The organism is Stenotrophomonas sp. YJH_SMC_16, assembly GCF_059367875.1.
The window spans coordinates 279,719-447,389 of record NZ_JCAFRH010000005.1 but is presented as its reverse complement, the minus strand read 5'-3'; the positions used below and the strand labels follow the sequence as shown (position 1 = coordinate 447,389).

Sequence of the window (167,671 nt, the reverse complement as noted above, 5' to 3'; positions counted from 1 at the left end):
TTTATCGACGTTCGTGTGCGGGATGGGGATCGCTCGACTCGTCTGTCGGCTGGTATCCGCAGATGCATGCTTGACGGTCCCTCCACCCTGGCTCCTACATACCGCGTAGGAGCCGGGAGGAACATACAAGCCATGCTCGACGCTACACAGGCTCGTATTCCACCCCGATTACCGCAAAGGTGAACTGGCCGCCGGGCAGTTCCACCGAGAATTCATCATCCAGCCGCTTCTTCAGCAGCGCACGTGCCAGCGGCGAATCGATGCTGATCCAACCCAGGCCTGCATCGGTCTCGTCCGGGCCGACAATGCGATAGCGGCTGGTGTCGCCACTGTCCACGTTCTCCAGTTCCACCCACGCGCCGAAAAACACCGCCTGCGGATCGGTCGGCGTGGTGTCGACCACGCGCAGCGATTCCAATCGCTTGGTCAGGTAGCGCACGCGACGGTCGATCTCGCCCAGCTGCTTCTTGCGATAGGTGTACTCGGCGTTTTCCGAACGGTCGCCTTCTGCGGCGGCTGCGGCCAGTGCCTTCACCACCTCGGGGCGGCGCACCCGCCACAGGTCATCCAGTTCGGCCTTCAGCCGTGCGTGGCCGGAGGCGGTGATCAGGGCCGTGCTTTTTTCTGCGGGGGGACGCCAACGGGACATGCGGTAAGACTTCTTTTCAGGGGAACGATGGGGTCGGAGCCCTTTCCCGTGGAAAGAGCTCTGACCGCCAGTGGCGGTGAATCAGCGCTTGCCGCCGAAGATGCCGCCCAACAGGCCACGCACGATCTGGTTGCCCAGCTTGGTGCCGACCGTGCGCGTGGTCTGCTTGGCCATCGTCTCGATCATGCCCTGGCGGCGCTTGGTGCCGAAAATCGCATCCTTGATCGCCTGGCCGAAACCGCCTTCCTGCGCTTCGTCCTGCTCGCGGCTGCGGGCGGCCGGCGCCTGCGCCTGCTCGACCGTCTTCTGCGCGCGCTGGGCCAGCAGTTCGGCGGCCGATTCACGGTTGATCGCCGTGTCGTAACGACTGCCGACCGGGCTGCCGGCACGCACCTGGGTACGCTCGGTCTCGGTGATCGGTCCCATCCGGCAGCGCGGCGGCGCGATCATCGTCTGCTGCACCGGCATCGGCACACCCTTGTCCTGCAGCGTGGACACCAGCGCCTCGCCGGTGCCGAGCTGGCTGAGCACCTTGGCCACGTCCAGCTTCGGGTTCGGCACGAAGGTTTCGGCAGCGGTCTTCACTGCCTTCTGGTCGCGCGGGGTGAACGCACGCAACGCGTGCTGCACGCGGTTGCCCAGTTGGCCGAGGATGTTGCCCGGCACGTCGTCGGGGAACTGCGAGCAGAAATACACGCCCACGCCCTTGGAGCGGATCAGGCGCACCACCTGCTCGATGCGCTGCACCAGCGACGGCGGTGCGTCGTCGAACAGCAGGTGGGCCTCGTCGAAGATGAAGACCAGCTTCGGCTTGTCCAGGTCGCCCACCTCCGGCAGCTGCTCGAACAACTCCGACAGCAGCCACAGCAGGAAGGTGGAATACAGCTTGGGCTTGAGCACAAGCTGGTCGGCGGCGAGGATGCCGATCACGCCGCGGCCGTCGTGATTGACCCGCATGATGTCGGCCAGCTCAAGCGCCGGTTCGCCGAAGAAATTCTCGCCACCATCCTGCGCCAGGCGCAGCACCGAACGCTGGATCGCGGCGATCGACTGCGCACTGACCAGGCCGTACTCGGTGGAGATGTCCTTGCGCTCCTCGGCCACCAGGCCGAGCAGGGCGCGCAGGTCGTCCATGTCCAGCAGCAGCAGGCCACGGTCGTCGGCCAGCTTGAACACGATGTCGAGCACGCCGGACTGGGTGTCGTTCAACTCGAGGATGCGCGCCAGCAGGGTCGGGCCCATCTCGCTGACCGTGGTGCGCACCGGATGGCCGAGCTTGCCGTACAGGTCCCAGAAAATGGTGGGGCTGGCGGCCGGCGCATAGTCGGCCACGCCGATCTCGGCAGCACGCGTCAGCAGGTTCTCGGCACCGGTCCCGGGAACAGCCAGGCCGGACACATCGCCCTTAACATCGGCCAGGAACACCGGCACGCCCAGCCGCGAGAAGCCCTCGGCCAGGGTCATCAGGGTGACCGTCTTGCCGGTGCCGGTGGCGCCGGCCACCAGGCCGTGGCGGTTGCCGAGTTTCGGCAGCAGGGTGACGGCAATATCGTCGGTAATGCCTTTGCCGAGCAGAATCGGATCCATGGTCCAGCCCTTGTGGTGAATAGCCCAATGTTAACCGCCGGCGGTGACGGGCCGAAGGTCGGCTTGCCCGGACCTTGGCGGCGCCGCTACTCTGCCTGCCTGTTTCGCACACAGTGCCATCAATGCCCGTTCCTGTCCTGATTTCCCGCGGTTGGCCGCTGCTGGCCCTGGCCGGCCTGGTTTCCCTGGCGCCCGACGCCCATGCGCAGCGGGTTTCGGCCCGGGACAAGGTGAAGGTGGATGCGCTGCAGCAGCGCATGACCGTCGCCGAAAAGCGTTACAGCGACGCCCTGCTGCTGGTCGCCAATGCCGACCCCAAGGGCAGCAACGAGGCCGATGCCGCGCTGGAAGACATGGAAGATGTCCTCAACGACTGCGTGAAGCAGAAGGGCTGCCAGATGGGCACCCTGCTTGCCAGCTACAAGCGCCTGCTCAAGCACGACGCTGATGCCGCTGCCAGCGACGACGTGGCCGACGAGGGCGGTGACCGCCTGGAAGCCGACCCCGACCATATCGGCCCGCTCACCGCCGACGTGCCGGAGGCCGCGCGCGCCGCCGCGCTGCTCAACGACAAGCGGCATGCCTTCGACAGCATGGTCGAGTACAACCCGGCCGTGCAGGCCGGCATCCGCCGTTGGCTGACCGACATGCGTCCCGCGCTGCTGACCAGCTACGAGAACTACCAGAACCTGCGTGCGGTGATGTGGCCGGAGTGGGAGAAGCGCGGCCTGCCCGAGGCGCTGCTGTTCGGCATCATGGCCAAGGAGTCCAACGGCCGCGTGCATGCGTCCTCGCGCGCCGGCGCCGCCGGCCTGATGCAGTTCATGCCGGCCACCGGTCGCCGCTTCGGCCTCGGCCCGGACGGCACCGGCTTCGATACGCGCTTTGACGCGCGCAGCGCCGCCGAGGCCAGCGCCAGTTACCTCAACGAGCGTCTACGCGAGCTGAACAACAACGTGGAAATGTCGGTGGCCGCCTACAACGGTGGTGAAGGCCGTGCCGCGCGCGTGTTCAAGCAGAGTGCTGGCCAGAGCTTCTGGACCGACAGCGTCTACAACCAGTTCCCGGGCGAGACCAAGGACTACGTGCCGATGGTGATCGCCGCCGCCTGGATCTTCCTGCACCCGCAGCAGTACGGCGTGGAATTCCCGAAGATCAGCGCGCAGCCGGCCACGCTGCGCCTGGCCAAGTCCACTACCATCTACGAACTGACCATCTGCCTGGGCAGCCACGGTACCCGCGATGGCTACATGCGCGCGCTGCGCAACCTCAACCCGCGCTATGAAGCCGACGGCTGGATTCCGGCCGGCACGCTGATCAATGCCACCACCCGCATCGCCGGCCTGTACCAGCGCAACTGCGTCAGCGGCCCGCGTGCCGATCTGGCCCGCACGCTGATCACCGCCGATCTGAACGCAGCGATCAAGCGTCCGACCGCTGCCAGCTACACCGGCAGCGTGGCCGTGGGCGGTGTGGTGCCGGTGGCCGATGCCGCCGCGTCCACCAGCGTGCCGACCACACCGGCCGCTCCGGTAGCTACGCCGCGCCCGCAGGCACGGCCGAAGCCGGTGCGCAGCCACAAGGTGGGCCGGGGTGAGACCCTGGGCGCCATCGCCGCGAAATTCCAGTGCGACGTGCCGACCCTGGCCCGCGCCAACGGCCTGAAGGCCCCGGCCTACAGCCTGCGCCACGGCCAGACGCTGAAGCTGCAGGGCTGCGACAAGTAATCCTCCCGACCCCTGGAATCCGCATGGACCTCGAAGACACCCGCAACCTGTTCGCCAACCTCCGCGAAAACACCGACTGGGACATCACCGGCCCGTTGCTGTGGGGGTATTTCTTCGTGCATTCCACTGCTGAGCCGTTGCAGGTACTGGCTGACCATCTGCAGGCGCAGGGCTACTCCTTTGTGGAACTGTTCGAGCAGGAGCCGGAAGAAGGCGACGCGCCGTTCCACGTGCTGCATGTGGAGCGCGTGGAGATTCACGACGAAGCCTCGCTGGACCGTCGCAACCAGGAGTTCGCGGCGCTGGCCGCGGAGAAGGGCGTGGAAGACTACGACGGCATGGACGTAGGTCCAGCCCCGGCCCTGCAGTAGCGCGCTTCTGGCTGTAGAGCCGAGCCCATGCTCGGCTTCCTTTGCCCACAGAAATGCATGACCGGTTGCAGCCAGCAGCCGAGCATGGGCTCGGCTCTACATGTACCTCAGCGCAGCGTCGCCAGCGCCTGGCCCAGCTGCACCGGGCTTTCGGCGCCCAGCTGCGGCGCGAACTCGGCCACGCCCGGCGGTAGCAGCACGATCACGGTCGAACCGTAGTTGAAGCGCGCCATCTCGGCGAAGCGCTCCAGCTGGATGCCCTGGCCGCGGTAATCCTTGCGGGTGATGCGGTCACCGTAGGCCGGGATCTCCTCACCGCTCCATACGGTCTCCACGCCGGACACCAGCAGTGCACCGACCATCACGCTCACCATCGGGCCGAAGCTGGTATCGAAGTGGCAGACCAGGCGCTCGTTGCGGGCGAACAGGCGCGGCACGCCGTTCACCGCGGCCGGACCGACGCTGAACAGGCGGCCCGGCACGTGCACGGTCTCGCGCAGGGTGCCGGTCCACGGCATGTGCACGCGGTGGTAATCGCGCGGCGACAGGTACACGGTGGCGTACAGGCCGTCGTTGTACGGCTTGGCGTCTTCGTCGCTGCCCAGCAGTTCGGCGGCGGTGAACGACTGGCCCTTGGCCTGGAAGATCCGGCCGGCCTCGATCTTCCCCAGCTGGCTGATGCGGCCGTCGGCCGGCATCACCAGGCTGCGCGGATCGGCATCGGCCACGCGCGCCCCCGGCTTCAGCGCACGCGTGAAGAACTGGTTGAAGGTGGCATAGCTGCGCGGGTCCGGGTTGGCCGCTTCGTCCAGGTTGACGTTGAACTTGCGGGTGACGGTGTCGATCAGCCAGCGCGACACGCGCGGATCGTCCGAGTACGCCAGCGAACGCGCCATCGAGGACAGCAGGCGGTGGGGCAGGGCGTACGTCAGGGCGGTGGTGAGGCTCATGGGGCGGTTTTCTCGGTCAGCTTCTGCAGGTCGCGGGCAATGGCCGGCGCGTTGAACGGGGGCCGCACCAGGCCGGCAAGGCGGCCCTGCGGGTCGAGCACGGCCAGGCTGGCCGAGTGCTCGACGGTGTAATCCTCAGGGTTCTCGTCGAAGTGCTTGCCCGGCACCTTCTGGAACACGAAACCCAGCGAAGTGGCAAAGCGCTCCAGCGACGGGATATCGGCGGTGGCGGCCAGGGTGTCCTTGTGGAAGCCGTGCACGTACTCGCCGAGGCGTGTGGCGCTGTCACGGTCCGGGTCGACCGAGATGAACAGCACGCGCGGGCGCAGGCTGTCGGGCAGGGCCTCCCACTGGTTCTGCGCGCCGGCCAGCTCGGCCAGAGTGGTGGGGCAGACGTCGGGGCAGAAGGTGAAGCCCAGGAACACCAGGGTCCAGTGGCCCTTCAGCTCGCCCGGAATCAGGCGGGTGCCGTCGGACTGGGCCAGGTTGAAGTCGGGCAGTTCGCGCGGCTGCGGGTACAGCGTGATCGCTTCGGTGGCCGGGGCGTTGGCCGGTGGCTTCGGCGCGAACACCTGCTGGGCGGCCAGCAGGCCCAGGCCCGCCGCCAGGGCGATCAGCAGGATGATGCCGGCGTTGCGATTGAACATGGGAGCCCCCGCGCGAAGTGGGCTCCATCATACCGGCTGCGGCCCGATCGTTTCTGCCGCAACGGATGCCGCCGCGGGCGCCAGCCCCTATAATCGGGGGCCACTTTGCCCGCAGTACCGCCATGACCGCTGAAACGGCCGCCGAACTCCACACGATCATCGATCTGATCCGCTACGGCACCAGCCGTTTCAACGAAGCCGGGCTGACCTTCGGTCACAGCTACGACAATGCGCTGGACGAGGCCACCCAGCTGGTGCTGCACAGCCTGCACCTGCCGCACGATCTGGGCCCGGCCTATGGCCAGGCGCGCCTGCTGCAGGCCGAAAAGCTGCGCGTGCTGGAACTGTTCCAGCGTCGCATCGATGAACGCATCCCGGCCGCCTACTTGACCGGTGAGGCCTGGTTCGCCGGCCTGAGCTTCAAGAGCGACAAGCGCGCCCTGGTGCCGCGTTCGCCGATCGCCGAACTGATCGAATGCGGCTTCGAGCCGTGGCTGGCCGGCCGCGATGTCAGCCGCGCGCTGGATCTTTGCACCGGTTCGGGCTGCATCGCCATCGCCATGGGCCATTACTACCCGAACTGGGAAGTGGATGGCGTCGACCTGAGCGACGACGCGCTGTCGCTGGCCGAAGAGAACAAGGAACGCCTGCAGGCGCACAACGTCACCCTGCTCAAGTCGGACCTGTTCAACGGCCTGACCGGCCGCCACTACGACCTGATCGTCACCAACCCGCCGTACGTCACTAACGACGAGACCGATGCCCTGCCGCAGGAATACTCCTACGAGCCGGAGATGGGTCTGCGTGCCGGCGATGACGGCCTGGACCTGGTGCTGAAGATCCTGCGCGATGCCCCGCTGCACCTGAGCGAAGACGGTCTGCTGATCTGTGAAGTGGGCGAGTCCGAACAGCATCTGGTCAAGCTGCTGCCGGAAGTCGATTTCGCCTGGATCGAGTTCAAGGTTGGCCAGATGGGCATCTTCGCGGTCGAGTGCCGCGAACTGATCGCCCACAGCGCCCGCATCACCGAACTGGCGGCGCAGCGCCCGTGAGCTCCAATTCGTTCGGCAAGCTGTTCACCGTCACCACGTTCGGCGAGTCGCACGGGCCGGCCATCGGCTGCGTGATCGATGGCTGCCCGCCGGGGCTGGCGCTGGACGCGGCCGAATTCGCCCACGACCTGCAGCGTCGCGCCACCGGCAAGAGCCGGCACACCTCGGCGCGTCGCGAAGCCGATGAGGTCGAGATCCTGTCCGGCGTGTACGAGGGCCTGACCACCGGCACGCCGATCGCGCTGCTGATCCGCAACACCGACCAGCGCAGCAAGGACTACGCCAACATCGGCCAGCAGTTCCGGCCGGGTCATGCCGACTACAGCTACTGGCACAAGTACGGCATCCGCGACCCGCGCGGTGGCGGCCGTTCCTCGGCACGCGAGACTACCATGCGCGTGGCCGCAGGCGTGGTCGCCAAGAAGTGGCTCGCCGAGCGCTTCGGCGTGACCGTGCGTGGCTACCTGTCGCAGCTGGGCGACATCACGCCGGCCGGTTTCGACTGGTCGGCGGTGGAAGACAATCCGTTCTTCTGGCCGCACGCCGCACAGGTGCCGGAACTGGAGGCGTACATGGATGCGCTGCGCAAGTCCGGTGATTCGGTCGGTGCGCGCGTGGACGTGGTCGCCGACAACGTGCCGCCGGGCTGGGGCGAGCCGATCTACGGCAAGCTCGATGGCGAACTGGCCGCTGCGCTGATGAGCATCAACGCGGTGAAGGGTGTGGAGATCGGCGACGGTTTCGCCAGCGCAGCGCAGAAGGGCACCGAGCACCGTGACCTGCTGACCCCGCAGGGCTTCGCCAGCAACCATGCCGGCGGCATCCTCGGTGGCATTTCCACCGGCCAGCCGGTGGTCGCCTCGATCGTGTTGAAGCCGACCTCCAGCCTGCGCCTGCCGGGCCCGTCGCTGGACACGGCCGGCAACGTGGTCGAGGTGGTCACCACCGGCCGCCATGATCCCTGCGTCGGCATCCGTGCCACCCCGATCGCCGAGGCGATGGTGGCGATGGTGCTGATGGACCAGGCGCTGCGTCATCGCGCGCAGTGTGGCGATGTCGGCACGATCACCCCGCGCATTCCCGGGCAGATCGATGGCTGACACGCGGCCGACGGTGTGGGTGAGCCAGCCGCTGATCGACGCGGCCATCGCGCCGTTGCGCGATCGCGTACAGCTGCGCAGCACCGACACTGTCACCGCCTGGTCGCCCGATCAGATCGCCGAACAGCTGGCCAGCGCCGACGGCGCAATCATCACGCTCAACGAGCGCATTGGTGCGGCCCAGGTGGCCGACGCCGCACAGCTGCAGGTGATCGCCAATGTCGGCGTCGGCTACAACAACCTGGATGTCGACGCGCTCAGCGCCGCCGGCATTCTCGCCAGCAACACGCCGGACGTCCTGACCGGGACCACCGCCGATCTCGGCTTCGCGTTGCTGATGGCCACTGCACGCCGCATCACTGAATCCGAGCGCTGGCTGCGCGAAGGGCAGTGGCAGCAGTGGTCGTTCCAGACCATGCTCGGTGCCGACATCCACGGCAGCACGCTGGGCATCCTCGGCATGGGCCGCATCGGCCAGGGCATTGCCCGCCGCGGTGCACACGGGTTCGGCATGAAGGTGCTGTACCACAACCGCTCGCAGCTGCCGGCCGCGACCGAAGCGGAAGTGGGCGCCACCTATGTGGACCTGGATACGCTGCTGGCACAGTCCGACCACCTGCTGCTGGTGCTGCCGTACACGCCGGCCTCGCACCATCTGATCGATGCCGTCGCGCTGGCGAAGATGAAGCCGTCGGCAACGCTGGTGAACATCGCCCGTGGTGGCCTGGTTGATGAGATCGCGCTGGCCGATGCGCTGGCCAACGGTCGCCTTGCCGCAGCGGGCCTGGATGTGTACGAAGGCGAGCCGAAGGTGCGCCCCGAACTGCTGGCGCTGCGCAATGTCGTGCTGACTCCGCATATCGGCAGCGCCTCGCTGGCCACGCGCACGGCGATGGTACAGCTGGCCGTGGATAATCTGGTTGCCGGGCTCGGCCTGGACGGCGGCCTGTCGCGCATGCCGAGCGCGATCAACGCTGACGCGGCGATGGCCGCGCGCGTGACTCTGGGCAAAAAAACCGGGAAACGATAGGGAACCTCCGCGCGCCCCGCTTGAGGAGGTTCCCCGAACCCAGCTGTCGTGCGTGTTTCTTCCCCATTCCCGTTTTCGTGAGAGTTTCCCCCATGAGCAATGCACAGCGCAGTTTCCACGTCGCCGTCGTCGGTGCCACCGGTGCGGTAGGCGAGACCATGTTGTCGATCCTGGCCGAGCGTGATTTCCCGGTCGGTACCCTGAGCGTTCTCGCTTCCGAGCGTTCGGCCGGCGGCGAGATCGAGTTCAACGGCCAGAAGGTCAAGGTCCAGGACCTGGCTACCTTTGATCCGAGCGGCGTCGAGATCGCCCTGTTCTCGGCCGGCGGCAGCGTGTCCAAGGAATACGCGCCGAAGTTCGCAGCAGCGGGCGCTGTGGTGATCGACAACTCCTCGGCCTTCCGTTACGACGATGACGTGCCGCTGGTGGTGTCCGAGGTCAACCCGGAGCAGGTCGCCAACCGTCCGCGCGGCATCATCGCCAACCCGAACTGCTCGACCATGCAGATGCTGGTGGCGCTGGCGCCGCTGCACCGCAAGTACGGCATCGAGCGCATCAACGTCTCCACCTACCAGTCGGTGTCCGGAGGCGGTCGTTCGGCCACCGAGGAACTGGGCAAGCAGACCGGCCAGCTGCTGAGCTTCCAGGAGATCGATCCGCAGCGCTTCCCGGTGCAGATCGCCTTCAACCTGATCCCGCACATCGACGACTTCCAGGACAACGGTTTCACCAAGGAAGAGATGAAGCTGATCTGGGAGACCCGCAAGATCCTCGGCGACGACAGCATCCTGGTGAACCCGACCGCTGTGCGCGTGCCGGTGTTCTACGGCCACTCCGAATCGGTGGCGATCGAAACCCGCGACAAGGTGACCGTGGCCGAAGCGCGCGCGCTGCTGGAACAGTCGCCGGGCGTTGAAGTGGTGGACCGCCATGAAGCCGGTGGTTATCCGACTCCGGTCACCCATGCCTCGGGCACCGATGCGGTGTATGTCGGCCGTATCCGTGAAGACCTGTCGCATCCGTGCGGCCTGAACCTGTGGATCGTGTCGGACAACGTGCGCAAGGGCGCGGCGTTGAATGCCGTGCAGCTGGCCGAGCTGGTCGCCGCCGAGCAGCGCTGATGGAGAGGCCGGGCAATCCCCGGCCTTTTCTGTAGAGCCGAGCCTACGCTCGGCTCAGGCCATGCAGCCGAGCATGGGCTCGGCTCTACATGGGTGCGGACCCCGGTCCGCACGCTTTATAGTGTCGCCCATGAATAAACGGGCCAAGGGCGCAAAGCGCCCGCTCACCTATCTGTCCGCCGCACTGCTCGCCTTGGCCAGCAGTTCGGCGCTCGCCCTGGGGTTGGGTGACATCCGGGTCCTGTCCAAGCCGGGCCAGCCCCTGCTGGCTGAAATCCCGGTGGTCTCGGCCGATCCGTCCGAGCTGGAAAACCTGCGGGTGGCGCTTGCCTCACCGGTCACCTTCGAACGTGTCGGCCTGCAGCGGCCAACCGGACTGGTCAGTGAACTGCAGTTCGAACTGACCCGCGACACGCAGGGCAGGGCAGTGGTGCGCGTCACCTCGCAGGCGCCGGTGGAGACGCCGTCGCTGAGCTTCCTGATCGAAGCCGACTGGGGTCAGGGCCGCCTGGTGCGTGAGTACTCGGCGCTGGTCGATGCGCCGCCCAGTGCGCTGGCCGTGGCCGAGCCGGAGATCGTCGCACCGGCCGGCACGCTCTCCAATACCATCGTGCGCGAACCTGCACCGGCTTCGGCAACGGTGCCGGCAGCAGAGACGCCCACTACGCCGCCATCTGCGGTGGTGCCTGCACCGGCACGCCCGCGTGCGGCCTCCGCGCCGGTTGCTGCACCGGCGGCCGATGGCAGCATCACCGTGCAGCGCGGGCAGACCCTGTCGCAGATCGCCAGTGCAGTGGCACGTGGCAACCAGGTCAGTCGCGACCGCGCGATGATCGCCCTGCTGCGTGCCAATCCCGAAGCCTTCATCCGGGGCAACGTCAACCTGCTCAAGCAGGGGGCGGTGCTGCGCATGCCAGGCAGCGATGCGCTTGCTGCGGTCGACGCTGCCGAAGCGGCGACGCTCGTGCGCGAGCACGCTGCGCAATGGCGGCAGGCGCGTACCGTGCCGCAACCCGCGGGTACCGTCGCCCCGGTCGCCAAGGCCGCAACCACGAACGCTTCTTCCCCGCCTGCCGCCAACGGGGCACGACTTGAGATCGCTCCGGCGCTGGCGTCCGACGCCGCGCACGCGGGCACAACCACCGGCACCGCTGCCGGCAGCGAGGGTGACATGCTGGGCAACGAACAACTGCGCCAGGCGCGTGAGGACATCGCCACCCGCGATGCCGAGATCGGCGAGCTGAAGCAGCGCGTGGCCGACCTTGAGAAACTCAAGGAACAGCAGCAGTCGCTGATCGCGATGAAGGACAACGACCTGGCCGCCGCGCAGCAGCGCCTGGCGCAGGCACCGGATGCCCGCGATGCGGCAACGCCGTGGTACTGGCTGGGGCTGCCGGTACTGCTGCTGGCGGCGGGCGCGGCCTGGCTGCTGCGTCGTCGCAAGCCGTCGCCGCTGCCGCCGCTGCGTGAGGAAGACGATGCCGCCGGCCTGACCGCGGCGGTGCCGGCGGGTGCGGCGCTGGATACGCTGGCCGAGCAGTCCTCATGGTCGTCGGCTGTTGCCGACAATGGCCGCCAGGAACCGGCGATGCCCGCCTGGGCCACCGAAACCGAAGTGCATGACGTGTTGGTCGCCGAACCCGTTGCCGAGGACCTGGCGCGGGCCGGCTGGCAGACCGACACGCTGCGCGAGGAGGACGTGGTGGCATTGCCCGAAGCGGTGACCGATCTGCCGCGCTGGGACGATCCCGCAACCACCGGCGACGAGGGTGTCGTCGCCGAGCCGCTGCAGGACGAGCGCGTTGCACCGCAGGCGCCGGTCGAAGTGGTGGTGCCGGACTACGCACTGCATGCCGAACAGCAGCCGCAGTTCCGCGGCGTGTTCGATCTGCCGGCCGACGCGCATGAGAACGAGGCTCCGGTGGACGCCGCCCGTCGCGAAGCCATCGACGGCATCGACCATGGCGCCGTCGAGGCCTCTCATTCCGACGACATCGCGTCGAGCGCGGCTGCGCCTGCCGGCGACGCGGGCTGGTCGCCACGTGCCGGCCAGGAGCGCCTGGAACTGGCCATTGCCTACCTCGATCTGGGCGACGCACAGACCGCGCGCACCCTGTTGCTGGAAGTCGCCGAAGGCGGCGACCTGCACAGCCAGGCCCAGGCCCGCGAACTGCTGGCGCGCCTGCCGTGACCGAACCTGCCGACAAGGGCCTTGCCATGAGCCGCGAACGCCGCATCGACTACGTTGAATTCGCGTCCAGCGACCCGGCCGCCAGCCGCGCCTTCTTCGAGAAGGTGTTCGACTGGTCGTTCGTCGACTACGGCAGCGACTACACGGCGTTCGACGATGGCCGCCTGCAGGGCGGCTTCTTCCGTGGCCAGCCGCAGCGGGCCAGCGACAGCGGTGCACCGCTGCTGGTGCTGTATGCCGACCAGTTGGCACCGGTCGAGGCCGCCGTGCGCGACGCCGGCGGCGAGATCGTGCGCCCGGTGTTCTCCTTCCCCGGTGGCAGCCGCTTCCAGTTCGTCGAGCCCGGTGGCAACGAACTGGCGGTCTGGTCCGAACGCGATCCGGCCTGAGCGCCGCCCCATCCGCAACATCGAGGTAGCACATGCGTTATGCGCTTGGCGTCGAGTACGACGGCAGCGATTTCAGGGGCTGGCAGAACCTGGGCGAGGGTGGTCCCAGCGTGCAGGCCAGCCTCGAGCAGGCCCTGTCATCGGTGGCTGATGCGCCGCTGCAGGTGGTCTGCGCCGGCCGCACCGATGCCGGCGTGCATGGCCAGTGCCAGGTCGTGCATTTCGATACCGACGTGGTGCGCGATCCGCGCGCCTGGATGCTCGGCACCACCACCCGCCTGCCGCGCTCGATCGCGGTGCGCTGGTGCGTGCCGGTGGCCGATGATTTCCACGCCCGCTTCTCCGCACGTGCGCGCCGCTACCGCTATCGGCTGCTCAACCGTGAGGTACGGCCGGCACTGGACCGGCAGACCCTGAGCTGGGAGCGCCGGGCGCTGGACGAGACCCTGATGCACGCCGCCGGCCAGGCCCTGCTTGGCGAGAACGACTTCAGCGCGTTCCGTTCGGTGCAGTGCCAGGCGCTGCATGCGCGGCGTGAACTGCAGTCGTTGCAGGTCAGCCGCGATGGCGAAGTGATCGAAGTCGCAGTACGTGGCAATGCATTTCTTCATCACATGGTCCGCAATATCGTCGGATCGTTGATCCTGGTGGGCAGCGGTGAAAAACCGGTGGAATGGATCGCCGAACTGCTGGCCGGGCGCGACCGCACCGTAGCTGGTCCCACCGCACCGCCGCAGGGCCTGGTGTTCCTTGGGCCCCTGTACCCCGACAACTGGCATCTGCCCGCCGAGGTCACGCTATGAGCCGTTCCTACTACCGTACGCGCATCAAGTTCTGTGGAATGACCCGTGCTGGCGACGTCCGCCTGGCCGGTGAGCTGGGCGTGGACGCAGTGGGTTTCATCTTTGCCCGCGAGAGCAGCCGCCGGGTCGCACCGGCTGAGGCCCGCGCGATGCGCCAGGCGATCGCACCGATGGTCGACGTGGTGGCGCTGTTCCGCAACAACAGCAAGGAAGAAGTGCGCGAGGTCCTGCGCACGGTGCGGCCGACCCTGCTGCAGTTCCACGGTGAGGAAGACGAGAGCTTCTGCCGCAGCTTCAACATGCCTTACCTGAAGGCGATCGCCATGGGGGGTCGTGAAGAGGTCAACGCCCGCACCCTGCAGCTACGCTATCCCAGCGCTGCCGGCTTCCTGTTCGACAGCCACGCCCCGGGTGGTGGCGGCGGCACCGGCGTGGCATTCGACTGGGGCCGCGTTCCGACCGGATTGCACCGGCCGTTCCTGCTGGCCGGTGGCCTGAACCCGGAAAATGTCTACGACGCCGTGCTGGCGACGCTGCCGTGGGGCGTGGACGTCTCCAGTGGCATCGAACTGGAGCCGGGCATCAAGGACGGCTACAGGATGCGCACCTTCGTCGAGGAAGTGCGTCGCGCGGATTGCACCGTTCTGGAGTGATCCGCGTCACCTTGGTGTGATGGGAGTCACGCTTCCGGGTAATTCAGGTTCCAGCGCCAAAAAGTCGACACCCCCCGAACATCTGATCGGACACAATGCGCCCAGCCTTACCTGGCCGGGTGCGATGCCGTGTGCGTGTCGCTGGCCGCACCCTTGAGATATGCCCTACCTTTCGAACGAGGACGCAATGGATATGCCCCATCTTTCTTCCCACCGTCTCGGCTTGGCCCGCCTGACGCTCGTGCCCGGCCTGCTGCTCGCCTTGGGCGCATGTGCGGCCGGTGACTCATCCGTCCCGACAGCGTCGGCACCGGCCGCTGCAGCACCGGCGGCCGCACCTGCCGCAGCGCCGGCCACGGCTCCGGCTGCCGACGGCCTGGCTGCGCTGATTCAGGCCAGTGGCGTGAAATGCAGCAACGCCAGTACGGGCAGCGGCTGCACGGCCGGTGATGTGGACAGCGGCGATTTCTACGATGTTGAACTGTCGCCGGACTGTGGCGACCAGGGTTTCTTCGCCGGCGTAGCCGACGCCAAAGGCGTGGAAACGTTGAATGCGGTGCCATCCACCGGCAGCAAGGCCAGCGTGACCGCGAAGCTGTCGAAGGGGCAGCTGGTCTGCGTGCAGGGCATCGGGCGCACCGGACAGAATCCCCTGTTCTATTACGTCGTTGCGGTTCCCGCCGCGACGGTCGGCAAGTGCAAGGGCAACACGTTGTGTGACACCTATGGCGACAGGCCGATCACTGGCTTGGCCAGCACAGGGGGCGAGGCCTGCCATGCGGCGGCGCCGGGACGTTACGCCGGGAACTGCGCACAGGGCTGGGTCAGTGCGGACGTGCTCGACGTGTTTTCCAACGGAATGTAATCACCGCCAGGGGAGCGGTCCAATCAACCACTGGCAAAGGAACAGCTCATGTCGGATCCAAAAATCACCCGGCTGGTCAGCAGCGTAGGTACCACGCGCACGCTGGAAATGGACGATGGCAGTGTCATCGAACGATCAGGTGGCAGCGTCTCGTGGCGCAACAACAATCCTGGCAATCTCAAGTTTGAATTCGCCGGCAGCGCGGACAAGACGGTGACCAATCCGCGTACCCGCGAGCAGGCGCTGGAATCGGCGCAGGGGCGCTACAAGGGCGTGGTCGATCTCGACCAATGGGGCAACGCGGTCTTCGAAAGCTATGAAGCGGGCCGGGTGGCGAAGATCCAGCTGCTCGAACGCCGGTTCGGCGACAAGACCGTGGAGGAAATGCTGCCGAGCTACTCCACGAAGGATTACAGCGGCACCACCCACCACAAGGAGCAGGCGGCCACCATCTATGCCGAAGGCGATCGCCAGGGTGTCGATCTGCGTTCGAAGACCGTCGGCCAGATGAGCGTGCGCGAGCGTGAAGTGCTGGCCGACGGCATTCGCCGTTTCGAGGGCTGGCAGCCGGGTGAGGTTGCCACGCAGCAGCCGCCCACGCGCGCACAGGCGGCCACGCCCGTGCAGGCCCAGGCCCAAACGCAGGTACAGACGCCTTCGGCAGCTGCGCCCGCGGCGGGCCAGACCGCGGCTGCAGTCGGCAGTGCCGCGCTCTACAACGAGGCCTATCAGCATTTCATGGCCTCGGGCCGCCAGTACGAATACGGGCGCCCCGACCATCCGCGTCCCGGTCGCGACAGCAGCCGGCTGGAGCGTGATCTCGATGGTGACGGACGCCTGGGCGTGGATTGCTCGGCATTCGTATGGCGTGGCCTGAAGAACGCGGGTTACGACGTGCGTGGCGAGAACGCCGCGGGGTTCACTACCTCGACGCTGTTCAATGGCGCGAACACGACCGCTTACGCACGCGAGCATTTCGACGTGACCTCGGCTGCCGAAGCACGCAAGCCGAACGGATCGCTGAAGCAGGGCGACATCCTGATGTTCTCCTCGTCGCAGGGCCAGCATGTCGGTATTTTCAAAGGCTACGACGCGCAGGGAAACATCCAGTTCATCGGTTCGCAGGGAAGCACGGGGCCGGCCGAAGTCACCATCCGGCCGGGCGGGTACTGGGATGGCGGAAGCACCCGCATCGTTGGTGCGCTGACACCGAAGCCGGAATTCCAGGTGCGCGCGCCGCTGCATGGCAATGGCGAACCTGCGCTGTCCCGGCCTGGCGCCACCGTGCAGCCGGCTGCACCACACCCGGCGGCCAGCGAGGTGATGAAGCAGGGGCAGCGTGGCACCGACGTGCAGGCGTTGCAGCAGACCCTCAATCAGCTCGGCGTGCGTGATGCGCAGGGCCATCGGTTGTCGGAGGATGGCCGTTTCGGTGACCACACCCGCGAAGCGGTGATCGCGTTCCAGAAGCAGCAGGGGCTGGCGGCCGATGGAATTGTCGGTCGCCAGACCACTGCCGCACTGGCGGCGGGCCGTGCGCAGGGCCATGAACCTGCAGCGGCTGCGCCGAAGGGGCCGTCGCTGAACGATGCATCGCATCCGGACCACGCACTGCACAACGCCGTCCGCAGCAAGCTTCCCAGCGTGTTTTCCGAAGAGGCTGCGGCCAATATCACCCTGCATGCAAAGCAGAACGGTATCGACGCGGCCGACAAGCTGCAGAGCATCACGGTGCAGGATGGCAAGGCGTTCGTGATGGGCACGACGCCGGGCTTCCGCACCGCTGTCGATCTGGCCCAGGCGCCGCCGTCGCTGGAGCAGACCAGTGCCAAGCTGCTGGCAGATCCGTCGCACCAGCAGCAGGTGCATGAGGAGCAGCAGCGGGTCGCGATGGGCGGTCGCTGAGGCCTGCGTTGCCGGCTCCGGGAGGTGAATGCCGCCCGGGGCCTCGTCTCATCGCAGTTGCGCTGCTGCCCACTCGGCCAGGGCGTCCACCCGTGCATCGGCCGGGCCATCCGGCCGCGCCAGCACCCAGAAGCCGCCGGTGGCGGCAAACCCCCACGGTGCGACCAGCCGGCCTGCTGCCAGATCTTCGGCTACCAGCGGCTCGGGCGCGATCGCCGGGCCCAGCCCGGCGACTGCTGCTTCCAGCAGGTAATAGAGATGTTCGAAAGCGGTGCCCAGCTGCAGCTTTGCTGGGTCCAGGCGATGTGCCTGCGCCCATGCCGGCCACGCCTGTGGCCGCGAGCTGGTGTGCAGCACTGTTTCCTGCAGCAGTGCCGAGGGCGGTGCCTGCCGCAGGCGCTGCGCCGCCGGATGTGACGGGGCCACCACCACGCCCACCCGCTCCGGTGCCAGCTCGCGGACCTGCCAGCCCCGTGGCCACGGACCCTGCGCCAGCAGCAGCACGGCGTCCAGCGCCGCCTGTGCTTCGGTGAAGCTGCCATCCAGCGCCGACCACTGCAGGCGCACGCCGGGCAGGGCGGCCTGCAGCACGGGCAGGCGCGGAATCATCCAGCGCGCCAGTACGCTGCCGCTGCAGCCCAGTACCAGTGCTGGGGAGGCCGCTGGCCGGCGCAGTTCGCGCACGCAGTCCTCGATCCCGCCGAAGGCCTCGCTGCACGCCGCCTGCAGGCGGGTGCCAGCCGCTGTCAGGCGCAGCCCGCGGCCGGCACGCTGGAACAGTGCCAGGCCCAGGTGATCCTCCAGCAGCTTCAGTTGCCGACTGACCGCACCGTGGGTGACGTGCAGGTCCTGTGCGGCGCGGCCCACGCCACCGAGGCGTGCGGTGGCCTCGAACGCGCGCAGTGCATTGAGCGGCGGAAGCAGGGAGCGGCTCATGTGAGATTTCCTGACGATATGCGCCAGATAATATCCATTTTCCGGTCACGACCCGTGCGCTAGAGTATCCACCTGTCTGAACCACCGGTCGTATCCATGTCTGCCTCCCCCATTGCCGACTACCACGCCTTCCCGGATGCCCAGGGCCACTTCGGCCGCTACGGCGGCAGCTTCGTTGCCGAAACCCTGGTCGGCCCGCTGCAGGAACTGGCCCAGGCCTATGACCAGGCCCGCCAGGACCCCGAATTCCAGGCGGCCTATGACCGCGACCTGGCGCATTACGTGGGCCGGCCGAGCCCGATCTATCACGCCCAGCGCCTGAGCGATCACGTCGGCGGCGCGCAGATCCTGCTCAAGCGCGAGGACCTGAACCACACCGGCGCGCACAAGATCAACAACACCATCGGCCAGGCGCTGCTGGCCGCGCGGATGGGCAAGAAGCGCATCATCGCCGAGACCGGTGCCGGCCAGCATGGCGTGGCCAGTGCCACGGTTGCTGCGCGACTGGGCCTGGAATGCGTGGTGTACATGGGTGCCACCGACATCGAGCGGCAGAAGATCAACGTCTACCGCATGAAACTGCTGGGCGCGACGGTGGTACCGGTCACTTCCGGCTCGGCCACCCTGAAGGACGCGCTCAACGAAGCGATGCGCGACTGGGTGACCAACGTGCAGGATACCTTCTACATCATCGGCACCGTGGCTGGACCGGATCCGTACCCGCGCATGGTGCGTGACTTCAATGCCATCGTCGGCCGCGAAGCGCGTGAGCAGATGCTGGCCGAGTACGGTCGTCTGCCGGATGCGATCACCGCCTGCGTCGGCGGCGGCAGCAATGCCATCGGTCTGTTCCATGCCTTCCTCAACGATCGCCAGGTCGAGATCGTCGGCGCCGAAGCCGCCGGTGATGGCATCAGCACGGGTCGCCATGCCGCCTCCATCGCGGCGGGTCGGCCCGGCGTGCTGCACGGCAACCGCACCTATGTGCTGTGCGATGACGACGGCCAGATCATCGAGACCCACTCCGTGTCGGCCGGCCTGGACTATCCGGGCGTCGGCCCGGAGCACGCGTTCCTGGCCGATACCGGCCGCGCCCGCTATCTCGGCATCACTGACGAGGAAGCGCTGCAGGCTTTCCACCTGCTGGCGCACACCGAAGGCATCCTGCCGGCACTGGAATCCAGCCATGCGCTGGCGCAGGCGATCAAGCTGGCGCGTGAGCGTCCGCGTGACCAGATCGTGCTCTGCAATCTGTCCGGCCGTGGCGACAAGGACGTGCATACCATCGCCGCGCGCGAAGGGCTGGTGCTGTGAGCGCGCTGCTGCGGAACAGTGGCGTGCTGCTGCTGGCACTGGGGTTGGCCGCGTGCCAGCCGCCGGAGCCGCCGGTGCTGGCACCGGCCGCCAAAGCCACCACGCAGCCTGTGCAGCAGGCCGCCAACGATGATCTTGACCCGATGGCGCGTACGCCCATTGTCGATGCCCCCTCCGAAGAAGGGACCAGCGGCGATGACGCGCCCGCGGTGGCTTCGGTGGCGCTGGATCATGCCGGTGACGTGCTGGTTGGCCAGCACATGAGTGACCTGAAGGCACTGGGTCCCTGGAAGGCGCAGGGTGCGAAGGAATTCTTCGAAGGCGACTGCGAGTACTACGACGGCAAGGGGCTGCCGCCGGGCGTGTCGATGATGACCGACGACGACCGCGTGGTCCGTTTTGATCTTAAGCCGGGCGATGAGCCGGAACTGCCGGTCGAACAGCCGGGGCCGTTCGGCCTGCGCATCGGCATGACCCGAGCCCAGGCCGTGGCCCAGTTCCCGAAACCGCCGGTGTCCAGCCCGCATGCCTACGACGGTGACCAGGGCGAGTACCTCACCTGGCAGGACCCGGGTTCGGACCTGGGCATCCGCCTGGAACTGTTTGAAGGGAAGGTCACCCGGATGTACTGGGGGACCAGCGATGCGATTGAACTGATTGAAGGATGTGCCTGAGATGCCTGTATCCCGACTCGATGCCTGTTTCCAGCGACTGCGCGAGCAGCAGCGCAAGGCGCTGATTCCCTTCATCACTGCCGGTGATCCCTCGCTGGAGGCCACCGTGCCGGTCATGCATGCACTGGTCGATGCCGGCGCCGATGTGATCGAACTGGGCGTGCCGTTCTCCGACCCGATGGCCGATGGCCCGACCATCCAGCGCAGCTCCGAACGTGCACTGGCACGCGGGGCGGGCAGCCGCTACGTGCTGCAGGCCGTGGCGCAGTTCCGAGAGCGTGACGCGCAGACGCCGGTAGTACTGATGGGCTACCTGAACCCGGTGGAGATCCACGGCTACGCCGCCTTCGCCAAGGCGGCCGTGGAGGCCGGTGTGGATGGAGTGCTGCTGGTCGACCTGCCGCCGGAAGAAGCCGGTGAAGCGCAGCAGGCTTTCGATGCGGCCGGCCTGGCGTTGGTGCTGCTGGCCTCGCCGACCACCAGCGAGGCACGTGCCGACAAGCTGCTGGCGCTGGCCCGTGGCTATCTCTATTACGTCAGCTTTGCCGGTGTCACCGGCGCGTCCGAGCGGCTGGACAGTGATGCTGCCAGCGCCCGCCTGCAGGCCCTGCGTGCGCGCGCTTCGGTACCGGTGGTGGCTGGCTTCGGGATCAAGGATGCGGCCAGTGCGGCGGCGATGGCGCGCCAGGCCGATGGCGTGGTGGTCGGCAGTGCACTGGTGGCGGTGCTGGCCGAAGCGGGCTCGGCTGAAGAGGCCGCGCAGCGCGCTGGAGCCTTCCTGGCCCCGCTGCGGCAGGCGCTGGATGCGTAACGGTGGTGCCGGGCGCTGGCCGGCATCCTCCTGACGGCTCGCATGCAAGGGCTGCCGGCCAGCGGCCGGCACGACCCAGCACCTAAACGTACGTCCCAGCATGGTTTTTTCAGGCTGCCCCGTGGCCGGCAAGGGGGTGCACGGGCGGGGAAAGCGGAGCTAGACTGTCCGCCTTTGCGGCCCTTGGGCCGCCCTGAACGGAAGTGTCCTCCCGCATGAGTTGGCTCAGCAAGTTGATGCCGTCCGGCATCCGCACCGACAACACCCCCAGCAAGAAGCGCAGTGTCCCCGAGGGCCTGTGGGAAAAGTGCAGCAACTGCGGCAGCGCGTTGTACCGTCCGGAACTGGAAGAGAATCTGGAGGTCTGCCCGAAGTGCGGCCACCACATGGCGATCCGCGCGCGCGCGCGCCTGGCCGCCCTGTTCGACGCCGACAGCACCACCGAGATCGGTGCGCGCCTGGGGCCGACCGACCTGCTCAAGTTCAAGGACCAGAAGAAGTACAGCGAGCGCATCAAGATCGCGCAGAAGAACACCGGCGAATATGACGCGCTGATCGCCATGCGCGGCCTGCTCAAGGGCCGTGCGCTGGTGGCCTCGTCGTTCGACTTCGCCTTCATGGGCGGCTCGATGGGCTCGGTGGTGGGGGAGCGTTTCGCGCTGGCCGCCGAAACCGCAGTCGAGATCGGTGCCCCGTATGTGTGCTTCTCGCAGAGTGGCGGCGCGCGCATGCAGGAAGGCCTGTTCTCGCTGATGCAGATGGCCAAGACCTCGGCCGCGCTGGGCAAGCTGCGTGAAGCTGGCCTGCCGTACATCTCGGTGCTGACCCACCCGACCACCGGTGGCGTGTCGGCCTCGTTCGCGATGCTGGGCGACATCAACATCGCCGAACCGCAGGCGCTGATCGGCTTCGCCGGCCCGCGCGTGATCGAGCAGACCGTGCGCGAGAAGCTGCCGGAAGGCTTCCAGCGTTCGGAGTTCCTGCTGGAGCACGGTGCCATCGACCAGATCTGCGACCGCCGCGAGATGCGCGACCGCCTGTCCGATCTGCTGGCGATGCTGGGCCGTCAGCCGGCGCCGGAGGTGGCTTGATGGGAGGCCGCAAGTACTTCGGTACTGATGGCATCCGTGGGCGGGTCGGCCAGGGCGTGATCTCGGCCGACTTCGTGCTGCGCCTGGGCAACGCCCTGGGCCGTGTCCTGGTCGCCCAGCGCGGCCAGGACGGGCGCAGGCCGATCGTGGTGATCGGCAAGGACACCCGCATTTCCGGTTACATGTTCGAAGCGGCTCTGGAAGCAGGCCTGGTGGCCGCCGGTGCCGACGTGCAGCTGCTCGGCCCGATGCCGACCCCGGCGGTGGCATTCCTGACCCGTACGCTGGGTGTGGACGCCGGCATCGTCATCAGCGCCTCGCACAACCCGCATTACGACAACGGCATCAAGTTCTTCTCCGCCCAGGGCGAGAAACTCGACGACGCCACCGAACTGGCCCTGGAAGCGGCGCTGGACATTCCGTTCACCACCGCCGAATCGGAGAAGCTGGGCAAGGCGTCGCGCGCGCGCGAGGCGGTCGGCCGCTACATCGAGTTCTGCAAGGCCAGCGTGCCGCGCGCGTTCGACCTGCGTGGCGTGCGCCTGGTACTGGATTGCGCACACGGCGCCACCTACCAGATCGCACCGTTGCTGTTCCGCGAACTGGGTGCCGAAGTGATCGGCATCGGGGCCGAGCCCAATGGCGTCAACATCAACGCCGGCGTGGGCTCCACCCATATCGACAACCTGGCGGCCAAGGTCCGCGAGACCCGCGCCGATCTCGGCATCGCCTTCGATGGTGATGGCGACCGTGTGCTGATGGCCGACGACCAGGGCAACCCGGTCGACGGCGATGACCTGCTGTACATCCTGGCCCGCGCCTGGAAGGACGAAGGCCGCCTGCGCGGCCCGGTGGTCGGCACGCTGATGAGCAACTACGGTGTGGAGAAGGCCTTCGCCGATCTGCAGATCCCGTTCGTGCGCAGCAACGTCGGTGACCGCTACGTGCACCAGGCATTGGTCGAGGGCGGTGGTGTACTCGGTGGCGAAGCCTCGGGCCACTTGCTGTGCCTGGACCGGGCCACCACCGGCGATGGCATAGTCAGCGCCCTGCAGGTGCTGGTCGCGCTGCGCAACAGTGGGCAGACCCTGCGCCAGGCACTGAAGGGCCTGGTACGGGTGCCGCAGAAGACCGTCAACGTGCGCCTGGGCAATGTCTCGGCCAAGGCCACGGTGCAGTCTGAAAGCGTGCAGTCCGCGCTGGCTGTGGCGCAGCAGGCCGTAGCCGGCCGTGGCCGCGCGTTCCTGCGTCCGTCCGGTACCGAGCCGGTGGTGCGGGTCACCGTGGAGGCCGATGACGCCACGCTGATGCAGCAGACGCTGGACCGCTTGTCCGCTGCGGTGCGTGAAGCCGCCAGTTGAGGCGCCTGCCCGTCGGTACAGGAAAAACGCCCCGGAATTCCGGGGCGTTTTCTTTTTGCGGGCAGGGCTGTGTCGCGCCTACGGCCCCGGCACCATCTTTTTCTGGCGTGCCTTGAACCCATTGAACAGCGGCGCGATCAGCGGGTTGTAACTCAGGCGGATGCGCTTGCGCAGCCAGTTGGCCGGCCGGTTGCGGATCGCGAAACGATAGATGCGTTCCGGGTCGCCGCCGATCACGTTGCGGCCGAACGGATGGGTGGTGTGCAGGTAGCGGAAGCCCTGCTCGCGCGCCACTTCGATGTGATCCTGGTCGAAATCACCGTACGGCCAGCACAGCGTATCGGACACGTCGCCGAGCTTGTCCTGCAGGACTTCGCGCGAGATCGCCAGATCCCGGCTGAGGCCTGCGCGGCGCTGCGCACGGTCCAGATCGTCGCGGCGCAGCCAGCGGGTATGGGTATGGGTGTGGCAATGCACTTCGAAGGTGCCGGCGGCGATGGCCGCACGTGCTTCGCTCCAGCGCATCATCACATCGTCACTGCGGTCCTGCTCGTAGATCGCGGCTTCGCAGCCACGATGGTCCGGCGTCGGCGGCAGCGTCGCCCCGGCAATGCCCGCGTGCGGACGTTCCGGGCCTTCGCCCATCCAGCCGGTGACCACGAACACCACCGCATGCATGCCGTACTTCTGCAGGATCGGATGGGCATACACCCAGTTGTCGAGGTAGCCATCGTCGAAGGTGATGACGATCGACCTGCGCGGCACCGGCTTGCCGGCCAGGAAGCCTGCGTACTGGTCCAGCGTCAGTGAGGTCCAGCCATTGCCTGCCAGCCACGCGATCTGGCTTTCGAAGTTTTCCGGTGACACGGTGATCATGCCCGGCGAGGGGCTGACATGGTGGTGCATCAGCACCGGAACGGTTCGCGCATCAGCCATGTCCCAGCTCCTTCAGCCACTGGTGGTAGTAGTGTTCGGTGGCTTCACCGTGGCCGTCCGGCGTGAAGCGATGTGCGCCGTGCATCCAGTCCCAGCCAGCGCGCCCCATCTGCCGCCGCCGTTCCGGGTCGTCCACCAGCAGGCGCAATGCACCTGTCAGGGCGGCATTGTCACCCAAACGGGTGAGGATCGCATTGCTGCCATCGACCACCATCTCCGGCACGCCACCCACTCGCGTGGCCACGATCGGTACGCCCACGTAAGCCGCTTCCAGGAACACGGTGCCGGCTGCTTCCTTGTGCGAGGCCAGTGCGAAGATGTCGAAGCCGGCCATCAGCCGGCAGGCTCCATCGCGGTAGCCGAGCAGGTGCACCTGGCGCTGCAGCCCGTGCTCGGCGCACATCGCCTGCAGTCGTTCCGTCACGGCCTGGCCATCGCCGACGATCACCAGGTGCAGGTCCGGGTTGGCCTTGCACAACGGCACCATCGCCTGCAGCAGGTCGGCGTGGCCCTTGGGCTCGCGCAGCACCGCCACGCAGCCGACCACGATGTCCTGTTCGCCGAAGCCGAGCTCGGCACGTACTTGCGTGCGCACCTCCTGCAGGCACTGCCAGGGATCGGCCTTGCGGATCTCGCTCCAGCGCGGCGGAACCGCGATCGGCGGCACGATGCCGATGCGTTCGGTCGGAATGCCGCGGTCGGCCAGCAGCTGCTTGACGAAGCTGCTGACGGTCAATACCCGGTGTGGAAGCCCGGTATAGGTCAGCAGCGAATTGACCGGGCTCATCAGATGGCGCGAGCGCACCACCAGCGGCGTGCCGCCCAGGCGTGCACCGGCGGCGGCGATCAGCGCATCGCGGCGGCTGGTGGTATTGACCACGTCGTAATGTTCGCGGCGCACCAGTCGCGATACCGACCACACGCCACGCAGCAGGCGCGCCAGGCCTCCCATGCGCAGCGTATGCACGGTGAAACCGTCATCGCGTGCCAGTGTGGCCAGGCGCGCATCGGGCTGGCACAGCAACGACACCTCATGGCCACGCGCGCGCATCACCTGCATGTGCCGGAAGATGTAGATCTCCTGCCCGCCCATTCCCTTGGCGGCTTCGGTATGCAGGATGCGCAGCGGACGGTTCATGCAGGATCGGCCCTTGAAAATCAGCGGTTGCGGAAGCGGGTCAGCGCTTCCCATGCGGAGCGGATGGCGGCGGCGTCCGGAGCCTGCTGCGGCAGCGGGCGGTAGTGCCGGTCGAGCGCGGTGGCGTTGCCGAACTTGTCGAATACGTAGATGGCATCGCCATGGCGTACCGCGCGCTGCGACCAGCTCTCCACCACCAGCGCACGTTTGCCGGTGGTGGGTGCCGCCAGCAGGTCCTGGCCAGTACTGAAGTCGCTCAATGCGTTCTCGCAGCCCAGTGCGTGGCGCATCAACGTCGGCACCCAGTCCTCATGCGAACTGGTGCGCGCCTCATGGCCGCTGGCCTGGCCGGGCCAGTGCAGCACGAACGGCACCTGCAACTGGTAGTCGGAAAAATTGCCGTTGTGGCCCCAGTAGTTCAGCTTGAGGTCGTTGAACTCTTCGGCATGGTCACCGGTGACCAGCACGATGGTGTCGTCGGCCAGGCCTTGCGCGCGAAGGTCGTCCAGCAGCGAGCCGATCAGGCTGTCGGCGTAGTGCACGGCGGTGTGGTAGCGGTTGAGCTCCGGCGTCGGGTCGTGGTCCGGTCCGAAGGACAGGAAGTCGATCTCCTTGGCCATCGGTGTGGCCACCGGCGGGTAGCCGGTGGGCAGGTGGTAGCCGGCGTGGGTGGAGTCGAGGAACACGAAGCCGAACCACGGGCGCTGCGCGGCCTGGCTGGTGCGGATGTCGGTCTGCAGTGCGGCGACGATGGCTGCGTCACGCTTGTCGGGCGTCAGGGCGGAGGGGCCCTGGTGCAGCTGGTCGCGCACGTCGGCGAAGGCCGTGCGATCGAACTCCGGACTGTACAGCGGTGCACTGCCGTACAGGTGCAGGTCGTAGCCCTGCTGGCCCAGCACCTGGAACAGCTGCGAGCCGCGCTGTTCGTCCAGCATGCTCTGCCAGTAGCCGCCGGGGAGGCCGTAGAGCAGGCCGAACAGGCCGTAGCGGGTGGCATTGCCGGTGCTGAAATGCTGGTCGTACACGCGCGCGGTCCGGGCCAGTGCCGTCGTGTTGGGCATCAGCTCGGGGGTCATGGCGTCCTGACGCAGCGACTCCAGCACCACCATCAGCACATTCGGCCGGTGTGGGTTCTGGCAGCGCAGGGGGTGCAGCGGATACAGCAGCTGCGCATGGCGCGGGTCGGGCAGGCCGGCCTGCTGTTCGCTGATGACCCCGAGCCTGCGCATGAAGCTCTTGGCGGTGATCGGCTGTGCCCAGGGCAGGTAGTTCCACTGCGCGATGACGTCGCGGTCGCCGCGGGCATCGTAGTAGGCCGTGGCGACCTGGCCGCCGGCCATCAGCAGTGCAACCACGGCCCAGGCCTGCAGGACCCGGCGGCGGCGCGGCGGGGCAGGCAGCAGCTTCCAGCAGGCCCAGGCCAACAAGCCTTCGGCAGCGAAGATGGCGGCTACCAGCAGTCCGGCCTGCAGCCAGGTTTTCCACGACAACGCGACCTGGTCCTGCAGCGCACCGCCGAACACCATGTTCACGACCATGGCATTGAGGTGGAACCGATACAGAGTGAAAACCTTCGCATCAACCAGCAACAGGCACAGCCACAGGCCCTGCAGCAGCACGGCGCTGATGCTCAGCGTGCGTGCGCTGCGCGGCCACAGGCCCAGCAGCAGAGGCAGCAGGCCGGCAAGGGCGCCGAAGGCCAGCAGGTGGCCGGGCAGGGCGACGGCCAGATAGGCCAGGCCCACGCTGCCACCCGGGTTGTCGGCCAACGGCACGTTGCCGAGCGTGATCGCCATGGCCAGCAATGCGTTGCCGGCCACGAACAGCGACCACCAGGCCAGTCGTTGCCAATGGCGTGCCGGGCCGGAGGGCAGGGAGGTGTCGGCAGAAGGAGCAGCAGGACGCATGAAGGACGGAGGGGGCAGGTGGAACAGGGCGGGAGTCCCGGTTGTGACGGGATCGTTAATCCGCGCGCGGGTTGCGCATTGTATCGGTTTGTTTCTTCGTATCGAGTGGCGTCCCCGGGGCGATCTGTCACAATGTTCAGGTGGGCCATGAATGCGCTGGCCCTCCCAGACCCAACGACAAGCCAGGAACCGCTGTGAGCCAGATCCCCACCCTCGACATCACCCGTTTTGACAGCGACCGCGAGGCCTTCGTGGCCGAGCTGGGCGCGGCCTACCGCCAATGGGGATTCGCGGGCATCCGCAACCACGGCATCCCGCAGGCCGACATCGACGCTGCCTACGATGCCTTCAAGGCCTTCTTTGCCCTGCCGGAGGAGGTCAAGCGCAAGTACCACGTGGCCGGCAGCGGCGGCGCCCGCGGCTATACCCCCTTCGGCGTGGAGACCGCCAAGGGCTCCAAGCACTTCGACCTGAAGGAGTTCTGGCACATCGGTCGCGAGATCGCCGACGACTCCAAGTATCGTGACGTGATGGCGCCGAACCTGTGGCCGACCGAGGTCGAGGGCTTCCGTGAGCGCGGTTACGGGCTGTACCAGGCGCTGGATAATCTGGGTTCGCGCGTGCTGTCGGCGCTGGCCCTGCACATCGGCCTGCCGGAAGACTTCTTCGCCGACAAGACCAACTTCGGCAATTCGATCCTGCGCCCGATCCATTACCCGCCGATCACCACCGACGACATCCCGAACGTGCGTGCCGGTGCCCATGGCGACATCAACTTCATCACCCTGCTGGTCGGTGCCAGCGCCGCGGGCCTGGAAGTGCAGTCGCATGAGGGTGAGTGGGTGCCGTTTACGTCAGACGCGGACACGATCGTGGTCAACATCGGCGACATGCTGCAGCGCCTGACCAACCACGTGTATCCGTCGACGATCCACCGTGTGGTCAATCCTCCGGGTGAGCTGGCGCGCCAGCCGCGCTACTCGGTGCCGTTCTTCCTGCACCCGAACCCGGACTTCCTGATCGACGTGCTGCCGTCCTGCATCACCCCGGAGAACCCGAGCCGGTACCCGGAGGCGATCACCGCCCACGGCTTCCTCGAGGAACGCCTGCGCGAGATCAAGCTGAAGTAAAGAGAAGTGAGGCCGCCGAAAGGCGGCCTTCTTCTTTGCAGGGTTGCACCCTGCACCCGTAGAGGCCGAAGCCAAAGCCAAGGCCCAAAGCCAAATCGGCTCTGGGTTTCTGCGTGTTGGGCGGGGCGGTGTGGGTTGGCAGGACACGCCGTGAACCCGTCCCTGGGGGCTCGATGGCGCCATCCATGGCGCCAACGGTCCTGCCAACCCACACCGCCCCGCCTTCGACAGTCTCCCGGTGACGGTGGGTAGGTGTCGACCTTGGTCGACACGGTAGATCCACGCCATGCGTGGAGGAGATCTGTCAGATCGAAGTGGGTAAGGGGGTTGGTCCAGCCGGCAGCCACCCGGAATGCAGCTTTTGCCTTTGCTCTTGCTCTTCTTTTTTCCTTCCGTGGCGGGCGGAACCGCCGGAATGTGTCAGAGGCCGGGCGGGTGGGGATGACGGGGGTGTCCGCGGCATGGATGCCGCGGCCAAGCCCCCACGGACGGGTTTACGGCGCCCCCCGCCATCCCCACCCGCCCGGCCAAGCCCCAGATCTAGCCGGGCTCTCCGCGACCAACCCAACCCCCGCCACGAGCGGCTGCGCCGTTGGCTGAAAATCCATGTAACCGCTTACAAGGAAACGGATTTTTGCCGCAACGGGTATCATGACCGGCTGACTTCACACAGGAGCCACCCGCTCATGCGCCGCAAGATCGTCGCCGGAAACTGGAAGCTGCATGGCAGCCGTCAATTCGCCAATGAACTGCTGGGGCAGGTGGCCGCTGGGCTGCCGCTGGAGGGGGTGGACGTGGTGATCCTGCCGCCGCTGCCCTACCTGGGGGAGCTGGTCGAGGACTTCGGCGAGGCCGGCCTGGCCTTTGGCGCACAGGACGTGAGCAGCAACGAGAAGGGCGCCTACACCGGCGAAGTCTGCGCGGCCATGCTGGTCGAGGTCGGGGCCCGCTATGGCCTGGTCGGCCATTCCGAGCGTCGCCAGTACCACCATGAAAGCAGCGAGCTGGTCGCACGCAAGTTCGCCGCCGCCCAGCACGCCGGCCTGGTGCCGGTGCTGTGCGTGGGCGAGACCCTGGAGCAGCGCGAGGCCGGGCAGACTGAAGCGGTCATCGCCAGCCAGCTGGCGCCGGTGCTGGAGCTGGTCGGCGCGGCCGGTTTCGCCAAGGCCGTGGTCGCCTACGAGCCGGTCTGGGCCATCGGTACCGGCCGTACCGCCACCAAGGAGCAGGCGCAGCAGGTGCACGCGTTCATCCGTGGCGAAGTCGCGCGCATCGATGCTAGAATCGCTGATTCACTGCCCATTGTTTACGGCGGTAGCGTGAAGCCCGACAATGCCGGGGAACTGTTCGCGCAGCCGGATGTCGATGGTGGGCTGGTCGGCGGCGCCTCCCTGGTGGCCGCGGACTTCCTGGCCATCGCAAGGGCGGCGGCCGCGAACTAATCCTAGAAGTTTTGTCCGAGGGCGGTTTCCAATGCTGATGTTGATCCTCAATGTCGTCTACGTGCTGGTCGCTGTGGCCATGATCGCGCTGATCCTGATGCAGCGTGGTTCGGGTGCGGCGGCGGGTTCGGGCTTTGGTGCCGGTGCCTCGGGTACGGTGTTCGGTGCGCGTGGCGCCTCGAACTTCCTGTCCAAATCGACCAAGTGGCTGGCTGTCGTGTTCTTCGGCATCAGCCTCTTCATGGCCTGGTATGCCGGTCATGGCAGCCGCCCGGCGGCCGACCAGGATCTGGGCCTGATGTCCGCTCCGGCGGCCGTCGCTCCGGCGGCTCCGGCGGGCGAGCTGCCGGCCGTTCCGAAGGCCGATGCGGTCCCGGCCGCCCCGGTTCCGGCCGCGAATGTGCCGGCTCAGGCGGAATCTTCGGTTTCTGGTGAAGAAAAGCCTTCGGAAGGCTCCCAGAAAGACTGAAGCCGGTTACAATACGCGGCGCATCGGGAAGATAGTCTGATGTGATCGTTTGCCCAGGTGGCGGAATTGGTAGACGCACTACCTTGAGGTGGTAGCGACGCAAGTCGTAGGGGTTCGAGTCCCCTCTTGGGCACCATTTGTAAGTAAAGCGGGTTCGTCTGGCGCGCAAGGCGCCAGGCAGATTCCCGTCCACTCCCCCATGCCAAAGCGCCTGCAGGCGCGGCGGCAGAGGCAAGAGAGAATCGCTGTGCTGGCCGAATATTTGCCGTCTCTGCTGTTTCTGATCGTTGCCACCGGTATCGGCGTTACGCTGATGCTGGTTGGTCGATTCCTCGGTCCCCGCCGCCCCGATCTGGAAAAGCTGTCGCCGTACGAGTGCGGCTTCGAGGCCTTCGAAGACGCGCGCATGAAGTTCGACGTGCGCTACTACCTGATCGCGATCCAGTTCATCGTCTTCGACCTGGAAATCATCTTCATCGTGCCGTGGACCCAGGTCTTCATGGAGCTGGGTGCCCGTTCGCTCATCACCATGGGCCTGTTCGTCGGCATGCTGTTCCTCGGTTTCATTTACGTCTGGAAGAAGGGAGCGCTGGAATGGGAGTGATTCAGACTCTCGATGGCCTCATGAACAACCCCACGCCGGAAGGCCGGGTTGATGACATCCTGCGGCCGGAAGGCGACAACCCGCTGCTGGAAAAGGGCTTCGTCACCACCAGCGTCGATGCACTGCTGAACTGGGCGCGCACCGGCTCGATGTGGCCGATGACCTTCGGTCTGGCCTGCTGCGCGGTCGAGATGATGCACGCCGGCGCCGCTCGCCTGGACCTTGACCGCTACGGCGTGGTGTTCCGCCCGTCGCCGCGTCAGTCCGACGTGATGATCGTGGCCGGTACCCTGGTCAACAAGATGGCCCCGGCGCTGCGCAAGGTCTACGACCAGATGCCGGACCCGAAGTGGGTCATCTCGATGGGTAGCTGCGCCAACGGTGGCGGCTATTACCACTACTCCTATTCTGTGGTGCGCGGCTGTGATCGCGTGGTGCCGGTGGACGTCTACGTCCCGGGCTGCCCGCCGACCGCCGAGGCGCTGGTGTACGGGATCCTGCAGCTGCAGAAGAAGATCTGGCGTACACAGACCATCGCCCGCTGACCCCTTCACCTGACAAGAGCGCGCCAAGCCCCCATGGCAGAGCAAGCATCCTTCATCGACCGACTGTCCGCACGTTTCGCTGGTGCGAAAGTCATCGTGGTCGAACCCCGCGGCGAAGTGACGCTGGAAGTGCCTGCCGCCGAGTGGCACGCCACCGCCCTGGCGCTGCGTGACGAGTTTGGTTTCGAACAGGCCGTGGATCTCTGCGGCGTCGACTACCTTGGTTATGGCTCCGACGAATGGGACACCGCCGACGTGTCTTCTCAGGGCTTCAGTCGCGGCGTCGAAGGCAAGGCCCAGGGCCGCTTCGCGTGGGGCGAGTTCCCCACCGAGGAAAACGGCGCCGACGGTGCCCGCCCGCAGCACATGCCGACCCAGCGCTTCGCCGTGGTCGCCCAGCTGCGCTCGTACCAGCACAACCTGATGATGCACCTGCGGTGCTTCGCCCCTGACGAAGCGCTGCCGGTGGTGTCCTCGCTGACCAGCATCTGGCCGGGCCTGAACTGGTTCGAGCGCGAAGCGTTCGACCTGTACGGCGTGATCTTCGAAGGCCACCCGGACCTGCGCCGGATCCTGACCGACTACGGTTTCGTCGGCCATCCGTTCCGCAAGGACTTCCCGTTGATCGGCAATGTCGAAGTCCGCTACGACGAAGAAAAGAAGCGCGTGATCTACGAACCGGTCACCTCGGTGGAGCCGCGCGTCGGCGTGCCGCGCGTGATCCGCGACGACGCCCGTCTGCAGACCGCAGAAGGTGAGCGCGCGCAGGAGGCAGTGAAGTGAGCCACGTACACCAGGCCGGCGAAGCATTCGCCAGCAACGCCGCCGAAAGCCGGCAGGAAATCCGCAACTACACCATGAACTTCGGCCCGCAGCATCCGGCCGCGCACGGTGTGCTGCGCCTGATCCTGGAAATGGACGGCGAAACCATCATGCGCGCCGACCCGCACGTGGGCCTGCTGCACCGTGGTACCGAAAAGCTGGCCGAGTCCAAGCCGTTCAACCAGTCGATCGGCTACATGGATCGCCTGGATTACGTGTCGATGATGTGCAACGAGCACGCCTACGTGCGCGCGATCGAGACCCTGATGGGCATCGAGGCGCCGGAGCGTGCGCAGTACATCCGCACCATGTACGACGAAATCACCCGCATCCTCAACCACCTGATGTGGCTGGGCTCCAACGCGCTCGACCTGGGTGCGATGGCGGTGATGCTGTACGCCTTCCGCGAGCGCGAAGAGCTGATGGACTGCTATGAAGCGGTCTCCGGCGCGCGCATGCACGCGGCGTACTACCGTCCGGGCGGTGTCTACCGCGACCTGCCGGACCACATGCCGAAGTACAAGGAATCGCGCTGGCACAAGGGCAAGGCGCTGAAGCAGCTCAATGCTTCGCGCGAAGGCTCGCTGCTGGACTTCCTGGAGAACTTCACCGTCGAGTTCCCCAAGCGCATCGACGAATACGAAACCCTGCTGACCGACAACCGCATCTGGAAGCAGCGTACCGTCGGTATCGGCGTGGTCACTCCGGAACTGGCCCACCAGTGGGGCATGACCGGCGTGATGCTGCGCGGCTCGGGCATCGCCTGGGACCTGCGCAAGAAGCGTCCGTACGCCAAGTACGATGCCGTCGATTTCGACATCCCGCTGGGCAAGGAAGGCGACTGCTACGACCGTTACCTGGTCCGCGTTGCCGAAATGCGCGAATCCAACCGCATCATCAAGCAGTGCGTGGCGTGGCTGAAGGCCAACCCGGGCCCGGTGATGGTGAAGAACTTCAAGGTCGCTCCGCCCAAGCGCGAGGACATGAAGGACGACATGGAAGCGCTGATCCATCACTTCAAACTGTTCAGTGAAGGCTATTGCGTGCCGGCCGGCGAGACCTATGCGGCAGTGGAAGCGCCCAAGGGCGAGTTCGGCTGCTACCTGGTCTCCGATGGCGCCAACAAGCCGTTCCGCGTGCACCTGCGCGCACCGGGCTTCGCCCACCTGTCCTCGATCGATTCGGTCGTGCGCGGCCACATGCTGGCCGACGTGGTGGCGATGATCGGTACCTACGACCTGGTGTTCGGCGAGGTTGACCGGTAATGCCGTCCGCCACGCCAACGCCCGCTGCAGGCAGCCGGCGCAAGCCGGCGCCGCAGTTTCTGGAATTTCACGTTATGCATTTCGCTGAGGTCGGCCGATGAAGGCGACAGGTAATTTCGAGGCGGCGCGCGACGTCGACCCGATGGTGGTGCTGAGCGACAAGACCCGCGCTCACATCGATCACTGGCTGTCCAAGTTCCCGCCGGACCGCAAGCGCTCTGCCGTGCTGCAGGGCCTGCATGCGGCCCAGGAACAGAACGAGGGCTGGCTGACCGACGAGCTGATCGCCGGCGTGGCCAAGTACCTTGATCTGCCGCCGGTGTGGGCCTACGAGGTCGCCAGCTTCTACTCGATGTTCGAGACCGAGAAGGTGGGCCGCAACAACGTGGCCATCTGCACCAACATCAGCTGCTGGCTCAATGGCGCCGAGGACATCGTCCGCCATTGCGAGAAGAAGCTGGGCATCAAACACGGTGAATCGACCCCGGACGGCCGCGTCTACCTCAAGCGCGAGGAAGAGTGCCTGGCCGGTTGCGGTGGCGCGCCGATGATGGTCATCAACGGTCACTACCATGAGCGTCTGACCCTGGAAAAGGTCGACGAGCTGCTGGACGGGCTGGAGTAAGGGCATGGCACATCACCACGAATCCAAGGGTCCGGTCGGCCCCGCGCCGCTGCCGCACCAGGTGGTCTACACCACCCTGCATTACGACACCCCGTGGTCGTACGAAAGCTACCTGAAGACCGGTGGCTACGCCGCCCTGCGCAAGATCCTCGAAGAGAAGATCCCGCCGGAGCAGGTCATCGAGATGGTCAAGGCCTCGGGCCTGCGTGGCCGCGGTGGCGCGGGCTTCCCGACCGGCCTGAAGTGGTCCTTCATGCCCAAGGGCAACATGCAGAAGTACATCCTCTGCAACTCGGATGAATCCGAGCCGGGCACCTGCAAGGATCGCGACATCCTGCGCTACAACCCGCATTCGGTGGTGGAAGGCATGGCGATCGCCTGCTACGCCACCGGTTCGACCGTCGGCTACAACTACCTGCGCGGTGAGTTCCACCACGAGCCGTTCGAGCACTTCGAGCAGGCTCTGGCTGACGCCTATGCGAACGGCTGGCTGGGCAAGAACGTGATGGGCTCGGGCGTGGACATCGACATCTACGGCGCGCTGGGCGCCGGCGCGTACATCTGCGGTGAAGAAACCGCGCTGATGGAATCGCTGGAAGGCAAGAAGGGCCAGCCGCGTTACAAGCCGCCGTTCCCGGCCAATTTTGGCCTGTACGGCAAGCCGTCGACGATCAACAACACCGAAACCTATGGTTCGGTGCCGGCGATCATCCGCAACGGCCCGGAGTGGTTCAAGGGCCTGAGCCTGACCGCCAACGGCGGCCCGAAGTGCTTCTCGGTGTCCGGCTGCGTGCAGAACGGTGGCAACTTCGAAGTGCCGCTGGGCACCAAATTCCACGATCTGCTGGAAATGGCCGGTGGTCTGCGTCCGGGCCGCACGCTGAAGGGCGCGATCCCGGGCGGTGTGTCGATGCCGGTGCTGACCGCGGCCGAGCTGAAGGACCTGCCGATGGACTACGACACCATCCGTGCGCTGGGCTCCGGCCTGGGTTCGGGTGCGATCGTGGTGCTCGACGACAGCGTGTGCTGCGTCAAGTTCGCCTGCCGCATCAGCCAGTTCTTCCACAAGGAATCCTGCGGCCAGTGCACCCCGTGCCGTGAAGGTACCGGCTGGATGCACCGCGTGCTGGAGCGCATCGTCGCCGGCAAGGCCACGATGGAAGACCTGCACCAGCTGAAGGCGGTGGCCGGCCAGATCGAAGGCCACACCATCTGTGCGTTCGGTGAAGCGGCTGCATGGCCCATCCAGGGCTTCCTGCGCCAGTTCTGGGACGAATTCGAGTACTACATCGTCAACGGTCATTCGATGGTTGACGGCAAGAAGGTGGAGGCAGCCGCCGCATGAGCGCGCAACCCGTAAACCCGAACGTGCCACCGGATCACGTGACCATCGAAATCGATGGCAAGTCCCTGGTCGTGCCCAAGGGTTCGATGATCATCCAGGCGGCCGACAAGGCCGGCATTTCGATTCCGCGCTTCTGCTACCACGAGAAGCTGCCGATTGCCGCCAACTGCCGCATGTGCCTGGTGGACGTGGAGAAGTCGCCGAAGCCGGCGCCGGCCTGCGCTACCCCGGTGATGGACGGCATGAAGGTCGCCACCCGCAGCGAAAAGGCACTGAAGTTCCAGCGCTCGGTGATGGAGTTCCTGCTCATCAACCACCCGCTGGACTGCCCGATCTGCGATCAGGGCGGCGAGTGCGAGCTGCAGGACGTGTCGCTGGGCTATGGCCGTTCGGTCAGCCGCTTCAACGAGCGCAAGCGCGTGGTGCCGGACGAGGACATGGGCCCGCTGGTCGCCACCGAGATGACCCGCTGCATCCAGTGCACCCGCTGCGTCCGCTTCACCGCCGACGTTGCCGGTACCTACGAACTGGGTGGCATGTACCGCGGTGAGAACCTGCAGATCGGTACCTTCGACGGCAAGCCGCTGACCACCGAGTTGTCGGGCAACGTCGTCGACGTCTGCCCGGTCGGTGCGCTGACCAACAAGGTGTTCCAGTTCCGCGCCCGCCCGTGGGAACTGACCGCGCGCGAATCGCTGGGCTACCACGACGCGATGGGTTCGAACCTGTTCCTGCACGTACGTCGCGGCGAAGTGCTGCGCACCGTGCCGCGCGACAACGAAGCGGTGAACGAGTGCTGGCTGTCCGACCGTGACCGCTACTCGCACCAGGGCCTGTACAGCGAAGACCGTGCGGTCAAGCCGCTGCGCAAGGTCAATGGCGAGTGGAAGGAAGTGAGCTGGGCCGAAGGCCTGGCCGCGGCCGCCGAGATTCTCAAGACGAACCAGGGCGACAACCTGGGCGTGCTGGTGCATCCGTCCACCTCGAACGAGGAAGGTGCGCTGCTGGCCCGCCTGGCCAAGGGCCTGGGCTCGAGCAACATCGACCACCGCATCAACAACCGCGATTTCTCCGACGCCGCCACCGCCGAAGTGTTCGGCCTGCCGCTGGCCGAAATCGAAGGCGCCGACCGCATCGTCGTTCTGGGCAGCAACATCCGCCACGAACTGCCGCTGCTGCACGCCCGCCTGCGCAAGGCGCAGACCACCAACGGCGCGAAGATCCACGTCGTCAACCCGGTGGACTTCGACTTCGCCTTCAGCATCGCCGGCAAGCAGATCGTTGCGCCGTCGAAGTTCGTCGACGCGCTGGCCAACGCAGAGCTGCGCTCGGCAGTGCAGGGCGGCAACAACACCGTACTGATCGTCGGTGGCATCGCCGAGAACCACCCGCAGGCTGCCGCGATCCGCGCCGCTGCGCGTGATTTCGCTGCCGCCACCGGTGCCAAGCTGTGCCGCATCCCGCAGGGCGCCAATGCCGTGGGCCTGACCCGCGCCGGCGTGCTGCCGGCCGGCAAGGACGTGGCCGCCATGCTGGCGCAGCCGCGCCAGGCCTACGTGGTGTACGGCCTGGAGCCGGGCCTAGACTTCGCCGACGCACCCGCCGCGCGCAAGGCGCTGGTGGGTGCCCAGGTGGTGGCCTTCAGTCAGTTCGCCTGTGCCTCGACCCGCGACGTCGCCGACGTGATCCTGCCGATCGGTGCGCTGCCGGAAATCGACGCCACCCTGACCAACCTCGATGGTCGCGAGCAGTTGGCCCGTGCCGGCGGCAAGCTGCCGGGCGAGGCCCGTGAGGGTTGGCGCGTGCTGCGCGCCCTGGGCGGCGAGCTGGCCGTGGCCGGTTTCGACTTCACCGACCTGGCCGGCCTGCGTGCCAGCCTGGCCCCGGTTTCGGTCGCCGTTGCCGCTTCGGCGCAGCCTGTGGTCGCCGGCGAAGGCCTGGAAGTGGCTTCGACCGCCGCGATCTACCGCACCGATGCGGTGGTCCGTCGCGCCCCGGCGCTGCAGTCGCATCCGCTCAACAACGCCCCGCGCATCGTGCTGAACGCTGAAGATGCCGCTCGCCTGCAGCTGCAGGAAGGGCAGATGGCCAAGGTCGGCACCGATGCCGGCAAGGCCACCCTGCCGGTGGTGGTCGACGCCCGCGTCGCTGCGGGTTCGGTCTGGATTGAATCGGGCCACGGCGCGACCGCGCCGCTGGGTGCCGCTCGCGTATCGGTGGTGGCTGCATGAACGAATTGCTGTTGAACGCGGTCGACCCGCTGCACCAGTGGCTGCTTGGCCTCGGTGACATCGGCGCGCTGATCTGGATCATCCTGAAGATCCTGGTGATCACCGTTCCGGTGATCATCTCGGTGGCCTTCTATGTGGTCTGGGAACGCAAGCTGATCGGCTGGATGCACGTCCGCCACGGCCCGATGTACGTGGGCATGGGCATCTTCCAGGCCTTCGCCGACGTCTTCAAGCTGCTGTTCAAGGAAGTGGTCCAGCCGAGCAGTGCCAACAAGGCGATCTACCTGCTGGCACCGCTGATCACCCTGGCGCCAGCCTTCGCGGCCTGGTCGGTGGTGCCCTTCGATTCGCAGATCGTGCTGTCCAACGCCAACGCCGGCCTGCTGTATCTGCTGGCGATGACCTCGCTGGGCATCTACGGCATCATCCTGGCCGGTTGGGCATCCAACTCGAAGTATGCGTTCCTGGGTGCGATGCGCGCCTCGGCACAGATGATCAGCTACGAAATCGCCATGGGCTTCGCCCTGGTCGGCGTGATGATCGCGTCGGGCAGCCTGAACCTGAGCAACATCGTGATGGCGCAGGCCGGCAATTCCGGTTTCTTCGACTGGTTCCTGCTGCCGCTGTTCCCGCTGTTCGTCATCTACTGGGTGTCGGGCGTGGCTGAAACCAACCGCGCGCCGTTCGACGTGGTGGAAGGCGAGTCGGAAATCGTCGCCGGCCACATGGTCGAGTACTCCGGCGGTGCCTTCGCCCTGTTCTTCCTGGCCGAATACGCGAACATGATCCTGATCAGCTTCCTGATCTCGATCTTCTTCCTCGGCGGCTGGCTGAGCCCGATCCAGGGCTGGGTCAACTTCGGCGATGTCTCGCCGCTGGTCGACTGGATCTGGAAGGGCGGTGCACCGTGGCTGTTCGTCAAGGTGTTCTTCTTCGCCAGTGCCTACATCTGGTTCCGTGCCAGCTTCCCGCGCTTCCGCTACGACCAGATCATGCGCCTGGGCTGGAAGGTCTTCATCCCGCTGGCCATTCTGTGGATCGCGGTTACCGCCGTCATGGTGTTCTTCGGCGTGATTCAAAAGGGCGTCTAAAGTGATGAACAGGATTACCCATTACTTCAAGAGCCTGCTGCTGCTCGAACTGCTGGCCGGTCTCTGGCTGACCTTGAAGTACAGCTTCAAGCCCAAGTACACGATGATGTACCCGATGGAGAAGTTCCCGCAGTCGCCGCGCTTCCGTGGCCTGCACGCCCTGCGCCGTTACCCCAACGGTGAAGAGCGCTGCATCGCCTGCAAGCTGTGCGAAGCGGTGTGCCCGGCACTGGCCATCACCATCGACTCGGCCAAGCGCGAAGACGGCACCCGCCGTACCACGCGCTATGACATCGATCTGTTCAAGTGCATCTTCTGCGGCTTCTGTGAAGAAAGCTGCCCGGTGGACTCGATCGTCGAAACCCACATCCTCGAGTACCACTTCGAGAATCGTGGCGAAAACATCGTTACCAAGCCGCAGCTGCTGGCCCTGGGCGACCGTCTCGAGTCCGAGATCGCCGAGCGTCGCGCCGCCGATGCCGCTTACCGCTGAGGTCGAGAGATGGATTGGGTAAATATCGCTTTCTGGGTGTTCGCCATCGCGGCAACGGTTTCGGCCGGTGCGGTGATCAGCGTGCGCAACCCGGTTCACGCCGTGCTCTGCCTGGTGCTGACCTTCTTCTCCATCGCCTGCGTCTGGCTGCTGGTCGGCGCCGAGTTCCTCGGTGTGGCACTGGTGCTGGTGTATGTCGGCGCGGTGATGGTGCTGTTCCTGTTCGTGGTGATGATGCTGGACATCGATCCCACCAAGATGCGTGAGGGCTGGGTCCGCTACCTGCCGGTCGGCCTGATCGTTGCCGTGGCCATGCTGGTCCAGATGCTGATCCTGATCGGCGTGAAGGGCAGGGCGGTTACCCCGTTCCCCGCCGACAACGCCGCCGCGGTCGCTGCCGACAGCTCCAACGTCACCTGGCTGGCGCGCACGCTGTTCACCGAATACCTGCTGCCGTTCGAGTTCGCTGCGGTCATCCTGACCGTGGCCGTGGTTGCCGCCGTGATGCTGACCCTGCGTCGCCGTACCGGCGTGAAGAGCCAGAACCCGGGCGAGCAGACCATGGTCAAGGCCGGCCAGCGCCTGCGCATGGTCAAGATGGGGGCCGAAGCGCCGGTCGTGCACAGCAACAGCAAGCCGGCCACCGGCGAGGAGACCCAGCCGTGATTACCCTTGGCCACATGCTTGCGCTGGGCGCGGTGCTGTTCGCCATCAGCCTGGCCGGCATCTTCCTCAACCGGAAGAACGTCATCGTCCTGCTGATGTCGATCGAGCTGATGCTGCTGTCGGTGAACGTCAATTTCGTCGCGTTCTCGCGTCAGCTGGGCGATCCGTCCGGCCAGCTGTTCGTGTTCTTCATCCTGACCGTCGCCGCCGCGGAAGCCGCCATCGGCCTGGCGATCCTGGTGACCCTGTTCCGTACTCGCCGCACGATCAATGTCGGCGAAGTCGATTCGTTGAAGGGCTGATCCACAGATGGAAATCACTCTCTCCAAGAGTCTGTTGATCGCAGTGGTGCTTGCACCGCTGTTCGGCAGCATCATCGCCGGCCTGTTCGGTCGCCAGGTCAAGCGCTTCGGCGCGCAGACCATCACCATCCTCGGCGTTGCGGTTGCCTGCGGCCTGTCGATGTACACGCTCTACCAGCTGCTCTGGGGCGGTGCGCAGCCGTTCAACCAGAACATCTACACGTTCTTTGAAGTCGGCCAGTACTCGGCCCACGTCGGCTTCATGGTCGACAAGCTGACCGCGATGATGATGGTGGTGGTGACCTTCGTGTCGCTGCTGGTCCACATCTACACGATCGGCTACATGCAGGACGATCCGGGCTACCAGCGGTTCTTCAGCTACATCTCGCTGTTCACCTTCTCGATGCTCACCCTGGTGATGAGCAACAACTTCCTGCAGCTGTTCTTCGGCTGGGAAGCGGTTGGCCTGGTGTCGTACCTGCTGATCGGCTTCTGGTTCAAGCGCCCGACCGCGATCTTCGCCAACATGAAGGCGTTCCTGGTCAACCGCGTCGGTGACTTCGGCTTCCTGCTGGGCATCGCCGGCGTGCTGTGGGTGTTCGGCACCCTGGACTACTCGCAGGTGTTCTCGCAGGCCGGCATGCTGGCTGACCCGCGCGCCCAGCTGCAGATCTGGGACGGCACGATCCTGGGCATGCAGCTGCTGAACGAGCCGGTGATCTGGTCGATCGCCACCGTCATCTGCATCTGCCTGTTCATCGGCGCCATGGGCAAGTCGGCCCAGGTCCCGCTGCACGTGTGGCTGCCGGACTCGATGGAAGGCCCGACCCCGATCTCGGCACTGATCCACGCCGCGACGATGGTGACCGCCGGTATCTTCATGGTCACCCGCATGTCGCCGCTGTTCGAGCTGTCGCAGACCGCGCTGAACTTCGTGCTGTTCATCGGTGCCACCACCGCGTTCTTCACCGGCCTGATCGGCATCGTGCAGAACGACATCAAGCGCGTCGTCGCGTACTCCACGCTGTCGCAGCTGGGCTACATGACCGTCGCCCTGGGCGTGTCGGCCTATTCGGCGGCCGTGTTCCACCTGATGACCCACGCCTTCTTCAAGGCGCTGCTGTTCCTGGGTGCCGGCTCGGTCATCATCGCGATGCACCACGAGCAGGACATGCGCAAGATGGGCGGCCTGCGCAAGTACATGCCGATCACCTTCGTCACCATGTGGATCGGTACGCTGGCCCTGGTCGGTACGCCGTTCTTCTCCGGCTTCTATTCGAAGGACACCATCATCGAGGCGGCCGAGATCCACGCCCACATGCAGAACAGCTGGGTGGCCACCTATGGTTACTGGGCAGTGCTGGGTGGCGTGCTGGTGACCAGCTTCTACAGCTTCCGCCTGCTGTTCATGACCTTCCATGGCAAGGAACGCTTCCGCGACGCGCACGACGATCATGGCCATGGCCATGACGATCACCACGCCGCCGACGCCCACCATGGCGATGCCCATGACGACCACGGCCATGGCCACGGTCCGCATGAGCCGCACGAAACCCCGTGGGTGGTGACCCTGCCGCTGATCCTGCTGGCCATCCCGTCGATCGCCATCGGTTTCTTCAGCATCGGCCCGATGCTGCATGGCACCGACTGGGCCGGCCACCATGCGCACGAGGCGATCAAGGGCCAGGCGCAGACGTTCTTCACCGGCATCGTCGACTTCTACGATCCGGCCAAGAACACCGTCGCGTTCCTGGGTGAAGAGTTCCATGGTCCGGTCGCGTTCGCGCTGCACGGCATGATGCTGCCGCCGTTCTGGCTGACCCTCGCGGGCTTCCTGCTGGCCGCGCTGTTCTACCTCTGGAAGCCGGACCTGTCGGGCAAGGCGCGCAAGACCTTCGCCCCGATCGTTTCGGTGCTGGAAAACAAGTACGGCTTCGACAAGCTGTGGATCGATGGCTTTGCCGGCGGCAGCGTCAAGCTGGGCAAGGTCTCGCGCTGGATCGACAGCAACATCGTCGACGGCGTGGTCAATCTCTCGGCACGTGTTGTGGACGTTGCAGCCGGCGTGCTGCGTCGTACCCAATCCGGTTTCCTCTATCACTACGCCTTCGCGATGATCATCGGCCTGATTGCCCTGCTGGGCGTGCTGATGCATTACCTGCGTTGATGACCTGTACGGAATAAGAAGACGTGTCGAACTGGCCTCTACTCAGTGTCCTCATCTGGCTGCCGATCATCGGTGGCGCCCTGATCCTTGCGATCCGTGATGCGCAGACCGCCCGCTGGGCGTCGCTGGGTGTCGCGGTGCTCACCTTCGTTGCAAGCCTCTCGCTGCTGAGCGGCTACAACGCGGGCATCGACGGCCTGCAGTTCGTCGAGACCCATGCCTGGATCCCGGCGTACAAGATCGGCTACAACCTGGGCGTGGACGGCATTGCCGTGGCGCTGATCCTGCTGACCACCCTGGTCAGCGTGCTTGCCCTGATCGGCGCCTGGAGCGCCATCGACAAGCGCGTGAACCAGTACGTGGCGGCCTTCCTGATCCTGGAAGGCGTCACCGTCGGCATCTTTGCCGCGACGGACGCGATGCTGTTCTACGTGTTCTTCGAGGCGATGCTGATCCCGATGTTCCTGATCATCGGCGTCTGGGGCGGCCCGCGCCGCATCTACGCAGCACTGAAGTTCTTCCTGTACACCTTCCTCGGCTCGGTGCTGATGCTGGTGGCACTGATCTACCTGTACATGAAGGGCGGCAGCTTCCAGCTGGCCGACCTGTACGCGCTGCCGCTGTCGGCCAAGGAACAGACCTGGATCTTCTTCGCCTTCCTGATCGCCTTCGCGGTCAAGGTGCCGATGTTCCCGGTGCACACCTGGCTGCCGGACGCGCACGTGGAAGCGCCGACCGCCGGTTCGGTGATCCTCGCCGCCATCGCGCTGAAGATCGGTGGCTACGGCTTCCTGCGCTTCAACCTGCCGATCGTCCCGGACGCGTCGCAGGAATGGGCCTGGCTGGTGATCGCGCTGTCGCTGATCGCGGTGATCTACGTCGGCCTGGTCGCTCTGGTGCAGGACGACATGAAGAAGCTGATCGCCTATTCGTCGATCGCGCACATGGGCTTCGTCACCCTGGGCACCTTCATCGCCCTGTGGCTGGTGCGTGAGGCCGGCAACGCCGATGCCGCCCGCCTGGGCCTGCAGGGCGCCATGGTGCAGATGATCTCGCACGGCTTCGTGTCCGGTGCGATGTTCTCCTGCGTCGGCGTGCTGTACGACCGCATGCACAGCCGCCGCATCGCCGATTACGGCGGCGTGGTCAACGTGATGCCGTGGTTCGCCACCTTCGCCATGCTGTTCTTCATGGCCAATGCCGGCCTGCCGGGCACCAGCGGTTTTGTCGGTGAGTTCATGGTCATCCTGTCGGCTTTCCAGCGTAATCCGTGGATCGCACTGGGCGCGGCCACCACCCTGATCATCGGTGCCGCCTACACCCTGTGGCTGTACAAGCGCATCTTCTTCGGCGAGGTGGCCAACAGCCACGTGGCCGAACTGAAGGACATCAACGGCCGCGAATGGCTGGTGCTGGGCGTGTTCGCCATCGGCGTGCTGGCGCTGGGCATCTACCCCAAGCCGCTGACCGACCTGATGGAGCCCTCGATCGCGAAGCTGGCGATGCAGATCGCATCCAGCAAGCTGCTGTAATTCCAGGATTTGATGATGACCACCTCGCCGCTGCTGCCATTGACCGCCGCTGACCTGCCACCGCTCGCTCCCGAGCTGGTGCTGATCGGCAGCGCCTTCGCCCTGATGATCCTCGACCTGTTCGTCAGCAACCGGAACAAGATCGTCACCCACCTGTTCTCGCTCGCTGCGCTGGCCGTGGTGCTGTTCATGCTGGCCACCGGCGTGGGCGGGCAGGGGGAGGTCTTCCATGGCATGTTCGTGCGCGATACCGCCGCGGACGTGATGAAGACCGGGATCGTGCTGCTCAGCGGCCTGACCCTGATCTACGGCTGGCGCTACCTGCGTGACCGCAACCTGTTCCAGGGCGAGATCCCGGTGCTGATCCTGTTCGGCACCGCCGGCATGATGATCCTGGTCTCGGCCGGCAGCCTGCTGATGGTCTACCTGGGCCTGGAACTGCTGGCGCTGTGCTCCTACGCCCTGGTCGCCAGCAACCGCGAGAACGGCCTGGCCTCGGAAGCGGCGATGAAGTACATCGTGCTCGGCTCGCTGGCCTCCGGCCTGCTTCTGTACGGCATGTCGCTGATCTACGGCGCCACCGGCAGCCTGCACCTGGACGTCATCCGCGATGCCATCCCGCACTCGGAAGAGCGCGTGCTGCTGATCACCGGTGCGGTGTTCATGATCGCCGGCGTCGCCTTCAAGCTGGGTGCCGCGCCGTTCCACATGTGGCTGCCGGACGTTTACCAGGGTGCCCCGGCGCCGATCGCGCTGTTCATCAGCTCGGCACCGAAGCTGGCCGCATTCGGCATGGCCTACCGCCTGCTGGAAATGGGCGTGGGCCCGCTGTCGACCGAACTGCAGCTGCTGATTGCTGGCCTGGCCGCCGTCTCGCTGGTGATCGGCAACCTGATGGCCATCGCGCAGAGCAACCTCAAGCGCATGCTGGCGTTCTCCACCGTCTCGCACATCGGCTTCCTGCTGATGGGTATTGCCGGTGGCGGTTCGCAGGGCTATGCCGCCGCGCTGTTCTATGCACTGGCCTACGCCATCATGTCCACCGCCGCCTTCGGTGCGATCATCGCGCTGTCGCGTGCCGGCTTTGAAGCCGAGAACATCGAGGACTTCAAGGGCCTGAACGCCCGCAACCCGTGGATGGCCGTCCTGGTGCTGTGCATCATGGCGTCGCTGGCCGGCATCCCGCCGTTCCTGGGCTTCTGGACCAAGCTGGCGGTGCTGGGCGCGGCCGTCAACGGTGGCCTGCTGTGGCTGGCCATCCTCGGCGTGCTGTGTGCCGTGGTCGGCTGCTTCTACTACCTGCGCGTCATCAAGGTCATGTACTTCGATGAGCCGGTGGGCGAGGCCATGCCGCGCAGCAACGACCGCGTCCTGGGCCTGGTGCTGGGCGTGAACGCGCTGGCACTGCTGGCGCTGGGCCTGGCCTGGAACCCGATCATGGTCTGGTGCCAGCAGGCATTTGCGCATCTTGCATAAAAGTTGACACAAAGCTGCGCGATTCGTGTAATATGCGCAGCCTGAGTTGTCACTGCAGCGGTTCAGCCAGAACATCGTTGCGGTAGCCCTCCTCGAAAGAGCAGGGCAGCAGTTCAAACACTTCCGGTGCGGGGTGGAGCAGTCTGGCAGCTCGTCGGGCTCATAACCCGAAGGTCGCAGGTTCAAATCCTGCCCCCGCTACCAACATCGAACCGGCGCCAACCGGTCTGATGAATGAGGGAAAGCTTGCATGTTTTGAAGTTATCGCTCATAATTCCGCTTCTGATGCGGGGTGGAGCAGTCTGGCAGCTCGTCGGGCTCATAACCCGAAGGTCGCAGGTTCAAATCCTGCCCCCGCTACCAAGTAAAGAGATCGCCTTCGAAGTCCTGCTTCGAAGGCGTTTTTCTTTGGGGCGGTGCTCGATCCGCCGGGCATGGCCCGGCGCTACCACCGTGCGGCGTACGGGTAGCGCCGGGCCATGCCCGGCGAGCGCAGCGGACGCTTCGGGGTAGCCCCGCACCTTGCACCAGCGCGGTGCAGCCGCTATCATCAGCGACCTAGCAATACCCCTGAAGGTGGCCTCCCCAGCGGGAGTCCAGACCCGGAAGGAGGGCCGCAACCGGCAGGCAATGCGGGTTGCAACCGGAATCCAGTCACCGGAGTCTTTCCGGAAAAGGGGCCCAGCGGGCCCTTTGTCGTTTCCGGGGCGTCATGTTTTCACGCCGGCCAAGGCCGGCACCCAACCAAGAGATCAAGGCAGGCTGTGAGCGACAAGGCAACCGACATCGCGAATCTGCTCGCCCCGACCGTTGTGTCGCTGGGCCTGGAGCTGCTGGGCGTTGAGTATCTGCCGGCCCCCGGCGGTGCGACCCTGCGCCTTTACATCGACGTGCCGCTGGCTGAACAGCCCGGGCGCATCATCAATGTCGACGACTGCGAGCGGGTCAGCCGCGAAGTGTCGGCGCAGCTGGACGTCGAAGACCCGATCAGCGGCAATTACACGCTGGAAGTGTCCTCGCCGGGCGTGGATCGCCCGCTGTTCAACCTGGAGCAGTTCGCCCGCCACCAGGGTGAATCGGCCAAGGTCACGCTGAAGCTGCCGCAGGACAACCGTCGTCGCCTGCAGGGCCGTATCGAGGCGACCGACGAGGCCGCTGGCACCATCACCTTCATCGTCGACAAGACCGAAGTGGTGGTGTCGGCCGACAACATCGACAAGGCACGGATCATGCCCGACTGGGTGGCGCTGGGGCTGGCCCCGAGCAAGCCGACCGGTCCGGCACCGAAGCGTCCGAAGCCGAACACGAATTCTTCTTCCAACGAGCCGGCGGCAAAGAAGCCGCGCGCGGAGTGAGCCAATGAGCAAGGAACTGTTGCTGGTAGTCGACGCAGTCGCCAACGAGAAGGGCGTGCCGCGTGAAGTGATCTTCGATGCCATCGAGGCCGCCCTGGCCTCGGCAGCGAAGAAGCGCTATCCCGACGAGGAAGTGCTGACCCGCGTGGTCATCGACCACAAGGATGGCAGCTACGAAACCTACCGCCGCTGGGAAGTGGTGGCCGATGACGTGGTCATGGAATCGCCGGATCGCCAGATCCGCCTGATGGACGCGGTCGATGAAGCCGAAGGCGTGGACGTCGGCGACTACATCGAAGAGCAGATCGAGAACCCGGATTTCGGCCGCATCGCTGCCCAGGCCGCCAAGCAGGTCATCGTCCAGCGCGTGCGCGAAGCCGAGCGCCAGCAGGTCGTGGATGCATGGAAGGATCGCGTGGGTGAGCTGATCACCGGTGTGGTCAAGCGCGCCGAGCGCGGCAACATCTACGTCGACCTCGGTGGCAACGCCGAAGGCTTCATCCCGAAGGACAAGGGCATTCCGCGCGATGTGCTGCGCGCCGGCGACCGCGTGCGCGGCTACCTGGCCGAAGTCCGTTCGGAACCGCGTGGCCCGCAGCTGTTCATCAGCCGTGCCGCCCCGGAATTCATGATCGAGCTGTTCAAGCTGGAAGTGCCGGAAGTCGGCCAGGGCCTGGTGGAAATCAAGGCCTGTGCCCGCGATCCGGGCGACCGCGCCAAGATCGCCGTGCTGGCCCACGACCAGCGCACCGATCCGATCGGTGCCTGCATCGGCATGCGCGGTTCGCGCGTGCAGGCCGTGTCCAACGAGCTCAATGGCGAGCGCGTGGACATCGTGCTGTGGAACGACAACCCGGCCAACTTCGTCATCAACGCGATGGCGCCGGCCGAAGTGCAGTCGATCATCGTTGATGAAGACAAGCACTCGATGGACCTGGCTGTCGCTGAAGACCGCCTGGCCCAGGCGATCGGCAAGGGCGGGCAGAACGTGCGCCTGGCCAGCCGCCTGACCGGCTGGCAGCTCAACGTGATGACCCAGGACCAGGTCACCGCCAAGTCGGAAGCCGAGCAGGCGTCGGCCCGCCAGCTGTTCATGGACAAGCTGGAAGTTGACGAAGAGATCGCCGGCATCCTGGTCAGCGAAGGCTTCGGTACCGTCGAGGAAATCGCTTATGTCCCGGTCGGCGAACTGCTGGCCGTGGAAGGTTTCGACGAAGACATCGTCGAAGAGCTGCGCGCTCGTGCCCGCGATGCGCTGCTCAATGAGGCCCTGGCAGTCGAAGAAGGCCTTGAAGACGGCCAGCCGGCGCAGGACCTGCTGTCCCTGAAGGGCATGGACGAAGCCACCGCATATGCGCTGGCCGGCCACGGCGTGCGTACCAGCGAGGACCTGTCCGACCTGGCCGCCGACGAGGTCATGGACTTCGGTATCGAAGGACTGGATCAGGCGCGCGCCGCTGCGCTGATCCTGGCCGCCCGTGCCGAAGAGATCGCCCGACTGGAACGCGGCGAATGAGCCGGCAATGAACAGGGCCCTGAGCCGCTCAGGGCGTAGAATCCGCGCCACCTCCAGATGCGGGGGGGCGCCCACAAGATCATAGGATCCGAATGTCGCAGCAAACCACCATCCGCAAGCTTGCCGAACTGGTCAACACGCCGGTCGAAAAACTGCTGGAACAGCTGGCCGGTGCCGGCATGAAGTTCAGCGGTCCCGACCAGGTCGTGACCAGCTCCGAGAAGGTTAAGCTCCTGGGCTTCCTTCGTCGTTCGCACGGCAAGCCCGAGCAGGCCCCGGAAGAGACCGATCAGTCTGCAAAGAAGATCACGCTCAACCGCCGGAAGCAGCAGGAAGTGACGGTCAATTCCGGTCGCAGCAAGACGACCGTGAATGTCGAGGTGCGCCAGAAGCGCACCTACGTCAAGGATGGTGCGCGCGCCATGACGCCGGACGAAGAGCGCGCCGACATCCTGCGCAAGCTGGAAGAGTCGCGTGCCCGCAACCTCGCCGAACAGCAGGCCTTGGCCGAGAAGGATCGTCTGCGCGACGAAGCCATCGTCCGCGCCCGTGAGGAAGAGATTGCGGCCAAGGAACGCGCAGAGGCCGAGAAGAAGGCTGCCGAAGAGGCTGCGGCTGCCGCCAAGGCTGCCGAGGCACTGGCCGCCACCAAGCCCAAGCGCGCTCCGATCGATGAAACCGCGCCGCGGCCGCCACGCACGCCGGCCGCCGCTCCGGCTGCGCCGCGCAGTGCGCCGCCGCCGCCGCGCAACGACGACCGCAACAACCGCAGCGCGCCGCGCAACGAGCGTGGCCCGGGCGATCGTTTCGCCGGCCAGATGCACCTGTCGGCTGCCGACCGCGCGCGTCGTGGCAACAGCAACAACAGCAACACCCGTGGTCGTCCGGGCGGGCGCAACCAGGCGGGTGGCCGTCGCGACATGTCGCGCGGTGGCAACAATGCCGGTCCGCACGCCTTCGAGCGTCCGACCGCGCCGGTGGTGCGTGAAGTGGCGATCGGCGACACGATCACCGTGGCCGACCTGGCGCAGAAGCTCGCGCTGAAGGGCGGTGAGGTGGTCAAGGCGCTGTTCAAGATGGGCGTGATGGCCACCATCACCCAGTCCATCGACCATGACACCGCCGCGCTGGTGACCGAAGAACTCGGTCACAAGGCAATCCGTGCCAATGACAACGATGCCGAAGACGCACTGCTGGCCTCGACCGGTGAAAACCAGGGCGAAGCCACCCAGCGTCCGCCGGTGGTCACCATCATGGGCCACGTCGACCACGGCAAGACCTCGCTGCTGGATTACATCCGCCGTACCAAGGTCGCCACCGGCGAAGCCGGCGGCATCACCCAGCACATCGGTGCCTACCACGTGGATACGCCGAAGGGCGTGATCAGCTTCCTGGATACCCCGGGCCATGCTGCCTTCACCTCGATGCGTGCCCGCGGCGCCAAGCTGACCGATATCGTGGTGCTGGTCGTGGCCGCCGATGACGGCGTCATGCCGCAGACCAAGGAAGCGATCCAGCACGCCCGTTCGGCGGGTGTGCCGCTGATCGTGGCGATCAACAAGATCGACAAGTCCGACGCCGACCCGATGCGGGTCAAGAACGAACTGCTGTCCGAGCAGGTCGTGGCCGAAGACTTCGGTGGTGATACCCAGATGGTGGAGATCTCGGCCAAGACCGGCCTGGGCATCGACGACCTGCTGGACGCCATCTCGATCCAGGCCGAACTGCTGGAGCTGAAGGCCGTCGACGAAGGCCGCGCCTCGGGCGTGGTGATCGAATCGTCGCTGGACAAGGGCCGCGGCCCGGTCGCGACCGTGCTGGTGCAGCAGGGCCGCCTGAAGAAGGGCGACTACCTGGTGTGCGGCATCCAGTACGGCCGCGTGCGTGCGCTGTTCGACGAAACCGGCAAGCAGCCGGAGTTCGCCGGCCCGTCCATCCCGGTGCAGGTCCTGGGCCTGTCCGGCGTGCCGGAAGCCGGTGACGACTTCGTGGTCGTCGAGGATGAGCGCCTGGCCAAGGACGTTGCCCAGCAGCGTGAGACCAAGCGCCGTGAATCGCGCCTGGTGGCCACCGCTGGCAGCCGCATGGAAGACATCATGGCGACCCTGGGCAAGGGCGAGGGCCAGCAGGTCCTCAACCTGGTCATCAAGGCCGACGTGCAGGGTTCGGTGCAGGCCTTGAGCCAGGCACTGGTCGCGCTGTCCAACGACGACATCCGCATCAACGTGATCCACTCCGGCGTGGGCGGCATCACCGAATCGGACGCCAACTCGGCGGCTGCTTCGAAGGCCACCGTCATCGGCTTCAACGTGCGTGCGGATGCTTCGGCCCGTCGCATCATCGAATCCAACGGCGTCGACTTGCGTTACTTCTCGATCATCTATGACGTGATCGATCAGGTGAAGCAGGTGGCCTCCGGTCTGCTGGGCGTGGAGATCCGCGAAGAGATCATCGGTATCGCCGAGGTCCGCGACGTGTTCCGCAGCTCCAAGCTGGGCGCCGTTGCCGGCTCGATGGTCATCGAGGGCGTGGTCAAGCGCAACAAGCCGATCCGCGTGCTGCGCGACAGCGTGGTGATCTTCGAAGGCGAACTGGAATCGCTGCGCCGCTTCAAGGAAAACGTCGAGGAAGTCCGCAACGGTACCGAATGCGGTATCGCGGTGAAGGCCTACAACGACGTCAAGCCGGGTGACCAGATCGAGTGCTTCGAGCGTATCGAAGTGCCGCGCACCCTGTAATGCTGCAAGGTGGCCCGACCAACGGTCGGGCCCTACCATGTACCTGTAGCGCCCGACCGTTGGTCGGGCGACAACTGAACCAAGAGCTCCTCGTGCCCAAGACTTTCCATCGAACCGACCGTGTCTCCGCCCAGCTGCGCCGTGAACTCGGCACCCTGGTGCACAACGCCGTGCGCGAGCATGGGTTGCCCTCGGTGAGCGTGTCCGACGTGGAAATCACCCGCGACATGGCCCATGCCAAGGTGTTCGTCACCGCGCTGATGCCGGAACGTTCGGCTGAAGCCGTGGCAGGCCTGAAGGAGCTGGGCTACCGCCTGCGCATGGATCTGGCCCGCGCGATGAAGCTGCGCCACGTGCCGGAGCTGCATTTCCACTACGACGACTCGGTCGACCGTGGTGAGCACATCGACAACATCCTGCGCGACCTGCCCGATACGCTGGCCGCGGAGAAGCGTCGCGAGAGCGACGAAGAATAAGCCAGCGCCGGGCCCATGCCCGGCGTCTTTTCATTCTGACCGTGCGAGGCCGGACGCTGGCCGCGCTTCGCGCTCGCCGGGCATGGCCCGGCGCTACCCGTATCTGTCATGACCCGAATTCAGTTCCGCCGCCTGGATGGCATCCTGCTGCTCGACAAGTCGACCGGCATGAGTTCCAACGCCGCCCTGCAGGTGGCTCGTCGCCTGTTCCGTGCCGAAAAGGGCGGCCATACCGGCAGTCTCGACCCGCTGGCCACCGGCCTGTTGCCGCTGTGCTTCGGCGAGGCGACCAAGATTGCCGGCCTGCTGCTCGGCTCGGCCAAGGCCTACGACGCCGAGATCATGCTGGGCCAGACCACCGACACCGACGATGCCGAAGGCCAGGTGCTGCTGCAGCGCCCGGTGCCTTCGATCAGTGCCGAGACCCTGCAGGCGGTGCTGGCGCCGCTGACCGGCAGCATCCGCCAGCGCGCCCCGATCTATTCGGCGCTGAAGCAGGGCGGGGAGCCGCTGTATGTGAAGGCCCGCCGCGGTGACGTCATTGAAGCGCCGGAGCGCGAGGTGCAGGTGCACGCCATCGAGGTGCTCGAGCAGCGGCCGGAGCGGTTGCGGCTGCGTGTGACCTGCGGCTCGGGCACCTATATCCGCAGCCTGGCCCGCGATCTGGGCGAGGCGCTGGGCTGTGGCGCGCATATCAGTGCGCTGCGCCGGCTCTGGGTCGAGCCGTTCCGTGAACCGGCGATGGTCACCCTGGATCAGCTGCGGGCGATGGTCGAGGCGGGTGACGAGGCGGGCATGGACGCGCTGCTGCTGCCGCTGGCGGCCGGCCTGGCTGAATACCCGCGGGTCGACCTCGATGCCGACCAGGCCCACCGCTTCTGCGTCGGCCAGCGCCAGCGCGATCTGTCGTGGCCCCGTGGTCTGGTGGCCGTGTTCGGTCCGGACGATGCTGTCCAGGGGTTGGGTCAGGTCGATGACAGTGGCCTGCTGGCTCCGCAGCGTCGTTTCAACCTCTGACCGGGCCCGGACGGTTCAGCCCCGGACCTTGTTCCGAGGCCCCCCGACCGTTACAATTTCGCGGCCGTTTTCCGGCAGCCTGCCTCGCGCAGGTTTCATCCTCGTAGTCCACGGCGAGCCTGGCGGTGCGCGAAGCGCGTTCCTGCCGGCCACGCATCACAGAGAAAAAAGAAATGTCGATCGACACCCAGAAGGTCATTGAAGACAACAAGCGCAGCTCGGCTGACACCGGCTCCCCGGAAGTCCAGGTTGCACTGCTGACCGCCCGCATCGAACTGCTGACCGGCCACTTCAAGACCCACAAGAAGGACCACCACAGCCGCCGCGGCCTGCTGCAGATGGTCAACCGCCGTCGCAGCCTGCTCGACTACCTGAAGAAGAAGGACGTCGAGCGTTACAAGGCCCTGATCGAAAAGCTTGGCCTGCGTCGCTAAGCAACGAATCCCCCGCGGCGCAGCGATGCGCCGCGGTTTTGTTTTGTAGCACCGCAATCCCCGATTCAGGCCGGAACGATCCGGCCACCCGCTGGCGGCAAGGGTCGCCGACGGTCCAAATTCGCAGACAGCATCCCCAAGGACACCCTCCGTGGCAAAAATCACCAAAACCTTCCAGTACGGCAAGCACACCGTCACGCTCGAGACCGGCGAAGTCGCCCGTCAGGCCAGCGGTGCCGTCATCGTCAAGATGGACGACACCGTACTGCTGGTCACCGCCGTCGCCGCCAAGAGCGCGCGCGAAGGCCAGGACTTCTTCCCGCTGACCGTCGATTATCAGGAAAAGTTCTACGCCGGCGGCCGTATCCCGGGTGGTTTCTTCAAGCGTGAAGGCCGTGCGACCGAGAAGGAAACCCTGATCTCGCGTCTGATCGACCGTCCGATCCGCCCGCTGTTCCCCGAAGACTACAAGAACGAAGTGCAGATCATCGCCACGGTCATGTCGCTGAACCCGGACGTGGACGGCGACATCCCGGCCCTGATCGGCGCCTCGGCTGCCCTGGCCCTGGCCGGCACCCCGTTCATGGGTCCGATCGGCGCTGCCAAGGTCGGTTACAAGAACGGCGAGTACATCCTGAACCCGACCGTCAGCGAACTGGCTGACTCGCAGCTGGAACTGGTCGTCGCCGGCACCTCCAACGCCGTGCTGATGGTTGAATCCGAAGCTGCGCTGCTGTCCGAAGAAGTGATGCTGGGCGCCGTGACCTTCGGTCACCGCGAGATGCAGAAGGTCATCAACGCGATCAACGAGCTGACCGTCGAAGCCGGCACCAAGCCGTCGACCTGGGAAGCCCCGGCCAAGAACGACGCGCTGATCGCCGCCCTGAAGGAAGCCATCGGCCCGCGCCTGGGCGAAGCCTTCCAGGTGCGCGACAAGCTGCAGCGCCGCGACGCCATCTCGGCAATCAAGAAGGACGTGGTCGAAGCCCTGGCAGGCCGCGTGGCCGCCGAAGGCTGGAACCCGGCCGAGCTGTCGAAGGAATTCGGCGAGCTGGAATACCGCACCATGCGTGACTCGGTGCTGGACACCAAGGTGCGCATCGACGGCCGTGCGCTGGACACCGTCCGCCCGATCACCGTGAAGACCGGCGTGCTGCCGCGTACCCACGGCTCCTCGCTGTTCACCCGCGGCGAAACCCAGGCCATTGTGACCATCACCCTGGGCACCGCCCGTGACGGCCAGGTCATCGACGCCGTTGCCGGTGAGTACAAGGAAAACTTCCTGTTCCACTACAACTTCCCTCCGTTCTCGGTGGGTGAGTGCGGCCGTATGATGGGCCCGAAGCGCCGCGAAATCGGCCACGGTCGCCTGGCCAAGCGCGGCGTGCTGGCTGTCATGCCGTCGCTGGAAGCCTTCCCGTACACCATCCGCGTCGTCTCGGAAATCACCGAGTCGAACGGTTCCTCGTCGATGGCCTCGGTCTGCGGTTCCTCGCTGGCCCTGATGGACGCCGGCGTGCCGGTGAAGGCACCGGTTGCCGGTATCGCCATGGGTCTGGTCAAGGAAGGCGAGCGCTTCGTCGTCCTGTCCGACATCCTGGGTGACGAAGATCACCTGGGCGACATGGACTTCAAGGTGGCCGGTACCGCTGAGGGCATCTCCGCCCTGCAGATGGACATCAAGATCGAAGGCATCACCGAAGAGATCATGAAGCAGGCCCTGCAGCAGGCCAAGGCTGGCCGTCTGCACATCCTGGGCGAAATGGCCCACGGCCTGACCGCTCCGCGTGAAGAGCTGTCGGACTACGCGCCGCGCCTGTTGACCATCAAGATCCACCCGGACAAGATCCGCGAAGTGATCGGCAAGGGTGGTTCGACCATCCAGGCCATCACCAAGGAAACCGGCACCCAGATCGACATCCAGGACGACGGCACCATCGTCATCGCATCGGTCAACGCCATCGCTGCCCAGGCCGCCAAGGCCCGCATCGAGCAGATCACCTCGGACGTCGAGCCGGGCCGCATCTACGAAGGCAAGGTCGCCAAGATCATGGACTTCGGTGCGTTCGTCACGATCCTGCCGGGCAAGGACGGTCTGGTCCACGTGTCGCAGATCTCCAGCGATCGCGTCGAGAAGGTCGGCGACGTGCTGAAGGAAGGCGATGTGGTCAAGGTCAAGGTGCTGGAAGTCGACAAGCAGGGCCGTATCCGCCTGTCGATGAAGGCCGTGGAAGAAGGCGACGCCGTCAGCGCCGAATAATCGGCGGTGGGTGTCAACCTTGCTTGGTTGACACGCTCCTGGAATCGCTGAAATGAAAAAGCGGGCTTCGGCCCGCTTTTTCTTTGCCTCGAAGTTGCGAACAACCGCTCACCCAGGTCGCCGCATGTCCTGCTGCGGTGCATGAGAGGCGCTACGCAGCCATTGTTCTGTCACCGTTGCGCGGATCGCGCCTGTCCATCGGACGACATGCCACGACATCGGTCCCACAGCCCCATCGGTTTGCTAACGTGGCGGCGCCTTCGAACCGGGAGATTCCATGTTCCGCCAGACTGTGGCCGTCCTTGCCGGACTGATTGCCGGCGCCCTGCCCATTGCCGCGCACGCTGCGCCCGCACAGCCGCCGATCTTCGGTGCCTACTACCCCGGTGGTTCCGCCGAGCGCTATCCGGTGTCGAGCATTCCGGCCGAGCGCCTGACCCACCTGTTCTACGCGTTCTCGACCATCGAGGACGGGCGCTGCACGATCGGTGCGGAAGCGCCGAAGAATTTCGCCGCACTGGCCGAACTCAAGAAGGCGCATCCGCACCTGCGCACGCTGATTTCGATCGGCGGCTGGGGCGCAGGCGGGTTCTCCGATGCGGCACTGACCGAAACCAGCCGCAAGCGCCTGGTCGACTCATGCATGACGCTGTTCTTCGAGCGCCATGCAGGCAGCTTCGATGGTGTGGACATCGACTGGGAATTCCCGGTCAGTGGTGGGCCGAAGGAACTGGCGCACCGCCCGCAGGATCGTGCCAACCTGACCCGGCTCGCGCAGGCGTTCCGCGTGGCACTTGATGCGCGCGGTCGCAAGGCGGGGCAGCCGATGCTGCTGACCGCCGCGCTGGCCGCCGGTCGCCTGCAGACGGATGGCCCCTACGATCCGGCGGCGAGCTACGACCTGCCGGCGCTGGCCAAGGTGTTCGATTTCATCAACCTGATGAGCTACGACATGGGCACCGGCTTCTCGGCGGTGTCGACCTTCAACGCACCGCTGCTTGAGGTGGCGGCCGATCCACTGGCGCCGGAGCTGCGCCGTTGGAACAACGTGGCCGGTGCCGTGCAGTTTTACCGCGACCACGGCGTACCGGCCCACAAGCTGGTGCTGGGCGTGCCGTTCTACGGGCGCGGCTTCAAGGTTACAGGTGATGCCCCGGATGGGTTGTACCAGCCCTACAGCGCACCGGCCGATGCAGGCGACTGGCGGGTGATCAAGGCGCGCTATCTCGACCAGCCGGGCTGGACGAAGCACTGGCAGCCGCAGGCGCAGAGCCCGTGGCTGTACAACGCCGAACAGAAGGTCTTCATCAGCTATGAAGACCCGCGCTCGATCGGGCTGCGTGCGCAGTTCGCCCGCGAGCAGGGCCTGGCCGGTGTATTCATGTGGGAGCTGACCGGCGACGACGAGCAGGCCAGCCTGCTCAACGCCATGCTGGGCCCCTGGCAGAAGGCGCGCATCGGCGATTGAGCTGCATCAGGCGATGCCCGGCGCAATGCCGCAACGCCATCGGCCCAACCCCGCACAGCATGTCCACGCCCGCAGCGTTACGCTGCGGGCATGATCCATCTCGAACGCCTGGACCATCTGGTCCTCACCGTCGCCGACATCGACCGCAGCTGTGATTTCTACCAGCGCGTGCTCGGCATGCAGGTCGTGCGCTTCGGCGCGGGACGTACCGCGCTGCAGTTCGGCCAGCAGAAGATCAATCTGCATCCGGCCAGTGCCCCGCTGCAGCCGCATGCGTTACGACCCACGCCGGGCAGCGCCGACCTGTGCCTGGTCACGCATACGGCGGCAATCGATGTGCTGGCACACCTGCAGGCGCAGGCCGTCGCGGTGGAGGAGGGGCCGGTGGCCCGCACCGGCGCACTGGGTCCAATCGAATCGGTGTACTTCCGCGACCCGGATGGCAACCTGATCGAAGTCAGCCGCTACCTGGACCCAGCGCACCTGCTCCGGTAGCGCCGGGCCATGCCCGGCGAAGGCTCAGTTGGCCCAGACGCTGTTCGGATCGCCGTTGCGGGCGCGGCGTTGACTGGCCACTGCCAGGCGGGCGAAGCCGAAGGCCATGGCCAGCGCGATGGCATCGACCCAGAACAGCGGCCAGTGGCCACGCGCGGCCGCACGCCACAGCCAGTCACCATTGAGTGCGCCGTGCAGGATCGGCACCAGCGCGGTACTGATTGCCGCCGCCCACAGCAGCTCGCGTGCGGCCTGTGCCGGGCGGCGCAGCGCGGCCCACAGCGCACAGGCCGCCCAGCTGCCGAAGCAGGCCCAGCGGATGCCGTGGTCGACCGCCGCCGGCGCCAGCCGTTCCAGCACCAGCGCGGTGAGGAACGCGACCGAGATCGCCACGCACAGGCCGATGCACACGCCGACCGTGGCCCGTGCCATGTTCACTCCGGCGCGCGGTTGCTGCGGCTGGCGACGCTTGCGCCGCGACTCGATCCACAGCAGGTTGCCCGAGTAGAACAGGAACGCACCGCCCAGGCCGAGCAGGAAGTACAGCCAGACCACCACGCCGTTGCCGAACTCGCCGAAGTGCAGCGCATAGGCGGCGCTGAGCGTGGCGTGGTTGGCGTCGCGCTGGCCTGGCAGCTGGGTGGCCAGTACCTGGCCGGTGGCGACATCCAGCGCCACGGCGCCGAGCGGGCCGAGGGTGCCGGTGGATTCGCCGGTGATCTCGATGGTGGCGTTGGTGTCGCCCGCGTTGGCCAGCTTCAGGTAGGCCGGCTCGAAGCTGGTCACGCCCTGTGCGCGCGCCACCTCCAGCGCCCGCGCCTGCAGCACGCGCAGGCTGCCCGGCGGCGAGGGGATGCCGGTCGCTTCACGCACCGGTGCGGTGTCCATCGCTGTTGGCACGGCCTGCAGGGCCTTGCCGTCGAAGATCAGGGGGTTGAGCAGGGCCATCTGCACGAACACCAGGCAGAGCAGGGCGCCGGTCACCGCGAACATCAGGTGGAAGGGCAGGCTCAGTACGCCGATCACGTTGTGCGCGTCCTGCCACAGCTGTTTCAGGTTGCGCCCCGGACGCAGCGCGAACAGGTCGCCGAGCAGCTTCGGCAGATGGATCACCAGGCCGCTGAGCAGCGCCATGCCGTACAGCAGGCTGACAATGCCCATCACGTAGATGCCGGCCACGGGCAGGCCCAGGCTGTAGTGCAGCTCGTTGACCAGCTCGGCCAGCCCGGTCTGCGGCGGCGTCGGGCTGCCGCCAATCTGCCCCGGCCAGGCATAGCGCCAGCTGCCATCATCGGCCTGCCAGTACGCAAGTGGCTGCGGGTGGTCGGCGCCGGGGAAGGTCATGCCGACGTGGCGGCGGGCTTCCGGGTGTGTCGCCAGTACGTCTTCCAGCAGGTACTGCGCATCGTCCAGCCCGGCTGGCAGTGCGGTGGCCGCGCCCGGGGTCTGCCACAGCGGCAGGTCGTGATGGAACAGGGTCAGCGCACCGGCGTAGAAGGCCACGAACAGGCCGAACCCGGCGACCAGGCCGACCCAGGTGTGCAGGGTGGTGAACGTGCGCAGCGTCTGCGAACTGAACTTCATGGGAGAGGTCTCATTGCACCGCGCCGGTCAGGCGCAGCAGCCCGAGCACGGCGAAGCCGGCGGCGGCGCTGCCGCCCAGCACGAGCCAGGCACGCAGCGCGCTGCGGAAACTGAACGCCCACAGGGCGGCCAGCATCCACAGCGGGATGAAAGCGATCAGGGTCGGCACCAGCGCCCGCTGCCAGGGGCCGGGCGGCAGCCATGCCAGCAGGCCGGTCGCGGCCGCGGCCAGGAAGAAGCCGGCGACGATGCCGGCGAAGGCGCGCGGCCACATCAGGGCGACTCCGTGCCCGGGCGATGCCAGGCGGCCAGTGCCGGCAGCAGCATCGCCGCCAGCATCCAGGTGCACAGCATGGCCACCAGGCCGGCGGCAAAGCCGAGCTCGGCCATCCACAGCCACAGCGCGGCGGCGGCCGCGACCAGGCCGATCTGGCGGCCCAGGCGGCCGGCCCGGCGCAGGCGCGGCCAGCGGCAGTGCGGCGAGGCGGCATAGAAGGCCAGCGCGGAGAACATCGCCGCCAGCATGCCCAGGCTGCAGAAGCCCAGGGTGGAAAGGCCGACGGTGATCATTGCGGGCGGCCGCCGTGGCAGCGGGCCAGCGAACGCGGGGCACGGGCGGGGCCGGCGGGAGCCGGTCGGAGCGGGTGGCGCATCACGAGGTCCTGGGGGGAAGCGGGCAGGCTGGCACGGGGCGGGCTGCGCGGACATGGTAATCATTGCGTTTTCACGCCGCCAGCGAGGGCCATTCAGCGTACCGTACGGTAGCCCTTGGGCTTTCCGGTGCGCTGGTTTAAGATCATCACACTCCCTGACTGGAACAAGGTGGCCCGCGCCCAGCGCCGGCCGAGCGTGCGACATGAGCACTACCACCGCCCACTGTTGACCTGCCCCCGAAGGCCCTGTGTCCCTGGCGCCCTCGTGGCGCTTTTTTATTGCCCGGGCGCCGCCCCGGGAGCGCTTTCCAGCCCGCCCAGCGGGCCCCGCACGAAGCCACTCCGATGATCAACATTACCCTCCCCGACGGCAGCCGCCGCGAGTTTGAAAACCCCGTCAGCGTCATGGACGTCGCCCAGTCGATCGGTGCCGGCCTGGCCAAGGCCACCATCGCCGGTGCCGTGGATGGCGTGCTGGTCGATGCCAGCGACGTCATCGACCACGATGCCAGCCTGCGCATCATCACCGCCAAGGACGAGGAGGGCGTGGAGATCATCCGCCACTCCTGCGCCCACCTGGTCGGCCACGCCGTCAAGCAGCTGTACCCGGATGTGAAGATGGTGATCGGCCCGGTGATCGCCGAAGGCTTCTACTACGACATCTACTCCGAGCGCCCGTTCACCCCGGACGACATGGCCGCGATCGAGAAGCGCATGGGTGAACTGATCGCCCAGGACTACGACGTCATCAAGAAGATGACGCCGCGCGCCGAAGTGATCGAGATCTTCAAGGCCCGTGGTGAGGACTACAAGCTGCGCCTGATCGAGGACATGTCCGACGACATCCAGGCGATGGGCATGTACTACCATCAGGAATACGTGGACATGTGCCGTGGCCCGCACGTGCCGAACACGCGCTTCCTGAAGGCCTTCAAGCTGACCCGCATCTCCGGCGCCTACTGGCGTGGCGACGCGCAGAACGAACAGCTGCAGCGCATCTACGGCACCGCCTGGGCGGACAAGAAGCAGCTTGAGGCGTACATCAAGCGCATCGAGGAAGCCGAGATGCGCGACCACCGCCGCATCGGCAAGCAGCAGGACCTGTTCCACCTGCAGGAAGAAGCGCCGGGCCTGGTGTTCTGGCACCCGAAGGGCTGGGCGCTGTGGCAGGTGGTCGAGCAGTACATGCGCAAGGTCTACCGCAACAGCGGCTACGGCGAAGTGCGCTGCCCGCAGATCCTGGACGTGAGCCTGTGGAAGAAGTCCGGCCACTGGGACAACTACCAGGACAACATGTTCTTCACCGAATCGGAGAAGCGCACCTACGCGGTCAAGCCGATGAACTGCCCGGGCCACATCCAGGTGTTCAACCAGGGCCTGCACAGTTACCGCGACCTGCCGATCCGCTACGGTGAGTTCGGTTCCTGCCACCGCAACGAGCCGTCCGGCGCGCTGCACGGCATCCTGCGCGTGCGTGGCTTCACCCAGGACGACGGCCACGTGTTCTGCACGGAAAACCAGATCGAGTCGGAAGTGACGGCCTTCCATCAGCAGGCGCTGGCGGTCTACCAGCACTTCGGCTTCGACGACATCCAGATCAAGATCGCCCTGCGCCCGGAATCGCGCCTGGGTGACGATGCGACCTGGGACAAAGCGGAGGGCGCGCTGCGCTCGGCGCTGACCGCCTGTGGCGTGGAATGGCAGGAGCTGCCGGGCGAGGGTGCCTTCTATGGCCCGAAGATCGAGTACCACCTGAAGGACGCCATCGGCCGTACCTGGCAGCTGGGCACCATGCAGGTCGACTTCATGATGCCGGGCCGCCTGGGCGCCGAGTACGTGGACGAGAACAGCCAGAAGAAGCACCCGGTCATGCTGCACCGGGCCATCGTCGGCTCGATGGAGCGCTTCCTGGGCATCCTGATCGAGCACCATGCCGGCCAGTTCCCGGCCTGGCTGGCCCCGACCCAGGTGGTGGTGGCCAACATCACCGACGCCCAGGCCGACTACGTCTCGGGCGTGACCAAAACCCTTGCGGAGCAAGGCTTCCGCGTCAGCTCGGATTTGCGTAACGAGAAGATCGGCTATAAAATCCGCGAGCATACGTTGCAGCGCGTGCCCTACCTGCTGGTCATTGGTGACCGCGAGAAGGAAAATGGGGCTGTGGCGGTGCGTACGCGTTCTGGCGAAGATCTGGGCAGCATGAGCCTGCAGGCCTTCATCGAGCGGCTCCACGCCGAGGGCGCGTAAGCAAAGGTCCGGTCCGGGCGCACAGGCACCCGGACCGGTTCGATACCCTTGGGAGAACGTAATATCAGCACCCCTGACAACAAACAGAACCGCAAGAATCAGGAAATCCGTGTGCCGCGCGTCCGCGTGATCGGCAGTGACGGAGAAATGATCGGCGTGTTGTCGCGCGACGAAGCGCTGTCCATGGCCGAAGATGAAGGCCTGGACCTGGTCGAAATCCAGCCGCAGGCCGATCCGCCGGTCTGCAAGATCATGGACTTCGGCAAGTTCAAGTTCGAAGCGCAGAAGAAGGCCAGCGAGGCCAAGAAGAAGACCAAGCAGGTCGAGATCAAGGAAGTGAAGTTCCGTCCGGTCACGGACGAGGGCGACTACCAGATCAAGCTGCGCAAGATGCGCGGGTTCCTTGAGGATGGTGACAAGATCAAGGTCAACATCCGCTTCCGTGGCCGTGAAATGAGCCACCAGGAACTGGGCCGCGAAATGGCCAACCGGATCGAGACCGATCTGGGCGAGGACATCGTCATTGAATCCCGTCCGCGCCTGGAAGGGCGTCAGATGGTCATGATGATCGCGCCGAAGAAGAAGACCTGAGGCCTGACGGGCCGCCCTCCGGGGCGCCTGGCTGAACGGTTCAGGGTGAAGGGGCGCCATCGGCGCCCCTTCGCTTTTGCGGCATGCCGGTAAATTGCCGTGAAAGGGTTGCAGGGGCTGGTGGCAGGGCGGTTTTGCCTGTATCATGCCCGGCTCGACCCACCCAGGACGGGTCGTACGCCGATCATGGCAGGACGGAAAGAGCGGCCCAGGCCGCCGCCAGATCAGTCAGAAACCAGGGTCATATCCCATCAAGGACATTGCAATGCCCAAGATCAAGACCAACCGGGCAGCGGCCAAGCGTTTCCGCAAGACCGCCTCGGGCAAGTACAAGTGCGGCCACGCCAACCGTAGCCACATCCTCACGAAGAAAGCGACCAAGCGTAAGCGTAATCTGCGTCAGACGGGCCATGTCCGTGCAGAAGACGCAGGCCGTCTGGACCGCATGCTCCCTTACCTCTGAGGAACTGAAAAATGGCACGAGTTAAGCGTGGCGTACAGGCGCGTCGCCGCCACAAGAAGATTCTGGATCTCGCCAAGGGCTATTACAACGCCCGTCGCAAGGTCTTCCGCGTCGCCAAGCAGGCGGTCATCAAGGCTCAGCAGTACGCCTACATCGGCCGTAAGCAGAAGAAGCGCAACTTCCGTTCGCTGTGGATCACCCGTATCAATGCGGCTGCCCGCATCAACGGCCTGAGCTACAGCCGCTTCATGAACGGTCTGCTGAAGGCCGGCATCACCCTGGATCGCAAGGTCCTGGCTGACATCGCCGTGCACGACGCAGCCGGTTTTGCTGCGCTGGCCGAAAAGGCCAAGGGCGCGCTGGCGGCATAAGTCCTTCCCGATGCCGTAACCGTTCACTCGGAACGGTGTCAGGTCAAGGCAATGCATGGGGAAGGGCGCAAGTCCTTCCCCATTCTTTTTTGGGTCCCGGCGAGGCCACGATGGCAGCGCGGGGACGGCGGTGGCGACAGGGGTCGGCCCTTCGCGCATCGCGATGGCAGATCGACTGGAGTTCCGGCCCCCCATGAGCGACATCCAATCCCTCACCACCCAGGCGCTGGCCGATGTGGCCGCCGCACAGAGCCCCGACGTGCTGGAACAGTTGCGCGTGGCCCTGCTTGGCAAGAGTGGCAGCATCACTTCGCAGCTCAAGCAGCTCGGCGCGCTGCCGGCCGACGAGCGCAAGGCCGCCGGTGAAGCGATCAACCAGGCCCGCGATGCGCTGACCCGCGCGCTGGGTGAGCGCAAGGCACTGCTGGAAGACGCGGCACTGGATGCGCGCCTGGCCGCCGAAGCCATCGACATCACCCTGCCGGGTCGCAACGGCGACCGCGCCGGCCTGCACCCGATCACCCGCACCCTGGAGCGCATCACCGGCATCTTCGGCCGGCTGGGCTACGAGCTGTCGGAAGGGCCGGAGATCGAGGACGACTGGCACAACTTCGAGGCGCTGAACTTCCCGCCGCACCACCCGGCGCGCGCCATGCACGACACCTTCTACTTCGGCGACGGACGCCTGCTGCGCACGCATACCTCCGGTGTGCAGGTGCGCTACATGGGCGACCACGCGCCGCCGCTGCGCATGATCGCCGCCGGCAAGGTGTACCGCAGCGACAGCGACCAGACCCACTCGCCGATGTTCCACCAGGTCGAAGGCCTGCTGGTGGACGAGCATTCGACCTTCGCCGACCTGAAGGGCACGCTGGCCGAGTTCGTGCGCGCGTTCTTCGAGCGCGACTTCGAGATGCGTTTCCGTCCCAGCTACTTCCCGTTCGTTGAGCCGGGTGCGGAAGTGGACATCGCCTGGCAGCAGCCCGATGGCAGCACCCGCTGGCTGGAAGTGCTCGGCTGCGGCATGGTCCATCCGAACGTGCTGCGCAATGTCGGCATCGATCCGGAGCGCTACACCGGCTTTGCCTTCGGCATGGGCGTGGAGCGTTTCGCGATGCTGCGCTACGGCGTCAACGACCTGCGCGCGTTCTTCGAGAACGACGTGCGGTTCCTGAAGCAGTTCGCGTAAGCCGCAACCGTGTAGAGCCGAGCCATGCTCGGCTGCTTTTCTGGATGGACGCCTCCTTGCGCATGCGCTGGGCGACCACAAAAACCGCAACGGGAGGCACGCCTCCCACCAGGGTGACACCATGAAATTCTCCGAAAACTGGCTGCGCAGCCACGTCCCGACCTCCGCCTCGCGCGATGAGCTCAGCGCGGTGCTGACCGCTATCGGCCTGGAAGTGGAAGAGGTGACCGCGCTTGGCGAAGGCCTCGAGCACGTGGTCGTGGCGCGCATCGTCGAAGCGGTGCGCCATCCCGAAGCCGATCGCCTGCAGGTGTGCAAGGTCGATGCCGGGCAGGGCGAGCTGCTGCAGATCGTGTGCGGCGCGCCGAACGCGCGCCCGGGCCTGGTCGCGCCGCTGGCGATGGTCGGCGCGCAGATCGGCGAGCTGAAGATCAAGCCGGCCAAGCTGCGCGGCGTCGAGTCGAACGGCATGCTGTGCTCGGCCAAGGAGCTGGGCCTGGACAACGATGCCTCCGGCCTGCTGGAACTGCCGAACGACGCACCGGTCGGCCAGTCCCTGGTCGAGTATCTGGGGCTGCCGGACGCCAGCATCGAGATCAAGCTGACCCCGAACCGTGCCGACTGCTTCAGCCTGCGCGGCATCGCCTACGACGTCGCCGCCGCCACCCGCAGTGAAGTGCTGGACTTCGCGGCCGACGCCATTGCGCCGGTCGGCAGCCGCGAACTGTCGATCCAGCTCGACGCCGGCGCCGAAGCACCGCGTTACCTGGGCCGCGTCATCGAAGGCGTCAACGCCGCTGCCAAGACCCCGCTGTGGATGGCTGAGCGCCTGCGCCGCAGCGGTGTGCGTCCGGTCTCGCTGCTGGTCGACATCACCCAGTACGTGATGCTGGAGCTGGGCCAGCCGATGCATGCCTACGACCTCGGTACCCTGCAGGGCAGCATTGCCGTGCGCCGTTCGCGCGCGGGCGAGAGCCTGAAGCTGCTGGACGGCCGCGATGCCGCACTGGACGACAGCTTCCTGGTGGTTGCCGATGCTGACCGTGCGGTCGGTCTGGCCGGCCTGATGGGCGGCTTCGATACCCGCGTCACCGACGCGACCACCGCCGTGTTCCTGGAAGCTGCGCACTTCGCGCCGGCCGCGATCATGGGCCGTGGCCGCAAGCTCGGCCTGCACACCGATGCCGGCCACCGCTTCGAGCGTGGCGTCGACCCGGCATTGCCGCGCACCGCCATCGAATACGCCACCCGCCTGGTGCTGGACCTCGCCGGCGGTACCCCGGCGCCGGTCACCGAGGCCGTGCGTGCCGATGACCTGCCGCAGCCGGCGACGATCGTACTGCGCCGTGCTCGCATCAGCCGCGTGCTGGGCATCACCATCGACGACGCCGAAGTCGAGCGCATCCTGCGCGCGCTGGGCATGGACGTGGCTGCGACGGCCGAGGGCTGGCAGGTCGCCGCGCCGAGCCGTCGCTTCGACATCGCCATCGAAGAAGACCTGATCGAAGAACTGGCCCGCATCCACGGTTACGAGCAGATCCCGACCACGCTGCCGGGCGGTGCCTCGCGCGTGGCGATGCCGAGCGAGACCCAGCTGGACGCGCTGAGCGTTCGTCGCCAGCTGATCGCCCGCGACCAGCAGGAAACCGTCAACTTTGCCTTCGTCGACGACGCGCTGCTGACCCAGTGGCAGCTGCGCGATGGCCTGGTACCGCTGGCCAACCCACTGTCGGCCGAACTGGCGGTGATGCGCCCGTCGCTGCTGCCGGGCCTGGTCGCCACGCTGGGCCGCAATGCCGCGCGCCAGTTGGGTCGCGTGCGCCTGTTCGAGCTCGGCCGGGTGTTCACCCAGCAGGCCGGAGATGGCCAGCCGGCGCCGCTGGAAACCCCGCGCGTGGCCGCCGCGGTCTGCGGTGATGCGCAGGCGGTGCAGTGGGGCCTGCCGACCCGCAAGGTCGACTTCCACGATCTGAAGGGCGACCTGGAATCGCTGGCCGCTGCCAGTGGCGCGCAGCTGGAGTTCCGCCCGTCGGCCCGTCCTTACGGCCACCCGGCGCGCTCGGCCGAGGTGTTCCGCGATGGCGTGGCGATCGGCTGGATCGGTCAGGTCCATCCGCGCCTGGTCAAGGCGATGGACATCGAATCCGACGTCTACGCCTTCGAACTGGATCTGGAACCGCTGACCGCCCGCCGCCTGCCGCGTGCGGGCGAGCTGTCGCGCTTCCCGGCCGTGCGCCGCGACCTGGCGTTCCTGGTGCCTGAACAGGTGGCCTGGGCCGATCTGGCGGCGACCGTCCGCCAGGCCGCCGGCCCGCTGCTGCGCGACCTGAACCTGTTCGACCGCTATGTCGGCCAGGGCGTCGAGCCGGGATTCAAGAGTCTCGCTATGGGCTTGATTTTGCAGGACAAGTCGCGCACTCTGACGGACCGCGACGTGGATGCGGTGGTGGCCGAGGCGGTCACTGCCATCGAGCGTGAACACCACGCCCGGATCCGCGGCTGAGCGGGCAGCACTCGGGGGTAGCAGGCAATGGCATTGACCAAGGCGGAGATGGCGGAAAAGCTGTTCGACGAAGTCGGTCTGAACAAGCGGGAAGCCAAGGAATTCGTCGACGCGTTTTTCGATGTGCTGCGTGAAGCATTGGAACAGGGACGTCAGGTGAAGCTGTCGGGCTTCGGTAATTTCGATCTGCGGCGCAAGAACCAGCGCCCGGGTCGCAACCCCAAGACCGGCGAGGAAATTCCGATTTCCGCCCGTACGGTGGTCACCTTCCGTCCGGGCCAGAAGCTCAAGGAGAGGGTGGAAGCTTATGCTGGATCCGGGCAGTAACCGCGAACTACCGCCGATCCCGGCCAAGCGCTACTTCACCATCGGTGAAGTCAGCGAGCTGTGCGACGTCAAGCCGCACGTCCTTCGCTACTGGGAAACCGAGTTTCCCAGCCTTGAGCCGGCCAAGCGCCGAGGCAACCGCCGCTACTACCAGCGCCATGACGTGCTGATGGTGCGGCAGATCCGCAGCCTGCTGTACGAACAGGGCTACACCATCGGTGGTGCACGCCTGCGTCTGGACGGCCCCGATGCCCGCGAGGAATCGGCGCTGAGCAACCAGATTATCAAGCAGGTACGCATGGAGCTGGAAGAAGTGCTGCAGTTGTTGCGCCGCTGATCCCATTTCCATCGTAATCCGCTATACTTCACGGCCCGCCGCACTGGCGGGCACATCGCAGCATCAGTCGGGGCGTAGCGCAGCCTGGTAGCGCATCTGCCTGGGGGGCAGAGGGTCGTCGGTTCGAATCCGGCCGTCCCGACCACTGTGATGAATCAAGAAGCCTGCGCAGCAATGCGTGGGCTTTTTTGTGCGCGCTGCTGATGCCGATGATCAGTCTTCAGCGAAGCGGTAGATCAGCTCCGGGTCGCCGTCATCCAATCCGTGCACGATGCCGCTGTCGATGAAGCCCGACGCAACGAGCAGGCGCTGCATGCCGATGTTGGAGGCATTGGTCGAGGTGAACAGCTTGCCGCGACCGCGCCGTGCGATCGCGTGTCGCAGCAGTGCGGTACCAATGCCGTGGCCGCGGCGTTCGCGCGCCACCATCAGCATCTCGACGAAGGCCTCGCCGAAGAAGTGGTGATGCATGACCAGGTAGCCGACGACCCTGCCGTCCTGCTCGGCGACATACAGGCCGCCGTGTGCCAGCCAGTTGCCAATCTGCATGATCCGCTCTGGATCAATGGCTGCCACGCTGTCGAGCGCGATCAAGGCATCCGCGTCCTGGGGGCTGCCGTTACGCAGGCGCGGAGAACGGGACGTCCGGCTCATCGCGGGCGGAGCTGCAGCAACAGACCGCCACCCGATACAAAACAGGCGAGCAGGACGATGATCGACAGCGGCAGGTGGAATTCATTGCGACCGAGCACGGCAAACGCCAGGTGGATCAGCGCCGTGCCAATGCCGAGCGCGCCACAAACCAGTGCATAGCCGCGCGCCGTGGATGTACCCAACAGGGCATGGCGATAACCCCCAAGCACGGCGCCGACTGCGAACAGGTTGAACAGCAGGAAGCCCTGGATGCCGCCGGGCACATGGAACATGGTCCATTCCTGCCAGAACGCAGCGTCGATCTGATGCAGGATCAACGCCAGCAGCGTCGCCAGATACCATCGTTCCATGTCGTGCTCCCTGCCATGCAGGCCATAGTCTATCGACTCCGCCTTGCACGCACGTCTACTCGTTGCAGCCAGCGCGTGGCAGGCAGTCAATACACCCGGAACTCGGCACGGCAGCCGTCGCTGACCCATACGCCGCGACGGTCCCAGCCCCAGTTGCGGTCCTCGATGCAGGTCGTCACCGATTTCTGCTTGACCAGCCGTACCTCGTGACGAACGCGAATCCGGCACTCCTTGTCCTTGTTCTCGTAGGACTCGCAGACCAGGCGTTCACCCTCGTTGTCGCGGTCACGGCCGCGGCCACGTCCCGGCCAGCGCCCGTATCCATCGGCGACGAACTCGGCGCGGCAGCCGTCGGTCACCCATAACGTGCGGCGGCTCTGGCCCCAGTTCTGGTTCTCCACGCAGCGGGTGACCGACAGTTGCCTGGCCAGGCGCATCGGGCCCTCGATGGGGCATTGCTCGGTCTTGTTGAACTGGGATTCGCAGCGCAGCGCTGGAATGTGATCAGTGTCGTAGTCCTGGGCGGCCACGGCGGTGGCGGCCAGCAGCAGGACAAGGGCGGCGCCGGTGATCGGCAGCAGCGGGCGAAGGGTCATAGGGAGCCTCGAGCGTGGATTCGGGCGGCAAGAATGACCCAGCACGGGGCCGTCGGAACGCATCGTTCCGGAAGTGGCTCAGTAAGGATTTAGTAGTGCGCACGGGCCCATGCAGAGGCTTACATCCCGTATCATCGCTGCACATCCGATCGCATCGGTTTACACCTTCTTACATGTCTTCCACGCCTGTCGGCGCAGCCTGTGGCTGCCGTCACTGGTGTGCGGGCGGCCTGTGGGGGAGGATGCGCGGACCACGACGACCACAGGGGGTTGCGTTGATCAGCAGTACCGTCATTCATCGCTCGGCCGACGCAGGCGGCGCCGAGGTGCGGGTCCTGGACACCACGTTCAAGGGCAAGCATGTGTTCATTGCCTGGGGCCTGCGCGGGCCGGAACTGACCCGCAGCGCGGACCCGGCTGCGACCGTGGCCGCACGCAAGGCGCTGCACGCGGTTGCCGGCCACAGCGAAGGGCCGCGCAGCCCGGAAGTGTTCATCGCCAACCAGTCGGCGGTGGCGATCACGGTCTATCGCCTGCTTACCGAAGCGCGCTCCGGCGATGCCATCTTCTTCCTGTGCGATTCCCAGGCGGTGGTCGAGTGGCTGATCACCGCGCTGGAAGTGCAGGGCGCGGACTGATTCCGCGCTGCACCGAAGGCAGGATCAGGCCAGTGCTGCGTCCACCGCAGCCCGCGCATGCAGGGCAGTGGTATCGAACAACGGCACTGCACTGTCCTCCGGGCGTACCAGCAGCATGATCTCGGTGCAGCCAAGAATGATCGCTTCGGCACCGCGCGCCACCAGTCGCGCGATCACGCCGGCATAGACCTGCCGTGAGTGCTCGCTGACCACGCCGGCAATCAGCTCCTGGTAGATGATGTCGTGCACGCTGCGCCGGTCATCGGCATCGGGCACCAGCACTTCCAGAGCGAAGCGATCCTGCAGCCGGCCGCGGTAGAAGTCCTGCTCCATGGTGAAGGCGGTGCCGAGCAGGCCCACCTTGCGTGCGCCTGCCTGCACGATGGCCTGGGCGGTGGGATCGACGATATGCAGCAGCGGCAGTGGGCAGGCCGCCTCGATGCGGTCGGCCAGCGTGTGCATGGTGTTGGTGCAGACCAGCAGCAGATCGGCACCACCGGCCTGCAGGCGTCGTGCGGCGTCGACCATGTGGTCGCCCAGTGCGTCCCAGTCGCCGTCGTGCTGCAGCTGCTTGATCGGCGCGAAGTCCACCGACCACAGCAGCAGTTGCGCGGAGTGCGCGCCACCGAGGCGCTGCCGCACGTCCTCGTTGATGAGCCGGTAGTACTGGGCCGAGCTTTCCCAGCTCATGCCGCCGATCAGGCCAAGGGTCTTCATGCATTGCTCCAGGGAAGAGGCTGTCATTGCAGCACAGCAGATCGGAGGGTTGCATTAAACATTAGTGGATACTAATGTATTGATCATGATCGAGAACGCCCTGTTCAAGGCGCTGGCCGACCCCACCCGCCGCCATATCTTCGAAAAGCTGGCCGAGGGCGGGCAGCATGCCAGCGCGCTGCGCGAGGGCATGGCGATCAGCCAGTCTGCGATGTCCCAGCACCTGGCAGTGCTGCGCGATGCCGGACTGGTGCATGAGCAGCGCCAAGGCCGCTTCGTCCACTACGAGGTCGATCCGCGCGGGCTGGCCCACATCGGCCGCTGGTTGCAGCGCTACCGGGCCTACTGGCCGGCGCGGATGTCCGCACTGCAGAACCTGCTGGAGGAGATGGACTGATGGACGACGTTCTGAACGAAGCGGCTCCCGCCTTGGTGATGGAGCAACGGCTGCCAGCGCCACCGGGACGGGTCTGGCGCGCACTGTGCGATCCAGCGCTGCGTGAGCGCTGGTTGCCTGCAGCCGATCTTGCCGACCCGCAGCCCTGCCTGTGCGAGGAAGGACGGGAGCTGGGGTTCCACGTGCGCGATGCGCAGCCCCCACATCTGCACAGCCTGGTGTGTTTCCAGCTGCGCGCGGATGACAGTGGGGGGACGGTGCTGACCATCGTGCATCGGCTCACCGACCTGCGCGCGCCGCTGCCGTTGGCCGCCAACGACGATCATCGCACCATGATGCGCGCGGCCTGAGGTGGCGCCTCAATCCCACCGGACAAGGAGCAGGCACATGCCGGACAGAATGCAGCTGGTACCGATGGTGGTGGAGCGCAGCGAGCGGGGCGAGCGCTCCTATGACATCTACTCGCGGCTCCTGCGCGAGCGCATCATCTTTCTCAACGGCGAAGTCGATGACGCCGTGTCGGCGCTGGTCTGCGCGCAGTTGTTGTTCCTGGAATCGGAAAACCCGGAGAAGCCGATCCATCTGTACATCAACTCGCCAGGCGGAGTCATTTCCAGCGGCTTGGCGATGTACGACACCATGCAATACATCTCGGCCCCGGTGCATACGCTGTGCATGGGCACCGCGCGGTCGATGGGGTCGTTCCTGCTGATGGCCGGCGAGCCCGGTCACCGCGCGGCGTTGGCCAATGCCAGCCTGCACGTGCACCAGCCGCTGGGCGGGGTGCAGGGCCAGGCTTCGGACATCTTCATCCACGCCGAGGAAATGCAGCGCACCAAGCAGCGCATCACCCGGCTGTATGCGCAGCATTGCGGACGCAGTGTCGAGGAGGTCGAGCAGACCCTGGACCGCGATCATTTCATGAGTGCCGAGCAGGCATGCGAATGGGGCCTGATCGACCAGGTACTGGTACGGCGCGACGCGCACGCGGCCTGAGCCTGCCTCTGTAACCACCACATCCACGCTGTGCTGTATGTGCCGCGCGTTGCAGACGCACTCTATGCTGGTACGGTCTTCTGAAGTGGATGTGCGCTATGGCCCTGCATACCTGGTGGTGGTTCCTGGCCACGGTGTTTGTTCTGTGTGGCACGCCGGGGCCGAACATGCTGCATATCCTCGGCCGCAGCGTCGGACTCGGCTTCCGCGGCAGTGTGCCGGCGATGGCCGGCTGCCTGCTGGCGATGCTGCTGGTGCTGGCCGCGTCCGCTGCTGGCCTGAGTGCGCTGCTGCATTCCTCGCCGATGCTGTTCGAGGTGCTGCGCTATCTGGGCGTGGCCTATCTGGCCTGGCTGGGCCTGAAGGCATGGCGTGACAGCTGCCGTCCCGCGCCACCGGTGACGGTGGATGCCGAACTGCCGATGACGCCGACGCTTGGTGCCTGGACCGTGTTCCGTGGTGGCCTTCTGGTGGGCCTGAGCAATCCCAAGCTGCTGCTGTTCGCGGCGGCGTTCCTGCCGCAGTTCGTCGATCCGTCACGCGGCCAGGCGTTGCAGTACAGCGTGCTGGTGGCCACCTTCGCCGCCTGCGAACTGTTCTGGTACGTGATGTATGCAGCCGGTGGCCATGGCCTGCGCCGCTGGCTGGCCAAGCCGTTTGCGCGACGCTGGTTCGAGCGGCTGGTGGGCAGCGTGTTCCTGGCGTTTGCCGTCGCGCTGCTGCGCTTCCGTCCGCGCTGATTCACGCCGCGCACGCGGCCTGTTCACGACTGCCGCATCGGCCACGGCCTAGCCTGATCATCCAGTACGCAGTCCCTGCGGGGAAAGGTTTGACATGATCAAGTGGGCCATCATCTTCGCCATCATCGGCGTCATTGCGGGCGTGCTCGGCTTCGGTGGCATTGCCGGTGCCGCGGTCGGCATCGCCAAGTTCCTGTTCTGGGCCGGCATCATCATCGCCGTGGTGCTGTTCCTGCTCGGCATGACCGTAGCGAAGAAGGTCAGCTAGCGTTGATCGCGCAGCAGCGTGCTCAATGTGCGCTGCTGCGCGAGAACAGATTGATCACCATTACACCGGCGCAAATCAGGCCGATGCCGATCAACGCGGGTGCATCCAGGCGCTGCTTGAACACTACCAGCCCGATCAGCGAGATCAGCACGATGCCGACGCCGGACCAGATCGCGTAGGCGATGCCGGTCGGGATCGACTTCATGGTCATCGACAACAGGTAGAAGCACAGCCCGTAGCCGACCAGCGCGCCCAGCGTCGGCGCCAGCCGGCTCATGCCGTCGGACGCCTTCAGCAGTGATGTGGCAATCACTTCCAGCACGATGGCGGCAGCAAGGTAGAGGTAGGGATTCATTGCGCGCTCCAGCTCACTGCGGGTCGCACAGTTTCAGGGCCTGCTCGGCCATGGCCAATGCGTTGGCACGTTCCTCCTCGTCCAGCGGACGCCCATAGGCCGTGGCCCAGTAGCCATCGGCAGCGCAGCGCGCCGCGTACAGCCGGGGATCGTTGGCTTCGCCGGCGAATTCGGCCAGCATCGCACGCTTCCAGGTGCGCCAATGCGCGAGCAGGGCCGGTTCCATCAGGTTGCCGAGGGTCAGGCCGATGTCGTTGTCCTGCTCCTGCTGCAGCAGATGCTCGAAATTGGCCTGCACATAGGCGCGGCTGAAACGGCCATGGCCTTCGGGATTTTCCTGCAGCAGGGCGCGTACCCGCGCTTCGAACTCGCCGATGAGCGCTCCGACGGCTTCATCCACCAGTGCCTGCTTGCTGCTGAAATGATGGAACAACGCACCCTTGCTGACACCAGCGGCCTGCGCGACGTCCTGCACGGTCAGCGCGGCCAGGCCGTTACGGCCGATCACTTCAATGGTGGCCTGCAGCAGTGACTGGCGCACGCTGTCGGGCGCCTTGCGGCGCGAACGGGAGGGGGATGCAGACATGGTGGGAAGAAACCGACTGGACGGTACGATTGTAGCGCAGGCCCGCTGTGTTGCCGCGCGCTGCCGGCCTGGACCGGCAGCGGAACCGTCATGCGTCGACGCGGGCGAAACGTGGTTGCGGTCCGTGCTCGCCGGGCACCTGCTCGACGAACATGGCGTACGGGCGTACCCATAGGCCGCCTTCGCCATACAACGCGCGGTACAGCACCATCGGCTGCAGGGTCTCGCTGCTGCGGACGATGTCCAGCACTTCGTACTCGCCGCCCTTGAAGTGGCGGTAGCGGCCCGGGGCCAGGGTGGGGAGCGGACTCAGCTCAGCCATGGTGGGCGCGACTCACTTGCGCGCCGGGCTGGCCGGCTTTGCGCAATAGGCGTTGATGGCTTCGGCGGTATTGGCCAGGCCCTGTGCCTGCGCCAGTTCCCACGGGCGTTCGCAACGCTGGCTGTGCTCGCACCACTGGTAGCCGGCCGAACCGATGCAGCCATGCGCATCGCGATCACCGCCGACCACCGGCGTGGCTGTCGCTTGGGCGTGCGTGGGTGCCTTGTCCAGGCTGGCGCAGGCGACCAGGACCAGTAGCGCGGGAATCAGAAGAAGGGATTTCATCGGCGGAGCTCCGTGCCTAAAGCAACAGTGTCGGCCGCAGGAAAAACGGCAGCAAGTGCTCAGTGCAGGGCGGCGCGGATCAGTTCCTCGATCAGCACCAGATAGCTGGCCACGAAGTAGAACTTCAGCAACGTCCAACGCTGCTGCGAGAAGAAGGTGCGCATGTGGAAGGGGCCCCTGTTGGTGACGGTAGTGTGAAGCTCTGTCAACTCCGTGACAAGGGTCACGAAAGGGATTCACTAAACGGCCTCAGGGATGTGAGGGCGGGGCGGTCTGACAGTCCGGCGCGGCATTTTCGTACAAATCTGATAGGCCATCCCGGAGGTGCTCGCTAGCCTGATGGTGTACCGGCGCTCAGGGCCTTCCGCTGCCGGCATGCCTTCATTCCGCAGGAGTCTTCCAATGGTCATTACCGTTCAATGCAACGCCCGGCACTGGTCCGTACTGGATCCGCAGGCGCATGACGCCACCCGTTATGCACGGGGCGCCGAGGCTTTCGATGTCGCTGCGGCGCGGGCCCTGGAGCACCACCGCCGTACCGGCCAGCGCAGCACGGTACGGGTTGAGGCGCTCGGCAATTCGGTGGACGCACTCCACGTCGGAAGTTGACACCACCGGCTGAGGCGCAGTCAGCCACGGTTGAGTTGTTTGAATGGGGAAAAAACCGCCGTGGGGCGCCCCCTGTGCGCCGCGCCACGAATCCTCGATGCTTGCGCCATCGTATTCATCCGGAGATCCCGATGGGCAAGGCACTCACCTGGCGCACCCTGGCCTGCACCCTGCTGCCAATGCTGGCGGCCGCGGGCGGCGCGCAGGCGCAGAGCTATGGTTACGGTTATGACGACGATCGCTACGGCGGTCGTGATGGCGGCGGCATCGTACGCTGCGAATCGATCAAGAACCGCAGCAATGAATGCCGCCTGGAAGGCCGTGCCCGGATGATCCGCCAGTTGTCGGGCTCGCCGTGCGTGGAAGGCGAGACCTGGGGACAATCGCGCTATGGTGTCTGGGTTACCCAGGGCTGTCGTGCCGAGTTCGTTGGCGAGTACCGCCGCGGCGGTGGCTGGGGTGGTGGCCATGGCAATGGCTGGGGCAATGGTGGCAATGGCTGGGGTGGGGGTGAGGTGATCACCTGCCATTCCAACGGTCATCGCCAGGAGTACTGCGATGCGCGCATCCGTCGTGGTGTGCGCCTGGTCCGCCAGGATTCACGCAGCGCCTGCATCGAGGGCCAGACCTGGGGCTGGGACCGCCGTGGCATCTGGGTCAGCGACGGTTGCCGGGCGCAGTTCCAGGTGAATTGAGCACGCGCCTCGAAAATCAGAATAATCTGATACAGCTCACATTTTGAACGTCGTATCTTCTGCGATCAGGGCACCTCTGCGTGCCCCTGATCCGCCGCGATGAAGTCTGCCGTAACCGGCACGCCCATCCCGCCACCGTCGATACGCTGCCTCAAGGAGTGAGCTGCATGTTGATCCGCCTGCAATGCGAGCAACGCCAATGGCGCGTGCTGCACCCGGACCGGCCGGAACCGATCGAGTTCCGCGATGGTGCCCGGGCCTACGATTTCGCTGAAACCCTTGCACGCCTCCACTTCGTCGACACCGGGCAGCGCGCTGCGGTGCGGGTGGAGGCCAGCGGCGCGTTCGTGGAAGCGGTCAGCTACGGCTGAGGGCTGGGGCTCCCTGATCTGTCCCCACGCATGGCGTGGATCGACCCCTGTTCCGCAGTGGATCCACGCCATGCGTGGATCCACTGGGTGGTGACCGGTCTCAGCCTGCCGCGCTGAGCGGCGGGGTCCCGGCAGCCAGCTGCGGCCAGCGCTTGAGTACGGCCGCGCGGATGCCTGCGGCGTCGATGCCGGCTTCGGCCAGCAGGTCCTCGCGGCTGGCGTGGTGCTGGTAGCTGTCGGGCAGGCCCAGGTGCAGGATCGGGCGCAGCACGCCTTCGGCATTGAGCAGCTCACCGACGCCGGAGCCGGCGCCACCGGCCACCACGTTGTCTTCGATCGTCACCAGCCCCTCGTGCTGGGCGGCGACAGCCAGCACCAGCTCGCGGTCCAGCGGCTTGATGAAGCGCATGTTGACCACGCTCAGGCCCAGTTCGCGGCCAACCTGTTCGGCGGCGGCCACGGTGCTGCCGAAGGCGAGCAGGGCGATACGACTGCCCTGCAGGCGCAACTCGCCCTTGCCGATCGGCAGGGTGGACAGGTCGGTGCCGGCAGCCACGCCGGTGCCGGTGCCGCGCGGATAGCGCACGGCGGCCGGGCCCGGGTGCTGCAGGCCGGTGCTGAGCATCTGCCGGCACTCGGCTTCATTGGATGGCGCCATCACCACCATGTTCGGCACGCAGCGCAGGAAGCTCAGGTCGAGGTTGCCGGCGTGGGTCGCACCGTCCGGGCCGACCACGCCGGCGCGGTCGATCGCGAACAGTACATCCAGGTCCTGGATGGCCACGTCGTGCACCAATTGGTCGTACGCGCGCTGCAGGAAGGTCGAATAGATCGCCACCACCGGCTTGCCACCCTGGGTCGCCATGCCGGCGGCCAGCGTGACCGCGTGCTGTTCGGCGATCGCGACGTCGAAATAGCGCTGCGGGTATTCCTTGCTGAAGCGCACCAGGCCGGAGCCTTCGCGCATCGCCGGGGTGATGCCGTACAGGCGCGGCTCGGCGGCGGCGGCATCGCACAGCCAGTCGCTGAACACGTCGGTATAGGTGGGCTTCTTGGCGCCAGCCTTGGCCACCAGGCCCTTGTCCGGATCGAACGGACCCACCGCGTGGTAGCCGATCTGATCGCCTTCGGCCGGCTCGTAGCCCTTGCCCTTTGTCGTCATCACGTGCAGCAGCTTCGGGCCCTTGGAGGCGCGCAGCGTCTTCAGCGTGGACAGCAGGGCGGGCATGTCGTGGCCGTCGATCGGGCCGGTGTAGTGGAAACCCATTTCCTCGAACATCGTGGACGGCACGAACATGCCCTTCCAGTGTTCTTCCCAGCGCTTCACGAAGCGCGCCGGGTTGTTCTTCTTGTCGCCGAGGATCTTCTTGCCGCCTTCGCGCAGTGCATTGAGCGTGCGGCTGCCGGTAGCACGGCCGAGCATCTTGGTCAGGCCGCCGACCGCCTCGGAGATCGACATGTTGTTGTCGTTGAGGATCACCAGCAGATTCGGTTCCGGCTCCATGCCGCCGGCGTGCATCAGCGCTTCGAAGGCCATGCCGGCGGTCATCGCACCGTCACCGATCACCGCAACGACCTGGCGGTTGTCGCCTTCGGACTGGCGAGCGATGGCCATGCCGAGCGCGGCCGAGATCGAGGTCGACGAATGGCCGACGCCGAAGGTGTCGTACTCGCTCTCTTCACGCTTCGGGAACGGTGCCACGCCGTCCTTCTGCTTGACGGTGTGGATCTCGTCGCGGCGACCGGTCAGGATCTTGTGTGGGTAGGTCTGGTGACCGACGTCCCAGACCAGCTGGTCCTGCGGGGTCTGGTACAGGTAGTGCAGGGCCACGGTGAGTTCGATCACGCCCAGACCGGCGGCGAAGTGGCCGCCGCTCTTGCCCACCGACTCGATGAGGTAGGCACGCAGTTCGTCGGCGACCGCCCTCAATTCGGATTCGTCGAACGTGCGCAGGTCATCCGGTGTCTGGATGCGCGCGAGGCGGGGATAGCGGGCAGAGTCGATCATCATGTTCGCACTTGTTCTGAACGCCCATTTTCGCCCTCAAACGGGGGTGGGGCAAGCAAACGCCGCCGCCCGTGACAGGACGGTGAGGGTTGCATTTTCGGCGATTCAGGTGCTCAGTTTTGAGCGCTTCGGCAATTGCGCCTTCAGGAAGGCCATCTGGTCGGCCAGGATGTTGCGGTTGGACAGGATCAGATGCTCGATCCAGCTGGGCCGGTAGGGCACCGCCAGCAGTGGCATTCCGGCCTGCTGCGGGGTGCGGTCGCTCTTGCGCGAGTTGCAGTGGAAGCAGGCGGTGACCACGTTTTCCCAGCAGTCCAGGCCGCCCTTGGACAGTGGCATGACGTGGTCGCGGGTGAGCGTGGGGCGGTTGAACTGCTGGCCGCAGTACATGCACAGGTGGGCGTCGCGGGCGAACAGGGCCGGGTTGGTCAGGTTCGGCGTCGGGTCGATCGCGCGGGAGCGGGCGTGGCCGCGGGCGGCGATGATCGGGTGCAGGTCCATCCCGCTCTGCAGGCCGCTGAAGCGGTTTGTGCCGCCGTGGATGTGCAGGCAGGGATCGCCGAGTGTCCAGGCGACGGCTTCGCGGGCGTAGAGGCACGCCGCATCCTGCCAGGTGATCCAGTCCAGTACGCGTCCGTGGGCATCAAGCGAGAGCAGCCGGACCGAACCGGGGCGATGCAGCGTCGTGGCGTTGGGCGATGCTTCGGCGCCCGGAGCAGAAAACGGAGCTCCGGCTTCGATCAGACCCAAGCGTGTAGTGTCTGTCTCCATCGGGAGAACAGCTTATACCTGAATCATTGCGATTTGGGTATCGCCCTGTGGGCGAAACCCAAATCGCAAGATTCAGGTCCGCGCATTCCTCCTATCCCCCGCACCTGTCGGTGCGCCCCCCTTAACAAAGGGGGGCTCTTCTCCAGAGGGATTTCGGTGGTTTTCATCCACGCGTGGCGTGGATCTACGGCAGATCGCGGGGGACTGTCAGAGGCAGGGCGGTGTGGGTTGGCAGGACCGTTGGCGCCATGGATGGCGCCATCGAGCCCCCAAGGATGGGTTTACGGCGTGTCCTGCCAACCCACACCGCCCCGCCATCCACCGGGATGCAGCTGTTGCTAGTGCGGTTGCCGGCCAGCGGCCAGCACTACCGCGGGTGCCGGGCGGCAGCCCGGCTCAGGCGCCGAAGCGCTCGTCGTCCATCGCCATCAGCGGGGCGGCGCCGGCCTGGATGGCGGCGGCATGGCTGAGGGTGCGCGGCAGCACGCGGGCGAAGTAGAACCGTGCGGTCTCGCGCTTGCCCTGGGCGAAGGCGGCGCCGTGCGCGCTGGCGTCGGCGGCGGCCACGCTGCGGGCCCACCAGTAGGCCAGTACCACGTACCCCGAATAGAACAGGTAGTCGTAGCTGGCCGCGCCCAGTTCGTCCGGGTTGGCGGCCGCGCGCTGCAGCACGTCCAGGGTCAGCTTGCCCCATTCGGTGGCCTTTGCGCGCAGCGGGCCGATGAACTCGGCCAGCGCTTCGTTGCCCTCGTGTTCCTTGGCGAAGGCTTCGATCTCGGCCAGCATCAGCTTCAGGCCGGCGCCCTGGCTGGACGCGGTCTTGCGGCCGATCAGGTCCAGTGCCTGGATGCCGGTGGTGCCTTCATAGAGCGTGGTGATGCGGGCGTCGCGCGCCAGCTGCTCCATGCCGTGCTCGCGGATGTAGCCGTGGCCACCGAAGCACTGCAGGGCGTTGTAGGTGTTCTCGATACCCCACTCGGTCTGGCAGGCCTTGGAGATCGGGGTGAGGAAGCTCACCAGGGTGTCGGCGCGCTCGCGCTCGGCGGCGTCCTCGGCATGGTGGGCGACATCGATCAGGGTGGCAGCGTGCAGGGCCAGCAGGCGGCTGCCCTCGACCAGCGACTTCACCGTCAGCAGCATGCGACGCACATCCGGGTGGACCAGGATCGGGTCGGCCGGCTTGTCCGGGAACTTGGCGCCGCTGAGGGCGCGCGACTGCAGGCGCTCACGGCTGTACTTCAGCGCGTTCTGGTAGGCGCGCTCGGACAGGCCAATGCCCTGCAGGCCCACACCCAGACGCGCGGTGTTCATCATGGTGAACATCGCCTGCAGGCCCTTGTGCGGCTGGCCGACCAGGTAACCCTGCGCACCATCGAAGTTCATCACGCAGGTGACCGAACCCTTGATGCCCATCTTGTGCTCGATCGAGCCGCAGCGCAGTGCATTGCGCTCGCCGACGTTGCCATCGCGGTCAACCTTGAACTTGGGGGTGACGAACAGCGAGATGCCCTTGGCGCCCGGAGGGGCGTCAGGCAGCTTGGCCAGCACCAGGTGCACGATGTTGCCGGTCAGGTCGTGCTCGCCGGCGGTGATGAAGATCTTGGTGCCGGTGATCGCGTAGCTGCCATCGGCATTCGGCTCGGCCTTGGTCTTGAGCAGGCCCAGGTCGGTGCCGCAGTGCGGCTCGGTCAGGCACATCGTGCCGGTCCAGCGGCCTTCGATCAGCGGCTTGAGGAAGGCTTCGTGCTGCCAGGCTTCGCCGTGCTGCTTCAGCGCTTCGATGGCGCCGTGCGAGAGCAGCGGGAAGTTGCCCCACGCCAGGTTGGCGGCGTTGATCATTTCGTTGAGCGGCACGCCCAGGGTGTGCGGCAGGCCCTGGCCGCCCAGCTCCGGCGAGGCGGTCAGGCCGGTCCAGCCGCCATCGACGAACTGGTCGTAGGCCTGCTTGAAGCCGGGCGGGGTGGTCACTTCACCGGTGGCCTGGTCGAGCACGCAGCCGATCTCGTCGCCGACGCTGTTGAGCGGGGCCAGCACGGTGGCGCTGAAGCGGCCGGCTTCTTCCAGCACGGCATCGACCACGTCGGCGGTGGCGTCGGTGAAGCCCAGGCGGGCGAACAGCGGTTCGACCTTCAGCACATCGTGCAGGGCGAAACGGAGGTCGGAAAGCGGGGCGGTGTAGCTGCTCATCGGTACGTCTCGATTTGATCAGGGACAGGGGGAGCGGCGCCGGGCGCCGCGGCGGAAAGCGGGAGTCAGCGCAGCACGCCCGGCAGGCCCGGGGCCTGGTTGAGGGTGCTGCGGCTGCTGATGTCGAAGCTGCGTTGCTTCTTTTCCTGCGGCGTGGCCGCCACCGTTCCCTTCAGGCCGTAAGCCAGGGTGCGGTTGCTGGCCAATGCGTCGGCCACCACCAGGCGTGCGGCCGAGCTGGGCACCAGGTCGACATTGATGACATCGGCCGAGGTGCCGCCGATGGAGATGCCCGGCTTGGCCTGCAGGGTGCCGGCGTCGCTGTCGCCCACGGTCAGCGCCAGCGCGACGTCATCGAAGGTCATGGGCATGGAGCTGTAGTTCTGCAGGCGCAGGGCCACGGTCCAGTTGCCGTCGGCGCGCACGGTCAGCTGCTGCAGGCTGGCCGCCGGTTCCGAAACACGCTTGACGATGCCGTTGTTGCAGGCAACAAGGGCGAGGGTGCACAGGACGATCAAGGCGATACGGAAGCGGTGGAGCATGGGCGCAGGTCCTCTGGAGGGGTGCGTTGGATAAGCATACTACGGCGTATGGTCGTTTGGATCGCCTGTGGCGACCCGTCGCAGAGGGTAGCGCGTGAAGATGGCGGCCGGGCGTGCGCAGCGCCGGATGGCGCACGCGTGGTGCGCTGGATGCCGGGCGGTTCAGTCGGCGGGCGTATCGCGAATCGGGGCCATCAGGCGCAGTGGGCCGAGGTCGTAGCCCATGGCTTCGGCTTTTTCTTTCAGCTGTTCGAACCGGGCGCGATCCATTTCCGGCAGGCGCGAGAGAATCCACAGGTACTTGCGGTCCGGTTCACCGACCAACGCCCACTGATAGTCCGGATCCAGTGCCAGGACCCAGTAGTCGGCCCAGACCAGCGGCACCCAGCTCAGCCAGTCCGGCACGAAGCGCACCTGCAACTGGCCGGGATGGCCGGCGACCGGGCGTGCTACGCCTTCGGCAACCACACGTTCTCCGTCGCCGTTGCGGCAGGCGTTGGTGACACTGATGCGGCCATCGCGGCGCAGCCCGTAGTTGGCGGTGATCTCGCCGACGCACTGCTTCTGGAACGACACCGGAAGATGCGCGATCTCGTGCCACTGGCCGGCATAGCGATCGATGTCCAGCATGTCGACCGCGCGCACCGGCTCGGCGGCGATCACCGGCAGGGCGGCCAGCAGCAGGCAGGCGAGCAGGGCGGGGCGCAGATGCATCGACAGGCTCCAGGCAGGAGTCTGGAGCGTAGGTGCCGCGGCGCGCGGCGGTGTAAATGTTTCGTCAACCGGACGGCGGTGGGCTGGCATGTATCGAGGCCAGGGGGGGGGGGATCGCAGATCGCAGACAAAAAAAAGACCTGCATTTCTGCAGGTCTCTGAAGATGGTGGCCGAAGACGGAATCGAACCGCCGACACGGGGATTTTCAATCCCCTGCTCTACCAACTGAGCTACTCGGCCAAATTGTGTGGCAACCGTCATCAAACCCGGTTTCCGGAAAAAAAAGACCCGCATTTCTGCAGGCCTTCGAAAGTGGTGGCCGAAGACGGAATCGAACCGCCGACACGGGGATTTTCAATCCCCTGCTCTACCAACTGAGCTACTCGGCCACATGTTTCGTTGCAGCGAGGTCGCTGCCAAGGACGCGTATATTACGGAGGTCGGCTGCCTTCGGCAAGCGTTTTGCCAAGATTTCTTCACATTGCCGTCTGCGCGCTCGCAAGTGCTTGATCCTCCGTCGTGGGGCGGGGCGTGGTCAGTCGATCATCGTCTGCGGTGGAAATCAGCAGATCGCCGCGATCGTCAAAGCTGCAAGGGCAAGGGCTGCGCCGGCCCCGTGCCGCGCCGGTCCATGGAACGCTGTTTTCGTGGCCGCCATCGGGGATGGCTGCGGCGTAGTGTCGGCACTCCTTTCCTGATGCTGGCAACAGCAGAGACCTGGCCATGTCCGATTCCTCGACCACCTCCCGCATCGTGCTTGCGTCGCGTCCGCAGGGGGCGCCAAGTGCAGCCAATTTCCGCCTGGAACAAGTTGCGTTGCCGACATTGGCCGCTGGCGAGGTGCTGCTGCGCAACCGCTACCTGTCGCTGGACCCGTACATGCGGGGACGCATGGACGAGGGCCCGTCGTACGCCGCGCCGGTGGCGGTGGGCGCGGTGATGGAAGGGCAGACCGTGGCCGAGGTGTTGCAGTCGAACGCCGAGGGCGTAGCCACAGGTGAGCTGGTGCTGGCACCGGGTGGCTGGCAGACCCACGCGGTGCTGCCGGCCAAGGCACTGGGGCGCCGGCTGGATCCGGCCGGGCTGCCGCTGAGTACGGCGCTGGGGGTATATGGCATGCCCGGCTTCACCGCCTATTCCAGCCTGCATGAAATCGCCCGTTTGAAGGCGGGCGAGACGTTGGTGGTGGCTGCCGCGACCGGGCCGGTGGGTGCGACCGTGGCGCAGCTGGCCAAGCTGCAGGGCGCGCGCGTGGTCGCCATCGCCGGTGGCGAAGCCAAGCGCGCTTACCTGCAGACGTTGGGGGTGGACGTGGCGCTGGATCATCGCGCCGCTGATTTCGCCGCGCAGCTGCGCGCAGCGGTTCCTGCGGGTATCGACGTGTATTTCGAGAACGTGGGCGGGCACGTGCTGGATGCAGTGCTGCCGCTGCTCAACGACTTCGCCCGCGTTCCAGTGTGCGGCACCATCGCCACCTACAACGAGCGCGGCGTCGAGCAGCCCGGTCCGGACCGGTTGCCCGCACTGTTCAGCCAGATTCTGCGCCAGCGCCTGACCGTGCGCGGTTTCATCGTGCACGACTTCAACCACCTGTGGCCGGACTTCGAACGCGAGATGCCGCAGTGGCTGCGCGATGGCCGCATCCAGTACCGCGAGGATGTGGTGGAAGGGCTGGAGAATGCGCCGGAGGCGTTCTTCGGGCTGCTGAAGGGGCACAACTTCGGCAAGCTGGTGGTGAAGCTGGATTGAGGGCTTGGCGGTGTGCCGACCAAGGTCGGCACCTACCGGAAGCTGGGCGTGCCGACCAAGGTCGGCACCCACGTCAGACAGTCGAGGCCTTTTCCCGGCGCAGCAGTTCGCGCTTGCGCGCTACACCCCACGCATAGCCGGACAGGTCCCCATCGCGACGTACGACGCGGTGGCAGGGAACTGCCACCGCCAGTGGGTTGCTTGCGCATGCACGTGCTACGGCACGGCTCGAGCGGGGCGCGCCGATGCGTGCGGCGACATCCGCATACGACGCGGTCTGCCCGCGCGGAATCTGCTGCAGCGCCTGCCATACCCGTTGCTGGAACGCGGTGCCGCGGATGTCCAGCGGCAGCGTGGCGCCCCGCGTGGGATCCTCGACCAGGCCCACCACCTGTGCCACCAGTTGTTCATAGCCCTGGTCGGCGCCGACCAGTTCGGCCTGGCGGAAGCGTTGCTGCAATGACTGCAGCAGCGTCTCCGGATCGTCGCCGAGCAGGATCGCGACCACGCCGGTCCCGCTGCTGGCCACCAGCACGCTGCCCAGTGAACTTTCGGCAAGCGCGAAGTGGATGACTTCGCCACGCCCCCCTGCGCGCCATTGCTTGGGAGTCATGCCCAGCAACTTCGGTGCGTTCTCGTAGAAGCGTCCGCTGGAGCCGAAGCCGGCATCGTGGAAAGCGTCGGTGATGCGTTCCTGTTGTTCCAGCCCGGTGCGCAGGCGGTCGGCGCGCAGCGCGGCAGCGTACTGCTTCGGGGTCAACCCGGTTGCTTCCTTGAAAAGGCGATGCAGACGGGTTGGGCTGCAACCCGCGATCCCGGCCAGTTCCTGCAGCGAGGGTTCGTCGTGGCTGGCCTGAAGGTGGCGGCAGACCCGTTCGACGCGGGCATCGAGGGCGGTGGTGGCGATACTGTCCATGGCCGGATTCTGGCACGCGCCGGTGCTGCGGAAACTCCGTTTCCTGCACCGATGGGCCAGGCCCGGAAACGGAGTGTTGGCAGGCGAGAGGCGCGGCATCGTGGCGGCCACTTCACAATCGGTACCACGACCATGCGCCTGAACAACAAGATCGCTCTCATCACCGGTGCCAGCGCCGGCATCGGCCGCGCCAGCGCCCTGCGTTTCGCTGCAGAAGGGGCAAAGCTGGTGCTCAACGCACGGCGGCCGGAGCCGCTGCAGGCGCTGGCCGAGCAGATTCGCGCCGCCGGTGGCGAAGCCGTGGCACATGCCGCCGACGTGGCCGACCCGGGCACGGCGCAGGTGCTGGTCGATCTGGCCCAGCAGTCATTCGGCGGCCTGGACATCGCCCTCAACAATGCCGGCATGCTTGGCCCGGGCGTGCCGGCGGCGGAGTTCCCGGTGGACGCCTGGCGCGACGTGATGGCGACCAATCTGGATGCCGCCTTCCATGCGGCACGCGCGCAGTTGCCGGCACTGCTGGCGCGCGGCGGCGGCTCGCTGGTGTTCGTCGGCACCTTTGTCGGTCACACCGTGGGATTCCCAGGCATGGCGGCCTATGCGTCGAGCAAAGCCGGGCTGATCGGCCTGAGCCAGGTGATCGCTGCCGAATACGGTGCGCGCGGCGTGCGCAGCAACGTGCTGCTGCCCGGTGGCACCGATACCGAGATGGGGCGGCAGGCCGCACCCACCGGCGATGCCCGCGACTTCGTGCGCTCGCTGCACGCACTGAAGCGCATGGCCGAGCCGGAGGAGATCGCCAACGCGGCGCTGTTCCTTGCCAGCGATGAAAGCAGTTTCGTTACCGGTACCGCGATGCGCGTGGAGGGTGGGGTGTCGATCACCCGCACCTGAGCGGGGTCACGAGCGTGGCGCGTAGCGGATACCGCTGCTGGCCATGAAGCCTTTCGGATCGAAACGGGCCCAGGCTTCGCCCCAGTCGAACCGGGCGTGGCCGCCGGCCAGCTTGCGACCCAGCGCGGCACCCAGCGTGCGGCGCATGAAGGCGACTTCGGCATCGATCGCGGTCTGGGTCGGCCAACCGTCTTCCAGTGTTGCACCGGGCAGATCGACGCCCATCGTCACCATGTCGAGCTGCTGCCCGTGGAAACACAGGCCGATGCCGGCGGGCGCGCCGCCCAGACGGAGCCGGTGCAGGCTGAGCCAGTGATAGCCGGTGCCGACATCGCGCTCGCCATGCATCAGCGTGGCGAACGCGATGCGCGCCTCGTCCTGCGAGAGGGTGGGGCAGATCAGTGTCGGCAGGTTGCCGAGCTGGATGCTGCCGTCGGTCGCATCGAGGAGCATCGGCAACGTGTGCGCTGCGTGCTGGGCAGGAGAGGGCATGGCATACCGGTGGGCGTGGTGCCCCGGATTCTGGCCGCGCGGGGGCCGTGGCGGCAAGCCAGTCCTGCACATGACGTTGGCACAGGACTGACCTGCGGCTTACCCGGCAACCTCTAGCGTGGTGGGCAACGTGGGCCCGCCGCCGGCGTGGGAGATTTCAATGAACGAGCGAGGCAAGGATCAGGACCCGAAGCAGGGCATCCAGGAAAGTCGCCAGGACAGGAAGCAGGACGATGTGGCCAAGCAGCGGCCGGGGCAGCGCGATCAACAGGTGCGTGATACACACTCGCGCAGTCCACATCGCAAGGATGGCGGTGAGGAGCCGGCCTGAGCCGCGGGTGCTGAAAAGAAAAAACCCGCAGATCATGGAGATCTACGGGTTCTTCTGAATAGTGGTGGAGCCAAGGGGAATCCCGCTAGTCGCGCGGAGCCTTGTGCTGCAATGGTTTCGAGGCTTGGGGGCGATGACATGCCCCCAGATGTGCCCCCGGTCATGCGGCCTTTGGCAGGCCGCGCTCATCGACATTGCGGGCCTCCATTTTCGACAGAATCCACGCGTTGATTTCGTCCTCAGACCATGCCGAACAGTTGCCCCCGAGGTCGATTTGCGCAGGAAACTCGCCGCGGCGGATCCGGTCGTAGATGGTGTTCTTGGCCAGCCCGGTCCTTGCGCTGACCTCTTTCAGGCGGAGCAGGTTGGGTGCGCGGGGCAGGGGGATCGGCGCATTGACAGCTTCGCCTTCGGCGGTGTCCTGGTCTTCGATAGTGCTCATGCTTCCTCCTTCGGCACGCCGGCGGCGGCCAGATTGGTGCCACGGCGGCGTTTCGATACGGGGGCCATGATCCTCTCGGCTTCGTCCAGGTCCTCGCGGGAGAGTGCGATCAGGGCTAGGCCCCGTGCCTCCCACTCACGCACGGTGGCCATGCTGGCCTTGGCAAGATCCACCCCTGACAGGCTGGCCAGCACGTGGCCCACCTCGCGGAAGTCGGGCACGTCGGTGCCCTCAAGCAGGTCAGGCATTGCCAGGCTCCTTCCAATCCACCAGCGGCTGATCACCCCGGACGTACAGCGGATGGCGCGGGAAGCCCTGCTTCGTAGTGCCCAAGCACCAGAGGCGGGCACCCGCTTGTCGCAGCAGCTGAGCCACCACGATGCTCCGGCCCACGGCCATCGAATGGGCGCCCCAGGCGCAGACGACGTCGCCGTACTCGCTGGCCAGCTTCCGGAGCCAGCCGTCATTCAAAGGCCCGATGGGGGCCGCATGCGACAGGAGCAGGGCCGGATCGGTAGAGCGCAGGGCGAACAGGTTGGCCACGGTCAGGCCGTTGCAGCCCCACGCCTTGGCGAAGCCCCGGCATCTGCGAATGGTCGGGTCGTCCACATCGGCGTCGGCCGTGCTGGGATTCAACATCAGGAAGAGAGCGGTGCCACGCTCTGGGCGCACGACTTGGGTGGGACGGGTGAGCAGGTAACGGTAGTTGCCACAGTCGCTGATGACGGCAGTTTGCATTTCTATTTCCTTTTGTGGGAGATCAATAGAATTGGCAGCTGACAACGAAATGGACCTGTTTCGGCGGCGAAGTCCTGGTGCAGCGGTGAGCAGCGGGTCAGCCATGGGCGATCTCCTCCGGCCGCATGGGCATGGCAAAATGCCCGCCAGTCCACAGGGGGATAAGGGAATGGCATGGTTTGATGGAGTTTTTCGTTGCAGTCCTTTGGGCGTCGACGATTGCGTAGTCTGGTGGGATGCAATCGCGGCGGTTGGAACTTGGGCGGCAGCCCTCGCAACTTTCCTTGCGGTGCTCTTGCCCTACACATTGGAACGGCGTAAAGAGCGCGTAACACAGCAGCTCGCAGCTTTTGATTTCCAAGGGGATTTGATCAATCTCCAGAGTCGAGCACGCAGTGCTGATTCCTTGCTTCGAATGCGTGCCAGCGCTGCCCGCTGGTTCATCGCCGCTGACTGGCCATATCTGAAGCTGCCGCAGATTTCTCATGCGATTCAGCCGACGGTGACGACTAAAAGCCTGGTGCTGGCGTTGAGCAGGCTCCGAAATGCCGTCTCCGACTGGAACGCAGTGGTGGATCAGTTTGAGCTTTTTGGGAGAGAGCCTGAGGGCAATCTCCGGGAGGCAATTCTCAACGATCTTGTGTCGCGAATCGATAATGTGCGTATGGAGATCGAGGACGCCGGCGCGGAGCTTAGGAAGGTCATCTGACCTATGGCACAAATCAGCCATTGCCCACCGCCTGGCTGTCGATCCTTGCGAGCGCCAGTCGGGTCGCGGTCCAGTCGCCCTCATGCTTGATTGCAATGCCGCCAGCCTCGTCCCACGCAGCGCAGTTCTTGCCGAAGTCATCAATCAGCACGTCGCCAGCCTGGTGCATGAAAAGTGGCTTGTGCCGACCCCCCATCACCGGCAGAACCAGGCAGGTAGCCGACAGATGCTCTCGCACCCATGCCCGCTTCTGCGCGGCCACGTGCGGATAGTTGGACTTCGGGCAGGCAGTCAGGATCACCGGATTCAGGTGCTCGATGCTGCGGAAAAACTCGACGGCGCCGGGCATCGGCGGGAGGTCGCGGAAGAACGACGGGTGGCTATTGATGTGCCCCCACATTTCCTCATCAGCGAGCGAGCGATGGTCGAGCCCGAACACTGAGGGGAACGCACCGTCGAAGTCGGCCATGACACCATCGAGATCCACGTACAGCGTGCGCCCCGGCTCGTTTGGCTTCCCCAGGTCCACGGCCTGCGCGGTCGGGGCGGCGTAGACCGGACGGATGTTGACTCCACCCTTGCTGCCGCGCGCCACTTCGATATCAGTCGTGAACGCCGTAAAAGTTTCCTCGCCCCGACCAAGCGCACTGCTGTGGGTCCAGTCATACAGATAGCCCACCGGCTCCTGCCCCACCGGCTGGTGAGCGGCGAGGGTGGCTTGCCAGCTCTTCCACGTGAGCTGGGCAATCGGATCGGCGTATACGTCCGGATGGACTGAATCGCGATCGGCCATGATGTTGCCGCCACGGTAGCTCTGCGCGTGCGCCCACGCCTCAAACCGCGCCCGTTCGGCCTGATTCCCCTGCCTCACCCTCCCACCGGGCTGCACGTCCGCCAGTGTTGGATGCGACGGACAGCCAATGAAGACAGCGGCGGGGTACCGCAGCGGAAGAAGCGCTCCGGTCTGGCCGCCCACCTACCTCAAGCAGGTGCCGCATGACCGCAATGACAGCAGCTGCGCGGAAGATCCGCGCGAAGCGGGCAAGTCGGCCCATTTACGCCACCTGCCTTCGCCTGGTCGATCCGGCCACCGGCGAGGAGCTGGGCGCGTTTGCCCCGAGCAACGATATCGATCGCAGGCTGGCCAAGGACCGTGGCTACCGCGTCGGCCATGAGTATCGGCTGGAGATCAAGGCCTCCCGCAATGCCGTGTTCCATCGCCTGGCCCACGTCATTGGGCACCTGCTGGTGGACAACATTGAGGCGTTCCGTGATCTGGATGCGCACGCCGCGCTGAAGCAGGTGCAGCTGGAATCGGGCATCTGTTGCGAGATGGTGGAGATGGATGCGAGCCCGGTGGTGAAGGCGCTGCTGGATGCCGCCGAGACGGTACTGGGCGCGGGCGCGCGCAAGGTGCTGTCGGGCGTGCTGCCGGAGATCAGGACCATCCCGGTGAAGGTGGCCCAATCCCTGGCCTTCGATTCGATGGAGGAGGAAGACTTCGCCGCATTCTTCAAGGGCATCACCGCGTGGATCGGTGACCACTATGCGCACGTCATGCTGGACGACGTGCGCGCGGACTATTGGCGGATGGCCAATGGCCGGCAGTCGGGGGCGGCATGACGCGATCCTTAAAGGAAAAGCTCTCTCAGAGCAGCGGCGGATTTTTCGGCCAGGGACTCTGCCCGAAGAAGTGCCGGGGTGGCAGGCTTGGGCTTTTCGAACTCTGCGATTTCCCCGGTTCTGTCGTCGACTATTTGCCCGTTGTAGCGGTCATAGAAATCCTGATCCTCGAGCAGCGTAAGAGCTTCGACTGCCGCTGCAATCGATTTTTGCAGGAGTTCTCCTGGTTTGCCGAGTTCGTGAAGCTGGTAGCCCCAGGCGTCGAGCTGCGTCGCATCTTTCAGGACCTCCAAGGCTCGAGCCATCTCGTCCTCCTCCTCGTCGTCCGGATCCATCATCAACAGATTGACGGATCGAAGGCGATTGTGGAGCCGGTCAGCCTGAGGCATCAGATGGAGGGCGTATGTGCGTGCCTTCGCGGCGTCGGCTTGCTCCTTCCTGCGTTCGTCCCGGCGGGAAGTTGTAAGGGGGATAGTGATCGCCACCGCAATGCCAACGACGCTTCCGACAGCTTGCACCCATGCCGGCGCGTCTTTCCCGAACTGCACCTGCCCGGTGAACGCCAGCAGTACAAAAGCAATAGTGAAACCGACGGCTATAAGGCACGTGTAAATGGCGACCTTTTTCCACTGAATTCGATGGTTCAGTTCCATGTGTCAGTTCCCTTGTTAATGGCGGGAGGATGCGCACTCCCGGGTCAGTCGGGGAGGAATGGTGATGCGCTCTAAGAACTCCAAGGCATTCACCCCGGCAGAGAGAGAGCACGTCGAGGTGGTCAAGGCCTGCCCTTGCAGCGTCTGCGGCAAGTCCAGCCCTAGCGCCGCGCACCATATCAAACAGGGTGATCACTGGACCACCGTGGCCCTGTGCGACGACTGCCACCAAGGCAGTTTCAACGGCTGGCACGGCGAGAAGCGCATGTGGCTGGTGATGAAGATGACCGAACTGGACGCGCTGAGCGTGACCATCCGAAACGTGCTGAAGCTGATCCAGCGGGGAACCCTATGAACATCCATCTCACCCTCCCGTACCCCATCAGTGCGAATCGCTACTGGGCTGTCCGCGTGATCCAGAAGAAGCCGAAGCCGTTGGCGATCACCTACGTGACCGAGGACGCGAAGAGCTACAAAGCGGCGGTCGGCCACCTCGCCAGGGCGGCAGGCATTCGCGTGCCGGCGACCGGCCGCGTGGGGCTGCACATCAAGCTGTTCCCGCACCGGCCGCAGGACTGGGCGAAGCGCGCACGGAAGGATCCGCACACCTGGGATGACACTGTCCAGTGCATCGACCTCGGCAACTGCGAAAAGGTGCTGTCCGATGCCCTGAACGGCATAGCCTGGGTGGACGACAAGCAGATCCGGCGGACCCTCTTGGAACGTATGGAACCGGACGAAAAGGGCGCGCGGCTGGAGGTTTCCATCGAGTATCTCGCAGCGGCGCCTTCACTTCTGGATGGTCTGGCCGCATGACCGGCGCCGAGCTGCGCATGCAGAAGCGCTACCGGTCCTACCTGGAGAAGCACGGCCGCTGCTCCGTCTGCCTGTTCCGCGCCACTGGCACTGCAGGGTTCCACTGCAAAGGCTGGCCCGACAGGGCCGGTACCTGCGACACCGACAGCAAGCTGCCGGTATTCCGATTCGATGACGCCGTACTGGAGGGCATGCGCGATGCGCAACACTGATCCGCTGACCGAGGAACTGCGACGCTGGGGCCACGCCCAGGTGAATCGGTTTGCGCTGAGTCGAGCCGACAGGAGCTTGCATGTCCTGGACAAAGTTCGCGACCACGCCCCGCTGACGCGAGAGCGGGCTATCCAGGATCTGGTTGGCCGCGACGGTACCGACCGACGCCGCCTGCTGGCGGCCGGCGCCGGAGTGAAGGGCATGAGCATCGTGCCCCTGTGGGCTGCGGACCCGACTCGCGCCTCCAACGACGCAGATCATCCCCACGACAACCCCGAGATCGCTGTCGATGTCGGCGTTCCGGATGAACTGCGTTGGATCGACCGGGCGCTGGCATCGATGGAGCGGCAGTATCCGATGCGCGCCATGATCGTCCGGACCGAGTTCACTGTGTCGGCCAGCCAGGCGGTCAAGGCGCGCATGGTGGCCGAGAAGTACGGCGGCACGTTGTCAGTGTGGCAGTACCGCCGGGAGCTGCAGCGTGGGATAGACTTCATGGGCGGCAGGGTCGCTGCCTAATTGCGGGAGATGAGCATGGAGAAGACGCGTATAGAGGTCTACAAGCGGGTGGGCGATTTCTGGTCCTGCCGGTATACCAACCGGGCCGGCACCGTCGCCCCTTCGGACGTGTGGAAGACTCGCGATGAAGCACTTGATGTCGCGATGGCCGTAGCTGAGGAACGCTTCCACGAACATGGCGAAAGCGTCGAGGTCTACTTCGAAGATCTAGGGCGGTTTGTTCCGCACAATCATGGGTTCTTGGTGCTATAGCCCTTGACAAGTTGCACAGTTGGACGCCATAATTCTGCAACTGTCAAGAATTGTCCCTGAAGCCCCGGCCCTGCGCTGGGGCTTCTGCGTTTCCGGGACCCAGAACACCGATCAACCACCGCGCCGAAACCCCCTCCGCTCGCCGTGAGGCGATTGGGGCTGGCGTGAACGCAGGCGGGCGGTCTGCGCACAGCCCTTGGAGGCCGAGCAGCGCCTAGGCAGCGGTGGTGATCGGCCCTCTACGCCCGCACACGCCCCCAACGGGGCGCGTGGCGAGATGGCGGCATGTGCTATTCCGCCCAGATCACCGCCGCCTATCAGAAGCTAGGGCCCCAAGAGCGACAGGCAAGAAAATGCCCCCTTGATTCAAGGGGGCATAGGTACTGCCGCTGGGGAGGGGCACGGATCAGCCAAACCCGCAGTCCACCATATTGTCGTTGAAGGTCTCGCATCTGCGGATGCCGTTGGCCTCAGTACAAGCCGTTCCGGTGCGAGGTCTGACGGAACAGTCAGGCCCACCAAATCCACCGCCCGGATCACCGTCCTCCAAGCCACCACCACCACCACCACCACCGCTCTGCACCTTCCTGGGATTACCACCCTCGAAATTGCCCGAGGTATTTCGCGTATAGTCTACGCACGCTGTCTGGGTACAAATTGTAATTACATCCCCGATATCAACTCTGTCGCCGAAGAAGACGATTTGTCCGCGGTAAGGATCCTTAACGAAAGCTCTTAATATCGTTTCATCAAATGCTGAGGGGTAAGGCATCATAAGGTCGCAGGAGTTACATTTAATCGGTCCCCATCGCTTGGGCTGATCGGCCAAAACGATATAGGCGGTAGAGAGAAGCGCAACCGAGAATGCAGTTGCGGCGGCAATCTTGATCCTTCCTGTTAAAGTTCGATCCATGATCTCTTCTTTTATTCTAGTTTGAACAGCAGGATAGTAGGATTTCTCGGCTTCGATCTTGCGCCCTTAGCGCTTGCTCAGGTGATAATTTATTTTCGGTCTGGCTCCACTCTGGCGGGGGGGTTCTCATTGATTTTGATGCTGCGATCCTGTAGGCGGCGGCCTGCACTGGGTCGGCTTCGGTTATGATTCCGTCTTCATAGGCATTTGAAAGCCTGTATAGGGCATCGGTGCTGCCTGAGGATGCTGCAGTCTTCAAGTACTGCATGGAATCATCTTTCCATCGTTGGACCAGCTCCGGCTTCATCGAATAATCGCTCGGATTTCCGAGGATGTGGTCAGGGTTGATGGAGTACATGAGCATGGCTTCAATGGATCCTTGCTTTGCCGCCTGCTGCAGCCAGTTCTTATTCTGGAAATCTGGACTTGTGAGCAGGCCTTCGCAATTAATCAAATTTTCGCGATCCTCTGATGTTGTGTCTTTAAAGACAATGGAATCCTTCTCCGTTTTGATCTCCTGATAGGTTACGTTCGCCTTGCGAAAGTTGTTATCGCAATCTAGATTTGCAAGGAAAATATCATATGAAGCAACGGCGTTCCCCGAGTCTGCCGCCTCTAACAGGCTTTTTGCATACGTGAGCGCATCTCCGCTCGGCCGCAGTGGTCCCTTGCGGCTAATCGAAAATGATCTCCCTATTTCAGGTTGTATGCTGGATGCGGAAATTTTGGAGTCGCTTACGAGTCGCGCTATCATTCGATTGAGATTTGCAGGTGCGGCTTGTTGTGCGGACGCATTGTGGGTTATTGCACTTTTGGCCTCGGTGCTAGGGCGCGGTCTATTCAGGTATGCGTAGGAGATGGTGGTTACAGCCCCTAGCGTTAATATTGCGGCTAATGCGCGAATCTTATTTTTATGCTTCATAATGCTGGTTATGAATTTGGTTGATTCTGGTTTTATGATATCGAGCTGGGGTGGTTTTTACCCCTGGGTGGATCATGTAGTTGTTGGACTTAAATGCAAATTTTCGCACGTGCTTGTAGTGCCGCATCCGCGATAGCTGGTTCCTCGGGGTGCTTGCTTGCTCTAGTGCTCCTCTGCAAGCTGCTTCGCCGAGTGAGGCGTTTGGTAGGCAGAACGGGAGGGCGGCTGATGGCAGCCGTGCTTCAACTAGGAGATGCCGGCGTAAGGGATCTGGTGACGACAAGGTGGTGTCCCCACTCGCACAGATCTGCAAATGTCATTCCATCTCTCCAAGACTAGGGTAGTATTGCAGCGCGCAACCGCACCCTCGCAAGTCGCCCGCAAGGTTGCAATCGGAAAGCTGCTCAGCAAAGTGTAGGTAAATCCCTACGTTGCCGAGTGAGCTGGCATGTGTCGAACTGCGTGCGCGTTATACGAATAGTTGGCCGATTCGCAGGATCTGCGACGGCCGGCCGTATCCTTCCGGCCATGCTTCCCTCACACGGCTACCAAGGATTCCGCACCGCCCCGATGCCCGCTGACTGGGTCCAGATGGGAGACGGCTGGGTGCTGTGGTGGAGCGGCCGGCAGATCGCCCACGTCGTGCCGGCAAAGGATGGCGGGGTTCGTGTGCACCTTGATGCCCGGAAGATGTGGCAGACCAAGGATGAGCGCGCCGCCAGCATCGCCCAGGGCAAGCGCTACGCTGAACGCTGGTGCGCGGCCAGGCTCTACTCAGAGCTGCGCCTGCGCGCGGCCGTGGCCAGGCTGCTGGACACCAGACCGAGCGAACCACTCGAACCGCTGCCCGGCCTGCCGCCGACCGGTGAGCAGCAACAGGCCCGGCGCTTGGCCGAGGCAACGGCCGCTGCGACGGCGCGAGTAAGGGAAGCCCTGGAGCCGGCCAAGCCGCCGGCGACAAAGCCCCGACCGAAGGACGCCCGCAAGGCGTGGCTCAGGGCAGGGCTGCAGCAGATGCGCCGCGACGTATAGGCGTCAGGCAACCCGCAGCTGCACCACGTTGCCGTCGCGCAGCCGGTCGAGGTAGTCGGCCCACTCCTGCATCATCCTGGCGCGCTCCTCCAGATGCTTGGTCCGGTTGTACGCCCGGCCGTCCGGGTCTTTGACCATGTGGGACAGCTGGTGCTCGATGATGTCGGGCCGAAACCCCAGCACCTCATCGAGGATGGTGCGCGCAGTGGCGCGGAACCCGTGCCCGGTCATCACGTCATCCTCGAACCCCATCTTGCGCAGCGCGGTGTTGATCGTGTTCTCGCTGAGCGGTCTCTTCGGGCTGTTGCGCCCCTGAAACACGTACTGCCCTTTGCCCGTGAGGGGCTGAATCTCGCGAAGGATTGCCAGGGCCTGCTTAGAGAGCGGGATGAGGTGCTCCCTGCGGCGCTTCATGCGCCCGGCGGGTATCAACCACTGCCCGGCGTCCAGATCGAATTCCGCCCATTCCGCCTTCCGCAGTTCGCCGGGGCGCACGAACACCAGCGGCGCCAAGGCCAATGCCCAGCGTGTGACCTGCCTGCCGCGATATGTGGGGATGGCGCGCAGCAGCGGCACCAGCTCGCGGGCCTCGGTGATCGCCGCATAGTGGTTCCGTGGAGTCGGCTGCAGTGCGCCGCGCAGGTCTGCCACCGGATTGCGCTTGGCCATGCCGCAGGCGATGGCGTACCGCATCACCTCCCCGCACTTCTGGATGACCCGGTGGGCCGACTCGATGGCGCCGCGCTTCTCCATCCTGCGGGCGAGGGCAAGGAAGTCGGGGGCCTCCAGCTCGGAGGCCTGCCGGCTGCCGATCCACGGCAGGATGTCGTTCTTCATCCAAGCCTCGACCTTTACCCGGTAGTCGTCGGACCAGATCCGGCCATCCATGAACTCGCGCGATCGCGCCGAAGGTCTGTGCCTCCATGCCGGCCTTCGCCGCGGCGGCCTCCTTCTTTTGCTGGTTCGGGTCCACGCCTTGGGCAAGCAGGCGCCTCGCGTCTTCGCGACGATTCCGGGCCAGCTGCAGGGGCACCTCTGGGTAGACCCCCAGCGCCAGCCGCTTTTCCTTCCCGTCGAAGCGGTACTTCATCCGCCACCAGCGGCTGCCAGCCGGGGAGATCTCCAGATAGAGCCCGCCGCCGTCGAACAGCTTCTGGGTCTTTCCAGTCGGCTTGGCACGCCGAATTGCGAGGTCGGAGAGTGGGGGCATCGATCTTGGGGGCATTGGGCGGATGCCCCCAAATATGCCCCCACCGTCTCACCAGCTGCAACGCATTGGACCGGTCTGCACCGTGCAACGAAAAAGGCCGGAAGCCCTGTTATTTCAGGAGTTCCGGCCTTCTGAGTGCGCTACCGCACTGAATAGTGGTGGAGCCAAGGAGGATCGAACTCCTGACCTCGTCATTGCGAACGACGCGCTCTCCCAGCTGAGCTATGGCCCCACGGCAGGCTTTCAGTGTAGCGCCGCCTGCCGGGCTTGCCAAGCGCCGGGCCGGAACGGCGGCAGGCGTGGATCTGCCGCCGCCCTCAGCCGGTTCAGGCCAGCGCCTGGCGCAGCAGATCGCCCGCGCGCTGTACCGCCACGCCGGTGGAAACAGCCACACCCTGCAGGTGGATGCAGGCATGGATCATCCCTGACAGCCGCTCCAGCGTGCAGTCGACACCCGCAGCCTGCAGGCGGTGCGCGTACTGCTCGGCCTCGTCGCGCAGCGGATCATGCTCGCAGCTGAGTACCGAGGCTGGTGCCAGTCCGTGCAGATCCGTTGCATGGGCAGGCGAGGCCAATGCCGGCGGTGCGGCCGGATCACCGAGATAGGCCTGCCAGCAGCGACGCATCAGTTCGGCGCTGAGGTAGTAGCCACTGGCGTACTCGCGATAGGAGTCGCTGCCCATGCTGGCATCCAGTGCCGGGTACAGCAGCAACTGGTGGCGTGGCTGCGGCAGGCCGAGATCGCGCAGCCGCAGGCAGCAGGCGGCGGCCAGATTGCCGCCGGCACTGTCGCCGCCGATTGCCAGCCGTTGCGGGTCCAGCCCGAGGCTGACCGCGTTGGCCAGCAGCCACGACCAGGCATCGGCAACGTCGTGCAGCGGTAGCGGGAACGGATGTTCCGGCGCGAGCCGGTAGCCGACCGCGACGATCACGCAGCCGCTGGCATTGGCCAGCGCACGGCAGGGACCGTCATAGACCGCCAACGAGCACTGGAACCAGCCGCCGCCGTGGGCGAACAGCAGGGCCGGCGCTGGTCCGTCGGGCAATCCTTCCGGTGTGTAGAGGCGGACGTCCAGCGCCTGCCCGTCGCGTGCGATCACCGTGTGTTCGATCACATGCGCAACCGGCTGCGGCGCACCCTGCAACTGTGGCAGCGCGCTCTCGCTGATCGCCCGCAGTTCGCGCAGCTCCTCCGGCAGCGGATGCGCCGCGACGGCGTCGACGAACTGCTGCAGCGCCGGTTCAAGCTGCATGGCGCACCTCCTGCAGGAACGGCAGAAGCTGCGCCAGGAACGCCTGCGGCGCTTCTTCCATGATGAAGTGGCCGCAGCCCGGCACGATGCTGCCGCGCACGTTGTCGGCGTGCGGTTGCAGGGTCAGCATCGGCGCATCGGCGGTGGCGTGCTCGGCGCCGATGGCCAGCACCGGCATCGCCAGCCGGCGCTGTGCACGTTCCTTGTTCTGGCGGATGGTTTCCGGGATCGCGCGGTACCAGGCGAAGCCGGCCCGCAGTGCGCCGGGGCGGCTGTAGGCGGCGATGTAGGTGTCGGCAGCCACCGCGTCACGGCGGTACGACCAGCGGTCGAACATGAACTCCAGGTAGGCGCGTTCGCGGCCACTGATCAATGCTTCGGGCAGGTCCGCGACCTGGTTGAACATGAAGTGCCAGAGGAAGATGTTGTCGGCCGGGGCAGCGAAGATGCCCGGTTCCGGCGCCAGGCCGGGAATCACCGCTTCGGTAACCGCCAGCTGGCGCACCGCCTGCGGCTGGTCGCTGGCCAGTGCATAGGCAATCCACATACCGATGTCATGTCCGACTACCTGGTAGCGCTCGTGGCCCAGCGCCTGCATGGTCTGGTGCAGGACGGCGGCGGCACTGCCGGTGTCGTAGCCGTGGCTGGGGCGATCGGATTCGCCGATGCCCGGCGGATCGACCGCGATGGCTTCGAAGCCGGCTTCGGCCAGGGCGTGCAGCACATGGCGCCAGGCGTACCAGGTCTGCGGCCAGCCGGGAATCAGCAATACGGGTTCACCGTGACCCGCGGACACGCAATGCACGCGCTGGCCGTCGATGCGCAGGTAATGGTGGCGCAGGGGAGCGTCGCCGGCAGCGCCAGCGGAAAGAGAAGTGGTCATGAGGGAGTGCTCCGTTGGGGCTCAGGCGATGCCGAGCATCTGCTGCATCTGCGCGGTGCTGATCGGTGCACCGGCGAAGTCGTCGAAGATCTTGTCGGTGACCGGAATGATGTGGTCGTGGATGAATGCAGCGCCTTCGCGCGCGCCGGCTTCCTGGTCCTTCAGGCAGCACTCCCATTCCAGCGTCGCCCAGCCCTGGTAGTCGTACTGGGCCAGCTTGGAGAAGATCGACTTGAAGTCGACCTGGCCGTCGCCCAGCGAGCGGAAGCGGCCGGCGCGCTCGGTCCAGTCGGCGTAGCCGCCATAGATGCCCTGGCGGCCGCTGGGGCGGAACTCCGCATCCTTGACGTGGAACATGCGGATCAGCGGGTGGTAGATGTCGAGGTACTGCAGGTAGTCGAGCTGCTGCAGCACGAAGTGGCTGGGATCAAACAGGATGCGGCAGCGCTCGTGCTGGCCGACGCGCTCGAAGAAGCGCTCGAAGCTGGTGCCGTCGTGCAGGTCTTCGCTGGGATGGATCTCGTAGCAGAGGTTGATGCCATTGTCCTCGCAGCTGTCGAGAATCGGCCGCCAGCGGCGGGCCAGTTCATCGAAGGCGGCATCGATCAGGCCCGGCGGGCGCTGCGGGAACGGGAACAGGTAGGGCCAGGCGAACGAGCCGGAGAAGGTGCCCATGTCCTGCAGGCCGAGACGGCGTGACGCGCGCGCGGCCAGGTGCAACTGCTGCTGCGCCCATTCGCTGCGGGCCTTCGGATTGCCGCGCAGTGCTTCCGGCGCGAAGCCATCGCAGAGTTCATCGTAGGCCGGATGCACGGCCACCAGCTGGCCGAGGATGTGGGTGGTCAGTTCGCTGACCTGCAGGCCGTGCTCGGCCAGGGTGCCGCGAATGTCATCGCAGTAGTCCTGGCTGTCGGCGGCGGTGGCCAGATCGAACAGGCGTGCATCCCACGCGGGAATCTGCAGGGCCTTGAAACCGTGGCCGGCGGCCCACGCGGCAATGCCGGCAAGTGAGTTGAAAGGGGGCTGGTCTCCGGCGAACTGCGCCAGGTGCAGGCTGGGGCCCTTGAGGGTCTGCATGTGTTGCTCCAATTGTTTGTCGGTCGACAAAGAATAGGCGCGACCCTCGCGATGGTCAACACCCGCGTTACACTGCGCGCCTCACTGGAGCAGGCAGGCAGATGGCAGGGCGACCGCGCGAATTCGACAGGGACCAGGCGTTGCGCAAGGCGATGCTGCTGTTCTGGCAGCACGGCTATGAAGGCACGTCGATGTCGGCACTGGTCGAAGCACTGGGCATTGCCTCTGCACGCATCTACGCCGCGTTCGGCAGCAAGGAGCAGTTGTTCCGCGAAGCCGTGGCGCTGTACGAAGAAGGCGAGGGCGGTTTCGCGCCGCGCGCGCTGGAGCAGGCAACATTGCGTGAGGCGATCGGTTCGATGCTGCGCGAGGCGGTGATGACCTACACCCGTCGCGGGCGCCCGCATGGTTGCCTGGTGGTGTCCTCGGCCAGCAGCGTGTCGCCCGATGGCGAAGGCGTGCGGGACTGGCTGGCCAGTCATCGTCGCCAGCGCACGGCGGCGATCATCGCGCGGCTGCAGCAGGCGCAGGCCGAGGGGGAGCTGGCCGACGACGCGGCGGTGCAGGCGCTGGGCGACCACTTCGCCACGGTGCTGCATGGCATCTCGGTGCAGGCGCGTGACGGCATCAGCCGCGAGCGCCTGCTGGCGATGGTCGATGTCGCGTTGACCCCGCTGCCCTGAGTCAAGCCTTCAGGGCGTGCGGAATGCCCTGTAACTGTGCCGAAAGCGCTTGTTTCGCCGGGTTTGGGTGCTGCGCAACGAAATCGTAACAATTTGGGGGATAATGGCCGCTTGCGCAGTTTTCCTCCTTTTTGCCGCCCGGCCCGCGCAGGCCGCTCGGACGCCTCCTCAGAGCACTGCATGCCCTCCCATACCGATTCCCGCCGCCTGTCGGGTCTGTCGTCTTCCCTTGTTTCCTTCCGCCGCCACCCGCTGGCACTGGCCTGTGCCGGTCTGGCCCTGGTCGGCAGCTTCGGCGCCGCCGCGCAGGACAGCGCGCCGACCCCGACCGGCCTGGACACGATCACCGTGACCGCCGAACACCGTGAGCAGAACCTGCAGGAAGTGCCGGTTTCGGTCGGCGTGGTGCAGGGCGAGCGCATGCGCGACTTCACCGCTGGCGGCGACGACACCCTGCTGGCGCTGTCCGGCCGCGTGCCGAGCCTGTATGCGGAAACCACCACCGGCCGTATCTTCCCGCGCTTCTACATCCGCGGCCTGGGCAACATCGACTTCTACCTGGGTGCCTCGCAGCCGGTCTCGATCATCCAGGACGACGTGGTGCTGGAACACGTGGTGCTGAAGTCCAACCCGGTCTTTGACGTGGACCAGGTAGAAGTGCTGCGCGGCCCGCAGGGCTCGCTGTTCGGCCGCAACACCACCGCCGGCATCGTCAAGTTCGACACCCTGAAGCCGACCCAGGACTATACCGGCCGCGTCAGCGCCAGCTACGCCACCTACAACAGCGTGTCGATCGACGGCGGCTTCGGCGGCCCGATCAACGACATCGCCTCGTTCCGCGTGTCGGCGCTGTACCAGCACCGCGACGACTACGTCGACAACACCTACAAGGGCCCGAGCGCCGACGGCACGGTCAGCCCGAAGAAGAACGCCATGGGCGGCTTCGATGACCGCAACGTGCGCGCGCAGCTGCTGCTGACCCCGAGCGACCAGTTCTCGATCCTGGCCTCGGCCCATGCTCGTGATTACGACGGTACCTCGACCCTCTTCCTGCGCGGTGCGCTGACCAAGGGCTCGAACAAGACCGACGTGCCGCGCGACAAGGTTGCCTACGACGAAGCCGACAACAATCCGCAGGCCTACAAGACCTACGGCGGCTCGGTGAAGGCACGTTACGACTTCGGCGCGATCGACTTCACCTCGATCACCGCCTACGAAACCACCTCCGGCTACAGCCGTGGCGACACCGACGGCGGCGCTGCGGTGAACTTCCCGGTGAACGGCGTGCCGAACGGCTACGGCCAGTCGATGGGCCGCATCCGCGACCTGGACCAGTGGACCCAGGAATTCCGCCTGGCCAGCCATGACGACAGCGCGCTGCAGTGGCAGGCCGGTGCGTTCTACTTCAACGGCAGCGACACCACCGACTTCTACCAGCGCGCCTGGTTCCTGCAGGGCGCGGCACGCAATCCGAACAACTGGGTGCGCCTGCGCAACAAGAACACCTCGTGGGCCGGTTTCGGCCAGCTGAGCTACGCCTTCACCGACAAGTTCACCGTCACCGCCGGCCTGCGCCAGACCAGGGACGAGAAGCACACCCGCCTGCTGAAGACCGCCGACACCGCTGCCGGCGTGGTCACCTACAAGGGCCGCACCGACGTCAAGATGTCCGACACCACCCCGAGCTGGGATCTGAGCGCGATGTATCAGATCACGCCGGACGTGAGCGTCTACGCCAAGGTCGCGCGTGGCTTCCGTGGCCCGACCATCCAGGGTCGTTCGGCAGTGTTCAATGCCGACTTCACCACCGCCGATTCCGAGACGATCCTGTCCTGGGAAGCGGGCGTGAAGAGCAGCCTGTGGGACAACCGCCTGCGCCTGAACGCCACCGCGTTCACCTACACCGTCAACGACATCCAGCTCAACGGCAACGATTCGGACGGCAACGGCGTGCTGTTCAACGCCGACAAGGCCAAGGCCTACGGCTTCGAAGCCGACATGGAGCTGCGCCCGATCCCGAACCTGACCCTGAGCGCCGGCTTGAGCCTGCTGCACAGCGAGATCAAGGACAAGCGCGTCTACGCGCAGGTCTGCGGCCTCAACGGCCAGGTGGTCTGCACCGTCGGCGACCCGACCATCAAGGTCGGTGCCAACACCTTCGCGCAGATCGACGGCAACCCGCTGCCGAACGCGCCGAAGTACAACGTGAACCTGGCCGCCCGCTACGACTTCCCGGTCAGCGACGCCGGCACCATGTTCGTCTCCACCGACTGGAACAAGCAGGGTTACACCAGCTTCGTGCTGTACGACAGCAAGGAGTTCAACTCCAAGGGTGACTTCGAAGGTGGCCTGAAGATCGGCTACTCGGGCAACTACGGTGCCTACGAAGTTGCGCTGTTCGCGCGCAACATCACCAACGAGAAGAACCTCAAGGGTGTGATCGAGAACTACATGGCGGCGGTCTACAACGAGCCGCGCACCGTGGGTGTCTCGCTGAACATGAACTGGTAAGGCTCTGGCGCGGTGGCGGGGCCTCCCGCCATCGCACTGCGGGAAAGCAAAGGGCGGCCCGGAGTTCCGGGCCGCCCTTTGCGTTGCTTCAGACTGCGGTAAGGTCGCTGTCCTGGCTGCGCTGGCCGAAGGTCAGGGCCCAGGTGGCGCTGTCCACCTGCTGGCGGTCCTGCGCCTGCTGCTTGCGTGCGCGGCTGGCACCGAACCAGCGACCTTCGCCATTGATCAGCGGCGCCATGCGCACCACATCCACATACTCCGGATCGATCTCGCTGGCGCGTTGCAGCCAGGTCAGCGCCAGGAAGGCGTTGGCCGGCACGCCGTTGCCGAAGTGGTAGACGTCGGCCAGATAGCCGGCCGCCCACAGCTTGTCGTCGTCATCGCCGCGCCACCACAGCGGGATCAATGCGCGCTCGACCGCTTCGCGCTTGTGCGCGTCGTTCTCGCCATCCAATGCCAGGCAGGCCAGGTTGCGGCAAGTGGGGGCCCAGACGCGTTCACCGGTTTCCGCTTCATCCAGGCAGCGCAGATACAGCTCACGCGCGCGGGCTTCGTTGCCGGCGCCACCGGCAGCGACCAGGCGCACGCCCAGGTTGTAGGTGGCAATCAGGTCGCCGCCATCCACCGCGCGTTCCTGCCAGTACGCGGCCTTTCCCGCATCAACGAACTGCGGCTGGTCACGGCCACCCAGGCGGCCCTTGTACAGGTCGCACAGTGCCGACATCGCGCCGGCGTCGCCATCGTCGGCCATGCGCTGCAGCAGCGACAGGCCGGCGGCCTGTGATACATCGCAGAACAGGTTGGCCGCGAACGTGACTGCCGAGGTGTTCTCCCGCGGGGCAAGTTCCAGGGCGCGCTGCAGCAGGGGCGCGGCACGTGCCGGGTCGGCGGTCTGGCCGAGCAGTCCATGCTCGATGGCGGTGGCCGCCCAGAGCAGGCCGATCGCGGAATCACCTTCGCGTGCCGCGTAGTCCACCACCTGGGCGAACAGCGCTTCGGCACCATCGACGTGGGCAAACCAGGCGCAGGCCTCGAGATTGCTGAGGCCTTCATGCAGGACCATGTCGCGGTCCAGCGTCCAGGCCTGCTGCAGGTCCTCGAACACCGCCTGCATATGCTGGGCGTCCCACCGGACGTCGTTCTCGACATCCTCACGGCGCCCGAGCCGGTAGCGCAGTCCGGCACGCTGGGTCAGCACCTCCGCGCGCAGGGCGCGGTCCAGGTGCCAGTCGAGGATCTGCGCGTAGGCGTGCTCGTGCGCCGCGACGGTTTCGCTGTCGTCGCGCTGTGGCAGCTCGGCCAGCCAGTCCTGCGCCTTTCGCCAGCGCAGCGCATTGCTCTGCGTCAGATCAAGGCCACGACACCAGCTGCCCTCGATGAACTCTTCCATCGCCTCGTGGCTGCCGCCCCAACGCGGGTACAGGAAATACAGGGTGCTCTCCAACGTGCTCAGGTCGTCGGGGCGCTGCTCCAGCACCAGCCGCATCCAGTACGCCAACGGCGCATCGAAGTCGTCCTGGCTGCGTTCGCGCAGCAGCGGCGGCAGCGTGGCGGGCAAGGCCTGCAGCGGTGCACCGAAGCGCGACAGCAGCTGCAGTGCCTGCGGCCAGGCCTGCGGATAGTGCTCGGCCAGCGCGGCATCATCGGATTCCGGCGGCTGGCCGGCCTGCAGCGCACGCAGCCAGTTCGGTTCGCGCAGGTAACTGATGATGCGTTTGATGCCGTCCAATGCCAGTGCGGGCCGTGGCGACAGCGCGGTCGCCTGCAGGTAAGCATGTACGGCATGGTCGCGGGCCAGCTGTGCGGCCAGCCACTGGCTGTCCTCCACCAGTGCGGCCACGTCGGCGCTGCGCAGTTCACCGGCAGCGTCCTGCCAGCAGGCGCCCAGGCGCAGCCAGGCGTAGTAGCTGCCGGGGGTGGCCGAGGCCCACTGCTGGGCCTGTTGCAGGCGCGCTTCCAGCGTCAGCGTGGCGTCGTGCAGGTTGCGCAGCCGCCAGCGGATGCCCGGCAACGCATTCTTTCCCTGCAGCCAGACCAGCTCATGCGGAGCAAGCAACGCATCCAGTTCGGCATAGCGCCGCTCCTGCAGTGCGGTACGCGCCTGCACGCGCCAGGCGAGGTCTTCGGGAGAAAGCCCGTCTTTTGCAAATCCGTTTGTCATTGATGCAATCCAGCGAGTACGAGGCGGGACATTAGAAGCACGGTCGTTACCGGCGGCAAGCAGGACATGCGGCTGCCATGTCGGTGGCATTCAGCAGGAGCCTTGCTTGAGGCAGAGATTCAATCCGGATCGGCTTCGTCATTGTGCAAGGCTTCTCCATGGACCTGATAGCCCGCTGCACGCAGATGTTCCGGCCAGGGCGGCGTCGCCATTTCCTCCAGTGCCATCGACAGCCGCGAGGCGAGATGCAGGGGGGGCGCATCCAGCCAGTCAAGATAGGCGTCGCTGTGGATGAGTGCGCGCAGCGCGGCGCGGTCGTGCCATTGGGAGGGCGGCAGCAAGGCGAATCCCGTCACCCGGAACAGGCGTTCGCGTTGCGGATTGTCCATGTGCAGCGGAAATGCAAGCAGCAGCTCGGGCCGGTAGGCGAGGGTGCCCTGGCCCTGTCGCCACGCCTCGATTCCGGCGCGATCCGCGCCGGGCACGGCGCGGTCCAAGGCCAGCCCGCCACCGGCTTGGAAATAGCCGTGCATCAGGGCATGCGGATGCAGCGAGGGTTCGAGCTTGTCCTGCTCACTGGCAGCGGGGTCCTGTTCGATCAGGCGTGCCGACAGCGCGAGGTAGTGAACCGAACGGGCGAGATCCAGTCCGCCGGTCAGTGCCGCGTAGGCGTTGAGCTGGCTGCTGCGATCGATGCAGGGGCGCTGCTGCGCGTCATCGGCGACCTGCTGCGCGAGAGCGAGGTAACGTTCTGCCCCTTGTGGATCCTTGAACAGCGCACGGTAGCGCTGTGGTTCCCGCATCACTTCGATGGCGGCCTCACGATCGCCACGCGACAGCGCATCGTGCATGTACTCGAGTCTCTGCACTACAGCAACTCCATGGGAGGATGGACAGGACGCCGGGTACGCTGCTTTGACCGTGGCGGTGCTGCCGGCCAGCAGCAGCGAGCCGATTATCCATCGTGACATGCCGGAAGAGGGCCATGCAGGCATGCAGTAACGTCCTTGACGAGCATTGGCAGGGCCGCCCCGTGAGGCGGCCGACGCGGGTTGCTAGTTCGCCGGCAGCAGCGCCTGCAGCCGCGACTCCAGTTCCTGCTGGCGCCAGCCGGCCAGTGCGGCTGGCCATTGGCGGCGTTCCAGATAGCTTTCCAGATGCTTGCGCGATGCCAGCACGCCATCCGGCAGGCCCAGCTCGCGGCTGCGTTCGGCCACCGCGTCCTGCAGCTTCTTCACTACCTGCTTGTTGCTGTCGTTGGTGGGCAGTGCCAGCGGTGCCTCGGCCTCATCGGCCAGCGGCGTGGACAGTGCCTGCCAGACCGCGCCTGCCAGCTTGCGCGGTGCCTTCGGGAACTGCTCGAACAGCTTGCCCAGCGCAGTCTCGTCGGCCGGTGGCGTGCGCGCCAGGGTGGCGGCCAGTTCGTTGTCCAGGATCCAGCTTCGCGGGCGGTCGCTGTTGCGTGCCTGCACATCACGCCAGCGCAGCAGGCGCAGCAGGCGGTGCTGTGCGGCCGCGTCGAGGAACTGCGCCGAGCGCATCGCCAGATGCGGCCAGCGGTCCTCATCGTTGGCGACGCTGGCCAGCAGGCGCTCGCCATCGTCGTGCAGCCACTGCTGGCGGCCAAGCGCCTGCAGCTTGGCATCAATGGCGTCATGCAGCGCGAACAGGTGCTCGACATCGTCGGCGGCGTACTGCAGCTGCGACTCCGAAAGCGGGCGGCGCATCCAGTCCGAACGGGTTTCGCCCTTGGCCAGGGCGACGCCGGTGATTTCCGCCACCAGCTTCTGGTAGCCCATGCCGCCGCCGATGCCGGCCAGCGCGGCACCGATCTGGGTGTCGAACAGTGGTCGCGGCAGCACGCCGCACGCCCACTTGAAGGCGACCAGGTCTTCGCTGGCGCTGTGCATCACCTTGATGATGGATTCATCGGCCAGCCACGGTGCCAGCGCCTCGGTCATGCCGGGAATCAGCGGGTCGATCAGCAGGATGTCCTGCCCGACCGCCATCTGCACCAGGGCCAGCTGCGGCCAGAAGGTGCGTTCACGGATGAATTCGGTGTCCAGGCCGATGCGGGTCGGGCGCTGCTGGAAGTACGCATCCAGCTCGGCGGGGGTGGTGATCCAGGTTGCCACGGTTCAGGGCCTACTACTCGGGTTTGCTCAGGCAGGGGAGAATAGCCTAACGTCGGTGCGCGTCCGTGCCGAAGGAGGCTCCGCTTGCGTTTTCCGTTGTCGTCCGCGCTGTGCACCGCCCTGGCCATGGCCCTGGCAGGCTGCACGCCGTCGCCCCCCACGGCAGTGGACCGGAGTGCCGGGGAGGAGGCGCGCCCGTCCGCGAACGCAGACAGCGACGAGCGCCCGCAGGCCGGGCAGGGCAGCGTGACCATCGCCGGTGAGGATGCCGCCGAGGATGTACAGCAGTGGACGCCGCCGCGGGTGGACCGCCAGGGCCGCAGCCTGGCCCAGTTGCGCCGCGCGGCCGGGCAGGCCTTCACTGAGGGCCGGCTGTATGAGGATGCCGATGCCGCCATTCCGCTGTGGCTGGCAGTACAGGAAGAGGACCCGGATGACCGCCAGGCCCGCCAGGGCCTGCAGCGTGCCCGCCAGCGCCTGCAGCAGCAGGCGGATGCGTTGCTGGTGCGGCCGCTGAAGCAGCGCGAGGCGCTGGCCGAGGCCAGCCGCCAGGCGCTGGTGCTGCTGACCCTGGCGCCCAAGGACGAGAAGGTACGCGCACTGCAGGGTCGGGTGGAGCTTGCCCAGCGGGTGGTCGCTTACAACCGCGCCGGTGAAGAGGACCTGCGCGCGGACCGGATCGGCGAGGACGGGGATGGCGCCATCGGCAACTTCCGCGAGGCGCTGGCACTGGACGAGAACAACAGCCGTGCACGGCAGGGACTGGCCGCGGCCGAAAGCGGGTTGATCCGTCGTGCCGAGGACGCTGCTCGCACGCGCGATTTCGCCAGCGCGGGCACCTGGCTGGCCGAAGCCAGCAAGGTGCGCGACTCGTCGCCGACCATTGCCGACGCGTTCGAGCGCATCGAGCAGATCCGTGCGGCGGCATTGCTGCAGTTGCGCGATGACGGCCTGCGCGACCTGTCCACGCCGCAGGGCCTGAAGCCGGCACGCGAGAAACTGGCCGAGGCCCTGCGCATCGCCCTGCCGGGAGACGCGGTGGTGGCCCAGCTGCGTGAGCGCATCGACCTGGCCACCCACTACGGCAGCTTCCGCCCGGGACAGGTGTTCAGCGACGCCATGCGTGATGGCGGACGCGGTCCGCAGATGGTGGTGGTGCCGCATGGCGGTTTCCAGATGGGCGCCGGTGATGCCGAACCGGGTTCGAGCGATGCTGAGCGACCATCGCACTATGTGCGCTTTGATCGAGGCTTCGCGATGGCGATCACCGAGGTCACGGTCAGCGATTTCCAGCGCTACGTGAAGGCGACCAACGCGCGCCCCCGGGCGACGCGGCGTGGCCATTCGGTGGTCTATGACGAACGCAGCGGCAATTTCATCCGCCGCAGCGGCGTGGACTGGCGCTCGGATTACGACGGTGGCCGCGCGATGGCCAATTCGCCGGTGATGCACGTCAGCATCCGCGATGCCGAAAACTATGCGGCGTGGTTGTCCGAGCAGACCGGGCGCAGCTACCGGTTGCCCAGTGAAGCAGAGTTCGAGTACGCGCTGCGCGGCGGCAACAGTGGTCGCTACCCCTGGGGCGATGCGGGCACGCCGCCGCCGGGCAGCGGCAATTTCACCGGCAGCAAGGATGTGTCGCCGTCCGGGCGGCATTGGCACAACGCCTTCATCGGGTATGGCGATGGCTGGTGGGGGCCGGCACCGGTAGGGAGTTTCCAGGCCAATGCCTTCGGCCTGCACGATATGGGCGGCAATCTCAGCGAATGGGTGGCCGATTGCTGGCATGCCAGCTACCGGCGCGCGCCCTCCGATGGCGCCGCCTGGTTCAACCCGGGCTGTCGCGCACGGGTGATCCGGGGGGGCAACTGGGCCAATGCGCCGGAGCAGACCCGCGCCGCCTGGCGGCAATCCCAGGACTCGGATACCACCAACGCGCGCATCGGCTTCCGCCTGGTACGCGGTATCTGATCGGCAGCCGGCTTCACCCGTTGCTGGCATCGGCGCACTAAGATTGCGCCGTGCCCGCCGGCCGGCGGGGCCTGCTGGAAGCCGACCCGATGCGCAACGATCCCTTTTCCCGCCCGCCACAAGGCCCGCAGCGCCGCGGCCTGTTCGGCAACATCCGCTGGTGGGTGCTGCTGCTGGCCGCCGGCTACGCGGTCTTCTACTGGTTTTCCAACCGCACGGTGGATCCCTATACCGGCGAGAAGGTGATGATCGACAGCAGCCTGGACGCGCGCCAGGAGACTGCTTTGGGGCTGCAGGCCTACCAGCAGATCCTGTCGCAGGAACGGCCGATGGACCCCAATGCACCGATCGCGCGTGATGTGCGTGACATCGCCCAGCGCCTGATCGCCAAGGTCGATGTGGTGGAGACCGCGCTGGCCCAGGAGCATGGCGTGCAGCCGGCGCACTTCGCGCGGGATTTCCAGTGGGAAGTGAACGTGATTCCGTCCGACCAGGCCAATGCGTTCTGCCTGCCGGGCGGCAAGATGGCGGTCTACACCGGGCTGGTGCCGGTGGCGCGCACCCGCGATGCGATGGCGGTGGTGATGGGCCACGAGATCGCGCATGCGCTGCTGCGCCATGGTGCACAGCGCATGGCCCAGCAGAAGCTGACCCAGATCGGGCAGGTGGCCGGCGCCGCCAGCGGCATGGATGCGCAGCAGCAACAGATGATGATGTCAGCGATGGGCTACGGTTACCTGTTGCCGTATGCACGCAGCCACGAGACACAGGCCGACGAAGTGGGCCTGATGCTGGCGGCGGCGGCGTGCTTCGACCCACGCGAGGCGGTGCCGCTGTGGCAGCGCATGGGCCAGGCCAGTGGTGGCCAGTCACCACCGGAGTTTTCCTCGACCCACCCGAACCCGGGCACCCGCATCCAGAACCTGCAGGCGCTGATGCCGAAGGCACTCGAGTACCGGCAGAAGTTCTGCGAGCAGGCAAAGTAGAGGGTGTTCGGCAGGGCTTGCAGCCCTGCACCTGCCGAAGCCAGAGCAACAGCAACCGCCGAAGCAAAGGCTGGCTATCCGTGGGATGGCGGGGTGGGTCCGGTTGCGGGAGACGCCGTAAACCCGTCCATGGGGGCTTGGCCGCGGCATCCATGCCGCGGACACTCCCGCAACCGGACCCACCCCGCCTTCGACAGATTTCTGCGACCTGCTGTAGATCCACGCCATGCGCGGATGCTTTTCGATCTCGATTCGAAATATTCGATTCCGATGGAGATTCATCCACACATGCGTGGATCTACCGTGTCGACCAAGGTCGACACCTACCAACAGCCACCGGAATCTGTCAGAGGTGGGGCGGTGTCGGAGTGCGGGGTGTCAGCCGCATGGATGCGGCTGCCAAGCCTACAAGGACGTACTTGCGGCGTCCCCGCACTCCGACATCGCCCCGCCATCCCACGGAATGCCTGCTTTTGACGTTGACGTTGCCTTGGCTTGAAGCCTCTGTGGGTGCAGGGCGCAGCCCTGCCGAACAACCCTCTACTTGACCTGCACGTCGATCACGCCGTCGCCGACGCGCGCCTGCAGCGCATCGCCAGGCTGCACCTGATCGACCTTCCGCACCAGAGTGCCGTCGTCGCTGCGGGTGAGGATGCTGTAGCCGCGAGCCACGGTCGCCAGCGGGCTGACCGCTTCCAGCGAACGCGCCAGCCCGCGCAGGTGCAGTGCATCGCGTTCCAGCAGGCGCTGCATTGCAGCCTGCGGACGCCCACGCAGGGCGGCGAGGCGGCGCTGCATCGCGTCGAGCTGGCGCTGCGGATGGTGCCCGCGCAACACCGCCGCTGCATGGCGCAGGCGTGCGGCACGGCGTTCCTGCTGCTGATTGAACGCGGCATGCAGGCGCCGGCCCAGGTCCAGCTGGCGGCGACGCAGCAGATCCAGCCTGGCCTGCGGGCTCTGCGCGTTGAGGCGCAGCAGCGCACGGTCGGCACGCTGCATCGCCTGCTGCATCGTGTGCCGCTGCAGCTGTACCATGCGTGCCGCCGTGCGGCGCAGGCGCAGCGCCAGTTCGCGCTGGTCCGGCACCAGCAGTTCGGCGGCCACCGACGGTGTCGGCGCGCGCAGGTCGGCGGCGAAGTCGCTCAAGCTGAAGTCGGTTTCGTGGCCCACCGCCGACACCACCGGGGTGCGGCTGGCGGCGATCGCACGGGCCAGTGCTTCATCGTTGAAGGCCCACAGGTCTTCCAGTGAACCGCCGCCGCGGGTCAGCAGGATCACGTCGTAGCGACCACTGGCATCGGCGGCCTGCAGCAGGCGGGTGATCTGTGCAGCGGCGCTGCTGCCCTGCACCAGGGTCGGCAGCAAGTCCACTTCCAGCAGCGGGAAGCGGCGGGCCAGCACGCTCAGCACGTCGCGCACGGCGGCGCCGGTAGGCGAGGTGATCACTGCCAGGCGCTGCACGTGCGCGGGCAGCGGCCGCTTGCGCGCCGGGTCGAACAGGCCCTCGGCCTCCAGGCGTGCCTTCAGCTCTTCGAAGGCGCGGCGCAATGCGCCTTCGCCGGCTTCCTCCATGTGGTCCAGCACCATCTGGTACTCGCCACGAGCGTCATACAGGGTCACCTTGCCACGCACCAGCACGCGCATGCCTTCGCGCGGCACGAACTTCAGGTACTGCGCCTTCATCCGGAACATCGCCGCGCGCAGCTGCGCGCGTGCGTCCTTCAGGGTGAAATACAGGTGCCCGGAGGAAGGGCGGGCCACGCTGCCCAGCTCGGCCTCGACCCAGATCGCCGGGAAGCTGCCTTCCAGCAGGTCGCGGGCCAGGGTGTTGAGCTGGCTGGGGGTGAGGATGTCGTTGTTGCGTGGCTGCATGGGAACGGCGTGCTGCGGGTGGAGCGGGTGCTCAGGATCGCACGTCAGCGCGCCGTGTGCTGGCCCAGTCCCCACTGCACGTGTTCACGCACCAGCGGCGAGGGATCGTCGATGCGGGTCTGCAGTGCAGCGAGCGCTTCGACCGAAGAGGGGGCATTGCCCAGCGCCACGGCGATGTTGCGCAGCCAGCGCTCATGGCCGCTGCGCCGGATCGGGCTGCCTTCGGTGCGGCGCAGGAACTCGGCTTCATCCCAGGCGAACAGCTGGTCCAGCCGCGCGGTATCGAGGTTGTTGCGTGCGCGGAAGTCGGCTTCGTCGGTGCGCTTGGCGAACTTGTTCCAGGGGCACACCAGCTGGCAGTCGTCACAGCCGTAGATGCGGTTTCCGATCAACGGCCGCATGTCTTCGGGGATGGCACCGTTGTGCTCGATGGTCAGGTAGGAGATACAGCGCCGCGCATCCAGGCGCTGCGGGCCGGTGATGGCCTGGGTCGGGCAGACATCGATGCAGCGCGTGCAGGTACCGCAATGTGCAGTGGCCGGAGCATCGATCGGCAGCGGGATATCGATGTAGATCTCGCCGATGAAGAACCATGAGCCGCCATGACGGTCGATCAGGCAGGTGTGCTTGCCGATCCAGCCGAGACCGGCATTGCGCGCCAGTGCGCGTTCCAGCACGGGGGCCGAATCGACGAACACGCGGTAGCCCAGCGGTGCCACTTCATCGTTGATCTGCGTGGCCAGCTTCTGCAGGCGGTTGCGCATCAGCTTGTGGTAGTCGCGGCCCAGCGCGTAGCGGGCCACGTAGGCACGTCCCGGGTCGGCCAGGGTCGCCCAGGCTTCGGTGTCGTCCTTGTGGCTGTAGTCCATGCCTACCGAGATCACCCGTACGGTGCCGGGCAGCAGCTCCGCCGGGCGCGCGCGCAGGGTGCCGTGGCGCGCCATCCAGTCCATCGTGCCGTACAGGCCCTGGCCCAGCCAGTCGGCCAGGTGCGCTTCATCCTCGCCCAGCTCGATGCCGGCGATGCCGCAGCGCTGGAAGCCATGCGCACGGGCCAGTTCGCGGATGCGCTGCACGGCCTGGGCCGGATCGACAGGGGTGGGGGCAGGGGACATGTGCACCAGTATAAAATCCCTGCATGGCCAACCTCGCCGATCTGTTCGATTCTGCTGCCGCGCGTGCGCTTGATGCGCAGGCCTCGGCACTGGCTGCCGAGGGCGGCTGGGGCCTGATGGCGCAGGCCGGCCAGGCTGCCTGGCAGTGCCTGCTGCAGCACTGGCCGCAGGCGCGGCGGATCGGCGTGGTGGTCGGAGCGGGCAACAACGGTGGCGATGGCCATGTGCTGGCCCGCCACGCGCTGCAGGCCGGGCGTGAGGTGATGGTGATCGCCTTGCCGGGGAAGTCACCGTCAACCGTGCTGGCACAGCGTGCGGCATCGGAATTCAAGTCCGGCGGCGGCACCATCACCGATTTCGACGGCGCGCTGCCCGAGGCTGATATCTGGGTCGATGCCCTGTTCGGTCTGGGCTTCGATCGCGCGCCGGAAGGCGTGGCGCAGGCGCTGATTGTCGCGCTCAACGCGCAGGCGGTACCGGTATTGGCGCTGGACGTCCCCAGTGGCGTCGATGCCGATCGCGGTGCCGTACCGGGCGTGGCCGTGAAGGCCGCTTTGACCCTGCAGTTCATCGTGCCGCATCGCGGGCTGTATACCGGCGACGCGCTGGATCATTGCGGCCAGAAGGCGCTGGCGCCGCTGCAGCTGCCCGCGGCCGCACGGCAGGGCGTGTCACCCGCCGCGGAGCACTGGACCCAGGCCCGCTTGCCGGCACTGCTGCCGCCGCGCCGCGCCAACACCCACAAGGGCGAATCCGGGCACGTGCTGTGCGTCGGCGGCAACCATGGCAGCGGCGGCGCCATCGCCATGGCGGCCGAGGCCGCTTTGCGTGCGGGCGCGGGATTGCTGAGCCTGGGTACCCGCCGCGATCACGTCGGTCCGTTGCTGGCGCGCCTGCCGGAGGCGATGACCCATGCGCTGGAAGACGGCGATGTGCTGCCGGCGCTGCTGGACAAGGCCAGGGTGGTCGCGATTGGCCCCGGTCTGGGCCAGGACGAATGGGCGCTTGCACTGTTTGCGCGGGTGCTGGCCAGCGCCAAACCGCTGGTGGTCGACGCCGATGCGCTGAACCTGCTGGCGCAGGATCCGCGCGCGCTACCGGACGCCATCCTTACGCCACATCCGGGCGAGGCCGCGCGCCTGCTCGGCTGCAGTACCGCTGACATCGAGGCTGATCGCTACCGCTGTGCGCAGGCGTTGGCCGAACGCTTCCACGCCGTGGTGGTGCTGAAGGGCGCAGGCAGCATCGTGACGGCCCCCGGGCAGGCGCCACGGCTGATCGGTGCAGGCAATCCCGGCATGGCCGTGGGAGGCATGGGCGACCTGCTCACCGGCATCATTGCCAGCCTGCGCGCGCAGGGGCTGGCCGCCTTCGACGCTGCCGCCGCTGGTGCACTGCTGCATGCGCTCGCGGGCGACGCCGCGGCCGCCGATGGCGCGCGCGGCCTGCTTCCTACTGATCTGCTGTCGCCGTTGCGGCGACTGGCCAACCCGGAACTCTCTCGATGATCGATTTCTTCCTTGCCGACAGCGATGCCACTGAACTGCTCGGGCAATGGCTGGCGGCCACCCGGCCGCCGCAGGCGCTGGTCGAACTGCGCGGCGAGCTGGGCGCCGGCAAATCCACCACCGCCCGCGCACTGCTGCGCGCGCTGGGCGTGCAGGGCGCTATCCGCAGCCCCACCTACACCCTGGTCGAGCGCTATCCGCTGGCCAGTGGCGGTGAGGCGTGGCACTTGGACCTGTACCGCATCGGCCAGGCCGGTGAGCTGGATTTCCTCGGCCTGGACGAGGGCAGCGCGGTGCTGTGGCTGGTGGAATGGCCGGAACGCGGCGCCGGCGCGCTACCGCCGACCGACCTGGTGGTGGCGCTGGAGATCGAGGGGCAGGGGCGTCGCGCGCGTCTCACTGGAGTAAGCGACGTCGGACATGAATGGCTGAAGCGGCTTCCCAAGGGGGGCGACTTGCAGGCCATTTCTGTCGGCTGACGAGAACAAAGACCGGCAGGTTACGGATTATTAAGGAAAAAGGTGTTGCATTCCGTTCAGCGCGGTGATTGAATCCTGAGCCATGCGCCCGGGGAACCGTCTCATCGCTATCTGTGCCGCCGTCGGACTGAGTCTGGCGAGCGTCAGTGCGTGGGCCGGTGAAGTCCGCCAGGTCCTGCTGAATACCGGCGCTACCGGCACCCGTGCCGAAATCTCGCTGGTCGGCAGTGGCGGCTACAAGACGCTTTCTCTGGCCGGTCCGAACCGCCTGGTGGTCGATTTCCCCGACTCCAGCGCCATACGCAACCTGAAGATGCCGGCTGCGCAGGGCGTGGTTACGGCGGTGCGTACCGGACAGCCGGTGCCGGGCACCTTCCGTGTCGTTTTCGACCTTGCTGAATCGGTGGCGCCGTTCCGCCCACAGATGCAGCGCGAGGGCAATGAATCCAAGCTGGTGATCGAATGGCCGGGCGATGGCCCGGCCGTGGCCGCCAGCCGTCCTGCAGTGACGCCGGCGGTGCAGCCACAGGCACCGGTCAACACGCCTCCACCGACGCCGACGCCGGCGGAGAGCGCGCAGTCGCGTTCCGATGCTGCGCGTGCCACCGCGCTGCTGACTGCCCAGGTTCGCCAGCAGGCCAGTGCCACTGCCGCCGCGCCGGCCACGCCCACCCCGGCGCCGTCCACTGCACCGGCCCAGGTCGCGGCGGCCGGTACCGTGGCCAGCAGCTCGCCTTCTTCGTCGCCGGCCGCGATCCTGGCTGGACAGCGCACCGCAGCGGTGGTGACCACGCCGCCGGCTACGGTGCCTGCACCGGCACCGACGCCAGTGGAACCGCCGCGTCCGGCCATGCCCAGCGATGCGTCGCGCATCCGCATGCAGGCTGGCATGCGTCATCTGGTGGTGGCCATCGATCCGGGTCACGGCGGCCAGGATCCGGGCGCGATCGGCCCGACCGGCAAGCGCGAAAAGGATGTCACCCTGGCGGTGGCGCGTGAGCTTGCCCGCCAGGTCAATGCGACGCCGGGCCTGAAGGCGTACCTGACCCGCGACAGCGACGTGTTCATCCCGCTGCCGATGCGCGCGCAGAAGGCGCGTGCGAACAAGGCCGACATCTTCATTTCGATCCATGCCGACGCGGCCGAAAACCGTTCGGCCACCGGTTCGTCGGTATACGTGCTGTCGACCAAGGGCGCCTCTTCGCAGCGCGCCCGCTGGCTGGCGGACAAGGAAAACGCGGCCGACCTGGTCGGTGGCGTGCGCCTGCAGCAGACCGAAGGCACGCTTGCCAACGTGCTGCTGGATCTGGCCCAGAGCGGCTACATGAAGGCGTCCGAGGACGCGGCCGGCCACGTGCTGGGCGGCCTGAAGCGGATCGGCAACAACCACAAGCCGAACATCGAGCGCGCCAACTTCGCGGTGCTGCGCACCTCGGACATGCCGGCGATGCTGGTGGAAACCGCGTTCATCTCCAACCCGGATGAAGAGCGCCGCCTGATCGACCCGGCCTACCAGCGCAAGATCGCCGGTGCCGTGCTGGACGGTGTGCACACCTTCTTCAGCCGCCAGCCGCCACCGGGCACGTTGTATGCCGCCCGCGCCCAGGCCGAGATCGACGCAGCCGGCACCATGGCCGGCGGCAGCAAGTAACCCGCCGAAGGCGGGTTACTGCTTTCTGTAGAGTCGAGCCGCGCCCCATGACCGATGGGCGCCCTTCTGATGAACGCAACGCCATGCGCGCGGACCCTGCCGCTGGGCACGCGGGATGATTCATGCTCGACTGGGCCTTGCCGGTAGCCCGTCAGTCGAGCATGGCTCGACTCTACCCTCGGCCGCTCCGTTATCATCCCCGCATGACGTCTGCTACCCATCCGCGCCCGATCCGGCCGTTGCCGGAGATCCTCATCAACCAGATCGCCGCCGGCGAAGTGGTCGAACGTCCCGCGTCGGTAGTCAAGGAGCTGGTCGAGAACGCGATCGACGCCGGTGCCAGCCGCGTTGATATCGATCTTGAAGAGGGCGGTGTACGCCTGATCCGCATCCGCGACAACGGCAGTGGCATCGCACCGGAACAGCTGCCGCTGGCGGTATCGCGCCATGCCACCAGCAAGATCGCCGATCTGGACGACCTCGAATCGGTGGCCACGCTCGGCTTCCGGGGTGAAGCGCTGCCGTCGATCGCCTCGGTCAGCCGTTTCACCCTTTCCTCGCGTCGCGCACATGATGAACACGGTTCGGCGCTGCAGATCGAAGGCGGCAAGATCGGCGAAGTGACCCCGCGCGCGCATGCGCCGGGCACCACGGTAGAAGTGCGCGAGCTGTTCTACAACGTACCGGCGCGGCGCAAGTTCCTGCGCGCCGAGCGTACCGAGCTGGGCCATATCGAAGAATGGCTGCGTTCGCTGGCGCTGGCGCGGCCGGATGTCGAGCTGCGCGTGTCGCACAACGGCAAGGCCTCGCGCCGCTACAAGCCGGGCGATCTGTATTCCGATGCGCGATTGGCTGAAACGCTGGGCGAGGATTTCGCCAACCAGGCCGTGCGCGTCGACCACAGTGGTGCCGGCCTGCGCCTGCACGGCTGGATCGCGCAACCGCATTATTCGCGCGCCAGCGCCGACCAGCAGTACCTGTACGTCAACGGCCGTTCGGTGCGCGACCGCAGCGTCGCCCATGCGGTGAAGATGGCTTACGGCGACGTGCTGTACCACGGCCGCCAGCCGGCCTATGTGCTGTTCCTTGAGCTCGACCCGACCCGCGTTGATGTCAACGTGCACCCGGCCAAGCACGAGGTGCGTTTCCGTGATTCGCGGCTGGTGCATGATTTTGTCTACCGCACGCTGAAGGATGCGCTGGCCGATACCCGTGCCGGCATGTCGGCGCAGGACATCGGTGCCGGCTCCGCGCATCCGGCGGATGCAGGTGCGGCATCGATGGTCTCCAGTGCGGGCGCCTCCGGTTTCGGTCTGGTCCGCGGTGCCGCACCGGGTGCCGGTTCGAGTGGCGGCGGTGGTGGATTCTCTGGCTGGCGCCCGCAGCAACCGCTGGGGCTGCAGGTGGCCGATGCTCCGGCTGCCTATGCCGCGCTGTATGCCGCACCAGCCGGCGCCGAGCGCGGTGCTGCGCTGCCGCCAATGCCGACCGAGAACGGACTGCCGGTCACCAGTGCCGACGCAGGCGTGCCGCCGCTGGGCTACGCGATCGCGCAGCTGCATGGCATCTACATCCTGGCCGAGAATGCAGAAGGCTTGATCGTGGTCGATATGCATGCCGCGCACGAGCGCATCGGTTACGAGCGCCTGAAGAACGCGCACGACGGTATCGGCCTGCAGTCGCAGCCGCTGCTGGTGCCGATCACGCTGGCAGTGGGCGAGCGTGAGGCCGACACTGCCGAAAGCGAAGCCGACACACTGGCGGCGCTCGGCTTCGAGGTGACCCGCGCCGGCCCCGGATCCCTGCATGTGCGCAGCATTCCAGCGCTGTTGGCGCATGCCGAACCGGAAGGGCTGCTGCGCGACGTGCTGACCGACCTGCGCGAACACGGCCAGAGCCGGCGCGTGGCCAGTGCGCGCGATGAACTGCTGTCGACCATGGCGTGCCATGGTGCGGTGCGCGCCAACCGGCGCCTGACCGTGCCGGAGATGAACGCGCTGCTGCGTGACATGGAAATCACCGAGCGGTCTGGCCAGTGCAACCACGGCCGACCGACCTGGGCCCGTTTTTCGCTGGCGGAGATCGACCGCTGGTTCCTGCGCGGACGTTGAGGGGAGCATCGATGCGTTATCGGGGAGTGGGCGGCCTGCTGGCCGCTCTGGTATTGGTTGCCTGCAGCCCGGCGACACCGCCGGCGCCGAAGGTCACTGAAGATCCGGCCTACGCGGCCACGCAGCAGCAGTGGCGGGTAGCGCGCTACCAGGATCTGACCCGGCCGGACGGTTGGACAGCGCTGGTCGGCCTGCACTGGCTGCAGAACAAATCGCACTTCGTCGGCAGCGGCGCGACCAATGGCATCCGCCTGGCGGTTGGGCCGGACAAGCTGGGCCTGCTGCGCCGCGAAGGCAGCCAATGGTGGTTCACACCTGAGGCCGGCGTTGACGTCAGCCATGACGGGCAGCCGGTGCGCGGCCGCATCCGTGTCGACACCGACAAGGATCCGCAGCCGACGCTGCTGGCCTTCGATGGTGGCAAGGGGCAGCTCAGCATCATCCGCCGCGGCCCGCGCGATGCGCTGCGGGTCAAGCATGCCGATGCGCCGGCACGCCGAGATTTTGCAGGACTGGAGTACTGGCCGGGTGGTCCTGACTGGCAGGTGCAGGCGCGCTTCATCGCGCACTCGCCGGGCAAAACCCTGCCGATCGTCGATATCACTGGCCTGACCACCGAGATGCCCAACGCAGGCGCGGTCGAGTTCCAGCGTGATGGCCGCAGTTGGCGGCTGGAGGCGATTGGTGCGCCCGGTCAACCGCTGTTCCTGATCTTTGCCGACCGCACCAGTGGCCGCGGCAGCTATCCGGCCGGGCGTTACCTGGATACCGATGCGCCGGCAGCCGATGGCACGGTACGCATCGATTTCAACCATGCCTACAACCCGCCGTGTGCGTTCACCGCCTACGCGACCTGCCCGTTGGCGCCGCCGGAAAACCGGCTGGACCTGCGCGTGGAAGCGGGCGAGAAGGCTTACCACCTGCCTGAAGGAGAAGGCTGATATGCCGATCAGATCCCTGTTGCGTACCGCCGTTGTACTGGTGGCCTGTGCGCTGGCACCGCTGGTTGCAGCGCGTACCGCGCAAGCCGACATCGCTGGCGCAGCGGTGGCCAAGCCGCCGGTGCCGTTGCTGTGGAAAGTGACTGGGCCGGGCGACTCGCGCCTCTACCTGCTCGGTTCCTTCCACCTGCTGAAGCCGCAGGACTACCCGTTGTCGCCCGATGTCGAACAGGCGTTCGAGGCCTCGCAGCGGGTCGTGTTCGAACTGTCGCCGGAAGACATGCAGTCGCCACAGCTGGCCAGCCGCATGGTGCAGGCAGCGGTCCGCACCGATGGCAGCGAGCTCAAGCGTGACCTGGATGCTGCGACCTGGCAGAAGCTGGAGGTGTTCGCTGCCGAGAACAAGCTGCCGCTGGCGCAGATGCAGGGCATGAAGCCGTGGTTTGTCGGCCTGAGCATTTCGGTCGGGCAGATGCAGAAGCTGGGCCTGGACCCGGCACTGGGCCTGGACCGCCACTTCATGGAGCGGGCGCAGAAGACCGGCCGCAAGACCGAGGGGCTTGAAGACATCGACACCCAGATCGGCATGCTCGACGGAATGACGCTGCAGGAACAGCGGCAGATGCTGGCCGAAGCGCTGGACCAGGCTGGCAAGGCCGACGAGCAGGCACGCCAGCTGCATGATGCCTGGCGCCGGGGTGACGAGCGCCTGTTGTGGACCAGGATGGCGGCGGAAATGCGCCAGCAGTATCCACAGCTTTACCAGCGCATCAATACCGGCCGCAATGACGCCTGGGTGCCGAAGCTGCTGCCGTACCTGCAGGCCGGGCAGGGCGGCACGCTGGTGGTGGTGGGCACGCTGCACCTGCTGGGCAACGACGGCGTGGTCGAGAAGCTGAAGGCGAAGGGTTACAAGGTCGAGCGTGTATGCACGGCGTGCAAGGCGAAACGCTGATGTATCGCTGACGCGATTCAAGCAAAACGGCGCGCCAGGGGGCGCGCCGTTTTTCTTATCAACCGTTGCTGCAGCTCAGCGGCGGGTCTTGCCGCCGGTGCCGGTGCCCGGTTCGTTCGGCTTGTTGCCGGTACCTGCGCCGGTTCCCGTTCCGGTGCCGCCCGGGCGCGGGCCGCCGAAGCCCGTGCCCATGTTGCGCTGGAATTCCTGCCACAGCTCCAGGTTGCGCTCGGTCAGCTGGTTCATCATCGCCCATGGGGTCTGCCCCAGCAGGTTGCCCATCTGCTGGCGGAACTGCTGCTGCTGGTCGAGGAAGACCTGCATGCTGCGCTCCAGGTAATTGCCCATGAAGCCCTGCAGGGAATCGCCGTAGAAGCGGATCAGCTGGCTCAGCAGCTGGGTGGACAGCATCGGTTCGCCGTCCTGTTCCTGGTCGGCAATGATCTGCAGCAGGACCGATCGCGTGAGGTCGTCGCCGCTCTTGGCGTCGCGGACTTCGAAGTCTTCACCGTCCAGGATCAGCTGGCGCACGTCCTCGATGGTGATGTAGCTGGAGATCTCGGTGTCGTAGAGACGGCGGTTCGGATACTTCTTGATGATGCGGGTCGCAGCCATGAAGCGGTACTCGTCACAGTAGACGCGCAGCATGGCGCAGTGCAGCAGCCGTTGCAACCGCCTCAGCCCCCGCCAGGCTTGGCTTTCGGCGGCGATCATGTTGCGCAACAAGGGTTTGCGTGCTGCGCAGCATGACTCTTGGCAGGGGCCCGGCGGCGATCGCCGCGAGGGTCCCCTGCGCGGCTTACCAACCCATATGGTGGCCGCCGTTGATGTCCAGGTTGCTACCGGTGATCCACGAGGCTTCGTCGGCAACCAGGAACGAGACGCCGTAGGCGATTTCCTCCGGCTTGCCGAGGCGTCCGGTGGGGATATCGGCGATGATCTTGGCGCGCACTTCCTCCGGAACCGCCATCACCATGTCGGTGGCGACGTAGCCGGGCGAAATGGTGTTGACGGTAATGCCGAAGCCGGCGTTCTCGCGCGCCAGCGAGATGGTGAAACCGTGCATGCCGGCCTTGGCCGCCGCGTAGTTGGCCTGGCCGTACTGGCCCTTCAGGCCGTTGATCGAGCTGATCTGGATGACCCGGCCCCAGCCGCGGCGGCGCATGCCCTCGATGACCGGACGGGTGACGTTGAACACCGAATTGAGGTTGGTATTGATCACATCGTGCCACTGGTCCGCGCGCATGCGATGGAACGTGGTATCGCGGGTGATGCCGGCGTTGTTGACCAGGATCTCGACCGGGCCCAGCGCGGCTTCGACCGCCCGCACCAGCGCTTCGGCGCTGCCCGGATCGGAGACATCGCCCGGGAAGATCGACACGCTGTAGCCGCGTTCGGTCATCGCCTGCTGCCAGGCGCGGGCCTTGGCCTCGTCGCGGTAGTTGGTGGCGACCCGGTGGCCCTGGTCGGCCAGGCGTTGGCAGATGGCGGTACCGATGCCGCCGGTTCCGCCGGTGACCAGTGCGACGCGAGATGTCATGGAGTGCTGTCCGGGTATCAGGTGGGGGAAGGGTGATTCTGCAACATCGGCGCGGAAAGTGCGCCGGCTGGCAGCAGGATGTCGGTACGTGGCAGCCGCGCTGGGTCGAAGGCATTCCGAGCGGCCGCCAGCAGCGTGTCCAGATCGTGCGCAGGTTCCAGCGCTTCAGGTGCTTGGCCGAGCAGTTGCCAGAGCTGGCGCAGCACGCGCAGCGGGCGCGAACTGTCCACCGGCAGCGCCGCCAGCGACTTGGACAGCTTGTGGCCCGGGGCATCGAGCAGCAGCGGCAGGTGCCAGTAGCGCGGTACCGCCAGTCCCAAGGCCTGCTGCAGCAGGATCTGCCGTGCCGTGGAGTCGAGCAGGTCGGCACCGCGCACCACTTCGGTCACCCCCTGCGCGGCGTCATCGACCACCACCGCCAGCTGGTAGGCCCAGCAGCCATCGGCGCGGCGCAGCACGAAGTCGCCGACCTCGGCATGCACGTCCTGCTGCTGCGGGCCGCGCAGGCCATCGTCGAAGTGCACGATGCTGCCCGGTGGCACGCGGAAACGGACGGCGGGGTCCGGTCGCGGTTGCCGGGCGACGCAGTGATGGTGGATGCCGCCGCTGGCGGCCAGGTCGCCGCGGCTGCAGTGGCAGACAAAGGCCTGGTCGCTGGCGAGCAGTACGTCCAGCGCAGCCTGGTAGGCCTCGCCGCGCGCGCTCTGCCAGAAGATCGGGCCATCGTGGACCAGCCCGAACGCCGTCAGTGCCTGCAGTTGTGACTCGGCGGCACCGGGCACGGTGCGCGGCGGGTCGACGTCTTCGATGCGCAGCCGCCACAGGCCGCCGTGATGGCGCGCGAGCAGCCAGCTGCCGAAGGCGGCGAGCAGGGATCCGGGGTGGAGCAGGCCGGTCGGCGAGGGCGCGAAGCGGCCGCAGGGAACATTGGCGGTCATGCAGGCTGAATCGTCGGTCAGGTTGGCGCTTGAATTCAAGCTGACCACACCGCAAATTGACCGGTATCGACCCCTTCCGAGCCGGATTTTCCCATGTTTACCCGCATTGCCCTGTTCCTGGCGACCAATTTCGCGGTCCTGATCCTCGCCAGCATCGTGATGTCGCTGACGGGAACCGACCCCAGCAAGATGAGCGGCCTGCTGATCATGGCCGGCATCTTCGGTTTCGGTGGCTCCTTCATCTCGCTGCTGCTGTCCAAGTGGATGGCCAAGCGCTCCACCGGTGCGGTGGTGATCACCGAGCCGCGCAACCAGACCGAGCGCTGGCTGCTGGCCACGGTCGAGCGTCAGGCCAAGGCGGCCGGCATCGGCATGCCGGAGGTGGCGGTGTATGAAGGCCCGGAGATCAACGCCTTCGCCACCGGCGCCAACCGCAACAACGCGCTTGTCGCGGTGTCCACCGGCCTGCTGCACAACATGAGCGAAGATGAAGCCGAAGCGGTGTTGGGCCACGAGATCGCCCACGTCGCCAACGGTGACATGATCACCATGGCGCTGCTGCAGGGTGTGCTGAACACCTTCGTGATCGTGCTGGCGCGCGTGGTCGGCGGCATCATCGACAGCGCGCTGTCGGGCAACCGCGAAGGTGGCGGCCGCGGCTTCGCCTACTACATCATCGTGTTCGTGCTGGAGATGGTGTTCGGCCTGTTCGCCACGATGATCGCGATGTGGTTCTCGCGCCACCGCGAGTTCCGCGCCGATGCGGGTGGTGCCTCGCTGGCCGGCCGCCAGAAGATGATCGCCGCGCTGGAGCGCCTGCAGCTCAACCACGGCCAGAGCACGCTGCCGACCCAGATCGCGGCGTTCGGTATTGCCGGTTCGACGGCGAAGAAGCTGTTCATGAGCCACCCGCCGCTGGAAGAGCGCATCGCCGCGCTGCGGGCTTCGACGGTGGCGTAAGCTTCTGCTTTCAAGGTAGTGCAGGAACGCCTGGCCGCGCGCCGGGCGTTTTTGTTTGTGCGCCGACGCATTGGTGGCGCCGGGCCATGCCCGGCGTATCGTTTCCGCGCCTGCGGAGAGGTGTCACTTTCTTTGCTCGTGCAAAGAAAGTAACCAAAGAAACACGCCGCCGGGGCGCGAGCCGTCGCTACGCGACGGTACCCTGCGCTTCTCGGCGAATCAGGGGGCGGTGCCGAACTCGCTTCGCTCAAACATCGGCGCCTCTTCGCCCCTGGTTCCCCTGCGATGCTCGGCTCGCTCAAGGCGGACCCAAGGTCAAATGCTACAGCTGCACCCCGTAGATTCACGCCATGCGTGGATGCTGTTGCTCTTGATCTTGACCTTCCAGTCCGCCTTCAAGCGAGCCGAGCACCGCAGGTCCGGCGAGGGCGAAGAGGTGTGGGTGTCTGAGCGCAGCGAGTTCCCGCACCGTCCCTCGGCGGGCCGAGGAGCGCAGGGCACCGGCGTGCGCAGCGCGTCGGCTCGCGGCCGGCGGAGCGTTTCTTTGGTTACTTTCTTTGCGCGCAAAGAAAGTGACAAGCACGATCACCGCGGATACGAAAACGGCACCTTCGCAGGTGCCGTCTCCATGAATCGCTTTTACACGGAATCTCAGAACTTCGCGTCGAACTCCGCCGCGTAGCCGGTGTTCACCAGCACCTTCTGCAGCGACTCGGCCACCTTCAGGTTGCCGGCCACGATCTGGTGGGTCTCCGGGCCGCGGTTGTCCATGCGGCCCAGGGTCGCGCCCTTGAAGTCGCAGACCTTGCCGCCCGCCTCGCGGACCAGCAGCAGGCCGGCAGCGATGTCCCATGCCTTCACCCCGGCTTCGAAGTAGGCGTCCGCACGGCCGCAGGCCACATAGGCCAGGTCCAGTGCCGCCGAACCGGTACGGCGGATGTCCTCGCCGTGCACCAGCAGGGCGTCGACTGCCTTGAGCTGGGCGCTGGCGCGGGAACGCTCGCGCGGGGCGAAGCCGGTGTGGATCATCGTGCCTTCCAGATCCTTGCGGTCGGCCACGCGGATGCGGCGGTCGTTCAGCACGGCACCCGCGCCACGGCTGGCGGTGAACAGTTCATTGCGCAGCGGGTCGAAGATGACCGCATCGGTCGGCTCGCCGTTTTCGACCAGGGCGATCGACACGCAGTAGTGCGGCACGCCGCGCAGGTAGTTGCTGGTGCCGTCCAGCGGGTCGATGACCCACATCTGGCGGCGCTCGCCCTGCACGCCACCTTCCTCACCGAAGATGCCGTAGTCCGGGTAGGCGCGCTTGAGTTCCTTGACGATGACCTTTTCCGCGTCCGCATCCACTTCGCTGGCGTAGTCCATCCGGCCCTTCTGCACCACGTTCAGTGCCTCGAGCTTGTTGATGTTGCGCAACAGGACGTTGCCGGCGAGGCGGGCGGCCTTGACCATGACGGTTACGGCGGGTTTCTGCATGGCGTGGGCTCCCGGAAAGGCAGAAGAGATGGACTGGCGGGGGAAAAGAGCGGGTCCGGCGCAGTGGCCGGCCGCACAGTTTACCATTGGTCATCGTCCAGCTCGACCTTTTCCCTGTTCATGTCCCAGTTTCCCGCCGCCACCCGCCTCCGATTCGTCCTGGTCGGTACCCAGCACCCCGGCAACATGGGGGCCGCCGCCCGTGCCCTGAAGACCATGGGCCTGGCCCGCCTGGTACTGGTCGCTCCCGAAAAGCCGCTGGACGAGGAGGCCTTCCGGCGCTCGGCCGGTGCCGAAGACGTACTGGGGGACGCCCCGGTGGTGGCGACTCTGGCCGAGGCCGTGGCTGACTGCCGCCTGGTGCTGGGCTGCACCGCCCGTGCCCGCCGTGTCCAGCTGGAGGAGTACCTGCCGGCCGATGCCGCTGCCCGCGCGGTGGCCAAGGCCGGCGAGGGTGCCGAGGTGGCGCTGGTGTTCGGCCGTGAGCGCACCGGCCTGACCAACGAGGAACTGCAGCTGTGCCATGCAGCGGTGCACATCCCGTCCGACCCGGAGTTCAGCTCGCTCAACCTGGCTGCTGCCGTGCAGGTGCTGGCCTATGAAACGCGCATGCAGCTGCTGGGTGCGCAGCCTGCAGCCGACGCCGAGCCGGGCTTCCGCGAACAGGCGGCCAGCCACGAGCAGATGGAGAGCTTCTTCGCCCAGCTTGGCGACACGCTGGATGAGATCGATTTCCACAAGGGCCGCGCCCCGGAATCGGCGATGCGCAAGCTGCGCCGCCTGTTCCTGCGCAGCGAACCCAGCGAGCAGGAAGTGCGCCTGTTGCGCGGCATCCTCGCCGACACCCAGCGCATGGCGCGACTGGCACAAGCGGGCAACAAGGACAGCTGACGACGTTCTCATTTTTTCGGGTAGTCTGTCTGGATACCCAGGGGGGATGAAGCCTGTGTCGGGTCTGCGAAAGGCAATGCAGGGGGGACTGCTGAGCCTGGCCATGGTCCTGCTGGCCGGGACGGTGCGTGCAGCACCGGACCCGGTACTGGTGCTGGGCCGGATCAGCGATGATCCCAAGGCGCATTACGAACAGCTGCAGCCCTTGCTGGACTACGTGGTGGCGCGCATGCACGACGTTGGCATCAAGGAGGGGAGGATCCTGATGGCACGCGACCCGCAGCAGATGGCCAGCTATCTGCGGCGGGGCAGGGTCGACTGGGTCACCGAAACCTCGGGTACGGCGGTGGCGCTGGGCCAGCGCAGTGGCGCCCGCCCACTGCTGCTGACCGAGCGCAACGGCGTGCGTGATTACCAGACGGTGTTCTTCGTGCGCCGCGACAGCCCGATCCAGCGCGTACAGGATCTGCGGGGCCATCGCCTGGCCCTGCAGAACACGGCGTCCACCAGTGCCTATCTGGTGCCGGTGATGACGTTGCTGCAGGAGGGCCTGTCGCCCCAGATCCTGGCCGGTGCATGGGACATGCCGGGCCGGGACAGTGTGGGTTACGTATTTGCACGCAGCGAGCTGAACATCGCGACGTTCGTGCACAAGGGGGTGGTTGACGTGGGAGCGGTGAGCAGCGTGGACTGGAATGACGAGCGGCGGATGCCGGCAGCGTTCCGGCGCGACTTCCGCGAGCTGCTGCGCACCGAACCCTACCCGCGTGCGGTGGAGATGGTCCGCGCCGACCTGGATCCACGCGTGCGCGATCGCCTGCAGGAAGTGCTGCTGCAGGCAGCCAGCGACCCGCAGGCGCAGGGGGCGCTGCATCGGTTTTTTGGCACTTCCGGGTTCCACCGCGTCGATGCGCATGCGCAGCAGCGGTTGGATGAATTGAAACAAGGATTGACGCGCGTGCGGATGGAAGTGGAATGAAGTGGCTTGGCTCGGGGATGCAGGCCCGGTTCCTGCTCGCGATGGGCGGGGCGATGGTCGTGGTGATCGCGATCCTTGCAGTGTTGTTGGGGCGGCAGACGGCGATGCAGGGCGAGGTGCGCAACCTCAGCGGCGGCGTCATCCATGAACTGTTCGACCGCAGCGTGCGCAGCCGCGGCGAGGCGATGGCGCGTGAGTTGTCCGACGCCCTGGCCAACCCGTTGTACTACCGCGATCTGGACCAGGTCGGCGTACTGGTACGCAGTACCGCGCGCCAGCCCGTGGTGCGCTATGTACTGGTGTTCGACGATCGCGGCCGGCTGGTACACGACGGCTCGGTCGAGGTGTCCGGATTCGGCCAGCCGATGGCCGATCCACTGGCACCCAAGGCCGCAGCCGCGCAGATGCTGGTCGTGCAGGAATCGCCGAAGGTGCTCGACAACACCATGCCGATCATGATCGGCAACCAGCGCATTGGCGGCGTCCGGGTCGGCATGGCGCTGGATGAGGTGCAGCAGCGCGAGCAGGCGGCCAATGCCACCCTGGGCGAGCGCCTGCAGCAGGTCGGCAGCCGTCATCTGGGCTGGCTGCTGCTGATGCTGGGCCTGCTGGTGGTGATCGGCGTGGTGGTGATCCTGTACGTGCAGCGCACCCTGGTCGCGCCGATCCGTGATCTTGCCGTCGCCGCCCGTCGCATCGAGGCCGGTGACTACCAGACGCCCCTGGCCGAGAACACCCGCGACGACGAGGTCGGCGAACTGGTACGTGGTTTCGCCCGGATGCGCGATGCGATCGCCCGCCATGACCGCGAAGTGCGGCGCATGGCCTATACCGACGCGCTGACCGGGCTGACCAACCGGCTGGCATTCCGCGAGGCGCTTGATCATCGGTTGATGGCCGCCCGTGCCGCCAATCACCGGTTGGGCCTGCTGTTCGCCGATATCGACGACTTCAAGCGGGTCAATGACACCCTTGGCCACGAGGCCGGCGATGAGGCATTGCTGCAGTTCGCCCAGCGTATCGGCCGTGCGGTCACCGAGGCCGGGGGCGATGAGGCCCTGCTGGCGCGCTTCGGCGGAGACGAGTTCGTGATCCTGGTGGGCGACGGTGATGTGGCCGCCAACGCGCGGCTGCTGGCCGAAGTGCTGGTGCGCGAGCTGGGCAAGCCGCTGGTGGTGCAGGGCAGGGAACTGTTCCTGGGCACCTCGATCGGCGTGACCCTGTTCCCCGACGATGCAGCCGATGCGACCACCCTGCTGAAGAACGGCGACATCGCCATGTACCAGGCGAAGATGGCCGGCAAGAACTGCTATCGCTATTACAGCCGGGCGATGGACCATGCGGTCGAGCGTCGCGTGCATATGGAACAGGAGCTGCGCGGTGCCTGGGAGCGCGGCGAACTGCGCCTGGCCTACCAGCCGATCTTCCGCATGCGCGACCGCCGCATGGTCGGCGTTGAAGTACTGCTGCGCTGGCAGCACCCGACCCTGGGCACGATTCCGCCCTCGGTGTTCATCGAGGTAGCCGAGCAGAGTGGGCTGATCGAGATCATCGGCCCGAAGGTCCTGCGTGCGGCCTGCATGGAGGCCTCGCAGTGGCCGCGCGGGGCGGCCGGGGACGACCTGTTCGTGTCGGTCAACGTGTCGCCACGGCAGTTGCGCGGCGGTGAGCTGCCGGCACTGGTCGCGCAGTGCCTGCATGAGTCCGGGCTGCCGGCGTCGCGCCTGCATCTGGAGCTGACCGAAACCGCCGTGATCGGCGACGAGATGGTTGCCGCGCAGCTGCTGGACAAGCTGCACCGCACCGGCGTGAAGGTCTGGCTGGATGATTTCGGGACCGGCTTCTCCGGGCTCAGTCATCTGCGCCAGGTACCCGTGGACGGCGTGAAGATCGACAAGAGTTTCGTGGCCGACATGCAGCGTGACCCCGATGACCTCGCGCTGACCACGGCGATCATTGCCATGGCCCACGCGCTGGGCATCACCGTGGTGGCCGAAGGCATCGAGCAGCAGGCGCAGTTCGAGCTGCTGGCGCAGCGCGGCTGCGACCTTGGCCAGGGCTATTGGCTGAGCCACCCGGTGACCGCCACCGAAGTGGTGCGGATGATCGAATCGGGCATCTGACCGACACAAAAAAGGGGACGGAGGGGATTAAGTCGCAAATGCATAAGCGACTTCATCCCCTCCGTCCCCTTTTTTGGGGCTACACCGGGCGCTTGCTCGGGTCGCCGGGCAGTTCGCGCACCAGTTTCGGGATCAGATAACCGGACAGGCGTGCGGTCAGGCCGGCAATCAGTGCCTTGGCCTGGGCATCGTCCACTTCGAAATGGGCCACGCCCTCGACCCGGTCCAGCTGGTGCAGGTAGTAGGGCAGCACGCCGGCGGCGAAGCTGCGCTCGCTCAGGTCCTGCAGGGCCTGCACGCTGTCGTTGACCCCGCGCAGCAACACCGCCTGGTTCAGCAGCTGGGCGCCGATGCCGCGCAGGCGGGCCATCGCCGCGTCCACGCTGGCATCGAATTCATTGGCATGATTGGCGTGGACCACGATCGCCAGCGGCCACGGCAGGCTGCCCAGCCAGGAGACCAGTTCATCGTCCACGCGCTCCGGCAGCACGATCGGCAGCCGGGTATGGATGCGCAGGCGGCGGATATGCGGGATCGCGCGCAGGGCGTCGGTCAGCTCGGCCAGCTTGTGCGTGGCCAGCGACAGCGGGTCACCGCCGGACAGGATCACCTCGTCGATGTCCGGGTCGGCGGCGATGGCGGCTACGGCCTCCTGCCAGCCACCCTTGGCGGCGTTCTCCGCCCCATAGTCGAAGTGGCGGCGGAAGCAGTAGCGGCAGTTGATCGCGCAGCTGCCGGTGGCGACCAGCAGGGCACGGCCACGGTACTTCTGGATGACGCCGGTGGCCTTCTTGGCGGCACCGTCGCCCACCGCATCGAAGCTGAACCCGGGCACCGGGCGCATTTCCTCGTCGATCGGCAGCACCTGGCGCAGCAGCGGGTCGGCCGCATCGCCAGGGCGCATGCGGGCCACGAAGCCTTCCGGCACGCGTAGCGCGAACTGGGCCATGGCCGCCTCCGAGACGCCCAGCGCGACCGGGTCCAGCTGCAGCCGGGCCAGCAGCGCGTGCGGGTCGCGCAGCGCCTGGCGCCAGAGCTGCTGCCAGCGCGCGGGCGCACCTGGCGACTGGGGCCGTGGGAAGGCGGAAAGCTGCATGGAGAGGGGGCCTGCGGTTATCATGGGGGCAGAAAAACAGTCGCCCACCGGCATCCGGTGGGCTTTCCATTCTAACGGCTCGCCGCACCCGCGGCGTTTTTGCCACTCAGGAGTTTACGCATGGCCAGCTACGGCATGAACGACGTCAAGAACGGGATGAAGATCCTGGTCAACAACCAACCGGCCGTCATCATCGACACCGAATACGTCAAGCCGGGCAAGGGCCAGGCCTTCACCCGCGTGAAGTACCGCCTGATCAAGGACGGCCGTACCCAGGAAGTGACCATGAAGTCGACCGACTCGCTGGATGCAGCCGACGTCGTCGATACCGACATGAACTTCATGTACAGCGACGGCGAGTACTGGCACTTCATGGACCCGGAATCCTTCGAGCAGGTCCAGGCCACCAAGGCCGGCATGGGCGGCGCCGAGAAGTGGCTGAAGGGCGAAGAGTCCTGCGTGGTCACCCTCTGGAATGGTGAGCCGATCTTCGTGCAGCCGCCGAACTTCGTTGAACTGAAGATCACTGAAACCGATCCGGGCGTCCGTGGCGACACCTCGGGCGGCGGCGGCAAGCCTGCCACCCTGGAAACCGGCGCCGTGGTCCGCGTGCCGCTGTTCGTCAACCAAGACGAAGTGATCCGCGTCGATACCCGTTCGGGCGAATACTCCGCACGCGTCAAGTAAGGTTCCGGCCGCAGGTCGACCAGACTGTAGAGCCGAGCCCGTGCTCGGCTTTCCGGGCATCGCCCGGACCCGTTGCTGGCGCCCATGGCGCCGCAGCGGACAGCCGCCGGGCATGGCCCGGCGCTACCGCCTCCCGCCAGGCCCTTCTCCAATAGCCAGTGAGCCCGCATGAGCGATAGCCCGCACCTCCCCGAAGCCTGCGACCTGCTCATCGAAGCCGGTTACGTCGTTCCGATCGAGCCGCATGCGGTGGTGCTGGAAGACCATGCCGTGGCCGTGCGTGGCAGCGAGATCATCGCGATCCTGCCGCGTGCCGAGGCGCGCGCGCGTTTCCGCGCCGCCCAGGTGGTCAGCCGCCCCGAGGCCGCACTGATGCCGGGCCTGGTCAACGCGCACACGCACAACCCGATGACCCTGCTGCGCGGCGTCGCCGACGACCTGCCGCTGATGACCTGGCTGCAGCAGCACATCTGGCCGGTGGAAGCCGCGGTAATCGGCCCCGAATTCGTTGCCGACGGCACCACCCTGGCCATCGCCGAGATGCTGCGCGGTGGCACCACCTGCGCCAACGAGAACTATTTCTTCGGCGATGTGCAGGCCGCGGTCTACAAGAAGCACGGTTTCCGCGCGCTGGTTGGCGCGGTCATCATCGATTTCCCCACCGCCTGGGCCAAGACCGACGACGAGTACTTCGCCAAGGCCGGTGAACTACATGACCAGTGGCGCACCGATCCGCTGATCGGCACCGCGTTCGCGCCGCATGCGCCGTACACCGTCAACGATGCCAACTTCGAGCGGGTGCGGATGCTGTCCGACCAGCTCGACATGCAGGTGCACCTGCACACCCACGAGACCGCGCAGGAAATCACCGATTCGATCAAGCTGCACGGCCAGCGTCCGCTGGCGCGGCTGGATCGACTCGGCCTGGTCAACGACCGCCTGATCGCGGTGCACATGACCCAGCTGACCGACGCGGAAATCCACCTGTGCGCCGAACGTGGCGTCAGCGTGGTGCACTGCCCGGAATCGAACCTGAAGCTGGCCTCCGGTTTCTGCCCGGCCTGCGCCCTGCAACGCGCCGGCGTGAACCTGGCGATCGGCACCGACGGCTGCGCCAGCAACAACGACCTGGACATGTTCAGCGAGAACCGCACGGCGGCGATCCTGGCCAAGGCCGTGGCCGACGACGCCACCGCGCTGGATGCAGCCACCACGCTGCGCGCCTCCACGCTGGGCGGCGCCCGCGCGCTGGGCTTCGGCGAGCGCATCGGCTCGATCGAAGTGGGCAAGCAGGCCGACCTGGTCTGTGTTGACCTCTCGGCGCTGGAAACCCAGCCGCTGCACAATGTGCTGTCGCAGCTGGTGTACGCCACCGGCCGCCAGCAGGTCAGCGATGTCTGGATTGCCGGCAAGCCGAAGCTGGTGCAGCGCGAGCTGGTCGGCATGGACCTGCCGGGCATCATCGCCAACGCGCGCCAGTGGCGCGAGCGCATCCGCCATATCCGCGCCTGAACCCTGGCGCCGCAAGGACACCCTCATGACTGCCCCCCACGCATCCTCCAATTTCGATCAGGCCGAGCTGGACAAGTTCGCCGCGCTGGCCAACCGCTGGTGGGACGCTGATGGCCCGCAGAAGCCGCTGCATGCGCTGAACCCGGTGCGGCTGAAGTACGTGGCCGACCGCGTGCCGCTGTGCGGTGCGCGCGTGCTGGACATCGGCTGTGGTGGCGGCCTGCTGAGCGAGGCGCTGGCGCAGTCCGGTGCCGACGTCACCGCCATCGACCTGGCTCCGGAACTGGTCAAGGTCGCGCGCCTGCACGCGCTGGAAAGCGGTGCCAAGGTGGATTATCGCGTCCAGGCCGCCGAGGACCTGGCTGCCGAGCAGCCGGGCAGTTTCGATGTGGTCACCTGCATGGAAATGCTCGAGCACGTGCCGGATCCGGGCGCGATCATCGAGGCCTGCAAGCGCCTGCTGAAGCCGGGCGGCCACCTGTTCCTGTCGACCATCAACCGCACCGCTGCCGCATTCGCGGTGGCGATTGTCGGTGCCGAGTACGTGGCGCGATTGCTGCCCAAGGGCACCCATCACTACCAGGAATTCATCAAGCCGGCCGAGCTGGCACGCTGGCTGCGCGAAGCCGACATGCAGCTGGTGGATGTCAGCGGCATGGCCTACGAGCCGTGGCGCAACCACGCCCGCCTGAGCAGTCGCACCGACATCAACTACCTGGCCTACGCGGTCAAGCCGGCATGACCTCTGCCCGCTTCCCGCGCGCGGTGCTGTTCGATCTGGACGGCACCCTGCTGGACAGCGCGCCGGACTTCGTTGCCACCTGCGATGCGATGCTGGCCGAACGTGGCCGTGCGCCGATCGATCCGGCACTGCTGCGCCCGGTGGTCTCCAAGGGCTCGCGTGCGATGGTCGGGGCCGCGTTCCCGGAGCTGGATGCCGCCGCTCGCGATGCACTGATCCCGGAATTCCTGCAGCGCTATGAAGCGTTGATCGGCCAGCACGCAGTGCTGTTCGACGGCGTGGCCGGCATGCTTGCTGCACTGGATGCCGCCGGTACGGTGTGGGGTATCGTCACCAACAAGCCCGAGTACCTGGCGCGCCTGATCCTGCCGCAGCACGGCTGGCAGCAGCGCTGTGCGGTGCTGGTGGGTGGTGACAGCCTGGCCGAGCGCAAGCCGCATCCGCTGCCGCTGCTGCACGCGGCGAAGGCGATCGCCGTTGCCGCCGAAGACTGCGTGTACGTGGGCGACGACGAGCGCGACATCATCGCCGCGCGTGCCGCGGCCATGCCGTCGGTGGCGGCACTGTGGGGCTATCGCCTGCACAGCGACGACCCGCTGGCCTGGCAGGCCGACGTGCTGGTCGAGAACGCCGGACTTCTGCAACTGGCCAGTCTCTGGCCGACCCGGCCGGCAGCCCCGGCCCAGCCGTAAGGAATGACGTAGTGAGCAGTACCGCGCTGGACAGTTTCCTCGACAAGTGGCGCAGCCGTTGGCCGGAATGGTCGGTGGCCGCCCCGTTCGTGGCCGAATCGCAACGCGAGCTTGCGGTGGCGTGGTTCGCGCTGCTGCAGGAATTCGACGACATGCTCAACACCGGCGGCGATCCGTTGCCGGCCGACGCCAAGCTGGCGTGGTGGGGCGAGGAGCTGCGCAGCTGGGCTGCGCATCGTTCGCGCCACCCCCTGGGGCGTTTGCTGGAGCCGGTGCGTGCGCCGTGGGCGCAGCTGGCCGAAGCGCTGCCCGATCTGGTTGAAGCGCGCACGGTCGCGCTGGATGCGGCCGGAGCCGAGCGTGCGCTGGCCAATTACGCCGACGCGGTTGCCGCGGTGGAAGCGGCGCTGTTCAACGACAAGCCGCGCACCGGCGCCGGTCGTGCGGTGCAGCTGCAGACCCTGGCCCAGCGCCTGCAGGATGCCGGCGTGGCCGGTGTACCGCGCAGCCTGCTGGATGAGGATTCCAGCGCGGCCGCGCAGCGCTGGGCGCAGTACCTGCTGAAGGGATGGGGCAGTCGCGTGCCCGGTCCGCGCCCGCGCCGCGTGTGGTCCAGCTTGGCGCGCGCACGCGTGGCCGCGCAAGCCGCAGGCAAGCCGATCGAAGCCACCCCGGTGCGCACCCTGCTGCGCGTGTGGTGGGCTGCCCGCGGCTGATCCCGCGCTCCGCCGGGCATGGCCCGGCGCTACCTCGCGCGGTTGATTGAATGCTGTCTGTAGAGCCGAGCCCATGCTCGGCTCATCTCTGCGCGACAGCAGCCGAGCGTGGGCTCGGCTCTACAACAGCGGCTCACCACTGCACCGGGCGATGGGCGTTACTTCCGCTCCAGCACCAGCAGCGGGTCGATACGGGTATCGAACCAGTTCATGCCCCAGTGCAGGTGTGGCCCAGTGGCGCGACCGGTGGCACCGACCGCAGCGATCACCTGGCCCTGTTCCACCCGGTCGCCGACCTTCACGTCGATGCGCGACAGGTGCAGGAAGTTGGAGCTGACCCCGAAGCCGTGGTCGAGCAGCAGCGTGCCACCGGTCAGGTACAGGTCCGGGCCGGCGAAGGTGACGATGCCGGCGGCCGGTGCCTTCACCGGGGTGCCGGTCGGCACCGCGATGTCCATGCCGGAATGACCGGCACCAGGTTGACCGTTGTAGACACGCGCATTGCCGAAGCGGCCACTGATGCGGCCCTGCACCGGCCAGATGAAGGTCTGGGTGAAATCAGTGCGGTCGTCATCGCGGGCACGTGCCGCGGTCACCTGCGCCTGTTCGCGCTTGATCCGCTCGGCAATCGCCGGCGGCGGGTTCACCGTTTTCGGCGGCACGCCGTTGACCCGCTCGGTGGGCCAGTCGCGCGGCGTCACCGCAATGGTCGCGGTCTCGCTGCCACCATCGGGGCGCTGTACCTGCACGCGCAACGGGCCCTTCTCGTCGCGACCGATGCCGAACACCACACTGCCATAGCCGCTCACCCGCAGTTGGCGGCCGGCGTACTGCACGCGGCTGCCGGCGGGCACCTTGCCGATCACCAGCGCGCCCTGCGACGCGCTGGCCGGAAACACCACGCGACTGTCGATCAGGCTGCCGATGCCATCCTGCGCCTGCGCCGCCGGTGCGGTGAACAGGGGCGCGGCCAGCAGCAGCGCCCCGAACAGAAATACCTTGCGCATCAGCGGTCGTAGGTCATGCGCTGGCCGGCCGGTTCACCCACCAGTTTGCTGCCGTCCCACACCAATTGGCCGTTGACCCAGGTCGAGGCCACGCGCGAACGGAAGGTGGTGCCTTCGAACGGCGACCAGCCGCACTTGGACAGCACGTCCTCGCGCTTGACGGTGAATGGCACGTCTTCCACCAGCACCAGGTCGGCGAAGTAGCCTTCGCGCAGGAAGCCTCGTTCTTCCACGTCGAACAGCTGTGCCGGTGCGTGTGCGAATTTCTGCACCACCTGCTCGCGGGTCAGCTTCCCTTCGTGCACGCGCTCCAGCGCGGCCACCAGCGCGTACTGCACCAGCGGCAGGCCCGACGGCGCCTGCGCGTAGGGCTTCTGCTTCTCTTCCCAGGTGTGCGGGGCGTGGTCGGTGGCCAGCACGTCCAGCACGTCGTCGGCCAGCGCAGCGGTGATTGCTTCGCGGTCGGACACTTCCTTGATCGCCGGGTTGCACTTGATCAGGTTGCCCTTGGTCGCATAGTCCGGGCGCGCGAAGTGCAGGAAGTGCACGCAGGTTTCGGCAGTGATCTGCTTGCGGCTGCCGTCGGCGCGGATCAGTGGACCCTTTTCGAACAGCGCCAGCTCGTCGGCGGTGGAGATGTGCAGTACATGCAGGCGGGTGCCGTGCTTGCGCGCCAGCGACATCGCCAGGCGGGTCGACTTGATGCAGGCCTCGCGCGAACGGATATCCGGATGCATGTCCGGGGTCAGCGCGTCGCCGTACTTTTCCTGGAAGGCCTTCAGGTTGGCATCGATCATCGGCGTGTCTTCGCAGTGCGTGATGATCGGGGTGGGGCATTCGCGGAAGATCGCATCCAGCGTTTCCGGGTTGTCCACCAGCATGTTGCCGGTAGAGGCGCCCATGAACACCTTCACGCCCGGGGCCTTCTTCGGGTCCAGCGCACGGATCGCTTCGAGGTTGTCATTGCTGGCGCCGTGGTAGAAGCCGTAGTTGGCCCAGGCGCGGCCGCGCGCGAGTTCGTACTTGGCTTCCAGGATGGTCGAATCCAGCGTCGGCGGGTTGGTGTTGGGCATGTCCATGAAGCTGGTCAGGCCACCGGCCACGGCCGCCGCCGATTCGCTGGCGATGTCGCCCTTGTGGGTCAGGCCCGGTTCGCGGAAGTGCACCTGGTCATCGATCATGCCAGGCAGCAGCCAGCGTCCGGCCGCGTCCACCACCTGCTCGCCGTCGCGCGGCGCCAGCCCATTGCCGATCTGCGCGATGCGGCCGTTCTCGATGCGCAGGTCGCCGTCGAAGGTGCGGCCTTCGTTGACCATCCGGGCGTTGGTGATGAGGGTGGAGGACATGTCAGTGTTTTCCTGTGCAACGGCAAGAGGGGGCGTGGTTGGATTCGGGCACCGGGTCGAAGCCGCCGGGGTGGAACGGGTGGCAGCGGCCCAGCCGGCGCGCAGACAGCCAGCTGCCGCGCAGCGGGCCGTGCCGCGAGATGGCGTCCATCGCGTATTCAGAACAGCTCGGCACGAAACGGCAGCGTGGCCCCAGCAGGGGGCTGATGAAGCGCTTGTAGAAGCGCAGCAGGGCAATGAGCAGGCGCGAGATCACCCAGTCATCTTATGCCAGTTGGCATGAAGGCCGCATTTGTGCAGGATGGGCCGTTGGTCGCATGTCGCCGATGGCCTGCGACCGGTACCAGCACCTCCGGGTGCTGGCCAGGTTCCGTACCGCGCAAGGCGGTCCGTGTTCGTCGGACTGCCTCCAAGGGCGCCTTGACTCCAGGACTGAATGGAGCAGGGGGTCGAGGTTGCTGCTGCGGGTCGGGTAGGCTATAAAGGCCCGCTTTCCCGGGCCCCGGGGAATCCAAGGAAGAGCGTTTCGTGGCTGCTAAAAAAACTGCAAAGAAGGCCGCAACGGCCGCCAAGAAAACCGCCAAGCCTGTTGTGAAGAAGTTGGCGGCAAAGCCCGTTGCCAAGAAACCGGCCAGCAAGCCGGCGACCAAGGCAGCGTCCTCGCAACCGGCGGCCAGGAAGGCCACCGCAAAGAAAACGCCGGTCAAGGCAACCAAGCCGGTGGCGAAGAAGGCTGCTGCGCCCGCCAAGGCCAAGCCTGCCGCTGCCAGCAAGAAGGCGCCGGTGATGAAGAAGGCCGCCAGCAAGGCCGCGCCGGTGAAGAAGGCCGCCGCCAAGCCGGTGGCGAAGAAGGCCGTAGCCAAGCCGGCGCCGAAGGCGGTGGTGAAGAAGGCTGCAGCCAAGCCGGTCGCCAAGCCCGCGGCCAAGAAGGTCGCTGCGGCTAAACCGGTTGCCACGCCTGCCGCTGTAAAGAAGGTTGCCAAGAATGTTGCCGTGCCGGCCGTGAAGCCGGCCCCGGCCCCAGTAGTGAAGTCCGCACCGAAGCCTGCTGCCAAGCCGGCTCCGGCCAAGCCTGTCCCGGTCAAGACCGTGGCAGTGGCAGCAGCCCAACCGGCTTCCAAGCCGGCCCCGGCCGCCGCTCCTGCCGCTTCGAAGGCCCCGCAATCCAAGAATCCCGTGCCCGTTTCGAAATCGCCTGCCAAAACCGCCGTGAAATCCGATTCCGCCCCGAAGACCGTGTCGCGCCCTGTCGGCAAGGTTGCCGTGGCCGTCGCCGCCCGCTCGGCTGCACCGGCCCCTCGCAGCAAGTACAAGGTGGTCGAGTACAAGACCGACGAGGCCACCGGCCGCCCGATCCTGCCGACTGGCTACAAGCCGTCCTCGGAAGAGGAATACATGAGCCCGCTGCAGCAGGAGTACTTCCGTCAGCGTCTGCAGAACTGGCGCGCGGACCTGGTGGAAGAGTCCAAGCAGACCATCGAGAATCTTCGTGAGGAAGTGCGTGACATCGGCGACGAAGCCGAGCGCGCGACCCGCGAGACCGAGAACTCGCTGGAACTGCGTACCCGCGACCGCTACCGCAAGCTGATCGGCAAGATCGACAGCACCCTGAAGCGCCTGGAAGCGGGCGACTACGGTTACTGCGTCGACACCGGTGAAGAAATCGGCCTGGAGCGCCTCGAAGCGCGCCTGACCGCCGAGCGCACCATCGACGCCCAGGAGCGTTGGGAGCACCTGCAGAAGCAGCAGGGCGACTGATTCCTGCTCGTTGTATGGTCATGCGAAAAACCCGGCCTCGGCCGGGTTTTTTGTTGGGTTCGAGTTGGCTGTGTAGAGCAGCGCCTTCCGGGTATCGGGTGGAGCCTGCGGGTGGGTCCGGGCAGGACACGCTGCAAGTACATCCCTGTAAGCTCGGCCGCGGCATCCATGCCGCGGACGGTCCCGCCCGGACCCACCCGCAGGCTCTCGACGGTTTCCTGCGTGCGCGGCCGATGTAGAGCCGAGCCCACGCTCGGCTCAGGCCGACAGGAGCGGTCATGCGTGCGCTCGCGGCTGTTGAGTCCGCCTTGTAGCGAGCCGAGCACCGCAGGGGAATCAGGGGCGAAGAGGCGCCGCTGTTTGAGCGCAGCGAGTTCGGCGCCGTCCCCTGATTCACCGAGGAGCACAGGGCACCGGCGCGCAGCGCCGGCTCGCGGATGGCGGAGCGTTTCTTTGGTTACTTTCTTTTCGCGAAAAGAAAGTGACAAGCCCAATCATCGAGGGAGAGCAACGGCCCCAGCCAAACACCCGGCGCCGCCGAATCCGCTGTTCGCAGCGTCACTGCAGATCACGCAAATTCAGTTTCCGCAATGTCGGGTTCTTCCACGCGGTGATCCCGGCCACGCTCAGCACCGCGAACCCACCCAGCACCACGGCCGGCACCAGGCCGAGCAGCTTGGCCATCGTGCCGGCATAGAACGCGCCCAGCTCGTTGGACGAACTGATGAAGATGCCGTTGATTGACGACACCCGTCCGCGCATTTCTTCCGGCGTGGCCAACTGCAGGATGGTCGATCGGATCACCACCGAGACGCCATCGAAGGCCCCGTAGAACAGCAGGATCAGCGCCGACAGCCAGAAGTGCTGCGACAGGCCGAAGCCGATCACGCACAGGCCGAAACCGGCCACCGCGAACAGCAGTACGCGGCCGGCATTGCGGTGCAGCGGGTGGCGGGCCAGCCACAGGCCCACGCACACCGAACCGAGCGCCGGCATCGCGCGCAGGATGCCCAGGCCTTCCGGGCCGTGGTGCAGGATTTCGTGCAGGAACGCCGGCAGCATCGCCACCACGCCGCCGAGCAGGACCGAGAACATGTCCAGCGCCATCGCCCCGACCATGATCCGGTTGCCGACCACGAAGCGCGCGCCTTCGGCGATGCTCTTGAAGATCGGCGCGGCGGGACCGGTGTGCACCGGTTCTTCCACCTTCAATGTAGCCAGGCAGGCCATCGCCACCAGCGCAAAGGCCGTAGCCAACGCGTAGGAGAGGCCCTTGCCGCCGAAGCCGACCAGCACGCCACCCAGTGCCGGACCAGCCACCATGCCGGCCTGGAACACCACCGCGCCGAGGCCTGCGCCGCGCGCGAACTGATCGCGGGCCAGCACGCGGGCGAACAGCGCGTTGTAGATCGGCGACAGGAAGGCGCGGACCATGCCGGTCAGGGCGATGGCTGCATAGATGGGCCACACGCCTTTAAACGGCAGCCAGCCCTTGGCCACGCTGGTCAGTACCAGCGCGGTGGCGATCAGCCCGGAACAGGCCGCCATGCCCAACCGGCGCCGCGGCAGATGGTCGACCAGGTAGCCGGCGAATGGCGCCACGCAGAAGAACGGCAGCACCTCGGCCAGGCCGATCAGGCCCAGCGAGAACGGATTGCGGGTGACTTCGTAGATGTGCCAGCCGACGGTGACTGCCACCACCTGGTAGGACAGCATCGCGAAGATGCGGTAGGCCAGCAGCTTGGCGAAGCCGGGTCGGGACAGCAGGCCCAGCGCGGTGTCCTCGGCTGTGGCAGGCTCGCTCACGACGGATCGCGCTGCAGCTGGGCCTGCGCGGTCTCGCGGATGAAGGCCAGCATCGCTGCCACACCATTGCTGCGGGTCGGAGACAGGTGGCGGGCCAGGCCGATGTCCTGGATATAGCTCGGTTCGGTGGCCAGGATCTCCTGCGCCGAGCGCCCGGAGTACACGCGCAGCGCCAGGAAGATCAGGCCGGAGACGATGGCCGAATCACTGATGGCATGGAAGCGCAGCGACTGCGCATTGCCTTCCGGCACGATCCAGACCATCGACTGGCAGCCGAGCAGGCGATGCTCTTCGGTCTTCCATTCTTCCGGGAAGGCCGGCAGCTTGCGGCCGAGGTCGATCAGGTACTGGTAGCGCTCGGACCAGTCGCCGAAGAAGCCGAATTCCTCGGCGATGGCGGTCTGGGCCTCGGCGGCGGTGGGTTCAAGCGGGAACGGGGAGTCGGTCACAACAGTCTCTACGGTGGGGCGTGGCCGGCGTACCGGCCACGGGGCAGGGCAGGTCAGCCGCGCTTGCGCGACCAGCGCACGCCCTGCGGGGTGTCTTCCAGCACGATGCCTTCGGCGGCCAGCTGGTCGCGGATGGCGTCGGAACGGGCGAAGTCGCGGGCCTTCTTGGCAGCGGCACGCTCGTCGATCAGGCTCTGGATACGGGCATCGTCGCCGTCATCGCCCGCAGCGGTACCGAACCATTGCGCCGGGTCGGCCTGCAGCAGGCCCAGGGCCAGGCCGGCACCGAGCAGCTCGCCCTTCAGGCGTGCCTGTTCGGCCGGGTCGGTGGCTCGGCGTGCATCGGCAGCGATGCGGGCCACTTCGGCCAGCGCCTGCGGGGTGTTCAAGTCGTCATCCAGGGTCGCCTCGACCGTGGCCGGGATCGCCACGACCGCGTCGACCGACGCCAGTTCGCGCAGGGTGCCGTACAGGCGATCCAGGGTGCGCACCGACTGCTCGATCAGGCCATCGGACCAGTCCAGCGGCTGCCGGTAGTGGGCCGACAGCAGCGCCAGGCGCAGGGCTTCCGGCGGATGCTGGCGCACCAGGTCGTGCACGCGCTCGATGTTGCCCAGCGACTTGCTCATCTTGGCGCCGCCGAAGTTGAGCATGCCGTTGTGCAGCCAGAAACGGGCGAAGATCTTGCCGCCGTGGGCGCATTCGCTCTGCGCGATCTCGTTCTCGTGGTGCGGGAACTGCAGGTCGACGCCGCCGGCATGGATGTCGATGGTCTCGCCCAGATGGGCGGCGGCCATCGCCGAGCATTCGATGTGCCAGCCCGGGCGGCCACGGCCCCACGGCGATTCCCAGCCGGGCAGGTCGTCGCTGGACGGCTTCCACAGCACGAAATCGCCGGGATCGCGCTTGTAGGGGGCGACATCGACACGGGCGCCGGCCAGCATCTCTTCCGGGTCGCGGCGCGAGAGCTTGCCGTAGCCGTCGAAGCTGGCCACCGCGAACAGCACATGGCCCTCGGCGGCATAGGCATGGCCGTTGGCGATCAGCTGCTCGATCATGGTGATGATCTGCGGCATGTGCGCCGTCACTTCCGGTTCGATGTCCGGCGGCACCACGCCCAGGGCGGCCATGTCTTCACGGTAGGCGGCAGCGAACCTGTCGGTGATGGTGCTGATCGGCACCCCCTGCTCGCGCGCGGCGGTGTTGATCTTGTCGTCCACGTCGGTGATGTTGCGCGCGTAGCGCAGGCCACCGAAACGGCGCCGCAGCAGGTCGGCCAGCACGCCGAACACCACCGGGCCACGGGCGTTGCCGATGTGCACGTAGTTGTAGACCGTGGGGCCGCACACATACAGGGTCGGACAGGCCGGGTCGAGCGGGGTGAACGGTTCGAGCTGGCGAGTCAGGTTGTTGTGCAGGCGCAGGGTCATGGGGCTGTGGCTGGGGGACAAGCCTGTGATTTTAGAACGTGTCGGCCCCCTTTGGGGGCACCGCCTGCCACCGGTGGACGCCGGGTCCGTCCAAGGTGGGGTGGGCAGGAGCAGCGTGGACGGGTAATGTTCAGCCCCTTGCGCTCGCCACTGCCTACACTATTGCCGTGTCCTTGCTCCCTTCGCCAATGAAATCCACCGCGTTGCTGACCCTGGCCTGCCTGTCGGCGCTGGCCGCCGTGGCCCAGGCGCAGGAGGCCGAGCCCCGCAACCGGGTGGTGATCGTGGAGAACGTGAAGTTCGACTACGCGCAGGTGCTGAACGTCGAGCCCGTGTTCCAGACCCTGCGCGCGACCCGCACCGAAGAACACTGCGAGCCGGTCTCGACCCGGACTCTGGCGCCGGTCAATGTCACCGGCGAGGAGCCGGTCGAGGACAAGGGCCGGATCAGCCGCTTCTGGGACTCGGTGCGCTCGATGTTCAAGCGCAGCGATGAAGAGGTCTCCGAGGACGCCGCCGCCGAGTCACCCGCCCCGGCGCCGGCACCGGCCAACAATGGCCCGATGCTGACCCGTGACTGCCGTATCGTCCCGGTGGGGCGTGAATTCCGCAGGCCCATCGCCTACGACGTGGATTACGTCTACAAGGGCACCAAGTACCGCTCACGGCTGCCGGAAGACCCCGGCAACCGGCTCAAGATCCGGGTGTCTATCACCCCTTGGGTCGGCCCCGAGCAGGGTGCCACGGGCAATCCCTGATTCTGCGGCCCCGGCCCCTTGCGTCGGCCCCGGCCGCATGCAAAGATGGTTGACCATGAAGCTCACCGACTTCCAGCACGACAGCAGCGCAGCCCGACAGGCGTCGGGCATGACCTCGCGTGCGCGTCGACCGGAACCCCACATCCTCGCTGGGTAACCGGAGCTTTTTGCTGTTCGTCCGAAAAAAACCCAGCCGCCCGGCTGGGTTTTTTCGTTTCTGCGTTCTGAAAGCTGCAACTGCAACCTTTTCGTTCCACCTTTGCTTCCTGTTTTCCCTTCCACCGCGTCGAACCCGGCGCCGCCACGCAAGGAAAGATGATGTCCCCCAAGCACTTCCTGAACACCCAGGACTGGAGCCGCAGCGATCTCGACGCGCTGCTGACCCAGGCCGCGCTGTTCAAGCGCAACAAGCTCGGCGACCAGCTCAAGGGCAAGTCGATCGCGCTGGTGTTCTTCAATCCGTCCATGCGCACCCGCACCAGCTTCGAACTGGGCGCGTTCCAGCTGGGGGCCCACGCGGTGGTGCTGCAGCCAGGCAAGGATGCGTGGCCGATCGAGTTCAACCTCGGCACGGTGATGGACGGCGATACCGAAGAGCACATCGCTGAAGTGGCCAAGGTGCTGGGCCGTTACTGCGACATCATCGCCGTGCGCGCGTTCCCCAAGTTCATCGACTGGGCCTACGACCGCCAGGACATCGTCCTCAACAGCTTCGCCAAGTACTCGCCGGTGCCGGTCATCAACATGGAGACCATCACCCACCCGTGCCAGGAACTGGCCCACGTGATGGCCCTGCAGGAGCACTTCGGCACCCAGGACCTGCGTGGCAAGAAGTACGTGCTGACCTGGACCTACCACCCCAAGCCGCTGAACACCGCCGTGGCCAACTCGGCGCTGACCATCGCCACGCGCATGGGGATGGACGTGACCCTGCTGTGCCCGACCGCCGACTACATCCTGGATGACCGCTACATGGGCTGGGCCGAGCAGAACGTGGCCGAGAGCGGCGGTTCGCTGAAGATCAGCCATGACATCGACAGCGCCTACGCCGGCGCCGACGTGGTCTACGCCAAGAGCTGGGGGGCGCTGCCGTTCTTCGGCAACTGGGAGCCGGAAAAGCCGATCCGCGACCAGTTCAGGCACTTCATCGTGGACGAGCGGAAGATGGCGCTGACCAACACCGGTGTGTTCAGCCACTGCCTGCCGCTGCGCCGCAACGTGAAGGCCACCGACGGCGTGATGGATTCGCCGCAATGCATCGCCATCAACGAAGCCGAGAACCGCCTGCACGTGCAGAAGGCGATCATGGCCGCCGTTGCCGGGCGCTGAGAAGCATCAGTCGAGCATGGCTCGACTCTACATAGACGAAGTCGAGCATGGCTCGACGACACACACGAACAGGACATACCCTCCCCATGAGCAACAAAGACGTCGTTCTCGCCTTCTCCGGCGGCCTGGATACCAGCTTCTGCGTGCCGTACCTGCAGGAGCGTGGCTACAACGTGCACACCGTGTTCGCCGACACCGGCGGCGTGGATGATGAAGAGCGCGATTTCATCGAAAAGCGCGCCGCCGAGCTGGGCGTGACCAGCCACGTCACCGTCAACGGTGGCCCGGCCATCTGGGAAGGCTTCGTCAAGCCGTTCGTATGGGCCGGCGAAGGCTACCAGGGCCAGTACCCGCTGCTGGTCTCGGACCGCTACCTGATCGTCGATGCCGCGCTGAAGCGTGCCGCCGAACTGGGCACCCACATCATCGCCCACGGCTGCACCGGCATGGGCAACGACCAGGTCCGCTTCGACCTGGCCGTGAAGGCCCTGGGTGACTACCAGATCATCGCGCCGATCCGCGAGATCCAGAAGGAACACACCCAGACCCGCGCCTACGAGCAGAAGTACCTGGAAGAACGTGGCTTCGGCGTGCGCGCCAAGCAGCAGGCCTACACCATCAACGAGAACCTGCTGGGCCTGACCATGTCCGGCGGCGAGATCGACCGCTGGGAAGCCCCGGGCGAGGGCGCCCGTGGCTGGTGCGCACCGCGCAGCGAGTGGCCGGAGCAGGCGCTGACGGTCACCCTGAAGTTCGTCGAAGGCGAAGCGGTTGAACTGAACGGCAAGGCGCTGCCGGGCGACCAGATCCTGGCCCAGCTCAACAAGCTGTTCGCCCCGTACGGCGTTGGCCGCGGCGTCTACACCGGCGATACCGTGATCGGCCTGAAGGGCCGCATCGTGTTCGAGGCACCGGGCCTGGTTTCGCTGCTGGCCGCACACCGCGCGCTGGAAGATGCGGTGCTGACCAAGCAGCAGAACCGCTTCAAGCCGGATGTGGCGCGCAAGTGGGTGGAGCTGGTGTACGAAGGCTTCTACCACGACCCGCTGAAGACCGACATCGAAGCGTTCCTGAAGTCCTCGCAGGCCAAGGTCAACGGTGAAGTGGTGCTGGAGACCCGTGGTGGCCGCGTCGATGCAGTGGCGGTGAAGTCGCCGCACCTGCTCAACACCAAGGGTGCCACCTACGCGCAGTCGGCCGACTGGGGCGTGGAAGAGGCCGAGGGCTTCATCAAGCTGTTCGGCATGAGCTCGACGCTTTACGCGCAAGTCAACCGCTGAGCGGTTGACCACGCATTCCACCTCAACCCTGCGCCGTTGGCGCGCCCCCTTCAACAAGAAGGGGGCTCTCCACCAGACGCATTCCGGTAGCGCCGGGCCATGCCCGGCGGAATTCCACAGGATTGTTGATTCATGCTTGAACAGACGCTCGATCACCTGCAGGCGCTGGTGTCCTTCGACACCCGCAACCCGCCGCGTGCGATCACCACCGGTGGCATCTTCGATTACCTGCGCGCGAACCTGCCCGGCTTCAACGTCGAGGTGATCGACCACGGCGCCGGTGCGGTCAGCCTGTACGCCGTGCGCGGGACGCCGAAGTACCTGTTCAACGTACACCTGGATACCGTGCCGGATTCGCCGCACTGGAGTGCCGACCCGCACGTGATGCGCCGCCTGGACGACCGCGTGGTCGGTCTGGGCGTGTGTGACATCAAGGGCGCGGCCGCCGCACTGGTGGCCGCAGCCAATGCCAGCGACGGTGACGCAGCCTTCCTGTTCTCCAGCGATGAAGAAGCCAACGATCCGCGCTGCATCGCTGCGTTCCTGGCCCGTGGCCTGCCGTATGAAGCGGTGCTGGTGGCCGAGCCGACCATGAGCGAGGCGGTGCTGGCGCACCGTGGCATCAGCTCGGTGCTGATGCAGTTCGCTGGCCGCGCGGGGCATGCCTCGGGCAAGCAGGATGCAGCCGCCAGCGCGCTGCATCAGGCCATGCGCTGGGGCAACCGCGCGCTGGACCACGTGGAATCGCTGGCGTCGGCGCGCTTCGGCGGGCTGACCGGCCTGCGCTTCAACATCGGTCGCGTCGAAGGTGGCATCAAGGCCAACATGATCGCGCCCGCTGCCGAAGTGCGCTTCGGTTTCCGTCCGCTGCCGTCGATGGATATCGATGCGTTGCTGGCGACCTTTGCCGGCTTCGCCGAGCCGCAGGCGGCACTGTTCACCGAAACCTTCCGTGGCCCCAGCCTGCCGGCCGGTGACATCGCCGAAGCCGAGAACCGCCGCCTGCTGGCGCGCGACGTGGCCGATGCGCTGGACCTGCCGATCGGCAACGCGGTGGACTTCTGGACCGAGGCCTCGCTGTTCTCGGCCGGTGGCTACACCACGCTGGTGTTCGGCCCGGGCGACATCGCCCAGGCCCACACCGCCGACGAGTTCGTGACGCTGGAGCAGCTGCAGCGCTACACCGACGCCGTGCACCGCATCATCGCCGCCGGCGCCTGATTCTTCCCTTTCCGACGAAACCGAAATGTCTCCTGCCCTCCAGCCCCACCGCCAGACCCGCCAGACCATCGTGCGCCTGCTTTCCAGCATGGCCAGCGCGAAGGAGATCAGCCAGTACCTCAAGCGCTTTTCGCAGCTGGATGCCAAGCGCTTCGCCGTGGTCAAGGTCGGCGGCGCGGTGCTGCGCGACGACCTCGACGCGCTGACCTCCTCGCTGTCGTTCCTGCAGGAGGTCGGTCTGACCCCGATCGTGCTGCACGGCGCCGGCCCGCAGCTGGATGCCGAGCTGTCGGCCGCTGGCATCGAGAAGCAGACCGTGAACGGCCTGCGCGTGACCTCGCCGGAAGCGCTGGCGATCGTGCGCCGGGTGTTCCAGCAGTCCAACCTGCGCCTGGTCGAGGCGCTGCAGCAGAACGGCGCGCGCGCCACCTCGATCACCGGTGGTGTGTTCGAGGCCGAGTACCTGGACGTGGACACCTACGGCCTGGTCGGCGAGGTGAAGAAGGTCAACCTGGCGCCAATCGAGGCCAGCCTGCGCGCCGGTTCGATCCCGGTCATCACCAGCCTGGGTGAGACCGCCGGCGGCCAGATCCTCAACGTCAACGCCGACTTCGCCGCCAACGAGCTGGTGCAGGAACTGCAGCCGTACAAGATCATCTTCCTGACCGGCACCGGCGGCCTGCTGGACGAGCAGGGCAACGTGATCGATTCGATCAACCTGTCCACCGAGTACGACCACCTGATCGCGCAGCCGTGGATCCACGGCGGCATGAAGGTGAAGATCGAACAGATCAAGGATCTGCTTGATCGCCTGCCGCTGGAATCGTCGGTGTCGATCACCCGTCCGGCCGACCTGGCCAAGGAACTGTTCACCCACAAGGGCTCGGGCACGCTGGTACGCAAGGGCGAGAAAGTACTGCGCGCCACCGCCTGGGACGAACTGGACCTGCCGCGCCTGAAGGGCCTGATCGAATCCAGTTTCGGCCGCACCCTGGTGCCGGACTACTTCGAGAAGACCAAACTGTTGCGTGCCTATGTCAGCGAGAACTACCGCACCGCGGTGATCCTCACCGACGAGGCAGAGGGCGTGTACCTGGACAAGTTCGCCGTGCTCGACGACGCGCAGGGCGAGGGCCTGGGCCGCGCAGTATGGAACGTGATGCTGGAGGAAACCCCGCAGCTGTTCTGGCGCTCGCGCCACGGCAACCCGATCAATCACTTCTACTACGCCGAGTCCGATGGCTGCTACAAGCAGGATCAGTGGAAGGTGTTCTGGTTCGGTGCCGATGGCATCGACCGGATCAAGACCTATGTCGATCATTGCGCGCAGCGCACCCCGAGCCTGCAGGGCTGAGCGATGAGCAACCTCGATGCCTGGAACACGGTTCCCACCCTGCGCGGCCAGCACGTAACCCTGCAGCCGCTGCAGATGGAGCACGTGCCGGGCCTGCGCGATGCGCTTGAAGGCAGCGGCCTGGACCAGCTCTGGTACACCCAGGTGCCGTCACCGCAGCGGGTCGAGCACTATGTGCAGGCCGCGCTGCAGGCGCAGGCTGAAGGCAAGGTGCTGCCCTTCGTGATCCGCGATGCGGCGGGTGAGATCATCGGCAGCACGCGCTTCTACGACATGGATGCCGGGGTGCCCAAGCTCAGTCTCGGCTACACCTGGTATGCGCCGCGTGTGCAGCGCACCGGCGCCAACACCGAAGCCAAGCTGTTGCTGCTGCAGCACGCCTTCGAGGCCATGGGCTGCATCAGCGTGGTGCTGGAAACCAGCTGGTTCAACTTTACTTCGCGTACCGCCATCGCCCGCCTCGGCGCCAAGCAGGACGGCGTGCTGCGCAACCACAAGCGGCATGCCGACGGCACGCCGCGCGACACCGTCATCTTCTCCATCATCGATGCGGAATGGCAGGGCGTGAAGCGCCACCTGCAGTACCGCCTGGACAGTCACGCATGAACGATTCGACTTTCACCCTGGGTATCGTCGGTGCCCGCGGCCATACCGGTGCCGAGCTGATCAAGCTGGTGGCCGCCCATCCGCGGCTGAAGCTGGCTTTCGTCTCCTCGCGCGAGCGCGCCGGGCAGCGCCTGTCCGATCACCATCCGGAATTCCAGGGTGACCTGCAGTACGAGAACCTGGACGCCGACGCGGTGGCCGCCAAGGGCGTGGATGCGGTGATCCTGGCCCTGCCCAATGGCCTGGCCGCGCCGTTCGTGGCCGCGCTTGAAACCGCGAAGCCGGACACTGTCATCGTCGATCTCTCGGCCGACTACCGCTTCGACAACAGCTGGTACTACGGCCTGCCGGAGCTGACCCGCGGCCGCTACAACGGCCAGAAGCACATCAGCAACCCGGGCTGCTATGCCACGGCAATGCAGCTGGCGGTGCATCCGCTGCTGGACCTGCTGGCCGGTCCGCCGCAGTGCTTCGGTGTCTCCGGCTACTCCGGTGCCGGTACCACGCCGTCGGACAAGAACAACGTTGAACTGCTGGCCGACAACCTGATGCCGTATGCGCTGACCAACCACGTGCACGAGCGCGAAGTGTCCGTGCAGCTGGGCGTGGCGGTCGAGTTCATGCCGCACGTCGCGCCGCATTTCCGTGGCATCACGCTCACCGCCAATCTGTGGCTGAACCGGGTGCAGACCCGCGAGCAGATCGTCGAGCGCTTCCAGCAGGCCTATGCCGGCGAACCCTTGATCGAAGTGGTGGATGAAGCGCCGTGGGTCAGCCGCATTGCCGGTCGCCACGGTGCCCAGGTCGGTGGCTTCACCCTGGCCCCGGGCGGCAAGCGGGTCGTGGTGGTGGCGACCCTGGACAACCTGCTCAAGGGCGCGGCCACCCAGGCCATGCAGAACCTCAACCTCGCGCTGGGCATCGACGAACTGACGTCGATCCCGCACTGAACACGTATTCCGGAGCCCCCATGGCAGACCTTCTTTGGCAGAAGCCCGGCGTCGCCGTCGACGCCCAGATCCAGACCTTCCTCGCCGGCGACGACGTGATCCTCGATCGCGAATTCTTCCTGCACGACATCGCCGCCAGCGCCGCGCATGCACAAGGCCTGCAGCACATCGGCATCCTCAGCGCCGACGAGCTGGAAGGCCTGCTGCGCGAACTGGAGATCCTGGCGCAGGACTTCCGCGAAGGCCGCTTCGTGCTGGATACGCAGTACGAGGATGGCCACTCGGCGATCGAAGCGCGGTTGACCGAACGCCTCGGCGACGCCGGCCGCAAGATCCACACCGGCCGCAGCCGCAACGACCAGATCCTGGTGGCCACCCGCCTGTGGCTGAAAGAGAAGCTGCAGCGCGTGGCGCAGCTCAGCGCCGAAGTGGCCAAGGTCGCGCTGGACCGTGCGCAGGCCGAGAAGGACCTGCCGATACCCGGCTATACCCACATCCAGCGTGCCGTGGTGTCCTCGGCCGGCATGTGGTGGGCGGGCTGGTCCGAGGCCTTCATCGACAATGCCATCCGCGCCCGTGACACCCATGCACTGATCGATGCCAACCCGCTGGGCACCGCCGCCGGTTATGGCGTCAATCTGCCGCTGGACCGCGAACACACCACGGCTGCGCTCGGTTTCGCGCGCATGCAGATCTCGCCGATCTACGCGCAGCTGTCGCGGGGCAAGTTCGAGCTGGCCGCGCTGGAAGCACTGGGTGGTGCCACCCTGGACCTGCGCCGCATCGCCTGGGACCTGTCGCTGTTCACCAGCGCCGAGTTCGGCTTCGTCGCACTGCCGGCGCAGTACACCACCGGCAGCTCGATCATGCCCAACAAGCGCAACCCGGATGTGATCGAGCTGATGCGCGCCACCCATGCCAGCGTCGCCGCCGCGCGCACCGAGATCGAGCAGCTGCTGTCGCTGCCGTCGGGCTACCATCGCGACCTGCAGTCGTCCAAGGGCGCCATCTTCCATGGCTTCGGCCGTGGCCTGGCCGCGCTGGAGCTGCTGCCGGCGCTGCTGGCCAATCTGGAGTGGCGTGACGACAGGCTGCGCGCAGCGATCGACTCGGGCATGTATGCCACCGACGTTGCCGTGGAAGCGGCCGTGGCTGGTGTGCCGTTCCGCGAGGCCTACAAGGCCGCTGCGGCCGGTGCCGATAGTGCAGGGCAGGGGCGCACGCCGGAAGGCAGCCTGGCCGCTCGCGTGTCGCCGGGTTCGGCAGCCGACCTGCGCCTGGATGAACTGCGCGCGCGCTGGCAGGCGCTGTCCTGATGGCGGGCACGGTCTACCTGGTGTTGGCCATGCGCCGGCCCGGTTTCAATGCCGCCGCCGTGCAGCCGCATCGTGACTTCCTCGATGCGTTGCAGGCGCAGGGAAAGCTGCAGCTGACCGGCGGCTTCGCCGATGGCAGCGGTGGCGCCTATGTGCTGTGCAACGTGGACAGCCTGGCGCAGGCACAGGCCATCGTCGCCACCGATCCGCTGGTGACGATGCAGGCCTCCGACCTGACCGTGCACGAATGGAACACTCGCTGAGAGCCTGACCGATGATCCAGCACGCTGCCCACGTCGCCTCGCCGTTCCCCGAACAAGCGCTGCCACCATGGCGGCGTGCAGTGCTGAAGGTCGGCAGCAGCCTGCTGGCAGCCGATGGCGGCGGCCTGTCGCCACGCCACGCGCTGGGCCTGGCACAGTTCGTCTCTGCCAATGTACTGGCCGGGCGTGAGGTAGTGATCGTATCGTCCGGCGCGGTCGCTGCCGGGCGCGCGATCCTGCCGCGGGCCGATGAGCCCGGCGCGGCGATGGCGGCGCGGCAGGCGCTGGCCGCGCTCGGCCAGGCCCAGCTGATCGGGCTCTGGCAGCGCTTCTTCGAGCGCCCGGTGGCGCAGGTGCTGCTGACCCACGACGACCTGCGCAACCGCCGCCGCTACCTCAACGCACGCGCTACCCTCAACGAACTGCTGCGGCTGGGTGCGTTGCCGGTGGTCAACGAGAACGACACCGTGTCGGTGGACGAGCTCAAGCTCGGCGACAACGACAACCTGGCCGCGACCGTGGCGGCGCTGGTCGATGCCGATGCACTGTTCATCGCCACTGACATCGACGGCCTGTACAGCGCCGACCCGCGCACCGTGGCCGACGCGCGGCCGTTGCACGACGTGCCGGAACTGAGTGACGAGGTGCTGGCGATGGCCGGTGGCGCCGGCTCGCGCGCTGGTACCGGCGGCATGCGCACCAAGCTGGAGGCGGCGGCGAAGGCCGGTCGCCTCGGCATAGAAACCTATCTGTTCAATGGCCGCAGTGGCGACGTGGTGCGCGCGCTGGCGCAGGATCGCCTGTTCGGTACCCGTATCCACGCCGCACGCAGCCGCGAGGCCGCACGCAAGCACTGGCTGCGGCACGCGCCGCTGGTCGAGGGCGCGATCGTGATCGATGCCGGCGCGGCGCAGGCCATGCGCGAGAAGGGCGCCTCGCTGCTGCCCGGTGGCATCACCGGCGCGGAGGGCGTGTTCCGCCGTGGCGACATGGTGCAGGTGTGCTGGAACGCGCCGCAGGGCCGTGTCTGCGTCGCGCGCGGCGTCAGCCAGTACGCGGCCGATGATGTGCGCCGGATCGCCGGCCGCCATTCGCGCGACATCGAGGCCGTGCTGGGCTACAACTACGGCGGCAGCGTCGTCCATCGCGACGATCTGGTGCTGCCATGACCGGTTTGAAGGACTCCCCGATGAGCGACATCGAAACGCAGGCGCGTGCCTGCCGTGACGCGGCCCAGAACGTTGCCGGCCTCGACAGTGCGGCCCGCCGCACGCTGCTGCTGGCCATGGCACAGGCGCTGGAAGTGAATGCCGGGCTGATCCTTGCCGGTAATGCACGTGACCTCGCCGCCGCGCGCGACAAGGGCGTTGGCAGCGCCATGCTCGACCGCCTGGCGCTGGACCCGGCACGCCTGTTCGCGATGGCCGAAGCCGTGCGTGAGGTCGCCGCGCTGCCCGATCCCGTCGGCCAGATCACCCGCGACGATGCGCGTCCAAACGGCATCCGCGTGCAGAAGGTACGCGTGCCGCTGGGTGTGATCGCAATGATCTATGAGGCGCGCCCGAACGTGACCGCCGAAGCGGCTGCGCTGTGCCTGAAGGCCGGCAATGGCGTGATCCTGCGCGGTGGCTCCGAAGCGATCCATTCCAACACAGCCATCGCCCAGGCGTTGGCGGGCGCGCTCAAGGCCAATGGCGTGCCACCGGCGGCGGTGACCGTGCTGACCGACCTGCGCCGCGAAGCGATGCTGGAACTGCTGCAGCTGCATGAACTGATCGATCTGGCGATTCCGCGCGGCGGCGAAGGCCTGATCCGCTTCGTTGCCGAACATGCGCGGGTGCCGGTGATTAAGCACTACAAGGGTGTCTGCCACCTGTTCGTGGATGCCAGCGCCGACCTCGGCAAAGCCATCGATCTGCTGGTGGACGGAAAGTGCAGTCGTCCGTCGGCCTGCAATTCGCTGGAGACCCTGCTGGTGCACCGCGATGTGGCCGAAGCGTTCCTGCCGCGCGTGGCACAGGCGCTCGGCGAGCGCGGCGTGGAGCTGCGCGCCGACGCGGCTGCGCAGCCGTTGCTGCCGGGTAGCAACGCAGCCACCGATGCGGATTACGCCGCCGAGTTCCTGGATCTGGTGCTGGCCGTGCGGGTGGTGGATGACCTCGATGCGGCCATCGCGCACATCCGCCGTTATACCTCCGACCATACCGAAGTGATTGCGACCGAAGACGCGGTCCACGCCGAGCGCTTCGTCAACGCGCTGCGTTCGGCGGTGGTGATGGTGAATGCCTCATCGCGCTTTTCCGATGGTGGGCAGTTGGGCCTGGGCAGCGAGATCGGTATTTCCACCACGCGCCTGCACGCCTACGGCCCGATGGGCCTGGAAGCACTCACCGTCGAACGGTTCGTCGTGCGCGGTGAAGGGCAGACGCGCACGTAGATCCACGCCGTGCGTGGATGCTCTTCGCGGTAGACCCCGGTGCCGACCAAGGTCGGCATCTACCAAAGCAAGTGCCGACCAGGGTCGGCACCCACCGGGTTGTCGGGTTACACCACCTCGCGGCGGATGCCGATCGGCCGCGCGTGATCGTCCATGTGCAGCGTGGCGGCCTTGCAGCCGAGCAGGCGCTCGGCCAGCCCGGTGCTGGCCCCCAGGTCGGCGGCCACTTCGTTGAGGCTGGCCAGCGGCCGCGGCAGGCGCCGGTCGTGGCCGCGGAAGCGCGCGCGGTTGTACTCGGCCCAGCCGATCAGCAGCACGCTGGCACACAGCAGCATCAGCGGCAGCGCCACCAGCACATAGGGGTCGAACTGGTTCTTGCGCTCGTACAGCTGCTGCCAGGCCATCTGCCCGCCGATCAGCCACGAGAGCAGGGTCACCAACGGTGCCCACAGGTAGAAGTAGAACCCCCAGAACGCGAGTGTGACGAAGCCCCAGGCGGTGCGCTGGAAGCGTGGTTGGCGATGCGGCTTGCGGATCATCCGCGAGTCGAAGCGGTTGGACGGGCGTTGTGCGTTCATCGGATCCCCCGATCGGGACTGGTCCAGGTGGCGCGCTTGCTGCGACGGCGCAGCAGGGTTTTCGGCAACGCCACCAGGGTGGTGGAAAGGCTGATCAACCAGTACGCCATCGGGTACCAGATGACCCAGAAGTAGTTGCGTCCAATCTGTGTTTCGTAACGACGGTCGATGATCAGGCTGCTGGCGAACTGCAGCAGGCAGACCAGGGCCAGGATCACGCCGTGCCATTCCGGCAGCAGGCTGGCGATATGCAGCTGCGGCGGCAGTTCGATGAACTTGCCCAGCGCCCACAGCACCACGATGAACAACATGGTGTAAGCCCAGATCACGCTCAGCACGTACTCCAGCAGTACGCCCCACATGCGCCGCTCCTTCCAGTGCAGCAGCGAGCGGGCGTGGCGCAGCATCACCTCCACGCCACCCTGGGCCCAGCGCAGCCGCTGCCTCCACAGCCCCTTCAGCGTTTCCGGCATCAGGATGAAGCACAGTGCGTTGGGTTCGTAGCGAATGTCCCAGTGCGCCCGTTGCAGGCGCCAGCTGATGTCGATGTCTTCGGTCACCATGTCGTCCGACCACCAGCCGACCTGGTGCAGCGCGGTACGACGGAAGCCAGCGATCACGCCGGAGATGGTGAATATGCGCCCGTATACCCGCTGCGCGCGCTTGATCATGCCGATGATCGAGGAGAACTCGGCCACCTGCAGGCGTCCGAGCAGGGTGGAGCGGTTGCGGATGCGCGGATTGCCGGTCACCGCGCCGACCCGGTTGCCGCTGACCAGGTGCCAGATCATCCAGTGCAGCGCGTGCTCCTCCAGCATCGCATCGCCGTCGATGCACACCAGGTACTCCGAACGCGCGGCGAGTGCACCCATGCGCAGCGCATTGGCCTTGCCCAGGTTGCGGTCCAGGTGCAGCACGCGCAGCCGTGGGTGCTTTGCCGCCAGGGCGTCCAGCCGCGCACCGGTGTCGTCGCTGCTGCCGTCGTCGATGGCGATCACTTCGTAGTCGGCCGGGTAGCGCTGTGCCAGCGCCGCGCCGAGCGTGTCGTCGAGGTTCGCGGACTCGTTGTGACAGGGAATCAGCAGGCTCGCGAACGGTGGATCGACCATCAGCGGCGGGTCGTTGCGTGGACGCGAATGGCGTTCGCGCCGGAAGTAGTAATACAGGCCGCCCGACATCCAGAAGAACGCCATCACCATCGGGTAGTAGAAGGCGAACTGGAACAGGACCTGCAGCAACGGATGCATGTCCATGTCACTTCTCCGGGTACGGGAAGTTGCCGGCGGACATCGCCGCGCGGGCATCGCGGGTGGAGGGCTGGTCGGCGATGAAGTCGTCCGGGTACCAGGCGAAGTGGTGCACGCCCTGCGCCTGCAGCTGGCGGATCTGCGCGCGCAGGCGCTCGGCGGGAATCGGTTGCCCGCTGCGCCAGTCGACGGTCTGCAATTCGAACAGGGTGTGCTGCAGCTGTGGATCATGCGCCCGCACCGCGCCCAACAGCTGGTCGAGCCAGCGTTCCGGATGCTTGCTGCCTTCCATCCACGGCATCGCCATCAGTGCGGTCTGGTCGTAGGCCTTGTTGAACAGGTCCAAGCGCTGCGCGAACCAGGCTTCGCTCTGTGGGCGCAGCACCGGTTCGGCGTACAGGTTGCGCACCGTGGCCAGCTTCGGCCGCCAGTGCTGCGCGCTGTTGCGCAGTGCCAGGGTGAAGTCGATCAATGCCTGCGTGCGTGCGCTGCCTCCATCGCCGGCCGCCAGCGTGGGCAGCTCGGTGTCGCGCAGATAGCCATCGTCATGGAACAGCAGGCCCTCGAGGTACGAGTTGACCGCCAGGTCCTCGTAGATGTCGAGCATGATCTGGCGCGCTCGCGGGTTGGTGAAATCCAGCCGGTACATGCCATCGGCATCGCCGTTGCGGATCGCCAGCGCCTTGCGCTGCGCCGGGTCGGGCAGCTCGAAGCCGAGCACCGGCAGCCATGCGTAGACCTTCACCCCCGCACGCGATTTCAGCTGCCAGGCAACGCGGCTGAACAGGTCCGCGCGCATCGGCATGTGGCGGTTCGGGAAGTACAGTGCATCGGCGGTGTTGTTGCCGTCCGGATCGGCGAACGCCTGCAGGTAGACGTGCGTCGGTGCGACGCGCTTGACCCGCTCGATCAGCGCATCCAGATTGCGCGCCTGCTGTGCGGGGTCGGGGTCGTACACATCATCCAGGTCGATCTGCAGGGCACGGATGCCATCGAGCGCGACGTCGCGGCGCAGTTCGTAGGCCAGCGCCTCCACGGTCGGGTTGTCGCTGACCAGGAAGCGCGCCAGGCCATGCAGGTCGCTGGCCACCGGCGTGCTGCGGCCTTCCAGATCGAAGGACACTGGCATGCCCAGCTGCTCGGCAATGTCGTTGCTCAGCTGGTTGTAGGCGGCATAGGGCCAGACGATGGCGCGCGGGCGCACGCCCAGGTGCTGCTAGATGCGTTGCACACTGCGGCCGAGATCGGCGCGCAGGCGCTGCTCGTACTGTGGCTCGCTCTCGTAGCTGTGCGTGGCCGGTCGGTAGATGCGGGTCACGACAGCAGGGGTGGAATTTCCCTGCGGGTTGGCAAGCACCCCGTGGTGCAGATCGTCGGTATGGCTGGCCACCTCGATCAGGCCGCTGTCGTGCATCTGCTTCAGCTGTGCCCAGGTGATGAAGTCGTCGCGGCCGAACGGGCGGTAGCCATAGTCGATGGTGCGGCCCGGTGCCATGTCCACGTAGTCGGTGATCACCGCCACCAGCGCCGGATAGCGGTAGGCCTGCAGCAGCGGGAAGGCCTTGTCGTAGACGCTGCGCAGGCCGTCATCGAAGGTCAGCAGTACCGGTTTTGGAGGCAGCGTGGCGCGCCCCTGTGAGGCCGCGATCACCTGCGACAGCGACACCGGGTGGTAACCGTGTGCCCCCAGCCAGTCCAGGTGGGCGGCGAAGTTCTGCGTGCTCACCGCATAGGTATCGGCATCCCCCTTGGCTGCGACCTGGTCGCGGATGTCGTGGTAGCTGAGGATCAGCAGGCCGTTGTCGATCGCATCGAGATGCAGGGCCTGCTGCGCGAAGGCCGGCGGCGCAGCCGACAGCAGCAGGAGCACGATCAGGCGCAGGATGCGGGTCATGTCAGTCTCCCCAGCGCAGTGCGGCTTCGAAGCCGATATGGCGTTCGCGATGGCCGTCGTAGACCGGCCGCGACCAGCGCACGCCATACTCGAACACGCGGCCCTGGCCCAGCTGCCACTCGTGCATGTACGACACCGACGGCACCAGCGCACTGCCGAAGCCGTCCTGCCAGTAGTCGCCCAGCGAGACGGTCAGCCGGTGCCGGAAGTGGCGTTCGTAGTGGCGCCACAGCTGCTGGTCGATGCGCAGGCCGATCTCGACCATGCGGTCGCGCTTCGGGTTGAAGTAGGGGGCATCGTCGCGGCTGCCACGACTGGTGTAGGCACTGGCCAGGCCATCGATCAGCCACCGTGGGCGGGTCAGCAGGCGCTGTTCAAGTGCGGTGCTGAACAGTTCGCGATGGTTGCCATCGTCGTAACGGAAGCGACTGGCGCCGAACACCCAGTGCGTGCGTTCGCTGCGCCGATAGTCGACCTGCGCACTGACGCTGTCAGCGGTGATGCCGGCCACGCGCGCCTGCATCGATGCCTCCGGATCATTGCGTGCGGCAATCAGTCCGGCATGCCAGTAGTCGTTGAACTGCCAGCCCACGCCGACGCGCAGGCCGGTATCGCCAATGTGGTCGTTGGCGCGCAGCACGGCCGCTTCCGCATCCAGCCGGCCGAAGCGGTAGCGTACGCCCGCGCCCAGCCACAGCGGGTCGATGCGCTGGTCCTGGAAATCGACCGAGCGCCGGTCGGCGAAGACGAACAGCCGCCAGCGATCGTCGAGTACGGGTGTCTGGACCTCCATGCCATAGCGGCGATCATCGTTGCCCAGCGGCGAGGTGCCACTCCCGCCGGAACTGCGTCCGATGTCGGTCCATGCCTTCAGCTGCCAACCGCGATGCGCGCGCCAGGCCTGGTCCATGCGTTCGACGGCGGGCTGGGTGGGGTAGCGTGCGACCAGATCGTCGTGCAGCGGTCGCGCCAGGTCATCACGCTGCAGAGCGACGTAGGCTTCCTGCATGCCCAGCCGTGGTTCGATGTCGCGCGGGTCCAGCGCATGCGCCATCTGTTGCCGCTGCAGCGCCCTGCGTGGCCAGCCGCGCATCATGTAGACACTGCCCAGCGCACTCTGCAGGCCGCCGTTGCCCGGTGCGATGTCGACCATCGATTCCAGATCGCGCTGCGCGGTGGGCAGGTCACCGCTGTAGGCGCGCACCATCGCCAGGTTGAGGTCGGCCTCGTAGCGCGACCAGTTTGGATACGGCGACTTCCCGTTGCTCCAGCGCCAGGCAGGTTCCTTGTCGCGCCACGCCTGCAGCAGGTCGACGGCCTTTTCCTGCTGCTCGCTTTCCAGGTAGGCGTAAGCCAGTTCCGAATGCGAGGCGTCGCGCGTTGGATCGCCAGCGACCGCTGCCTGCAGCACCGGAATGGCTTCCTCCGGGTGCAGGGTGCCCATCAGCGAATCGCCCACTGCGGGCAGCACATAGTCGGGCAGGGCATGGCCTTCGGCCTGCAGTGCGCGGGCTTCCTCGCGCACCTGCGCATGGCGGCCCAGCCGGTTGAGCAGGATCAGCCGGTCCATGCGGATGCGCAGTGGCGCCTGCGCGGGTGGAGTGCCTTCGGCGCCCAGGTAGCGCTGCATGCGCGCCAGGGTTGATTCGGCCTCTTCCAGCCGGCTGTCTTCGCTGCTGCTGTAGGCCAGGCTCCAGACCACCAGCTTGGCCAGGTAGTCGCCTTCGATGCGCTGCTTCTGTGCAGCGTCGAACAGCTGCGGGCGTTGCTGGTACAGCGCCCAGGCGCGCCACGCATTGCCGATGTCGCCCAGGGTCAGTACGCGCAGCTTGAACAGCAGATCGTCGTTGGGCTGCTGCTGGCTGGCGCGCTCGATGGCGCCGAGGGCATCCAGCCAGCGGGCCTGGTCGCGGTAGCGGCCGATCTCGGCCAGGGCCGCCTCGCGGTCGGGCGGGGCAGCACTGCTGGCCCAGGCCAGGGCGGTACAGGCAAGGCCGACGCAGAGCGCCAGCCGGCGGTGGACAACCATTGGGGACCCCCTTGGCTTCCGAACCAGACAACCTGAAAAATGTGACGCACATCACATGCCAGATTTTGGGGTGGCCGTGGCCTGCGTCACTCCCCTCGCGAACTCCCATCCAGCAGGGATGGGCGAAACCAGGACAGCGACCTGCAATGTCTTGTCTGAAACGAGAGTCCCCCGCGCACCGAGTGGTGGCCTGGGCGGCGCTGCCGCCCCCATGCCCGATGCCGGCACGCGGCAAGGATGGGCATTCGTGGGCACTATCCGCCCGGAATTGTCAGCCCGGCGTCAAAATGCGCAAACGGGCTGACGAGCGGTAGGTGGGGCCGGTTGCTGGCCCCATGCGGCTTACCAGAGGTCTTCCAGCTTGCGCGGCTTGCAGGCCACCCAGGAAGCGCACAGCATCAGGGTGGCGCAGCCGAACAGGAAGCTGAACGGGATCGTCCAGCCGTCGCTGACGGTGTGCAGCCAGCCGACCAGGAACGGCCCCAGGCAGCTGAAGCTGTAGCCCACACCCTGCATGAACCCGGACAGCGCCGCCGAGCCGGTGGGGGTGCGGGTGCGCAGGTTGATCAGGGTCAGCGCCAGCGGGAAGGTGGACGGACCGACGCCGAGCAGGCAGGCCCACAGCAGCGGGGCCTTCATCGGTGCCAGCAGCAGGCCGGTGAAGGCGATCACGAACGAGAAGAAGCCGATCAGCACCAGCGGGAACGGGTTCTGCAGGCGCACCGCCATCGACGGGATGACCAGCGACGGTAGCAGGCCCAGTGCCGAGAACACGGCCACCATCACGCCGCCGAACGCGGGCGTGCCACCGGCCTCGACCACGATGCGCGGCAGCCAGGTGAACATCGAGTAGGTCATCAGCGAGGTCATGCCGAACATGAGCGTCATGCTCCAGCCCAGCGACGTGCGCCAGACCTTGCCATGCGGCTGCGCGGCGGGATCGGTGGCGTCGGCCTGCGGCTTCGGCGCGCGCTTGGCCAGCACCAGCCAGGGCAGTGCGGCGGCCAGTGCCAGCAGCGCCCACATGCCCAGCGACACGCGCCAGCCGGCAGCGTTGGCCATCGGCACCGCGAGCAGCGCCGGCAGCATCGTGCCCAGCTGCAGCACGCTGATGTAGAGCGTACTCATGGTGCCGACCTTGTTGGCGAAGTAACGCTTCACCAGCGGCGGCACCACCACGTTGCCGATGCCCATGCCGGCCAGCGCCAGCACCGAACCCAGCAACAGCGTGCCGACGTTGCCGGCGCTGGAGCGCAGCAGCAGGCCGGCCATCGCCATCACCATCGCCAGCAGGGTGGTGCGCTCCAGGCCGAGGCGCCGCGCCAGTGCCGGCGTGGCCACGCCGAACAGCGCGAACGAGGCGGTCGGCAGCATGCCCAGCACGCCGGTCATGGTGGTGCCGAAGCCGAACTGCTGGCCGAGCACGTCCAGCAGCGGGGTGATCGAGGTGACCGCCGTGCGCAGGTTGACCGCTGCCAGCAGGATCGCGGCAAACGCGAGGACGCGACCGTGCAGCAGCGACGGCGAATCGGAAGTGGAGGAACTCATCGGTGGTCCTTGCAGGTGTCGCACGCCGCAGCAACGGCATGCAGCGCCGGCATCGGTCTACGCCGAAGCGGCAGGTGGGGGTGGGGGCGGCAGGTGGGCCGGCAGCGCGGCCATTGTACGTGCGCTGCCGGGCAAGGTCCCGTCATGCGGGTGGCCCGGCGCTTGGCACAAAAAAACCCGGAGGACAGTGATGTCTTCCAGGCTTCTTGGTGACCACCGAAGTGGTCGGGGAGACAGGATTCGAACCTGCGACCTCTACGTCCCGAACGTAGCGCTCTACCAGACTGAGCTACACCCCGAAGGGAGCCGCCTATTCTAGCGATTCACCCCGATGGCGGCAAGGGGTGAATGCTGTTTTCTTCACACTGCCGAAGCAGTGCCACTTCAGGGAACAAAAAAGCCTGGACGACTTCACCAGGCTTCAATGCGACCACTTGAGTGGTCGGGGAGACAGGATTCGAACCTGCGACCTCTACGTCCCGAACGTAGCGCTCTACCAGACTGAGCTACACCCCGAAGGAGCCGCCTAAGATACCGTGTGAAGGCCAAGGCGGCAAGGTTTTTTTACAGCTCAGCGACGATTTTCTTTCTCGATACGGTTCTGCTCGCGGGCTTCGAACCACATGCCGTTGAGGATGGCCACCGTGGAGGCGAGGCCGGCGCCGAGAATCCAGGCGAAATACCACATGGTCGATCTCCTTTGTTCAAGGGTGTGCCGGCCGTGGGCCGGCACACCGTCAATCAGTAAGCGTTCGGGTTGTTGCCCATCTCTTCGGTGGTGGTCTTGCCCTTGAGCACGCGGTACACCCAGGTGGTGTAGGCGAGGATGATCGGCAGGAACACCGCCGTGGCCAGCAGCATGATCCACAGGGTCAGGTGGCTGGACGAGGCGTCCCATACGGTCAGGCTGGAGGTGGGCTGGCTCGAGGACGGCAGCAGGAACGGGAAGATGGCGAAACCGACGGTCAGGATGATGCCGGCGATGGCCGCACCGGAAGCGATGAAGGCCAGCCCGCCGCGACGGGCACGCAGCAGCACCGCACTGGCCAGCAGGCCGGCCAGGCCCAGCAGCGGTGCCAGGATCGTGGCTGGCATCGCGCTGTAGTTGCGCATCCAGCCACCGGCGGCGCCGAGTTCGGCGGTCTTCAGCAGCGGATTGGTGGCGCCATCGGTAACCACCTGCGAGGTGATCTGGTAACCCGGCAGGCCGAAGGCCACCCAGGCACCGCCCACTGCGAACAGCACGAAGGCGATGATCGCGGCGATGCTGCCGAAACGGGCTGCACGTTCGGCCACCGGGCCGTCGGTCTTCAGCACCAGCATGGCGGCACCGTGGGCGACCAGCATCGACACGCTGAGCAGGCCGGCCAGCAGCGCGAAGGGCATCAGCAGGCCGAAGAACGAGCCGGTGTAGAAGATGCGCATGCTGTCATCGAAGTGGAACGGCACGCCCAGCACCACGTTGCCCACCGCCACGCCCATGATCAGCGCCGGGATGAAGCCACCGATGAACAGCGCCCAGTCCCAGGTGTTGCGCCAGCGTTCGCTGGGCATCTTGCTGCGGAACTTGAAACCGACCGGACGCAGGATCAGCGCGAACAGGATCACGAACATCGCCAGGTAGAACCCGGAGAAACTGACCGCGTAGAGCGGCGGCCAGGCGGCGAAGATCGCGCCGCCGCCCAGGATCAGCCACACCTGGTTGCCTTCCCACACCGGGCCGATGGTGTTGATCACCAGCCGGCGCTCGGCGTCGTTGCGGGCGACGAAGGGCAGCAGGGTGCCCACGCCCAGGTCGAAACCATCCATCACGGCGAAACCGATCAGCAGGATGCCGAGCAGCAGCCACCAGATCACGCGCAGCGTGGTGTAGTCCAGAAGAATGAAATCCATCTTGGTTCTCCTGCCTCAGGCCTGGCCGGCGGCTGGCGCCGAGGCATTGTGGGAAGCATGCGGCTGGGGCGACTGCAGCGACGGCAGCACCTCGTCCGGACCCTTGCGGATCGCCTTGAGCATCAGCTTGATCTCGACCACGATCAGCGCGGTGTAGATTGCGGTGAAGCCTGCCAGGGTCAGCACGATTTCATGCAGGGCCAAGCCCGACGCCGCATAGAAGGTCGGCAGCACGCCATCGACCGCCCACGGCTGGCGACCATACTCGGCCACGAACCAGCCGCACTCGATCGCGATCCACGGTGCCGGCAGCGTCCACAGGGCCAGCTTGAGGAACCAGCGCTTGTCCTGGAAGTTGTTGCGGCAGGAGTAGTAGAAGGCCAGTGCGAAGAAGGCGATCAGGTAGAAGCCGAGGCCGGCCATCACGCGGAAGGTCCAGAACAGCGGCATCACGCGCGGCACGGTGTCCATCGCCGCCTGCGCGATCTCCTGCGGGGTGGCGTTGAGGATGTCGTCGCGGTAGCGCTTGAGCAGCAGGCCGTGGCCCAGGTCCTGCCAGTGGCGGTCGAACATCTCGCGTGCTTCAACGTCGTTCTTGTTGGCGCGCAGGCGTTCCAATGCACCGTAGGCCAGCTGGCCGCCACGCACGCGGTGTTCGGCGCGCTCGACCAGTTCCAGGATGCCCGGAATCGGCTGGTTCAACGAGCGGGTGGCGATCAGGCCCATCAGGTAGGGGATCTTCACCGCGTAGTCGTTCTGGTGGGTTTCCTGGTTCGGGATGCCGAAGGCGGTGAAGTCGGCCGGCGCACGCTCGGTCTCCCACATCGCTTCGATCGCGGCCAGCTTCATCTTCTGGTGTTCGCTGGCGGCGTAGCCGCTCTCGTCACCCAGCACGACCACCGACAGTGATGACAGCAGGCCGAACGCCGCGGCCACCGCGAACGAACGACGGGCCAGGTCCTTGTGCTTGTTGCGCAGCAGGAACAGCGCGCTGATCGCCATCACGAACACCGCACCGGTCACGTAGCCGGCGCTGACGGTGTGCACGAACTTGGCCTGCGCCACCGGGTTGAACACCACCGCCATGAAGTCGACCACTTCCATGCGCATGGTTTCCGGGTTGAACACCGCACCGGTCGGGTTCTGCATCCAGCCGTTGGCGACCAGGATCCAGATCGCCGACAGGTTGGTGCCCAGTGCCATCAGCCAGGTCACCATCAGGTGCTTGACCTTGCTCAGGCGGTTCCAGCCGAAGAAGAACAGGCCGACGAAGGTGGCTTCCAGGAAGAAGGCCATCAGGCCTTCGATCGCCAGCGGCGCGCCGAAGATGTCACCCACGTAGTGACTGTAGTAGGACCAGTTCATGCCGAACTGGAATTCCATGACGATGCCGGTGGCGACGCCCATGGCGAAGTTGATGCCGAACAGGACGCCCCAGAACAGGGTCATCCTGCGCCAGATCTCCTTGCCGGTCATCACGTACACGCTCTCCATGATGGCCACCATGAACGACAGGCCAAGGGTGAGGGGTACGAATAGGAAGTGGTACATCGCGGTCAGCGCGAATTGCAGCCGCGACAGTTCTACGACTGTCTGATCAATCATGGCCTGGCTACCTCGTTGGATAGTGCCGTTGCAGGTGGCGGGAAGGGTGGTCTACGACGTGAATGATGTGACCGACTACTTCAAACAGCCTTGATCCAGATCAATGTATGAACAGGTGCCCCGGTTGATCGTATGCCAACCCGATGAAGACTGCGACCGCTGGCCGCAGAGGCCGGCCATTGCCTGCGCCTACAATGCCGTGTCTCCCCCGTTGCCCGTGAAGACCCCTTGAGCGCTGCCGAAACGACCCCTGACAGCCTGTCCCCGGAAGCCGAAACTGCCCGCCAGCGCCGTGTCCGCGCGGCGTGGCTGGCTGATCTGGCCCATTCCGCCCGGGGGCGCCAACGCCTGGCGGCCCTGTGCATCAGCCTGTCCGGTGCGTTGCTGATCGGCCAGGCCGCCGCGATCGCCTGGCTGGTGCAGCAGGTGCTGGTGGAGCGCGCGCCGCTGGCCTCGGGGCTGCCAGTGCTGGGCGGGCTGGTGGTGATCCTGGTGCTGCGCACGCTGCTGGGCAGCGCCACCCAGGCGGCTGCCGGGGATGTAGCCGATGCCGCGCGGCTGGCCCTGCGCGAGCGAGTGTTCGCCCGACTGCTCAGCCATGGCCCGTTGTGGCTGCGCCAGCGCCGCACCGGCGAACTGGGCGAACTGATGCTGCATCACGGTGATGCGATCGAGAGTTATTACAGCGGGTTCCTGCCGGTGCGCACCGAGGTGCTGGTGGTGCCGCTGCTGATCCTGGCCGCGGTGGCCTGGGTTGACTGGGTGGTGGCGTTGATCCTGCTGTTCACCGCGCCGCTGGTGCCGTTCTTCATGATGCTGGTGGGCTGGGGCGCCGAAGCCGCCGGTCGCGCCCAGTTGGGGGAGCTGGCGCGGATGAGCGGCCACTTCGCCGACCGCATCAAGGGCCTGGGCCTGCTGCGCCTGTATGGCCGCGGCGAGGCCGAGCTGGAGGGTATCGAGGCGGCCGCCGAAGGTGTGCGCGTGCGTACCCTGAAAGTGCTGCGGATCGCCTTCCTGTCGTCCACGGTGCTGGAATTCTTTGCCTCGGTGAGCGTGGCGATGGTCGCGCTGTACCTGGGCCTGAGCTATCTGGGCATGATGTCGCTGCATTCGGCGGTGCCGACGCTGGGCGCGGGCCTGTTCTGCCTGCTGCTGGCGCCGGAGTTCTACGCGCCGCTGCGGCGGTTGGCTGCGCACTACCACGACCGCGCCAATGCACTGGCCGCGGCGGCCGAGGTTGAGCGTCTGCTGCAGTCATTGCCGGACGAGCAGGGCCTGATCGAGAACGAGAGTGCGCCGCTGGCTGTGGAACCGGCCGAGGCCGCGTTGCCGCCGTTGCAGGCACAGGGCCTGGTGCTGCGCCCGTTGGGCGCGCCGCACGATGTGCTGCAGGATCTGGATGTGCTGCTGGAACCGGGCCAGCGCCTGGCCCTGGTCGGTCCCAGCGGGTCCGGCAAGAGTACGTTGCTGGAGGCGCTGGCCGGTTGGCTGCCGCCACGTGCCGGGAAGCTGCAGGTGCGTCCCGGCGTGCAGGTGGCCTATGCCAGCCAGCGTCCGTACCTGTTCCACGGCAGCATCGCCGACAACCTGCGCCTGGCCGATCCCGGCGCCAGCGATGCGCGCCTGCGCGCGGTGGCCGAGGCTTCGCAGGTACTGCAGTTTGCGCAGCGCCTGCCGCAGGGGCTGGATACGGTGATCGGCGAACGTGGCTTCGGCCTGTCCGGTGGTGAGGCGCGTCGCATCGGCCTGGCCCGCCTTCTGCTGCGTGATCCGCAGGTGCTGCTGCTGGACGAACCCACCGCGTTCCTGGATGCCGATACCGAAGCGGCATTGCTGCGCAGCCTGGCCGCCTATGCACGTGGCCGCAGCGTGGTGGTCGCCACCCACAGCCCGGCGGTGATCGCCTGGGCCGATCGTTGCCTGCTGCTGCCGGAAGGCCGCCTGGTGGAACCGGCACAGGCGGTGCGCGCATGAGCCGTTCACCTGATTCGTTGCGTGCGGTGTTCCTGCGCCATCGGCCGCGCCTGCTGCTGACGATCCTGCTGTTGTGGACCACCATGCTGGCCGGCACCGCACTGCTGGGCCTGTCCGGTGGTTTCCTCACCGCCGCTGCATTGGCCGGTGCGGCCGGCCTCGGCCAGGGCTTCAACTTCTTCTCGCCGTCCGCGGGTATCCGCGGGCTGACCATGGCGCGCATCGTGTCGCGCTACTTCGAAAAGCTGGTGGGCCACGACGCCACCCTGCGCATCGCCCGCGG

164 protein-coding genes, 9 tRNA genes and 2 pseudogenes (1 of these 175 only partly in view) are annotated in these 167,671 nt (G+C 66.4%); 108 read left to right on the top strand and 67 right to left on the bottom strand.

What is annotated here, in order from left to right; genetic code table 11:
• Positions 1 to 142: 142 nt before the first annotated feature.
• Together greB and AC5P6E_RS14195 are read right to left on the bottom strand one after the other, a co-directional pair.
• On the bottom strand, positions 143 to 649 hold the full coding sequence (gene greB / locus AC5P6E_RS14200) for a transcription elongation factor GreB (RefSeq protein ID WP_019336668.1): 507 nt from the start codon (positions 647 to 649) through the stop codon (positions 143 to 145).
• Positions 650 to 730: 81 nt separating this feature from the next.
• On the bottom strand, positions 731 to 2,236 hold the full coding sequence (locus tag AC5P6E_RS14195; RefSeq protein ID WP_019336667.1) for a helicase HerA-like domain-containing protein: 1,506 nt from the start codon (positions 2,234 to 2,236) through the stop codon (positions 731 to 733).
• 122 nt (positions 2,237 to 2,358) lie between these two features.
• Here AC5P6E_RS14195 and AC5P6E_RS14190 point away from each other — a divergent pair, with 122 nt between their 5' ends.
• Positions 2,359 to 3,963: a transglycosylase SLT domain-containing protein gene (locus AC5P6E_RS14190; protein WP_010483035.1), complete on the top strand. Its 1,605-nt coding sequence runs from the start codon at positions 2,359 to 2,361 to the stop codon at positions 3,961 to 3,963.
• A gap of 23 nt (positions 3,964 to 3,986) precedes the next feature.
• On the top strand, positions 3,987 to 4,334 hold the full coding sequence (locus tag AC5P6E_RS14185) for a ribonuclease E inhibitor RraB (RefSeq protein ID WP_010483037.1): 348 nt from the start codon (positions 3,987 to 3,989) through the stop codon (positions 4,332 to 4,334).
• A gap of 107 nt (positions 4,335 to 4,441) precedes the next feature.
• On the opposite strand, the gene asd is transcribed toward AC5P6E_RS14185, so the two are convergent.
• Both asd and AC5P6E_RS14175 read right to left on the bottom strand, forming a co-directional pair.
• The gene (gene asd / locus AC5P6E_RS14180; protein ID WP_019336666.1) at positions 4,442 to 5,284 is read right to left on the bottom strand and encodes an archaetidylserine decarboxylase; all 843 of its coding nucleotides are present in this window, start codon (positions 5,282 to 5,284) and stop codon (positions 4,442 to 4,444) included.
• Positions 5,281 to 5,931, bottom strand: coding sequence for an SCO family protein (locus AC5P6E_RS14175; RefSeq protein ID WP_010483041.1), 651 nt, complete (start codon positions 5,929 to 5,931; stop codon positions 5,281 to 5,283). Before AC5P6E_RS14175 ends, asd begins: the two co-directional genes overlap by 4 nt.
• A gap of 122 nt (positions 5,932 to 6,053) precedes the next feature.
• Between AC5P6E_RS14175 and prmB the strand changes: the two genes are divergently transcribed.
• The 10 genes from prmB to AC5P6E_RS14125 all read left to right on the top strand — a co-directional run bounded on the left by prmB (position 6,054) and on the right by AC5P6E_RS14125 (position 17,040).
• Positions 6,054 to 6,983: a 50S ribosomal protein L3 N(5)-glutamine methyltransferase gene (gene prmB / locus AC5P6E_RS14170; RefSeq protein ID WP_010483043.1), complete on the top strand. Its 930-nt coding sequence runs from the start codon at positions 6,054 to 6,056 to the stop codon at positions 6,981 to 6,983.
• Positions 6,980 to 8,083 carry a chorismate synthase gene (aroC, locus tag AC5P6E_RS14165; protein ID WP_010483045.1) on the top strand — a complete coding sequence of 368 codons (1,104 nt, stop codon included), beginning with the start codon at positions 6,980 to 6,982 and terminating at the stop codon, positions 8,081 to 8,083. The genes prmB and aroC overlap by 4 nt, the downstream gene beginning before the upstream one ends.
• Entirely contained in the window at positions 8,076 to 9,113 is a 1,038-nt protein-coding gene (locus AC5P6E_RS14160) for a 2-hydroxyacid dehydrogenase (RefSeq protein WP_010483047.1), read from the top strand. Before aroC ends, AC5P6E_RS14160 begins: the two co-directional genes overlap by 8 nt.
• A gap of 92 nt (positions 9,114 to 9,205) precedes the next feature.
• The gene (locus tag AC5P6E_RS14155; RefSeq protein ID WP_019336665.1) at positions 9,206 to 10,234 is read left to right on the top strand and encodes an aspartate-semialdehyde dehydrogenase; all 1,029 of its coding nucleotides are present in this window, start codon (positions 9,206 to 9,208) and stop codon (positions 10,232 to 10,234) included.
• 130 nt (positions 10,235 to 10,364) lie between these two features.
• Positions 10,365 to 12,425 carry a FimV/HubP family polar landmark protein gene (locus AC5P6E_RS14150; protein ID WP_495231054.1) on the top strand — a complete coding sequence of 687 codons (2,061 nt, stop codon included), beginning with the start codon at positions 10,365 to 10,367 and terminating at the stop codon, positions 12,423 to 12,425.
• Between the two features lie 26 nt (positions 12,426 to 12,451).
• Complete coding sequence (locus tag AC5P6E_RS14145) at positions 12,452 to 12,814, top strand: VOC family protein (protein WP_032952441.1); 363 nt, start codon at positions 12,452 to 12,454, stop codon at positions 12,812 to 12,814.
• Between the two features lie 32 nt (positions 12,815 to 12,846).
• Positions 12,847 to 13,617 carry a tRNA pseudouridine(38-40) synthase TruA gene (gene truA / locus AC5P6E_RS14140; protein WP_010483055.1) on the top strand — a complete coding sequence of 257 codons (771 nt, stop codon included), beginning with the start codon at positions 12,847 to 12,849 and terminating at the stop codon, positions 13,615 to 13,617.
• The gene (locus AC5P6E_RS14135; protein ID WP_010483057.1) at positions 13,614 to 14,270 is read left to right on the top strand and encodes a phosphoribosylanthranilate isomerase; all 657 of its coding nucleotides are present in this window, start codon (positions 13,614 to 13,616) and stop codon (positions 14,268 to 14,270) included. The genes truA and AC5P6E_RS14135 overlap by 4 nt, the downstream gene beginning before the upstream one ends.
• Before the next feature lie 187 nt (positions 14,271 to 14,457).
• Positions 14,458 to 15,135, top strand: a complete 678-nt coding sequence (locus tag AC5P6E_RS14130; protein WP_010483059.1) for a hypothetical protein — start codon at positions 14,458 to 14,460, stop codon at positions 15,133 to 15,135.
• A gap of 48 nt (positions 15,136 to 15,183) precedes the next feature.
• On the top strand, positions 15,184 to 17,040 hold the full coding sequence (locus AC5P6E_RS14125; RefSeq protein ID WP_019336662.1) for a peptidoglycan-binding protein: 1,857 nt from the start codon (positions 15,184 to 15,186) through the stop codon (positions 17,038 to 17,040).
• A gap of 48 nt (positions 17,041 to 17,088) precedes the next feature.
• Here the strand turns inward: AC5P6E_RS14125 and AC5P6E_RS14120 are convergent, their stop codons facing one another.
• Positions 17,089 to 17,976, bottom strand: a complete 888-nt coding sequence (locus AC5P6E_RS14120; RefSeq protein WP_019336661.1) for a LysR family transcriptional regulator — start codon at positions 17,974 to 17,976, stop codon at positions 17,089 to 17,091.
• 96 nt (positions 17,977 to 18,072) lie between these two features.
• Here AC5P6E_RS14120 and trpB point away from each other — a divergent pair, with 96 nt between their 5' ends.
• The 5 genes from trpB (at position 18,073) to glmM (ending at position 23,227) form a co-directional block, all read left to right on the top strand.
• Complete coding sequence (gene trpB, locus AC5P6E_RS14115; RefSeq protein ID WP_019336660.1) at positions 18,073 to 19,290, top strand: tryptophan synthase subunit beta; 1,218 nt, start codon at positions 18,073 to 18,075, stop codon at positions 19,288 to 19,290.
• Positions 19,287 to 19,964, top strand: coding sequence for a hypothetical protein (locus tag AC5P6E_RS14110; protein WP_019336659.1), 678 nt, complete (start codon positions 19,287 to 19,289; stop codon positions 19,962 to 19,964). Before trpB ends, AC5P6E_RS14110 begins: the two co-directional genes overlap by 4 nt.
• A 1-nt stretch (position 19,965) precedes the next feature.
• Positions 19,966 to 20,775, top strand: a complete 810-nt coding sequence (gene trpA, locus AC5P6E_RS14105) for a tryptophan synthase subunit alpha (RefSeq protein ID WP_010483070.1) — start codon at positions 19,966 to 19,968, stop codon at positions 20,773 to 20,775.
• A gap of 215 nt (positions 20,776 to 20,990) precedes the next feature.
• Positions 20,991 to 21,866 (top strand): acetyl-CoA carboxylase, carboxyltransferase subunit beta, encoded by an 876-nt coding sequence (accD, locus tag AC5P6E_RS14100; RefSeq protein WP_005410473.1) that lies wholly within the window; start codon positions 20,991 to 20,993, stop codon positions 21,864 to 21,866.
• Positions 21,866 to 23,227, top strand: a complete 1,362-nt coding sequence (gene glmM / locus AC5P6E_RS14095; RefSeq protein WP_010483073.1) for a phosphoglucosamine mutase — start codon at positions 21,866 to 21,868, stop codon at positions 23,225 to 23,227. Before accD ends, glmM begins: the two co-directional genes overlap by 1 nt.
• A gap of 78 nt (positions 23,228 to 23,305) precedes the next feature.
• Here the strand turns inward: glmM and AC5P6E_RS14090 are convergent, their stop codons facing one another.
• From AC5P6E_RS14090 to AC5P6E_RS14080, 3 genes are read right to left on the bottom strand one after another with little or no spacing between them, the layout of a single operon-like run.
• The gene (locus AC5P6E_RS14090; RefSeq protein ID WP_010483075.1) at positions 23,306 to 24,163 is read right to left on the bottom strand and encodes a polysaccharide deacetylase family protein; all 858 of its coding nucleotides are present in this window, start codon (positions 24,161 to 24,163) and stop codon (positions 23,306 to 23,308) included.
• Entirely contained in the window at positions 24,156 to 25,301 is a 1,146-nt protein-coding gene (locus AC5P6E_RS14085) for a glycosyltransferase family 4 protein (protein WP_029379853.1), read from the bottom strand. The genes AC5P6E_RS14090 and AC5P6E_RS14085 overlap by 8 nt, the downstream gene beginning before the upstream one ends.
• A 20-nt stretch (positions 25,302 to 25,321) precedes the next feature.
• On the bottom strand, positions 25,322 to 27,208 hold the full coding sequence (locus AC5P6E_RS14080; protein ID WP_019336655.1) for a DUF3413 domain-containing protein: 1,887 nt from the start codon (positions 27,206 to 27,208) through the stop codon (positions 25,322 to 25,324).
• Positions 27,209 to 27,402: 194 nt separating this feature from the next.
• On the opposite strand from AC5P6E_RS14080, the gene AC5P6E_RS14075 reads away from it, so the two are divergent.
• The 29 genes from AC5P6E_RS14075 (at position 27,403) to AC5P6E_RS13935 (ending at position 57,172) form a co-directional block, all read left to right on the top strand.
• Positions 27,403 to 28,338: an isopenicillin N synthase family dioxygenase gene (locus AC5P6E_RS14075; RefSeq protein ID WP_010483082.1), complete on the top strand. Its 936-nt coding sequence runs from the start codon at positions 27,403 to 27,405 to the stop codon at positions 28,336 to 28,338.
• Positions 28,339 to 29,024: 686 nt separating this feature from the next.
• On the top strand, positions 29,025 to 29,780 hold the full coding sequence (gene tpiA / locus AC5P6E_RS14070) for a triose-phosphate isomerase (RefSeq protein ID WP_010486422.1): 756 nt from the start codon (positions 29,025 to 29,027) through the stop codon (positions 29,778 to 29,780).
• Positions 29,781 to 29,811: 31 nt separating this feature from the next.
• Positions 29,812 to 30,249: a preprotein translocase subunit SecG gene (gene secG / locus AC5P6E_RS14065; RefSeq protein WP_010486424.1), complete on the top strand. Its 438-nt coding sequence runs from the start codon at positions 29,812 to 29,814 to the stop codon at positions 30,247 to 30,249.
• A 51-nt stretch (positions 30,250 to 30,300) separates the two neighbouring features.
• Positions 30,301 to 30,385 (top strand) — tRNA-Leu (locus AC5P6E_RS14060).
• Positions 30,386 to 30,496: 111 nt separating this feature from the next.
• The gene (locus AC5P6E_RS14055; protein WP_010486426.1) at positions 30,497 to 30,853 is read left to right on the top strand and encodes an NADH-quinone oxidoreductase subunit A; all 357 of its coding nucleotides are present in this window, start codon (positions 30,497 to 30,499) and stop codon (positions 30,851 to 30,853) included.
• Positions 30,844 to 31,398, top strand: a complete 555-nt coding sequence (locus AC5P6E_RS14050; protein WP_005410463.1) for a NuoB/complex I 20 kDa subunit family protein — start codon at positions 30,844 to 30,846, stop codon at positions 31,396 to 31,398. The genes AC5P6E_RS14055 and AC5P6E_RS14050 overlap by 10 nt, the downstream gene beginning before the upstream one ends.
• Positions 31,399 to 31,431: 33 nt before the next feature.
• Positions 31,432 to 32,181 carry an NADH-quinone oxidoreductase subunit C gene (locus AC5P6E_RS14045; protein ID WP_010486428.1) on the top strand — a complete coding sequence of 250 codons (750 nt, stop codon included), beginning with the start codon at positions 31,432 to 31,434 and terminating at the stop codon, positions 32,179 to 32,181.
• Positions 32,178 to 33,485 (top strand): NADH-quinone oxidoreductase subunit D, encoded by a 1,308-nt coding sequence (locus AC5P6E_RS14040; RefSeq protein WP_010486430.1) that lies wholly within the window; start codon positions 32,178 to 32,180, stop codon positions 33,483 to 33,485. Before AC5P6E_RS14045 ends, AC5P6E_RS14040 begins: the two co-directional genes overlap by 4 nt.
• 97 nt (positions 33,486 to 33,582) lie before the next feature.
• The gene (nuoE, locus tag AC5P6E_RS14035) at positions 33,583 to 34,110 is read left to right on the top strand and encodes an NADH-quinone oxidoreductase subunit NuoE (RefSeq protein WP_006381132.1); all 528 of its coding nucleotides are present in this window, start codon (positions 33,583 to 33,585) and stop codon (positions 34,108 to 34,110) included.
• Positions 34,111 to 34,114: 4 nt separating this feature from the next.
• On the top strand, positions 34,115 to 35,455 hold the full coding sequence (gene nuoF / locus AC5P6E_RS14030; RefSeq protein WP_005410459.1) for an NADH-quinone oxidoreductase subunit NuoF: 1,341 nt from the start codon (positions 34,115 to 34,117) through the stop codon (positions 35,453 to 35,455).
• Complete coding sequence (gene nuoG, locus AC5P6E_RS14025) at positions 35,452 to 37,686, top strand: NADH-quinone oxidoreductase subunit NuoG (RefSeq protein ID WP_019338576.1); 2,235 nt, start codon at positions 35,452 to 35,454, stop codon at positions 37,684 to 37,686. The genes nuoF and nuoG overlap by 4 nt, the downstream gene beginning before the upstream one ends.
• Positions 37,683 to 38,777: an NADH-quinone oxidoreductase subunit NuoH gene (gene nuoH / locus AC5P6E_RS14020; protein WP_006381129.1), complete on the top strand. Its 1,095-nt coding sequence runs from the start codon at positions 37,683 to 37,685 to the stop codon at positions 38,775 to 38,777. Before nuoG ends, nuoH begins: the two co-directional genes overlap by 4 nt.
• 4 nt (positions 38,778 to 38,781) lie before the next feature.
• The gene (gene nuoI / locus AC5P6E_RS14015) at positions 38,782 to 39,270 is read left to right on the top strand and encodes an NADH-quinone oxidoreductase subunit NuoI (protein WP_005417924.1); all 489 of its coding nucleotides are present in this window, start codon (positions 38,782 to 38,784) and stop codon (positions 39,268 to 39,270) included.
• Positions 39,271 to 39,279: 9 nt separating this feature from the next.
• Positions 39,280 to 39,936 (top strand): NADH-quinone oxidoreductase subunit J, encoded by a 657-nt coding sequence (locus tag AC5P6E_RS14010; protein WP_010486441.1) that lies wholly within the window; start codon positions 39,280 to 39,282, stop codon positions 39,934 to 39,936.
• On the top strand, positions 39,933 to 40,238 hold the full coding sequence (gene nuoK, locus AC5P6E_RS14005) for an NADH-quinone oxidoreductase subunit NuoK (RefSeq protein WP_006381125.1): 306 nt from the start codon (positions 39,933 to 39,935) through the stop codon (positions 40,236 to 40,238). Before AC5P6E_RS14010 ends, nuoK begins: the two co-directional genes overlap by 4 nt.
• Before the next feature lie 7 nt (positions 40,239 to 40,245).
• The gene (nuoL, locus tag AC5P6E_RS14000) at positions 40,246 to 42,405 is read left to right on the top strand and encodes an NADH-quinone oxidoreductase subunit L (protein WP_191849726.1); all 2,160 of its coding nucleotides are present in this window, start codon (positions 40,246 to 40,248) and stop codon (positions 42,403 to 42,405) included.
• Positions 42,406 to 42,428: 23 nt separating this feature from the next.
• A complete protein-coding gene (locus AC5P6E_RS13995; protein ID WP_005410452.1) occupies positions 42,429 to 43,937 on the top strand; it encodes an NADH-quinone oxidoreductase subunit M in 1,509 nt (502 codons plus the stop codon).
• A gap of 15 nt (positions 43,938 to 43,952) precedes the next feature.
• A complete protein-coding gene (nuoN, locus tag AC5P6E_RS13990) occupies positions 43,953 to 45,413 on the top strand; it encodes an NADH-quinone oxidoreductase subunit NuoN (RefSeq protein WP_262102150.1) in 1,461 nt (486 codons plus the stop codon).
• A gap of 127 nt (positions 45,414 to 45,540) precedes the next feature.
• Positions 45,541 to 45,617 (top strand) — tRNA-Met (locus AC5P6E_RS13985).
• An 82-nt stretch (positions 45,618 to 45,699) separates the two neighbouring features.
• Positions 45,700 to 45,776 (top strand) — tRNA-Met (locus AC5P6E_RS13980).
• Between the two features lie 401 nt (positions 45,777 to 46,177).
• A complete protein-coding gene (gene rimP, locus AC5P6E_RS13975; protein WP_197597918.1) occupies positions 46,178 to 46,768 on the top strand; it encodes a ribosome maturation factor RimP in 591 nt (196 codons plus the stop codon).
• Positions 46,769 to 46,772: 4 nt separating this feature from the next.
• Positions 46,773 to 48,284, top strand: coding sequence for a transcription termination factor NusA (gene nusA / locus AC5P6E_RS13970; protein ID WP_006458580.1), 1,512 nt, complete (start codon positions 46,773 to 46,775; stop codon positions 48,282 to 48,284).
• Positions 48,285 to 48,376: 92 nt separating this feature from the next.
• Positions 48,377 to 51,022 (top strand): translation initiation factor IF-2, encoded by a 2,646-nt coding sequence (gene infB, locus AC5P6E_RS13965; RefSeq protein WP_010486450.1) that lies wholly within the window; start codon positions 48,377 to 48,379, stop codon positions 51,020 to 51,022.
• 92 nt (positions 51,023 to 51,114) lie between these two features.
• Positions 51,115 to 51,498, top strand: a complete 384-nt coding sequence (gene rbfA / locus AC5P6E_RS13960; RefSeq protein WP_005410447.1) for a 30S ribosome-binding factor RbfA — start codon at positions 51,115 to 51,117, stop codon at positions 51,496 to 51,498.
• 108 nt (positions 51,499 to 51,606) lie between these two features.
• Complete coding sequence (gene truB / locus AC5P6E_RS13955; protein WP_495231053.1) at positions 51,607 to 52,515, top strand: tRNA pseudouridine(55) synthase TruB; 909 nt, start codon at positions 51,607 to 51,609, stop codon at positions 52,513 to 52,515.
• A gap of 173 nt (positions 52,516 to 52,688) precedes the next feature.
• The gene (gene rpsO, locus AC5P6E_RS13950) at positions 52,689 to 52,949 is read left to right on the top strand and encodes a 30S ribosomal protein S15 (RefSeq protein WP_005410445.1); all 261 of its coding nucleotides are present in this window, start codon (positions 52,689 to 52,691) and stop codon (positions 52,947 to 52,949) included.
• Positions 52,950 to 53,100: 151 nt separating this feature from the next.
• Positions 53,101 to 55,209, top strand: coding sequence for a polyribonucleotide nucleotidyltransferase (gene pnp, locus AC5P6E_RS13945; RefSeq protein ID WP_019336892.1), 2,109 nt, complete (start codon positions 53,101 to 53,103; stop codon positions 55,207 to 55,209).
• A 277-nt stretch (positions 55,210 to 55,486) separates the two neighbouring features.
• On the top strand, positions 55,487 to 56,677 hold the full coding sequence (locus tag AC5P6E_RS13940; RefSeq protein WP_164192692.1) for a glycoside hydrolase family 18 protein: 1,191 nt from the start codon (positions 55,487 to 55,489) through the stop codon (positions 56,675 to 56,677).
• Positions 56,678 to 56,767: 90 nt separating this feature from the next.
• Positions 56,768 to 57,172 (top strand): VOC family protein, encoded by a 405-nt coding sequence (locus AC5P6E_RS13935; RefSeq protein WP_100446314.1) that lies wholly within the window; start codon positions 56,768 to 56,770, stop codon positions 57,170 to 57,172.
• A gap of 24 nt (positions 57,173 to 57,196) precedes the next feature.
• Here the strand turns inward: AC5P6E_RS13935 and AC5P6E_RS13930 are convergent, their stop codons facing one another.
• Genes AC5P6E_RS13930 through AC5P6E_RS13920 form a run of 3 tightly spaced genes read right to left on the bottom strand, consistent with a single transcriptional unit; the run spans position 57,197 to position 59,326 of the window.
• Positions 57,197 to 58,756 (bottom strand): PepSY-associated TM helix domain-containing protein, encoded by a 1,560-nt coding sequence (locus AC5P6E_RS13930; RefSeq protein WP_019336890.1) that lies wholly within the window; start codon positions 58,754 to 58,756, stop codon positions 57,197 to 57,199.
• 10 nt (positions 58,757 to 58,766) lie between these two features.
• Positions 58,767 to 59,030 carry a hypothetical protein gene (locus AC5P6E_RS13925; RefSeq protein ID WP_043401932.1) on the bottom strand — a complete coding sequence of 88 codons (264 nt, stop codon included), beginning with the start codon at positions 59,028 to 59,030 and terminating at the stop codon, positions 58,767 to 58,769.
• Positions 59,030 to 59,326: a hypothetical protein gene (locus tag AC5P6E_RS13920; RefSeq protein WP_005410439.1), complete on the bottom strand. Its 297-nt coding sequence runs from the start codon at positions 59,324 to 59,326 to the stop codon at positions 59,030 to 59,032. Before AC5P6E_RS13920 ends, AC5P6E_RS13925 begins: the two co-directional genes overlap by 1 nt.
• Positions 59,327 to 59,754: 428 nt before the next feature.
• Here AC5P6E_RS13920 and thrS point away from each other — a divergent pair, with 428 nt between their 5' ends.
• From thrS to AC5P6E_RS13875, 9 genes are all read left to right on the top strand, one after another.
• The gene (thrS, locus tag AC5P6E_RS13915) at positions 59,755 to 61,656 is read left to right on the top strand and encodes a threonine--tRNA ligase (RefSeq protein ID WP_010486466.1); all 1,902 of its coding nucleotides are present in this window, start codon (positions 59,755 to 59,757) and stop codon (positions 61,654 to 61,656) included.
• A 48-nt stretch (positions 61,657 to 61,704) separates the two neighbouring features.
• Complete coding sequence (infC, locus tag AC5P6E_RS13910) at positions 61,705 to 62,247, top strand: translation initiation factor IF-3 (protein ID WP_005410437.1); 543 nt, start codon at positions 61,705 to 61,707, stop codon at positions 62,245 to 62,247.
• A gap of 265 nt (positions 62,248 to 62,512) precedes the next feature.
• On the top strand, positions 62,513 to 62,710 hold the full coding sequence (gene rpmI, locus AC5P6E_RS13905; protein WP_005410436.1) for a 50S ribosomal protein L35: 198 nt from the start codon (positions 62,513 to 62,515) through the stop codon (positions 62,708 to 62,710).
• A gap of 11 nt (positions 62,711 to 62,721) precedes the next feature.
• Positions 62,722 to 63,081, top strand: coding sequence for a 50S ribosomal protein L20 (rplT, locus tag AC5P6E_RS13900; protein ID WP_005410435.1), 360 nt, complete (start codon positions 62,722 to 62,724; stop codon positions 63,079 to 63,081).
• A gap of 193 nt (positions 63,082 to 63,274) precedes the next feature.
• Positions 63,275 to 64,270, top strand: a complete 996-nt coding sequence (locus tag AC5P6E_RS13895; protein WP_005417865.1) for a phenylalanine--tRNA ligase subunit alpha — start codon at positions 63,275 to 63,277, stop codon at positions 64,268 to 64,270.
• 121 nt (positions 64,271 to 64,391) lie between these two features.
• A complete protein-coding gene (gene pheT, locus AC5P6E_RS13890) occupies positions 64,392 to 66,773 on the top strand; it encodes a phenylalanine--tRNA ligase subunit beta (RefSeq protein WP_392422021.1) in 2,382 nt (793 codons plus the stop codon).
• A gap of 27 nt (positions 66,774 to 66,800) precedes the next feature.
• Positions 66,801 to 67,100 (top strand): integration host factor subunit alpha, encoded by a 300-nt coding sequence (locus tag AC5P6E_RS13885; protein ID WP_005410432.1) that lies wholly within the window; start codon positions 66,801 to 66,803, stop codon positions 67,098 to 67,100.
• A complete protein-coding gene (locus AC5P6E_RS13880; RefSeq protein WP_005410431.1) occupies positions 67,081 to 67,437 on the top strand; it encodes a MerR family transcriptional regulator in 357 nt (118 codons plus the stop codon). Before AC5P6E_RS13885 ends, AC5P6E_RS13880 begins: the two co-directional genes overlap by 20 nt.
• 68 nt (positions 67,438 to 67,505) lie before the next feature.
• A tRNA-Pro gene (locus tag AC5P6E_RS13875) sits at positions 67,506 to 67,582 on the top strand.
• Between the two features lie 68 nt (positions 67,583 to 67,650).
• Here AC5P6E_RS13875 and AC5P6E_RS13870 read toward each other — a convergent pair.
• The 3 genes from AC5P6E_RS13870 to AC5P6E_RS13860 are packed head-to-tail and all read right to left on the bottom strand — an operon-like array spanning position 67,651 to position 69,037.
• Positions 67,651 to 68,091 (bottom strand): GNAT family N-acetyltransferase, encoded by a 441-nt coding sequence (locus AC5P6E_RS13870; RefSeq protein ID WP_049455701.1) that lies wholly within the window; start codon positions 68,089 to 68,091, stop codon positions 67,651 to 67,653.
• Complete coding sequence (locus AC5P6E_RS13865) at positions 68,088 to 68,531, bottom strand: DUF6713 family protein (RefSeq protein WP_495231052.1); 444 nt, start codon at positions 68,529 to 68,531, stop codon at positions 68,088 to 68,090. Before AC5P6E_RS13865 ends, AC5P6E_RS13870 begins: the two co-directional genes overlap by 4 nt.
• Positions 68,528 to 69,037: a DUF3011 domain-containing protein gene (locus AC5P6E_RS13860; RefSeq protein WP_010486479.1), complete on the bottom strand. Its 510-nt coding sequence runs from the start codon at positions 69,035 to 69,037 to the stop codon at positions 68,528 to 68,530. Before AC5P6E_RS13860 ends, AC5P6E_RS13865 begins: the two co-directional genes overlap by 4 nt.
• 242 nt (positions 69,038 to 69,279) lie before the next feature.
• Here AC5P6E_RS13860 and AC5P6E_RS13855 point away from each other — a divergent pair, with 242 nt between their 5' ends.
• The gene (locus AC5P6E_RS13855; RefSeq protein WP_012511691.1) at positions 69,280 to 69,675 is read left to right on the top strand and encodes a hypothetical protein; all 396 of its coding nucleotides are present in this window, start codon (positions 69,280 to 69,282) and stop codon (positions 69,673 to 69,675) included.
• Positions 69,676 to 69,699: 24 nt separating this feature from the next.
• Here the strand turns inward: AC5P6E_RS13855 and AC5P6E_RS13850 are convergent, their stop codons facing one another.
• Positions 69,700 to 70,392 carry an aspartate/glutamate racemase family protein gene (locus tag AC5P6E_RS13850; RefSeq protein ID WP_191849712.1) on the bottom strand — a complete coding sequence of 231 codons (693 nt, stop codon included), beginning with the start codon at positions 70,390 to 70,392 and terminating at the stop codon, positions 69,700 to 69,702.
• A gap of 85 nt (positions 70,393 to 70,477) precedes the next feature.
• On the opposite strand from AC5P6E_RS13850, the gene AC5P6E_RS13845 reads away from it, so the two are divergent.
• From AC5P6E_RS13845 to AC5P6E_RS13825, 5 genes are all read left to right on the top strand, one after another.
• Positions 70,478 to 70,789, top strand: coding sequence for an ArsR/SmtB family transcription factor (locus AC5P6E_RS13845; protein ID WP_010486485.1), 312 nt, complete (start codon positions 70,478 to 70,480; stop codon positions 70,787 to 70,789).
• Entirely contained in the window at positions 70,789 to 71,139 is a 351-nt protein-coding gene (locus AC5P6E_RS13840; protein ID WP_010486487.1) for an SRPBCC family protein, read from the top strand. Before AC5P6E_RS13845 ends, AC5P6E_RS13840 begins: the two co-directional genes overlap by 1 nt.
• A gap of 37 nt (positions 71,140 to 71,176) precedes the next feature.
• Positions 71,177 to 71,785, top strand: coding sequence for an ATP-dependent Clp protease proteolytic subunit (locus AC5P6E_RS13835; protein ID WP_329834917.1), 609 nt, complete (start codon positions 71,177 to 71,179; stop codon positions 71,783 to 71,785).
• A 98-nt stretch (positions 71,786 to 71,883) separates the two neighbouring features.
• Positions 71,884 to 72,525, top strand: coding sequence for a LysE family translocator (locus AC5P6E_RS13830; protein WP_227200253.1), 642 nt, complete (start codon positions 71,884 to 71,886; stop codon positions 72,523 to 72,525).
• Positions 72,526 to 72,619: 94 nt separating this feature from the next.
• Positions 72,620 to 72,793 (top strand): DUF1328 domain-containing protein, encoded by a 174-nt coding sequence (locus tag AC5P6E_RS13825; RefSeq protein ID WP_006380555.1) that lies wholly within the window; start codon positions 72,620 to 72,622, stop codon positions 72,791 to 72,793.
• Between the two features lie 22 nt (positions 72,794 to 72,815).
• Here the strand turns inward: AC5P6E_RS13825 and AC5P6E_RS13820 are convergent, their stop codons facing one another.
• The 4 genes from AC5P6E_RS13820 to AC5P6E_RS13805 all read right to left on the bottom strand — a co-directional run bounded on the left by AC5P6E_RS13820 (position 72,816) and on the right by AC5P6E_RS13805 (position 74,341).
• Positions 72,816 to 73,148 (bottom strand): SMR family transporter, encoded by a 333-nt coding sequence (locus tag AC5P6E_RS13820; protein WP_100446302.1) that lies wholly within the window; start codon positions 73,146 to 73,148, stop codon positions 72,816 to 72,818.
• 13 nt (positions 73,149 to 73,161) lie between these two features.
• A complete protein-coding gene (locus tag AC5P6E_RS13815) occupies positions 73,162 to 73,734 on the bottom strand; it encodes a TetR/AcrR family transcriptional regulator (RefSeq protein ID WP_019336880.1) in 573 nt (190 codons plus the stop codon).
• A gap of 88 nt (positions 73,735 to 73,822) precedes the next feature.
• On the bottom strand, positions 73,823 to 74,056 hold the full coding sequence (locus tag AC5P6E_RS13810) for a DUF1653 domain-containing protein (RefSeq protein WP_005410421.1): 234 nt from the start codon (positions 74,054 to 74,056) through the stop codon (positions 73,823 to 73,825).
• A 12-nt stretch (positions 74,057 to 74,068) separates the two neighbouring features.
• The gene (locus tag AC5P6E_RS13805; protein WP_010486501.1) at positions 74,069 to 74,341 is read right to left on the bottom strand and encodes a hypothetical protein; all 273 of its coding nucleotides are present in this window, start codon (positions 74,339 to 74,341) and stop codon (positions 74,069 to 74,071) included.
• Between the two features lie 402 nt (positions 74,342 to 74,743).
• Here AC5P6E_RS13805 and AC5P6E_RS13800 point away from each other — a divergent pair, with 402 nt between their 5' ends.
• From AC5P6E_RS13800 to AC5P6E_RS13790, 3 genes are all read left to right on the top strand, one after another.
• Complete coding sequence (locus AC5P6E_RS13800) at positions 74,744 to 74,950, top strand: hypothetical protein (RefSeq protein ID WP_010486505.1); 207 nt, start codon at positions 74,744 to 74,746, stop codon at positions 74,948 to 74,950.
• Between the two features lie 131 nt (positions 74,951 to 75,081).
• Complete coding sequence (locus AC5P6E_RS13795; RefSeq protein WP_010486507.1) at positions 75,082 to 75,645, top strand: DUF3011 domain-containing protein; 564 nt, start codon at positions 75,082 to 75,084, stop codon at positions 75,643 to 75,645.
• Positions 75,646 to 75,812: 167 nt separating this feature from the next.
• A complete protein-coding gene (locus AC5P6E_RS13790) occupies positions 75,813 to 76,016 on the top strand; it encodes a hypothetical protein (RefSeq protein ID WP_005417823.1) in 204 nt (67 codons plus the stop codon).
• A 100-nt stretch (positions 76,017 to 76,116) separates the two neighbouring features.
• Here AC5P6E_RS13790 and dxs read toward each other — a convergent pair whose 3' ends face one another.
• From dxs to AC5P6E_RS13755, 7 genes are all read right to left on the bottom strand, one after another.
• Positions 76,117 to 78,024, bottom strand: a complete 1,908-nt coding sequence (dxs, locus tag AC5P6E_RS13785) for a 1-deoxy-D-xylulose-5-phosphate synthase (RefSeq protein ID WP_010486509.1) — start codon at positions 78,022 to 78,024, stop codon at positions 76,117 to 76,119.
• Between the two features lie 105 nt (positions 78,025 to 78,129).
• Positions 78,130 to 78,795 (bottom strand): HNH endonuclease, encoded by a 666-nt coding sequence (locus tag AC5P6E_RS13780; protein WP_019336875.1) that lies wholly within the window; start codon positions 78,793 to 78,795, stop codon positions 78,130 to 78,132.
• Positions 78,796 to 79,191: 396 nt separating this feature from the next.
• Positions 79,192 to 80,982, bottom strand: a complete 1,791-nt coding sequence (locus tag AC5P6E_RS13775) for an acyl-CoA dehydrogenase C-terminal domain-containing protein (RefSeq protein ID WP_010486514.1) — start codon at positions 80,980 to 80,982, stop codon at positions 79,192 to 79,194.
• Between the two features lie 65 nt (positions 80,983 to 81,047).
• Positions 81,048 to 81,524, bottom strand: a complete 477-nt coding sequence (locus AC5P6E_RS13770) for an LEA/WHy family protein (protein WP_010486516.1) — start codon at positions 81,522 to 81,524, stop codon at positions 81,048 to 81,050.
• Between the two features lie 162 nt (positions 81,525 to 81,686).
• Positions 81,687 to 82,238: a lipocalin family protein gene (locus AC5P6E_RS13765; protein ID WP_010486517.1), complete on the bottom strand. Its 552-nt coding sequence runs from the start codon at positions 82,236 to 82,238 to the stop codon at positions 81,687 to 81,689.
• Between the two features lie 165 nt (positions 82,239 to 82,403).
• Positions 82,404 to 82,479 (bottom strand) — tRNA-Phe (locus tag AC5P6E_RS13760).
• A 73-nt stretch (positions 82,480 to 82,552) separates the two neighbouring features.
• Positions 82,553 to 82,628 (bottom strand) — tRNA-Phe (locus AC5P6E_RS13755).
• Between the two features lie 334 nt (positions 82,629 to 82,962).
• On the opposite strand from AC5P6E_RS13755, the gene curA reads away from it, so the two are divergent.
• The gene (gene curA / locus AC5P6E_RS13750; protein WP_010486522.1) at positions 82,963 to 83,988 is read left to right on the top strand and encodes an NADPH-dependent curcumin/dihydrocurcumin reductase; all 1,026 of its coding nucleotides are present in this window, start codon (positions 82,963 to 82,965) and stop codon (positions 83,986 to 83,988) included.
• Between the two features lie 73 nt (positions 83,989 to 84,061).
• Here the strand turns inward: curA and AC5P6E_RS13745 are convergent, their stop codons facing one another.
• Positions 84,062 to 84,904, bottom strand: a complete 843-nt coding sequence (locus tag AC5P6E_RS13745) for a methylated-DNA--[protein]-cysteine S-methyltransferase (RefSeq protein WP_029550697.1) — start codon at positions 84,902 to 84,904, stop codon at positions 84,062 to 84,064.
• 132 nt (positions 84,905 to 85,036) lie between these two features.
• Between AC5P6E_RS13745 and AC5P6E_RS13740 the strand changes: the two genes are divergently transcribed.
• Positions 85,037 to 85,798, top strand: a complete 762-nt coding sequence (locus tag AC5P6E_RS13740; protein WP_010486526.1) for an SDR family oxidoreductase — start codon at positions 85,037 to 85,039, stop codon at positions 85,796 to 85,798.
• A 6-nt stretch (positions 85,799 to 85,804) separates the two neighbouring features.
• Here AC5P6E_RS13740 and AC5P6E_RS13735 read toward each other — a convergent pair whose 3' ends face one another.
• Positions 85,805 to 86,290 carry a hypothetical protein gene (locus tag AC5P6E_RS13735; RefSeq protein ID WP_029380087.1) on the bottom strand — a complete coding sequence of 162 codons (486 nt, stop codon included), beginning with the start codon at positions 86,288 to 86,290 and terminating at the stop codon, positions 85,805 to 85,807.
• Positions 86,291 to 86,450: 160 nt separating this feature from the next.
• Here AC5P6E_RS13735 and AC5P6E_RS13730 point away from each other — a divergent pair, with 160 nt between their 5' ends.
• Entirely contained in the window at positions 86,451 to 86,621 is a 171-nt protein-coding gene (locus tag AC5P6E_RS13730; RefSeq protein ID WP_173581529.1) for a hypothetical protein, read from the top strand.
• A gap of 160 nt (positions 86,622 to 86,781) precedes the next feature.
• On the opposite strand, the gene AC5P6E_RS13725 is transcribed toward AC5P6E_RS13730, so the two are convergent.
• The 3 genes from AC5P6E_RS13725 to AC5P6E_RS13715 are packed head-to-tail and all read right to left on the bottom strand — an operon-like array spanning position 86,782 to position 87,906.
• Positions 86,782 to 87,063: a helix-turn-helix transcriptional regulator gene (locus tag AC5P6E_RS13725; RefSeq protein WP_010486530.1), complete on the bottom strand. Its 282-nt coding sequence runs from the start codon at positions 87,061 to 87,063 to the stop codon at positions 86,782 to 86,784.
• Positions 87,060 to 87,311, bottom strand: a complete 252-nt coding sequence (locus AC5P6E_RS13720) for a hypothetical protein (RefSeq protein WP_010486532.1) — start codon at positions 87,309 to 87,311, stop codon at positions 87,060 to 87,062. Before AC5P6E_RS13720 ends, AC5P6E_RS13725 begins: the two co-directional genes overlap by 4 nt.
• The gene (locus tag AC5P6E_RS13715; protein ID WP_231298707.1) at positions 87,304 to 87,906 is read right to left on the bottom strand and encodes a DUF1643 domain-containing protein; all 603 of its coding nucleotides are present in this window, start codon (positions 87,904 to 87,906) and stop codon (positions 87,304 to 87,306) included. The genes AC5P6E_RS13720 and AC5P6E_RS13715 overlap by 8 nt, the downstream gene beginning before the upstream one ends.
• 64 nt (positions 87,907 to 87,970) lie before the next feature.
• On the opposite strand from AC5P6E_RS13715, the gene AC5P6E_RS13710 reads away from it, so the two are divergent.
• Positions 87,971 to 88,510, top strand: coding sequence for a hypothetical protein (locus AC5P6E_RS13710; RefSeq protein WP_149866572.1), 540 nt, complete (start codon positions 87,971 to 87,973; stop codon positions 88,508 to 88,510).
• Between the two features lie 13 nt (positions 88,511 to 88,523).
• Here AC5P6E_RS13710 and AC5P6E_RS13705 read toward each other — a convergent pair whose 3' ends face one another.
• Positions 88,524 to 89,303 carry a 5' nucleotidase, NT5C type gene (locus tag AC5P6E_RS13705; protein WP_231298708.1) on the bottom strand — a complete coding sequence of 260 codons (780 nt, stop codon included), beginning with the start codon at positions 89,301 to 89,303 and terminating at the stop codon, positions 88,524 to 88,526.
• A 203-nt stretch (positions 89,304 to 89,506) separates the two neighbouring features.
• Here AC5P6E_RS13705 and AC5P6E_RS13700 point away from each other — a divergent pair, with 203 nt between their 5' ends.
• Positions 89,507 to 90,133 (top strand): hypothetical protein, encoded by a 627-nt coding sequence (locus tag AC5P6E_RS13700; RefSeq protein ID WP_010486541.1) that lies wholly within the window; start codon positions 89,507 to 89,509, stop codon positions 90,131 to 90,133.
• Between the two features lie 8 nt (positions 90,134 to 90,141).
• Here AC5P6E_RS13700 and AC5P6E_RS13695 read toward each other — a convergent pair whose 3' ends face one another.
• Positions 90,142 to 90,786, bottom strand: a complete 645-nt coding sequence (locus tag AC5P6E_RS13695) for a hypothetical protein (RefSeq protein ID WP_010486543.1) — start codon at positions 90,784 to 90,786, stop codon at positions 90,142 to 90,144.
• 64 nt (positions 90,787 to 90,850) lie between these two features.
• Between AC5P6E_RS13695 and AC5P6E_RS13690 the strand changes: the two genes are divergently transcribed.
• Genes AC5P6E_RS13690 through AC5P6E_RS13670 form a run of 5 tightly spaced genes read left to right on the top strand, consistent with a single transcriptional unit; the run spans position 90,851 to position 92,586 of the window.
• Complete coding sequence (locus AC5P6E_RS13690; protein WP_010486545.1) at positions 90,851 to 91,141, top strand: hypothetical protein; 291 nt, start codon at positions 90,851 to 90,853, stop codon at positions 91,139 to 91,141.
• Positions 91,138 to 91,602, top strand: coding sequence for a RusA family crossover junction endodeoxyribonuclease (locus AC5P6E_RS13685; RefSeq protein ID WP_010486547.1), 465 nt, complete (start codon positions 91,138 to 91,140; stop codon positions 91,600 to 91,602). The genes AC5P6E_RS13690 and AC5P6E_RS13685 overlap by 4 nt, the downstream gene beginning before the upstream one ends.
• On the top strand, positions 91,599 to 91,814 hold the full coding sequence (locus tag AC5P6E_RS13680) for a hypothetical protein (RefSeq protein WP_010486548.1): 216 nt from the start codon (positions 91,599 to 91,601) through the stop codon (positions 91,812 to 91,814). Before AC5P6E_RS13685 ends, AC5P6E_RS13680 begins: the two co-directional genes overlap by 4 nt.
• Positions 91,801 to 92,334: a hypothetical protein gene (locus AC5P6E_RS13675; protein WP_010486550.1), complete on the top strand. Its 534-nt coding sequence runs from the start codon at positions 91,801 to 91,803 to the stop codon at positions 92,332 to 92,334. The genes AC5P6E_RS13680 and AC5P6E_RS13675 overlap by 14 nt, the downstream gene beginning before the upstream one ends.
• Positions 92,335 to 92,349: 15 nt before the next feature.
• On the top strand, positions 92,350 to 92,586 hold the full coding sequence (locus tag AC5P6E_RS13670; RefSeq protein ID WP_010486552.1) for a hypothetical protein: 237 nt from the start codon (positions 92,350 to 92,352) through the stop codon (positions 92,584 to 92,586).
• Positions 92,587 to 92,992: 406 nt separating this feature from the next.
• On the opposite strand, the gene AC5P6E_RS13665 is transcribed toward AC5P6E_RS13670, so the two are convergent.
• Positions 92,993 to 93,499, bottom strand: a complete 507-nt coding sequence (locus AC5P6E_RS13665; RefSeq protein WP_138984348.1) for a hypothetical protein — start codon at positions 93,497 to 93,499, stop codon at positions 92,993 to 92,995.
• Positions 93,500 to 93,515: 16 nt separating this feature from the next.
• The gene (locus AC5P6E_RS13660) at positions 93,516 to 94,421 is read right to left on the bottom strand and encodes a tetratricopeptide repeat protein (RefSeq protein ID WP_138984347.1); all 906 of its coding nucleotides are present in this window, start codon (positions 94,419 to 94,421) and stop codon (positions 93,516 to 93,518) included.
• Between the two features lie 528 nt (positions 94,422 to 94,949).
• Between AC5P6E_RS13660 and AC5P6E_RS13655 the strand changes: the two genes are divergently transcribed.
• Positions 94,950 to 95,453, top strand: coding sequence for a hypothetical protein (locus tag AC5P6E_RS13655; protein ID WP_019336856.1), 504 nt, complete (start codon positions 94,950 to 94,952; stop codon positions 95,451 to 95,453).
• Positions 95,454 to 95,456: 3 nt separating this feature from the next.
• Here AC5P6E_RS13655 and AC5P6E_RS13650 read toward each other — a convergent pair whose 3' ends face one another.
• From AC5P6E_RS13650 to AC5P6E_RS13625, 6 genes and pseudogenes are all read right to left on the bottom strand, one after another.
• Entirely contained in the window at positions 95,457 to 96,290 is an 834-nt protein-coding gene (locus tag AC5P6E_RS13650) for a tyrosine-type recombinase/integrase (protein ID WP_306341175.1), read from the bottom strand.
• A 166-nt stretch (positions 96,291 to 96,456) separates the two neighbouring features.
• Positions 96,457 to 96,663 (bottom strand): annotated as a pseudogene (locus AC5P6E_RS13645) (Arm DNA-binding domain-containing protein); the annotation flags it as partial.
• Positions 96,664 to 96,819: 156 nt separating this feature from the next.
• Positions 96,820 to 96,895, bottom strand: a tRNA-Ala gene (locus tag AC5P6E_RS13640).
• A gap of 94 nt (positions 96,896 to 96,989) precedes the next feature.
• A complete protein-coding gene (locus AC5P6E_RS13635; protein ID WP_483697857.1) occupies positions 96,990 to 97,916 on the bottom strand; it encodes an alpha/beta hydrolase in 927 nt (308 codons plus the stop codon).
• Positions 97,906 to 98,799, bottom strand: coding sequence for an alpha/beta fold hydrolase (locus AC5P6E_RS13630; protein ID WP_010486561.1), 894 nt, complete (start codon positions 98,797 to 98,799; stop codon positions 97,906 to 97,908). Before AC5P6E_RS13630 ends, AC5P6E_RS13635 begins: the two co-directional genes overlap by 11 nt.
• A gap of 21 nt (positions 98,800 to 98,820) precedes the next feature.
• Entirely contained in the window at positions 98,821 to 99,876 is a 1,056-nt protein-coding gene (locus AC5P6E_RS13625; protein ID WP_019336854.1) for a TIM barrel protein, read from the bottom strand.
• 101 nt (positions 99,877 to 99,977) lie between these two features.
• Here AC5P6E_RS13625 and AC5P6E_RS13620 point away from each other — a divergent pair, with 101 nt between their 5' ends.
• Together AC5P6E_RS13620 and AC5P6E_RS13615 are read left to right on the top strand one after the other, a co-directional pair.
• Positions 99,978 to 100,559: a TetR/AcrR family transcriptional regulator gene (locus AC5P6E_RS13620; protein ID WP_010486565.1), complete on the top strand. Its 582-nt coding sequence runs from the start codon at positions 99,978 to 99,980 to the stop codon at positions 100,557 to 100,559.
• Positions 100,560 to 100,739: 180 nt separating this feature from the next.
• Positions 100,740 to 103,070, top strand: coding sequence for a TonB-dependent receptor (locus tag AC5P6E_RS13615; protein WP_010486567.1), 2,331 nt, complete (start codon positions 100,740 to 100,742; stop codon positions 103,068 to 103,070).
• Positions 103,071 to 103,158: 88 nt separating this feature from the next.
• Here the strand turns inward: AC5P6E_RS13615 and AC5P6E_RS13610 are convergent, their stop codons facing one another.
• From AC5P6E_RS13610 to rnd, 3 genes are all read right to left on the bottom strand, one after another.
• The gene (locus AC5P6E_RS13610) at positions 103,159 to 105,231 is read right to left on the bottom strand and encodes a DUF4034 domain-containing protein (protein ID WP_029550696.1); all 2,073 of its coding nucleotides are present in this window, start codon (positions 105,229 to 105,231) and stop codon (positions 103,159 to 103,161) included.
• A gap of 119 nt (positions 105,232 to 105,350) precedes the next feature.
• Complete coding sequence (locus tag AC5P6E_RS13605; protein WP_010486571.1) at positions 105,351 to 106,082, bottom strand: hypothetical protein; 732 nt, start codon at positions 106,080 to 106,082, stop codon at positions 105,351 to 105,353.
• 204 nt (positions 106,083 to 106,286) lie between these two features.
• Positions 106,287 to 107,366, bottom strand: coding sequence for a ribonuclease D (rnd, locus tag AC5P6E_RS13600; protein WP_329834932.1), 1,080 nt, complete (start codon positions 107,364 to 107,366; stop codon positions 106,287 to 106,289).
• An 84-nt stretch (positions 107,367 to 107,450) separates the two neighbouring features.
• Between rnd and AC5P6E_RS13595 the strand changes: the two genes are divergently transcribed.
• Both AC5P6E_RS13595 and AC5P6E_RS13590 read left to right on the top strand, forming a co-directional pair.
• On the top strand, positions 107,451 to 109,337 hold the full coding sequence (locus AC5P6E_RS13595; RefSeq protein ID WP_049409147.1) for a formylglycine-generating enzyme family protein: 1,887 nt from the start codon (positions 107,451 to 107,453) through the stop codon (positions 109,335 to 109,337).
• Positions 109,338 to 109,426: 89 nt separating this feature from the next.
• Entirely contained in the window at positions 109,427 to 110,323 is an 897-nt protein-coding gene (locus AC5P6E_RS13590; RefSeq protein ID WP_057504369.1) for a M48 family metallopeptidase, read from the top strand.
• A gap of 540 nt (positions 110,324 to 110,863) precedes the next feature.
• On the opposite strand, the gene xseA is transcribed toward AC5P6E_RS13590, so the two are convergent.
• A complete protein-coding gene (gene xseA / locus AC5P6E_RS13585; protein WP_057503873.1) occupies positions 110,864 to 112,195 on the bottom strand; it encodes an exodeoxyribonuclease VII large subunit in 1,332 nt (443 codons plus the stop codon).
• A gap of 44 nt (positions 112,196 to 112,239) precedes the next feature.
• The gene (gene queG / locus AC5P6E_RS13580; RefSeq protein ID WP_227200080.1) at positions 112,240 to 113,310 is read right to left on the bottom strand and encodes a tRNA epoxyqueuosine(34) reductase QueG; all 1,071 of its coding nucleotides are present in this window, start codon (positions 113,308 to 113,310) and stop codon (positions 112,240 to 112,242) included.
• A 23-nt stretch (positions 113,311 to 113,333) separates the two neighbouring features.
• On the opposite strand from queG, the gene AC5P6E_RS13575 reads away from it, so the two are divergent.
• The 6 genes from AC5P6E_RS13575 (at position 113,334) to AC5P6E_RS13550 (ending at position 120,955) form a co-directional block, all read left to right on the top strand.
• The gene (locus AC5P6E_RS13575) at positions 113,334 to 114,818 is read left to right on the top strand and encodes an NAD(P)H-hydrate dehydratase (protein WP_312662942.1); all 1,485 of its coding nucleotides are present in this window, start codon (positions 113,334 to 113,336) and stop codon (positions 114,816 to 114,818) included.
• Positions 114,815 to 115,297 carry a tRNA (adenosine(37)-N6)-threonylcarbamoyltransferase complex ATPase subunit type 1 TsaE gene (gene tsaE, locus AC5P6E_RS13570; protein ID WP_312662941.1) on the top strand — a complete coding sequence of 161 codons (483 nt, stop codon included), beginning with the start codon at positions 114,815 to 114,817 and terminating at the stop codon, positions 115,295 to 115,297. The genes AC5P6E_RS13575 and tsaE overlap by 4 nt, the downstream gene beginning before the upstream one ends.
• Positions 115,298 to 115,379: 82 nt before the next feature.
• Positions 115,380 to 116,948 carry an N-acetylmuramoyl-L-alanine amidase gene (locus AC5P6E_RS13565; protein WP_311068650.1) on the top strand — a complete coding sequence of 523 codons (1,569 nt, stop codon included), beginning with the start codon at positions 115,380 to 115,382 and terminating at the stop codon, positions 116,946 to 116,948.
• 203 nt (positions 116,949 to 117,151) lie between these two features.
• Complete coding sequence (gene mutL, locus AC5P6E_RS13560) at positions 117,152 to 119,059, top strand: DNA mismatch repair endonuclease MutL (RefSeq protein ID WP_019336846.1); 1,908 nt, start codon at positions 117,152 to 117,154, stop codon at positions 119,057 to 119,059.
• 11 nt (positions 119,060 to 119,070) lie between these two features.
• A complete protein-coding gene (locus AC5P6E_RS13555) occupies positions 119,071 to 120,000 on the top strand; it encodes a DUF1684 domain-containing protein (RefSeq protein ID WP_043400900.1) in 930 nt (309 codons plus the stop codon).
• Between the two features lies 1 nt (position 120,001).
• Positions 120,002 to 120,955: a TraB/GumN family protein gene (locus AC5P6E_RS13550; protein WP_312662994.1), complete on the top strand. Its 954-nt coding sequence runs from the start codon at positions 120,002 to 120,004 to the stop codon at positions 120,953 to 120,955.
• A 75-nt stretch (positions 120,956 to 121,030) separates the two neighbouring features.
• Here AC5P6E_RS13550 and phaR read toward each other — a convergent pair whose 3' ends face one another.
• The 3 genes from phaR to gluQRS form a co-directional block, all read right to left on the bottom strand.
• Positions 121,031 to 121,570 carry a polyhydroxyalkanoate synthesis repressor PhaR gene (phaR, locus tag AC5P6E_RS13545; protein WP_032130258.1) on the bottom strand — a complete coding sequence of 180 codons (540 nt, stop codon included), beginning with the start codon at positions 121,568 to 121,570 and terminating at the stop codon, positions 121,031 to 121,033.
• A gap of 184 nt (positions 121,571 to 121,754) precedes the next feature.
• Complete coding sequence (gene phbB / locus AC5P6E_RS13540; RefSeq protein ID WP_010486596.1) at positions 121,755 to 122,495, bottom strand: acetoacetyl-CoA reductase; 741 nt, start codon at positions 122,493 to 122,495, stop codon at positions 121,755 to 121,757.
• A 17-nt stretch (positions 122,496 to 122,512) separates the two neighbouring features.
• Positions 122,513 to 123,433 (bottom strand): tRNA glutamyl-Q(34) synthetase GluQRS, encoded by a 921-nt coding sequence (gene gluQRS, locus AC5P6E_RS13535; RefSeq protein WP_329834941.1) that lies wholly within the window; start codon positions 123,431 to 123,433, stop codon positions 122,513 to 122,515.
• A gap of 93 nt (positions 123,434 to 123,526) precedes the next feature.
• Here gluQRS and htpX point away from each other — a divergent pair, with 93 nt between their 5' ends.
• Complete coding sequence (gene htpX, locus AC5P6E_RS13530) at positions 123,527 to 124,393, top strand: protease HtpX (protein WP_019336842.1); 867 nt, start codon at positions 123,527 to 123,529, stop codon at positions 124,391 to 124,393.
• Between the two features lie 651 nt (positions 124,394 to 125,044).
• Here the strand turns inward: htpX and AC5P6E_RS13525 are convergent.
• On the bottom strand, positions 125,045 to 125,872 hold the full coding sequence (locus tag AC5P6E_RS13525) for an inositol monophosphatase family protein (RefSeq protein WP_005417749.1): 828 nt from the start codon (positions 125,870 to 125,872) through the stop codon (positions 125,045 to 125,047).
• Between the two features lie 120 nt (positions 125,873 to 125,992).
• On the opposite strand from AC5P6E_RS13525, the gene AC5P6E_RS13520 reads away from it, so the two are divergent.
• The 3 genes from AC5P6E_RS13520 (at position 125,993) to AC5P6E_RS13510 (ending at position 129,865) form a co-directional block, all read left to right on the top strand.
• On the top strand, positions 125,993 to 126,763 hold the full coding sequence (locus AC5P6E_RS13520; RefSeq protein ID WP_010486603.1) for an RNA methyltransferase: 771 nt from the start codon (positions 125,993 to 125,995) through the stop codon (positions 126,761 to 126,763).
• Between the two features lie 76 nt (positions 126,764 to 126,839).
• Positions 126,840 to 127,742 carry a phosphate/phosphite/phosphonate ABC transporter substrate-binding protein gene (locus AC5P6E_RS13515; RefSeq protein ID WP_032952775.1) on the top strand — a complete coding sequence of 301 codons (903 nt, stop codon included), beginning with the start codon at positions 126,840 to 126,842 and terminating at the stop codon, positions 127,740 to 127,742.
• On the top strand, positions 127,739 to 129,865 hold the full coding sequence (locus AC5P6E_RS13510) for a putative bifunctional diguanylate cyclase/phosphodiesterase (protein WP_418081708.1): 2,127 nt from the start codon (positions 127,739 to 127,741) through the stop codon (positions 129,863 to 129,865). The genes AC5P6E_RS13515 and AC5P6E_RS13510 overlap by 4 nt, the downstream gene beginning before the upstream one ends.
• 79 nt (positions 129,866 to 129,944) lie before the next feature.
• On the opposite strand, the gene epmB is transcribed toward AC5P6E_RS13510, so the two are convergent.
• Complete coding sequence (gene epmB / locus AC5P6E_RS13505; protein WP_329834945.1) at positions 129,945 to 130,961, bottom strand: EF-P beta-lysylation protein EpmB; 1,017 nt, start codon at positions 130,959 to 130,961, stop codon at positions 129,945 to 129,947.
• 120 nt (positions 130,962 to 131,081) lie between these two features.
• Between epmB and efp the strand changes: the two genes are divergently transcribed.
• The 5 genes from efp to AC5P6E_RS13480 all read left to right on the top strand — a co-directional run bounded on the left by efp (position 131,082) and on the right by AC5P6E_RS13480 (position 135,310).
• Positions 131,082 to 131,648, top strand: a complete 567-nt coding sequence (efp, locus tag AC5P6E_RS13500; protein ID WP_005410381.1) for an elongation factor P — start codon at positions 131,082 to 131,084, stop codon at positions 131,646 to 131,648.
• A gap of 168 nt (positions 131,649 to 131,816) precedes the next feature.
• Positions 131,817 to 133,160, top strand: coding sequence for a TRZ/ATZ family hydrolase (locus tag AC5P6E_RS13495; protein WP_019336839.1), 1,344 nt, complete (start codon positions 131,817 to 131,819; stop codon positions 133,158 to 133,160).
• Positions 133,161 to 133,185: 25 nt separating this feature from the next.
• Positions 133,186 to 133,902, top strand: coding sequence for a bifunctional 2-polyprenyl-6-hydroxyphenol methylase/3-demethylubiquinol 3-O-methyltransferase UbiG (gene ubiG, locus AC5P6E_RS13490; RefSeq protein WP_313208450.1), 717 nt, complete (start codon positions 133,186 to 133,188; stop codon positions 133,900 to 133,902).
• Positions 133,899 to 134,594, top strand: coding sequence for a phosphoglycolate phosphatase (locus AC5P6E_RS13485; protein WP_312394111.1), 696 nt, complete (start codon positions 133,899 to 133,901; stop codon positions 134,592 to 134,594). The genes ubiG and AC5P6E_RS13485 overlap by 4 nt, the downstream gene beginning before the upstream one ends.
• Positions 134,595 to 134,605: 11 nt before the next feature.
• Positions 134,606 to 135,310: a squalene/phytoene synthase family protein gene (locus AC5P6E_RS13480; RefSeq protein WP_313208451.1), complete on the top strand. Its 705-nt coding sequence runs from the start codon at positions 134,606 to 134,608 to the stop codon at positions 135,308 to 135,310.
• 158 nt (positions 135,311 to 135,468) lie between these two features.
• Here the strand turns inward: AC5P6E_RS13480 and AC5P6E_RS13475 are convergent, their stop codons facing one another.
• Genes AC5P6E_RS13475 through yidD form a run of 3 tightly spaced genes read right to left on the bottom strand, consistent with a single transcriptional unit; the run spans position 135,469 to position 137,919 of the window.
• Positions 135,469 to 136,317 carry a M23 family metallopeptidase gene (locus AC5P6E_RS13475; RefSeq protein WP_010486622.1) on the bottom strand — a complete coding sequence of 283 codons (849 nt, stop codon included), beginning with the start codon at positions 136,315 to 136,317 and terminating at the stop codon, positions 135,469 to 135,471.
• A complete protein-coding gene (locus AC5P6E_RS13470; protein WP_005417725.1) occupies positions 136,317 to 137,663 on the bottom strand; it encodes a dihydroorotase in 1,347 nt (448 codons plus the stop codon). The genes AC5P6E_RS13475 and AC5P6E_RS13470 overlap by 1 nt, the downstream gene beginning before the upstream one ends.
• 1 nt (position 137,664) lies before the next feature.
• Positions 137,665 to 137,919, bottom strand: coding sequence for a membrane protein insertion efficiency factor YidD (gene yidD, locus AC5P6E_RS13465; protein ID WP_495231051.1), 255 nt, complete (start codon positions 137,917 to 137,919; stop codon positions 137,665 to 137,667).
• Between the two features lie 272 nt (positions 137,920 to 138,191).
• On the opposite strand from yidD, the gene dksA reads away from it, so the two are divergent.
• Complete coding sequence (gene dksA, locus AC5P6E_RS13460; RefSeq protein ID WP_019336819.1) at positions 138,192 to 139,421, top strand: RNA polymerase-binding protein DksA; 1,230 nt, start codon at positions 138,192 to 138,194, stop codon at positions 139,419 to 139,421.
• A gap of 558 nt (positions 139,422 to 139,979) precedes the next feature.
• Here the strand turns inward: dksA and AC5P6E_RS13455 are convergent.
• From AC5P6E_RS13455 to cysS, 3 genes are read right to left on the bottom strand one after another with little or no spacing between them, the layout of a single operon-like run.
• Positions 139,980 to 141,227 carry an MFS transporter gene (locus AC5P6E_RS13455; protein WP_329834950.1) on the bottom strand — a complete coding sequence of 416 codons (1,248 nt, stop codon included), beginning with the start codon at positions 141,225 to 141,227 and terminating at the stop codon, positions 139,980 to 139,982.
• On the bottom strand, positions 141,224 to 141,676 hold the full coding sequence (locus tag AC5P6E_RS13450) for a SufE family protein (protein WP_010486631.1): 453 nt from the start codon (positions 141,674 to 141,676) through the stop codon (positions 141,224 to 141,226). Before AC5P6E_RS13450 ends, AC5P6E_RS13455 begins: the two co-directional genes overlap by 4 nt.
• A 53-nt stretch (positions 141,677 to 141,729) precedes the next feature.
• Positions 141,730 to 143,106 (bottom strand): cysteine--tRNA ligase, encoded by a 1,377-nt coding sequence (gene cysS / locus AC5P6E_RS13445; protein WP_049482305.1) that lies wholly within the window; start codon positions 143,104 to 143,106, stop codon positions 141,730 to 141,732.
• A gap of 188 nt (positions 143,107 to 143,294) precedes the next feature.
• Here cysS and AC5P6E_RS13440 point away from each other — a divergent pair, with 188 nt between their 5' ends.
• From AC5P6E_RS13440 to AC5P6E_RS13390, 11 genes are all read left to right on the top strand, one after another.
• A complete protein-coding gene (locus AC5P6E_RS13440) occupies positions 143,295 to 143,864 on the top strand; it encodes a glycine zipper 2TM domain-containing protein (protein ID WP_019336652.1) in 570 nt (189 codons plus the stop codon).
• A 318-nt stretch (positions 143,865 to 144,182) separates the two neighbouring features.
• Positions 144,183 to 145,193, top strand: coding sequence for an N-acetylornithine carbamoyltransferase (locus AC5P6E_RS13435; RefSeq protein ID WP_495231050.1), 1,011 nt, complete (start codon positions 144,183 to 144,185; stop codon positions 145,191 to 145,193).
• Positions 145,194 to 145,279: 86 nt separating this feature from the next.
• Complete coding sequence (locus AC5P6E_RS13430; RefSeq protein WP_019336650.1) at positions 145,280 to 146,473, top strand: argininosuccinate synthase; 1,194 nt, start codon at positions 145,280 to 145,282, stop codon at positions 146,471 to 146,473.
• Between the two features lie 132 nt (positions 146,474 to 146,605).
• Entirely contained in the window at positions 146,606 to 147,694 is a 1,089-nt protein-coding gene (locus tag AC5P6E_RS13425; protein WP_010486641.1) for an acetylornithine deacetylase, read from the top strand.
• A gap of 25 nt (positions 147,695 to 147,719) precedes the next feature.
• Positions 147,720 to 149,048 carry an acetylglutamate kinase gene (locus AC5P6E_RS13420; protein WP_010486643.1) on the top strand — a complete coding sequence of 443 codons (1,329 nt, stop codon included), beginning with the start codon at positions 147,720 to 147,722 and terminating at the stop codon, positions 149,046 to 149,048.
• Positions 149,049 to 149,051: 3 nt separating this feature from the next.
• Positions 149,052 to 149,654: a GNAT family N-acetyltransferase gene (locus tag AC5P6E_RS13415; RefSeq protein ID WP_010486646.1), complete on the top strand. Its 603-nt coding sequence runs from the start codon at positions 149,052 to 149,054 to the stop codon at positions 149,652 to 149,654.
• Entirely contained in the window at positions 149,651 to 150,604 is a 954-nt protein-coding gene (argC, locus tag AC5P6E_RS13410) for an N-acetyl-gamma-glutamyl-phosphate reductase (RefSeq protein WP_043400943.1), read from the top strand. Before AC5P6E_RS13415 ends, argC begins: the two co-directional genes overlap by 4 nt.
• A 20-nt stretch (positions 150,605 to 150,624) precedes the next feature.
• A complete protein-coding gene (gene argH / locus AC5P6E_RS13405; RefSeq protein WP_019336646.1) occupies positions 150,625 to 151,920 on the top strand; it encodes an argininosuccinate lyase in 1,296 nt (431 codons plus the stop codon).
• A complete protein-coding gene (locus AC5P6E_RS13400) occupies positions 151,920 to 152,183 on the top strand; it encodes a YciI family protein (protein ID WP_010486652.1) in 264 nt (87 codons plus the stop codon). Before argH ends, AC5P6E_RS13400 begins: the two co-directional genes overlap by 1 nt.
• Before the next feature lie 11 nt (positions 152,184 to 152,194).
• Positions 152,195 to 153,352, top strand: a complete 1,158-nt coding sequence (proB, locus tag AC5P6E_RS13395) for a glutamate 5-kinase (RefSeq protein WP_057503879.1) — start codon at positions 152,195 to 152,197, stop codon at positions 153,350 to 153,352.
• Positions 153,349 to 154,620 carry a glutamate-5-semialdehyde dehydrogenase gene (locus AC5P6E_RS13390; protein ID WP_049454866.1) on the top strand — a complete coding sequence of 424 codons (1,272 nt, stop codon included), beginning with the start codon at positions 153,349 to 153,351 and terminating at the stop codon, positions 154,618 to 154,620. The genes proB and AC5P6E_RS13390 overlap by 4 nt, the downstream gene beginning before the upstream one ends.
• A 107-nt stretch (positions 154,621 to 154,727) precedes the next feature.
• On the opposite strand, the gene pgaD is transcribed toward AC5P6E_RS13390, so the two are convergent.
• The 10 genes and pseudogenes from pgaD to AC5P6E_RS13340 all read right to left on the bottom strand — a co-directional run bounded on the left by pgaD (position 154,728) and on the right by AC5P6E_RS13340 (position 165,414).
• Positions 154,728 to 155,198, bottom strand: a complete 471-nt coding sequence (pgaD, locus tag AC5P6E_RS13385; protein WP_010486657.1) for a poly-beta-1,6-N-acetyl-D-glucosamine biosynthesis protein PgaD — start codon at positions 155,196 to 155,198, stop codon at positions 154,728 to 154,730.
• Positions 155,195 to 156,451: a poly-beta-1,6-N-acetyl-D-glucosamine synthase gene (gene pgaC, locus AC5P6E_RS13380; RefSeq protein WP_010486660.1), complete on the bottom strand. Its 1,257-nt coding sequence runs from the start codon at positions 156,449 to 156,451 to the stop codon at positions 155,195 to 155,197. The genes pgaD and pgaC overlap by 4 nt, the downstream gene beginning before the upstream one ends.
• A 1-nt stretch (position 156,452) precedes the next feature.
• A pseudogene (gene pgaB / locus AC5P6E_RS13375) lies at positions 156,453 to 158,339 on the bottom strand (poly-beta-1,6-N-acetyl-D-glucosamine N-deacetylase PgaB).
• 1 nt (position 158,340) lies between these two features.
• Positions 158,341 to 160,368, bottom strand: coding sequence for a poly-beta-1,6 N-acetyl-D-glucosamine export porin PgaA (gene pgaA, locus AC5P6E_RS13370; protein ID WP_019336643.1), 2,028 nt, complete (start codon positions 160,366 to 160,368; stop codon positions 158,341 to 158,343).
• Between the two features lie 342 nt (positions 160,369 to 160,710).
• Positions 160,711 to 161,916 carry a CynX/NimT family MFS transporter gene (locus tag AC5P6E_RS13365; protein WP_019336642.1) on the bottom strand — a complete coding sequence of 402 codons (1,206 nt, stop codon included), beginning with the start codon at positions 161,914 to 161,916 and terminating at the stop codon, positions 160,711 to 160,713.
• A 222-nt stretch (positions 161,917 to 162,138) separates the two neighbouring features.
• A tRNA-Pro gene (locus tag AC5P6E_RS13360) sits at positions 162,139 to 162,215 on the bottom strand.
• A gap of 140 nt (positions 162,216 to 162,355) precedes the next feature.
• A tRNA-Pro gene (locus AC5P6E_RS13355) sits at positions 162,356 to 162,432 on the bottom strand.
• Positions 162,433 to 162,487: 55 nt separating this feature from the next.
• Positions 162,488 to 162,604, bottom strand: a complete 117-nt coding sequence (gene cydX / locus AC5P6E_RS13350; RefSeq protein WP_005410354.1) for a cytochrome bd-I oxidase subunit CydX — start codon at positions 162,602 to 162,604, stop codon at positions 162,488 to 162,490.
• 53 nt (positions 162,605 to 162,657) lie between these two features.
• Positions 162,658 to 163,809, bottom strand: coding sequence for a cytochrome d ubiquinol oxidase subunit II (gene cydB / locus AC5P6E_RS13345; RefSeq protein ID WP_005410353.1), 1,152 nt, complete (start codon positions 163,807 to 163,809; stop codon positions 162,658 to 162,660).
• Positions 163,810 to 163,824: 15 nt separating this feature from the next.
• Positions 163,825 to 165,414, bottom strand: a complete 1,590-nt coding sequence (locus AC5P6E_RS13340; RefSeq protein WP_495231049.1) for a cytochrome ubiquinol oxidase subunit I — start codon at positions 165,412 to 165,414, stop codon at positions 163,825 to 163,827.
• Between the two features lie 228 nt (positions 165,415 to 165,642).
• Between AC5P6E_RS13340 and cydD the strand changes: the two genes are divergently transcribed.
• Both cydD and cydC read left to right on the top strand, forming a co-directional pair.
• A complete protein-coding gene (cydD, locus tag AC5P6E_RS13335) occupies positions 165,643 to 167,388 on the top strand; it encodes a thiol reductant ABC exporter subunit CydD (protein WP_019336639.1) in 1,746 nt (581 codons plus the stop codon).
• Positions 167,385 to 167,671, top strand: partial view of a thiol reductant ABC exporter subunit CydC gene (gene cydC, locus AC5P6E_RS13330; RefSeq protein WP_495231048.1) — the 5' end (the start) only. The gene runs 1,387 nt beyond the window's last position; the window shows 287 of its 1,674 coding nt (coding positions 1–287); its start codon is at positions 167,385 to 167,387; its stop codon lies off the right edge, out of view. The genes cydD and cydC overlap by 4 nt, the downstream gene beginning before the upstream one ends.

Bases quoted from the DNA above. Each gene is read 5' to 3' on its own strand.
- AC5P6E_RS13675 (WP_010486550.1), top strand. From the start codon at position 91,801: ATGCGCAACACTGATCCGCTGACCGAGGAACTGCGACGCTGGGGCCAC.
- AC5P6E_RS13365 (WP_019336642.1), bottom strand. From the start codon at position 161,916: ATGAGTTCCTCCACTTCCGATTCGCCGTCGCTGCTGCACGGTCGCGTC.
- AC5P6E_RS13885 (WP_005410432.1), top strand. From the start codon at position 66,801: ATGGCATTGACCAAGGCGGAGATGGCGGAAAAGCTGTTCGACGAAGTC.
- AC5P6E_RS14080 (WP_019336655.1), bottom strand. From the start codon at position 27,208: ATGCGTCCTGCTGCTCCTTCTGCCGACACCTCCCTGCCCTCCGGCCCG.
- rplT (WP_005410435.1), top strand. From the start codon at position 62,722: ATGGCACGAGTTAAGCGTGGCGTACAGGCGCGTCGCCGCCACAAGAAG.
- AC5P6E_RS13420 (WP_010486643.1), top strand. From the start codon at position 147,720: ATGTCTCCTGCCCTCCAGCCCCACCGCCAGACCCGCCAGACCATCGTG.
- AC5P6E_RS13735 (WP_029380087.1), bottom strand. From the start codon at position 86,290: ATGCCCTCTCCTGCCCAGCACGCAGCGCACACGTTGCCGATGCTCCTC.
- AC5P6E_RS13845 (WP_010486485.1), top strand. From the start codon at position 70,478: ATGATCGAGAACGCCCTGTTCAAGGCGCTGGCCGACCCCACCCGCCGC.
- AC5P6E_RS13850 (WP_191849712.1), bottom strand. From the start codon at position 70,392: ATGAAGACCCTTGGCCTGATCGGCGGCATGAGCTGGGAAAGCTCGGCC.
- tsaE (WP_312662941.1), top strand. From the start codon at position 114,815: ATGATCGATTTCTTCCTTGCCGACAGCGATGCCACTGAACTGCTCGGG.
- AC5P6E_RS13830 (WP_227200253.1), top strand. From the start codon at position 71,884: ATGGCCCTGCATACCTGGTGGTGGTTCCTGGCCACGGTGTTTGTTCTG.
- AC5P6E_RS13870 (WP_049455701.1), bottom strand. From the start codon at position 68,091: ATGAGCCGGACGTCCCGTTCTCCGCGCCTGCGTAACGGCAGCCCCCAG.
- AC5P6E_RS13610 (WP_029550696.1), bottom strand. From the start codon at position 105,231: ATGACAAACGGATTTGCAAAAGACGGGCTTTCTCCCGAAGACCTCGCC.
- AC5P6E_RS14130 (WP_010483059.1), top strand. From the start codon at position 14,458: ATGGATATGCCCCATCTTTCTTCCCACCGTCTCGGCTTGGCCCGCCTG.
- mutL (WP_019336846.1), top strand. From the start codon at position 117,152: ATGACGTCTGCTACCCATCCGCGCCCGATCCGGCCGTTGCCGGAGATC.
- AC5P6E_RS13680 (WP_010486548.1), top strand. From the start codon at position 91,599: ATGACCGGCGCCGAGCTGCGCATGCAGAAGCGCTACCGGTCCTACCTG.
- nuoE (WP_006381132.1), top strand. From the start codon at position 33,583: ATGAAGGCGACAGGTAATTTCGAGGCGGCGCGCGACGTCGACCCGATG.
- AC5P6E_RS13340 (WP_495231049.1), bottom strand. From the start codon at position 165,414: ATGATTGATCAGACAGTCGTAGAACTGTCGCGGCTGCAATTCGCGCTG.
- trpB (WP_019336660.1), top strand. From the start codon at position 18,073: ATGTCTGCCTCCCCCATTGCCGACTACCACGCCTTCCCGGATGCCCAG.
- AC5P6E_RS13895 (WP_005417865.1), top strand. From the start codon at position 63,275: ATGAGCGACATCCAATCCCTCACCACCCAGGCGCTGGCCGATGTGGCC.
- AC5P6E_RS13470 (WP_005417725.1), bottom strand. From the start codon at position 137,663: ATGTCCTCCACCCTCATCACCAACGCCCGGATGGTCAACGAAGGCCGC.
- AC5P6E_RS14150 (WP_495231054.1), top strand. From the start codon at position 10,365: ATGAATAAACGGGCCAAGGGCGCAAAGCGCCCGCTCACCTATCTGTCC.
- AC5P6E_RS13415 (WP_010486646.1), top strand. From the start codon at position 149,052: ATGAGCAACCTCGATGCCTGGAACACGGTTCCCACCCTGCGCGGCCAG.
- nuoI (WP_005417924.1), top strand. From the start codon at position 38,782: ATGAACAGGATTACCCATTACTTCAAGAGCCTGCTGCTGCTCGAACTG.
- trpA (WP_010483070.1), top strand. From the start codon at position 19,966: ATGCCTGTATCCCGACTCGATGCCTGTTTCCAGCGACTGCGCGAGCAG.
- AC5P6E_RS13605 (WP_010486571.1), bottom strand. From the start codon at position 106,082: ATGCACGATGCGCTGTCGCGTGGCGATCGTGAGGCCGCCATCGAAGTG.
- AC5P6E_RS13625 (WP_019336854.1), bottom strand. From the start codon at position 99,876: ATGCAGACCCTCAAGGGCCCCAGCCTGCACCTGGCGCAGTTCGCCGGA.
- AC5P6E_RS13630 (WP_010486561.1), bottom strand. From the start codon at position 98,799: ATGACCACTTCTCTTTCCGCTGGCGCTGCCGGCGACGCTCCCCTGCGC.
- AC5P6E_RS13855 (WP_012511691.1), top strand. From the start codon at position 69,280: ATGCGCGGACCACGACGACCACAGGGGGTTGCGTTGATCAGCAGTACC.
- AC5P6E_RS13550 (WP_312662994.1), top strand. From the start codon at position 120,002: ATGCCGATCAGATCCCTGTTGCGTACCGCCGTTGTACTGGTGGCCTGT.
- rpsO (WP_005410445.1), top strand. From the start codon at position 52,689: ATGTCGATCGACACCCAGAAGGTCATTGAAGACAACAAGCGCAGCTCG.
- AC5P6E_RS13685 (WP_010486547.1), top strand. From the start codon at position 91,138: ATGAACATCCATCTCACCCTCCCGTACCCCATCAGTGCGAATCGCTAC.
- ubiG (WP_313208450.1), top strand. From the start codon at position 133,186: ATGACTGCCCCCCACGCATCCTCCAATTTCGATCAGGCCGAGCTGGAC.
- pgaD (WP_010486657.1), bottom strand. From the start codon at position 155,198: ATGAACGCACAACGCCCGTCCAACCGCTTCGACTCGCGGATGATCCGC.
- AC5P6E_RS13475 (WP_010486622.1), bottom strand. From the start codon at position 136,317: ATGCGCAAGGTATTTCTGTTCGGGGCGCTGCTGCTGGCCGCGCCCCTG.
- argH (WP_019336646.1), top strand. From the start codon at position 150,625: ATGGCAGACCTTCTTTGGCAGAAGCCCGGCGTCGCCGTCGACGCCCAG.
- AC5P6E_RS13765 (WP_010486517.1), bottom strand. From the start codon at position 82,238: ATGCATCTGCGCCCCGCCCTGCTCGCCTGCCTGCTGCTGGCCGCCCTG.
- AC5P6E_RS13525 (WP_005417749.1), bottom strand. From the start codon at position 125,872: ATGCAGAAACCCGCCGTAACCGTCATGGTCAAGGCCGCCCGCCTCGCC.
- queG (WP_227200080.1), bottom strand. From the start codon at position 113,310: ATGTCCCCTGCCCCCACCCCTGTCGATCCGGCCCAGGCCGTGCAGCGC.
- tpiA (WP_010486422.1), top strand. From the start codon at position 29,025: ATGCGCCGCAAGATCGTCGCCGGAAACTGGAAGCTGCATGGCAGCCGT.
- AC5P6E_RS13940 (WP_164192692.1), top strand. From the start codon at position 55,487: ATGTTCCGCCAGACTGTGGCCGTCCTTGCCGGACTGATTGCCGGCGCC.
- AC5P6E_RS13390 (WP_049454866.1), top strand. From the start codon at position 153,349: ATGACCGGTTTGAAGGACTCCCCGATGAGCGACATCGAAACGCAGGCG.
- AC5P6E_RS13665 (WP_138984348.1), bottom strand. From the start codon at position 93,499: ATGGATCGAACTTTAACAGGAAGGATCAAGATTGCCGCCGCAACTGCA.
- nuoN (WP_262102150.1), top strand. From the start codon at position 43,953: ATGACCACCTCGCCGCTGCTGCCATTGACCGCCGCTGACCTGCCACCG.
- AC5P6E_RS13790 (WP_005417823.1), top strand. From the start codon at position 75,813: ATGTTGATCCGCCTGCAATGCGAGCAACGCCAATGGCGCGTGCTGCAC.
- AC5P6E_RS13725 (WP_010486530.1), bottom strand. From the start codon at position 87,063: ATGAGCACTATCGAAGACCAGGACACCGCCGAAGGCGAAGCTGTCAAT.
- AC5P6E_RS13650 (WP_306341175.1), bottom strand. From the start codon at position 96,290: ATGAAGAACGACATCCTGCCGTGGATCGGCAGCCGGCAGGCCTCCGAG.
- AC5P6E_RS14175 (WP_010483041.1), bottom strand. From the start codon at position 5,931: ATGTTCAATCGCAACGCCGGCATCATCCTGCTGATCGCCCTGGCGGCG.
- AC5P6E_RS14085 (WP_029379853.1), bottom strand. From the start codon at position 25,301: ATGAACCGTCCGCTGCGCATCCTGCATACCGAAGCCGCCAAGGGAATG.
- gluQRS (WP_329834941.1), bottom strand. From the start codon at position 123,433: ATGACCGCCAATGTTCCCTGCGGCCGCTTCGCGCCCTCGCCGACCGGC.
- AC5P6E_RS13840 (WP_010486487.1), top strand. From the start codon at position 70,789: ATGGACGACGTTCTGAACGAAGCGGCTCCCGCCTTGGTGATGGAGCAA.
- AC5P6E_RS13615 (WP_010486567.1), top strand. From the start codon at position 100,740: ATGCCCTCCCATACCGATTCCCGCCGCCTGTCGGGTCTGTCGTCTTCC.
- AC5P6E_RS13435 (WP_495231050.1), top strand. From the start codon at position 144,183: ATGTCCCCCAAGCACTTCCTGAACACCCAGGACTGGAGCCGCAGCGAT.
- AC5P6E_RS13565 (WP_311068650.1), top strand. From the start codon at position 115,380: ATGCGCCCGGGGAACCGTCTCATCGCTATCTGTGCCGCCGTCGGACTG.
- AC5P6E_RS13430 (WP_019336650.1), top strand. From the start codon at position 145,280: ATGAGCAACAAAGACGTCGTTCTCGCCTTCTCCGGCGGCCTGGATACC.
- AC5P6E_RS13825 (WP_006380555.1), top strand. From the start codon at position 72,620: ATGATCAAGTGGGCCATCATCTTCGCCATCATCGGCGTCATTGCGGGC.
- curA (WP_010486522.1), top strand. From the start codon at position 82,963: ATGTCCGATTCCTCGACCACCTCCCGCATCGTGCTTGCGTCGCGTCCG.
- AC5P6E_RS13835 (WP_329834917.1), top strand. From the start codon at position 71,177: ATGCCGGACAGAATGCAGCTGGTACCGATGGTGGTGGAGCGCAGCGAG.
- epmB (WP_329834945.1), bottom strand. From the start codon at position 130,961: ATGCAGCTTTCCGCCTTCCCACGGCCCCAGTCGCCAGGTGCGCCCGCG.
- phbB (WP_010486596.1), bottom strand. From the start codon at position 122,495: ATGACATCTCGCGTCGCACTGGTCACCGGCGGAACCGGCGGCATCGGT.
- AC5P6E_RS13935 (WP_100446314.1), top strand. From the start codon at position 56,768: ATGATCCATCTCGAACGCCTGGACCATCTGGTCCTCACCGTCGCCGAC.
- AC5P6E_RS13820 (WP_100446302.1), bottom strand. From the start codon at position 73,148: ATGAATCCCTACCTCTACCTTGCTGCCGCCATCGTGCTGGAAGTGATT.
- AC5P6E_RS14155 (WP_019336665.1), top strand. From the start codon at position 9,206: ATGAGCAATGCACAGCGCAGTTTCCACGTCGCCGTCGTCGGTGCCACC.
- AC5P6E_RS13860 (WP_010486479.1), bottom strand. From the start codon at position 69,037: ATGACCCTTCGCCCGCTGCTGCCGATCACCGGCGCCGCCCTTGTCCTG.
- xseA (WP_057503873.1), bottom strand. From the start codon at position 112,195: ATGCAGCCACGCAACAACGACATCCTCACCCCCAGCCAGCTCAACACC.
- AC5P6E_RS14120 (WP_019336661.1), bottom strand. From the start codon at position 17,976: ATGAGCCGCTCCCTGCTTCCGCCGCTCAATGCACTGCGCGCGTTCGAG.
- AC5P6E_RS13925 (WP_043401932.1), bottom strand. From the start codon at position 59,030: ATGTGGCCGCGCGCCTTCGCCGGCATCGTCGCCGGCTTCTTCCTGGCC.
- AC5P6E_RS13635 (WP_483697857.1), bottom strand. From the start codon at position 97,916: ATGCAGCTTGAACCGGCGCTGCAGCAGTTCGTCGACGCCGTCGCGGCG.
- AC5P6E_RS13520 (WP_010486603.1), top strand. From the start codon at position 125,993: ATGTCCCAGTTTCCCGCCGCCACCCGCCTCCGATTCGTCCTGGTCGGT.
- AC5P6E_RS14010 (WP_010486441.1), top strand. From the start codon at position 39,280: ATGGATTGGGTAAATATCGCTTTCTGGGTGTTCGCCATCGCGGCAACG.
- glmM (WP_010483073.1), top strand. From the start codon at position 21,866: ATGGGAGGCCGCAAGTACTTCGGTACTGATGGCATCCGTGGGCGGGTC.
- AC5P6E_RS14185 (WP_010483037.1), top strand. From the start codon at position 3,987: ATGGACCTCGAAGACACCCGCAACCTGTTCGCCAACCTCCGCGAAAAC.
- cydB (WP_005410353.1), bottom strand. From the start codon at position 163,809: ATGGATTTCATTCTTCTGGACTACACCACGCTGCGCGTGATCTGGTGG.
- accD (WP_005410473.1), top strand. From the start codon at position 20,991: ATGAGTTGGCTCAGCAAGTTGATGCCGTCCGGCATCCGCACCGACAAC.
- phaR (WP_032130258.1), bottom strand. From the start codon at position 121,570: ATGGCTGCGACCCGCATCATCAAGAAGTATCCGAACCGCCGTCTCTAC.
- AC5P6E_RS13770 (WP_010486516.1), bottom strand. From the start codon at position 81,524: ATGCTCCACCGCTTCCGTATCGCCTTGATCGTCCTGTGCACCCTCGCC.
- nuoG (WP_019338576.1), top strand. From the start codon at position 35,452: ATGAGCGCGCAACCCGTAAACCCGAACGTGCCACCGGATCACGTGACC.
- AC5P6E_RS13695 (WP_010486543.1), bottom strand. From the start codon at position 90,786: ATGGAACTGAACCATCGAATTCAGTGGAAAAAGGTCGCCATTTACACG.
- AC5P6E_RS13485 (WP_312394111.1), top strand. From the start codon at position 133,899: ATGACCTCTGCCCGCTTCCCGCGCGCGGTGCTGTTCGATCTGGACGGC.
- AC5P6E_RS13920 (WP_005410439.1), bottom strand. From the start codon at position 59,326: ATGATCACCGTCGGCCTTTCCACCCTGGGCTTCTGCAGCCTGGGCATG.
- AC5P6E_RS13515 (WP_032952775.1), top strand. From the start codon at position 126,840: ATGCAGGGGGGACTGCTGAGCCTGGCCATGGTCCTGCTGGCCGGGACG.
- AC5P6E_RS14160 (WP_010483047.1), top strand. From the start codon at position 8,076: ATGGCTGACACGCGGCCGACGGTGTGGGTGAGCCAGCCGCTGATCGAC.
- rpmI (WP_005410436.1), top strand. From the start codon at position 62,513: ATGCCCAAGATCAAGACCAACCGGGCAGCGGCCAAGCGTTTCCGCAAG.
- AC5P6E_RS13590 (WP_057504369.1), top strand. From the start codon at position 109,427: ATGCGCAACGATCCCTTTTCCCGCCCGCCACAAGGCCCGCAGCGCCGC.
- efp (WP_005410381.1), top strand. From the start codon at position 131,082: ATGGCCAGCTACGGCATGAACGACGTCAAGAACGGGATGAAGATCCTG.
- AC5P6E_RS14135 (WP_010483057.1), top strand. From the start codon at position 13,614: ATGAGCCGTTCCTACTACCGTACGCGCATCAAGTTCTGTGGAATGACC.
- AC5P6E_RS14125 (WP_019336662.1), top strand. From the start codon at position 15,184: ATGTCGGATCCAAAAATCACCCGGCTGGTCAGCAGCGTAGGTACCACG.
- AC5P6E_RS13795 (WP_010486507.1), top strand. From the start codon at position 75,082: ATGGGCAAGGCACTCACCTGGCGCACCCTGGCCTGCACCCTGCTGCCA.
- AC5P6E_RS13690 (WP_010486545.1), top strand. From the start codon at position 90,851: ATGCGCTCTAAGAACTCCAAGGCATTCACCCCGGCAGAGAGAGAGCAC.
- secG (WP_010486424.1), top strand. From the start codon at position 29,812: ATGCTGATGTTGATCCTCAATGTCGTCTACGTGCTGGTCGCTGTGGCC.
- AC5P6E_RS13720 (WP_010486532.1), bottom strand. From the start codon at position 87,311: ATGCCTGACCTGCTTGAGGGCACCGACGTGCCCGACTTCCGCGAGGTG.
- cysS (WP_049482305.1), bottom strand. From the start codon at position 143,106: ATGACCCTGCGCCTGCACAACAACCTGACTCGCCAGCTCGAACCGTTC.
- AC5P6E_RS13705 (WP_231298708.1), bottom strand. From the start codon at position 89,303: ATGGCCGATCGCGATTCAGTCCATCCGGACGTATACGCCGATCCGATT.
- AC5P6E_RS13880 (WP_005410431.1), top strand. From the start codon at position 67,081: ATGCTGGATCCGGGCAGTAACCGCGAACTACCGCCGATCCCGGCCAAG.
- AC5P6E_RS13740 (WP_010486526.1), top strand. From the start codon at position 85,037: ATGCGCCTGAACAACAAGATCGCTCTCATCACCGGTGCCAGCGCCGGC.
- AC5P6E_RS14050 (WP_005410463.1), top strand. From the start codon at position 30,844: ATGGGAGTGATTCAGACTCTCGATGGCCTCATGAACAACCCCACGCCG.
- AC5P6E_RS13440 (WP_019336652.1), top strand. From the start codon at position 143,295: ATGAAATCCACCGCGTTGCTGACCCTGGCCTGCCTGTCGGCGCTGGCC.
- asd (WP_019336666.1), bottom strand. From the start codon at position 5,284: ATGAGCCTCACCACCGCCCTGACGTACGCCCTGCCCCACCGCCTGCTG.
- AC5P6E_RS13400 (WP_010486652.1), top strand. From the start codon at position 151,920: ATGGCGGGCACGGTCTACCTGGTGTTGGCCATGCGCCGGCCCGGTTTC.
- truA (WP_010483055.1), top strand. From the start codon at position 12,847: ATGCGTTATGCGCTTGGCGTCGAGTACGACGGCAGCGATTTCAGGGGC.
- argC (WP_043400943.1), top strand. From the start codon at position 149,651: ATGAACGATTCGACTTTCACCCTGGGTATCGTCGGTGCCCGCGGCCAT.
- AC5P6E_RS13730 (WP_173581529.1), top strand. From the start codon at position 86,451: ATGAACGAGCGAGGCAAGGATCAGGACCCGAAGCAGGGCATCCAGGAA.
- truB (WP_495231053.1), top strand. From the start codon at position 51,607: ATGACCCGAATTCAGTTCCGCCGCCTGGATGGCATCCTGCTGCTCGAC.
- nuoL (WP_191849726.1), top strand. From the start codon at position 40,246: ATGGAAATCACTCTCTCCAAGAGTCTGTTGATCGCAGTGGTGCTTGCA.
- thrS (WP_010486466.1), top strand. From the start codon at position 59,755: ATGATCAACATTACCCTCCCCGACGGCAGCCGCCGCGAGTTTGAAAAC.
- dxs (WP_010486509.1), bottom strand. From the start codon at position 78,024: ATGATCGACTCTGCCCGCTATCCCCGCCTCGCGCGCATCCAGACACCG.
- AC5P6E_RS13425 (WP_010486641.1), top strand. From the start codon at position 146,606: ATGCTTGAACAGACGCTCGATCACCTGCAGGCGCTGGTGTCCTTCGAC.
- AC5P6E_RS13620 (WP_010486565.1), top strand. From the start codon at position 99,978: ATGGCAGGGCGACCGCGCGAATTCGACAGGGACCAGGCGTTGCGCAAG.
- AC5P6E_RS13660 (WP_138984347.1), bottom strand. From the start codon at position 94,421: ATGAAGCATAAAAATAAGATTCGCGCATTAGCCGCAATATTAACGCTA.
- htpX (WP_019336842.1), top strand. From the start codon at position 123,527: ATGTTTACCCGCATTGCCCTGTTCCTGGCGACCAATTTCGCGGTCCTG.
- AC5P6E_RS14045 (WP_010486428.1), top strand. From the start codon at position 31,432: ATGGCAGAGCAAGCATCCTTCATCGACCGACTGTCCGCACGTTTCGCT.
- AC5P6E_RS14195 (WP_019336667.1), bottom strand. From the start codon at position 2,236: ATGGATCCGATTCTGCTCGGCAAAGGCATTACCGACGATATTGCCGTC.
- nuoH (WP_006381129.1), top strand. From the start codon at position 37,683: ATGAACGAATTGCTGTTGAACGCGGTCGACCCGCTGCACCAGTGGCTG.
- AC5P6E_RS14190 (WP_010483035.1), top strand. From the start codon at position 2,359: ATGCCCGTTCCTGTCCTGATTTCCCGCGGTTGGCCGCTGCTGGCCCTG.
- AC5P6E_RS13700 (WP_010486541.1), top strand. From the start codon at position 89,507: ATGACCGCAATGACAGCAGCTGCGCGGAAGATCCGCGCGAAGCGGGCA.
- pgaC (WP_010486660.1), bottom strand. From the start codon at position 156,451: ATGGACATGCATCCGTTGCTGCAGGTCCTGTTCCAGTTCGCCTTCTAC.
- pheT (WP_392422021.1), top strand. From the start codon at position 64,392: ATGAAATTCTCCGAAAACTGGCTGCGCAGCCACGTCCCGACCTCCGCC.
- AC5P6E_RS13710 (WP_149866572.1), top strand. From the start codon at position 87,971: ATGGCATGGTTTGATGGAGTTTTTCGTTGCAGTCCTTTGGGCGTCGAC.
- AC5P6E_RS13495 (WP_019336839.1), top strand. From the start codon at position 131,817: ATGAGCGATAGCCCGCACCTCCCCGAAGCCTGCGACCTGCTCATCGAA.
- prmB (WP_010483043.1), top strand. From the start codon at position 6,054: ATGACCGCTGAAACGGCCGCCGAACTCCACACGATCATCGATCTGATC.
- greB (WP_019336668.1), bottom strand. From the start codon at position 649: ATGTCCCGTTGGCGTCCCCCCGCAGAAAAAAGCACGGCCCTGATCACC.
- AC5P6E_RS13670 (WP_010486552.1), top strand. From the start codon at position 92,350: ATGGAGAAGACGCGTATAGAGGTCTACAAGCGGGTGGGCGATTTCTGG.
- AC5P6E_RS13555 (WP_043400900.1), top strand. From the start codon at position 119,071: ATGCGTTATCGGGGAGTGGGCGGCCTGCTGGCCGCTCTGGTATTGGTT.
- AC5P6E_RS13655 (WP_019336856.1), top strand. From the start codon at position 94,950: ATGCTTCCCTCACACGGCTACCAAGGATTCCGCACCGCCCCGATGCCC.
- AC5P6E_RS13780 (WP_019336875.1), bottom strand. From the start codon at position 78,795: ATGGAGACAGACACTACACGCTTGGGTCTGATCGAAGCCGGAGCTCCG.
- AC5P6E_RS13575 (WP_312662942.1), top strand. From the start codon at position 113,334: ATGGCCAACCTCGCCGATCTGTTCGATTCTGCTGCCGCGCGTGCGCTT.
- pgaA (WP_019336643.1), bottom strand. From the start codon at position 160,368: ATGGTTGTCCACCGCCGGCTGGCGCTCTGCGTCGGCCTTGCCTGTACC.
- AC5P6E_RS13930 (WP_019336890.1), bottom strand. From the start codon at position 58,756: ATGAAGTTCAGTTCGCAGACGCTGCGCACGTTCACCACCCTGCACACC.
- AC5P6E_RS13805 (WP_010486501.1), bottom strand. From the start codon at position 74,341: ATGAAATCCCTTCTTCTGATTCCCGCGCTACTGGTCCTGGTCGCCTGC.
- proB (WP_057503879.1), top strand. From the start codon at position 152,195: ATGATCCAGCACGCTGCCCACGTCGCCTCGCCGTTCCCCGAACAAGCG.
- AC5P6E_RS14090 (WP_010483075.1), bottom strand. From the start codon at position 24,163: ATGGCTGATGCGCGAACCGTTCCGGTGCTGATGCACCACCATGTCAGC.
- AC5P6E_RS13510 (WP_418081708.1), top strand. From the start codon at position 127,739: ATGAAGTGGCTTGGCTCGGGGATGCAGGCCCGGTTCCTGCTCGCGATG.
- AC5P6E_RS13815 (WP_019336880.1), bottom strand. From the start codon at position 73,734: ATGTCTGCATCCCCCTCCCGTTCGCGCCGCAAGGCGCCCGACAGCGTG.
- AC5P6E_RS13775 (WP_010486514.1), bottom strand. From the start codon at position 80,982: ATGAGCAGCTACACCGCCCCGCTTTCCGACCTCCGTTTCGCCCTGCAC.
- AC5P6E_RS13810 (WP_005410421.1), bottom strand. From the start codon at position 74,056: ATGGCTGAGCTGAGTCCGCTCCCCACCCTGGCCCCGGGCCGCTACCGC.
- AC5P6E_RS13715 (WP_231298707.1), bottom strand. From the start codon at position 87,906: ATGGCTGACCCGCTGCTCACCGCTGCACCAGGACTTCGCCGCCGAAAC.
- infB (WP_010486450.1), top strand. From the start codon at position 48,377: ATGTCGCAGCAAACCACCATCCGCAAGCTTGCCGAACTGGTCAACACG.
- AC5P6E_RS13800 (WP_010486505.1), top strand. From the start codon at position 74,744: ATGGTCATTACCGTTCAATGCAACGCCCGGCACTGGTCCGTACTGGAT.
- AC5P6E_RS13745 (WP_029550697.1), bottom strand. From the start codon at position 84,904: ATGGACAGTATCGCCACCACCGCCCTCGATGCCCGCGTCGAACGGGTC.
- nuoF (WP_005410459.1), top strand. From the start codon at position 34,115: ATGGCACATCACCACGAATCCAAGGGTCCGGTCGGCCCCGCGCCGCTG.
- cydX (WP_005410354.1), bottom strand. From the start codon at position 162,604: ATGTGGTATTTCGCCTGGATTCTCGGCGCCGGCCTCGCCTCCACGGTG.
- nusA (WP_006458580.1), top strand. From the start codon at position 46,773: ATGAGCAAGGAACTGTTGCTGGTAGTCGACGCAGTCGCCAACGAGAAG.
- AC5P6E_RS14145 (WP_032952441.1), top strand. From the start codon at position 12,452: ATGAGCCGCGAACGCCGCATCGACTACGTTGAATTCGCGTCCAGCGAC.